This window comes from Pirellulaceae bacterium (genome assembly GCA_019636385.1).
Classification (GTDB): domain Bacteria; phylum Planctomycetota; class Planctomycetia; order Pirellulales; family Pirellulaceae; genus Aureliella.
This window is the reverse complement of the sequence record JAHBXT010000003.1, coordinates 1-230686: the sequence shown is the minus strand read 5'-3', so window position 1 is coordinate 230686 and position 230686 is coordinate 1. Positions and strand designations below refer to the sequence as shown.

The following is a 230686-nucleotide window of genomic DNA, read 5'->3' as shown; positions in this document are numbered from 1 at the left end:
CTACCCGAATACTCCCAGAATTCCATTTCTGTTAGAGGCAAGACAGTCACAACAGCCAATCCGGCTTGAACAGCAATACGATTCCCAGAGCCAAGATGACCAAACCGCTGACCAACTTCAGCCACCGGCCTTCGTTTTCCTGCAACTTGCGTTTGCCAAGTGTTAAGATGACGATACCAACCATGATCGAATCGTCAAGCATGTAGGCCACGATGTACAGTGCCAGGTATGCGTAGTTCTTCCACGCTGGATAATCTTGCATCATCAAGACTTGACTATACAGCGCTGGTAATCCGGCAGTGCACAAGAGTTCGATGAAGTTAACCAGAACTGCCAAAACAAATGCTCCTGCAATGGCGCCGTATAGATGTTCCGCCATTACAATTCTCCGCACCCTTGCGTAAATGCCGGGCTTGGCCGACTCGGGGATCGACAAACTCAAGCCGCGTTTGAAAGCAAAAAAATCTTTGACGTGAACCGAACCGACAAAGATGGCCAACATCGCCAGCAGGATTTGAACCCATCTCAGGTAACCCACAAACAGCAGCACGTTCAGCCAAGCCGCCATAAAGGCAAAATAGGCTAGTCCGCTCACGATGACGAACGTCCCAGCGACGGCCAATATTTTCCAGCGAACACGCAGATTAACCAGGACGGAGAGTAGAAAAAGCAGTACCCACATGGCACAGGGATTAAACCCATCCACCACTCCGATCACAAAGGTAAAGGCTGGCATCCCGACGCGACTAGCGCTAATGCGACCAAACAATGGAACATCGATTTCGTCGGCTCCGAGCGAACCTGCTTCAGCTGCGTTCTCCGGTTCAATAGACAGCTCCGGCGAATCACCGGGAAGTGGTAGTTCAGTTGACGTGTCGCCAATTCCAAGGGGAGGTGGCTCATCTGGCGACTGTACCGGAATGAACGCTGTTAACAAAGCCAAGGGGCTAGTCGCGATACTCCAAGCCGCCGCACAAGGCCACTCGTCAATTAGCCCCCGCTTGTAACCAACCGCTTTAGGCAATTCGCAATCGAACGTCCATTTCTTTAGAATCCCTTCCAAACGACCGCCAGTCGAACTGGCACTGTCAAAACCGACAACCAACTGTCGACAGAACCAGAATCCAGGGAAGCTGACTCCGCCGATGCGTTGGCGGAGCGTCAATTCGTTATAACTCCGGTTAGCGAATGCATCGTTGACGACATCCATGAATTGAATTTCAATGCCCGGGTACCTCGCGCTAAAACTGGGGAGATACTGTTTTGCATTGGCACATTTTGAGCATCCTTGCCGAACGTAGACTTGCATGGTCAACAGCCTGGTAAGTTCCGATTTCCATTTTTCTGCATTCAACGGTCCGCTTACCACTTGGTTCATTCCATAAACGATCGGCAGCTTGCTGTTGGTGATCTCGTAAGCCGCTTCGATCTGCTTTAACCGATCGCGTTCTTTGTCGCCGGCGTCTAGATCGTGTATCTTCAATTTGACCCCGCGACGTTTCGCAACCCAATCACGTATGAACTCGACCTCTGCCTTTGAATTCTCATCGCTCAGCTTGGCGTAACATTCCAGGGCGATGCAGCGAACTTTCGTCGATGGATTCTGTGAGGCCAACTCCGCACCGACAACAGTCCCATTGATTTGGGCGTCCATGCCAATATGGAAGCTGTTTGCCAGACACAGCAGCATCCCCAGCAGTGGAACAAGAAAGTGCTTAACTCGTCCTGGAAAGATTGACTGCCCCAACTGTTTTTTGCGCATTAGAAAACCAGCTTTGTTAACGAGTAATCGACATTATCGCGGATTCGGCGGCGATTGCCTAAGCCTCGCTGCCAATCTCATGGATTGATTTCGACGCCGTCCGGCCAAACATTCGATTTTATTCACGGCCGTGGGACAGGGCTAAATTGGCGAGCTAAGTAAATTGCAACAGAAAATATAGGGACACGCAATGCAATTTTGACGGGCTGGCTGGAAATTGTTGAGATGCCTCGTTCGTAAGGCATATCTTATGAGTTCCATGACCAGTTGATTCGCAGTCCCTGCGATGACGCTTTCGCGATGGAAACTGGTGGATGTGAATGGTGCTCGTTAGACGCTATCGCGATTTGGTTGGTATTGGATCGTACGACCAAAGTCGAGCAGTTGTCGATCGTTTGGTAAGTGTTGGGGTTGTTGATTTGAGTCGAACATTTGTCGCGTTTTCCCTCGTGCCCAGGCAGAGTCTGGGTACCAGGTCATTGGCCGAGTAGGTCCATACCTTCCAGTTGCCAAGTAGGTCTTGGATCCATTGACCGTGAAAGTTGTGGAGCTAGCTTGGCCAAAATAACTGGCTGACAGTCGTGTGCTGATGTGGACAACTCCAGAGAAGATTGGTTTGACTTGCGACCGCCCGCTATTGGCCTGAATAGCTTATGGTGTAAGTACCCACCTCCTGCTCTATTGCAATGATCGGCGGTTCGCTTTCTACTCTAGTGGCCAAGTTGGTCCGTTAACATTAGGGCCGTTTATCGTTAAGAATTGGTTTGAGATGACGCTCGATTCGAACCAGATCGTGTTGAGCTTGCATGACCAGGCGTAGGTCCTTGTAGGCTTGAGGGGCTTCATCGCGCAAGAGGTTTGCCCAATCCTGGCGGTAGGTGATATCGCTCATCAGGCCAGTCAATTGTCGATGCTCGATTCGTTGGGCCGCTTCCGTCCGACTCATGGCGCGCCCGGCACCGTGGGCTGAAGAGCACAGTGAATCTGGCTTTCCCCGTCCGACGACAATTAGAGTACCGGTGGCCATCGAGCCGGCAATTAATCCGCGACAGTCAGCCGGTGCCCAGTTGGCGCTTTTTCGATGCACGATGAGCTGCTGTCCACTGTGGCTCTCGGTTTGAGCGAAGTTGTGTGGGCAATCAAGATACGAATTCTGATCGACCTGGATGTTCAGCTGTAGTTCCAGGACATCTGCCAACCGGTTCAGAATCATCAACCGGTTTTCTGTAGCGTAACGGCAGGTCCATTGCATATCGTAGAAATAGTCTTGGCCCCGAGCAGATTCCAGCTCCAGCGATGGTAACAGACCAGCTTTCTGGCTTTGAATCGGGCTGTGTTTTGCCGTGATCGCTTGTCCCATAGCTCGTGAACCAGTGTGGACACGCCCCAGAGATTGCCAACCGGGTCGCGAGCCAGTTCCAGGAAGTGATTGCCACGCCCCAAAGTTCCAAGTTGATAACGGCCTTCACGTGCCGCTTTCTTGTCCAGAGTCTCACAACTGAGTGGCCCTAGGGACGAAAACTGGTTTGTCGTTAGTTGAACTCGCTCTACAGGCTGCTTGAGTGTGGGTACGGCATGACCAAGTACGTCCAATACTCGCGCTAGATTGGGCTTCGTCAATTCGTCGGCCTGGGCATGGAACCTTATCGCAGCGTAACCGCATCCGATGTCTGCTCCAACGAGATCGGGGTAGATACGGTATCGGGTGGCTACCACTACTCCATTGGGAACTCGCTTGCCTTGATGGACATCCGGCATGACAGCTAGGTAGGCCACATCCGGCTGCCGTGTCAGCTGCACTAATTGGCGTTCCAGGCCTTCGGACAACACTTCGGCCACCCAGCGTTTGGCTCTCACCACGTGCGGTTCTGTCACGACTTGAATCCAGGGGGGACCAAGCGCAGTTGCAACTCTGGAGCCTTACGGCGACTCACTGCTTGAGCCACTTCCGTTCTCAGCGTGCCCTTGTGTTCTCGAAGGATCGCATCGACAGCGTGTGGATCGTATTCTAAATCGAGGTCCAGGCACGCAATATCCACCAGATACTTACCACGACTGGCGGCGGGCATAATGCGGACGAACGTAAACTCTGGTAAGCCAATATTGGTCAGCCAAGTGCTCAGGCAGAGCGCGTCAAAAATTTGGCTGGCCAAGCGCTGGCTGGAGTAATCCGGCTTTCCACGAGAACGATGGTCAAGCAACTTACGCTTTTCTTCGCGAGGATCCAGACCATCGCCTTCGCGAACCTTCGCCACCAGCGAACACGCATCGCGAATCCGTCTAAATTTTGCAGATACTTCTACTGCTGAATCAGGTTCGTCGGTTGTCGGCACTGGAGTCTCCTGACTGAATTGTGGTTTAATGCTGTCCGTATCACGTTGGAGGCGGCGCAATGACAGGCAGCACTTTCGGCAGGTAACTGCTGAGAGATCATACGTGGCGATCTGCTCCATTTCGGCCCGGTGAGCAGCCTCGCGATCGCGAGGATTGCAAAACACCATACCATCATGGTTCAAAGCATGCAGGGCTCTTTTCTGACCAGTATCGCGCGGCATTGTTCGAATCCTGGGAAGTAGAGTTGGTCGCTGAAATCCTTTTGATGTTTTAGCTGTACGGACGGCCCCCCACCGTCTGGCGATGTTGGGTACCTTAGGGCAAAACCTTTCACCGGCCAGAAGGTTCGGAAAGATGATTTGGGAGCGCGTACATCAGCACTCTAATCAATCTTTTTCAGGAATTCGGTAACTGCACAGACACTGGAACCTAGCTCGATGTTCGCACGAAAACAATATGAGATGGTCCCGATGTGACAGGCAGTGAGTGTAGTGCAACTCAACTATCCACTGTATCGGCGGCCCAGAATTAGCTAACTCGCGAGTTTAGTAATTGGTTGGAATTGCCAGTTTCTGCTGCCAATTCTTGCTCCTTTACCGACTGCAAAGTCTGTTGCATGCCTTCTAGCGGCAGCCAGTACTCGCGAATTGGATTGGGGTATATTTGTCGGTGAGAATCTGTTGCTCATCCATCAAACGTCGCGGCGGACCGGGCTGAATAATTTGCTCAAAAAAGATGGCAACGCCTTCTAGAGAAAGCTTGTACTTGCGCGTTATGGTGCTATCGCTGCAATCTGCGTTTGTCGTTGTTGGGGTGTGAAATGGATTCTTTGCCCTACATATCACTCGTCGCGCGGAATGGACTGGAAACCTGAATTCAGCAACCAGCCGTATGGGACAGCTTCCGAATAAGCTTGGTTTTCGACCGAGATATTTCTTTGCTGTCGGTCCACGTGTTAGTCAACGACTGGACCTGTGAAGGCTAAAAACAAGACTTGGCGTCTTATGGGGTTACAGTGGGCGATCGCTAACGATCATCGGCGGTGGCAGTCGATGGCCACCATCCGCAAGAGACTCGAATATCCAACGACCGCAAAAAGAACTCTAGACGGTTGAGCGGAATGCTCGACTGTCGATAGCCAGCCTCAAATCTCAGGGCGTGTCCAGCGACTGGCACTTTTGCATATTGTGCCTGCCATAGAGTTGCCATAAAGTTACAGCAATCACTGCACGGAAATCGCTCGCAGGCCGTCATGCAAAATGATGGTGCGGGCGTAGAAATCCTGCAAGTGGTAGTCGATGCCGTTCAATTGCAGAACCATGCGGGGACTGGTGGTGAGGCCGGTCTCGGAGTCCTGAATCAGTTGGCTGCGATCGAGCACGATCACAAACCGCTGACCTGCGGCATCGACGATGGCAGTGCCGTGATCGCAATCGGTCATGACTAGCCCTTTGAGTCGCAGCGCGGGCAGGCTGGGCATCTCGATGCGTGTTCCGGCTGCCTGTGCAGTTCGCATCCGCTGGAGGATAACGTCGCTAGGCACCGTCGGATCCTGTGCGGATAGGGTGCTGCTGGCGACGACAAGCAGGGCTATCGCGATAGATGATAATTTCATCGGCCACTACCTCCGGCGCTCATTAGAGCTATAAAAAAAGCGATGTAGACGTAACCTACAATTCCTCCGGCGATCAGAATGACGGCTGGCTCGACTAGCCGGCTCAGCCTCTTGACTCTGGATTTCAATTCGGTATCGCATAGAGTAGAAACTTCTTTCAGCGTCCGATCCATGTTTCCGGCGCGTTCGGCGACCTCGACCATGCTGCCCAGGATCGGCGAAAAGGCATGACTGGTGGACAAGTACGGTGCCAGCGGCTGTCCTCGTCGGACGCCTGCTGCAGCAGTCTGCAGCAGATTGGACAGGAACGTATTGGCTTGCATCTGAGTCGCAATGGCTAGTGCATCGACCAGACGTATTCCGCTGCGTACCATCACGGCCAGTGAACCGGACAGTGCAGCGGTGCTCGACAGCCGCAAAACGCTGCCAAATATGGGTAGCCGCAACGCGCAACGATCCAGTGCAAAACGACCGCGGCGAGAGTACACGGTAACGGCAAAAGCAGCCAGCACAAGGGAAAGTATCGCAATTAGACTTGCACCATTGATTTTCAGCCATTGCGAAAGGTCGACCAAAGATTGGGTCATGGCCGGCAGTTTGCGTCCCAATGAATTCAAGAATAGCTGTAGTTGCGGAATCACAACCAAAACGAGATAACCCGCTATCGACAATGCCGCCACAGTTACGACAACTGGATAGGACAACGCGACTCGCACTTCAGTCAGCATCGCGCGGCGATCTGCCAAGTGTTGTTGGCATTGCTGTAGCGCCACATCCAGGCTACCGGTTTGCTCGCCGACTTTGACCATTTGTACTACGATAGGTGGAAACGCCCGGTGGGCTGTCAACGCATTGGACAGCGCTTCGCCTCGACCAACGGCCACATGCAAGGCTCCAAGAACCTTGGACATCGACTTGTGTTCGGTCTGCATTTGCAGCGATTTCAGGGCATCACGCAGCTTCAATCCGCTGCGCAACATCATCGCCAGTTGGTGCAGCGCAAGTTCGATGTCAGCCGATCGAATCGGTAGCCATGCGTTGGGCTTGACGGCGCTCAACAGCTTGTGGATGCTCAGTCCACCGCGCTGTTGGAAGCTGATGAGCTGCACATCCATTGCGCACAGCCGTGAGCGTAGTTCCACCGGATTTCTGGCTTCCAGTTCGCGTCGCATCAAGCGACCGCATCGCTGGCGGGCTATGTAACTGTATACCGGCATCGTATTACCCCAGTGCAACTGCTGCGGCGACTTCAGCCACCGTTGTGGTACCATCTAAAACTTTGGCAATGCCATCGTCCAGCAAAGTTCGATTGCGGCAGCGCATTGCCTCTTGGGTTACCTGAGTTTCGTTGGCCCCTTCGGCAATCAGCTTGGCCGTTTCCGGCGTGCACTGAAACATTTCGAACAAGCCAATCCGTCCCGAGTAGCCCTTGCCTGCGCAGTTCACACAGCCAATGGCATCAAAGGTGGTTTGTCCTTCAAGTCGTGGATTGTGCAGCAGCAGCGCCTCCTGCAGGCTAATTTCACGCTGGCGTCGACAGTGTTGGCACAGTTTGCGCACCAATCGCTGAGCGACGGCGACTCGAACGGTGGCGGCAACCAAAAAAGGCTCGATGCCCATATCGATCAAGCGCGTCACGACGCCGACTGCAGTATTGGTGTGCAGCGTGCTGAAGACCAAGTGCCCGGTCAGAGCGGCTTTGATCGCAATGCTGGCGGTCTCTTCGTCGCGAATTTCTCCCAGCATGACCACGTCTGGGTCATGTCGCAGGATGCTTCTAAGTGCCTTCGAAAAATTGACTTTGTCCGCCGAGTCGACTTCGACCTGGGAGGCGCCCTGTATTTCGTATTCGATGGGATCTTCAATAGTGATGACGTTGCCACCACGAGACTTGAGCAGTTGGTCAATAGCGACGTACAGCGTGGTCGATTTTCCACTCCCCGTGGGTCCGGTCAGCAGAATCAAGCCATGCGGACGCTCGGTAGCCGCTTGAAATACCTGCAGTGATTGTTCACGCATACCAAGGGAACTGAGCGAAAGGCCGGTTGCGTTGTTGGTAAGCAAACGCAGAGTCAGCCGTTCGCCGTAACGTGTGGGCAGCGAGGCGGCACGAACCTCCAACCTGCGTCGGTCGCTGCCGTAGTAGGTGTGGATACGGCCATCTTGAGCCGATCGCTTTTCAGCGATGTCCATGCCTGCCAACACCTTCAACCGACTGAGCACCAACGGCTGAACCTCCTTGTTCAACTCGCAGTACGCTTCCAGTTCTCCGTCGACTCGGAGGTGAACAGCCAAAGCCCGTTCGTTGGGTACCAAGTGAATATCAGATGCATCCCGAAGTATGGCCGCCTGAAAGAGTTGGTCGCAAATGGCCACGGCGTTCAGGCTGTCATCACGCAGCCTGACCGATGATTCCCTAGTCTCAACATCTCCCAGCGAAAACGGCTGGTAGACTCGATCCATAGCCCGCTTCAGTGACTGGCTGTCAGCCAATACATATTGGCATGGATAACTCAGGTGTCGTTCCAATACCTGCTGAGTTTGCGGGTCAATTGAATTGGTGCAGGCTACCAACACCACACCGTCCACCTGGCTCAGAGGCAGTATATGCTTGCGAGTGGCCAGTGACGCTGGCACTTTGAGTGCCCACTTGGGGTCGATGCGCACCTGGTCGAGGTTGAGCAATACCAACGGCGATTCGACGGCTACTGGAGCTATGTGGACCATCGCGCTCATGGCTTCGGGCTCCGCAATGCGACTGTCAAGTTCCAATAGCGAACGGCGATATTTTCACCCATCTGGCTATGTGTGGTAACGTTGTCATGTTCCTTGGAGGCCAATTGATCAAGCGCGCTCATCTCTAAAGACACAATGCGGGCGGACACGGATTGAGCGGCAATTGCCGACAGCGCAGATTGCATATGGAGGAACGTGCCGTTCAGTTCCATGCGTATTTCCAACGTTTCCTCCAACAGGCGATGACGCTGTATCGACTGAGCTGCCACCGCTTCCAGAGCATCCGGCAACTGTGAGGTTGGGTCGGAAACTGGCTGAACGCTAGAGCACTTCAAACCGCTCCGCTCAAGGATACTCAGTATCTCTGACATAGAGGCGGCGGTTTCATGTCCACCTAGAATCGCGTTACGTAGCACATCCCGTTTGGAAACGAAATGTGAGTACTGTTGCTTGTTCTCCTCTATACGTTGAGTCAATTTAAGCTCTTGCTCCATCAAGGCTTCTAACCGCTGTCGTGCAGAAGCACAGTCTCTGGGGTTAGTCGCGGCGGCAAGTTGATTGGATCGCGCAAGCTCTCTGCCCGCAGTCTGTTGCAGAGGTCTGTGCCACAGTACGTAATACATGGCCACCACGGTCAGCGCAGGTCCGAGTGTACATGCCAGCATTTGTTGATCAATGAATCGACGGCTCATGGTGGCGTCTCCCTGGCGGAGAGCACTAAATCAGAACTGCGGAATGTCGTGGGCAGACTCACGATATCACTAGCACCTGCAATAGCGCTCTTTCCGGTATCGTCCTGAATCAGCGAAATGGTAAACTTGCATAACCCACCAGTCAGTTGCGAAGTGGCTGCGGGCGTGAGCAGCCAACCCTTGTCGTTCAGAGCCAGTTCCAAGCGGGCGGCAAAGGCATGCGCCTGGGAACTATCAGGAGCTAGTCCGTGAACGTGGGTTCGCGTTGATTGTGATTCAATCCGCTGAACCCAGCAGTCGTGTGCACAGTGAGCCAGCGCATCGAGCAAGCCGCTCCAGCGAGCGTTCTGTTGTGCACGCACGACGGACGCCACAAGTACTTGACGCTGGATCACTTGTCGACCAGTCTCGGAGTCGGACGCCTCTTGATTCAGCTTCTTAATTCTGCCTTCACTGGCCTTGATCGATGCAATGGTTTCCGAATATTGCGACTGTTGAATGTCGAGTCGTGCATTGGTCTGAAGCAACTTGGCAAGGCGATTAGTGGTGTACTGGTTCCAGCCCAAGCAACCGGCAGCAGCGCATATTGCCACTAGACTTCCGAGCGCTACCTGACGTATCTGTGGCAAACCACTGTGCGGCTCAATCCAACACGCGCCGTTAGCAGGTCGTTGTGCTAACCAAACTCCACAAGTTTCTGTCAAAGAATCGATAGTCGCGCGTTCGACTGGTGTCGCGCCAATCCAAAGGCCGAGTGCAGACTCCAGCTCGGCCACATCCGAAGTTGAGGATACTTTGATCGTAGCAGGGTGCGCAATGCGGTGAAGACGTGTGTGCCGCACCCGACACAATGAGACCAATTCATCCAACTCGGATGATGCGACTTGCGTGACGCAATACGCTCGTTGGCCTTCGATTTCGGTCTGCAGAGGGCAGTAGCCCACCTGGCAGTCCAGCGCGGATATGCCGGACTCCAATTCCGCTTCCAGCGCTAGAGCTTGAAGTATTTCTGGCGGATTAGCCAGAACCGCAATGTCCGTTGCCAAGTTTACTTGGCCAGTCCAGTAGTGTGAGCTGAGGACTGAAACTTTTCCCAGCCGCTCCGGGCCCAGGTTTAATGCGCGCAGGACCGACGAGGTCAGCGAATCAGGCTGCGATGCCGACGCATCCACAGTCTGGACCCACATTTGACGCAGGCGCGGGCGGCGGCGTCCGACGAAGTCGGCGCGAGCCGTCAGTGAGGGCGTTACCAGCAGCAGCGTGTGGCTCGGTTTCGATGCGCTGTAGACCTTCATTCTAACGCAGCTCCATCTCTACGCGGATATCCAGGCGTGGCTGCACTGTAAAGTAGTGGACAATGCTCTTACGAACTATAGTTTCCCCGACATCCAGCTCGTCGTTATTGTTGGCATCGTCCCACAGGATGGCTCGAGCGGCAGCTGTTCCGACCAGCGTAACATCGCGCCGATACTCGAAACTCCCGCTATTGTCGACAACGATCAACTGCTCGGCGATTTCTCCGGAGTCTACTCCGGTGGCGTTCACGCCGTAGAAAAATACTCCAAGCTGCTGGCTGCCAGTTGGACTGGGATTGATGCGCGAGCCGTTTTGGCTGTCGATATCAAACAGGCGGAAGACGACCGCACCGATACAATCCAGGATATTCACTCCAACCGAGATATCCTGTCGATAGCCATCTTCAGGCGCGGTGGAATCACCGTCGGAGCCTAGCGAGGTGATGTTGATGACTCCGGAATTCTCAAACAGAGCTGGAGTTCGCCCCCAGCCATCGACGATCTCAGTCTGCCCAGCGCCAAGACTGAGATAGGGACCATTCCATCCACTAATTAAGTTTACATCGTCTACAGAATCACGATCGGAATCAAACGACTGCAACGTACGGTCGATAATGGCTGGCGGCTTTGCTATCAGTTCGCTGATGTTGGATGGTAGCACTCCCGTATCAGGAATGAAGCCAGTCGCTGAGGCAAGCACCCCTGAACTCGGAGGTGCTGCACTGTGTACGATTGCGCGCTGCAAAGCGTTCAGCAGGTCTTGTGTTTGTTGATAACGCGCTTGATCGGCGATAGGCTCTAAAGACCGCACCGCCACTGTGGATAGCATGGCCAGTATGCCCAGCACTACAACCAATTCAAGCAGCGTGAGTCCACGCACCTTAGCGGAGGCTGATCGCGACATACAGGTCGTCTCCAATGTGGCTGGGGGTCAGTGAAGACGTGGCTACATTGGCCGGAATATCGACTGTTCCGTTGGCTCCTGCGGATACGATACGAACGTCCTTGAGAGTTTCGCCGGGATTAACGTACTGGACGCTCAGCGGTTGATGCCAGCCATCTACCAAATCCGGATCGCCACCTACTGCGGTCACCGACAGCAGGTAAGGACCATTCCAGCCGATACGCAACCTTGGATCGAATTGATTGCTCGCGTCGCCAGTGACTGGATTTCGGAATAGCCAAATACTATTGAAACGTTGTGATTCAGTGGCGACCGTCGCCATACCATCCAATTCAATTAGCTTGGTGTCATGCCAGTAATGCTGTAGCGCTCGTGCAGATTCGACCAATGTCGCTCGCGTCGCAGACTGTGCAGCGTTTGATAACTGATCGCTGCACAGGGGAATGGTTATGGATGCCAGCGCCGCTAGGACGGTCAGGACAACAATCAGCTCGATGAGCGTCAAGGCTAGGCGAGTGTTCATGGTCACCATTCTCACGCTAGCCTTGAGTGGTCAGGCTGGCTATTCGTTCGCAGAGATGTTGAAGTATCCGCCCAGTTGGTCGCTCAGTGGTTGTCCGTCAGGAGCAATCACACCAGTAAAGCGAGCACGCGTCAGTGCGTCGGTACCATCGGTAATCTGGAAGATGGCAATGAATCGGCTGTAGACCGTATCCGGGTTGGTAGCTCGGTCTCTGGGGAAGTGTACCGGTGCATCGGCCATCAACTTACCAGTCATTTCGCTCAGAGTCCCAAGACCGAACGCAGCATACTTGCCAGCCACGCCGGTAGTCTCAATTCCAATGGCTTGCTGATGAGCAGCCGTCAAGCCTTTGATAGTGGATGTAGCCAACAAGGGGGTCAGAGTTGGCAACACAAAGGTCGTATCGTCCACTGCGTGCTGCCCCACGTTGACAATACCGGCATTGTTCAAAGCGGCAAGCGTATCGGCATCCAACACTAAGTCTTCAATAACAGCAGTCAGACCTGGATTCAGAGTATTGAGCGTAACACCCGTCGCTAGGTTGGACATTAAACTGTCGAAATTGTCTGGATATTCGACGTAAATCGCTTCGAATCGTTGAATCGCTCCAGAAATTTCGGAAATGTTTGCTGCCGTCGTACTACGGTTGGTCCGCCCCACCATGTTGGTCACTGTTGGGATTAAAATGCCCGCAAGACCAACTAGTATCGTCAGAACAACGATCAATTCGATCAGCGTGAATGCGCGACGACTTTTGGCGGCTATTGCCGAGTTGGTACTCATTGAAACATCTCTTTTCTCGGGCCTGGAGTCCCAAATACACCATCAGGGAACTATAGGAGGTTTGGCTAGAGCGGAGAGGGTTCTCCGATCGTTCTCAAGAATGTAAGCCACAGTTAAGCAACTTGTTCGATGGACAGGAAAAATCTTCGCAGATTTCCCAAATAGACGCACAGACATCGCTAAAGATATGACTGTTATGCCGATTGCGATGAATGCAATGATTCTCTGCTTAAGTTGCCTCGTTGAACGCGGCCTGGTACTCGTCGCTGACCACCGTTTCTATTCAGATTCCGGGCGAGCTTGCTAGCTATTGTTTTGAATCTGTACCGCAACCTGCAGCTTACTCTGGTCAAACGCATTTTTTAGTTAATCGGCAAAGTCGATCTAGTCGATACAGGTTGACATGAGTCGTTCCGATCCTACTATCCGCGCGCAACGTCCGTACAGGAAGCTGGTATTGATCGCCAGCTGCGCAATTGCTTGCGCCATGATTGGGTCATGGTCTTACGCCGTGAACCAGCCCAACAAGCGTGGTACGGACCCAGAGAGATCGCCGGGAAGCGGGAACAGTCACAGCCAGGGTCGGCCCAGGGGCCCGAGTGAGGATGGCGAGCCAAAGGCATTTCGCATTACTGACAGAGTCTCTTCTGCCGAGGAGATACCTAGCCCGCCCGACCAATTGGCGCTGATTGAGTTCGACGATGTTCCGTTGGCCGAGGCGATGCGGCTGTTCTCCGATCAGTCGGGTTTGAACGTGATTACGTCGACCGAAGCGGGAAAAACGAAAATCACAGTGTTTCTGAAAAACGTATCACCGCTGGATGCGTTGGAAGCCATCGTCAAAGCCAACGGGCTGTTTTACCGGATCGAATCGAATTCCGGAATTGTAAGAATTGCAACGCTAGCCGAGTATGAAAAAGACTTGTCTAGCTTCCGTGAAGAGCAGACTCGCGTCTTCACCCTACTGTACCCGAACCCATCAGCGGTCGCCCAGGTGATTCAACAGGTGTTTGGTAATCGGGTTCAATTGAACCGAGCAGACGCCGAGACCGAGGATTTGGTAGACCTATCAAGCCGTTTCAACCGCTTTGATCTGGTCGATGGTCGGTCGTTGGGTTTAGGTAGTCCTAATAATCGTCTGAACAATCAGGCTGGTCGCTTTGGTAACAATTTCTCGGGTCAGTTTCAACCATTCAACATGTCGGGAATCAATGGGTTGGGTGTGCCGGGAGCGCTGCGCAACCAACCGGTCCCCTTGTCTACCGACCAAGGAATCGTCGATTCGCCTCAGGTGCTGTCAGCGGATCAAATTCAGAAAATTGAAAACGCTGTCGCCAATGGCATCGAGTTGTCCGAGCAGGCTCAGGACGACTTGTTGAAGCGCAAAGAGGCGACCATTTACGTGTCGACAATCCGTCGCAACAACCAAGTCATCGTGCGAACAGGTGACGTCAAGTCGATGGAGCAGATCGCCGCTCTGGTAGCACAACTGGATGTGCCGACTCCAACCGTACTGTTAGAAGTTAAGGTGATGCGCGTTATATTGGCCGAAGGCTGCTACTCAGCCTTCGAGTTCTTGGGAAGACCGTCGAATTCAGCCGTCGCCTTTTCGGATGGACCGCAGTCTCCGTCGTTTCCCGGTGCCAGCACGATTGGGCAGCACCTAGGCGATGGGCTTGGCATCGCAGGTAACATCCCTGGTGCCCTGACATTTCAAGTCGTGGATAACAATTTTCGGCTGCGCATGCAACTACTGGAAAGTCGAAACTGCGTCAACGCTCTCGCCACGCCGCTCATCCTGACGGCAAATAACGAAGTTAGTCGCATCTTTGTCGGCGACACCCTGCCCTTTACCGTCGGGTTTACTCCGTCGCAGGTACTCAGCACGGTAGGAGCTGTTAACGGTGCGGTAGCGGCTACGCCAATCACCGAAATGCGTGACGTTGGTCAATCGTTGTTGATTACACCCAATATCAACGCGGACCGTACTGTCACACTACGCGTTGTGGAAGAAAATTCGGAACGTGTGGTCGGTGGTTCTTCAATACCCGTTCCTGCTACGAGTGGTTCGGGCGTGACAAATATCAGTGTTGACACTGTGCGGCGGCGAACGATCAGCGGCACTGTTGTGGCCCAAGATGGTATGGCGGTAGCGCTGGGGGGCATGATCGAAGAGCACACTAGCAATGCGCGTGACCAAATTCCGGTGTTGGGTGACATACCGGGAATCGGATTTTTGTTTCGACGCCAGGCCGCCAAGCAGGTCCGCAGCGAATTGGTGGTAATTATTCGACCATACGTTTTTAACACGCCAACCGAATCAGCGGCAACCAGTGAGACGTTGCTGGGAGAATTGAGCACTCACGCCGAAGGCAATTGTTCGCTGTCGCATGCCAGGTGTGCGCTGCCGTGTGCAGTCACGCGAAGCGATGCTGAATGCAGCCGCCGCGCTAAACTGTTTCAATTTCACAGTGTTACCTCAGATTCACCCTAGCCGCTCGCCGGAGGTCGACGACATGCGAATCGACATTCGATGGCTGCTGGTCTTAGCGCTGTTGAGTCCCAGCGCTGGATGCGCGTTGATGGTCGGTAATTTGCCATCCGCCCGGACGGCTGTCGATCTGAGTGCCGACACGCAGGCAATAGACAGTCCAGGTGCTGGCGATTCTCTAAAGCCCGAGGCTACCCATTCGGATGCTCGTATAATCGCGAGAGTTGTTCGTAAGGATCCGGACGGCGTTCAGAACTTAGAGGGACAACAGCAGCCCATGCAGGTCGACTCAACCGAAGCGCGACGCCAACGCGACTTGAGGTTTGCCCGCTATCAGCGCGAAGCCGAAGTGAAATTGATCCGGCGAGAACTGGCCGAAGCCCCAGTGGGGACGGTGGCCGAAAACAAACCGATTGACACGCATGCGATCGCTGGCATCTCCTTGACTGATGCAAACAACAGCGACAGCTTGGACCAAGGTTTACGCAATGATTCCCAGGTACACGATGGTTCTTGGGGAATGCCAAACCTGCTTACTCTTCGTCAGCCAACTATACTTGCTTTGGTTATCGTGCTTGGCATGGGCAGCGTGGTCTGGCCGCTGACACGTTATCCACGACGCTCGAAAGCTTCAATTGAGGCGTTGCCATACCTTGCAGAGTCGAATGCCGTCGAGCCTAATGAGCACCATGCAATAAATCGTAGCGACGCCCGCCAGAGCGTGGAAAAAAGCTGCGCTCACCAGAGTCAGGCGTGTAGTAACGCCCGTCAGAACGTGGAACTGAGCATTCGTAGCTCTCGCCCGAGGTTGGTGTTCAAAACGAAACCACAGGGCGGTGATCGTAGGCGCAAGACCGAAGCAGATTCCCACAGCACATCGCATTCTCAAGTCACGGCGGATTCTCAAGTCACGGCGGATTCTCAAATCACGGCGGATGCTGAAATTTTCGCAAACGCCTATCCTACGGTCCAAGTAAGTAATCAGTTCTCGCAGCCAGTTTCTGTTTGTCTTGCCGGGTGGAATGCGGAAGAACTGTACAGATCGACGCCGCAGAAAACAAGTAAGGCGCTCGATTCGCTTGCCTGCCGGTCTTTGATACCTCTCCAAAATGCTCATAGCTATTTGCCCGCTCAGCCGCAGGTGTATTTGCCGATTCAGTCCGCTGGACTGCGCGAGCTGCCGCAACCACTGACTGCTCATTCGCTTTTGGAATTGCAGGGAACTCGCCAGTTTGCTGACCGTCAAATCGTGTTGCGATCCATTCAGGGGCTTACATGCGTCGTGGTTCGGTCGCAAATGTCACACTTGCAACGAAGTGCCGTCGTACAGGAAACTCAATTTGATCTGCTCACCAACGACGCCGATGCAAGCGGTCCTTGCGCAGACCGCCATGAATCAATTGTCGCTTGCGCTCGGCGTGAAGTGTGCAAGCCTGCCGCAAGTTTGACTGAGACATCTGGTGGGGAAGGATTGGTAATTCTCACGGCAGATCACGAAGATGCGGTCCCCACTGCTCGTGTGATGGTCATTCGGTCGTACAGATTTAATGGCCCATCAGAAATTACAGCCACGGTAGTTCCCGTCGTACAAGGCTCGTCTGATTGCTCCGATTCCACCAACCGACTTAAGGTAGGGCGTTCGGAGACACTATTGCATGATTGACTTCAATTGCAAATATCCCTCACTGAACTTGCCAGGTAATTCCGATGCGTAAGCCGACTCAAAGTCTCGTAGTTGTCCTGATGATTTTCCAGACCGTTGGATGTTCAATGCTGCCGGTCGGTGAACTGGCTCCGAGCCGACTGTTGGATGCGAAGTTGGAACATCCATGGAAAGGTAGCGGCAGTGGCGACAAATCCAGCGGTGAAAAAATCGCTAACCCGCCTGCAAAGACCTTGAGGTTTGATGGGCATGAGATTGTCCTGGGGCAGGCAGAAAGTTCGTCTATTGATCCTGTAAAATTGGAAAGCAAGCTTCGATCGCTGATCGAGCGACGAAAATGGACAACTGCTTCCAAGATGATCCATAGACATCGCGAGTCGGCAGAGAGGTTTCTAGCAGATTGTTGGGCTACGCAACCCGAGGATGTGGTCGTCGAGTTGGTGGCTCAGGAATTAAGCCGACACTGTACCAACAAAGATACAAGCTGGACTGGGCTCTTGAGTGTAGCCAAGTCGCGGCCCAGCTTGGCTGACGAGTATCAAGAACCGCGTAACGCCTTTGCGCACGAGATGTGCGAAAGCGATCCCAGTGATAATTCGGCTGAGCACTTGCTGCGAGCATCGGTCCAAGTGTCCCATCCACTGGCCCGAGTCGACGCTTTGCGGTTGGTTGGACTGCGAGATCTAGTGGCAGGCAGGTACGTCTGGGCCGAGACGCACTTCCGCCAGGCCATCGACATTGCCACATCGAGCGGTAATCCCCGATCAGCAGCCGAACTGTGGCTGACTGTAGCCGAGTCGGCTCGACGCAACAATCAAACAACCACCGCTAAGAATGCGTGGGCCAATGGAACACAACTCTATTTATCTGCCTGTCAGGCCGACCTGCCGCTGGATGTAAGCTTCTGGCTCCTGGCTGATAAGACGCGCCCCGAATCGGCAAAATGGCCTACTGAGTTGAGCACGTATTGCGCTGGATATATCCATGAACTTGGTTGCACACCAAGTACCAATATCGAGTTCATGTTCTGGAGCGCAGTGGCCCAGGCGCAATTCGAGCGTGGAGAGTCGCAGACTGCACTGGTCAATTTTAAGCGAGCCGAGACGCATTCGCAGGGAGCGAATGCCATGTGGCTACGAATTGCACAAGCCAGGTGCTTGGCGGCGATCGGGCAAGCCCCCGCAGCCTCTGCGATTTTGAGTATCCCTGCGGCTAGCGCGGACTCTGCCGTCGCTGCTGCGGCTACCGCTACCATGGGGAGTATTAAGCTGCAATCGGGTGCCTATCAACAAGGTGCACAGTTGTTGCACAAAGCACTAACCCAATCTACCCGGTCAGACTGGCCGTTCAGGAACCAGTCTTTGGCGGACTTGGCAATCGCTCAACTAATCATTGGCGACACCGACAGCGGGCTCAAGGCGTTACACAGCTCTCAAACGCTACTAGAGAATTCGGGGAAGACTGAGCTGCTCATACAGTCGCTGGAAAATGAACTGCGGCTACTTGAGTTTGAGAACCGCCACGAGCAGCACCAACAGCTTCAAGCACGTATCGCGCAGCTTGAAGACTCCAGAGTTTCACGCGCCAATTGATAGAAGTTGCTGGTCGTCTAGAGCCAGCGCACGTCATTTTTCTACATGACCCTGCCGGTGCGCTCGAAACCAATTCCAAGCACTTTGGATCATCGACTCAGGTTCCTTGTGTTGGGCTTCCCAGCCCAGCAAGTCTTTGGCTCGTTGTGGATTGGACCACAGCGCGACCGCGTCTCCTGGGCGGCGCGGGCCAAATTCAACTGAAACCTTTCGGCCAGTTACCTGTTCCACAGCCTGGATAATCTGCCTCACACTAAAGCCATGGCCGCTGCCCAGATTGCATTGAATGACCCGATGCTGGTCAAGTTTCTCCATGGCTTTGACATGTGCGTCGGCCAAGTCATCGACATGGATATAGTCGCGAATGTTTGTTCCGTCGGGAGTGGGATAATCGGTTCCGTAAACCATGACTTTGTCTCGCCGGCCCAGTATCGACTGTAAGATCACTGGGATCAAACGTGTTTGGGGATCATGGTCTTCTCCAATAGTCCCATCCAACGCGCATCCAGCTACATTAAAATACCTCAAAGCCGCAAACCTGAAGTCCTGTCGAGCATTGGCGAGATCCTGAAGTATCTGTTCGACTATCCACTTGCTGTGGCCATAGGGGCTGAGGGGGCGTTTGGGCGATTCTTCCGTGATCGGTACCGTTTCCGGGTCGCCGTAGATTGCACAAGAGCTGGAGAAAACGAGCTTATTCACACCTGCATCAAGCATGGTCTGCAAGAGGCAGACCGTAGAGCTGACGTTGTTGTGATAATACATCAACGGATTCTTGACCGATTCGTCCACGTAGGCATAGGCCGCAAAGTGCATCACAATGTCGATCTGGTATTCACGCAGTGTCTTGGCCAGCGTGGCTGTATCAGCCAGATCAGCAATTACTAAAGGCACGCCAAGTCTGGTTGTCACTTCCTGATGGCCACGGCAAAGATTGTCAAACACCACGGGGTTGTGCCCAGTGGCCTTGAGCAACTTCACCGTGTGCGAACCGATATACCCGGCTCCGCCAGCAACTAAGACGTTCACGTGTGCTTCCCTATAAACTAAAGGCTAGGCGGCTGGACTGAGCCTGTTGTTCCGGTGCTGCATCAATGAATCTGCGGAGCCACATTTCAAAACTCATCAAGCCCCACAACTCGGTCGAATGATCCGCGTAGCCCGATACATGTTGTCCAGTGAGCTTGGAAACATAACGCGGGTCAAAATATCCTCGATGGCGGATCGTATCTTCGTTCAGCAGATCTAACATGAACTCTTTTGCGTCGCTGCGCAGCCAGCGCTCGATGGGAATTGGGAATCCTTGCTTCTTGCGGTGGATAATTTCGGTTGGCAGAAGTTGGGCTGCGACTTTCTTCAAAAGAAACTTGCGTGTCGAGCCTCGGAGCTTCATGTGCACGGGCTGTTTGGCAGCAAACTCGACCAATTTGTGATCCAACAAGGGCACGCGGGCCTCCAGCGAATTGGCCATTGTCAACTTGTCACCGCGCAGCAGAAGATAATCGGCCAGCCATAGCTTGCTATCCACATACAACATTCGATTGACAGGATGCGTGGCGTTGCAGCGAGCCAAATGTTCGGAGAACAACCTCTGGACCCCATGTCCTAAGTCCGACAAGCGTTCCACGAACAACTGCTGTTTGGCATCGTCCTTAAACATTGGGAACCAGTTAGCCAGACGACGGGCTTCGTCAGGCATGGACAAAGCTCCAATGGCGATTTTGGCTCTTCGCAGTCCCGGTAGTCGTTCAGACAAATAACGCACTGCCCGACCAATCGAGCGAGGCATGGCGGTGGTGTAACGCGAATACTGTTCGCCGGCGTATCGGGCATAGCCAGCGAACAATTCATCGCCGCCTTCTCCAGTCAAAACCATTTTCACATGTTGGCGAGCCAGCTTGGCTACCATGTAGGTCGCAATCGTGGCCTGATCGGCAATGGGTTGGTCCAGGTGCCAGAGAACCTTATCAGCCAAGTCCAGAAAATCTCTCGAATTAATCTTTAGCGTGTGATGTTGACAGCCAAAAGCGTTTGCAACCTGTTGGGCATAGGGCAATTCATCTTGAAGACCCTCGCCATCGAATCCGACCGAAAACGTTTTGACTGGCGAGGAGAGCTGCTGGGCCATAAGTGCCACGATGGTGCTCGAGTCTAAGCCACCGCTCAGGAAGGCCCCAAACTCTACATCGCTGCGGCAATGGATACTCACAGATTCCTGCAGAAGAGCCAGCAGCCGCTCGGCACACTCTTGGTCACGCCTGTCCGAGCCGACCGGAGAATCCTGGAGCTGCTGATCATCGGAAAAATCCAAATCCCAATACTGGCGTTTGTCCACGATTTGACCAGCGCGAATGCGCAGCCAGTGACCAGGTTCTAGCGACTGTATTCCCTGGAACAGTGTTCGAGGCGCTGGCACGTATTTCAACGACAGATACTGGCTAAGAGCCAGCAAATCGACCTCACGTCTCACGCATGAGTGCCTGAGAATCGACTTAATTTCGGAAGCAAAGATAAAGCGTTCATCAACTTGGGTATAGTACAGTGGTTTAATGCCCAAACGATCGCGAGCTATAAACAGTTCCTGTTGGTGACTATCCCACACGGCCAGTCCAAACATGCCTCGTAAATGTTCCAGGCAGCCCGCGCCATAGTCCTCGTATAGGTGGACAATAGTCTCGGTATCGCTATGCGTTTTGAATCTATGTCCGCGAGCAATCAATTTTGCACGCAGTTCAGGGTAATTGTAAATCTCACCGTTGAAGACTACTCCAAACCTGCCTGATTCGTCGTAAATCGGTTGTTTGCCTTCGGGCAAGTCAATAATACTCAGGCGGCGCATCCCCATAGCCAATGGGCCGTCAACTAGGCGACCATCGTCGTCTGGACCGCGATGATATATACTGTCCAGCATGCGATCGAGGGTCGCTAGCGATTGCGCATCGAGTCGATCTTGTTCAAAAATTCCAGCGATTCCACACATGTGCGTTTTTCTAGGCCAGGCACGACTTCGTCACGATTCCTGCAAAACCCTAGTATAGTTGTGACCGGCAACTGTGAATCGTCGCAGTGGATGAACTGTCTAACAGCATCTGCCAGGCGTTGCGCGGGTGCCTGTCGTAACATTTATGACAGTTGCAGGACGCAAGCGATTCTAATGAGTCGACTTAGACGTTTGCGCACACTGCTGAGCAATCTCCAAAAGTTCTCGCACATTCATTGGGGAAAAATGTGTTTCTGCCAACTTGCGATTGTGGAGTCCTTGTTGGGTCCTGAGTTGGGGGGAACGGTATAGTTCGTCGATGGCCTGAGCCACACCTTGGCAGTCTTTTTCTGGAATGCAATACGATTCCAGAATCTCCGGAATGCCGACGTGTTGAGAAGCAATCACCGGCTTGCCAGTTGCCATGGCCTCAATAATCACGTTGGGAAAACCTTCGCCGACTCCGCTGCTGTCAAAGTGGCAAGGTAGGCAGAAAACGTCACAAGCATGGTACAGCGAGCGCAGCGCGTTGCCCGATTGCTTCCCGAAGAACGAAACTTGGTCGCTGATCCCTAACTGGCTGGCTAACGACTTAACATCAACCGATTCCGACTCGGCACCTTGTCCCCCTACAACCCAGATCTCGATGTTCGGGTTATTCAGGGACTTAACGGCACGGAACAGAACCTCATGACCTTTGCGGGCAACAAAGAAGCCCACAATTAGCACGACGAATTTTTCGGCTGGACGGTACTCATTCAAGTCAATCGAATAGGTAATTACCTTGACGCGATCAGGCGGAAAGTCAAATTGTTTGTGCAGGTATTGTCGGTTGAATTCAGACACGGTAAGCAGCTGGTCACAACACTCAATGGCGCGCCTGAACAGTGCCCGATTGGGGTTGGCATAAAGTTCGTATGCGTGCACATTGCATAATAACGGCTTTCCGGTGAGCAACTTGCCGAAGTATCCAACGAACAGTTTGCGATCGCCAAAGGTAGAGTAGATCGCGTCAACGGCTCGGAATTGCATACTGAATCGTGCCGCCAAGGCAAAGTCGGGTACTGCACCACAACGAATCGCAATGCATAACGACTTGAAATACCGCCACGGCTGGCGGAGAAAGGCTATTGGCTGGGCCATCAGCAATGACCAAACAGACCACGAGACCAGATTCCACGAGGCGTCAGGCGCGTACAGCCCAGTGCCTTGTTTGGTCGGAAACAGACTAATAGCTGCACCACAGCGCGCCATGTGCGAAACTTCGCGGTAGATGAACTGCTCCATCCCCTTCTTAAGTGAAGCGACAACTCCCATTCGCAGGCCCTGGAATTGACTGAGATTGTCCGTCGGTTGAGCATCATTCATGGTGAGCCACCAGAACTGGATGACACTAGCCCCACGAGTAGTTCTTCGGTCAATTGGATCATGCGATCAACCCCATATCGCTGTTGAGCTAGTTTGCGACCTGCCTCTCCAAACTGCTTGGCAAGTTGGGGCGAGTCGATCATTTCGAGTATGGCACTGGCCAGTCGGTTAGAATCACCACTTGGAATTAGGAAGCCATTGACACCATCTGCGACTAAATCGCCAACGCTGCCGACATCCGTAGCAATCACCGGCAGACCTGCCGCCATAGCTTCTAGCAAGGACAATGGAAACGCCTCGCTGTGGGAACATAGGACGCATACATTCAGGGCAGCCAGCAATTCTGACACATCGCCAACGTGTCCGAGAAAGAAAACGCTTTGCGCTATGCCTAAATCGCGAGCTAATTGTTGAAGACGCTCTCTTTCGGGGCCCTGGCCTGCGATCACAAATACAGTATCAGGCTTTTGTGTTAATACCTCGGCAGCAGCTTCCAAGTACAGGTCGTGTGCCTTAACCTTGCGCAGGCCAGCTACAATGCCACATGCGTAGTGATCCACGGGAAGTCCAAACTGGTGCCGGGCAGCCTCCACCGAAATGTGTTTTGCGAAACGGTCGGACTGTACGCCATTTGGAATTACCGCAATTCTGTGCTGCTCAAGTCCCTTGGTGTGCACTAAATAGTCTCGGTGGCTATTGGCCAGCGCAATAACTTTGCTGAATGTGGGAAAAGTTAGTCTGCTACTGACCTGTAGTACTTTGCTGCGAGCGTAGCTTGAACGTTCGGCCTTGTTGTGCTGCAGATCGTAACTATGAATGGCCAGCACAGTATGCTTTGTGCGTGCCAGCCAGGCAGCCAATCGACCTAAGATCACGTTGTGAAAACCATCAGAAACGTACAGAACATCGGTGGCTTCAGCCTGAAGTATGCGACGGAGCCTTATCAGATTTCGGGGATTGAATTTCCCATGGGCCAGGTGCTCATACGTGCGGAATCCTTGACGCTGAAGTTCGCTGCCCAGTTCGCCCAAGTCGTACAAGCAGCACAGGACTGGCTCAAAGCGCGAACGATCGATTCTGGAAATGATCTCAAATAGCACATTTTCTGCTCCACCTGCGCGCGGCAGCGAATGCTCGAAGAATGCCACTTTAATCTTCTTCGACCCATTAACATCCATCGGCAGATGATTCCTAAATCGCATGGGGCGCGACCTCACGTACCTCTGGGCCAACATTTTCAAGGCCCCGGGCAATTCGTTCGATAATGGCTCCTGCAATCCAGTAAATCGCAGTATAGTGATTGAAATAACTCAATTCCAAGCTCATTCCGAGTATGAGTCGAGTACACAAAATTGCGGCCATGGCCACCACCACATTGCGCTCCCAAGCTCTGATGTTGGGATCCCAGATTGCTTTTTTTGCCTTGAGCAACCAGTAGGAGAACAGCGCCAGGAAGGCTGCAAATACAAAAATGCCCTCATCGACCAGCATCGTCATATAGCTATTATGGGAAGTGTCGAACCCATCGACCGGAAATTCGCGTTTGATCATCGCGTTCAGGCCGCCTCGACCAGTTCCCAAGAACGGATGATGGACGACCTGTTGGGCTGACCAGACAATCCGCTCGAATCGCCCCGAGACGTTTTCTTCGTTCAGTACCCTGTCTTGCACAAGCTCGGACTGTTTGATCCCGCCCCATACAGCCACTAGCACCAGCCCGCACAATGCCAGAGCAGCGCCAAACATGAGTCGATGACGACTGAAATAAAACTGCGCCATGATGGTCGTTAAGCCTACCGCCAGCCAGGCGCCACGCGTAAAGCTGACAGCGATTCCATAGCCCAATAAGAGTACGCAAGTCCACAGCAGCATCTTCCGCACAGTGCTTTTTGCGTCCGCTAGTACCGCTAAGCAAATGACCATTCCCACTCCAAGAATCGCCCCATAGACCGCCGGGTTGCCCGCTATACCGGCAGCTCGACCACCCGGAACATCCAATACGCGAGTGTCTCCTTCTTCAGTGTGACCTGGATTAGGAAAGGCGCTCTCGGTCAAATCGAGAACACGTTCGTAAACCCCGGACACAAATACTACTAAGGAAGAAATGACTAAGGCAGTCAGTAGTAGCCCTAGTTCTTTTCGAGTATTGACGTATTGCTTAATTAGCACATAAATAACGAGTGTAACAATGCAGCTATCCAGGTATGCCGCTATGGCGGTTGAGTCTGCTTCTCCGCGGATGACCCCAGCGACCGTGGCTACTAGCTTGGTGATCAACAATGCCGTCACCGGTAGTGGAAGGTAGCGATTCAGTGATGTCATCCAATTAGGCCGGCCCACCGGTCCGAATGTGAATGGCTGAACATATTGCATATTCTGAAACTCAATGGAACGGCCATTGGCTGCGATAGTTGCTGCGAATTGCTGGAGTGGTATCGCCATACACAGAAACAGTACCATGGCCAGCACATAAGCGCGCTCGTACATCAAATCGGGAATCCCAGGCGGGCCGTCTAGCACAACATACAACGTTAGCAGCGGCCAAGTTATGACTAGGCCAGCCAACAATCTGACAAGCATCGATCCAAAGTTTGGAATCAAAATGAGCACATAGAGTGCCAGCAGATTTGAGAGCAGGAGCAGGGTGATCATAACGGATACATGGGTCGTCTAGTGTGTGTAACGTCCAAACAGAGACACGACCACCACGGCTAGTGCTACGTGCAGTGCAACTGTCAGTTTCAAGCCGATGTTGAAACGCCGGCGAATAGGTGGAATGAGCAGCAGGGACTTGGTCCAGAAGGCAGCAAAGGTAGCCAAGGCTGCACCGACGATGCCGTAGGCTGGAACCAGCCACGCATCCAACGCTAGATTGCAACAGGCGGCTGCGATATTGACCGCCTGAACACGTTTCACTTGATCAAAACTGTTCATGATCGGGATCAGCGTATAGCTGCAAAAAATGCACGGTAACGAACACAGCAAGATCGCCAGTGAACTATAAGCATCTACGTATTTTTCCCCAAAAAACAGGTCGAATCCCACTGGGAAAATGGGAAGTGCAGCAAACGTTGCCAAACAGACCACTAAAAATACCCACATGGGTGCAGACCTGGCAAAGCGACGCACTATCTGCTCGTCTTTCTCCTTCCACACGAGAATGCGCGGAAACAAAATCGTGTTGGCGATCAACGCAAACGAAGTTAGTTTGACAAATATTGAGTACAGGAACTGATATGCCCCCAAGTCGTCCATCGAACAGTACTTGCGGATGTAATAGACGTCGATCCAGTTGATTACGTAAATTCCTGCAAAACCAAGAAACTGCGGATACACGTAGCGGATGTACTGCCGTAGCTGATCCCAGCGCACTGAGTGAAGTGGCAGTATGTAGCCCGTGCCGTAGTGGGGTAATCTGAGCCACAGCAGCAATACCAACAGCATATCGGCTCCGACAATTGCAGCCATGAACCCAACTACATTGGGGGCAATCAGGCCGGTGACGAACAGACTCAGGATGGTCAACTTGGCTACCGATTGACCAACGAAAAACGCCGCATTGGTAGCGTGGTCCTCCAGCGCACTGTGCAAACTGCTCAGGTGATCATGCAGTGCGGACACCAGAATGTAAAACGCAAGGCAAAGGATCAGCCCCGGTTGGTCGGTCCCTAAGTACTGCATGAGTGGCTGACGAAACACCAGAACGCTGACCAAGACGAGAATTGTCACCGGAGCGATCAAGCACAAGCGAAGGGTCGATGTTCGGTTCAATGTGTCATAGGTCGAAAGTTCTTCCTTGCCGTAGCGAGGTACACCGATTGCAGACCAAGTAATGCCCATGGTCAACACCAATCCAAGCACCATTTCGTAAAGGCTGATGGTGCCGATTTGCGGTTTTGAAAACACGATCCCGAACATCAACACAGATGCGAAGCCCAGCAGTAAATTCAGGCCCCTTCCTAAAGAAAGACTGAGAGCATCTCGTGCAAACTTGTTGGCGCTGAATAGGCGGACAAACGTCGTGACTCGACTCGTAGTGCGGCTGGGCGTAAACATCGAATTCATCCCGTGCTAATGATCGACTTTGGTTACGCTGGGTACAGCCTGTAGCTCGGCAAGCATCCGCTCGACGTATTGCTGAGGAGAATAGTTCGACTCGCAAAACTGTTGCATGTCCTTTCGAGCCTGCGGCGTGGGTTGCAGCAGTTCGAGAATCCACTCGCCAACCTGTGTCGTGTGGGAGAAGGTTCGGCCCAAGAAGCTATTGCTGGCCACGATGGAACTAGGATCGAACGTGGTTAACACTGGAATACCGCGCGACCAAGCTTGCAGGAAGGTGTTTGGAAAGCCTTCGTGTTGAGATGTGTTTAATAGTAGGCTCGCACGATCAAAGTACTGATCCGTTACTTCAAGCGGCTGAAAACCTAAGAAAGTCAGATTGGGGGGACACTGCTGGCGAATCTCATTGGCAATCTGAAAATTGTCGTCTGGCGTGCCTCCGATCATGACGAACGGAATTTGCGGGAACTTTCTAGCCAGCTCCAGGCACATCAGAGGGCGTTTGAACTTGCGCAACGTTGCGACCCACAGCACGAATCCCTCTGACTTCGACAACGCACGCGGTCCATACACATTGGGCAACAGCAACCCCTTTCGACCATAATTCTGGTGCAGTAGTTGCTGCTGCTGTTGTGACTGGACGATCACCATATCGGCCAGACGAATTCCCATTCGGTATAGCAAGCGCTCGCGCAAATTCAGCGGTGGCCGGCGCCAAAAGTCAGAGTCATGCGCACCTGAAAAAACAAATTTCTTGCCGTGAAGTTTACAGTATGCCGCGACAATTCCAGTCATTTTATCGGCACATCGTTGATAGTAAATGTCCGCACGTGCGCGGCGCAATGCGGACCACAGTGAAGTCAACCGTGGATGAAAGAATCGCGCCACCGGAATTCCATCCTTGACGGCATAGTTCTTCAGGACGTCAATTCCTTGGAGAACTTCGTCGTTTCGCTGGTCATCAAATACGTTCGTCACAATACTTGCGTGATGACCGTTGTCTCTTAAACATTGTGCAATGGCCAATTGTTGTAGCTCTGCACCGCCGATGATTTTCTGCTGAGTTGGCACCAGCACTGCATATAGATTGTTCGCTACAAAGCACATGCGCAGCGGGGGAATGCGACTCGATGTTTTGGCCGGCATCGCGTCTTGAGCCGTCTCAAGCGAGCCAGGTGTTGATGACGGACATGCGGACGCTAGCATGGCATGATCTCATTTGTAAACAGCATGAACGTTCAACGGCGCGCTGTACTGATTTCTAAATCGAATTTCACCAGCCATGCCTGGACAACACATTCCGTACCCATTTTCAACTGTTCCGTTCCGGTCGATCCTGCTCGGCCAGGATGGCCTCAGGGTGTAAAGTCGCCTGGGAATGGCTCAACCGACTTCGACTTTATTCTTAACCTCACGATGCATCTCGAGCGGAGTGGGGCTTACGGAGATTTCGCCAAACACCGGCAGGCCGATATAGGCCTGTGCTTCGCTTGCAGATTTGAGCTTGTTGCCAGTTTGCTCAAAGAAAATGGCTAATGGAAGTCCACCTAGTATCCCCGCCAGTAGTCCACCCACCGCGAATAGCATTCGTTTTGACTTAACGGGTTCAACGACGTAGGTGGCAGGTTGCACCACGCGAACGTTGCTAATCTGCTGACTCGCCAGCGCGGCACCAATCCGCGATTGCTCCAAACTGTCAGCGTATGTGTCGTAACTTCGTGCAAGGAATTCGACTTCTTGAGACAGATTTTGAATTTGTACCGAGACATCATTTAAGTTTTTGATTTCGGATAAAAGAGCTTCAAGCTGCCTATCATTTTGCTCGATTTGGCCATTGATTTCGGCTAAGCGGCTCTGTTGTTTATTCAGGTCAAGAAGAATTGCCTCGCGATTAACATTCCTACCAAACCGCACCTCTTGCCGCGAGTTATCCTCTGTATTGATTCGCTCGCGCATCTCTTGCACTTGATCACGGATCGATTTGAGTCCCGGATGGTCCGGCTTGAAGGTGCGTGCCATGCGGCTTTCTTCGACCTCTAGCTCGTACAATCGGTGACGCATCCCATCAAAAGCCATATTGGGCATGCCTTCGGCTCTTTCTGACAGCAATATCTCTTCTGAACTTTCAACTTGCTTCTCCAGTTCAGCGCACATGTGTGTCAGGCCAACCTGTTCGCGTTTCAAGGAGTTCCTGAGTGCAATCAGTCCGGTTTTGATTTCGTCCAGCCGTCGAAACTCGCCTTCCAACGTCCCAATTCCATGGGCAGTTCTCAGCTTGGCGAGTGTTAGCCGCTTGTCTGTAAGTTGCGTTTCGATCGTCTCCCGCTCGCCCTCAAAAAACTGTTCCGAACCTGCAGTGGTGTGGAATTGCATGTGATTTCTTTGGTAGATGTTCACCAAAGTCTCCGCCAATGTCTGAGCCATCTCCGGAGTTCGTGCTACGGCAGCGATGGATATTACCATGTGTTTCTTGGAGGTCGTTACTGTATAGGAATCTGTGAGTAAGAGGATTGCCTCTTCAATCCTCTCTGGATCAATACTGGCACCACCATGCGATCCTTGGCCGATCGAGTCGTCAGCTACTAGCAGACTTTTAAGGTACCTCTTCGATTCTATGGCCGATTTCATGGCCCAGTCATAAACGCCCAATTTGGGCGGTGGTTGCAGGATAAAATCCAACCCCAGTTCATCAACGACCATCTGCAGCATGGCCCGCGACAGTAAGACTTCTTTGATCGTCTCAACCTCAGTCTCCCTGGTGGTTGTTACGTTCAATGTCTTTCCCATCGAAACTGCGGGATCCAGTACCACGCTTTCTCGCCCTAGCAGCACAAGTATCTTCGACTCTGAGCTGTATCGCGAAGGCAGAATAATCGCCACTGCCAAACCACATACCGCTGTAAGTACCGTGAACAATACAATCTTCATACGATGCCGGCGTAGCAGCACAATCACATCCTGAAGTGTTGGTTCGCGAGTTTGGGGAGTTGGCATTTTTGCTGCAATCGCAAGTTTAGTGAGAAAATGTGCTGTATTTAGACAGTTTCTAAGGTTTTGTACACGTTTCCTAGCTTGGAGGAAATTGACCACTTAATAAGTATGATGACTGGCATCCAGTGTTTTTCAATACGCGGGCTAGCCATGGACAACCAAAGCAGATCACCAAGCTCTGATGCAATCGTCACTACCACACCGTTGGTAGCGCCAATCCCCTTACAATCCGGACGAACCGAACCAACATCGACACCACCTCACAGGAATTCGAATCCGGTAAACTCCCGCGCGTGCCTTCAACCGGCACTTGCGCGAGGGGAAGCGGTAGCCTGAAGCTCAAAAAACTTGTCACACTGCAGTGATTTTCGCCTGGTGCCTGGGCATTGCTGTCCACAGTGGTTGAGTGGGCGGAAATGGATTACCATGGTAGGCACTGCGGGAACCGTCCTGAGTGCCGGAGCCCATAATTCGCAAGTTAATTCAGCCACAGCCAAAGGAAGCGACATGCAGACAAATCAACCATCCAATCGACGTGGGTTTTTGAGGACGGGCACGCTGGCAGCAGCGGGCGCGACGGCGCTGGCAGGCCAGGCTCGATCGGTTCACGCTGCGGGCAGCGACGAGATACGCTTTGTACTGATTGGTTGCGGTGGCCGAGGAACGGGAGCTGCCGACAACATCTTCAATACCAAGGGCAATGTTAAACTGGTGGCGGTACACGATGCCTTTGCGTCAACTGCGCGCAGTGCGGTGCGCGGCCTATCGCGAAAATTTGCTGGTAAGGTTGATGTGCCCGAAGATCGGATTTTCAGCGATTTGGATGGCTACAAAGCAGCGATCGACGTGGATTGTGATCTGGTAGTGATTTGCACTCCACCGGCATTCAAGCCACAACAATTTGAATACGCTATCCACAAGGGAAGGCACGTGTTCATGGAGAAGCCAGTGGCCTCTGACGTAGCCGGTGTTCGTCGCGTGCTGGCAAGCGTCGCAGAGTCAAAGAAGAAGAACCGAATGGTCGGTATCGGTCTTCAGCGCCGGCACGAACCGCAATATATGGAGACCATCCAGCGACTGCATCAAGGCGCTATCGGCGACATCGTGTTAATGCGCGTCTATTGGAATGGTGGCGGTATTTGGAATCATTCTCGCGATGTGGCGCGCGGTCTGATGCCCGATGGAATGGAGCTGACCGAAATGGCTTATCAGTGCAAGAATTGGTACCACTTCAATTGGCTGAGCGGCGATCAGATTTGTGAGCAACACATTCACAATCTGGATGTGGGCTGCTGGGTCAAAGGAGCCTATCCGGTGGAGTGCAACGGCATGGGGGGCCGCGAACAGCGCGAAGGCGGCGATCGCTCGCGTTCGCAGATATTTGATCATACCTTCTGCGAGTACACCTTTGCCGATGGCACGAAAATGTACAGTCAGGGGCGGCACCTGAAAGGTGGCTGGTCCATCGTGGACGAGTATGCACATGGGACCAAGGGGACAGCCAAGATAGATGGTCAAATCCAAGGCGAAAATCCATGGAGATTTACCGGGCAAGCCAAGAACGGCCACCAACAGGAGCAGCACGACCTGATTGAAGCCCTGATGCGCGGCGAGGTCTACAATGAGGGCGAATTTGGGGCCCACTCCACTTTCTGTGCGATCCTTGGGCGTGAGGCTTGCTATTCCGGCAAGGTAATTAAGTGGGACGATTTAATGAATTCTGGTCATGACCTGTGCCCTGGCATCGACCAGTACACGCTGAAATCCCAGCCGCCAACCATCCCCGACGCAGATGGGCTGTACCCCGTCCCCGTCCCGGGTGTCTACGATCCGTTGAGTCGAAAGACCTAGATGTTGCCAATGGCATCAACGCCCATAAACCGAATCCTGCACCGACTTTTTGGGGAGATTAACGGTCTTTCCGCTAAGATCGAGGCGGTTTAGGAAAGTCTTGCCATAGCAGGTTTGCGCGGCCTGAATCGGGGCGCCATTAGGCCTCGACGACCGGTGGGCTGTTTTGTAAAATTCGGGCTCGTGGCAGGCGGCAGATCGGGCTCCGCACAGCAGCCCTGCGCCTGCCTTTTTGTGGCAGTTTTCCATAGAGATAAGTTTCATGTACGCGATCGTCGTTGATGGTGCTCGACAAATCAAGGTTACTCCAGGCCAAAGGCTCGACATTGACCTGCGCTCTGATTTGCAGGAAGGAGATACCTATCAATTCACCAAGGTCCTGGCAATTGGTGGCGACGAAGGCCTGAAACTGGGGACGCCGGAAATTAGCGGTGCCACGGTGACTGCCAAAGTATTGGGCGTCGAACAGGGCGAAAAGATCTACGTACAAAAGTTTCGCCGTCGAAAGAATTACAAGCGACGCACCGGCCACCGCCAGAGCTTCACTCGCGTCGAAATCGCCGAAATCGCTGGCTAGTCTGCGCGTGTCGGTCCACACCCCAAGTTGCCTATACGCAGTCAGTTGGCTGGCGTCGAGGCAAAGTATCGAGTTCCAGCTTTCGTGCGAGCTTGGCGTTTGATTGTGTGCTGCCGGGAGCGTTTATATCGACTTGGCTTGTTCCGCCCGGTGACTTGCGTGGACGGCTAGCCCCGAAGGTATTCTGAGCAACCTACTAGGGTGTAGTCAGGGCTTCCCCGCCGTTGATGGTGCTGAGACCTTGCCAGAGGTTGACGTCGATGGTGCTGGCAACGGCCCGTACCGAACCATCCATTTGCATGGTATTCACGACACCAGAATGATGGCTGCGCGACGTAATGACTGCATAAGTCGGTAGCGACGTGCTGATCCCCTCGCGAGAGGTTGTAACGTTGATGTCGTATTTGACGCCGTCTCTCTCATAGGCCACCACCGTGTTGGGGGTAAATGTGGCTGTAAATCCAACATGAATTGCTCGTCCGCAAACCCATTCAGTATGACTTCGGTCAGGAGCCCATGCGCCGCCTGTATAAGCTGCGGCTACCTGAGCAGCGGAAGTAGGTGCAGTGGTAGGCATGTTGGGGACGTCTTGAAATCGCGGGTTATAAGCCTTAACTTCCGATAGCCCGATTGTATTGCTTAATCCATCGGTAAATGCTGCCGGAGTGGTACGACGATTGGGGGCAAATGCGGCCCCGCCATCGGTGCGGTTGGTGGGGTTATAGATCAAGAACTTGCCGACAGACAGTGCGTAATTGATTGGATAATGCTCTGGCGCGCCATTACCGTCTGTTCGGACCTGATCTTTGGGCTCGCTTGGGCACAGGTACATGGGAATGCGGAGTGCTGCGACGCCGTTAGGTGGGAACATCGACTTGTTGGTGCCATGGTGATACCCCAGCGAATGATCGATCAGAGCAGAGACATTCGCCCCTTCCAAATAGGGCAACAGAAAAGACTGAGCCGACCATGGTTGGCTGGCGGCACCGCCAGTGGTGATGGTCGACGGCGGAAACGCTCGCTCGGCACTTTCGTAGTTATGTAGGGCGATGCCGATTTGCCGCAGGTTGTTCGAGCAGCTCATCCGGCGCGCCGCTTCGCGAGCAGCTTGGACGGCCGGCAGCAATAGTCCAACCAGAATGCCAATGATGGCAATCACAACCAGAAGCTCGACCAGCGTAAAGGCGGTGCGTGGAGGGCAGGCGGCCGGTCGACTAACGATTTGATGGTTGATTAAGCATGCCTGGCCCGCAGGCCGACTGGAATTTGCGGTCGTAGGCCGGCGATTCTGGAAATCAGTAACTGTTGCACGGCTGAACATATCCCAACTCCTTCTTGCCGCTCCGAAAATGGCTTTAGAGCGTTTGAATGATATGCGTGGTTAGTCGAGCGACGGCGAGTCTGCCGCTCCCGTGAGGCACCCTTCAATTAAACAGCAAATCGTGATTAAATTCAGCTGCTTATTGATACTAAGTCTCAGTATTGCTCTCTCGGAGTTTTTGTCAAGGTCACAATTGGAAAAGGCGGGTTCAATTTCGAGATTCTCGTAATCGGGCTGCAGAGTCGCCCGCGACCTGAGAAAGTGTTGGTTCAGGCGGGGGGATCCACAGCCACTGGAGGCCAGGGTCTAGCCCGCTCAGACGCGATCCACTGCTGTACCCAGTCCGGCAGCGGCGGCGATACCAGCCCCGGCTTGTATCGCTCGACGACACGCTCGGGTGCAACGATGCCGCCTGCAGCAAAATCAACCACAGCCGCGCGCACCAAGATGTGGTTTGCGCACAGCTTGCCATTCCACATGCTCTGTTCCATATACAAAAAGCGGTCGTCCCAACCAATCAGTCGCGTTTGCATGGCCACACGCTCGAACATGCGAATCCTCTGACGATACCGCACCGATACTCCAGCCACTGTCAGGCCCCATTTGGCGGATCGCAGCGCGTCGACCAGGCCGATGCGGACTGCCATGGGAATTCGCCCCAAATCGTAAAGCGTCAGCGTTCGGCCATTATTCAGCTCCATCCAGGGGTCTAAATCCCATGGCCAACAGCGGTGATACGAGTGATGGACATCGAAAGGCCCCATCGGTGGAGCTCGACGGTGTGCGATCATCTCTTTTATCATTCGCCCAAACGGGTACATTTTGCCTACCTCGTAAATAAGTCGATCCGCAGCTCGAACACGCGGTTGCGGTTCCCCCAAGAACCCGAGCGTGGTTGCTTGGTATATCCGGCAATGGGAAATGCTTCAATGCCTGCATGGACAGACAAGACCGCCGTTGTATTAGGTGGGTCGAGCGGTTTGGGCCTGTCAATTGCCCGGCGGTTGATCCTTCAAGGCGCCGGTCGATTGGTGATTGTCGCTCGCAGTTCGCATCGGTTGGAAGCTGCCGCAGACGAGCTACGGCAATTGTCCCAAAGCGGTGGATCAGGCAAGACCATCGTGACAACCTTGCTGGCCGACTTAGCTGACGCTCGTTTCGCCGCCACATGCGCGCAGCAGTTAGCAGAACAGACTTGGCACATTGATCTGCTTGTTCAGTCGATCGGATTAAGCGATCGCGGGCAGCTTCGTGAACTCTCGCGACAACGATTGATTGAACTCGTCGATGCGAATGTCGTTACCAGTCTGCATACAGTGCAGTTTTTTGCGGAGTCGTTGAAGCAGCGACAGGGTGTCCTGGTCATGGTTGGTTCGCTCTCCAGCCTGTTTGCACCACGCTTTCTAGGTGGTTATTCAATTGCCAAGCACGGCCTGACCGCTCTGGCACAACAAGCACGCTTGGAGCTCGCTGACGAAAAAGTGCACGTAATGCTGTGCTGCCCGGGCCCCATCGCCAGAGACGACGCTGGTTCACGCTATAACAGCTTGCAGCACTTGGAGGGTTTGCCCGAGCAAGTCAGGAAGCCCGGTGGTGGAGCGCAAATCCGTGGACTTGATCCTGAGCGATTAGCAGAAGACATTCTGCACGATGCTCATCGTCGCAAGCTGTTGACGATTTACCCTCACCCAGCGCGATGGCTGCGCTGGGTAACGATGCTTTCTCAGTCCCTCGGCGAGCGCATTCTTAAGAGTAAGACGAGCTGAAGGAATTGAGAATCAAAATGGAGAATGGATTAGCAATTCAGCTGGGGATGATCAGTTATGGGGGCTAGCCTGCCAGCGACGGTCAGCGGCCAAACGTCCAATGACCACGGATTTTGCTAGCAACAAATATAGGTAGGTCGTGAGTGTCCAGTGGGTGGGGCTGGCGTAAGCTGGGGCAAGAAATCTCGATTGTGCTCAAGAACTGGGGAGAATCGCCCTTTACGCGCTCCCTAACTGCCTGCAAAAATGCTGCCGAGTCGTACAGTCCACACGGACTGCGACTGACGGGCATTGAATGGATCAAACCCGGCGGGGAAGCTCCCCGAATCCCAACCTGGCCTGGCTCGACTGCGTCCCAGACGCTCTGGCAGTGGCCAAGACTCACCAAAGCAAGGAGTGCTCACGTGCGAATTTCGATTTTCGCTGCCGCGATCGTAATCAGCGGTCTCAGTTTCTTGTCTTCCGCCACCGCTCAGAATCAGGCTCAGGCCCAGTCTCAAGCTCCAGCGCAAGCCCAAGCTGCAGCATCGCGAACGGTTGGCGTTCTGGACATTGGCCACATCCTGCAGAACCATCCTACGCTCAAGGGCAAGATGGAATCGGTCAAGTCGCGTATGGAGTCGGCTGACAAAGAAATGCAGGCCAAGCGCGAGTCGATTATTAAGCAGATGGAGCAACTTAAAGAGAAATACAACGAAGGCACACCGGATTACGATCGTGCTGAAAAGGCGATCGCCGAACAAGACACGGAGTTTCGTTTGGAGCTAGTCAAGAAGCGCAAGGAATTCGAAAGTGCACAAGCGGAGATTCTGTTCGAAGTTCATGGACAGATTACTCATCTACTCAAGTATCTGTGTCAACAAACGGGAATACAAGTCGTCATGCAAGTCAGTCGCCAAGCGGTTGACCCTAAGCGTCCAGAGACGCTAGAGGTTGCGATGTCGCAGAATGTCGTTTACTTCGACCAGGGCGTTGACTTGACCGGCTGGGTTTTGGAAGCCTTGCAAAAGCAGCTCGGCACCAACACGGCGGCTAGTCCGGCTCGATCTGCTGCCGCTCCCCAAGGCAATGGCGTCGTTCGCTAAAGAGTGTGCTCAGTCAACGAGTTGCCACGCACATCGCGTCTGTGACAACTCACGTAAGTCACGCCCAGCATCCGGCCTGATGGCCTTTGGTACCCAAGACTGGTCGAGCTGGATGCGGGCTGAATTGGGAGTGTTTAGAGTTGACGCTGGACTCGCAAAGTGGTCTGGCCGGCTAGGCATCGGCAATTTCCAGTTGGGCAACATTCATGCACCGTAATCCTCCTGTTCGCAATCAGACGACGCTTCGGGGTCCCTGCTCGGTCACCGGTCGCGGTTACTGGAGCGGGCAAGTCAACACGTTGACATTTCTGCCGGCTCCGGCTGGCACAGGAATTCGCTTTTTCCGTCAAGATTTGAATGACAGTCGCGGCGTACAAGCCGTATTTGAACACTGCCAGGGCCTGTCGTTACGAACGTGCTTGAGCAGCGGTTGGCTGAAATTCGAAATGATCGAACATGTCATGGCAGCTCTGGCCGGCTTGCGCGTGGACAATATTCAGGTTCACTGCACAGCCTCCGAGATACCCGGCATGGATGGCAGTAGCCTGGCGTTTACCAATGCACTCTCGAATGTAGGAACGATACAACTTCCGGCGGCGCGCCCGACTCTCGTAGTCGATCGTACGATTCGACTGGGCGATCAGCGGGCTTGGTTGACAATTGAGCCGGCCGAACGGTTTACCGTCGAATATCAATTAGATTATGGCTCGGGTAGCGCAATTGGCCAAGCAACCTACATGGCTGAGATAACGCCACAGGTGTTTTACGAGCAGCTTGCAGCGGCTCGCACGTTCATCACGCAACAGCAAGCGGATCAGCTGCAGGCGCGTGGGTTGGCCAAGCATGTGACCAATCGTGATTTGCTACTATTTGATCAATCAGGACCAGTGAACAACCAGCTCAGGTTCCCGGACGAATGTGCACGACATAAAGTCTTGGACGTGGTAGGTGATCTAGCGGTGGTGGGCGTTGATCTGCTAGGTAAAGTCACGGCGCATGGAAGTGGTCACCAGTTGAACGGTCAACTGGCGGGACACCTGCGTGAGCTGTATTTGCATCACCCAAGAACTGCCGATCCTACTAGTTCGATGCGTTGTGCCGCCTGACGCCAATCCATGACAGCGTTCGGAACAGTAACAGCCGACACCAGCCCAAACATTTACATCCAGAAGGTCCATTTAGAAAGCCAGCCTCCATGGCCACTATCATCGCTCATACCGCCGTTGTGGACCCACGCGCCGAACTGGACGACGAGGTCCGCGTGGGTCACCATTGCGTCATCGGTCCACATGTGCGTATTGGGCGTGGAACGCGGCTTGAGAACAACGTAACGCTTACGGGGCACACCACTTTAGGGCGAGATAATCATCTGTTTCCAGGCGTCGTCATTGGTGCTGAACCTCAAGACTTAAGTTATCAGGGGTCGCCGACACAGGTGATCATTGGAGACGCCAATGTATTTCGCGAATCCGTGACCATTAATCGTGCGACTGAAAAAGAGGATGGCATCACAGAGTTGGGTAGCAACTGCTACCTGATGACCTGTTCCCACGTGGCGCATGATTGCAAGGTGGGCGACCGAGTCATCATGGCCAACAATGTGATGCTGGGAGGTCATGTGCACGTTCAGCATGATGCTACCCTCAGTGGTGGCGCAGCCGTTCATCACTTCGCATCTATCGGCTGTTACAGCTTTGTGAGTGGTCTGAGTCGAGTGTTGCATGACGTACCTCCCTACATGTTGGTGGAAGGCTTCCCGGCACGACCCCGAACCGTTAATGTCGTGGCGCTTAAACGCAAGAATTTTTCGACCGAGGCTATCAAGGCGTTGATGGAAGCCTATCGACTGCTGTATCGATCACGCGTCGGCATGGAGCATGCTCGCGAGATCCTGATGGCCAGTGGATCGTTAATGCCAGAACTTCAAGTGTTGTTCGACTTCATTCAGGATTCTCAAGGCGGTCGCCATGGTCGCGGTCGCGATCGGAGAAAGGCGGCATGAGTAAGCTTCGCCTAGCAATTATCGGCGGAGGCCATCTAGGTCGTATTCACGCCAAGCTGGCTGATGGCAACGAGCAGTTTGAGGTGGTCGCCGTAGCCGATCCCAGCCCGGAATCGCAAGCGACGGTCCAGGCTCAACTCAATCTGCCGGTGGTAGCCGATTATCGCGAGCTGATAAGTCGCATCGACGCAGCCATAATTGCGGCGCCGACGGTCAGTCACTATGAAATCACCAGTGAATTGTTGCGGGCCGGCGTTCATTGTCTCGTAGAAAAGCCGCTGACCAGCACCACCGATCAAGCGAATCGGTTGGTGCAAATTGCCAGGCGCCATGTGCGCGTGCTACAGACAGGCCACGTCGAACGGTTCAATCCCAAGTGGACTACCGCCTTGCCACATTTAGGAATGCCCAAGTTCATCGAAGCCCAGCGTTGTGGCGCCTACAGTGGTCGCAGTACCGATATCGGGGTCGTCATGGACTTGATGATCCACGACCTGGATTTGATTCTGTCTTTGGATCGAACACCGATTGAGCGCATTGAGGCCAGTGGCATGGCTCTGCTGGGCAGCCATGAAGACATTGCCGAAACGCGGCTAACATTCGCCAGCGGGTTAGTTGCCAACCTGAAGGCATCGCGACTGGCTAGTGCAGCATCCAGACGTATGAGTCTGTACACAACGGCTGGATATGCTGATATCGACTTTAATGCAGATTCGCTCAAAATCATGCGCCCCTCCGAAGATGTGATGGCACGACTGGTGGCGCTGGATGAGCTGCCTGCACCGCAGCGCATGGCTGAAAAGGATCGGATCTTCGAGCACTACTTTACGGTCGAAACTCTGCCGGCGCTGGGACGCAATGCAATCCTGGATGAGCACAATGATTTTGCTTTGAGCATACAGACTGGCAGCACACCGGCTGTCAGCGGCGAAGATGGAGCTCGGGCCGTTGACGTTGCTACGCGCATTGTCGATGCGATATCCCAGCATGCATGGGATGGTCAGAGCAGTCGGGCCTGGCGCATTGGGGCCTTAGCGATGCTGCAACCACGCGTGTTGCCAATGCATGCGCATCGCGATGCGAATTCCCACAGTTCAGCTCGCCGCGCCAGCTAGCCCGATATGTGTGGCACACCACTCGGCCAATCGCCTTAGCCAAAAGCGACGCCGGACCAACGGCCACTGTCCACTGTCAATTTGCTACTATCAATTATCAATTATTCGCTTTTTTGCTCAAGCTGTCGGCCGATCTCGAAAATCTCTGCTGCATCCAGTACCAGATCATTCCGCTGGAACAATGCGGCGATCGATGCCCGGTGGATCTTCATCTTCAATCCGCCGACGCCAATGGCCCCATAGTCGATTCTGCTGGAACGCTGCTTGGCCTTGTCCATCGGATCGATGCCATGGATACCAGCGGGCGGCACAGCGTTCAGATCTATGACTACGCGCAGCTTGGCAGCTTGCGACAATTGTTGTTCACTCAACAGGGTTACACCCGCGGCACCACACGCAAACACCAATGTGGCAGAATTCATGTTTGGTTGCAGGTCGTGGGCGTCCTGACTGGACATTGGATGAACTTTTCCCTTGCAGTCGGCAGGCAGCAGTGATTCAATCGATCGGCAGGCTTGCGTTGCCTTTGAATGTTGGCGCGAAGCCAGCCAGACCTCGGCATCTTGCCGCGCCAGAAGCTGCGCGACCCGCAGGCCGACTGGCCCGGTTCCGCCAAGAACCACAGCCCGCTGACCAGCTAGAGGGATATGTCTACCCGCACACAGCACAGCCGCTGCCGCCGTTGTGTTGGCCCCGTTGCTATCGAGCATGACGGACACTCGAACAGGTCCAAAGAAGGTAGACTTAATTGTCTTGAGCAACTGCTCGCCAGCGGTCACGTTAGAGCCGCCAATGAAGATGGCGGTGTTTTTCAATTCTTCGGGTCCACGGGTGAACATGGCACCGTGAACAAGGCTAGTCACGTTGGACGTGTCAACGCCATGGTGCTGAAGCAGGTGGTCAACTTGAGAATCGACCGCCACGACTGCGTCAAATACACTGGCCTGCGGGTCGGTGTCCAGTTGAATCAAGATGCGAGGGCGATGCATGATTTTGAGCGGTACATCTTTTCAAAGGCGCTGAGCCAGTGTTGGTAAGCTTGTGCTGAAACCGCTGGCACCAAAATGGCACTAGCCGTGTGCACATTGCGAAACACACGGCTAGCTTGGGTGGCTTCAAACGCAGATAGCGCACACTGGCGCCATCCCACAATTGGAACTAATCAGAGTTAGTTAAATCCCTTGAAAGGGTGCTGAGCCGTGTCCTTCTGAGCAATCATCTCAGCGGCGGTGGGCTTGCCAGTCATCGCGGCTGCGATCGCTTGCTTGGTGGCTTCGTAATTGTAGTTGTAGATCTTGGCGTTGTCTTCAGCAGTTGGAGCGATGAAGACACCGCACACGATGACTAGGTCTTCGGCTTGGTCTTTGGGGATCACGCCAGCGGCCACCTGGTCGGCGACCGCCTTGGCCACGGCGGCCTGGGCCGGACCGAACATTTGGACCGCTTGCTTCATGCCCTTGATGGTGACTTTGGTGATCATGACCGTCGAGGGCTTGACGGCAACGTTGGGGGTCAGCACAGCCAGCAGATTTGTGTGGCCAGCACTTTGAGTAGACAAGGCATTGGCAAAGGCAACGCCGACAGGACCATTTTTGCTACCAATCATCAGGTCAATGTGAGCGATCTCGTCGCCTTCACCCACCAAGGCTTCGCCAACTAAGAGTGACATAAACTGTTCACCTTTCCTCTCAAAACGAGAGCAATCGAGTAAGGACCGTGTTCAAATCTGTGTTGCAAAACGCTGCACCATGAGGCGAAAAAGGTAACAAAGCTGGCGAAGGCTGCCAAGCCGTTGCGCCCCATTAGCTCACTCAGAAATATCTAGAAACAGGTTCTGTCCCGCACAATTGCCGCCCAATACAGCAGAATTGTTGCAATTAGCCATCTTGCTTGGGTGTCGTTACAATCGGAACCCGGCAGGATGGACCGAGATTTGCGTGGTGATTTGCTTGGAAAAATGCCCGTGTCGACTATCATACAGGGTATGCGTCGCAACCTGACTCTCTAAGAGAATTGTTATGAAACTCACTTTCATCTACCCGCTGTTACTCCTGCTGACGACCCTACACGGGTTACGCCTCAACGGTGCCGAACCCAGGGAGTCTATTGAAAAACAGGCGGCGGGCGCCTCGGATGCCGTCGAAGTCGTCGATTTTTTTAAGGCACTGGAAGAAGGCAGGATCGACGTACGGTTCATCCCCAAGGACGCTTCGCAAGCGACTCTGATCATCAAGAACAACGGGAAACAGCCGTTAGACATCCCGCGCCCTGGGGCGTTTGGCGCCGTTCATGTACTCGGCCAGATGGGCGGTATGGGCATGGGAGGCATGGGCGGTATGGGCATGGGCGGCATGGGCGGCATGGGCATGGGCGGTGGTCAAGGTATGGGTGGCGGCATGGGTGGTATGGGTGGCATGGGTATGGGCGGCATGGGCATGGGCGGTATGGGCGGCGGTATGGGCATGGGCGGCATGGGTGGTGGTATGTTCCGCGTGGCTCCCGACAAGCCGACCAAATTGAGCGTTCCTTGCGTCTGTTTGGAACACGGCAAGACCGATCCCAATCCGCGCATGAAGTACAAGATCGTTCCCATCGAGCAGATCAACGGCGACCCTCGGGTTGCGGAATTGTGTGCGCTGTTGGGGCAGGGACATGTGCCGCAGAATACCGCTCAAGCTGCCACGTGGCACATGGCCAATGGATTGAGCTGGGAGCAACTGGCCAATAAGAACAGAATCGAGTCGCAGTACACTGGCAATGTTCGATTTTTTTCGCCAGCAGAACTTCAGGCTGCCTATCTTCTAGCTGGCAACATCGATCGCTTTTTCTCCGAGCAAGACTCGGGACGTTCGACTAGCGTGTCCGCACGATATCGCAGTAAGTAAGTCACCGTTAGCCACGCGCCAGAGCGTGGTGACCGCACAATTCGATCTCGAACATTCTCCCATCCCTAGGACGGTGTCTGCAATCCGTTTGACGGTGGGCTAGCTTGTGCCTGCTATCGGTCTTGGTTCTTATAAACCAATCGGCCGCAACTTGGACACGCAATGGACTGACCCGTTGTCAGACGTTCGATCAGCATGGGTGTTAGGCTTTGGCAGCAACCGCCGCAGCAGTTACCTTCCAGTTCTGCCATAGCGTCATCGCTCTTGGTAGCCACCAGCCGCTGGTAATCGCGTTTGAAATCGCCACTCAGTTGTAGCTCGGCTTCGGTCAATTCCGTTTGTACGCGCGCCAGCTCGTTTTCCAAGACTTGGCGGCGCTGTTCTACTTCGCCGACGATTCGTTCACACTCCGATTGCTTGGCTTTGGCGTCGGCCTCGGCCTGTTGTAGTTCGACGCCAATCGCGTCGATCGACTCAAGTAGCTCAAGTATCTCATCGGACAGTACAACATTGGCTTGCGTGTCAGCTGCGATTTGATCTTTGAGAGCTTGATATTCGCGATTCTCTTTAGCAGCGTTCATCTTTCCGCGCCAATTGTGAATCTTCTGCTCGCGCTCTTTCATTTGCAATTGCTTCATTTCAGCGTCCAATCGAGCCTTGGTCAGCTTCTGTCGAGTGGCCTGAATATGATCCTGAGCCTGTTTTAGCTGTGTTTGGGCTACGGCGATCAATTTGGGGCAACGCTGGAGCTGGCTGATCAGGTCCGATTTCTGACGGTTGATGCGATGCAGAGTTTGAACCAGTGGTGCGGCGGCAGTCATAGCAAGAGCATACGGCTTGGGTGTCGAACAGAGTGACAACCATTGATGGTAATCGACCGAGCCAAAATGGAAACGCCACTTTAACCTGACAGAGCCAACTCTGGCTGGCTCATCGCCGTCTGGGCAACCATTCGCAAGCGCAGCTCCTTTAAAGAGAGCTGCCGGCGCCAGGCGATGGCCAACTCGGTTGCCAGCTTCTGCAAAGGGCAGTTACCAGCCAATTCGTATCGGCTACTGGCCTCAGGGGCGGCAGTCATGAAGGCAGAGGACTGGCGCTGGCTCGCCTTGCAGAGGAAGCGCCGCAAATGACTTGACAATTCGAGCATCCGGCTGGGGTCCCACAACCACCTCGGGCAGCTTGGTCTGTACCACAATTCGGGCCGCAACCCCTGCCAACCCGTAGTACGAATTCGCTGTCGGCGGCTTGCTGCTCGTACATCCGCGTCAACTGCTCAACATATTGATGGACCTGGCTATCAACATCGGCCAGAAAGTAGAACAGCAAGGTCCGGCAGTCTAAAAGTGGCTCGACCTCCAGCAACTGAGCGGATTGTTGATTTTGCTGGAGCCATTGTGTGCAGCGCTCAAGTGCCAGGCGGCTGAGTTGTTGCAGGTGGCCGTTTAGGAACTCGTCTTCCGGTTGCATAGACCGGAGCAGGCTGCCAGCCAATGGACCGCCAGACCGGCAGGGACCAAGGCATTGGCCGATTTCAAGCCCCCGATAGCTGCGCACGACTACCCAGGTGCCGCGCTGCATAAAATCGTCCTGGTTGTTCTCGCCTGAATTGACGCTTGGCGAGTCCCATTCAAATCGGCCAACCTCTTGCTGCCAGCCAAATCGAACCAAGCACTGGCGTGAGACAAGCGAAGCGGCCTGCGTGTCATTCATCTAACTAACTCAGCAGTAGGGGAGATAAGTGCTGAAAGACTTGCGAAAATAATCTGTGGCAACCTGTGCTTAGTCGGTCGAAAGAAGAGTCACAATCGCCTACATTATTGATTCACATCGTCAGTCATTTTAACATCGTCCAGGGATTGTTAAAGCTGGTGGGACAAGCCATTGATCTGAGTTTTGTATCACTGGGGACCACGGCACCGGTGGAAGTGGAGTTTTTATGAATGCCTATGAAAAGGTAGAGACAACGTGAGAGAGCTGTTGAGCGAAGAACAATTGCGCGCGGGTGTGGACGAAATGGCCGCAGAAATCATGGAGCGGTACGGCGAATCTCCGATTACCATAGTGGCGGTGATGACCGGCAGTCTGGTGATGCTGGCTGATTTGATTCGTCGCTTGACGATGCCGGTTCGCGTCAGTTTGATTCAAGCCAGCAGTTATCGTGGTGGTACGAAGCCTGGCGATTTGTGGATCAAGGCTGACATGATGTTGGACGTCACAGATCGTGATGTGTTGATTGTCGATGATATTTTTGATACCGGCAAGACGCTCAAGGCTGTCGTGGAGTGCATCGACTCCATGCGACCCAGGAGCGTCGCCACGGTAGTACTGTTGCACAAGGTCGGGAAAAACATGGTGGATGTACAGCCGGATTTCGCTGCGTTTCGCATTCCCGATGAATTCGTAGTGGGCTACGGTTTGGACTATCGCGATCTGTACCGCAATTTGCCATTTTTGGCTGTGTTGGAGGAAAGCGATATACAATCCGTGTCAGCCGAATAACCATGCTGTCCAGCAAATCGAGACTGCCCCTCCGGTCGCAGCGGCTATTGGTGGTTGCTCAGCGCTACTGGCCGTATACCAATGACCACTCGTTGAGGCTGGCCCTTCAGTCGCGACGGCTGTTGAACGAAGGTTGGCATACAACCGTTCTAACACCCAAGTGGCACACCGATTGGCCGTCAAGAATCCGAGTCGAGGGGACGGACGTGGTTCGTATAGATCAACCACCTACAAATTCGGTGGGGCAGGGGCTTTACCGTCGCAACGTTCAGCGCTGGTTGGCTCAGCACTATCGTCAATTTGATGTCCTGTGGTGCGATGACCCGTGTGATATGGTGGCTCCAACCGCTTTGACGTTCGCCAGCCAGTCTCACTGGCCCTCGGTCGTTCGGCACGACCCAACCCCCGACACCAGTGACTCAGACACGCAGCTTGACGATGCCGCGAGAGCTTCGCTGGTTAATTGCTGTGAGAATGCATCCACCATTTTAGTGACCTCGGTTGCCGCTCAGCAGCAGTGTTTAAAACTGATTGGAGCAACCGATAAAATTGTTCGCTTCTCAGATTGGCCCGGTCCAGCCCTCGATCGGTCTCCTAGCGCGCGACGCGCGGCCCGCAGTTGCTTGAGCGACGCTAACAGTGACTTGGCGTTGCACACACAGGACCAATTGGTCATTGTGCCCGCCGAGTTTAATGGTCGTTGGAACCTAAGGCTGGTGGTCGGTGCCTTGGAAAGTCTGTTAGAGGTGTCGAGTCGGCTGCGATTGTGGATTCTGGGGGACGGCCCAGAGCGAGAATCGTTCTACGACTGTCTGCAGGGCATGGGGTTGCACCGAATTGTGGTTCTACCGGGTATGTTTAGCTGCGTCGATACAGTCATGCAGGCCGCAGACTTGTGTCTACTTCCGACAGCGGGCTGCGGTCAATCGTGGTACTTGCCGACGTGCATGGTCAGTGGCATTCCATTCCTGGTTGCGCACTCTGCTCAGTGGTCGGGAAGATACGGGCAGACCCGCTTGGAGAATTGTTTTGATGGCAGTGCAGGTGAACTGCGAGCTAAAGTACAAGAATGGCTCAGAAATCCGGCACAACTGGCACAGTCAACCAAGATCGCCGGCCAAGCCTACCGTAAGCACTGCGCAGCAGTTTGTGGTGACGGCGGATTGGCCAAGCATCTTGGATTGACGCTTGTGGCAAACGATCGCGTGAACACGAAAACGTAGACCGTGCGTGGACAATGAACCTCAACTTATAACACCATTCGTAGCCGCTGTTACAAATTTGATGAACAGCATTTAGCCTCACTGAACAATGAATTTCCGCGTCTGCTACTTGCTGGACACTCTAACCCACAGCGGAAGCGCCAAACAAATGTCGCTCTTAGCGTGCCATTTGGACAGGCAGCGCTTTGATAGCCATGTCATCGCACTTGCCAGCGCAGGTCCGCTGGAAGAGGAGTTGGTAAGAGCCGGAGTGCAGGTGCATGTAATCGGCAGGCGCTGGGACATCGACCCGAGCGCATGGTGGCGGTTGCGTCAGGCACTGCGCCATCTTGCACCGGACATCGTGCATGCCTGGTCTTCACAGGCCAATACCTACGGACGATTGGCGACAGTTGGGGCGCTGAGGTCGATTTCGTTAACAACGCGGGGTGGCACAGCCCATGATCAACCACCGTGGCGTCACTGGCTGGACCAGCAGTTAATGCGTGGAACTTCGGTGCAAGTGGCAAGTTCATCAGCAGAATTTGCAGGGGAGCAACAAACGGCAGCCCACAAAGCACGGTATCGCGTAATTGCCGATGCGGTTTCAAGACCGGAATCGCCGTTGCAGCGCGACGAGTTCTTTCGTAGGTTGAATTTGCCGCCGCGGAAATATCTGGTAGCAGCAGTGGGAGGCTTGGTGCCCAACACAGGATATCCAGAATTGATTTGGTGCGCGGAATTGCTGCGAGTTGTGCTGCGTGATTTTTGGTTAGTCATTATCGGAGATGGGCCATATCGGCAACACTTGCAACACCTACGGGATCAGTATGGGGCACAAGATGCCGTCCGATTTGTAGGACATCGCAGCGATGCCAACCAGTTGTTGTCCGCCTGCGATCTTTTGTGGAGTGCCGATCCGAGCGGCGGTCAAAACGGTGGCATTCTGCAAGCCATGGCCAGTGGCCTGCCTGTCGTGGCCCGTGATACACAGGCCAACCGCGAGTTGGTGATTCCAGGCGAAACCGGCTATTTATATGACCTTGAGAACCTCGGTCAGATGACACGTTGCTCAAATCTATTGCTCAGCGATCCGCCATTGCGGCAGCGCATGGGGCGGTCAGCCAGTCAGCGAGCACTCAGCCAGTTCTCTGTCGAAAAAATGGTGGCGGCGTATGCCGAGTTATATGAGCAACTCGTGGCGGGTTAAACCAATCCGGCACGCTCTTTGGGGTCACGTAGACCGTGTGCCAGTTTGGCGAGTGCTTCGGTTTCGATTTGTCGCACACGTTCGCGAGTTAGCCCCAGTTCGTGACCGATTTCTTTTAGCGTATGAGCCTGCTGATCCCCTAATCCAAAACGCATCTTCAGCACTGTAGCTTCGCGCGTCTCCAAGTGGTCCAACAGTTCCAGCACAGTACTTAGCACATCGTGATCCAACAGCTCCTCGTCGGGTGCCTTGAGCCGATCATCCATAACCAAATCACCCAGGGACCAACCTGCGTCGGTTTGGTCATTCTGTGGCGCGCTGTTGTAGATCTGGATGGCTTTCTTGATGATGGGCAGTTTCTTTCTCGGCAGTCCAAGCACTCGGCCCACTTCTTCCTGAGTTGGCCCCCGCCCAAGTTCCTCTGTCAATCGCGCCGAAGCTCGACGCCATTTCGACAATAGCTCGACCATGTAGGCCGGGATGCGAATCGTCTTGGCGCAATTAATCAGCGCGCGCTTGATGGACTGTTTGATCCAATAGCTGGCGTAGGTGCTAAAGCGCGTGCCCATTTCGGGGTCGAATCCTTCCACAGCGCGGAGCAGGCCTAAATTGCCTTCTTCGATCAGGTCTTGTAGTCCCAATCCTTTGCCAACGTACCCTCGGGCGATGTTGACTACCAACCGCAAGTTGGCACGCACCATGTGGTCACGCGCTTCGACATCGCCTTTGGCTATGCGACGGGCCAGCTCGCGCTCTTGCTCGCCAGACAACAGGCTCGTCGCGTTGATCTCGCGCAAATAGGTTTCCAGAGGAGACTGGGCACCCGGTCCGTCCTGGGCCGAATCACGTTTCTTGCTGCGTCCTTCGGTCTGTCGAGTCTGATCGTCAAACGTTGAGTCGAAATACTCGTCTTGGTCGGACATGAGGAAACTCGGTTCACTTCTAAGGGAATGGATGGCGATGAACTGCAGAAACGGATCGTCAAGTATGGCGGCGCAGCCCTGGGGCGAATTGCAGCCGGTATAGCTAGCTTTGCGTCTTGGGCACGGAGTGAGTTATCGACGTTCGCATGTGAAGACTGGAGGAATCGCAAAACATTGCCGATTGCAACGATTGTTCCGCTTGCGTAAGGCCTGCTGGAGCCTGCTCATCACTCGTTGGAATCAACCAATTCGTCCGTGGGGGCGTCAGTGCGTCGTCGACGGCGACGAATCTTCTGACTGCTCCATTCCTTAGTTACCGTTTCAAATACATCCGGGGACTCGTAGCGCACGATACTCTTGCCTTCCGGAATAGGTCCGATTAGTCCACGGAAAACAGGCAGCCCGCGCAGGGCCAGGTCAGCGCTACTGTCGTCGACACCAATTTGCGAATGCAAATTGAAGATCGAGTCTGCCGAAGGAAAATCGCGAATTCGGAGCGATCCGTCGCTACCTCGCGTAACCACGCGAAAGGTATCTTTTTTGCTCATTACTTAGCCTTGAAGCTTGGGAGATGGGTGCGATCATGTAGCGCATCAGTAAACGCGCCACTGTGGACAACCGGTGCGAACGGATTTGGAGCGGTCGCTGGCCGGTCGGTTCGGCGAAACATGCCCACGGCACGCGAGCCTACCGAACCCTAAAGCTATCGACTAACCACTCGGTTTTGCTAGCGTTATTTTGAATGAGCCGTTTTCAGTCGAATAACGCGCATAGCCCGACTAACACATAAAGGTGTAACGCTTATGGTTGATAAAGGGTGGCACACACGGGGTCGGTACTTGAAGGCAAAGCACGTTCCATATGAGTCCTGAAAATCGCTGGTCAAAGAGCGCGTTCCAGGGAACCCCGCGGGCTGTCGCCCGACGTCTGTTGGGTAGTTTGCTGGTTCGACAACTGGACGGCCAGCGGCTCAGTGGGATCATCGTTGAGGTAGAAGCCTACTTGTCGAGAGACGATGCAGCCAGCCACAGCGCTCGTGGGCTGACCCGCAGTAATCGTAGTATGTTCGCTGAGGCCGGTAGTCTGTACGTTTATCCGATTCACACGCACCACTGTCTGAATATTGTGACTCAGCCGATCGGCATCGGCAGCGCAATACTGATTCGAGCGATTGAGCCCGTTGAGGGACTGGACATGATGTGCCGTCTAAGGCAGCTTGAAGAACTCAAAGCTGGTCAGCGACAGGTGAGCTGGTTGCGGAGTCTAACCAGCGGTCCAGGGCGGATATGTCAGGCGATGGCCGTGAATCGATTGCTGGACGGCATCGACTTGGCGTGCGATGCACCAATGTGGCTTGAGGAAGCACCCGCTAGCGTGCGCCGCCAATCCTGGCGAGTCAAAAGCGGGCGCCGGATCGGGATTAGTCAATCTCAGGAATTGCCATTGCGCTGGTTTATTCAGGGGCACCAACTGGTCAGTGGCTCAGCTGCCGAACATCCAAGCGGCAGGACATGGCGCTTTGGAATACAACGCACAGAAGCTGTCTCGCAATCGTGAAGTTGGAATCAAGTCGTGGCGGCATGCAGATGAATCTTGGATCAATCCAAGGCTCATTACCTAACCAGCATCCCGTGTACCGGCCTAGCCGGAGAACCCTGTGTCATACCACAGGGGCCACGACTAACGTGTGCAGAATTGAGGCTACGATGGGTGGTCTTGAGCCAAGTATTTGAGCAGGTTATCGAATGCGTCCATCGCTGATTCGGCATCCACGCTAATTGCAACTTCCATATTATCCAGCCACTGGCGAGGATCGCGATTGTCAAATATCGTGGCACCCCGCGTCAATTCGCCAGCGGTCTCCACATCTCCAGCCATCACCGAAGTTTGAAACAGCAATGGGTCCAGCAACATCAGGATCGGTGCGAGCGCTTGAAAGGCAACCGTTTCACGACCAAGTCGCTGGCGGGTTGAGCGAAACAGATGAGGTACAACCTCATGCAGAACCGCGCCGATCCTGGTGTGCTTGGGCGGTAGGCGGTCGACAAGTTCCCAGCCAAAACTGAGTTCACTCGTGACCTCCAATGGCAATAAGGTTTTGCTGGTTGGTGAGCCAAACACGGCTTGCGCGCTGATCGGATCGAAGTGCATGTTGAACTCAGCACAGGCAGATACATTGCCCTCCAAGCGAACTGAACCTCCAGCGATGATGATGCGGTCGACCAGCGTGCAAATCGCCGGGTCGCGACTGAGCGCTTGGGCCACACCCGTTAACGGTCCTGTGCAGACAAGGGTGATTTCACCGGGGTGTGCACGCATTTGATCGCACAGCAATTTGTCGCTAGGAATTGAGTGCTGACGGGTGATTGGTTGCCAAGCCACAGTTCCTAAACCGTGTTCGCCATGCAAATTTGAACCATTGGAAACGGCGGCACCCTGTTGAGGATCAAGGGCCGCGCCGATCCGCGGCATCAGCGGAGGGTCAAGACGTTCGACCAGCGCATGAACATTGCGAGTAGCTTGTTCGGAATCGACAGTTCCCGCACACGCCGTGATCGCTAAGACTTCAAGCCGCGGATCAAATAATGCGCAGCTGAGCGCCAGGGCATCGTCGATCCCTGGATCGCAGTCTATGATAATCTTCCTGGGCATCCTGAGTTCTCGGGCATTCCTTTCGGCAGGTAGAGTGACGTCGAAGTGAGAGCCGCCAGCACTACATCAACCTAACCGATAGTCCCGCAGCGTACCTCAAGGGCAAGCTTCAAAATGTTTGATTTTAGCGGAATTCTTTCGGCGATCCAAGCTTTTCGTGACCTGTCCAGACAGGAAATGTCGGCCGCAATTGAATATATGCTTTCCGGCAGCGCGGACGAGAACCTAGTGCGGCAAATTCTAAGCAGCCTGGCGGCCAAAGGCGAAACGGTTGATGAACTGGTGGGAGCTGCCTTGGCAATGCGGGCCGCGATGCGGCGAATTTCATCGGCCAAGAGGCCAGTTTTGGATACCTGCGGCACCGGTGGCGATGGCTCTAAGACGTTCAATATCAGCACTGCTGCTGCTCTGGCTTTGGCAGCCACAGGCGTGCCTGTAGCCAAGCATGGCAATCGCAAGATCACTAGCAGCACCGGTTCCGCGGATGTATTGGCGGAACTGGGGCTGAACCTGGACGCTCCTCCGGAGGTGGTCCAGGGGTGTTTGGACGATGTGGGGATTTGTTTCTGTTTCGCCCCATTGTTTCACCCGGCCATGAAGCATGTGGCAGCCGTGCGCCGGCAATTGGGTCATCCGACCATCTTTAATCGCTTGGGACCGTTGGCAAATCCAGCTGGTGCTGAGTGCCAAGTCTTGGGCGTCGGCGACGCGGCAATGCAGGACATGCTGGCGCTAGCCCTGCAAGCGCTGGGGACGCAGCGATCGCTGGTCGTGCGCGGCCAAGACGGTGTCGACGAAATTTCCATTTCTGCCGCGACGCGAGTCTTAGAGGTTACGCCCCATGAAATTCGCGAACACCTGTGGACGGCCGAGGATTTTGGAGTCCGCTCGGCCCCGCGCACGGAGCTGTGGGCTGATGATCCAGCTAGCAGTGCAGCCTGCATTCGCCGCATTCTGCAGGGACAACGGGGGGCGTGTCGTGACGTCGTGGTCATGAACGCAGCAGCTGCGCTGTGGCTTGTACAGTCCAACCTATCGTTGGCTGACTGTGCACAGAAAATCGCTGCTGCGATCGACACGGGACAGGCAGCGCAGTTGGTCCAGCGGCTAGCGACCCGAACACACCAGCCAGCCTGACGACGTTAGAAATTGTGGACCCCAGTTACTGGGCTTCGGTTTTTTCCGCTTTCATCTGCTCTAAGAATGCGGCATACTCCTCCCGCATTGTTTCGTCGGCCAGTTCAACGGCTCGTGTCTGTGCCTCGATGGCAGCATCTCGCTGTCCTTGGCGATGCAACAAATGCGCATGTGTATCGTATGCGGTAGCGTCATGAGGCGCTAACTGAATCGACTTACTGGCAGTCCGAGTTGCTGCGGCCAGCAACGATTCCGAGAAATCTTTGGTATCGCTAGCTGCTTCGTACAACGACCAGGCAATTGCATTCAGCTTTTCTGCATCTGATTCTTTAGCTACAATCGCGTCCAGTGTCTTGGCGGCAGCGTCAAAGCGCTGGCCATGCAATAGGACGCTGAACTGAATTTCAGTTATCTCTTGTTGCTGTGAAGGCGATGAAGCCTTCAACTCTTCCAGCATTTTCAGCGACTCGTCGATCTTGCCTTCCATGGCCAACCGAGTGGCAGGAAAGACGCGAACTTGTATTTCGGCAAAGTTCAAGAGCTCGACAAGCTCACGATCATCCGCATAGTCGATTTTGGCTTGTGCAATGATCTTGAGTGCCGCGTCGACGTTGCCTCGGCTCATCGCCTGGCCGATGGCCGTTTGAACATGCATTCGACGTTGTTCAGCTACGATGGCGGCTCGTGCCGCAGCGCGGTCCCAAGTTCCTTGAAGTACCTTCTGAATCGGTTCGTCGATGTCACTAGGCAGCCCGATCCACTCGATCACGCCATCCTTGCCAATCAGAAACGCAGTTGGTATCCCGCTCTGCGCCGCTGCTACCATGTAGTCTTCTTGAACCGAGCCGTCTGGATCGGTCGTGAGGCAATAGGCCGACGTCAATTTCGCGTAAGTCGTCTCGTCTTTGGAGTCAACTACTGTCCGCTGTAAGAATTGATCCACGGTTTCCCGGTCTTCGTTGCTGACGCTGATGATCTGCAATCCTTGGTCCGCATAACGCTGCTGCAAGGCCGCCAACTGTGGAATACTTCGGACACACGGGCCGCACCATGTTGCCCAAAACTCGATAACATACACTTTGCCTGGAGAAAACTTCTGTACGGGTTTGAAACGCCCCTCTCCGTTACTGATCCAGTGCTCGATATCGATCGCCGGTGCTGGTGACCCGATCGTCAGTAACTCGGCGGCGATTATTGATGATGGGCTAGTGCAGCTTGCGGTCAATACAGCACATGCCAACATGCCTAAGGTTCGATTGCGGATATCCATACTGCACAGGCCGGTCTAGCCCAGTCTCCCATTGGGGTTTTTCGAATCCGTAGGCGGACCAGTCTGCCCACGCTGGATCTATCGTAGAGAATGCTGCCAGCGGTACCAAGATCGACTTCACCCGCCCTGGTAACAATTCAGCTCTAACAAAGCACCAGACTGGAAGTGTCTTTGTCTGCCAGCCTAATTGCTAGTATATCCGTTACCAGCAGAACGTGGCGGGCCAGTGGTCGAAAACGAATGTCAGCATTATGACGATTGTCAGTGGTAGTGGTCAGCCACAACCGCGTGGACCAGGTGTTCCAAGCGATACTCGGCCACGCCTCATGTGACGCCATAACCTAAGCTTCAGCACGTCAAATGCCTCATTTAATCGTCGGCATGTCTAGGGCCAGCAGCCAGGCTTCTTCAGTCGCGGAGCGCTGCCTGCGATGTGCTCTGCCAGCGCTCGCTAGTACTCGAATCTAAATGCATGCGGAATCGTTAACTGTCCCTGTAAAACGCACCAGAATTGTCGAATTGGATGCGTTGCGCGCGTTGGCAGCCATCAATTTGATGGTGTTCCACTTCACGCATCTGTACAGCGCCAAGTTTGGCTACTCAACTCCACTGGGGTTCGATTTTCCCTACGGCAAATACGGAGTGCTGTTATTTTTCATGCTCAGCGGAGCAGTCAATGCGCTTACGCTGGCAAAGAAACAGGATGCAGGAAAGTTCTTGTCGGCCAGATGCCTTCGGATTCTGCCATGCTACTACATTGTGCTGGCGCTGAACCTCGTGCTGATGACCTGCCAGCCACTGGCCACCGGTCCCGGTTGGACCTGGCCGCAATTGCTGGCCAATTTGACGGTTATGCCCAATCTGTTTGGTTACGAGTGTCTCGAGCCGGTGATGTGGACGCTACAGATTGAGATCTTGTTCTACGGTTTGCTAATCTTCTTCTACCTGTGTGGATGGTTAGATAAGCCGCTGCGCAGCATCCCGGCGGCGCTGATTGTGTGCTTGGTAGGTTGTTTGGGTATCGACTACCTGGAAACACATTTAGGCAGCGAGTCAGCGTTGGTAGTTTCTGCCACGTTGGTACGCCGAATCTTGTTGCTGGATTACTTCCCACAATTTGCAATCGGGATTCTACTGCAGCAGTGTTGGCAGGCGGATACTCAACGTTCAGCCAGTGGGTCAAGTTCTTTGCCAGGGTGGGCATGGCGACATCGCAAGACTTTATGGTGCGTGATGGCCAGTCTGATCGTACTTCACCTAACCGATCATCGTAGCTTCAACCCGGTCGTGTCTGTTGGATTTACGGCACTTCTCGCGGCCAGTCTCTATGGTAATGTGCCGTTCCTGCGGTTCAAACCCTTAGTGTTCATCAGTGGCATTTCTTACATGGTTTATCTGTTGCACTATCACACTGGCTGTGTCTTCATTCACTGGATTAACGAAGGCATGGGTGTGCCGCCAGTCGTAAGCTTCGCACTGGCGCTGCCATTCACCATCGCCGTGTCAACCCTGGCAGCGTATGGTCTGGAACGACCACTGGCCAAGTTCTTGCGAGAACGGCTATTTCGTCAACCGTCAAGTTCAGCAATGCCTAACCCACTGAACGCAGTGGCACAAGGAGTTCGATAATGGAATCAACCGCTTCCCTGGAAAAGGGACAACCTGAGCCAGCCGCGACTGGCTGGTGTGTTGATCTGGACGTTGAAAGCTGCCGAGAGCCGCAAGGGGAGTTGACAGTCCAGCGTAGCAGGTGCCAGGAGCTTGAAGCGTGGCACGGAACTTGGAGAGAACTGGCAGCGGACTGCTTCATGCAACAGCCGATCTGGCTGCTAAATGCTTGGAATCATTTTCATCGCCATCAATCGGGAGTGACTAGCACTGATCAGGCGGCGCTGGTAGTGACCGATGCAAAACAACGAACCGTGGCTTGTTCGCTTTGGTTTCAGCAGTTCCGACATGGCATGCGTTGGTGGCGAGCCATGGGAAGTGATGCCTTATGTAGCGACTATCAACGTGCCATCAGCCCCAAGGCGCTTTCCACGAAGGTTGGCCTGGCAGTAGCTGAGTGGTTTGATCGTCAGCCACGCAATCGGTTGGATTTACCGACGTTGATTGAAGTGGATGGCCACAGTACTGACTGTCCGCAGTGGCGAGCCTTTTTTGAGGTGCTTGGCAGTCGTGGCTGGTTGATCGACTCGGTGGAGATTGACAGCTCATGGCGACTCACGTTACCTGGCGACTTCGCGACTTATGAAGCGTCCCTAGGTAAGCATATGCGTCGCAAGTTTCGGCAATTTCTCCGTGTCCTGGCTGACTCGCGATTCGAGCTACGTATCTGCCGCACACCAGCGGAAATCGAAGATGCTTGGCCTAACTTTGTCAAGTTACACCAGCAACGCCGGCAGCAGTTGGGACAGCCTGGCTGCTTTGCTGACTCAGCCTACGAGAATTTCCTTAGACTTACTACGCTAGAATTTGCTTGTCAGGGGCAGGCTTGGTTACCGATCATGTTCTACCAACAACAGCCGTTGGCGACATTGCTGATGTTTGATTCGCAACACGCGAGTTGCTCATACCAATCCGGAATAGATACGCGGCACATGAAACTTGAACCCGGCCACCTTATCTACGCCGCTGCCATCCGCGAGACCATTGGGCGCGGCAAGCGCGAATTCGACTTTCTGCGGGGAGACGAGCCATACAAGCAAGCATGGAGGGCGGAGCGGCATTCTCTGTCACGTACCGTGGCCCTACCGCCCGGTTGGGTTGGGCGCGGTATATCCTCCGCCGTCAAGCTACGGCGATGTTGGCGGAGTTGGAAAAAATCTCAGCGGTCGAATTCGGCAATTCAAGTTGAGAACAAATCGTCTTAGTCGTCTGGGCCGTTAGCAACTCTACTGCATCGTCCCTTCATTAAAAAAGATGCGGCAGACCCAACTGACGACGCAGTGTCGATATCTGCCCCAGGTGAACTGCGAAGTGCGTTGTCAGCAAATGCGCCAGCAAGTGCTGGTTGGTTTGCAGTACGGATTGTTTTAGCAGTTCGAGCTGATGAGCTTGATTCAGCATGTCGGGCGAGCACATTTGGACCGCTCCGGATAAATCCTCGTAGATTTCAGTCAGCAGCGACAACGCCTCTTGTTTCGTGGGGCGGAATTGGGGATGGATTTGACCATCCGAACCCGGCCCATAAGCCTTGCGCCAACCCGAAGGGCTATGCTTGTTGCGACCTGCCATCAGCAGCCCCATGTCGCCTGCAATCGCCAAGTGGCACAGAATCCAACGCACTGAATGAAAGCCGGAAATAGGTGCTTGGTCAAGTTGCTCTTCGCTCAGATCGGAGGTGACCAACTTAAGGTACTGCCGTAAGAATCGGTTGAGATTGGCTTCGGACTCAAACACGCTGGCCGCTCCTGTCGTTTAATTCCTGAATTGAGTTAAGGTTGCTGCGGCAACGCAGTCACCCATACATTTGAAAAAGCGGTGCCCAAACGCGGAGGCGCTAAGGCAACACGCCGCCTGGGAATTGGTTGACTCATTTCACCTACAACTTGTATCCAGCCAGAGTAAGCCTGACCATTGCCCGATAACTTAAGCTTCACATTTTTTGCCGCATCGCCCTCAATCGGAGATTCGACAACCTCCGCCGTAATTCCTTCGGGTAAACCAACAGCTCGGATCGTGATCGGTCCCGCAGCTCCGCGGCGCACAATTGCAATTGGCAACTCGGCAGGCTCGGTCGCTGGAATCGTCAATCGATCCGCTGCTACAGTCAATTCAAAGTCGGGCTGCTCGATGTTGGCTGTCAGCAAGTAGTAGGCTCGGTCATTTCCGGCACCGAATCGATCGCTGACTGTTAGCATAAAGTCTCCATCGATAGTGGCGGTGTAGTTTAGGACAGCATCGCGCAGGCCACCACTATCGTCAACTTCGGCAATCTGCTTGCCTGTCGCATCGGATAGCCGCAGGAGCAGATCGGGCAATAGTCCAAAGTTCTGCGATTCGGCCGTAGCTACCAGCGTTTGTCCGGCTTGTAGATGCACATGATAGCGATCTCGTTGAGCCTTGTCATGCAAACATCCGGTTACTGAAGTCGGCAATTCAAGCGGCATCGCTCGGTCATTAGCCAAATCTCTCATGCGCGTCAGCGTCGAATACGGTACCACACGAACTCGAGCCCAACCGCCGGCTTGCGGCAGCGTGACAATTGCCATTCGCGCATCAGGAGAAATACGCATGCTGTCGGTTGGCTCGCGTTCGCTTAACGAACATTGCGAAGCGATCACGTCCGATGATGATGGGGCATCTGTCAATAGTCCACCACCGCAGTCTGCTGGCAGCGCTGTACGAGTTCCAGGCGGGATGTTCCAACCCAACAATTCAACATCCCCCGGTAGGTGGTTGCTGACAGCCAGCGTTGTCGCGTGAGTAATATAAGCACCAACGGTCATCGTCAGGCGATAAATACAATTGGCACCTCCCTGCAAGGCGATACTCTGATTGGGCTCCGATGCGAACCCGAATACTCGCACCAGCACGCGTCCAGACTGTTGAGCTGTGTAGGTGACGCGCGGGTCCAGGCCCAGGCTGTCATGATTGTCGGCTACCACGATTCCGTTAGGCAGCGTAATTTGAAGCACAGAGTCGATTGGCGAGCCTAGCTGGCTATGCGCGTCGATAGCCGCCACTAGCGTTTGACCGGCCTCAAGGGGAACACTAAATGCATCGGTGTCGGCACCCTTGAGTACACCATTGACAATAACTGGCAACTGCTGGACGACCTGTGCGCTCTGTGGTGCATCATTCGGCTCGGCCTCAATTAGCTCCGGCAGATCGCTGACCAACAGCGGCATTAGGTTGGATGCTCCATCGGTGTTGAATAGTCGCAACCAGACGCGTCCCACCGGCAGATCGCTAGGAATGGTAACATCCAACTTGCCCGACTCGCTGCCCAGGGCTACTTGAAATCCAGGCGCATCTACTTGGACTGGCCAGTCAAACTTGCCCGTGGCTGTCACTGAAAACGTCGTGCCGCGCTGACCGCCAGCAGGAAACAGGAACGACACATCAGGCACCGCTGCTTGCAGCGAACCTACCAGGCACCAGAACACGCACAACCACTGAATTCGCACTGTCGGTCGCCTAGCCCATGACTTCGCGAATGGGTCTGGGATCAGAAACCAGGTGAGCGGGACGGCCCACATCGGTCATCAATATCTTGTTGGGATCGATGCCTAACTTGAGATAAACCGATGACGCCAGATTCTCCGGAGCGTAGATGTTTTCTACGGCTGTATAGCCATTCTTGTCGGTTGCGCCCACCACTTGCCCGCCGGGAGTACCACAACCGGCTAACAACACGGAAATGGCACTCGACCAATGATCGCGGCCCGGCGACTTGCGGTCGGCCAGCGTCGAAATCGCAGGTGTGCGACCAAACTCACCCATGACAATTACCAGAGTTGAGTCCAACATGCCGCGCTGATCAAGATCGCTGATCAAGGCGGCTACAACCGAATCGAGTTCACGACCTTGCGTGCGAAAACGCTCGAATATCTCACTGTGATGATCCCAGCCGCCATTGTTGATCGTGACGAAGGGTACGCCGGCTTCAATCAACCGTCGAGCAAGCAAGGCTTGTTGCCCAAACCGATTGCGCCCATATGCTTCGCGGATCGAGTTCGGCTCGCGATGAATATCGAACGCTTCCAACGCCGCCGATGACGTCATTAGCGATAATGCCTGTTGATAACTTTCATCGGCACCCAGGACTGGGTCAGCCATCGCGCGATCACGGAACCGCAACATGCCGTCCAATTGTTGGCGCAGCTCACGTCGGGCAAGCGTTCGGCCATCATCCAGGCCTTCCGGCAGCGTTACGTCGCGAACTCGAAAGGATTTGCTGTTCGGGTCATCGGCTACCACAAATGGCGCGTGCTTGGGGCCTAAAAAATTGGGGCCGCCAGAACGCGTTTGGGACGGCAGTGCAAAGTACGGCGGCACGCCTGGGGGAGCCCCCCGCTCGGCTGACACTACCGAGCCCATGCTCGGATGGAAGCTCACGTATGCACCACAGCTTACCGGAATCCGGGTGGGCGCACCGGTCATCATGTAATGATTGCCGGCACCATGGTTATTTTGATCATGGCGAATCGAGCGAACGATGGTCAGCTTGTCGCTGATCGCTGCAAGCCGCGACATGTTCTCAGAAAACATCATCCCGGGTACCTTGGTCGAGATGGCTGAAAATTCTCCACGAATCTCAACGGCGGCCTCTGGCTTGGGATCGAAAGTTTCAAAATGGCTTGGACCACCATCCAGCCATATCAAGATGCAGGCGGTAGGTCGCGGGGCAACAGTGCTGGCTGTAGCTTGACGTAATCTGAGTGCTTCAGTCAAGCCACCAACCACCATCGCGCCCAACCCGAGCTTGATGCAGTCTCGACGGACCATACCCTGACAATTGCGATGGATAGCCATGCTAACCGTGCTCCAGTACTGAGGTGGGATAGGGAGCGGATGGGAAGGCGAGCGACCTCGATTGAGTCGAGCCCACAATATCCTACACCACTTACGGCAACTTGCAAAACCCCAGCTCACACCTACAGGGCCGGCTAGGCAGAGGCTGCGGATTGTCGCGGCAGACAGCCGAGATTCCCCTCAGCAGGAAAAACGCAACTTCAACAGGCTAAAACGACGGGTCCGCAAACGGATCATCGTCGGAATCGGCCGGTGGCTGTTGCGCATCGGTATCCTTCAAGTCTTCCATCAAATCCGACTCTTGGAACGGATCGTCGTTGGTCGAAGGGGCGGATTCCTTTTCATCCTCAAAGGGGTCGGTGGCTTCATCAGATTGGCTGTTCAGAGGGTCTGAATCATCTGTTAGAGTATCCGCCTGAACGCCCTCTCGCGCGTCTTCCGGTGGAGTGACCGCTACGGGTGGGATGGCATCGATTTCTTTCGAGCGTAGGCCGTCTTCTCCTCGAAAGGGATCTGTTTGTGCTGGAGGTATCATCGGCGACGGTGTCGGCAACATGGGTACCACGGGTCCTGTCGGCAGGGACTGTTGCATCAGTTCGCGCTGTCGCAACGCTTCAATCCGCGCATCACGCCGAGCCTTTTCTATTTCGGTTCGATAATAGCCCTGGATACGAGATAAAGCCAAGCTGACGTTGATTCCCGAACGGCCAAAAGCCTCCATGCGCGCACCTTCCTGAAAGTCCGCTCGTCCATCATTGCCAATGGCCGCGTGTACTAGCCCACGAAAGAAATAGGTACGAGGATCTTGCGAACCACCTTCGATGGCACGGGTTAGCAACTCTTCGGCTCCCAGGTAGTCGCGAGCAAAATACCGATGTACTCCCTCTCCGTAGAGTTCGGTCAAAGCGGTGCCTTGTCCAGATACCTGAGCAGCAGACAGCGAAAGCAATAAAGTCACTGATAGTTGAAGAGATCTCATATTGGTGAACAAGCTCCAGGGCGAGATAACGAGTTTTCTAATGACACAGGATTCTGCGGTAGCCGCTATGTTACCGTGGTCAGGATCCGCTTGAAATCAGTTGTTGGTGATACTGCTGAATTGCTTGATATAAACGACTCAGGTCAGTCTTGAGTTTTTCTAAATCCGATTGAGCCGCTGTCACTGCCAATTCCAGGGCTGTGATCTCTGTTTGGTAGTGGGATATGTCGGAACTCAATAGTTGCTTTTCCTGCTGCCGCTTGGCCAACATTTCCTGAGCTGTTTGAGTCGCTTGCTCCATCAATTGATTCTGATACTGGTAGTACTTGACGCGCTCCTGCAACTCAAAAGCGGTGGCATACTTGCGGTTAAACAGTCCTAGGTAGTCGTTTAGAGGTCGCACGAAGAGCCGCTGCACGCGCTCCGCAATGCCTTTACTAATCCAATCGCGGGCCGCAGATTCGATCACTACGATACGGTTGTCGCGTACATCGGAAGGTGACAGCTCGACCTGTCCGTGCCGCTTCAGCCGTAGGTCGACACTCAGGCCTTGCGGATCAAAGTAACCGCTTATAGTCGCATCCGCGTTTTGTCCGCTATCTACCGTCTCTTGGTGATCTTTCAGGAGACTGACCTGCTCCCAAATCATCTCTGGGCGATCATCCTCAGAAGCGCGTTGGCCGTCACGGAGGTATGCCGACATAACCGATTCCGGGACACCAGCCAACAATTGTTGTATGGCCTCTTCGTCCATCCTGCCGAATATGGCTTCGTCACTGGGCTCCGATCCGGGAGCCGCAAAGGCGACGTGGCTGTCGATGGGCAGTAATTCGTACAACGTCCAACCATCCAGGCCTTGTGCGATGCGCGCCTGATGCAGGGGATGGATTGGCAACGTGGATTCAATCGTGATCCGTCCGCCAGTCGCCGCGCTGTCCACTACACGGTATTCGCCGAGATAATAAACCGGCAGTGGCTGACCTTCACTATCCAGCTCTTCGGCGAAGCCGTAAACGACGAGGTTGGCTGGTAAGCTGGCGCCAGAGGTCGCCGGCGCAGCAGCGGGAGGTTGACCGTCTGTGGCATCAGCTTTGGCAGACGGCGCAGCTAGCGTCAACTGAATGCGGTTATCCTGCTGACCCTCAAAACGCAATTGTCGCCACACGCGGCCGCGGTCGATAGTCAGTCGTTCCAGTCGGGCTTGGACCGGCACAACCGCCTCCAAAGAGTCCACTGGCGCATCGATGCTGCCGAATCGCAAGCGGTTTGTTTCGGCGGTGACTCGCTTGGCTCGCTCGGTCTGCGTGGCAGCTTCTTTGGTCGCTCGGACACGTTCATGTTGCACGCCGGCGGTAAAGATCAAGAAGACCCAAATCTGGATAAACAGGATGCACAGCAAGACAATGTGTAGAGCACCCCACATCCGCGCCGTCTTGACAATCGCCACGATAAACAAGATCAGGCAGATCAGTACGACCAAAATAAAAAGTATGCCGCCCAAGCCCATGGCTAGTCGCAATCCTGCTAACGATAAGTAAGTCGACTTGATTCTCGCTACGACCGAACCCTTGCACCATCAATGCAGTCAATGAAGCGTCCGACCGCCACCCCTATACGCTCCCTTAAGCGGGTCAATTGGCAGCAGGCGGTTGGCAACGGGATGAACGCTACAAATTTGCAAGCTTTCAGTGTACTTCGGCCGCAGCCATTTCGCATCTATTTACGTTCAACTTTTGGGTTTGCCAGGCGATTTTCCCGTCTACGGGAGCGGACGATGTAAGGCGGGGCTACTCATCCATTCTCATACAGCAAGTTGGTAAGCCAGGATAATTGGAACGCCCAAAACATTCGGATTTATCCCTAGTTCCAGCAAAACCCGAACCAAGACAAGGAATACGGCTGCGTAGCCAATGCCAGCAAGAGTTCGTCGAGTTTTCCGCTGTGGACAGCCCATGAATAATTTCGTTTGGAAGTCTGCCCTGATTCTGGTCGGCCTACTGTGCGCAGTTGGAACATGGCCGGGCTGCAGCCGCAAGGGCTATCGCGCCAAGACGGATCGTGAAGTCCAGTACTTGCTGGAAGAAAAGCGGCTCGAAAGCTGCGAGGCGAATGCAACTCCGATCAACATTCAGGTTGATCCGCAGAGCCGGATGTTCGACCCGTTCAATCCGGATCGGCCACCGATGCCCGAAGACGATCCTCAGGCCAACCGCTATATGCGTATGGTCGATAAGAAAAAGGGATATCCACTCTGGGAAGCCAATGGTCGCACCAACCAAGCAGAGAACCCGGATTGGGTGAGTTGCCTGCCGTTGGATCAGCGCGGTGTGCTGGTGCTGAATCTGGAGCAAGCCGTGCGACTTGCATTACTGCATTCTCCCAACTACCAGCGCAACGTGGAAGAGGTGTACCTGTCGGCCTTGGATGTGTCCAGCGAACGATTCAGGTTTGATTCGCAGTTCTTCGGCGGCTGGCGAGCCGGCTACAATACGACCGGTCCATATCGCAACAATGCGGTCATTCCGGGCAGCACCAGCACTTGGTCAACCGGCCCTAACAGCGTCGGTCGTCGCGATTGGGCAATGCAAAAAAGATTTGCAACCGGCGCCGACTTGGTGGTTGGACTAGCCAACGACATCACTTGGCAAATCGCAGGCCCCAATTCGCAATCCTCACGCACGTTGCTGGATTTCTCGCTGGTGCAGCCGCTGCTACGACAAGCTGGACGCGATATTGTCCTTGAACGTTTAACTCTGGCCGAGCGCACGTTGTTGGCCAACATTCGGGCCTTCGAGCGTTATCGGCGAGCTTTCTACGTCCAAGTGGCCGTAGGGCTCAATCCCGATACTCAGCCCCAACGGCGTGGTGGTGTGTTTGGTGGAGCCGGCTTCGGCGGCTTTACCGGCTTGGGTGGTGGTTTTGGCACTCTGGGTACCGGCAATACTGGCACTGGCCTGGGGGGATTGGCCGGCAACAACATCCCCGGTGCTCGGGGCTTCTTCGGACTACTGCAAGACCAACTACAGATTGCGAATCAACAGGAAACGGTAACGCAACTGACGGAAGTCTATTTGCAACTTCTGGATAGCTACAACGAACAATTAACGACGGTTCCGAAAAGCCAAAGCGCGATTCCACAGCAAAAGCTCCAGGTGGTGCAGGCACTGCAAAATATCTACAACCAGCAGACGAACCTCCTGCAGTCGCGTGCCGCTTTCGAAGATTCTTTGGACAACTTCAAAGGCACATTGGGGCTGCCGCCGTATTTGTGCGTCGAGATTAGCGATCCCATGTTGGATCAATTCAAACTGGTATCGCAACAGTTGCGTGAACGGCGCAGCCAGTTGGCTGCCGTGCGAGTCGTAGTCGGCGAAAACAGTTCGCAGATTTTGGAACTTAGCCGCACCGAAATCGACGCACAGAGTGGCGCTTCCTTCCGAGCCTTGGCGGCGACGCCATCGCTGACAAATCAACTGACGGAACTCGCAAACAGGCTCAAGCCGCTCAGACAGATTCGCGAAACCATCGTCGGAACTGACTTGCCGCAGATCCGCGCGGACATCGCCACACTTCGCGCCGCCATTCCCCAGCGGCGTCGGCAACTCGATCGCCTGCTTGAAATCACTCGCTCTGAACAAGGCGTGGTGTGCACGATCCTGCCGACCGGCGCGCTAAATTTTTCATTCCTGGACGGTGAAGGCTTGGAGGAATTGCCAGATCAACTTGCGAGCGACCTTGATAGATTTGAGCAGCGGTTTGAAGAACATGCTCGGGCGGGTGCGCAGCTGGAGCAACGCATCCAAGAAATTTCTGATGGCCTCTACAAATTTGCTGACGACAGCCAGCGATTTGAGGCTATCAGCACAGACGTGGTTTTAGGCATTCAAGATTCTGTTGCGGCGATGAGCGATGATGTGCTGGCGATACAACTGCTACAGGCTCGGGCCCGGACCGAATCCGTGCTACTGCCCGAAGTCGATATCGACACTCGCGACGCGGTAGAAATCGCTCGCGTCAATCGCCATGATTGGCTCAATAATCGTGCAGCCTTGGTAAACCGATGGCGAGTCATCGAAGTAGTGGCTGATGAATTGGAAAGCTTTCTCGATCTCACAATTAGTGGCGATCTGCAAAACTATGGCCCCAATCCGCTTGCACTGCGCGGTTCGACAGGTCGCATGACTATGGGATTACAGTGGGATGCGCCGATCACGCGTTTGCAAGAGCGCAACAATTATCGACAAGCACTCATCGAGTACCAGCAGGCTAAGCGTGCTTACTATCGCTTCGAGGATAGTGTGTGGCAGGGAATGCGGACCACGTTGCGCACCATTCGCCAACGGCAATTGGCGTTTGAACTCCAACGTTTTGCCGTTCAAACGGCGGCACAACAGATTAGCGTCAATGAAGATGTCCGGCAGATCAATGAAACGCTGGGGGTCGTGTCGCCCACGGCTGCCCGCGACACGATTACCGCACTGAACGATCTGTTGTTGACGCAAAGCGAGTTGATCGGAATTTTCGTCAACTACGAGGCGCTGAGACGAGTACTGGATTTGAACTTAGGTACCATGGAACTGGATGCCGAAGGACTGTGGATTGACCCAGGACCGATACGCGCTGACACCCTCGGGGGCCGATTGAGCGATGCCGTTCTTAACTACGGATTGACCACCAACCAGCAACAATTTCGCCAGCAAGTACTGAACGCGCATTTAGCTGAAGGCCGCAATCCGCTGCCGCTGGAACTGGCCACATCAGACACCTTGCCCCCTTCGCCGATTGCCGCCTATGTCAGCGAGGACAGCGCGGTTGCCCAGGCATACGATCCGCAATTTGACGCGGACCTCCAGCCCACGGATAACACAGAGTAAGGATCGGCATAGGCCTGGCACCAGGACCTGAGTAGTGGGTATGGGGCATTTCCACTTGACACGCGTCAAAAGTTAGCTTAGGCTAACATTTGTGCCGCTTGGCGGGCGGCTGTGCCTGATGAACGACAATTGCGCCGTCGTGACCATCGCTGTGCCGGCCAACATGCTTTGCCGAACCTAGGCGCTACGTGAGATGCTGTGATGGAGTGGCTAAATGAATTCTTAAACGATCGTGGTCCGGTCGTGGCCGCATTGTTGGCGACCCTGTTTACGTGGCTGATGACGGCCCTGGGCGCGGCTTTGGTGTTTCCGTTCAAGACCGTGCACAGGTCACTGTTTGATGGACTACTCGGGTTTACTGGGGGCGTGATGATTGCAGCCAGTTACTGGTCGCTGCTGTCGCCGTCGATTGAATTAGCTCAGCAGCAAGGAGTTCCCGGTTGGTTGCCTGCCGCGATCGGCTTTGCACTGGGTGCCATGTTCATGTATGGACTGGATAAGCTGCTGCCGCACCTGCACATCAATTTCCCAGCGAAGGACGCCGAGGGAATAAGCACCAATTGGCATCGCACAACCCTGTTGATCTTGGCCATCACACTGCACAACATTCCGGAAGGTTTGGCGGTAGGGGTGCTGTTTGGAGGTGCCGCGTTGGGATTACCCGAAGCTTCACTCGGAGCTGCAGTGGCTTTGGCCATAGGTATCGGAATCCAGAATTTTCCAGAGGGTGTTGCTGTGGCCATGCCTCTGAGACGCGAGGGCGTTTCGCGCCTGCGATCGTTTTGGTATGGCCAATTGAGCGCAATCGTGGAACCGATCGCTGGAGTGGCCGGAGCCGTGGCCGTAATGTTCTTCCAGCCTGTGCTGCCCTACGCGCTGTCTTTTGCGGCTGGAGCCATGATCTACGTGGTTGTCGAAGAGGTGATCCCGGAAACGCAGCGCGATAAATACACCGACGTGGCTACGTTGGGCTTCATGGGCGGCTTTATCGTGATGATGTGCCTGGACGTCGGATTAAGCTAAGCCACAACCGCAGTTTACTTGAGATTGCCGCTTCGTTATGACGATCTAGACAAGTGGCTTGGTTGGTCAGATCTTCATTGTCAATTGCGAGAGCGCCGGAAATGATTTTGCGCATTAGTTTAGTAGTAATTGCTAGCATGGCGTCGCTGAACTCCTGCTGGGCCCAGCGCTACACAACGCAGGGTGCCGTTGTCGGAGGTGCTACGGGCGCGGTCATCGGTGGCTTGATTGGCAAGCAGAGTCAAAAAACTACTGGCGGCGCGCTGATCGGTGGGGCCGTTGGTGCTGTGGCGGGCGGCATGATGGGCCGTTCGTACGACAACCAGCAAACTCGACAACATCAGGCTCATCAACAAGCCCTGCACAATCAACAGCAGCAATTCTACGCCCAACAACAAGCGGTTGTACAATCGGGCGTCACTACCACCGATGTCCTGTCGATGACCCGTAGCGGCCTGGCAGAATCGGTCATCATCGCTCAGATCAATGCGCGTGGTATGCAGCGACGATTGGAGGTGAATGACATCATTTCATTGCACCAGCAAGGTGTCAGTGATACGGTTTTAACAGCCATGCAGACTGCGCCACTGGCGGGACAGTCTACGACCGCTCCCGGTTACGCTCATCCAACCCCTACTCACCGCGGCACCGTCATTCACGAGCAACCAGTGATCTACAGCAATTCGCCGCGGCCCCACCCAGTCTATCAACGCCATTATCGCTGGTGATTGCATCGAAGTGCCCTGGCCCGGCATGGTCCAACAAACGCTACAAGCGTTACCGTTAGTAGACTGACCTGCGTTTGTGGAAGCCGCCGCTACCTGCAGCTGGACATTGCCTGCATTTGACCCGATAACCTAGCTGCACAGACGTCCGGTTTGACTCAGGATGTCTTCGAATCCGTTTTTCTCAGCAGCTATTCTGGCCTGTCCGTGAAGATTCTAAATCGCATGGGCTCTGCCATGACGAAGTGGCTGTGTTCGAGGGGTAACAAGGATGTAGGCCATGAATAGCTCCAATGCGCATCAACCATCACGTCACTACCTGCAGGTCAACGTCCAACCGACTTCGAGGGTGATAGCCACTGGGCAGATCACCACCGGCACCGTTCAGGGCAGGCAACCAGCCAGCTGTGAACCTACAATTCAAGTTGCCGGAGCTACCGAGTCCAATAGCCCAGGCCGCCGGTCGCTGGATAATCCGCTGCAGGGCCGGCTTCACGCACCTCATTCAGCCCTAGCTCCACATCTCCCACACGCGGCCCGACGATCGGTAGAGGGGCGTCCCCAAGCGCATGCGGAACACCCACAGCCGGAGCCTTTCTTGGCTACAGCTAGCTCGCATCCGGACCTATCCACGTGTGCTAATCCGCAGCCAAGAGAAATCGACTTTGCAGATCAAATCACGAGTCCCCTTGTAGCTGCCCAGCACATTCTGGATGCCCTAAAAACTCGAGTGGCATATAGTGGCCATCTGTCGCGAGAAGATTCGCAATACCTGTCCGCTGCCAATACACAGATTCAGTTGGTGACCCAATGGGCCAAGCAAATCGCTCACTTCCAGCCCGGTTCGAACAGTTCATCCAGTCCGCTTATACGTCGTCGTTTTCATCCTCAAAATTGGCGGTCTGTACTGGCAAGGACGTTTGACACGATCGCTGATGCCAAGTCAGTGCAGTTGACTTGGCAAGGCTGGAATGACGACTTGCCGCTGTTGTACACAGATTACCAGCGGCTCAGCCGAGCACTATTCCACTTGCTTGTGGGCACGGTCACTTCCTGCCGCGCAAATGATACGATTTCCATCACGGCAGCTTGGCACCACCTTCAATCGCAACGTTTGGTTATTTCCATAGAGGATCAAGGACCGGAAATGCCGTCGCGCCTGTTGAAGATTGCCAATGACACCAGCGAAGACGTCTTGGAACTAGCCGATTCCGGATTGCACATTGCCAAGTCACTTGTGCGGTCGCTGGGAGGCAGTCTGTCGGCACACATTTGCGCCGGAGGGGGCAATGTCATTAGCCTCGCACTGCCTATCGACGAGGTGGCCAGTTTGGTACGCAGTTGGATTTTCCAAAATGCCAACCGTCAAACAGTAGTTGGTCCTTGTCGCGTCTCAATCTACGCGGTCCGCGCCACCGAGCAGAGTACCGAACTGTTGAATGCACAATTGCAAAGCGCAGCGGACTTGCGCCAAATTGTCTACCGCGTCTCCAGCGATCGCTGGATCGTGATAGAATTGAAATCCTCTTCGATCCCACCCTACTCGACGGTCGTCAACCAAGTTTGGCAACAGTCCGCTCAGCCAATGCGCGACGGCGTTGCACCCACAAACACTCCCTGCGCTTGCCAATGTGTGCTGACCAGCGGCAGTTTTGCATTGGTTAAGTCGGCCACCATGGATCCGATGCTGAGTGGCCTGCCGCAAATCATCGAGCAAGTATCCGCAGCCATGCGGAAATTGATCTCGGGTCACAAACTGCTGGTCGAAAACGTCGAACTCGATCAACCGGCGACGCAGGCCATAACGCGGTCGACATCAGTGGCAGCCGCGCAGCCGAGCCGAGGTAAAATCGTGCGTCCTGACGATGCCCAGCCGGGGGCTCAGGTAGTGAGTGAAATCGTCAAGCAATGGAAAGTCGTGCAAGCCAAATTGGCGCGGCTCAACGACAAGCTACCACAGTAGAACATCGCCTAACTGACTGCATTCTTGAAGCGTTCTTTTAGGCTGCTGAGAGCGCGTTGCCCGAAGCGACTGTCGACCACGACGTTCACCCGCAACTCGCTGGTGTTGATCATGTTAACGTTGACCCCGGCTGACGCCAATGCTTCAAACATGCCAATGGCTACGCTGGTGTGGCTACGCAAGCCAATCCCGCTTACCGATAACTTACTAATTTCGCGACAGCCCGCGATATTTCCAATTTTGAATTGCTGTTTGAGCTGGTCGACAACCTGCATGCAGGCATCGTATTGATTGCGGGGAATGGTGAAGCTGATGCTGGTAATTCCTTGATAACCGTCACAGCTCTGCACGATCATGTCTACCAGGACACCCGCTGAGGCGACAGCGCCAAACACGTCCGCAGCTAGTCCAGGCGAGTCGGGGACACCAGACAGCGTGATCCGCGCCTGATCGTCGGTCAAACTAATATCGCTCAGTCGTAGCTGCTCCATGTCAGCGGCTTGCAGATCATGGACTAACTTGTCCAGGTCGGCCTGGCTGGCCTTACGTGACGGCAGGGTCTGCCATTGAACGGCGTCGGCGGGTCGTTGGCCAAGTTCAAACGATTGATGCACGGCGCGGAGCGCGGCAGAAGCTTGCTGGCGCGATACCAGCACCGAAATCTTGATTTCGCTGGTTGTAATCATTTGAATGTTGATGTTCCCATCGGCCAGGGCTTGGAACATTTTTCGGGCCACGCCCGTTTGGGCTGCCATGCCCAGTCCCACCACGCTGACCTTGGAAACTTGATCGTCATACGTCGCCCCCGTCGCACCGACCAACTGAACGGCGTGATCAATGACGTTCTGGGCTTTTTTCAGTTCTTGCTTGAGTACCGTGAACGACACATCAGCGCGACTTTCATCTCCCACGTTTTGGACGATCATGTCGACGTCGATTTTATGGTCGGCCAACAATTGGAAAATGCGAAGGGACATCCCAGGTACGTCGGGTACACCTTGCACTGTGATCCGCGCTTCATCGCGCGTCATAGCCGCACCACACACAGCTGTCGTCGGTGATTCACTCTCGCTGACTATCAGAGTCCCTAACGTATCGCTGAAACTACTTCGCACATGGATCGGTACTCCGTATTTCTTAGCGAATTCAATCGATCGGTTGTGCATGACGCCTGCGCCCAAGCTAGCTAGCTCCAGCATTTCATCGTAACTGATCTGGCTCATGTGCCGAGCTTCCGGCAATTGCCGCGGATCTGTGGTGTAGACACCATCGACATCGGTATGAATTTCGCAAGCGTCAGCCAGCAGTACCGCAGCCAGAGCCACGGCGGTCGTATCGCTACCGCCACGGCCTAAGGTGGTGATGTTGAAGTCTTCGTCGATACCTTGAAAGCCGGCCGCAATGACGATGTTGCCTTCGCTGAGTAGTTTGCGGATACGTTCAGCTTCGATGCGCCGAATGCGCGCCTTGGTGAACGAACTGTCGGTGTGAATTCCCATTTGCGCACCGGTCAAACTGACGGCTTTCGAACCCAACGAATGCACCGCCATGGCCATCAGTGCGACGCTAACTTGCTCGCCTGTGGACAACAGCATGTCCATTTCGCGTGCGGGCGGTGAATCGCTGACTTGCGCTGCCAGGTCGATTAACAAGTCCGTGTTGTGGCCCATCGCGCTGACGACGACTACGACTTGATTACCATCTTGTTGAGCGCGGATCGCCTTGCGGGCGGCGGCCAAAATCTTTTCTGGATCAGCCACACTGGTGCCGCCAAACTTCTGAACTATGAGCGCCATGATACTTCGTCAAACCTTACAAACGAAACTCGAAATTCTCGCAATACGTTGAACGAAAGACTACAAACTTCCCGGGATCATTGACTAACAGCTAACGCACAGTCAAATCGACTCACCGATGGTTCCGCCTGCGTCAGGTCCATTGACCCTTTACAAACTGCTGCATCATTTCCCATCCGTTGGGAAACTTGATGTGGCTGGCGGCAGCCGCAACTTCGTTATAGCTTTCGCCATATCCGCTGATTCCCGTGCCGCACAGCGCCAACGGCACCATGCCATGGCTGTGTTTTTTAGTTGCACAGGGAGTCGGATGATCGGGCAGCACCATCAGTCGATAGTCTCCTAGACTTTCCAGTTTGGCGCGGACCGGAGCCACAATATGCTGGTCGATGGCCTCGAGTGCTCGAATTTTTTCTTCGTACCGCCCTTCGTGTGAGGCTTCGTCAGGGGCTTCGACGTGCACGCACACAATATCGAAGTGATCCAGGGCCTTGACGGCTGCTTGGCCCTTGCCAGCGTAATTCGTATCCAGATAACCGGTGGCACCCGGCACTTCGATGCGGTCCCAGCCAACGAGCGCCGCTAGGCCACGCAACAAATCGACGGCCGTGATCATCGCCCCTCGTACACCGAATCGCTGGCTGAAATCCGGTAGCTGTGGGCTGCCGCCCAATCCCCACAGCCACACATTGGTAGCCGGTCGCTTGGCTGCCGCCAGCCGCTGTCGATTCACCGGATGATCCGCAAATAGAGTCTCCGAGCGATTCATCAAGTCTGTCAACAAATCGCTGCCGCGACCTCGCGGATAGTCATCGACCACCGGTAAGTCAGTCAAATCATGAGGCGCGCGTGTTCGCGTGTCCGTCGCAAACGGAGCGGGCTCGCCAGCCCGACCACGATAGATCATCAAATTGCGATAGCTGACTCCCGGCACAAACTGCAGGCGATCATCAGCCACCGCATCTGCCAAGGTCTTCAAGAGTTGGCTGGCCTCGGCGGTCGAGATATGGTCCGCGGTGAAGTCCAGCATGATCTGATTCTGGACCGTTACCAGATTGCAGCGAACCGCCCAATCATCGGGGCCCAGTGCGATGCCCTGCGCGGCAGCCTCGATAGGCGCGCGACCGGTGAAGTATTCATTGGGATCGTACCCAAACAGGGACATATTGGCGACTTCACTGCCAGCGGGAAAGTGCAAGGGCACGTTGTCCGTCTCGGCGATCAAGCCATCACGGACCACCGCGTTCATGTGCGGAATGTTGGCGACTTGAAGTGGAGTCTTTCCATCCAGCTGTGGCAGCGGCTGGTCAGCGCAGCCGTCAGGAATAATGATTGCATACTTCATAGTTTGGAAGCGGTAAATGGTTGATTGCGCCGCGGCGTGCGCTGGTTATGGGTACATTAGGACTTCTGGCGAGTTTCCAACACCCGCATCCGAACGGCATTGCCGGTTACCACAGGCAGCTTCACAAAATGACCAACGGCGCGATCCACGGCGCCTGCGGTGGTTTCGTGAGTCATGATAACCAGCGACACGCTGCGTGCGCTGCGGTCTGTCAAACTACTCGCGGCGACGGATGAATCTGGATCGGATTCGTGCTGGATAATCGAGGCTATTGAAAGTTTTTGGTCGCTCATGATCTTGGTGATCTGTGCCATGACGCCAGGCTGATCCAGGACTTCCAAGCGCAGGTAAAATCGGCCTGGCAAATCGGATTGGGCCGCCAGGTTGACGGTCGACTGTCGGTCGCTCCACAATTCAAGGGCCTGGAAGGTGATGCGTGCCCTTCCGACGGCGACGTCGATCAAGTCCGCCGCCACGGCTGAAGCGGTTGGCATTTGACCGGCCCCTTGACCATGAAAGAACAGATCGCCGACAGCGTCCCCGTCCAGGCTGATCGCATTGTAGTTGGCGTGAACTTCTGCCAGCGGATGTCCCTTGCGAACTAACGTTGGTGAGACACTCAACTCCACTTGGCCATTGGTCAACCTTGCGTGAGCGATCAATTTGATACGATATCCAAGCTCCGACGCAAAGCCGAGATCGATGGTGTTCAGACTGTCGATTCCGGAACGAGCAATGTCCTGCCAGTGCACCCGTGCTCCGAATGCCAAGTGAGCCAAGATGGCCAGCTTTTGCGCGGCGTCGGATCCGTCGACGTCCATCGACGGGTCCGCTTCGGCAAAACCTAGCTTTTGAGCTTCACGCAGGGCAGCATCGTAGCTCCATCCATGCTGGTCCATTTTGTCGATGATAAAATTGCTGGTTCCATTCAAAATGCCTTCCAGCCCCAATATTTGATTAGCGGCCAGGCACTGACTGATGTTGGCGATAATTGGAATGCCGCCAGCCACGGCAGCCTCAAAGGCGATACAGCGCCCTAACGCTCGAGCCCGATCAAACAACTCAGAACCATGTTCAGCTAACAATGCCTTGTTGGCGGTCACGACATCCTTGCCTGCTTCCAGCAGTCGCAGCGTAAATGTGCGCGCCGGCTCCAGCCCGCCAACCAACATGGCAACCAAGCGTATCTCAGGGTTCTTGAGCACCTGCTCCAAGTCATCCGTCAGCATGCCTGCGGGAAGCTCCAGGTCGCGCGGTTTGCTGAGATCATGAACCACCGCCTTGTCCAGCACCAGCTCACGCCCTGTGTGTCTGGCAGCGCGGTCGCTGTGGTCTAACAACAGGCGTGCGACACCGCTGCCCACTGTGCCCATGCCGATGATCGCTACCTTGATCTTTTCCATTGAATTCACCAAACCTGTTGACGGCCTTCCCGGACCGTCACACACCGGCTGGGAATTGGAGTTGATATCGTAGCCCAAAGCTTGCAAATTGGCAGGGGAGTGATTTGTTTCAAGCGGCTGCAAGCTAGCATCGCGGGTCACCTTGACCGGGTAGTCCCCAAGCCACTAATCTGCCCCTGCACCACCCTATTTATCTGGTGGTCGTACGTCGAATTATCTGGCTCTTCTAACCACCTGTATCTCGGACATGGTGCCCTACAACCAGTGCAAATACGGCTCCTTGCGTGATGTAAACAAAGCATCGCGGCTGCGGCTTGTGCCCTTGGTTTTGCTTGGCTGGAGCCTATTGGCCTGCGAGAGTGGGTGCGCGCGATGGCATGCCCAACCATCGGTTGATTCGGCCATTGGACTACCCGTCCCCAAGCCGTCGCCTGACAGCCTGGATATCGAAACGGTGCTGATGCGCTTCGAGGACCATCAAGTTGCTCAAATGCAAGAGATTTGGCTGTCGGTCGACGAAACGATTATTGATTTGGAGCAGCGTCTCCGATTGGATGCTAATGGGGTGCGCGTTGGCGTATTGCGCAGCGAGTTGCCGGCAGAGATTAACCGCCGTTTAAGCCAAGCTAGCAGCCAACGTCATCTCGACGCCTTGGAACGAGCCGGACTTGCCTCAGAGACTCCCCACGGAATGCGACTGTTGCGCTGTCGCGCTGGCCGCCGCAAAGAGGTGGTGCTGCGGCAAGTCGCCGGAGAGCCAATGTCGGTGTTAACCAGTATTGACGGCCAGTTGGCTGGCGTGACCTTTGGCGACCGTCCCACAGCTCTGTTTGCGCTGACGACCTTTCCGCTGAACAATGGGCAAGCCGATATTGAACTCATACCTGAAGTGCACCACGGTGAGCCTCGCAGTACCTTTGTAACTACAGACTCCGGCGTTCGCCAAGAATCTCGACGTGAGATCAAGGCCTGGAAACCGCTCAAGATTCGTACTCGTATGGCCCCCGGCAATGTACTGATTATCGCCGCCACTCAGCCGCCAAAGTCGTTGGGGCAGGCGTTCTTCGTGTCTCGTACCGCTAAGCAAACAGACGAGCATGTGCTACTACTCGTGCGATTGGCGGCAACACAAATGGACGACCTGTTTGGCAGTCAGGAAGTTAACTTGGCGCGGCAGTTTATGGAACATTAGCCATGTCGCACATTCTATTGATTCGTCATGCTCAATCCGCCAACAACGCTCTGCCGATGGAGCAACGTGTGTGCGATCCTGGCTTGACACCGCTGGGTTATCAACAGGCGCAGGCCATCGCGCGTTCTCTGGCCGGCTACCCGCTGCGCAAATTGTACTGCAGCCCATTCCTCAGATCGCTGGAGACTACCAGACTGATTGCCGAAGCGACCGGCTTGGTGGCCGAAATTCGCAGCGACCTGTTTGAAGAGGGCGGGTGCTACAGCGGTTACCTGGACCACGAGAAACGCGGAGAACAGGGTATGGGCCGAGATGAACTCTTGCAGCGGTACCCTGAATGGAATGTGGATCCGCGCATCGGCCAGCAGGGTTGGTGGGGTAGACCGTTTGAATCGAAATCCGACGCACAGCGGCGCGCCCTGTCGGTGCGGCACTGGTTGGAGTCCAGCATTGTCGAACCGGGATCGCACGTGGATGCGCTGGTGATCCATGCCGATTTCAAACGGCTGCTATTGATTGAATTATTAGGTCAGGCATGGTCCGAAGCCCAGCATCAACAGTTCGGTTCGCTGATCAATACCGGCCTATCGAGCCTAGAGTTCTGCTGTGGAACGTGGATTATGCACTCCTTCAACTCCGGCAGCCACCTTAAGCATCACCATTTGAGTTCGTAGGCGGGCGTCCAGGCTGGTACTCAAGCTGCTGCCCGATTGTGACGATAAATCCCCAATGACACGATACTTGACTATTTTGGTATAAATGGTAAAGTATCGGTAGTGGATTTGGCGGTCGAGGGTGCGATTTCCGATTGTTTGCGAGCGATTTGGCTAAGGGATTATATTTGATGGCACTACCCCACAGACAAAACGACCCGGCATCTTCAGCCACAACTCAGCAAGCTGGGGCACCTGTTCAACTGCGGGTACTGACCCCGGCTGATTTTGCCGACCAGAGTGATTCGACTGGCAGCTATCCTGTGTTGCCAGAGCCGGCGGTTGCTACGCCCGAGGTGCTGGAAGAGTTGGCTGTGCACAGTCAACAGCTGGAACAGGCTGAGCCCCAAGAGATTTTGCGCTGGGCCGTACAGCGCTATGCGCCCAAGTTCACCATGGCTACGGCCTTTGGTCCCGAAGGTATGGTGTTGATTCATCTGTTAGCCAAAATCGACCCGGCCACCCCGATTTTCAATTTGGATACGGGCTATCAATTTGCAGAGACCTTGGAGTTGCGTGAAGAGGTCAAGCGTCGCTACGGTATCGAAGTAGAGCTAAAACGCCCCAGACTAAGCGTTCAGGAATTTGAAAGCCTGAACGGTGGTCCGGTTTACACCCATGATCCAAATCGATGCTGCGCCGAGCGAAAGATCAGTGTCCTGCGCGAAGCAGCGATTGGATTTGATGCTTGGGCCAGTGCTATTCGGCGGGATCAAAGTCCTGATCGTGCGCGAGCACCCATCGTAGGATGGGATAAAAAATTCGGGTTGGTCAAAGTTAGCCCCTTGGCCAATTGGACGAAGAAGCAAGTATGGAGTCTGATTGCCAAGGAAAATATTCCGTATAACCCACTGCATGATCAGGGGTTTACCAGTATTGGTTGCCAACCGTGTACGCGAAGCGTGTTGCCCGGCGAAGACGAGAGAGCTGGTCGCTGGAGTGGATTCGCTAAGACCGAATGTGGACTACACACTGCGGACTAAATGGAGCAACTTTCCACATGCAGCTCCCGATCAAATCTCATTATGCAACGCTAGCCATGCTGTCGCTGGCGGTTCGCTATCAATCGGGTCAATTGCTCACCGCACGCACCATTTCCGATCAACAGCGAATTCCCAGTCAATTCCTAGGCCAAATTCTGCAACAACTCCGCACCGCCGGACTAATTGTCAGCGTCCGAGGTTCTGCTGGTGGCTTTCGACTCGCCAAGCCTCCAGATCAGATTTCACTGGCTGCAATTGTTGATGCTGTGTGCTTTAGTCCCTCGTTCGTTGCGGATTTTGGTCAGACGGACGGTGGCCAGTGGAATGCCGTCGCCCAAGTAGTCGCCGAAGTTTGGCAAGAGTTGGACGAACTGCAAACTCGTTTCTTGCACAGTCAAACTTTAGCTCAACTGGCTCAAAGGCTGACCCCTGATGCGGTGGCCATGTTCTACATCTAACAGGAAGTGTGGTACTGATTATATGACTCGTCAAGGTTCTCCCAACGCCAGCTTCAGTGTCACACTTCGCGTCAAAATCCGAAATAAACCGGGCAAGCTAGGTGAATTAACGACGGCGATTGGCAAGGCAGGTGGCGACATCGAAGGCATTGATATCGTCAGTGTCGGTCGCGATCATTTGGTTCGCGACTTAACGGTTAATGCCTCCAGCGAGTCCCACGATCAAGAGATTGTAGCGGCTGCCAGCAGCGTCGAGGGTGTTGAAGTTCTACATGTCAGCGATCGCACATTTTTGATGCACTTGGGCGGCAAGATACAAGTGGTCTCCAAAGTTCCGCTGAAAACCCGCTCGGACCTGTCAATGGCTTACACGCCTGGTGTGGCTCGCGTATGCAGCGCAATTCATCAAGATCCCGAGAAGGTCTTTAGCCTGACCATCAAGAAGAATACCGTGGCTGTGGTTACTGACGGCACCGCCGTGTTGGGACTCGGCGACATTGGTCCTGCCGCCGCCATGCCGGTGATGGAAGGAAAAGCTCAGTTGTTCAAGGAGTTCGGCGGAGTCGACGCCTTTCCGATCTGTCTGAATACTAAAGATCCAGACCAGATTGTGCAAACGGTCAAGAATATCGCAGTCGGTTTTGGAGGAATCAATCTGGAAGACATCTCAGCGCCTCGTTGCTTTGAAATTGAAGAACGCTTGCAGGCCGAGCTGGATATACCGGTGTTTCACGACGACCAGCACGGCACGGCTGTCGTAGTCTTGGCAGCGCTGATCAACGCTCTACGCGTGGTCGGCAAGAAGATTGAAGATGTCAAAGTCGTGGTCAATGGCATTGGAGCTGCCGGAGTTGCGTGCTCGAAAATCGTCATGCAGGCCGGCGTTCACAATTTGGTTGGTTGTGACCAGACCGGCGCGCTCTATTCAGGGCGAACTGAGCATATGAACTCGGTTAAAAAGTGGTTTTCTGAGAATACCAACCCCCAACGGGAAACTGGGAGCGTTCACGATGTACTGGCCGGTGCCGACGTATTTTTGGGCTTGTCCGGTCCCGATGTACTCAAGGTTGAGGACTTGCAGCGGATGGCCAACCACCCGATCGTGTTCGCGATGGCTAATCCGGTACCTGAAATCATGCCCGAACTTGCAGCCGGCCATGTTGCCGTGATGGCCACCGGTCGGTCCGACTATCCCAATCAGATCAACAACGTGCTGTGTTTTCCGGGAATCTTTCGTGGTGCCATCAACTGTCGCGCTTCAAGGATCAATCAGGAAATGAAATTGGCGGCCGCCAAAGCCATTGCAGAGATTATTGGCGAAAATGAGCTGCACGCTGACTACATTGTGCCATCGGTGTTTGATCGTCGCGTGGGCGAAGCGGTTGCCGCTGCGGTTGAGTCCGCCGCCTATGCCAGCGGAGTCGCTCGCCGGCAACGTTTGGCTGACTAAGCCATGCAATCGATGCCAGCTAGTGGACCCCAAAGCATGTGGGCAATTGTAGCTGCCGTCACTTGCCCTAGGCGGCCAAACTATTGTTCCGCAGACTGTCAATTGACTGATGGGTTGTTGACAGCCCGTGCGGTCCTATGATAGCGTCATGCGATCATAACAGGAGCGCCAGCAGTTCTTGACGCTCAGGTGGCGACAGATTCCCCATGTCTCAACGCCCGCAGTAAGGCGGTGCTAGGCAGGCGCAGTCACGATGGATGCTCAGCAACTTCCCAGCGACAGCGACCTTTCCGCTTCTACTGCCGACAACCCGCGCAACCGCGCTGATGACAATTTTGATGTGTCGCCTGGACTTCTGGCTGGCGTGAGCCAACTGATTCGGTTTCGCTGGCTGCTGTTGATCGGCAGCCTGCTTTTGGGCGGGCTAGCGCTGCCTTATTCGCTGTCCTTGCAATTTGACCGCAGTCTGGAACGCCTGTTCCATCAGTCCGATCCCCGCTTAACCAATTACCTGGAATCGAAGGAAATCTTCGGGGCTCAAGAGACCTGTGTGGTCGCCTATTCAGACCCGGACCTGATCAGCGTCGACGGCTTGGATAGACTAGAGCAGTTCTCCAAACAACTCGCGGATGTTCCGGGTGTAGATAGCATCATGAGTCTGGCGGGCATGAGACGCCCATCGGCGCCACTTAGCGATGTATCGCTGAAGGAGGTGCTGGCTAGCGGTGCCGCCACCGCCGATGACTTGCGCAAAGAATTGATTGGCAGCGATCTGTACCTGAATCGACTGATCTCGCCCGACGGTCAGACGACGGCTGTTGTTGTAACGCTCAAGCTATTGGAGGATACCGATCAACCGCGTGCCCAGACGATCAAGCGACTGCGTGAGATTGCCGACCAATATCCTGGTGAAGCTCTGGTGGCTGGTGGTCCGGTGCTGGTAGATGATGTCTTCAGCCACCTGGAAAACGACGGTCAGAAGCTAGGCATCTACTCGACGTTGGTGATGACGCTGGTGATTGCCATCATGTTTCGCAATCTGCGCTGGATGTTCATGCCGCTGATCGTAGTGCACCTCGCACTCATTTGGACCAAAGCCTCGATGGTCATCGCTGGTATGAAGCTGAGTATGGTTAGTTCGCCACTGGTGGCTTTGGTAACGGTGATTGGCGTAGGGACCGTTGTTCACTTTGCCATTCGCTATCGCGAGTATCGGTCGTGGCTTGATCCACAGGCCGCCATGCGCGGAACATTGGCTCATGTGGGCCCCGCTACTGCATGGACCATTCTGACCACCATGGGCGGATTCTTTTCGTTGATGGTCAGTCGCATCGTGCCGGTACAAAGTTTTGGGTTGATGATGGGGATCGGCACGCTGTTCGTGTTAGTGGCCATTCTAGGAGTAATCTCTGGCGCCGTATTGATTGGCGGCGGGTCCAGCGATCCGCAACGGGCACCTGGAGAGAAAAAAGCCGCCGTGCTGCTGCAATGGTTGAATCGGGCCGTCGAACGTTACCCTTGGCTGTTTGCCACAGTCGGTCTGGTGATGCTTGGGTTCTTGACGATTGGCACGACACGTCTGGAATCGGCTACAGACTTTACCGACAATTTTCACGAAGATAGCCCTATCGTACAGTCCTATAAGTTTATTTCTGAACGACTGGGGGCTACCGGAGGATTCGACTTGATCATTGACGGTCCGAGCGCCAGCGATCCCAAGTTTGATGATTTTATTGAACAGGTCCGTCAGATTCAGCGCGAGCTGTTGCAGGTCGAGGGCGTGTTGGGCTCAATGTCACTCACCGATCTGTTCGCATTTATGCAGAACAAGAATGGTCCTCAGCCGACCAACCTGTCGGAGCGCTTTGCGCAAGCGGCCATCGCGAATCTAGCTCCTCGATACCTGCTCGGCCAAATCGACAAACGAGAGCCTGGTCTGGTATCCGGCTTTTGGAATAAAGATCGCAACGTGCTGCGAATCTCGGTTCTAACCGGTGACCTGGAAGGCAATCAGGCCAAGATCGACCGACTGAATGCTGTGGAGGCGATCGGCCTCAAATATTTCCCTGGCGCTCGATCGGCCGGGTCCGAAATTTTGATCATGTTCTTGGTCAGCAGCATGTTGTCCGATCAATGGATTACGTTTGGGGTCGCCGTGTTGTTGATTTTTGTCATGCTTAGCCTGTCTTTCCGCAGTCCTGTACTGGGTGTTTTGGCCCTGATTCCGAATGCCTCGCCAATCTTAATTGTCATTGGTAGCATGGGCTGGTTGGGACTGAAGATGAATATGGCCACCGCCATGTTGGCCAGCGTCTCCATGGGACTAGCGGTGGATTTCAGCATTCACTACCTGTATCGCTTCCGTCATGAACTTAAGTCAGGCGCGGACTTCAACACTGCCATTGGCCAGGCGCACGGTTCCGTGGGGCTGGCAATCATGCTGGCCAATTTGGCGCTGATCGCCGGGTTCATGGTGCTAACCCTGTCAAACTTTGTGCCAACAGTGCAATTCGGATATCTGGTGACCATCGTCATGTTGGGCGGACTGGCAGCCAATCTAGTCGTCCTGCCCATTCTGCTACGCGCCTTGTACCGCATCTGGCCCAGCGCGGTCGGGCCATAATCATTCTGGGAATCTGGCCAGCCGAAAACAACGGCTCATGCCCAGATCAATTGCGCGCCAGCCCATTGGCTAGCGCGGCTTCGGCTGCATTAGCTCCCGCCAGTGGAAGATGAATTTCCGTTAACCCCCGTTCATTCCATTCCAAATCGGCTGTGTCTGGCAATGCGACCAACAGCAAACATCTGACTTTCGGGATTGCGAATTACGGCATCCGGCAGATAATGAGGCATAGTTTCGATGTTCCAGGGTTCCCCAAGCGCTGAGGCTCGCCACGGCGGGTACGAGGCAGGAGATGACTGTTATGCCGCTAGTGCCGCTGCGCGTTGTATTGGATCATGCTGCTGAAAACAACTACGGTGTAGCTGCGTTTAATGTGAATAACATGGAGCAGATTCAGGCGATCATGGAGGCGGCTGTCGAGACGGATTCGCCGGTGATCATTCAAGCTTCGCGAGGCGCACGGGCCTACTCACAGGATCTGTATTTGCGCAATTTGATGCGGGCTGCAGCAGAACTGCACCCGCACCTGCCGATCGTGATGCATTTGGATCACGGCAATAGCGTGGCCACTTGTGTTAGCGCCATCGACAATGAATTTACCTCGGTGATGATGGACGGTTCCCTCGAAGAGGACGGCAAGACCCCTGCCAGCTACGACTACAACGTCAAGGTCACCAGCGAAGTCGTTCGCATCGCCCATGCTCGTGGCGTATCGGTGGAAGGCGAATTGGGCTGCCTCGGTTCGCTAGAATCTGGTGAAGGTGAACAGGAAGACGGTCACGGTGCAACCGGTCAATTGTCGCATGACCAACTACTGACTGATCCAGATCAAGCGGCTGAATTCGTGGAAGCCACGGGAGTCGACGCCTTGGCCGTTGCCATCGGAACCAGCCATGGTGCTTACAAATTCACTCGCAAGCCGGACGGTGAAGTGTTGGCCATGAGCCGCATTGAAGAGATTCATGCGCGTCTGCCCAATACGCACCTGGTCATGCACGGTAGTTCCTCGGTTCCGCAAGAGCTGCAGGATATGATCAACAAGTACGGCGGAAAAATGAAGCAAACCTATGGCGTACCAGTCGAGGAAATACAGCGCGGCATCAAGAGCGGCGTACGCAAGATCAACGTTGACACAGACAATCGCATGGCCATGACCGCAGCCATTCGCCAGGTACTGATGGAAAGCCCCGACAAGTTTGATCCACGTGACTACCTGAAGCCAGCTCGAGCTGCAATGAAAAAAGTGTGCGTCGCCCGCATGGTCGCCTTTGGCCAAGCCGGCCACGGTGCCAGCCTCCGCCGCCAACTTGAACAGCCGGTTTAGGGAAGGTCAGGCCTGGCGATCAGGTTCGTAGAATCTGTAACCTACCCCGCGCACGGTTTCGATGCACTCGGCGAGCGCTCCCAGCTTCTTGCGAATTGAGCGAACGTGGACGTCGACAGTCCGTTCGAGTACCAGCGAGTCGCTACCCAGCGCCAATTCGATCAACTCTTGCCGATCAAACACGCGGCCCGGTTGGCTGATCAAGCTGTCCAGCAAGCGGAATTCAGAGGCGGTTAGCTCAACAGCCTCGCCATTGACCTGCACCCGATGCTTCAGCCGATCGATCTTTATTGGTCCGCAGATGATAACTCCCTCATCACCAATTGGCTCGTCCTGGCCAACCCGTCGCAGCAAAGCCTTGATGCGTTCCATCAGAATTCTAACGCTGAACGGTTTAACCACGTAATCGTCTGCACCAACATTAAATCCGACCAGCTGATCGCCCTCTTCTCCCTTCGCGGTGAGCATCAGAATTTTGGTCAATTGAATCTCTGGAGCAGACTTCAGGCGTCTACAAACCTCCAGCCCATCGATGCCTGGCAGCATCACATCCAGGATGACCACATCGGGTAGATTTCGCTGGGCCAGCTCCAAACCCTCTGGGCCGTTGGACGCATGTGAGACTTCATATTCGAGGGCTTGCAGATTATAAATCAAGACATCTGCAATAGCCCGATCATCTTCGACGATCAAGATTTTAGGGCGCGGCATGACAATCGTCCCGAAGTGAAAACTGCCCATGTTTGTGGCGAATAATCTCGCCGCTGATCATGTAGATCACATCCTCAGCGATATTCTCGGCATGGTCCGCAATGCGTTCAAAATGCTTCGAGGCCGAGAAGCAATTGAGAGCGGCTTCGACATAATCACCGTCTGTACGCATCAGCGATTTGAGCTCGCCGATGATCTCGCGATTCAGCCGATCCACCGAGGCATCGTCAAGGATGACTTGTTTGGCGAGCTGAACATTCTGGGCCACAAAAGCGTTGAGAGCCTTACGAACCATCTCCGTGGACTCGCGCGCCAGTACCGGCAATTGATCCGGTACAGGAAAGTACGGAAATTCCATTAAGCCCACAGCCCGCTCCGCGATATTTCCAGCCAGATCAGCAATGCGTTCCAGGTCGGCGTTGATCTTGAGGATCGACGCGATCTGTCGCAGGTCGCTGCCTGCCGGCTGATAGAGGGAAAGAATTTTCAAACATTCCTCCTCGATCAGAACTTCTTCTGCATTGACGCGTTTGTCCAAGTCCTTGACTTGTGGCACTCGATTCAATTCACGACTGCACAGCGATCGGGTTGCATCATTGATCATCTGCTCGACCAGGCAAAACATGGACATCAGTCGATCTTGGAGCGTTGCTAATTCGCGGGTGAAATGGATGTTCATAGTCGGTGTAGATTGTCTCTAAAAAATGGTTTGTCAGTCGCGGTGCTAGGCGATCAAGCGCCCAGCACCGCCACAGTTAATTGTGGCACCGTCAAGTGACTCACCACCAATACTTTACTCAGCCGGTATCGTAATCTGTGTCAGTTGGGCGCTGATATTGTTACGCATGGCCGTGATGTCCGCAAAGGCAACGGTTCCGTTCTTGTCAATATCGGTCAGGCCACCCGCGTTAACAATCTGAGCGACGGTATTCTTGATCTCGGTAATGTCAGCAAATGAAACCGTAAAAGTTGGCGTCAAGTCTGGTCCTGTGGTTTCACCCAGCAAGTGCCCGACGTACAGCTCGATCGTCGCCGAACCAATGGTGACTTTGATGCTCAGATAGCGATTTTGAATAGCGTTGTCGGCCCACAAAATCAGGATCCGGTCATTGTTATCGGCTTCCGCCAACTCCGGATAGAGGACTACCGATGTTGGAGTCGGCGCATTCTCCCATGCCGAAACCGGATTGCCAGCCTCGCTAAACGCTCCCTGAGGACTCATCTTGTAAACCAAGCTAACATCATCCAGGGAAGTCAAGTTGTCGAAGTCCAACACAACCCCGTTCAATCCGCGACTGTCGTTGGTCAGATTGACGAGGCCGAATGTCGTCGGTTGCTCGCCTCGCCGAATCGGCTGCTTGTGCGGGTCGACCGCATTCCAGGGGGAGGCTCCACCACCGCTAAAGCCGTTGTGATAGACCTGGGCCGTGACGAAACTGGTAGCCATGCCCGACATGACTTCACCGCTGACAGTCACCATGTCAAATCGCCATGTGCCTCCAGCATAATTCGATTGGGCGCCGAATCCTGTCGGACGATTTCGCGCTGCTTCATAAGCGGTGTCGGCAGCATAGTTGGTGCCACTTAGGAACTCAGTAAAGGCGACTGGCGAAAACACAGATACGACCTGAAACGCAAAGTTGGGATTGTTGTTAACTCCGGGTACGTTAGTCAAATCAATAATCTGTTGATTGGACCAAACATCGCCCACGCCAATTTCAATATTGTCAACATTGTATCGCTCCAAGCGAATGGGGCTCCCATGGTCGACGAAGTTGACGCCGTCTGTTGTATATCGGACTTGATACCAACGACTGGAGGTATTGCTGGTTCGCAGGTCGAATTTGCAAACTAAATTCTGAAAACCCGTTGTATCCACGGAGAATTGAACGCCTCGAGTGCCGCTGCTCGTAGACTGAGGATGATAGGAATCCGTCTGGTGTGCTTGACCGGGTTGAACCGGATCAGAGGAACCATTTCCTGAGTTGAAACCAGGGTGACTGACTCCGTTAAGATGGGTGATGGCGCCGCTACCAACGTTTGCGACATTCGTGCCTATTGCCAGCTCACCCTGTAGAAATTGGAAATCCCATTGTGTAATTGTCTCGGCACGCAGAGCTGAACAGCTCGCGAGTACAAGATACATAGCAATCGTCGTTCGCCGCATTGGTCGACTCTCTTTCTTGAGTGAGTAAAGTGCTGCACTGCGCTAGATCCAGCACCTTGATGAACTAAGTATCGCGAGCAACCCGCTTCGCCGAATGCTACTTAGCTGCAGGTACTCAGCACTAAAAGCGGCGATATCGTAGAACTAACGTGTTAAAAAAAGACGTGCCATTTGTGAAATTTGCGTGAAGTCGTTAAGCGGACAGCAGCTCCCCAGAGCGTCATACGTTGCGCCATGTTGGGATCGTTTGGCTGTGGGTAACTGTTCGTACAATTTGCTACGCGTGTATGTGGCGCGCCGGCCTGGGGCGCAGCTTAAACTTGCGGACGATCGTCGTCACGATATCCGTCCCGGTCACGTCCTATCGAATGGCTTCCACTGGTTCGGCTCGCCCGGCTCGAACAATGGCGTGTACGTTTCGGGGCATCAAACAGTATCAAGAGGCTGGGCAGGCGCAAGCGCATGAAAACAGCCGACCTGCTTGATGCAGGTCGGCTGCAAACTAGTCCGGTTGGCGAACTGAATGGTTGGTAGGCCAACGGGTGCAGTGCAGACTCCAGTTGAAACGTTCTAACACCCGCTGGTCTACCAGTAGCTAAATTTTGACTCTCCATTTACCTAATGAGTTGGGCCAAACACACCGACAAATGGGGTCAGTCAATGGGGTTGCTCGCAATGAGTCGTGTTTCAGTCGTATCGATGCAGAGGACTGCTATCGAGAGGACCGTTTTTGCATTTAGCACGCCAGCAGTACCAACCGAATTGAGCGCGACCGTCATCGGTTACTGCGTCCGAACGACTTAGAACGCTCGACGAAAGCGGATCACAGTTCCACTGCACGTCACCAGCGTCAGTAGCGCTATGGAGCTTGGTTCGGGAACAGCGGTTCCACTAATCGTCACGTTGTCAAATCGCCAAGTACCGCCAGAACCACCTCCACCGTAATTACCGGTTCCAACTCCTCCGCCTGGCGTATACGAAGCCTGAGCATTAGCGCGCATGTAGGCCGTATTGGGCCCAAAGTCTGCCAGCGAGGCGTTTTGATCGAAAGCAAGTGGCGAAAAGATTGACACCACTCGAAACCCAAAGTTCGGATTATTCTCGACCGCAGACAGAGCACCCAAGTCGATATTGAAACTGTAGAAGGTATCGTGAGGCGACAATGAGCCAGCATTGTTAGAATGGGGCGTCCAGCTTGTGCCACCATCTGTCGTGTATTCAAATCGTGCCCAACGCGAAGCGGTGCCGCTGGCGCGATGATCTAGGCTGACGGTAATGTTTTCAAACCCCAATGTGCTGGTCAGGAACGAGACCCCGCGCATCCCACTGTCTTCGCTTTGTGCTGCATAAGTAGCTGTATTCCAGCCTCTGCCTCCACCATTTCCAGTGGCAAAAGTACCGGTAGTTCCACCGGTAAGTATCGCGGTCCCGGTGCCACTATTGGGAGTTAGCGTATCGCCTTCAAAATCCCATTGGGTAATGATCGCTGCCTGGGCGGAACCCGCAGCAGCCAGCGCCACCAAGCTCGCCATAAAAAAAGGCTTCATCTAATATTCTCCTCAGCAAAGTATCCAACAAACGATGCGACTCAGAACGCCTGATCGCTAACATTTGACGGAGCATGGTACCGAGCATCTATGAAACGCCTGAGAACGCGACGTTAAGCCAGCGTTAAGTTTTGATGATGCGTCTATCGCAACGAAAATGGAATCGCATTGGAGTGAGGAGCCGTATGCGTTTGGATGATGAGCCCCGCCCAGCGCTATAGGGTTTACAGGAAATCGCAGCACGCGATTTGATACAGGGGCGTCAATTGCCCAGCCCCAATCATGACCGAGCTGACATTTAATTCGGCTCAAGTCGAATGTAACCCAGCCAGTTTTAAGCACATAACAAGAGCCGGCTAAGTTTTTGCAAGGGGTGAGTCAAATTGTTCATAGAACCGAGGTAAGACGACGGTGAAGGTGCTACCCAATCCCGGCTTGCTTTGCAATTCGATACGACCATCGAATGAGCGGACTAGATGTTTGACGATAGACAAGCCCAGACCCGTTCCGCCCATTTCGCGAGACCTGGCCGGATCAACGCGAAAGAATCGCTCAAAAATTCTGCCGTGATGCTCAGGCGCAATTCCGATTCCGTTGTCGATCACCTGAACCATTGCCTGAGAATCGCTGAAAGTCACCTGCAAATGTACGGTCGCTTGCCGGCGTCCTGTGCCATGATGATGGCTGTAGCGTAAGGCATTGCTTACCAAATTGTCCAGGATGGTGCGCAGTGCTTCTTGGTCTATCCAGACCATACATCGCTGGTCAGCGGGCGACTGACCGTTAACCGACAGCTGAACCGCCTTGCGTCGAGCCTCCTCTGAATGTCGCATGACGCTCTGGGTGGCGGCTTGCAGCAAATCGACCGACTGAGCCTTAAAGGCTTGCCGGCCTGATTCGATACGTGCCAATTGCAGTAGATCATGGATCTGGTGGCTTAATGTCTCGGCTTGCTGCTCAATCTGACGCACAAAATTGCGGTTATCGGGCGACTTGTCGATAGCTCCCATCAAGAGCGTTTCGGCGTAGGCTTTGATCGACGAGAGTGGTGTCTTAAGTTCATGCGAAACGTTCGCCACAAAGTCTCGACGAATGGTTTCCAGTCGATGAAGTTGGGTGACATCGTGAAACACCAGTGTCATGCCCGGCGATGGCTGACCGGCCATGGGAGCAACCCGTAGCTGAACGTCGCGACGATTACGCTCGTGAGTTTGAAAGGTTGCCTGTATAGTACGGTTTGTGGCCAAGGCTTCGCGAGTCGCTTTCAGAACCGCCTCATAGCGCACTAGGCCGATGAGTGGCTTGCCAATGACGTCGGGTAGGTCGATGGTCAGAATCGTTCGCGCTGCTTGATTTAGAAACAGAACCTTGCACTGTTCGTCAACAGCGATGACGCCTTCGACCATGCCGCTGAGCACCGCTTCGAACCGCTGTTGGTTCTCAGCCAATTGGCGCGAAAGCTGTTGGATCCGCCGTTCACTGTCGATCAATTCCTCGGCACTCTGAGGCGCTGCAATTGCCAACACGGCCTGCGTTGTGGACGTCGGTCCATTAGCGGATTTTGACTCTTCTGCTTTAGCCATCGTATGCAGCGATCAGCGCGAATGTTGCGCAGCATTTAACCAAAGACGGTCTCGACATTGCCCCGTAGCACTTGTCGCCCCAGTTCAAGTGCACGTGTTTCGCTCCATCTTAGCCCAATCACAAAATGGTTGGCAAGGACTTCTGCCAAGCAGCGTTTGAACATCGCAAACTTCGGCAAGGCGAACTCCAGCTTGTACATGTCGCTGTAGTAGCCGATGATCTTGTTGCGCGGCACAGCCTCCAATCGGGCTGTCAGATCGCGGGCGATGAAACTGGGTGTGTTGCTGTACCACCAATGACCGTGACAGACGACATTGGGAAATATCCAAGCGTAGCTGACCAGCTCCTGATTGGTCACGCTAGCCAACACGGAAATGGGAAAGGTCACTTCGGGGAAGGCGTTCAGCAGTTCCGCGTACTGAATCAAGGACACTCGGCTATCGTACAAGTCTTGACCCTGATATACGCCGCCCGGGTAGACCTGACGATTGACACCAATCATCAAATCAAACGGCAATCGAAAGCGACGACAGTTTTCAGCCAGTTCCCAGAAGACCCAGTAGGCCATCCGGGTCTTGTCGTCGGCCGGCGCGTCAGGGCCGAGAGTCAGCAGAGCGCTGAGCGAGATTTCGGCGTCACCATCCGAGATAACTTGTGGCACAAACCAAGGCGGCAGGCTGATAGCGCAGGCCTTGACGTTGTGCTCCGAAAAATGCTCAAAGCGCTGGGCGATGGAACGCCGGAGGCCGTCCAACGCCTGCACACTGATGTTTGAACTGTGCTCTAGCCGCTCCACCACCGCCGGCTTACATAAGTGAAATACTAGCTCGTCGGTACGCAAGCAAGGTATATACCGGCTGGTATTAAAGCCAACCAACGGATCGTCAAAATCGTTAGTCAGGAAAACGCTCTCCAATTTGGAGAGTCGCAAGACTTCGTCCTCCCAGTCTGGATGCGCCATCTTGGCTGCGGCTGCATCGTAGAGCGTCTCCCAATTTCGTTCGTCAATTCGTTCCAGGCGAATTCCAAACAACGCTTCGGCTGCTTCCAGGAGCCAACTCAATTGAACCGTATTGTCCAGTGGTCCCAGGCCACTAACCAGCCGCTGCACCCTGTCGCGCGGGCCTAGTTTAGGGTCTTCGATAGCTAGGCGAGGCATGCCTGCCGAGTGCGCCAATTCGGTGTAATAATGGTAGCCCAGAATCTCGGCGAGACTCTGGCTAGCCGGACTGTGTGGATTGATGTGCGTGTGGGGATCGATCAATACGAGGCGATCCAGTTCGTCAAACAATCGTTGCTTCAAATCCAGTGACATACATTCATTTCCTGATGGCGTTGCAAAAAATCATACATTGTCGGGCTTGGGGGCCTAGCTGATCCGTCCCTCCCCAGGTTAGCTGGGAACGCCAACGCTTGTATAAGCTGTAACTATTAAGTCGGGAAGATGCCCTGCCGCAATGGATTCTGGCTCTGCGGGCTGGCAATGAGGCGGCCCACGGTCGGTGCCCGCACGGATTGGACAGGCGTTATAACCGCTTGCGCCCCGGGCACTTGGCGTGGCACCAGCCTGCCCCGAAAGAAAACTTTTTGCCTGCACCGCAATCCTTCGGCTACAATGATTTAAAAGATAAATGCCAGTCGCCATCGATAGCCGCCCAAGTGGAGCCACTTGACCATGGATCATTCTCAATACAGCGAGAATCCCGCTTCGACGGTGGAGACCGCAGAACCAAGTGCGGCAGCTCAGACGGCGTCTCAGTCTGACTTTGCAGGCAAGCGATCCAGTTGCAAGTCGCATTCCAGTATCTGGCACATGGCTGGATCAACCCTGGTTAGCATGTTGATGGTGTTGGGATTGCTGGTCGCTGCTCGTTTGGTTGTACCGACGCTGGTCGAGGATATTCGCTATCGCTGGTATCGCGGACAGTTGCGAGCCGAGCACGAGCTGTCTAGCGAACGGTTGCAAAACGTGTCGCTGGACTCTTTGACCGATGTGTCGCAAATGGTCAGTCGGCGATTGGGACCGAGCGTTGTTCGCATCAATACCCTTCGCGACCAGCAAGCGCTGGGGCAATACGAGCGATTCTTGGGCAGCAGCAATCCGGCACTGCGTTACGAAGGGCAGGGCAGCGGCTTTGTGATTGATGCGGAAGGGTTGATTTTGACAAACTACCACGTGATTGCTGGGGCTGAGCAGCGGAATTTGGCACAAGTTAATAAGATCGAAGCAACCTTGGCTGACGGTCGTCAGCTTGCAGCCGAAATCGTCGGCGTCGACCCGAAGACCGATTTAGCGGTATTGAAGGTGGCCGCCACAGATCTGATTGCGGTTGAGTGGGGGGACAGCGATACGGTAGTCATCGGCACACCGGTATGGGCTGTCGGCAGCCCATACGGATTGCAACAGACAATCACCTTCGGCATCATCAGCGGCAAACATCGTATCGACCTCAGCGGTACGCGATATCAAGATGTCCTCAGCCCAGAACCTGCCTATGGCGATTTGATGCAAAGCGATGTGGCGGTGAATCCTGGCAACAGCGGTGGGCCGCTGGTCAATGCAGTTGGCCAAGTTGTTGGAGTCAACGCCGCAATTCTGGGAGAAAGTTATCGCGGCATCAGCTTTTCAATTCCCAGCCGTGTTGCACGCCGCGTGGTGAACCACTTGATCGAGTCGGGCGAAGTCCAACGAGGTTGGTTGGGTGTGCGAATGCAAGATTTGGCCTATGATCAGCGGTATGGAGCAGATGGGCAGATGCGTCCAGGCGTAAGAATCGTCGAATTCCCCAAAAGCGAACCCTCACCCGCACAGCAAGCGGGCTTGAAAGAAGATGACGTGATTGTGGAATTTCAGGGCAAGCCTGTGCTCAGTCAAGTCTCATTGATCAACATGATCGGTGAGGCGGAAGTTGGCACGACGGCGGAGGTCGTGGTTCAACGGCAAAATCAGTTTGTGCGCGTGCAGGTAACGCTCGGTAAACGCAGTTTGAAACTCTAGCGTCGCCGCGATGGACACCCCCGAGCTACCATGGCTCACATTGTTGACAAGCCAGTTACGCCAGTTGTAGCCAATGTGGTGGACATGTGCGGCACAAACACTTGGGGCCGGCTGTGATGAGAAACGGCAACTGTCATCTGCAGCGACCAGCGGCCTTCGCGATCGCCTTGGATCAGCCAATGCGGCATGACACACACCGATTGATGAACCAGTTCGAAGCCGCCTTCACTTTGGCTGACCGTCTGAATGGGGTAGGTCCAGATGCTGGTTTGGCGGTCGAATTGCAACGAGACGTCGATTCCCTGCCAGCCATCGATCATGCCCAAGCCAAAAGTCGCAGGCATTTCCAATGCAGTGCCTAAGTGGCCAAGTCGATCTCCCGTAGCATCGTAGAAATAGCGATCATCGGCGTCGGCAGGCAGTCCAGCAAAATTCCACTCAAGTGCCAAATGCAATTGCCGGTCTGGCGGCAGTCCCTCGATCAGGTAGGCCACTTCCAGCGTCGAGCTGCCAGCTTGCATGGTCAATGCCTTGGTAAGGCGGAACGGCATGCCCCAGGCGTTGCCTTCGCGTGTGAGCTGCAATTGCACCTTACTTGCGGCTCGTCGCAGCTTGGCTTCGTAGGCCGAGCCCACGAAATCGCCGCGTTCTATGGCCTGACCGGACATCAGCGCGGCTAACGAGAGGTCGTTGTCGTAAAAATGGTCAATAAAGCTCTTGCGGGGATAGTTGTCGTATTGCAGGTGGCGTTGAAGCCCCTCTTGTTTGCAGACGACGCGGTCATGGATACTTTCCACTTGGCTGGACTGATGGTGATCATCCATCGGGTTGGCTAAATTCATGATCTTCGCGTGATAAGCTTCAGGCCGGCGTTGCATGGTGGCCAGCAGATTGTGGCTCGCAAATCGGGAGTCCAATTCGTATAGCATGCCACCGTCAGACGGCGCAACATAGGCGATCCAATGGTCGTTAGCCAATCTCACTTCGTTACGCAAATCTAAATTGTAGTCGTCGGTCGTGGCCTCGACCCAAGCAGCCTTGCCATGTTCCAAGTAGTCCAATAGGTTATCGGCGGCGATCAGCTCGTGATAGACAGCGTTGCGCAAGTGCGGCAAGTAGATGCCGCCAAACGCTCCGTGCCAGTACGGACAATTGCACTGGCCGCGATACAAATGATCTTCGATGCGATCGAGCAATTCGCTATCGCCGCAGCGTTGGCTGGCCTCGTACGCCTTGCGACTGACCTGTAACATGCGGCAATACATTTCGTTGGCTTCTGTGTAGCGGACTCTGAAATTTCGCCAGTTGCCAGCGCGCACGAAAGGTTGAATCTGACTCCAATTCGGGTGAGCGCTAAAGATTTCCATCCAATGATCATAGTGCTGCTGAACATCGGCCGGCAGCGCCCACTGAGTCATCTCTCGGTAACTGCATTCGGGTAGATAGATTTTGCTGTGCGCAGGTTGAGCTTGAGCCGCCTCGTTCAGTGTGCTGGTCTTCAGCCAACTCTGATTGTCCACTAGCGCATCAAAAAAGCGTCGTAGCCAGCCCCGCTGGTAAACATGTTGGTGTGTATCGGGCCAAGTACCAAATTTTTCGCCGTCGTCTCCAAAGACCAGCACGGCACCGGGGTGATTACCTGCCACCTGACGGGCGTAGTCGATCGTGGCGTCTACGTCCGCGAACGGAATTAAGTATCGCAACCGCTCGCTGCCTGGAAATATCCGCAGTAGACAACCGTTATCTTCGGTAATGAAACTGCCTATCAAACTGCTGGCCGGCCAGCCTGCCGAAGTGAAATGGAAGTCGTCTAGAACAGTGTAACTGATACCGGCTGCCGCAATGTCAGCCGTTAGGTTGCTCTCCCAAACCCTCTCTGGCATCCACATGCCGCGAATCTCGGTCTGAAACAGATCTGTCAAGTAATTGGTATATGCTTGAATTTGCCCAACACGATCGCGGCTAGGTAGCATCGTCAGAATCGGCTCGTACATCGGCCCACCAATGATTTCGATGCAGCCGGCTGCCACCAATCGCGCCAGACGCTGGATATATTCAGGATGCTTATCGGCTAGCCACAGCATCAATGGCCCCGACGTATGTAGCGACAAGTGAATGCCAGGGTACTCCTCCAGCACGTCCAGAAATGGCCGATAGCTATCGTTATAGGCCTGCTCGAATACGCCCTCAAAATTGCCGATCGGCTGATGATTGTGCAATACTAAACACAGGTGAACTGCGGTGTTGCCGGTGACAGTGTTGTAAGCCGAGTGGTTCATAATTAGGTTGTCTTGCAAGAAATTGGAGTCAGGCCACTTAAAATCACCCGCGCACTTTGAGCGCACCACATCGGCTCTATCGTCAACGGCCAGAACCATGGCAAAGTTTTTTTGACTGGAATGACTGCTCTAAACAGGCCTCACACAAACGCAGCGAAGAGAGGTAGCTTAGGTTAAATAGCGGCGCGCCATATGTCACCTTCACTAGTTGTTAGTGGCCCGGTATTCGGGTACAGTCGGTGCTACCAGCTCTGGCCATGAGCGATGTTTGCTAGCCATTAGATGCAATTCGGCTTACTGTACCTGTCCCCTGCAAGTCACAGAAGATGAGCAACAATCCCTATCAAGCTCCCAGCAATCTTCCCCCTGTACTGGGCCAATCGCCTGAGAACATTCCGGTGCCATCGGACTTACAGCAGCGTGTGAGCGGGCCAGCGATTGGGTTGATCGTACTGGGATGTAGCAATACTCTGTTTTCCGTGTGGGGTATTGTGATGGCTGCATTGAACATCTTTGAACTCAATCCGATTACCACGATGCAAAAGCGCGATATGGAAAGGAGCCGTAATCAGATGGGAGAAGCTGGCGCCGCGTTCATGGACCAGATGATGTATTTCACCGACCTCATGAACGGTGAGGGCACATTGGTATTCAATCTGCTGGCTCTGGTAATTGGAATTGGACTGGTAGTCGCGGGCTTGCGGATGAAAGCCTTTCGATCCTATTGGCTTGTCATGACATTTGCGGTGCTGGGCATGATGCCCTGCCTGAGCAATTGTTGCATCGTAGGTTTGCCGTTAGGTATTTGGGCAATCGTTGTGTTGTCCGATGTCCATGTCAAAGCAGCGTTCATGAGCCGAGCGTAGGCGGTCTTCGCAGACAATAAAAGGCAATAGCGGTTGCCTTGCAGCCTCTAAGGTCTGACAAACAAACACCGGTAAGTATCTCGCGAGATAGTCTAGTGCCGCCGAATCGAAGCTTAGCCCTGTGCATTGATCAACTGTAGTTGACACTGTCTCCGCCAGTGGACATTATAGCTTGATTGTGGAAACGAGAAGCAAGCTATGACGTTCGCGAATTACTGCACCGAGCAGATCCATGATGAGTTGTTTCACGCAGATGGAACGCCTCGATCGGGAGCACAGCTCTTAATTGCCCAACTCAACGCACTTGGTATCGACGAAGTGCGACATCGTCAGCAGGCGATGGATCGAGCCTTGTTTCATATGGGCATCACGTTCACCGTCTATGGTGACGATAGCGGCACGGAGAAGATATTTCCATTTGATTTAGTTCCGCGAATAATCGAAGCCTTTGAGTGGGCGCACATCGAGGCGGGGTTGAAGCAGCGGATCAAGGCGTTGAACTGTTTCATCGACGATGTATACCACCACCAGCACATTATCCGAGAGGGGATTCTACCTGCAGAACTGCTACACAAGGCCAAGTCTTTTCGGTCGCAGTGCAGTGGCATCAATCCGCCAGGTGGCATTTGGTGTCATGTCACCGGTACCGATTTGATTCGACATAGCGATGGGGCCATCTATGTCCTGGAGGACAACTTGCGTTGTCCGTCGGGAGTTTCGTATGTGCTGCAGAATCGGATGATCATGAAAAAGACCTTTCCCCAGGTCTTTTCGGCCTCCAAAGTGCGACCGGTGATCGACTATCCGAGCCATCTTTACTCGGCGCTTGCCCAATTGGCTCCATCCCAAGTAATCGATCCGGTGGTCGTGGTACTGACTCCCGGCATCTACAATTCGGCTTACTACGAGCATTCCTTTCTGGCGCAGCAAATGGGCGTCGAACTGGTGGAGGGCCGAGATTTGGTTGTTCAAGACGGCGCGGTGTACATGCGCACCACGCGCGGCCTTCGGCGGGTAGATGTTATCTACCGTCGCATGGACGATGATTTCTTAGACCCACAGGCTTTTCGGCCGGATTCGATGCTGGGTGTACCCGGTCTGTTCGAAGTTTACAAAAATGGTCGAGTGGCCCTGGCTAATGCTCCTGGCACTGGGGTGGCCGATGACAAAGTCATCTATGCCTTTGTGCCTGACATGATTCGCTATTACTTAAATCAGGAGCCAATCTTGCCCAACGTGCCAACGTATCTGTGTGCGCGCGATGAAGATCGTCGGTATGTTCTTGATCATTTGGAGGAACTGGTGGTCAAGGCCGCCAATGAGGCTGGTGGCTACGGCATGTTGATCGGTCCTCATTCGACGGCGGATCAGCAAGCCGAATTTGCTGAGAAGATTCGGCAAGACCCTAGAAATTATATTGCGCAACCGACTCTGACGTTGTCCCGAGTGCCCACATTGATCGATGATCATTTCGAGGGCCGACACGTCGACTTGCGCCCCTACATCTTGTACAGTCCGCAAGGCATTTGGGTACTACCCGGTGGCTTAACCCGTGTAGCACTACGTAAAGGTTCGTTGGTAGTCAATTCGTCTCAGGGAGGTGGCAGTAAAGATACCTGGGTTGTCGCGGCTTCAGAAAGTCATGCCAACGAGGGCGACATGACGCTGTAGCGGGCAGTGCCCAGACAGGACCAAACGTAAATCACCCTCATATCAGGAACCTTGTGATCATGCTCAGCCGAGTGGCGAACTCAATGTATTGGATGGCGCGGTATATCGAACGGGCTGAGAATCTATCGCGCTACATTGAGGTAACGCTGAATGTGATTCTGGATCAGCCTGATGCCGCTGACAGGCAGTGGAAACCCTTGATTTTGGCCACAGGTGATGCGCTTGATTTCTACCAACGCTATAACCGTCCTGATGCGCAGCAGGTGATACATTTTTTGACGTTTGATCCCGATTACTCAAACTCGATCAAGTCTTGTCTGACTCAGGCCCGCGAGAACGCCCGAACAATTCGCGAAACCATCTCGTCGGAAGCCTGGGAGCAAATCAACGAATTCTACCATTGGCTGAACGGTTCTCAGCAACAGACGATGTCGTTGGATCAATTGTCTGATTTCTACCAACGTGCTCGTCTGCACAGTCATTTATTCAACGGTATCTTAGATGCCACTATGTCACATGGCGAAGGCTGGCATTTTTTTAATTTGGGCCGGTTGATCGAGCGGGCCGACCAAACCAGTCGTATTCTTGACGTCAAGTACTTCAGTCTGCTGCCAAAGTTGGATGACGTCGGCACGACGATCGATGATTTGCAGTGGTCGGCCGTGCTACGTTCGGTCAGTGGCTTTGAAGTCTACCGCAAGCGCTATCGGGCGATCACTGTTCCGCGCGTCGTTGAATTCTTGATTTTAGAACGCGAATTTCCACGGGCAATTCTGTTTAGCCTGGATGGTGCCAACCGTTCACTACACGCGATCACCGGCTCGCCCCTCGGGATTTTCCGCAATGTGCCTGAGCAGCGATTAGGGCAATTGCTGGCCAACCTAGCCTACGCTGATGTTCGTCAGATCATTTCTCGCGGATTGCACGAGTTTGCCGATGAGTTGCAGGTCAAGCTGAACGAAGTGGACGAGGCAATTTTTGATGAGTTTTTTGCTTTGCGATCTTCCGCGCCCCTGCCCGTTCAGTATCAACTCAGCCATCAATAGATCTGCATAATGTCTATCCGTGTAGCCCTGAATCATGTCAGCCGTTATCGTTACGACCGTCTGACCTCGATCGGTCCGCAAATCGTGCGATTGCGTCCAGCACCCCATTGTCGCACAAGCATCGTCAGCTATTCGCTGTCGGTTCAGCCCAGTGAGCATTTTCGCAACTGGCAACAAGACCCTCACGGTAACTTCTTGGCCCGATACGTCTTTCCAAAGCCAGCTCGAGAATTGTGTTTCACAGTGGATCTGGTGTGCGACCTATCGGCCAGCAATCCCTTTGATTTCTTTGTAGATCAAGAAGTTCTCAATTTTCCATTCAGCTACGAACCTAGCCTGGCTACCGACCTAAAGCCATTTCTTGAGACGCAGCCCAATAGTTCGTTATTGACAGAATTTATCAGCTCTTTGCATGTTCAGCCGCAGCATACGATCACTTTATTGGTAGACATCAATCAGCGGATTCAGCAAGCAATCCGCTACCTGATTCGTCCAGAGCCTGGAGTGCAAACACCGCAGCAAACGCTAGAACTGCGTTCGGGATCGTGCCGCGATTCTGCCTGGCTGCTGGTGCAGATCTTGAGGCATTTGGGCCTGGCGGCGCGATTCGTTTCGGGCTATCTGATTCAGTTAGTTCCAGATATCAAGCCGTTGGACGGACCCGCAGGCGCGTCGGTTGACTTCACCGACCTACACGCTTGGGTGGAAGCTTATATTCCGGGCGCGGGTTGGATTGGATTGGATCCCACCTCGGGGCTTCTGGCCGGCGAGGGGCATATTCCGTTGGCTGCCACGCCCCATCCCAGCTCGGCGGCCCCGATCAGTGGATCGCTGTCAGAATGCGAAGTCGATTTCAGTTTTGCGATGTCGATCAGCCGAATCTGCGAGGCCCCGCGCGTTACCAAACCGTATCGCCCACAGCAATGGCAATCCATCGTACAAGTTGGGCACGAAGTTGATCGTCGATTGCAGCACGATGATGTGCGGTTGACGATGGGCGGTGAACCAACCTTCGTCTCGATCGACGATATGGATGGCGTGGAATGGAATTCGGCAGCGGTAGGTCCACACAAGCGACGGTTATCAGAGATATTGATTCGCCGCCTGCGCGAACGATTGGCACCCGGAGCTTTGCTGCATTATGGACAGGGCAAATGGTATCCCGGCGAGCCCTTGCCCAGATGGGCGCTGGCATGTCTGTGGCGGAAAGATCATGTGCCAATCTGGAACAATTCCCAATTGCTGGCTGACTCGGATCAGACATACAGCTACGGTATCGAAGATGCCAAACAATTTACGGATTGTCTGGCAGAGCGCTTGGCGTTGTCGCCTGAATGCATCCTGCCGGCTTTTGAAGATGCGGCGTATTATTCTTGGCAGGAGCAGCGGTTACCGGTGAATGTCGACCCGCAGCGAGCACAGCTTCAGGATCCGGAAGAGCGCTCTCGTTTGGCGCGAGTCTTCGAGCAAGGTCTAGACTCTGCCGTGGGCTACGTGCTGCCCATGCGCAGTCAATGGTGGCAATCCAAGGGTGCGGCTTGGCAGTCCATGCGGTGGCCGGTTCGTGCTGGGCGAGTATTTCTGATGCCCGGCGATTCGCCCATCGGCTTGCGTTTGCCACTGGAGTTTTTATCCGCCGCCTGGCCGTCGATTGACGAATTATGGACTGCCGATCCATCAGCACCGCTGCAAGCACTAGTGGATGGTCGCCAACCGCAGCACAGCCACCAGCTACAGTTCGGCCCAGGTCAGGGCGCCAGCCGTCACCCGTCACGAGCGGAGACGGTCGAGCAGCGACAGTCACAGATTCCGACTACGTCAGCTTCGGTTAGCTCACACGCGGCGGGTGCTCCCGTCGTCCGCACGGCCTTGTGTATCGAGCCGCGCGATGGCAGATTGCACCTATTCATTCCACCAGTCGAGCGTTTAGAAGATTATCTAGACTTGATAGCGGCGATCGAGGACACGGCGGAGAGACTTTCGCTACCGGTGGTCATCGAAGGCTATCTGCCGCCCACAGATCATCGTTTGAAATTGCTGAAAGTCACGCCTGACCCAGGCGTGATCGAAGTCAATATTCACCCATCTGGCAGTTGGGATGAACTTGTTAGCAACACGACCGACCTGTACGAAGAGGCGCGCCTGTCGCGACTGGGCACTGAAAAATTCGATCTTGACGGCAAGCATTCTGGTACCGGTGGCGGCAACCACATAGTCCTGGGATCATACTCGACCACCGACAGCCCATTTTTGCGGCGCCCCGATTTGTTGCACAGCTTGATTGTCTACTGGAATAACCATCCTTCGCTCAGCTATCTATTTAGTGGACGGTTCATAGGCCCCACCAGTCAGGCTCCGCGTCTGGATGAAGGCCGGCGCGACGCGGTCTATGAATTACAGCTGGCTCTGGCGTTAGTTCCAACGGTCGAGCAACAACAAGCTGGTGCGCCGATACCGCCTTGGTTGGTCGATAGGATTTTCCGCAACCTGCTGACTGATATCACCGGTAACACGCACCGCGCGGAGATCTGCATCGACAAATTGTATTCGCCAGATCACAGCTCAGGCCGTTTGGGATTGGTCGAATTGCGGGGCTTCGAGATGCCGCCCCACGCTGAAATGAGCCTGGCTCAGCAGTTGCTCATTCGAGCGCTGGTCAGCCATTTCTGGCGCAGCCCTTATCGGCAACCACCGATTGTCTGGGGCACAAGTCTGCATGACCGATTCATGCTGCCGCATTACCTGTGGACGGATTTTGATGAGGTGATAGACCAATTGAATCAAGCGGGAATTGCGATCGAGCGCGACTGGTTCTTGACACACTTCGAATTCCGTTTTCCACTGATTGGTTCAGTCGTTTACGATGACATCCAGTTGGAATTGCGCCAGGCTCTGGAACCCTGGCATGTCTTGGGCGAGCAGCCGAGCGGGCAGGCAACAGTCCGCTATGTGGACTCGTCGGTGGAACGGCTGCAGGTACGCCTCACGGGTTTAGTCAGCGAGCGCTACTGTGTCACCTGCAATGGCCGTCGCGTACCGCTGCGGGCAACAGGCTCACCTGGCGAGTATGTGGCCGGTGTGCGGTTTCGCGCTTGGCAGCCACCGCAATGCTTGCATCCCACGATTCCAGTTCACGCACCATTGGTATTCGATATTGTCGATATTTGGTCAGGTCGAGCGGTCGGTGGCTGCACCTATCATGTTGCTCATCCTGCGGGGAGGAATTACGATAGTTTTCCAGTGAATTCACTGGAAGCCGCAGCCAGGCGGGCTGCTCGATTTCACCCCATGGGACACAGTCCCGGTGGGCGTGACATACCCCGAACAGAATCCAGTACCGAATTTCCGCTTACCCTCGATCTGCGCCGCTCCCAGCACTCAACAGCATGACCGATTCGATCAAGGATGCGCACGGAGCGGCTTGGCAATTGTTGGACTACCAACCGGTTAGCCATGCCTATGATGAAGCCATCGACGCTGCCGGGAACCTGCGCGGTCACTGGAAGACCTTGATCGTCGAGCTGGAATCGCTGGGCCGTGGCGAGTTGGACCGGCGTTGGCGACAGGGATTGGATCAGATTCAGCGGGATGGAGTGACCTTCAATCCGTATGATGCTGAAAGCGGTTCGTCGCGTCCTTGGGCGCTGGACCCCATCCCAATGGTTTTCGACGAATTGGAATGGAGTTCCTTAGCGGCAGGCATCGAGCAACGCGCCCGATTGATGGACGGCCTGTTGGCGGATTTGTTTGGACCGCAACGCCTATTGCGGGAAAAGATCATTCCGCCTGAACTGTATTACGATCACCCGGCAGTCTATCCAGCTTACCACCAACTGCAGGTGGCCGGGCGCAATTACCTGAGTTTATACGCGATGGATTTAGGCCGCGCTCCGGACGGGCGGTGGATTTCCACAGGCGATCGTACGCGAGCCCCATTCGGATTGGGCTATGTACTAGAAAATCGATTTGCGGCCTCGCGAATTTTTCCAGCCATGTTTCGACGGGGAAAAATTCGGCGCATCGCTTCCTTCTTTGCCAGCCTACGGCAAGGCTTGGTCGATCAAGCCTGGTTCTCCAAAGACAATCCACGTATCGTCTTGCTGACCAAAGGCCCGGGTTCGCGGGCTTATTTTGAAGATGCGTATCTGGCCCGATATTTGGGTTTCCTGCTGGCCGAGGGTGGCGATTTGGCTGTTCGCGATCAGCGAGTCATGTTGAAGACCCTAGGGGGCTTGTTGCCGGTGGAAGTCATTCTGAGGCGAACTGACGATGATGCCTGCGATCCTATTGAACTGTCAGGCTGTGACATGAATGGTGTGGCAGGTCTAGTGGAAAGTTGTCGCAATAGGCAAGTGGCTATCGCCAATGCCTTGGGAAGCCAGGTGGTGGAATCACCTGTATTCCTACCGTGGCTGCCCGCGATTTGTGAGTTTTTATTGTCCGAAGAATTGCGATTGCCCACGATTCCAACCTGGTGGTGTGGCCAGCAGCCGGATTTCGCATTTGTGCAGGACAATCTTGATCAACTGATCATTCGCCGTGCCTATCGCACCGACGCCGACGAAGCGGTCATCCGGCCTGCCCAGTTGACTGGCCAACAGCGCGAACAACTGGTCGATCAACTCATGCGAGAGCCACATCGTTTTGTAGCCCAGCAGGGTTTTGTACGTTCGACAGTGCCTGTGTGGACCGAAGACGGTGCACAGCCGTGGCATTTGGCGATTCGAGCATTTGCCTGCGCCGGACAATCAGGCTATTCCGTATTACCTGGTGGATTGGCCAGAATCTCTCCCGATTCGAATTGTCTTGACTCAACGATGACCTCTGGGGAACGCAGTCAAGACGTGTGGGTGATTGCTGGCACGCCGGTCAAGGATGTCAAGCTGACACCGCTGTACAGTGATCACGTAGAACTGCGCCGTAGTGGACCTGACTTGCCTAGCCGCGCCGCCGACAATTTGTTTTGGTTGGGCCGATACATGGGTCGGATCGAAGGTTCCGTACGCCTCTTGCGGGAGGTGTTTCAGCTGATGTCCAGCGAGCAGGATCGGAGCGATACTTTGGAACCACTGCTGCGCACTCTGGTTGACCTGGGACAAATCGAACCAGATTATGTCATCAGTGAGTTTGGCGGTCAGTTGCCGGGAATCGAAAATGCCCTGCCACTGGCAATATTCGATGTCTCGCGTGAACGTTCGTTGCGGTCAAGCGTTCAGCAGGCCGCGCGCGTTATTGCGACTCTCCCAGACCGCATTACTGCGGATATGTCTCGATCGGTTCGCAGGCTCGATGCGGCCTGCCAATTGCCGGATCAGCGCCAAGCCAGCTCAGCTCAGGTGTTGGCCATGCTCGACGAGCTGTTGATACATGCCTTGGCCTTCGATGGATTGGTCAACGAAAGCATGACGCGCGGTTTTAGTTGGTTGTTCCTGGATTTGGGACTGCGGATCGAGCGCTGCTGGCAAGCGATTTTGTTGCTGGAGTCAACAGCAGTCCGAGTTACTGCCGAAGAGTCCGGTATTCTGGAGTCACTGTTGCAGGTCGGTGGTAACGTGATGACCTATCGCTCCAGATATTTGTCGAATCTCCAAATGGCACCACTGTTAGACTTACTTCTGTGTGACGAGACCAATCCGCGCTCGATCGCCTTCCAGTTGGTCAGGATTGAACGGCATGTCAATGGATTGCCGCGTACCGAGCGGTATGGAGTCAAGTCTCCCGAGCAATTGTTGGCTTTAAGTATGTTGTCTGAAATTCGGCTGACAGACGTGTTCCTAATTACTCGTTCGCGCGGCCAACGTCGCGAGGAGCTGGCTCGTTTGCTGGAGAGGTTGCGAGTCAAGCTGCCCAAACTAAGTGAGATCGTCTCTGGGCGCTATTTGATTCATGCGGGCTTACCACGTTCGTTTACTGAAGCTTGAGTCGATAACATGCCACAATGCTATCGGATTTCGCATGTTACCAAATACGCTTACTCCAGTCCGGTCAGCGTTTGCCAGAACGTGCTGGCGCTCAGCCCTCGCAATGACGCGCACGTCCAGTGCTTGTCGCATCGCTTGAAGATCGATCCACAGCCCAGCAAGGTTCACAGTCGAAGCGACTTCTTTGGCAACCAATTGACGGAATTCTGCATAGACGAGAGTCATGACGAATTGGTGATTGCTGCGTACAGTCGAGTGACGGTACACGAGGTCGAACTGTTCAATCATGTGCAGTGGCCAGAATGGCAGCAGATTCGGGCTGCGCTCACAGATCGAAGCGACTCTGGTTGGTTGGCGGCCTGCGTCTACTCCTTTGATTCACCGCGCATACGGCGGGCTGTCGAGTATTCTCGATATGCGCAAGCCTGTTTCGGTAGTGGCGTCGATCTGCTGACCGGCACACAACGCCTGTGCCAACAAATACATGCGGACTTCAGGTACGATACACAAGCTACCAATTCGGCCACACCAACTGATGATGTGTTCCGACTTCAGCGCGGTGTGTGTCAGGATTTTGCGCATGTGGCTATTGCCTGCCTGCGAAGCTTGGGTTTGCCTGCGCGGTATGTTAGTGGATATCTGCGAACCATCCCGCCAACTGGAGGAGCGCGATTGATTGGCGCAGATCAATCCCACGCCTGGGTAAGTGTCTATGCGGGTCAGTCGGTAGGGTGGATTGACTTTGATCCGACCAACAACTGCCTTTGCCAACTGCATCACATTCCCATCGCCTGGGGACGAGATTACACCGATGTGGTGCCGGTGCGCGGGGCCTATCTAGGTGGCGGAGATAGCCGGATTTCCGTGGCCGTTGATGTCAAACCTGAAGGCCTAGGCTAAAGCTGGACCTAGCAGCCTCCTAGCGACTTCTGAGTCTTCATCAGAGTTGATCGGGTGACGTGAAGTGGTCTGTGGCGTGCTGCATAGGCTCTGCGGCGCACACGGCGTAGTCACAGAGCAATGCAAACGTATTTGACCTCGAGGTATTCTTCAATCCCCTGGCGCGAACCTTCGCGGCCGATGCCTGATTGCTTCATACCGCCGAACGGAACGGTCTCGCTGGTGATCAGGCCCGTGTTGACACCCACCATTCCATATTCTAGCCCTTCAGCGACTCGCCACACACGACCTATGTCGCGACTAAAAAAGTAGGCGGCTAGACCGTATTGTGTATCATTAGCCAACTCAACAACTTGAGCATCGTCGGTAAATCGAATGAGCGGACTGACTGGACCAAACGTCTCTTCACGGGCCACCAACATTTGCGGCTGAATTCCGGACAGAACGGTGGGCTCGAAAAATCCGCCTCCCAACGCATGGCGTTTGCCTCCAACAACAATCTGGGCCCCCTGCCCCACCGCGTCTTGTATGTGCCGCTCAACCTTGGCTACGGCGGCTTGATTGATCAGCGGACCCAAGTCCACTCCCGGATTGCAGCCAGGCCCCACCTTCAATGCGCGTACCAACGGAAGCAGTTTTTCCAGAAAGCGATCATAGACCGCGTCGTGCACAAAGAAACGGTTGGTGCAAATACACGTTTGACCATTGTTGCGATACTTCGATGCGATTGCCCCCTGCACGGCGGCGTCCAAATCAGCGTCATCGAAGACGATGAACGGTGCGTGTCCACCTAGTTCCAAGGATAGCCGCTTGATGGTCGAGGCACACTGTTGAGCCAATAGGCGGCCAACGGCGGTCGAGCCGGTAAAGCTAAATTTCCGCACGTCCGGATGCGTTGTCAACTGTTTTCCGATCGGCTGTGGCTGGCCAGTGACAACTTGCAACACGCCATCGGGTACACCGGCCTGGGCTGCCAGGTGGGCGATGGCCAGGGCCGTCAGTGGAGTTAACTCGGATGGTTTGACAATCATTGGACAGCCTGCGGCCAGCGCCGGAGCAACTTTGCGCGTAATCATCGCGGCCGGAAAATTCCAGGGCGTGATCGCCGCGCACACACCCACGGGTTGCTTGAGGACCAGTGTGCGCTTGCCCGGTAGCGGGCTGACTAGACTTTCCGCCCCCACGCGTTTGCCTTCCTCCGCATACCATTCGGCAAACGACGCGGCGTAGACAATCTCGCCACGAGCTTCCCGCAGCGGCTTACCCTGTTCGGTAGTCAGAATCAACGCCAGGTCGTCGGCGTGTTCCAGCATCAAATCGCGCCAGCGGCGGAGTATCTCGGCACGCTCGTGGGCTGTCTTTTGTCGCCAGGCCGGCCATGCGTCACGCGCAGCTTGGATGGCTCGGCAGGTTTCCGTCTCGCCCATGTCGGGTACCAGCCCCACACACTGGCCAGTAGCCGGATTGAGGACGCGCAGCGTTTGCCCGCTGTCCGCATCGCACCACTGTCCGGCGATCAGCGCCTGACTGCGAAACAAAGTTGAATCGCGCAATTGTTCCCAGTTCATTGTGATGTCTCACCTACAACAAGTCGATCGTTCGCCAGAAATACCCAAAGCTCTTACGTGAATTTCATTCCGGTGATGGCACTTGGCTGCCAGCGCGTTCGACTACAAAGTCAACTAAACCTTGGCAACGAAAGAACCCAGGCCAGTAATTGTGACCTTGGTCTTGAATAACCTCCAACTGGATTGCCTGAGCCTGCCCGGCCTGTTGATACAGTTCTTGCACCGCCAATGAGTTCGGCTCCAGCGGCACGACATGATCGATGGCACCATGAACTAAGTAGACCGGAACTGCAGCTGCGGCCATTTTGTGAACATGGGAGATTGGATTGTATTCTACCAGTTTGTCTTGTAGCTCTGGCGGCGTCAGCCCATAGGCTGCGGCCGCTTGATGCAAGCCTGGATAGCTACGGAGATCGAAGACCGGGTAGATGCCAGCCACTCCAGACACCCGCTGTGGATGCTCAGCGGCCCAGCGGCTGACCCACAATCCACCCCGACTCCGGCCCAGTAGTACCGGTCGGTGCGAAAAGTCGGCATGCTGGACGAGATGTTCGTACAAAGCGTCCAAGGCTGCCATGCAGGTCGGACTTCCAAACGCTTCACCAACGTCGATACCGGCTACGGCGATACCGGCCTCCAGGAACTGTTGGTGCATCCAACGCTCGTGTTCATCAGGGTAGTTGGGCATGATTGTCGGCGCGTACATAACCCAAGGCTGCGGTACGCTGCGCCGCTGTGGCGACGGTAAGTAAGTAAACGCACGATATTGGCCAATCTGAAATAGGCTGCCATCCAACATCGTCTCGCTAATGCGGGTCATCACAGCGACTACATTTCCGAGGTTGGCCGGCGGCTGAATGTCGGTGCCTGTTTGTTGCTTGGTAGCTACAGGTTGACCAGACTCGATATCGATCCACAGAATCTGCCATTGCGAGGGCTCAGGCTGATCGATTGGATCGGGCCAGCTAACAGATCGAGGTGACGCGGATATCGGAAAATACAAAACGACTGTCGAATCGTTTTCAGTAGCAGCTGCGTAACACTCGTTTGGATCGCACTGAGCCAATCGCTCTGTGGCGGGTCGCAGATTCCACATCGGTACACTAGCCTGCACCCGGCCGGCGGCTCGTAGGCATGCTATCGCACGGTCGTTGATTCCTAGACCAGAATCGGGCCGATGAAAGCGAATGGCGGCTGCTCCGCCCAAAAGATTGCGCCAGAATCGCTCGATGGCATCTTGATCTGAGTCGTTGAATTTATTGCCATCGGCACCATACACCTTAATGGAATTCATGGGACGCGGAAATTTTTCCAGATACTGCCGAACATACGCCAACCCGTCCCAGTGCTGTTGCCCACGCTGATGATTGTTTTGGCTGATGTCCACGAAATCATATTGCTCGGGGTGGTCGAATGTCTGTTGGTGACGCTCGGCCGCCAAGTTCCAATCGTCCCACATTTCGGTGATGCAAACCAGCTTTTCCGCCTGGTCAGCTCGCTGCCTGATTAAGCGCGCCCAGTGCAGCGCCCACTGAGGTTCGGCTTGCGTTTCGTTGTCGATGCAGTACAGCACGTGATCGAACTTCAGCGAACTATCCAGCATTCGGTGGACAAACGCCTCTTGGAATGCTAGCAGCGGCTGGATGCTACGTTGGGCCGGGGTCGAATAGAAGAACGGCTGCTTGTTGGCACCGGGGTGCTCGGGATAACTTTCGTGTAGCCCAGTCTGCTGCCGGCTATAGTTGATGTTATTGACAGGGTTATAAGGATGTTGTTGCCAGTGCTGCGAACCCCCGGCATCTGTGAAGTCAAAGCGATCCCAGACTTCGATTTGCACGAAAATGTTTCGAGCCTGAGTCTGTTCCAAGAAAAAATCAAACCGCTGCCAGTACTCGTCATTCCACTGGGTTAAATCGTATTTGCCATCGTTGCGACGGGCAAAAGGATAGACCTCCCAGCCGCCGTCGCGTCGATCACTCATGGTATTGCGCACCAGATTGCCACCGGCTGAGACGATGCGATCGAGTTGTCGAGTCAGTTTTTCGCCGGGCCATTGGAATAGATTATCATCATCGCTCCCCCCGAGGAGCAAAACCGGTTGTCCTCGGTGGGACCAATACCAGGCATTGTGCTCCCACGGTTCGATTGCCTGAGCGATAACGCCTATGGCGAGTTGGAAAAGAAAGAGACAACCTAACCTCACTGTCCGCCATCTGGCGACGGTTGTTAGGAGGCGCTGGCGGCTCACCAATTCTCCAAAATGCAGCAGAATCATGGGGTTCATTGGGTTGCTACCGTTGGCTGAAACGCATCAGATATTCCTGTCGCACATCGCCTTCGTGTTTGGCAACGCGCAGGAATATCTGGCCTCCGCAGATAGCTGGGCTGGCAAATGCTTCATCGCCGATCTTATTCTTGGCCAATTGAATGAACTTGTCGGGTGTCGCTTTGAACACATACAGGCTGCCGTCTTCACTGGCCCAGTAGATGCGATCACCGACCAGGACTCCTGAAGCACTGATACGATCCGTCAGTCGTTGTTTCCACATTTCAGTCCCGGTCTTGGCATCCCAGCAGTACAACACTCCGCCGTCAGCATAGTTGTAAACATAGCCATCGGCGGCGATCAGCGATTGCTCGTAGGCCTTGACCCGATTGCGCCAGAGCGGCGTGCCTGTGGCCATGTCCAGAGCGATTGTCTCAGAGCCAGGAAAGCCACCGCTAGCGATGGCTATGCCTTGGTCCCAGACCATCGTGCCACACGTCGCCAACGCAGTGCCCTGAGTGGACCACAGCTTTTCACCGGTGGCGGGGTCGTAGGCGGTCACGTTATTGGCACCGCTTATGAGCAGATAATCCTGGCCGCCATGCGACGTAACGACGGGTGACGAAAAGGTAATCATGCTGCCGCGCGTCGTCCGCCAGACTTCCTGGCCATTGTCTCGCCGCAAGGCCACCAAGGCGGAAGGTCCATCGTACTCGTAAGACACTATCACATACTCGCCGTACAGCACCGGTGACGCAGCGTAACCATATTGATACATGCGTGGACTATATCGCCCCAATTCCTTTTTCCAGACCTGTTCACCATTGAGCGTAAGCGCCGTAAGCCACACGGCATCGTGATGATACAACGTGGCAAATAAGCTATTACCGTCTGAGGCAAGTGTTGGCGTGGCTTCGGTGTTCTTGGCATGGTTCTTGTCTGGAAATCCGCTGCGGTTGAGTTCTATCTGCCATAGTTGTTTGCCAGTCTGTCGATCCACAGCAATGGCATACTGAATCTGCAGTTGTTCATCGGCGGTCAACATGAAGATGCGATCATCTACCACAATCGGCGATCCATGTCCGCGACCAGGAATCGGTTGCGACCAATCTAGATTCTTGGTTTCATCCAATTCAGCGGGCACCACTTGTTGACTGGCATGTCCGTCTCGCGTTACTCCACGCCACCAGGGCCAATCGCGTTGGGCGTTTAGCTTCGGAAACGACGTGATCGCAGTTTGCCCTAGCCCGTGTTGGCTAAGTGCGCAGGGCAACGACAATGTGGCGACAACCAACAGTACGCTCCAGGATCGTAGCATCTCAATATACCTTGTTTATGTGAGTTTTCAGTCTATGGCGAGGCTGCGATTATTTCTTGTCGTGCCATCGCTAGCAATGGCGAAACTACGAATTAGCTACTAGAAAAGTGCCGAAAAATGTGAACTTGCAGGGGCAATCATTGTTTGGGCCTTGACGTTGTTAGTCCCCATCAGGTACTTCCGGTTCAATTATAGGTGCGCCACACCATCGCTGGCTGAAGGTGCACTTGAAGTGGACTTTGGCCAGCGGCCCAAAGGAATAAACCAACAGCCACCGTTACCTGAGGGCGGAACCCCAGTTCGCTCACCGCGCTGGCGACGGTAGTTAAATATATGTCGCTCGCCTGACAGTCCGACATTCCAGAACGGGAGACGCAGCCCTGTCGGCTCACTCGCCAAATTTGACCTGCTACACTGGCCACATCCTGCTGGGACTATTGGTCTGCGCTTCCGCTGTTGGCTGCCAGCGACGAGGTTACACCGATCTTTATGTCGATTCGATGGCCGGCGAGATTCGCGACCTGGAAGACCAGCTCTACGAGTACGATCACGAATATCGCCTGCTGGAGCAAGAGTTGGAGTCTCTACGGCGGCACAACGCCGCCTTGCAAAGCTCCTCCAGTCCACCAGGCAGTTCGAGCCAGGGAAACACGCGAAATGTCCCAGCTCCGCCGAAGTCGCTGGATTTCTTGCCGCGCGAATCGTTGCCTGCGCCGCAATCCAAATCTGCAGCTCCCGAGATCAAGCAAGCTCCATCACCTCCAGGCAAAGAGGAACAGCTAAGGTCCTCTCCACCTCTCTCCGAGAGTCCATCGTCGATCATCGTCGATCCACCGGCTGGCTCTCAGCTGCGCAATCCACGGCCACCACCCGAGTCGTTGCAGCCGGGACCCCAAAATCAAACGGTACCACCCAATCAACTGCCCAACTTTGACGATTCGGAAGATTTCAGCAGTACCGACTTGAACGTACCAACGATTACCACGGGGGCTGCTATGCCGCCGCGCCGATCTGTTGTGGATTCGAATGTTCCGCCAGAAAATGACTTGGAGATGAGTCTATCGCAAATTGAATTGCCGACCCAATTGGCGTCTACTGGGCCATCCAGTAACGTCGCCAGCATTCGGCCAGCTACACAGTTGATTACCGACAAACGGATTGTCGAGGTTGCCTTTCATCCCAGTATGTCGCGCTCAATTAATTTGGATGACGATGATAACGATGACGGACTATACCTCGTGCTGCAGCCCAAAAATCAACAGGGACAGGTTGTGCCTGAGGCCGCCGCACTGGTCGTAGAAGTCTTCGATCCGGCGCGAAGCGACGACAGTGCCAAGATCAGTAGCTGGCGCTACACCCAGTCCGAAATTGCTAGTAAGATTCAGCCACTTGGAAGCCAGCAAGGTGTGCACTTGACCTTGCCATGGAACGGGCCGAACCCCAAATCGGATAGAGTCCTGGTGCACATAACCTACACATTTGAAAACGGTCGCCAAATTGTGGCTCGCAAAGAAATCTTCGTAGCCACGCGCGGCGGATTGAAAACCGTCTGGGCTCCACGAGCCTCTGGATCTTCAATGGTAACCGCTGCCGCGGAAAATCAGTCGCGGGTTATGCCAGCTAGTACAGCCCAGTCGCAGGCCAGCCAAGCGACCGTCGGACCAGCCAGCCAACAGCAACCGGTTGAACTTCCGCCAATGCCGGGATTGCGCTGAGCGAGCGCCTGGCTTCGACGATAACCATTAGTCTGCTGCCGCTGGCGTGGGGCCGCTTTGCAGATAGCCCAACAGATCGATGACCTCTTGATCTGACAGGCTATTCAAGATGCCTTCGGGCATCATCGAAACTGCAGCGATTTCGCGTGACTGAATGCTGGACTTTGGAATGACCACTGGCAGCTCCCTGTCGGCAACGCGCAACCGCAAAACTCGATCATCCTCATCGCTGGGGATGCCAGAATGGATGCGTCCATCATCGGTCAACACAATGTGCATGCGATAGTCATCTTGGATGATGGCGCTGGGCGTCAGGATGTTGCTGAGCAGGTATTCTAAATTGCCACGATTGGCACCGGTGATTTCCGGTCCGACCTGACCACCGTCACCATGCAGTTGATGGCAGGTAGCGCAGGCACGGCGAAAGAGCTGGCGACCGGCATCCAGATTGGCTGATTGCAGACTTGCTGGAGTAAGCAATTCGCGATACTTTGCAAACACAGCCTCTTGATTGGCATCCAGTTGATCGACTGCACCCCAAACATCAACAAAGCGGTTGCCCACGATGCGCCGCAGCAGTCTGGCCACATGAGCGGGTACGTCGCGTTTGGGGACAGTGCCATGAGCAATGGCATCGGTCAACATTCCGCCATATCGTGAGCGAGTTGACAAAGCATAAATCGCTTCAATCTTGTCTGCGTCAGGCAACTCCGCATAGCGCCGAAGCAGTTGTCGTGCCAGTTCCGGATCGTCAAACGCGCCGATGGCTCGGATAGCTTCACGGTGCAGCTCAGGGATATCAAGTAGTTGGACTAACTTGGCTCTCAGTTCTGGATGTTGCCGGCCGGCCAGTTGCTGCAAGGCCTGTTGGCGATCAGCAACTGGGGCACTGGCGTCTTGAAGTGTTTGCAGCATTTCAGTGGCCGCCTGTGAGTCCCCGAAGCGCTGTGCAAGCTGATCGGCCAGCAAGGCTGCCTGCCCTCCCCGGGACTTTAATTTGCTGGCGACAGTCGCCCAAGCCGCCGGGGCCTGAATATCGAATCGCCCATCGGTTGAATCGCGGACACCCAGCAACATGTGCACTTGAGCCTCGCCATCTGAGTCCGATATTTGCGCCAGCAGCGGATCGAGCCGCTGGGCATCGCCCAGTCGCCGTGCGACGAAGCGGGAAATTAAACTCAACTGTGACTGCTGTGCAAGCGTCAGCGCACGACTCTCGTTCTGCTGGATGAGCGGTTCCAATGCGAACCACAGCATCTTTGGGATATTGTGATCGGCTCGGTCTTCGCCGCGCAGTGCTAAACGTTCAATCAACTGCCAACGCAATTCGGTGTCAACCCGCTGGGCAGCTGCAGCCAGAAACAACCGCACCACAGCCGACTCATCCTGTTGAGCCAGAGCCAACATCGCCTGCTGCGCGCCTGCGGGCGGTGCAAAGTCTTCGCACAGTAGTTGAATTGCCCAGCCGCGCACGTAAGGCTGGTCATTGTTTAGTAACGCAGTCAAAGAATCAGCATGCATGGCTCCGCACACATGCAGAGTCCACAGGGCGCGCAAGCGCATCGCTGCCGTCGGCGAAGTGCGCAATTGTTCGCGCAGCATGTCTAAAGACTCTGGCGACAGTACGCGAGTGTGCGCGCGGTGTTGTAGGATGGTGCGCGCGTGATTAGCGTGCCAGGCGCTGGGCACACTTTGCAACTGAGCCAGCGCAGCGTCGTCCAACAGATTCAAGTTGGCCGAGCGGTTGGGGAAAGCAGCCGCCTGACTGTTGATTGCTGAATATCGATAAATGCGACCGGTGTCTTTGGTCAGAACTTGCTTGCCGCAAATATCAGCATCGTGCCAATCCAGGACAAACACTGACCCATCGGGCCCAACTTCGACGCTGAATCCGATCCACTGTTCGTTATTGGCCAGTCCAAAATCGTCGCCGTGTTCAGCCACGAAACCGCTGCCTGAAGGGTGGACAATATCTGTTAGTATCGCATGTTCATGAATGTTAGCCATGAACACGCGGCCACGATACTTTTCAGCAAATGCATCGGATTGATAGACTCGCGCGCCGCCATGCGCCGAACGATGTCGATGCTGCGCGATGGTCTTAATGTCGTCGTAAACGTATGGATTGAAATGCCTGCCCCCTTGACGGTGATAGATACCACCGGGAATGACATGCCACAAATGCGGTATCACGCAGGCAGTGATGAACAGTTGTCCATGTTCATCGTAGTCAATTCCCCATGGGTTACTAAACCCATGAGCGACCACTTCAAACCGCTGCTTGAAAGGATGGTATCGCCACACGCCGCCGTTGATGTCGACTGCGGGTCCGTCCAACTGCACCTCTTCCGGAAACGGGTCGTTATGCTGGTACAATCTTCCATTCCCGTGAGGCTTGCCCACTCGCGAGGGCGTAGCAAAGCCCTGAAGACCGTAAAGCCAACCGTCGGGGCCCCAATGCAAGCTATTGAGAGTTTCATGGCGATCCAGAATGCCCCAGCCCGTCAACCGCACTTCGATGGCCTGGCGGTCGGCAACATCATCGCCGTCACTGTCGGGTACAAACAGCAGATTGGGTGGCGCACCCAACCACAAGCCGCCCATCCCCACAGCGATTGCTGCTGGAAACGGAATGCCCTCTAAGAAAACTTTGCTCTTGTCGGCTTGCCCATCGCCATCAGTGTCTTCCAGAATCAATATGCGACTGGAGCCGTCGGCTGAAAATCCGCTCTGCCGCGTTTCATAGTCGCGATTCTCGGCGACCCATAGTCGCCCCTGAGCATCCCAACAGAAGGCCATGGGTTGCGAAATCATCGGTTCAGAGGCAAACACATTGGCCCGATAACCTTCTTGAACAGTCATGCCGGCCACAGTCTGCTCGGCGGTCAAGAATTCTGACTTGAGTCCTGCCTCTTGAGCCAGCTGCCATTCGACCCAGTCGCCGCCAATGCCCGAATAAGCCGACCAGAGTTGCATCAGTTCAGCGTTGCTCATGTGGCCGGTATACGCCACCAAGCGGTGACGAATCGTCTCTTGCTGCCCGCCAGCAATGGACCAATCGCCTTGACGTGTGGGCACCGGTCCCACACCGAATTGGCTATCGACGCGCCAGGCCTGCGGATAGCTAAAGTTTTGCGGATGATCGAAGATAGCGAAGTGAGCCATGTCGGTACGGCCGGCAAGTTGCAGGCCCACATCCAACCACACCGATCGCTGCCCCTCGGCACGCAGGCCGCTGTGCCGTGCATTGTTCATGACTTGCCCAGCGGTCTGTGGAGTCCACGGCATGCGAACAAATAGTCCCCCATACTCGTATTTGCCGATCGTTACGTCGGTTAGCGCAGTGCCTGTCCATTGCAAATCCAGGATGTAACGCGCGTCCTCGTCACGCATCGTCCAAATCTGCGACTGCCGCATCACGGGCTGGCCTTCTGCATCCAGCAGATCGTAGACCGTCTGCCACTGCACGCTGTCGCCTGGACCAAGCGCCTGGGCCTTAAGCACGCTGCTGGAGACTCGTCTCCAATAGCCCTCGCCTGGATGATGAAAGTAATCGCGGCCATTGACGCGCGTTGGCCCCCAGAAAATACCCGTTTGATGTGGGTGATGCGTCGGGCTGGACTCAGTCATCAGTCCCTGCCCATCGGGTGCGACAATCGGATGCAAAAAGGGACGAAAAGATTCCCTGGCTACTTGGGTTACAACCGGCTCGGAGTCTCCCTGTCTATAAACCTGAATGGCATCCCCAGTTTCCGTCAGCATCGCAGTTAGCAGTTTAGGTTGAGCAATTGCCGAAGAATTTTGGCAATTCCAAATTGCCAAAAGCAATAGCGATCCCAAGGTGCGCAGCATGAATTGTATCTCCGTTGCAAACCGCCGGCGATCTGAGAAAAATGCGAGTCTTGCCCGAACGCTCTAGGTGACATCGACTAACCGCGATATTCTAACCCCCTGACTACGCTCTGGCACTCGCTATTTTTGGTTTTTGCATGCCCCGTTCATCCCAACTGCGGCTCGCAGGAGTGTGGGGCGTGATTTCGCTCAGGTTCTCTCAGTAGCCGTTGGTTTACAATCACACATCCACATCCCCGGTCTACCGGGCTTGGAGTCATCCAGCCCGGCACTGGAAAACGATGCTTTATACGAACTCCATGCCTGCAACTATTAGCGTCAATCCCCAAGACTGGCAGCGTCGCGCAGAAATTGACAGTCATAAACAACTCTATCTCGATTCCAGAATTGGATAAGCTTCTCCATGCTAATTGACAACGCGAATATTGTTTTGTGTTATCCGGTGCTTGCTGAGCATGTGCGACAGTTTCGCGATGCATTTCCGAAAGCCAACATCATCAACGCGGGACAAGAAGGAATTGCCCAACAGATATTCGAGGCCGATATTTTCGTGGGGCACGCGAAGGTGCCTGTTCCCTGGGATCAAGCTGTGTCTGCTGGGCGATTGCGTCTCATTCAAAGCTCGGCGGCAGGCTTGGACCACTGCCTAGTGCCGAGTGTGATTGCCTGCGACCAGCTTCAGGTGTGCAGTGCGTCAGGCTTGTTCGCCAATCAAGTCGGCGAGCAAACGCTGGCGCTGCTCTTGGGACTCCTGCGCTCCTTACCAGTGTTTTTTCGCCAAGCACAGCATAAAGATTTTACACGGCGTGCCACCGATGATTTGCATGGCAAGCGCGTGGGCATCGTGGGGCTGGGAGGCAATGGTCGGCGACTGGCAGAGCTGCTGTCACCCTTCAACGTAGAAATCTATGCGACAGACTACTACCCGGTGCGCAAGCCACCGCAGGTCGCTCAGCTGTGGCCTGCCGATCGCTTGCCCGAACTGGCACAGCGTTCGGACATCTTGATTTTATGTGTGCCGTTTAACCAGCAAACGCACCGATTGATTTCCGAGTCGATTATCCGACGGATGCCGCGCGGTTCGTATGTTATTAATGTGGCGCGCGGGCAAGTGGTCGATCAACCGGCCCTGCTTCAGGCGCTGCGGGATGGCCAGCTGGCGGGAGCTGGACTGGATGTGACCTACGAAGAGCCGTTGCCTGCAGACGATCCGCTATGGGAACTGCCCAATGTACTAATTACTCCGCATGTTGGCGCACAAGCCGCCAGTCGCGTGGACGATTCAACTCGACTGGCCATCGAAAACCTGAAGCGGTACTTCGGAGGCCAGCCGCTGTTGAATTTAGTGGACAAAAGGCTGGGATTCCCGCACCCCGACGTCATGGCCGTGAACCATCGCGTCTAACAGCGGGTCGGATTTGGCAGATATGTACGAATTCTGTAGAATGGACCTCCCGATCAACAGGAGGACCGGACCGTGTATTCAACCATGATGGACGACGGAAAGACGCGCGCGTTTGTCGAGCAGGAGCCGAACTCCGGCACGCTGGATCTGCAGCGGCGTTACAATGCATTGCTGGCCGGCGGCCGAGTGAATTGGACAACGTATCATGCTCTGGAACGCCAATTGGGTAGTGGCGGTCAAGGTGTGGTGTACTTAAGCGCCCGTAAGGGCGCCGACGGATTCCATCTGCCTGTGGCCATGAAGGTCTTTTCGCCAGAGCGGTTTGCAACGCCACAGACCTACCAAGTCGCCATGGAACGTATGGCCCGAGTTGCCTCTCAGGTGGCCACCATTCAACATGATAATCTGTTGGACGTCCACGATTTTGTGGATCGCAATGGGATTCGCATCATGGTCATGGAGTGGATCGATGGCTTGGATTTGCGTCAGTTAATGAACAGTCACCGCCTGCGGAGAGTGCAGACGTTGGCGCACGACAAGTGGGACTACATTGCCAGCGTTATCGCCACGCATGGGCCTCAACAAACGCGTTTTAAGGCTGGTGTGGCCGTGGCAATCGTCCGCGACTGCTTGGCGGCACTTGCGGCCCTGCATCGAGCCAAGATCGTCCATGGCGATGTCAAACCGGCCAACATCATGCTCAAGCAGACCGGCCACGCCAAATTAATCGACGTTGGTTCGGCATTCGAGGTCGATGCGCCACCGCCTGTGCGAACTTGCACACCGGTCTATGCTGCACCTGAGGTCTTAGAGGGCGGTAATTGCACTCCTCACAGCGATTTGGCAAGCCTGGGGTATGTGCTGATTGAGTTATTGGCGGGACGGCCATGCTTTGCGGGCGATTTAAGCCTGTCTGAACTACTAGAAGCCAAACGCAAGTTGCCGCAGATACTGCATGAACTCCTGCCGCCCGAAGTAACCTGCAACTCGCTGTTGGTCAGTCTGTGCCGCAAGTTCATTGTGACCGATCCCCTGCGTCGCTTTCCCAGTGCCGAAGCGGCTGAACTGCAGAAAGATGGGTTGGCAGCCTTCCACCGCCAACTAATTTTCGGCGATTTGGCGAGCGAGTATGAACATGATCTGCAGCTGTGGATGCGCGAAATGTCGCGTCATGAATTCATCGAAGTGGACTCGCTGAGTGACTCGGAAACCGGCTCTCAATCGTTCAGTCCCAGTCCCAGGTAAGCGCCGTCTGTAATGGTCAGTCACAATAAACCGGCTGGAGTGGGCTATTTTCGAGTTCGCTGCGGGCGGGTCGCTGGTAAGATTTTTGCCCGGCGATTAGTCTAGCGGCACGACATCGTTCTTTTATCAACGGGAATTTTATGGTGAGCATTCGAGCCAATTTTCAAAGTAGCTACCTATGGCGATATCTGATTATGGCCATCGCGGGCCTGTTTATGGCGCTGTGGTTCGCATTTGACGGACTGGTCACCTACCCCAAGGGGCTCGAGTATGCCGAGGCATACGAGCAGGTTGCACAGAATCACACCACAGAGGGCGAACGCGCCAAAGCTTGGCGAGAACTGGCTGCCAGCAAAGGCTGGCCACTCGAAGTGCCCGAGAAATCAGCACGAACCATACGCAATGATATCGAGGGACAATACTTCTTTGGCGTATTGAGCCTGCTGCTCGGCTTGCCGGCTGCTTATCTGTACTGGCGATCGCGCGGCCGGTGGATCGAATCAACCGAAGATGGCTTGGTGACCAGTTGGGGTCAGCGAGTCCGTTTTGCCGACGTCCAGTCACTCAATAAGAAACGCTGGGATGCGAAAGGGATTGCCCGCGCAACTTACATCGAAGGCACTTCCAAGCGGACGTTCGTGTTTGACGATTTCAAATACGATCGCGAGGCGCTCGGGCAGATCTTGCGAAAATTGGAAGCGGTGTTGCCGGAAGAAAAAATCGTCGCTGGTATCAGCGAAGCCCAACGTGATGCTCAGAAGGCGCTGGCCCAGCCGAATCAGAATCTGTCGGCAGCAAGCGGTGAAGCGAACTCGTCGAGCAACGACGAAAATAGCCGGTAGCGACTGGGCCAACCACGACAGCACTAGCAGTACAGTTGTTCCCAGTACTGCAATTGCGCCTGCAGGGCGGCGTGATCAGGTATGCTGCCCGCGCGTTGCTGCGCAGCAAACTCGGATTGCAACGCCTCAAGTTCATCGGCAAAGTCTACATGGGCACCTTCGGTCAGGCGGTCGATGAATAGCTTGCCATTCAGGTGGTCGGCTTCGTGTTGGATGATGCGGGCTTCAAAGCCGCTAAAATCACGGTCCACTTCGGTACCATCCAACATGTAAGCATTCACGCGTATCGTTTTCGCGCGGTTGACTCGTGCGTTCACATTGGGCAAACTCAGACATCCTTCGTCGGCTTCCACAACCCCTCGAGGGCGCGAAAGCACGGGATTGATCATGACCACTTCTTGACCTTCTCCCGGATTGCCACTAGCGTTCATGACGAACAATCGCAACGGCAGGTCCACTTGTGTCGCCGCCAGTCCAACACCGCGCTGTTCATACATCAGTTCGAACATGCGCGCGATGATCTCGCGCAGTTGCTCGTCAACGCGCCGAATCGACTTTGCCTGGTAACGTAGCGTCGGATGGGGGAACTTGATAATGGAAAGTTCGGAGACAATATTCATACCAACGCGTTGTTCCAATACGGGAAAGGGTCAAGTCGCGAGTTCTTGGACAGCGATCGTCACGCGACGCGAGGCCAAGACGATTGTGCAGTAGGCGACATCTGGCCTGCCGCGATTGACACAATTGTAATCCCTAACCGCTCGGCTGTCGCCAGCGTCTGCGTGCGCTGGACAATGATTGTACTTCCAGCCTGAATGGCAACACACTTGCCGCCAGCGGTTGCAATTGTTTGAATGGTTCGCGGTCCAATCGTCGGCAGATCGAAGCGATGATCTTGTTGTGGTTTGGCGACTTTTACCAAAGTGAATCCGCCGCGCGGGCAGAGTTTGCCGCTGCGAACGATCATGGCATCGGTGCCTTCAATGGCCTCTACAGCCAGCACCAGCTGATCTTTGATAGTCACGCTTTGGCCAATGTCCAATCCGCCCATTTTGCCAGCAAGCTGCCAGCCGAATTGAATGTCGGACCATTGACTGTGATTGGGTTTAGGTCCTGCCAGCAACCCTTCCATAGCCAGTAGAGCGGGAGCCACATCCTCTAGCGGCAAGACACGAATTCCCGCCCGATCATAAGCTGCCACCACGCTGCCGAGGATCGAATCGTCGCCGGCGTTGTGTTGGCGAGTGATGAATATCGAAGACAGCGTCCGCACGCTGGTCCAGTCAGGCACCAGCCCCAGCCATCCCATTCCGTGGTACAGCAACCGATTCTTGAACAGTTTTCCAGCCAGCGCAACGCGATCCACGCCGTGCTTGTGAAAGAAACGAATGTGTCCCCCCAACTTTGCCACGCCCATCCAACGAAAATGTTTGGCCAATTTGATAAGCTGAGGATCTGCATGTCCACGAATGCCAATAACATACAGATCGATGCCCTGCTGAGCGCAACGCTCGGCGATCTCGATCGGAAAGCTACCCCAGCCCGCCACTAGCCCTAGTGATTGGCCTGTAGCCAGGGACGTGGCTTCTGACAAGTTGTTAACGCAATTCCGGGTGTCGCTCATGGGTAGAGGTCCGCTTTGAAGAACAGAAGACATGAATTCGTTTGCAGCTTACGCGGCCTTGTGCTCGGTATCTCCAGCTACCGAAGCAATAGCCTGGCCAGATGCAGAGCACGTATTCGCACCGTCAGTACAATGGGCCACTTTTTCGAGCGATTCAATTCGCGTCATGAGGTCACGCAGTTCGCGGCGCATTTCGGGTAAGCGCGAAACGAGTAACCATTCCTGTAATTTCTGCTTGCGCGGACCAGCTGGAGCGCCCAGCATCACCTCTCCTGGCTCGACGTCTCGCATCAGGCCCGTTCCCCCTCCCAGCATCGCACGATCGCCAACGTGGACATGATCGGCCAGACCAACCTTACCGCCCATCACAACATAGTCACCGGTGGAGCACGAGCCGGCGATGCCAACTTGAGAGCAAATCAGATTATGCTTCCCTATGTGGCAATTGTGACCGATCTGGACCTGATTGTCTATTTTCGTGCCGGTGCCGATTCGAGTTGGTCCATAGGTTCCGCGATCAACGCTGGTTCCTGCACCCAGCTCAACATCGTCTTCAATTTCGACCCAGCCCAATTGCGCTGCTCGAATATGGCGACCATTGACTTGCCGGTAACCGAAGCCAAAAGCTCCCACAGCACAATTCGCATGCACGATCACTCGGTTTCCCAACGTCGTGTGGCGGTATAGGACGCTGCCTGAGAAAATCTCGCAATCGTCTCCAATACGGCAGCCACGCTGCAGGATGACGCCCGGGTGAATCTTCGAACGCTGACCAATCCTGCAATTTGCGCCCACCACGGCACCGCTGGCAACAGTTGATCCCGCACCGATAACCGCTGAGGGGTCGATCAGCGCTTCCTGGGATGAGAATAAACCGGAGCTGGCAACCTCAGCCGTCTCTGCTAACTCAGGATGCATGTGCAGCACAATGCTCGTGAATGCTGAGTGGATATCGGCGACAATCAACATGGGTTTGGTGCATTGACTTTCCATGTGCATGGCCACGACAGCCGCGGCCTGAGACTGGCTCGCACGCCGCGCCTGCTCGGCGCTGTCGGCCAACGTAATGCAGCCTGCAATGGCGTCTTGTAAAGGCAACGCCGAGTGAACGACGATGCTCGGGTCGCCATGAATTGTTCCGCTTACCAATTGAGCGAGCTGATCAAGCCGCACGCTGGGCATGACTGCATCCTTGCTGAGTGAATTTGATTGGACATGCTCACATCCGTTGTGAGCGATTAGACCAAGTAACCGCAAGATGGATAGCATTTTTGGCCATTCTTGACAACTGCGGTCTAAGCCGAAGATACTAAAGTAATTGGGAGTGAGTTCCAAGCTTATCAAACTACCAACTGGTCCCCAAATAGTAGCCGCTGTTGCCAGAATGTGGGTAAGCTGGGATTCGGTCGTCTGACGACCGTCTCCAAAGAGATTCGCCAAGTGACGTGCGCTAGAACGAGGCGCGGTACTTCTCAGGCCAAACTTGCAGCCAAATCGCAGTGTGCCATCTCCCCGGCACGCATGCCCCCCAAAGGGATGGTCTGGCTTTTGACAGTTGTTCGCGCATCAGCTATACTCGTCGTCGCTGCGCAGTGAGTCGGAGTGATCCGAATTCAGGCATAGCACACACCTTTGACCGATCATCGAACCGGTCATTTCGCCGAACGACAAAATGCGAGGAAGGGCGTCAGGGGAACGAATCAAACGTGGCCCTCGCGCTCTGCTGATTAGTGTTGCGGTCGGTCCCGCCTTAAAAATTGAATCCTACCTACGCTCGCGGCAAATGCCGGTCGCAGTGTTTACGCTGGAACGGTCACAATAAATATCGCGCCCGGTTTGTACTGAGGCGTGAACCACTCGGAATTCCTGTCGATGAACTTTACTGGAGTGATCTCGTAATGAAATGCCGTGGTAATGGACTTTCTCGCCGCAATTTTCTGACCGTGGGAGCCATCGGCGGGCTAACGCTGGCCGATTTCTTTCGCTTGCAAAGCGTTAGGGCTGATCAGAAGAATTATGATTTTATACCGGCCAAGGCTGAGAGCGTGATTCATGTATTCCTTCCCGGAGGCATGGCGCATCAAGAATCGTGGGATCCCAAGCCATACAGTCCAATCGAGTATCGAGGCGAGATGGGATCGATTAAGACCAACACTGGCGAGGTCATAAGCGAAACGCTACCGCGACTCGCTGCGATTGCTGACAAGTACGCGATCATCCGTTCGATGACGCACGGTGAAGCAGCCCACGAGCGCGGCACGCACAACATGTTCACCGGTTACAAGCCCAGTCCTGCGCTGGTGTTTCCTAGTTTTGGTAGCGTGGTCAGTCATGAATATGGTCCGCGAAAGGACCTGCCACCTTACATTTGCATTCCTGGTCGCCCCAACGAATTTGCTGGGTGCGGATATTTGAGTTCCTCGTATGAGCCATTCAGTTTGGGAGCTGATCCGGCTGCTAGCGGCTTTCAAGTTCGCGATTTGAGTTTACCTGAGGGCGTTGATGAACCACGATTTGCGCGTCGCCGCGCCGCGCTCTCAACCGTCAACGATTACTTTGCGGCTAGACACAATTCCGATGCTGTGGGTGCGATGGACAGCTTTTATGAGCGTGCCTACGGACTGATCAATTCCCCTGCAGCCCGCCAAGCCTTTGACATTTCTCAAGAGCCGCAAGAGCTGCGCGATGCCTATGGCCAAAATCAAGCTGGCCAGCGATTGTTGTTGGCGCGGCGGTTGGTTGAGGCCGGTGCACGTTTCGTGTCGTTGACCTATGGCGGCTGGGATTTGCATGACAATATTACCCCCAACACTCGCAATCTGATGCCACCGTTGGATCAGGGTCTGGCAACGTTGATTACCGATTTGGAATCGCGCGGACTTCTGAATTCGACGCTGATTATGGTTAGCAGCGAATTCGGAAGAACTCCCAAGATCAATGGTACTGCCGGCCGCGACCACTGGCCTAAGGTGTTTAGCGTCATGTTGGCCGGTGGGGGGATTCGCGGCGGAATGGTGTATGGATCGTCCGACCCAACCGCCTCAGAACCCGACAGCGATGCCGTCGAGCCAGCCGACTTGGCCTATACGGTCTATCAACTGCTTGGCATTGTGGCGGACAAAGAGCTGATGGCTCCAGGCGATCGCCCCATCGAAATCGTCGATGGCGGTCGGTTGTTGAGTGATCTCATTGTGTAGGCTGAAGCGATGTCAAACTTTTTCACGGATCGTGCTTGGTCCTTTGCAGGTCAATCTTGGGCTGCGGCTTGCCGTGAGCACTGCCGTACACTCGTAGGTGCATTTGTTGGTGCATGGCAAACTTCAACCTTGATCGCCATCACATGCGGCCTGGGTGTCGCCTGGCTGCCGAATTGGGCGCAAGCTGATCAACCCGTCATCCGCCGTATGACGCCGACCGGCTTTCAGCGTGGGCAAGATGTCGAGGTTGTTCTGACCGGGCAGCGGCTGTCGGACGCTACGAAAATTCTGTTCTACCAGCCGGGTATCGAACAAATTGATTTGCAGGTCGACAGTGAAAACAAGGTCACTGTCAAGCTGCGGATTGCGGACGATTGTCCACCTGGAATTTATAGTTTTCGATTGGCCTCGCGCACTGGTACCAGCAATATTCGCTACTTTGGGATTGGTGCTCTACCAATTGTCGATGAGGTGGAACCCAACAGCGACTTTGCTGCTCCTCAGTCGATCGCAGTCAATTCAACGGTGCATGGCCTGTGTACATCGGAGGATGTCGACTACTATGCCGTGCAGTTAGAGGCTGGTCAGAAGCTGACTGTGGAACTTGAGGGGCTGCGGCTTGGAACCGATTTCTTTGATCCCTTCGTAGCCATACTGGACGAAGATCGCTTCGAGTTGGCTCGTAGTGACGATGCGCCCTTGGTCCAGCAGGATTGCATCTGCTCGTTCGTCGCCACCGAAGCTGGCAAATATATCGTTCAGGTTCGAGAGAGTAGTTTCGGCGGCAACGATCGAGCGTTCTATCGTCTGCATGTTGGCGATTTTCCGCGACCACTCTCAATCACGCCCGCCGGTGGGCGTCCCGGTGAGCTGATCCAAGCAACAGTTGTCGATGCCAGTGGCCAAAGTTGGAATGAGCCGATTCAATTGCCAACTGCGCTCGGCGACTTTGCCTACACCGCCAGTCGCGATGGCAAGCTAGCGCCTTCGCCCAATGGTCTGCGAGTCGTGGACATTCCGTGTTTCATGGAAACTCTGAATGATGAAGTCGATCGTAGCGGATTGGCAGCAGTCGATCTGCCAGCGGCATTCCATGGAGTACTGGAGCAGCCCGGTGATACTGATTGGTTCAAGGTGCGTGGTAAGAAGGATCAGACTGTCGAACTGAACGTTTATGGCCGGCGAGTGCTGCGTTCGCCAGTCGACAGTTGGTTGGAGGTTTACAACGCGGCGGGTGGCTTATTGGCAGCCAACGATGATAATGGTGGCAAACCTGATAGCTTTTTGAGTTTCAAATTTCCGGAGGACGGCGAGTATCTGATTGCCATTCGTGATCAATTGCGTGCCGGTGGACCGTCTTACAGTTATCGAATTGAAGCCCTGCCGCCCAGCCCGTCGTTGCACTTCACGGTGGACGAGCTTGTGCGTTATACAGCACCGACCATGGACGTGCCGCAGGGCGGTCGCATGGCATTGCTCTTGCGTGCCAATCGGGCCAATTTCCGAGGGGCGCTGGACTTGCGTCTGGAAGGCGCTCCAGCAGGCATCCAATTGGAAACTGCACACGTAACCGCCGACCAGGGCTTTATACCGATGATGGTTCGAGCCTCCGCCGATGCCACCCCCGATGCCGCCCTGGTAAACCTAGTCGGTCAAACGACAGCTGATGCACCAAGCCTGACTGGACAATTCGTGCAACGCACAACGCTGGTCTTCGGGCAGAACCGCGTTGACGTGTGGGGGCATGACGCTCAACGCCTAACCGTGAATTTGACGGAACCATTGCCTTTTACGATTAGCCTCGATCAGCCACACGTACCGCTGACACGCATGGGCGAGTCAGAGTATGTAGTGCGTGTGCAGCGACAGGAGGGGTATGCGGAACCGATCGACTTGCGGTTGCTCTACAACCCCAGCGGCGTTTCCGCCAGCGGTTCGGTGCGCATCGAAGGCGACCAATCGGAAACACGCATACCAGTTACAGCCAATCCGCAAGCGGCATTGGGCACGTTTCCGATCACCGTGTTGGCCCAGGCCAAGGTCCGTAACGCTCAGGTGTGGTGCGCTACCGAATTCATACAGCTGGAAATCCAAGATTCCTATTTCGACTTCAAGTTTCCCAAAGCTGTGGTCGCGCAAGGCGAGTCTGGTTTTGTAACGATCAATGTTGAATCGAAGCAGCCGCCCGAGGGTGAGGTCGAGTTAGAATTGGTTGGGTTGCCGGCTGGAGTTGTTACAGGCCAACCCAAAATGGCTTGGGCAGCTGGTGCCGAGCAAGTCAATTTTCCGGTTACGGTTGATGCCGATGCACGGGTAGGAAAACATCAAACGCTGGCGATCAAATGCCGTATCACCCGGCCTACTGGACTGATTCAGCAGACCCAGGGAACAGGCGAATTGCAAATCGTTAGTCCCCCCCCCAAGCCCGTAGAAATGGCCGCTACGCCTGCCCCGGCACCCGAAGCCCCATCAGCCCCAGCGGCTCCACCAACCAAAGTGCTCAGTCGCCTAGAGCAACTTCGGCAAGCCGCCGCTGCCGCAGCCGCCGCCGGCGGTTCGTAAGTCCAACCCTTCGCAATAAATCTGACAAGTTTAGGTATCAAGGATATGGTCGGTCGAATCTATCTGTGGTTAGTGCTGGGATTTGGGTTGTGGCCGATTCAAAGACTGCCAGCTGCCGAATGGGTATCGCTGACGGTCTATCCGCCAAGTGTCAATCTGCACACGGCGGCTGATTTCCAGCATGTAATCGCTGTGGCCCAGCGGTCCGATGGCATCACTCAAGATGTGACCGACCAAGCTCAGTGGACGGTGGGTGATGCGGCGCTCGTGGAACTGAAAGGATTTCGACTGAAGCCGCTGGCCGATGGCGCGACACGCTTGGTGGCCCAATGGCAAAACCTGCAAGCCGGTGTCGACGTTAACGTTACGGCGGCAGCCCAGCCACGCGCCATCAGCTTTCACTTGGATGTCATGCCAACGTTGACGCGTTCCGGCTGCAATACCGGCTCGTGTCATGGAGCGGCACGAGGCAAAGACGGTTTTCGATTGTCATTATTTGGCTTTGATCCGATCGGTGACCACTTTCGAATTACTCGCGAGATTCCTACGCGGCGCATTAATCTGGCCCGCCCTGATCAGAGTCTCATGTATCAAAAGGCGACGGGGGCTATTCCACACGGCGGTGGGAAACGCATGGAGCCTGGCAGCGTGTATGCCGAAACGCTGCTTACGTGGCTGCAGCGCGAGGCACCACTGGACGAAACAGCGCCGCCGGTCTGTACCAAGTTGGAGCTATTCCCTAGCCAGGCGGTATTGCAAGGTGACGCAGTGCAACAGCGGTTGGTCGCCGTCGCCCATTTCAGCGATGGCACGACGCGCGATGTCAGTTCACTTGCAGCTTTCTCTACCAATAACGATCTGTGTGCGGCAGTGACGGATGTCGGTTCGATCACGGCCGGAGTACGCGGCGAAGCGTTTGTCATGGCGCGCTACGACACGCATACTGTGGGGACTCAAGTAATCACTCTGCCAGCCGACTTGGATTACCAAGCTCCGCCTGCAACCGGCAATTATATCGATCAATTGGTCGCCGATAAATTGCAAAAGCTACGGGTGCCGCCCAGCGGTAGCTGTACGGATCAAGAGTTCCTACGGCGTGTAACAATCGACATTTCTGGGCTGCTGCCGACCGAGGATGAGTTCGCACAATTCATGCAGGAGGCTGCAGCTGACAAACGAGCCGCACTGATTGATCGTCTACTGGAACGCAAGGAGTTCAGTGAAATATGGGCCATGAAATGGGCGCAGTTGTTAATGGTCAAGAGCGACAATAATGTTAGCTACAAAGCGGCCTTTCTGTATTCGAGTTGGCTGACGAACCAAATTGCCAGCGGGCAGCCAATCGATAAGATCGTGCGCGAGCTGCTGTCAGCTAGTGGCGGAGTGTTTAACCAACCGGAAACCAATTACTACCAGGTCGAACGTGACACTCTCAAAGTTTCAGAGAATGTAGCTCAAGTCTTCATGGGCATCCGGACTCAGTGTGCACAGTGCCACAATCATCCTTTTGACCGCTGGACAATGAATGATTACTACGGCTTCACGTCGTTTTTCTCACAGATTGGTCGCAAGACCGGTGAAGACTATCGCGAAACAATCGTCTTTAATAACGCCGGGGGCGAAGTCAATCATCCTGTGACGGGCACACCCGTGCCACCGACTTTCCTGGGCGGAGGCGTTGCTGATATTGCCGGCCGCGATCGGCGCGCCGTGTTGGGCGAGTGGCTTGCTAGCCCCGACAATCCTTATTTCGCAACCAGCATTGCTAATCGCGTGTGGGCGCATTTTATGGGTGTAGGCTTAGTTGAGCCCGTGGACGACATTCGCGTCAGCAACCCCCCCAGTAACCCAGAACTGTTTGCTGAACTTGGTAAGCGGTTGGTCGAGTACAAGTTTGACCTCAAGCAATTAGTGCGAGATATCTGCAATAGTCAGGCATACCAGCGAACCACTCAAACCAGTCCTGCCAATCAGCATGACACTCGCAACTACGCCTACGCCACTGTACGTCGGATTCCGGCAGAGAATTTGTTGGATTGCGTTTCACAAGCTACCGCTACCAAAGATAAATTCCCCGGTCTGCCGCTGGGTGCGCGGGCCGTACAGATTGCCGACGGTTCCACTAGCGACTATTTCCTGTCCACCTTTGGACGTTCGCCGCGAACAACGGTTTGTCAATGTGAAGCTAGTACCGATCCATCACTTTCTCAAGCCTTACATCTGCTCAACGGCAGCGCCAGTCAAAATAAGATTCAGCAAGGCCAACTGATCAAGACTTGGATAGATCAAGGTCTGACGGTTCCTGATGTGATCGGCAAGATTTATTTACGTTGTCTGTCGCGACTGCCTGACGAACCGGAACTGAATACTCTGACCAAGATGGTTGCTGACAGCGGTTCAGTAGAAATAGGGTTGGAAGATGCATTTTGGGCCGTGCTAAACAGTCGCGAATTCATGTTTAATCATTAGAGCCAGTTGTATGTTAGCAAATTTTCATCGCCTCTTGCTTCTGTGCCTGCTGCTAGCGTCGTGCGGACGTGTCTCTGCTGAGGAACAGGAGCAGAAGATCACTTTTGACGAGCACATCAAGCCGATCTTTCGTGAGCACTGCACAGTCTGCCACAGTCAATCGGATAAGTCGAGCGGGCTGGCATTAGACAGCTACGGTGACACACTTGCCGGAGGCTCAGGAGGCAACATTGTCAACTCTGGCAACGTTGATGGCTCCCGTTTGTACGCGCTTATCACGCATCAACAGCAACCCTTTATGCCGCCCGATGAGCCCTCGATAGCACCGGAAAAACTGCAACTCATCAAGACCTGGATCGAACAAGGCATGCCGGAAAACGCTGGCAGCAAGATCAAACGGGCCAGTTCGTCGGTCACGACTATGCTTGGCGCCACTTCGACGGGCAAACCCGATGGTCCACCGCCGATGCCGGAACGACTGCTCACGCAGGTCGTGCTGGAGACCAGACGCAGTGCTGCCATAGCCTGCCTAGGAGCCAGCCCTTGGGCACCATTGTTTGCGGTAGGTGGGCAGGAGCAAGTCATATTGTATCATGCCGAAACTGCTGAACTGTTAGGAGTCATTCCGTTTCCGGAAGGCGAGCCGCAATCTCTTGTGTTTACGCGTGACGGTCGTCAGTTGCTGATTGGTGGCGGCAGGCATGGTCACAGCGGTTGTGCCGTTTTAGTTGACGTAGCAACCGGACAACGCATTGCCAAGGTTGGCGATGAACTGGATATCGTGCTGGCCGCTGATATATCGCCCAACAAGCGACGTATCGCATTGGCCGGACCGCAGAAGATCATTCGTGTGTTTGATTCCGCAACTGGGGATAAGCTGTTGGAATTGAAGAAGCATACCGATTGGATTTATGCGCTGCGATTCAGTCCAGATGGCGTGCTGTTGGCTTCAGGTGACCGTAGCAACGGAGTGGTGGTTTGGGAGGCGGATTCAGGAAACCTGTACGCGGATCTTATAGGACACAAGGCTGCGATTACTGGGATGGACTTTCGTAGCGATTCCAATGTCCTGGCATCGAGCAGCCTAGATGGTGCGGTCAAATTGTGGGACATGCTGGAGAGCAAAGAGGTCAAATCGTGGGGAGCGCATGATGGTGGCGTTAACAATCTGCATTTCTCGCAAGATGGCATGTTAGCCACCGCCGGCAAGGATGCTAAGATCAAGTTGTGGAATGGCAATGGCGAGTTACAAAAAGAATTTCTAGGTCTGCAAGAGTCCGCCTTACGAGTTGCGTTATTAGGTAGTGGTACCCATGTGGCGGGCGGCGACATGCATGGTCATGTCCAAGTGTGGCGCTGTGATGACCCGGCTGCCGTGCAGTTTGTCGCTGCCAATCCGCCATCGATCCAGTCGCGTTTGGCTCAGGCCCGGCAGATGCTCGAACAGCTACAGCAAGAGTTGCTGGCGGCTAGTGAAACCTCGGAGTCGGCCGCAAAGTTGGCCGCAGAGTCTGCCAAATTGTTGGCGGAACGCCAAACTGCTGCTCAGTCACAGCAAGTCGAGTTAGCATCGGCCACCGCTCAGGAGCAAACTCTCAAAGACTCATTAGCAGGGTACGACCAAAAAATTGCGGCGCTTGAGCAGGAGCTGGCTGTCGCCAAACAGCAACGCGAAAGTACTGCAGCCAAGCTGGCAACCGCTGGTCAGTCGGTTCAGTCACTGACCGTGCAATTGCAATTGTCTCAACAGGCAGCGTCAGAAGCGGATGGTCAATGGCAACAGTTCAATCAGGCTGCTGCTGAAGCTGCTCAGAAGCTATCAGAAATTCATGCACGCCGCGCTGCCGCCCAAACGGCGCTCGACAAAGCACAGGCCGATCAGGCGGCCGTCGAGCAGCGCGCGGCAGAGTTGGTTGCGCTGTCCGAGCAAATGGCGACCCAGGCCAAATCGCTGTCTGAACAGTTAATTGCGGCTCAGCAGCAGCAAATCGCGGAAGCGACGACCGTCGATAAAATGACCAATGACCTGAATGCTCTGCGAGATCAATTAGCGGTCGTTCAAAAGCGCTTGGACGAGGCTGCGGCCGCACATTCGGGAGCCACGGAAAAACTTAATGCTGCCCAAGCCAGCAGTCTGCAATTGGAGCAGCAAGCCCGCGATGCTGAGCAAGCTGCGCTTGAGGCTTTAGAAAGCTTGCGACTGTTCCAACAGTCTTTTGGTTCAATCAAGTAGACATGCTTTGCTGTCGGGAAGCCCCTCTGGGTTTACACCAGTTCCGGTCAATCTGCGGACTCAAGCGGCCAAATCGTACAATCCATGGCCTCCAATGCAGCGCACAGTTCGTGCTGCGCCCAGTGTACATCAGAAGTCGCTAGCAAATAGCGCGCGCCCTGAAAGCGCCAGTGCCCTAACCCTTCGGACTCTGGGCACAACCGCAACTGAATTGCCAACTTGCGGTGCAGTTGTTCCCAAGCGGTGCTCTGTGGCGGCGACGATTCGCTCAAGAAAGGTTGCCAGAAAACAATCAGCTTTGTGGGCAATACCAACTCAAGCGGGGATGCTTCAACGAGCAACTGGAATTGATCCATCGGCAGCCAACAGGCGATTCGCCCTCGATCGCTGGCGGGAAGATGCTGAGCAGTAGCTGACTGAAAGGCATCCCGAATATGGTCGACGTCTAGTAACGGTTCACGATCCAGCCAGCGAGTACCACTTGCTCGGCTCACACCGTCCTGTAACTGACGCAGCGCATCGCGACCGGCCTGCGAGTGTGCTTGATCTGCAGGCGCGACCAACAGTAAAGCGCCATCACCATCCGCCAGGTTGGCGGCCAGAGTTCCAATAGTTAGCCCGGAAACTGGATCCAGCCATTGCTCGGCGACATCAGCTGCTGGTCGCAGTATAAACCTGCGCATACACATGCGCGGGTGAGGGACTTTAAGCTGCTCAGTCCAAATGCGTAGATCGTCGTATAGCAGGATATCCAAGTCGATGCGCCGAGCCTCCCACCGCTGGATGCGTTGTCGCCCGAGTCTTAGTTCGATCCGGCGAATGAGCTGCCACATTTTCTCCACGTCATGCTGCGTCTGTATCGCCGCGACCGCATTTACAAACGAAGCCTGACCGTCTGGTCCGCCTACCGGCGGAGTGTGATAAAGCGGGCTGAGAGTCAGTTGATCACCTTGGGCCAGCCCCTGTCGTAGCAGGTCAACCGCCGACAACACGCTGCTGCGCGCGTCGCCAATGTTGGCCCCAAGACTTATCAAACACTTAGCCATCTTCGCAGGCCATCGCAGTGGTACGAGTATGTTTTTTGGAAATGATTGCTAGTTCGGTTCGTTCTGACGCGTAGCCGGCATCAAATCTACCCACACCATATGATGATCGGACGCTTCCAAAAGAGATTTCCATTTCCCTGCCACATCCGCGTCTAAGCCTGACAGCACTGGCCAGACGACGCCGCTGTCAACGATTCGCAGGCCGGTGCTGGGTAGTACATAGTCGATGCGTAAATTCCCTACCGATCGATCATTGAAGTCCCCCGTGTCGTAGGCCGGGTTGGATTGCTGTTCCAGATTCTTCTTTCCCTGTTCCTTGGCCGCGGCAACAGCCCCAGCGCTCTGCGGAATTGGTTGGGCGGCGATTCTGGGGCAATCCAATAGTTCACCTATGGCAGAGTGGCGACTATCACCATCGATCGGATCACTGTTCAAGTCGCCAACAACGACGAACAGCGCATCGGGTGGCAGTGCACCGGGGCGCCCTTGGTCATCAATCCAAAACGGCTTGCCAGCGCTCACAGCCGACGACTTGGGCTGGTCGGTGATGTACAGCGACAACAGCCGAATTTCGTCGTGATTGCGACAGCCGTTGTGATCTTCAGGACCATCAAATACGGGCGGCGTGGGATGGCTGGCCAGCAGGTGCACTTCACCCGCCGGAGTCCGAATCACTACGTCCCACAGACTCTTGCTGGACAACCGCAGTCTTCGCCACGTCTCTTCGGTGTAATACTTGTCGCCAGTCTCTGGCCAAACAGGTTGCAACGCGCCAGGCAACTCCGACCAAAGCAGTTTCTGAAATGTCCGTGTGCAGTTCTCGTCGATTTCATATCGGCTCAAGACTGCCATTCCGAACTGTCCTGGAAAGTTCCCAAATCCCCAGGCATCCTCGGGATCTCCCACGCGACCATTGTTGTTCAAATCCAGTCCACTAGGCAGGCCCGTGTTCACTGGTGCGGAGAACCGGTAGGGTAATTCAACCGGACCACTACCCAGTAAGTCGGCGTCGGGCCGAGCTAAATACAAATCGTGGAACAGTTGGGCATTGTTTGTTTCAGTCGAGAAATCCAGTTCGTTAAGCAGCAAAATATCCGGATTTATCGCGCGAATTATGGTCGCGATTTTCCACGCTTGTTGATCGTTGGCTTGTAAGTCTTCAGCCAACTTACCCGCTTTAGATCGATTGAGCGAAACGTTGAACGTAGCCACGCGAATCGCACCAGCTTGTTTTGTTGTGGCTAGTTCAATAGCCTGAACTAGCTGAGCGCTACTGCACAGGATTATGGTCGAAATAACGCTACGAATCATCTTTGGCAGCCTAAACAGAGCGCGGAGGAGGTTCTTGAAGCGATTAATGTCAGACATGGCGGGCAACATTCCGGGCGCAGAACAAATCAAGTCAGCAGGATGCCAGAATGTAAGTAGGATAGGCTGTGCAGCAACCCCGGAAAACCCTACCTGCAAGGTTTCAAGCCAAGTACCCTACATCGAGCTGCTAAAGTATAATTTGCGTGCAGCAACCCACACCACAGCCAGCAACTTGGACTACGGGCAATTCTTCTCCCGCATACGCGGGATTACGGCACTGAATCTGTCGAATGTTGTAGTGGATACTCGATGACCATCCAGCGTTGGCTGATCCATGGCAATCCAACCGAGGTAGAGTCGTGGTTGGTTGAACTTCAATGGCATAGGCATGACAGCGACACCTATTGCAGATAATCTGTGACCCAATGATTGAAGTGCAACGTAAGACTCGAGTGGCCAATGATTGAACCAACTATGACTGCTGAGCTGCTGCCTCCGAGCTTGATGGCCAAGCTGGAACGCATGGAATTGGTTAGCCGCAAGGTGTTTCGCGGACGATTGAAAGGCGAGCGCCGCAGTCGCCGAAAGGGACAGAGCGTCGAGTTTGCCGACTTTCGCAATTACACGCCGGGGGACGACCTGCGATTCGTCGATTGGAACCTGTACGCGCGCATGGACAGGCTGTTTCTGAAACTGTTTCAGGAAGAGGAGGATTTGCATGTCTATTTTTTGGTGGATGCCAGTCCGTCCATGGATTTCGGCACTCCGACAAAATTTTTTGCCGCCAAACAGATTGCGGCGGCCCTGGCGTTTGTTGGATTGTGTCGAGGCGATCGCGTCAAGATCGAATTTTTAGGCCCGACAAGCACTGCTAGTCCGGTGCTGAGAGGCCGTAGCCAACTATATCGCATGCTCGACTTTGTACAGTCGGTGGCACCTCGGTATACGGTTTCATTAACGCAAGCAGTCAAACAGTTTTGCTTAAGGAACACAGGACGTGGAATCGTCATTCTGCTGACTGATCTGATGGACAAGGGCGGCTACGAATCGGCGTTGCGATTGTTGGTGAGCCAACAAATGGACGTGTATCTGCTGCATCTCTTGTCGCCAGAAGAAATCCAGCCTGAATTGACGGGGGATCTCAAGCTGGTGGATTGCGAGGATGCGGACGAAACGGAGATCTCTGTTTCTACGGCGCTGCTCAAGCGTTACCAGCAGACCTTGGCTGCATTTACTGGCCAGGCGCGACAATTCTGCGCGCGACGTGGTATTACCTATCTGTTGGCTCGCAGTGATCAGGGGGCCACTGTGCTGGTCGGCCAGTATTTGCGTGAGCGTGGTTTGGTTCGCTAACTGGCGTTGTTTTCGGCAGCGACTGTACAGCAGGCGATTAACATTTGGCAACGTCGAGCGAGGTCGCTATGAGCTGGATGAACATGTTGAGCGGCTGGCAATGGTTGGTCATGGCCGTCATTCCACCGCTGGTCGTCATGCTGTACTTGCTCAAACTGCGACGAACGCCGGTGCAAGTGCCAAGTACCTATCTCTGGCGACGCACGATTGAGGATCTACACGTCAACAGCATTTGGCAACGATTGCGCCAAAATCTGCTACTATGGCTGCAGCTATTGGTATTGGGGATCGTCGCCTTGGCCTGCCTGCGGCCAGGTATCCGCGACGAGCAGACGATTGCGCAACGGTCAATCTTCTTGATCGACAATTCTGCCAGCATGCAGGCTACCGATGTGGCTGGCATGACCCGGCTGGAAGCTGCCAAAGAGCGCGCTATGCAGATGGTGGATGGTATGGATCGCAGCGATGTGGCCATGGTGATTGCGTTTAGCGATCGGGCTGACGTCCGGCAAGGCTATTCATCGGACAAGCGACGCTTGAAAGCTGCCATCCAGTCGATTGGGCCCACATCGCGGACGACCGATTTGATAGAGGCGCTGCGAACAGCCTCCGGCTTGGCTAATCCGGGTCGCACCAGTCAGATTCAAGACGTCAATGATATTCAGGTCGCCGAGGCGGTACCGGCCCACGTTTATCTGCTGAGCGATGGTGGATTTGCAACACCCCCGATCGACTTGGGGAATCTGACCGCCGAGTACATTCCGATTGGTAGTGTGCAGCCCCAGAACATCGCCATTCTCGCCTTCACCTGCCAGCGCAACGAAGAAAAGCCGGGGCAGGTTGAAGCGTACGCGCGCCTCCAGAATTTTGGAAGCCAGCCCATGCGGGCCGATGCTGAACTTCTACTGGACGGACAACTGATCGACGCAGAACAGGTGCAGCTTGACGGCGGGCAGGCGCAGGGCCTCAGTTTTGAAATAGCCGACTTGCAGGCAGGACAACTTGAATTGCGATTGCAGGCCGACGACCACTTGGCAGTGGACAACGTGGCGTACGCAGCTCTAACACCGGCCCGGCAATTGGAGGTGGTTCTTGTTTCCAACGGCAACACAGCGCTACGGGCTGCCTTGGCTACGCCGTTGGCCATGGCGGCCGCCCATGTTCGCGAGATTCGCCCGGATGAATTGGACAACGAGGAGATGCAGCGTTTATCGGCGTCGGGTAACGTTGACTTGTTTATCTACGACAACTGTGCACCGACGACAATGCCCGAAGCCAATACGTTGTTCCTGGGAACGTGTCCACCGGGCTCTGACTGGAAAGCATCGGAACCCCAAGGTCCGATATTCGTGATCGACGTCAATCGTGGGCATCCATTGTTACAGTACGTAGACTTAAGTGCACTGCTCATTGCCGAGGGCATCAGCTTCCAATTGCCGGTCGGTGCAGCCGAGCTGGCTCGGAGCGATGACGGCGTCTTGATGGCGGTAGCTCCCCGCGACGCATTTCAAGATGCGGTGGTGGGACTGAAGTTGCAACAGAACAATACCAATTGGGTCAATCGCCGTAGTTTTCCAATTTTTGTCTTGAACTGTTTGGATTACTTGGGTGGAGCAGCTTCGTCGGCCGGAGCCAAATCATTTCGTCCTGGACAGCAGGCCGTGATGCATTTGTCCAGTCGCTTTGATCAGTTAACAATCGAAGATCCAAGCGGCAAGCAGACGCCGATCGGCCGCAATAGCTCTGCACAGATTGCGTACTCCAACACCGACACTCTGGGCATCTACCGCGTTCAGTCGACCGCTCCCGAGCGAACTTTGCAGATGTTCAGCGTCAACCTGTTTAGTGATACGGAAAGCAATATTCAGCCGGCGGCCGACATTCGCATCGGCTTGCAAGAAGTAGAAACGCGCACGGCCGCCGCCACCGTCGTCCGCGCCGAATACTGGCGCTGGCTATTGGCCGCTGGGCTGATCATATTGCTGCTGGAGTGGTATCTTTATACTCGACGAATTGCCGTCTAGCCTGAGGGAACTATGGGCGACGACCACGTTAGACATCGATCGCCGAGACCTGCATCGGAACAGGCACGAAATCATCGTGCCTGTTGGTTAGGCTCTCGGGTGCGCATCGCCAAATAGTTGCTATCAGATATAGGAATAGATATCCTTCAAAATAACGAAGGCCATCAAAGCCAGCAGGCTGAGGACGCCAGCCATGGTCAAGCGGACTTGCAGTTCCTCGTTGACAGGCTTGCCTCGAATGGCTTCGCAGGTCAAGAACATCATGTGTCCGCCGTCCAATGCGGGAATTGGCAGAAAATTGAGAATAGCCAGGTTTGCACTCAGTAGCGTTAAGAAAATCAACAACCGCGAAGTGCCGTGACTGGCTTCCTGAGCCGCAAAATCAACCAAGCGCACCGGCCCGGCCAGTCCTCCGACTCCGATCTGACCGGTGACCAATAACCGCAGGAACCCAAGTACCTCCGTCAGCCGCCGTTTGGTCTCCCACAACCCGAGACTCAACGCGGTCGAAATCTGATCGGTGCGATGAACCTGCTTGAGCGCTACGAACATCAAATCGCGCTCGTCCGTTCGATAGAGTTCCGTCGATGGATGACTGATCAGGGTCGCTTCAACGGTCGATCCGCTGCGGTCGAATTGGCATACGAATTTGCTATTTACTGGTAGCCTCTGAATCAGCTCCATCAACGAGGCCACATTGTTATACGCGTTAATCTCGCGATCTTCGACGAGCAAATCTAAATTGAATGCCTTCTTGGCCTCCACGCTCTGCTCGTCTGACGCCTGCCAGCGAAAAGCCGTTAGTTTGTCGCCAACTTGTACCTGGCCATCGGTGGCCGCCCCGCCGGTGACAGCAGAAACCGTTGATTTCACGTCGAAGGCTACGCCGATCCCACCCAGCGACAATTCGCCAGAGCCATTCAAGCTGACATTGTCAAAGGTAGCTTTGGCCGGAGCCTGGACTGTGAGATCTAACTGTTGCGCTTGCTCGGCTGAACCCCGTTGAACAGTAAGGGTGACTTGGTTCCCGGCCTTGGACGCGAATAATTCTGGAACTGCCAGCGCATCGACTACTGGCGTGCCGTCGATGGATACGATTAAGTCGCCTACTTCAAAGCCGGCTTGCTTGCCTAGGGAGTCGGCCTGAATGGTGGTGACTGGCCCGATGGCGAATCCTATTCCAAGTGAGTTTTTGGCCAACGCGGGCAGTTCAACCTCAATCGTCTGCTCGGCGGAACTCGTTGTCGCGTCGGCTGGGCGCAGGAGCGTTAGTTTCACCGGCTGATTCCAACGAGCTTGCAGATGTCGGCGGAATTCAGCGGCGCGTATCGTTCCTAGGCGACTATCGACGGGCAACGGTTGTCCGTCAACGGCGACGACACGATCCTTGGCCTGCAGATCCAGATTCTGCGATTTGAGCGGCGAAAGCGGGTCGATGGCACCAGGCGCAAGTTCCGTGGATTGTTCGCTGGTAAAACCCAAAAGATGGGCTCGCCCCTTCGGATCGTAGCGCGGGCTGGGTATGGGATTCAGCGTGAGGCTCTTGCCCTGCCGGTCGACGTGCAATGGCAACGGCTGGCCCTTAGCTCTGAAGCCGTGAATCACAACGCCCGTAGTTAAATCGGCAAATCGGAGGTTGTAATCATCTTCGCCCTCAGCCCCAACTCGCAGAACTTGATCGCCAGGTTCTAATCCCGCCAGCCAGGCTGGTCCTCCGGCATTTACGCTGCCCACGATCGATGGCGGATAGGGCACTCCGTAAAAGTAAGCGGCAGCAGCCAAGAAGACTGCAGAAATCAAATTCATGACAACTCCAGCCGATATGATGATCATGCGTTGCCAGACTGGCTTGGCGGGGTAGCTGCGTGGGTCCAAGGGGGCGTCTTCGCCCGAGCCAGCTCGCGCTCGATCGGCTTCCGTCTGCGCGTTCCGTGGGTCGTCATCCTGGCCCAGCATTTTGACGTAGCCACCCAAAGGGATGATGCCGATGCCATACTCGGTCTCGCCCCATTGGAATTTACCGAGCGTCCTGGGCAAGCGAATGGGACCGATCTTGATGGGAACGTCAAAGCCCACATAGAACTTATCGCAACGCACGCCGAATGTCTTGGCGGCCAAAAAGTGCCCCAATTCGTGAATGAATATCACAAAACCCAAGCCAAGCGCGACCTTCGCCCACTGACTCAACTTACCTAGCCAGGCAAAGTCTGGCGAATCAGCCAGCAGCATCAAGTTGCTGTGCGAATTGAGCGCTATATCGAGGAACTCAAGGTTACCCACCGGCGAATCTCCTGTCGCGCCCAGTCATCCAGGCGCACGAGTTGTTCAAGTGTTGGATCAGATTCAAATTGATGATGTTGCAGGACTTGTCGGCTGGCGGTAACGATATCGGTGAAACGGATTTGACCCGCCAAAAACATTTCTACGGCAGCTTCGTTAGCCGCGTTCAGCACAGCACCACACGTTCCGCCGCGCTCGGCTACTTCCCAGCCCAGTTGGACCGCCGGAAAACGTTCCAAGTCTACCGGTTCCCACTGCAATTCCTGTGACTTAGACCAATCCATCTTGCAGCTTGGGCCTGGGCAACGCTGTGGATAAGTCAAGGCATATTGTATTGGCAAACGCATGTCCGGCGGGCTCAGTTGGGCCACTACCGATCCGTCGACAAATTCTACCATCGAATGCACGATCGACTGAGGATGGATAACCACGGCGATTTTGGGTGCACTCAGGCCGAACAGCCAGCGGGCTTCAATGATCTCCAACGCTTTGTTCATCATTGTAGCCGAGTCGATTGTAATTTTACGACCCATGCGCCACGTCGGATGCTCCAGCGCGTCGTCAACCGTTGCGTTTTGAATTTGCGACTTGGTCCAACAGCGAAACGGGCCACCACTGGCGGTCAGTATGATACGAGCCACCTCTTGGTTGGTTCCGCTGCGTAGGGCCTGGAAAATGGCACTGTGTTCGCTGTCGACCGGGATCAGCTGTCCGCCACTGTCGGCAATGGCTCGCGTCAGCAGACCTCCGGCCACCACCAAGGCTTCTTTGTTAGCCAACGCCAGCCGTTTGCCGGCGTGAGCGGCCGCCAGGGCGCTCTCCATTCCGGCCACCCCGACCACAGCCGCCAACACAGTGTCGATGTCACTGCTAGTGGCCGCCTCGATCAACCCCTGCCGACCCACGACGACCCGTGTTTGAGGTGAAAATTGCAAGTTGGACAGTCGATGCGCCTGCCGCGCATCGGACGCCACCACCAGCGAACAGCCAAACTCGCTGGCCAAACTCGGGAGTTGCTCGACCTGCCGGTGTACCGACAGCGCCGCCAACCGCCATGGCTGGCCCAACTGTCTAATCACGTCCAGAGCCGCCGCGCCAATGCTGCCCGAAGCCCCTAACACGGCGACATTGGTTCGACTCGAATTCACAGGGATTTGCGTCTCTTTTTTAAATCTAATGACCAATCAAGCGAGTTAAATTGGACAGATCGGCAATCCGTCTTACTCGATGCGATTGGTATAGTGATTGCAATTAGAGCGGGCAATACAAACCGCGTTGCCGTAAGTCCATTTTCGGCGCATCGCCACGACCCAAGTGCCAATTCAGACCAATCTCGTATACTCTAGTGAGAAAGCCTCAAATGGGACACGCCCGTTTGAACCCCAATTGACTATACAAAGGTTCAGTATCTGATGAGCGACTCGCAGGACCGCAAGGACGATTCCAAAGCCAACAACTGGGTTTGGTACATCATTTTGACGGCTGTTGTCCTGTTCGTGGTCGGTGCCTACGTTGTCAATAGCAGCATTTATCGCCTGCGCTACCCAGACTTGGTTCGGTTGCTGGAGGAGACCAGCTACGCCGAGCGTGGTAACACTACGACGCTACGCGAAGGCAAGAGCGGCCGGATTATCATCCAGCAAGCCGATGGTGGGCAGATAGAACTGTCCGGAATAAACGATGTACAGCTTCATGAGGCCTCGATTGAGGGCAAGTTGTTGCGGCGCAATCTGGACGCCAAAGAGCCAGAATCGCAGCCCATGGCAGTCCGCTTTCGAGTCAATCGAGACAAATCTGAACAAGCCGCCGAGCAGATGACCAATTTGCTGGTAGCCAGCAACGTCAATTGGGATCACTCGCAACGCGACTCTTGGTTTGACAAATACGGTTCGCTGCTGATTTTCTTAGGCGCTTCGTTTTTGCTGTTGACCTTCGTCATGCGCCGCTTGAGCGGTGTGGGGTCGCCAATGTCCTTTGGTCGATCACGCGGTAAGCTGTACGCTCAAGATGATATCGGCATTACGTTTGACGATGTAGCTGGCGTTGACGAGGCGGTAGAAGAGGTTCGCGAGATCGTCGACTTCTTGAAATATCCTGAAAAGTATCAACGACTCGGTGGACGCATCCCCAAAGGCGTGCTGTTGGTTGGACCTCCGGGCACTGGCAAGACTTTGTTGGCCAAGGCGATTGCCGGAGAAGCTGGCGTACCATACTTCAGTCTATCCGGCAGCGATTTTGTAGAGATGTTTGTGGGCGTTGGAGCTGCCCGAGTGCGTGACATGTTCCAGCAGGCTAGCGCCAAGAGTCCCTGCATCATCTTTATCGACGAACTGGATGCTCTTGGCAAGAGCCGTAGCAATTCGGTTGTCGGAGTGCATGACGAACGCGAACAGACGCTCAACGCACTGCTGGTGGAGATGGACGGGTTTGATTCTAACAGTGGCATCATCGTGGTTGCGGCTACCAACCGTCCCGAAACGCTGGATTCAGCGCTGTTGCGTCCTGGCCGCTTCGACAGAACTGTGCTCGTCGATCGCCCTGACAAGTCTGGTCGAGAGGAGATTTTGAAGGTCCACGTCAAGACGGTCAAACTTGGCTCAAACGTCAATTTGCTGGGTATCGCATCGATGACCAGTGGTTTCTGTGGTGCCGACTTGGCTAACTTGGTCAACGAAGCCGCGCTGCTTGCGGCCCGCAAAGGCAAAAACACCGTCGGTCAAGAAGAGTTTGAAGAAGGCATCGAGCGCGTCACGGCTGGACTCGAAAAGAAGCGTCGCGTCATGGACGATGATGAGAAACTGCGCGTCGCCTATCACGAGGCCGCTCATGCGCTAGTTGCCTGCTCGCTGCCCAATACCGATCCGGTGCATAAGGTCTCGATTATTCCACGGGGACTAGCTGCTCTGGGCTACACGCTACAGCGTCCCGAAGGCGATCGCTATTTGATGACCCAGGCCGAACTGGAAACGCAGATGCAGGTGCTGTTGGCCGGTACGTTGGCCGAAGAGATTGTGCTCAAGGACATAAGTACTGGAGCGCAAAACGATTTAGAGCGTGCCACCGCCATTGCACGCAGCATGGTCATGGAGTTCGGCATGAGCCGGTTGGGGCGCGTTAACTATCGCGAAAGTGGCCGTAGTCCATTCCTGGGGGCTCGTGGCGTAGAGAGCTATGGTCGCGATCACAGCGAGCAAACCGCGCGCGAGATCGACGAAGAGGTGGACCGTATCATCGACGACATGACGCAGCGCGCCCGACAAATTCTATTGGAGCGTCGCATTGCGCTTGAAAGTATTACGCAGCGACTGTTGGAGATCGAAGTGATGGATTCGATGGAACTGCTAAAGATCATCGACGAATCGCTGACCGGCCCGCGTGTCAAACCCGGCACTATCCTGCCCACCAAAGACAAGAACGCCAGCGACACCCCGCTCGAAGCCCGTTCAATTACCTTAGCCAACCCTGATAGCGACCAGAGCCAACCTTCGACGGGAACATAGCCAGAGCGGGCGGACGGGCTTGGGGCAAACGCCGGATTTTACTGGTGGGGCGGTCGGCCCATCGCGCTGGAATCTACTGCGAGGGGCAATGGCTGCTTGCCGGGGGTGGCGAGTCGATCTATTCTAAGGGCGATTTGCAATGGCTGCTGGCGTAGGTTCGTGAGCAGCCGGTGGAACCTGAATCGCTGTAATACCTGTGCGAGTACCAATCATGATCGCGTTGAATTCTCAGTGTCGGCTGGCTATTGTGGCTCTGGCTATCGTTGTCGTAAACAGCCAGGGGGCGTCTGCACAGTTTACTGCGGGTGCAGCCAAGAAGTCGATTCAGCCCAAGCTGCCGGTTGGTGTATCGGGCGGCATGGGGGCACCTCGAATGGCCAAGGAAGCGCGCGGCGAGCTGACCGCGCGCGCGGTGGCGTTTGCTAATGGCGAAACAAAAGTAGCCATGTGCTGCCTGGACCTGCTGGGATTTCCGTCGGTATTATGCGAGCGAGTCCGCGCCAAAGTACAGGGAGTGCCCAAGGAAAACATTATCGTGGCCTCGACGCACACCCACAGCGCCCCTGACGCTTATGCCTTCCCGGATGGCAAAGGTGGACATACGGGAGACCTGAAGTACATCGACTTGGTGGTCGATCAAGCAGCTGCGGCCATTCAAGATGCTGTGGACTCGTTACAACCCGCTGTGTTACGCTCGGCCAGCGGCGTGGCCAAAGGAAAAATTGCCTACAACTATTATGCTCCAGACCTCTATGACCGCCGAATGAACATCCTGCAAGCGCAAACTCCGGATGGCACAACGATTTTTACACTGGTCAACTATGCCATTCACCCTGAAGTCCTGGGCAACGAAGTCGGTATCGTCAGCCCCGATGCTATCGGCCCCTTGTGCGACAAGCTCGAGTCAGACTTGGGAGGCCTGGGCGTGTTTTTCAACGGTGCGCAGGGGGGGATGGTGACTGCTGATAATCGTGCATTAGACCGGCCCAGCGATCCGCAAAGAGCCTACTGGCACGACGACCGTACCTGGGAAGAATGCTTGCGGATCGGGAACTTAATGGCCAGTGAAGCTCAGCGGCTGTTGGGCGATACACCGGCCCAGAAGAATCCCGCAGTCGTCTGCCAGACGCGCTCGGTACGATTCCCTGTGGATTCCGATTTGTTGTGGCAAGTATTCGTGCACTCGCCGCTGAATCACGATCCTAATCGTCAGGACCGCTCGGTCAACGTACCTGTCAGCTTAATCAATCTGGGCGACACACAAATTGCGACGATCCCCGGTGAAGCGCTACCGAATATCGGATTCTATTTGAAGCGCAAGATGAACGGCCAGCATCAGATGTTGTTGGGCTTGGCCAACGATGCCTTTGGTTACATTCTTACGAAAGTCGACTTTGGAAGCTTTCCGCGCTACGACTATGTCTCACGCACCAGTTTAGGTGAAATGACGGGCGAAATTTTGATTGAGAACATTTTGGAGATGGTAGCTCAGTCTCCACAGCCGCAGAAATAGCCGTTTGGCCGACGTGATCGTGGCCAGAAGGCCGGGCCGGCTTGCATCATGCCAATCATCGAAACCTGTCACCTGGGACGCTACTACGGCCGTCGTCGTGGCATAGAGGATGTCAGCCTAAAAATTGACGAAGGGCAAATTTTCGGTTTTCTGGGGCCCAACGGAGCTGGCAAGAGCACCACGTTGCGCATCCTGCTGGGTTTTCTGCGACCCGATACCGGAACTGCGAGAATTCAGGGGCATGATTGTTGGCGGTCGAGCCCGCAGATCAAACACGATGTAGGCTATGTTCCGGGCGACGTGCGTCTTTATCCATGGTTTACTGCGCGGCGAGGGTTGAAAATCGTCGGTCGCATTCGTCAACGCGAGGTGATGCAGCGCGGGTTAGAGCTGTGCGATGTGTTTGCGTTGGAGCCGGATTTGCCGGTACGCAAAATGTCGCGAGGCAATCGCCAAAAGTTATCGCTAATTCTGGCGCTGGCTCATCGACCACGAGTCGTTGTATTAGACGAGCCAACTTCTGGCCTGGATCCACTAATGCAGGCCAATTTGATGCAGCAGCTTCGCAGTTGCGTGAACGACGGTGCAACGGTGTTGTTTTCCAGCCACACGCTGAGCGAGGTGGAAGAGATGTGTCATCGTGTGGCCATGATCCGCCAGGGCAGAATTGTGGTCGACGAGCCGCTAGCATCACTCAAGCAGCGAGCGCCACGGAGCGTACAGATTGTGCTGGCCGCTGGATCATCGGCCAACATTTCATGGCCCCAAGGGCTAGACGTGCGCAGTATTGCCGAGGGAACAGTCCAAGCGCAATGGCTGGGGCCATCCCCCGAGTTTTTCAAGTGGGCCGCGTCACAACCATTCGTGGACCTGTCGATCAGTCCGCCTTCGTTGGAAGCGTTGTTCCATAGCTATTATGAGACGCCTCGGGAGTAACGTTTACCATGCGCGGCTTGCTCTGGAAGATATTCTTTGAGGTTCGCTGGCAACTGCTGATTTTCAGCGTCGGACTAGCGATTATCATGGGATTGTTAACCGCGCTGCTGCCCAAGGTGCTTGGGGACATCCATCACCTGTTCGATCGATTGCCCCTGATTCGCCCATTGCTAACAGCACTCTTGGGAGTTGATCCTGGCAAGAATCTGACTGGCACTATGACTCAGGCTTTTCTGTGGGTGCATCCGACATTGCTAACGGCCATTTGGGCACATGAGGTCATTTATTGCACGCGCACGCCGGCTGGGGAAGTGGATCGCGGTACCATCGACTTCTTGTTGGGATTGCCTGTCTCGCGTGGTCTGCTGTTTATAAGTGAAATCATCGGTTGGCTGGCGACAGGGGTTGTAATTCTGGCCAGCGGCTACATCGGACATCTCATCGCCTCCATCTATCTGGCACCCGACATGCGACCACCACTGAACATCAGCGGCTATGTGATGCTGAATCTATTGACACTGTATTTAGCGGTTGGCGGATTTTCCTTCATGGTTGCGGCTGTTAGCGATCGTCGCGGTCGGGCGATGGGCGTCATATTCGCGGTGCTGCTGGTGTCGTTCTTGATCAATTTCGTGGCACAGTTTTGGGATCCTTTTCAACCCGAACAAGCTCAATCTGTTGCTCCGTTTGGGCCACTGTCCATCGCACCGAATTCCCCACTACCCGGCCCAACCCTGGCCATGTTCAGCGTGCTGCACTACTATCGGCCAGCTCTGATCATCCAACAAGCCGCCTTCCCATGGAGCGATATCGGTTTGCTATTGGCTGTTGCTACGATCTGTTTAACCATCGCTGCTGTCTGTTTGCACCGCCGCAGCATCTGTACGGTTTAGCCAGAGAATAACCAAAAGCGATGCTTTGATCGCAGTCCCTGAGAGAGGCTGCAATCAAATGCAGGGTCCCAACCGAGCCAGCGATCTTTCGGCATGGGGGTCCGCACGTTGCTGCTGGGGAGGCAGGCAATCGGTACATTAGCTCCACGCCGACCGCAGAAAATTGACAGCGTTACGCCAGAGAACACCTTCAATATCGTCTTCGCTATAACCGCGCTGCCTCAAAAGCTCGGGCAGCTTCTGCAAATCGGCGATCGAATCCAAGTCCATAGGGGTTTGTTCGGATCCGTAGCCGCCGTCGAGGTCGGAGCCGATGCATACGTGTTCGGCGTTGCCGGCGATGTCACAGATGTGATCGATGTGGCTACAGATGCGTTCGAGCTTCAAATCAAAATCTAGCGGCCGACTCTTCAGGTGCCGCCAGCCGGGGACCATCATGATTGCGTCGAAGGCCATTCCCAACACACCGCCGCGCTGGATGACAGCCCGGATTTGATCGTCAGCAAACTGACGATTCCAAGGTGCCAGGCGGCGGCAATTCTGATGACTGGCCCACACCGGCCCCTCGTACGATTCAATCACTTGCCAAAAGGTTTCGTCGCACAGATGCGTCACATCCAGAATCAACCGCAGTTGCTGCATTTCGCGAATCAGTTCCCGGCCTGTGTGCGATAGCGGACCGGTGCAATCGGTTCCCAGCGCGTAGCGGCCGGGGCCATAGTGTGCTGGACCCAGCGCCCGCAGACCTGCGGCATAGCTGCGATGCAAATAGTCCAAGTCAATAATTGAATCGGCCCCCTCCAGACTCAACACATATCCGATTGGCCGCTGGGTGGGCGGCCGGCGCGAGTCGCCGACGTACCAATTTGGATCGTCCTCAGGAGCGTCCAACCACAGTTGAACGTGTTGGTCTAACTGAGCACAATCGCGAATCTGAAGCAATTGCCCGTCCTCTTCCATGGCTCGGTACCAGGCCAGTTGTCCCTGCGTGTGCGCCCAAGCTTGATGCGCCGAACGCCAGCCAGGCAACGTGTGATACTCGCTGGCTACACGCGCAATCTGCGTCGCTACGCACAGACCGACACGCCCACGTCGCATTTCTGGAAAGCACACGGTGTTCTGGGTGCGATCCGGGCGATCTTGCCTACCGGAAGCCATGACGGCAATGTGTTCGGAGCGTCGAAGCCGTTCTTGCGACCAGCGCAAGTCCCGATTCCATTCCAGCGCATTCATGGCCAAGTCCAAATGAATATCGAAAATTAGACGACCAGTGGTCTGCAGTTTTGGCTTATCTTCGTTCATCACACATGCTCGCAATTTCTTTGCCGTCACAGGCAGCAACGAATACCTGGGGCGCATCGCTGCCGACTAACGGCCGACAAGCCAACCCATCCATTCGTGCTGGCAGGCGGCCATTTTTTCTAAGTTAGAAGCCGAAGGGACGAAGGACAGGACTGACAATCCACGGCTATCGCCACGATGGCTGGCAGCTACGGGAATAAGGTCTGAAAGACCAGCTCGTGCTGCCAGTCGAAGCGCTCGCGGCAAATGTGCCGCACTCGTTAAAACACCGACACGCTGGCCATTCCATAACTCTGGGGTTGCTCGCAGACTTTGAATCTCCTCATACGTATTCCGCCCTGGCAGCGCGGAGATTGCGTTGTCGGGTATTCCTAACGCCTGCCAGATCTCCAGGGTCTGTTGAGTGGGGCTGAGGTCACCGGGGACAGCGCTGGCGGTTGCCGATCCCGTGGTGATCAACCGGCGTGTATGGCCTTGGAGATACAACTGAGCGGCATAGACCACACGGTCACCTGAATCTGAAATTTCCGAGCGGCTTGGACCGGTGCGCGTTCCACCTCCTAAGACGATCAGTACATCAAGCGGAGCGTCGCGTCCGGGTCGATAAGCGACTACCTGGTTTTCCAGGTGCCCTAGGCACCAATTAGGCAGTGGACTGGTACCGCAAACAGTCAGCAACAGCCATGCGATGAGCGCAGGCCAGCGTCCAGAGATACCTTGCATTGTCCAGCCCAACACGACCCACGCCGTCAGCCCCAGCCAACTCAATCCAACCGGCATCATCAATTGCGTCAGTGCCTTTTCAGCTCCCTGGCGTCCCAGCGTCACACCTGCGGCAATCGCAATGGCAGATGCGACGGCCAGCATGCAAATCGGCCATACCACCCATCGTCGAACTGGAGTTCGAGCGCTACTTTCAGCAGCCAGCGTCATGACTGCCCGCCATGGCGATTGGACGCTTTTCCGAATCTACTGAGTACAAATCCGCAGCCGACGATCGACAGAGTGCCGACCACAATTACGAGGTACTCGTGAAATGGGCTCCGCAGCCGATCCAGCGATGGTGGCCAGCTTTGCGTGGGTGACACGATCATCCAAGCGATAACCAGGGATCCGAACACGATGGATAGGACCGCATGGCGGCTGTTGGCGGCTGGGCACAACACGCCCAGCAAGAACAATCCAAGCAAGCCGCTGCCCAGCACGCTGGAGACTTTCCACCATACATCAAGCACGGTTTGAGTCAGCGGAATCAGCGCCAGAGACGTGCCAGTACCCAAAATTCCCCATACCAGTGTGGCTGCATACAGAACACGGACCATTTGACGTTCGCCAGCCTTGGGTACCAACGGCCGATAAAAATCGTACATCACTAAAGTCGCTGAAGAATTCAAAGAGGTCGAAACGGTGCTCATGCCGGCGGCGAAGATGGCTGCGACCAGTAACCCGGTGACACCGACTGGCAAATGCGCAGCGATAAAGTGTGGAAAGACGCGATCGGCAATGTCACTGTCGTTCAATTCTGAGGCCAAGCTCTCAACCTGCTGCTCGTAATCGTCGGACCATTTCCAGCTACCGGCACTTTGCTCGGACCAGCCTGCGTCAATCCCTTGCTGCATCAGGCGTTGGTGCGCTACAATGCGGCGGACTTCTTGTTTCTCAGCGGGCTGCGTTTGGTAGAAGGCAAACAGCGAGCTGCCGATGAAGAAGAACAACGCGCTGACCGGCACATACATCCAGGCGCTGAGCCATAACGCACGCTGGGCCTCGGATTGGCTCTTAGCCGCGATGTAGCGCTGGATATAGCTTTGATCGATGCCAAAGTTCTTAAGATTTTCGAAGACTCCATAGGCCACTAGCAACCACACGGTCGTTTGCGACAGGCTGAGCAAGGACAAGCTGCCTGGAGAAAACTTGTGGTGCTCGATCCCCAAGTCAAAAACTTGTCGCGGACCTTCGGGCATTCCCAGCATGATAACCAGCACTGCAATCAATGCTCCTAGCAGGAGAACAATCGCCTGAATAGCATCGGCCCAGATCACTGCCACAATGCCGCCAACCAGTGAGTACAGCGTCACGACGGTGCCAGTAATAAGCAGATTGACCATGATGTCCCAGCCAAAAATTACGGACATGGGTAGGGCCATCAGATACATCACAAATCCGATGCGAGCAATTTGGAATATCAAATAGAACGTGCTGGCGTAGATTCTAGCCCAGCGTCCAAATCGACGTTCCAGCAGTGCGTAGGCCGACACCTCCCCTTGGGCGCGATACATCGGCAGGAAATACCATGAGGCAAACAAAGCAGCAATGGGCAGGCCCAGGCTGAAGAAAAAGTAGTTCCAATTCGTGGCAAACGATTTGCCTGGCAAGGCCAAGTAACTGATACTGCTTAAATACGTTGCAAAGATCGACAGTCCCACCAACCAACCTGGCAACGTCCTGCCGCCTGCCGTGAACTGGTCAGCCGACGCCCGGCTGCGCCAATAAAACGAGAAGCCCAGCAGCATGACTCCCACAAAGTAGACGGCCAGAACAATCCAGTCGATGCTTGTAAAATGAACTACCATCGAGCGGCTTCAATCTGATGGAAAGGGCAGGCAAGTGGAAGAGGCGGCTGGTGAGGGCTTACAGCTTTGGCAATGGGCGGGTAGGAGGCGAAGGTGCGAGACTACGACGCTGATCATCCATGGGCGGTAGGATGATGTTGGGAATCATGGCTTCCGCTGGGACCGGATTCAGATCAGTGTAATCTTCTGTCCAACGCCATCCTATGGGGTGTGCCAATTCCTGTTCTGCCAACCAGCCCCAGGGCGTCCCGCGATGTTGAGCCGCCACCTCGCGCAATAATTCACGTGCCCGCTGAGCGTCCTTGTCTAGCCGAATGCTGGTGGAAACTTGGTTGGCGGGTTCTAGCACCCAAGTATTGTTGCGCGGGTTTTCAAAGTTGAGTCCACGGCGCGCTGCCGCTAACATCTCATTGTACGACTCGGCACGCACGTGATGAGCCAAAACGGTTCCCAGTGCAAGATCAAAACCGGCGACCCAACGCACAGAGATCTCTCGATCACGACCCGCTTGACCCGACTTCAGAATTTCGACTAAGCGTTCGAGCTCTGGTGCCACACGTGCGGCCGATTGTTGAGCCGCAGCCAGGCCGGCAACCAAGGTGGCTTCATCGCGGCGCACGAACCTGGTAGTGACCTCCCCTAACACCCGCGCCTGTGCCAACTGTGCCGCCTGAATTAACGACCAACGCAACGGACTGGACTGAGTGGTCCGTAGGTACTCAGAGTGGGAAACATAGTCTGGCCGATACTTGAGCATGACTTCTGGATCAAAGAAGTATTCGATATGGGCTGCGAAAGCCGACGTTTCATTCCGGCCCACTCGCCGGCCGATGCGACGATTGGGATGAATGTTAAAGTACAGTCCGCCGGATTCGTAGGCTAAGCGGCTGAGCGCATAGGGGCCGAACCCGGCATCGATTACCGGTTCGTTCAATACGTCGTCAGCATATCCCAATCGAACGCGTTCGGGCATCACGGACTCGGGGCCTTGATCCACCTGTCCCCATTGGGGGGTCTGATCGTAGCGAGTGTCGGGATCGATGTACTTGACGTAGGTCGTTTGCCGGCCAAATGGAGCGGGAACGCCGAGCACATGTACGACGACAGCGAACTTGCGGCACTGTTGAATGGCCGCTTCCAACTGATCGTCATCATCGCCACGTTCATCAGTGACGATAATCGCCATGATGTTGCGGGCGGGCCCCCGATTGCCGCTGGAACGCGTAAAAGACTTGAAGTGATCCACGCTACTCAGCACTGCGGAAAAGACTCGCTCGATGCCAGACGGATCATTTTCGATCGAGTCGATGGCATTGCGCAGTTCGGCGAGGTCAGCCGTCGGCTTGGGGGTCAGCAGCGACACCGATTGTCCAAAGGCGATGATAGCCGACAATAATCGCTGCTCAGAGAGCTGCGCATTAGCGGCGTTCCGCGACTGAGTAACCATCCCTAGCTCCTGATAGATACGCTCGAAACGCTCGCTAATCTCGGCACGCTGTCGGGTCAAACTACCGCTTTGGTCGAATAGCCATAGGACCAACGTTGGCGATACTTCCATCGAGCGCAAGATTTCGTAAGTGATTCGATCTACGGCGCCGCTCGTTCCTGTTAGGCTGACACCGTCCTGACCTTTGACGACTGAAGGAACGCGAACCAGCCCAACGGCGATTTCTAAAGCGGTTTGGCTGGCATGCGTTGCATTGGAGACCAAAGGTTGATCGAGGTTCGATGTCAGCACCGGTAATTCTGCCAAGACGGGTGCAGTGCTCATGGCAGTCTGACTTTCTGATCCCGCGCTACCGGCACCAATTTCGACTGAGGTTATGTCGGCTGGGGCCACTTGGTCGATCAATCGAAACTCTTCGATCGGTTCAAGTGGCACGGCGACTAAGAAGTTGGGGAGCGAATTGGAATGTATAACTGCCGGCGCGGCAGCCAGCATTAGCAACAGGCCTCCATGCACAACTAGGCTGACAAACAGAGCTAGCCGACGACCTCCCAGAACTGAATAAACCATCCCTGCACCGGTCGGGTCAAACGGTCGAAGTTCCTGCATCCGTTCAGATTCAGCCGACGAATCGCTGTTTGTGACGAGCGTAGGGGTACTGACGATCACAGGTTCTGGCACTGCATTTTTTCAGGTTGATTGGGACGGCACGCTCTTAGCAAAAGTTATTCTCTACACCCATTGTACCAAGCCTGTATTTGACGGGGCAATTTTTGTCCTGGCTTTAGGTACGGTAGCTGCCTAGGGATGCTAACGATTTTGAGGCTCAGGCCAGGATTTCCCGTCCTGGAAATGTGTCGCTCTGGGGGAATTCTTCTCAATTATTCGGTCAAGTTGGTCGCACAATTTGACTCAGCCGTTTTCTGACCTAGGTTTCCTATGCAGTTCCAGTGGGAATTGCGGTTTGAGTTCGCAGAGGGATCAGAAGTGGCGATTTCGCGATCCGTCAAAGAACTCTGTTTCACAGGTTGCCCGCATCCCGGGCGCATCCCTAACGGAGAGTTGTCATGAAGAATTTCGCCATGAAGTTGCAGCGTTTCCTGAAATCGGAAGACGGCCCTACCGCAGTTGAATACGCGGTGATGCTGGCTCTGATCGTCGTCGTTTGCATCGGAGCCGTCACTCAGATCGGCACTCGAGCAAACACGCAGTTCCAGACCGTTGCCAACTCGCTTGGAAACTAAGTTCTCCCAGCCTGTTAGGCACATGAACGGCAGGTTACTCTGCTCGGTTACCATTACAAACAAGGCTACGGTAATTGCGATTTCAGCCATCGCAATTACCCGGCCATGTTTGTCAGCCTTGAATTAGCTCGACAACCTAATGCTGGGACTTGACCAACCACTCAAGAATTTTCACTGACGGAATCTATTGAATCATGTCACCCTATCTGTTGCCAGTTGAGTCGATATCGGGCATGTGGGAATTGGCGTGTTTTGCCGGGACAATTTTGGCAAGCGCCTTGGTCTGGCTCATCAACCTACGATAACCGGTCGCCAGCTCTAATACACTTGAATGAATACGGGAAAGAATCATGGATAGTTTCGCCAGACAGGTTGTAGAAAACTGGGTCATGTGGACCGTCTCGGTCACACTCGTTGTGGCGGCGGTAATTGATGGGTTGTACTTAAAAGTACCAAACAAGATCACCTATCCACTCATTGTATGCGGCTGGATGTACAGCGCGTGGATTGGCGGTTGGGCAGGCTTGGGGTGGAGTCTGCTGGCTACATTTTTTGGTCTGTTTCTGCTGTTCGGTCTGCATCTGATCGGCGGGATGGGAGCCGGCGACGTCAAACTGTTGGCAGGCATTGCAGCGTTTGTGCATATTGAGCACACCTGGTACATCTTTGTAGCGACTACGATCGTCGGTGCAGTGATGGCAATCATTCAGATCGCGGTCAGTGGCCAGTGGTTGAAGCATTATACTCAAGCTCAAAGTATTCTCCGCGAGATCGTCACCGTACGCGATGCTGACAAACTGTACGAGATATCCCAGGAGCGCAAGCCGCGAATGAGATTATTGCCGTATGGCATCCCGATGACCATTGCAGCCATAGGTTACTTTGCATTCGCCGGTCTGCTGTAAACCATCGCGGAACGCATCCATTCTGAATTGCCAATGGCTCGTCCGCCAGTGACGAGCACGCTGGCTGGCTACCAACATCGAATGTCCTTCCGTTCGATTTTTCTCAAAACACTCTTTGCGATGCGTCAATTTGTCGATGACTGAGATTGTGCGCTGCACAGTAGCAGACCGCACAGTGACGACTGGCAGGATTGGGGCCACCGGGAGGTGTACGTAGTTCTTGCCGATTGGGTTGTATGGCGGGGGCATCCCAAAAACCCTCAAAAATTCAAGCCCAACATGCCAATGAATGCATTACATGGCCGTCACGGACTGACGCAGATTACTATCGCCCAAAAAATGACTTTGCGGGCATTACTGTTGCTGTCATGCGAGTCGATTGGATGCGACTGACTGCAAACCTAAATCAAAAAGGCGCATTTGGCAATGCGAGCTAAACCTGTACTTTTGTTGGCTGTTGCTCTTGGCTGCGGGATGGTCGCCGCTGTGGCGGTTAGTAAGACCATGATGGAAAAGGATGGCCCGCCTCAAAGCGAATCGACGGCCGATATCTTTATCGCGACTCGAGAGATTAAGACGGCCAGTCAAATTACTGCCGATAAGATCAAGCTGGAGAAATGGCCGAAATCAAGGATTCCAGAGGGCGCCATTTCCAAATTGGAAGGCATCGAAGGAAAGTTCGCACGACAAGGGATTTTCCCCGGTGAGCCAATTCTGCAGCCCAAGCTAGCAGATTCAAATAGCAGTTTATCGACACAGATTCCTGCCGGGCATACGCTTTTCGATATCGTTTTTGACAACAACTATATTAAGCCTGGCGACATCGTTGACATCACCGGCACCTTCACTGTGGGCAACATGAAGAAGCCTGAGATACGCACGGTACTCAAAGGCGTGCAAGTGTTCGCAATCAACGGCGACAGTAACCGCGATTTTGAGAATAAGGACAAAGGTGGACGGAACACGACCTTCCAATTGCTGATCAAGCAGACGCAGCATCAAGCTTTGTTGCTAGCCAACAACATTGGAAAGCTAGAATTAAATCTGCGCCCGTTGGGCGGTGACGGAAATGTCAAAGACCTGGGTGACGATGGTGAATCTTTCATATCCTGGGCTGAAGAGAACAAAGCTGCATCGGAGGCCGACTCGCTGGTCATGGCCACCTCTCCGCCCATCTTGGTCTCAACGCCAAACCTACCGGTAGCACCGCCCAAGGCCAAAAGCGAAATGGTCATCATTACTCCGCTAGGATACTCGCGCTGGGAATACAGCGACAACGAACTGCCACGCGAGATCAAGGAATCTTCTGAAGCCCAAGCCCAGAAAATTCCTAGCAATCCCTGGGGATCAAGTTCAGGTTATGGCGGTTATACGCCGAATTATCCTTCTGCGACTCCGTCGACTCCGGCCAATCCCGGTCCCACAGCTCCTGACGCCGGTTCTGATCCGCAACCAGAAAGCACGAGCCCCGCGACGGGAATCAAGCCAGCGCCGAGCGCAACTAGTAAGTAAATATACGATGGACGGTCAGTCCTCGGCCGAATTAGGCATGGATGCCTGCTAGCCGAAGGATTTAGCGAACAAGGATGTCGGCCAATGACTGTCGGTGCAAAACCCAATCCGCTATGCGGAAGTATTCGCTTGTATGTGCTGGCCATCCTGGCCTGCGCCTACAGTATGCTCGGCACGCAGGCTACAGCTCATGCGCAACCGTCATTGACCAGTCAATGGGGACTTGCCAATTCAGCGCTGAATGTCACTACCAACGGCAATCGCCAGCTGTTGGAGATGATAGTCAATACTAGCCGCGAGATCGTAGCTGAGCATCCTTTTCGTCGCGTGCGCATTCAGAATCCGGAAGTGATTAAAGCGATTCCCTTGGAAGGCGGCAATCGTCTTCAGGTTTCCGCAGTGCGCACGGGAGTGACCCAAGTTGACTTATTGGGTGCTGATGAATCGGTAGCGACCGTGGAAGTCATGGTCATGGGCGATGTACGCGAATTAGAAACTATTCTTCGTCGCACCTTTCCCCAAGCCACTTTAGAGTTGACGCCTATCGCGCAGGGTATCATCGTCAACGGCTTTGTCAGCAATTCTGCGGATGTTGATACTCTGACGCTGATCGCTCAGCAATACTTCCCCAACGTGATCAACCGCGTAACGGTAACTGGCATCCATACGATCCAGTTGCAAACGCAGGTCATGGAAATATCACGGACAAAACTGCGAACGCTCGGCGTTGACTGGGCATTGAGCGAAAGCGGCACCAACTTAGTGGAATCATCCATTGGTGCCACGACGCTTGGCAAGACGTTTGGCTGGACGGTTGTGGACGGTGCTACCTTGGCCACGATGAATCTGGAAGCGCTAAAACGCAATAACCTCATCAAAGTTCTCGCTAGTCCAACGCTGACCGCCGTTGATGGACGTCCGGCCAGTTTCAACGTGGGTGGTGAAATCCCGATAGTGGTCCCCAGCGGATTGGGGCAGGTCACGGTGCAATTCCGCGAATTCGGCACACGCTTGGATTACGTAGCCAAGGTTCTAGGTAACGGCAAAATCTATTTGGAAGTTCGCCCGTATGTCAGCGAGCTTGATCCTAGCCGTAGCGTGACCGTCTCGGGGATTTCGGTACCTGGTCTACGCAGCCGATTCCTCGAAACAGGTGTTGAGTTAAACGCTGGCCAAACGTTGGCCCTGGGTGGACTACTGCAGGTGCGCACAGAGGTCATCAACACCGGGATACCTGGCTTGGGCGATGTGCCCTACTTAGGAGCATTGTTCAGAAAAGTTCGGGAAGAACAAAATGAAATTGAATTGCTGATAACCGTGACTCCGGACTTTGCCGGCCCGATGGATCCACATCAAGTTCCTAGAACGATCCCCGGAATGCACTCAGATAGCCCGAATGATAAGGAACTGTATCTAAAGGGGTACATCGAAGTTCCGGTTTCGAACCACTGCGAGTTGGGGTTTGGCCCGCAAGAAATTCAGCCAGTGGACATGCATGGTCAGCCAGCGTCTTCAACCTCAAATCCGACGATCAGCCACACCCAGTCTCAGATGCTACCGCCACGACCAGCGGCGATAAGCGTTGGTCCAAACGCTCCAATGTTGGCAGACAGCGGCCAAATGATAGCGCCTGCACCCGGGCAACAAACCGCTGCTGCTCCACAGCCTGGTAGCTTCAGATAGGCCCCTTAAGGCAAGATTGCATGAGCACGGTACTACGTTTAGCATTATTAGACCCCATCGACTCGTCACGCGAAGCCATCAAGAAGATGCTTCTCGGTCTAGACATGGTCTGGTTGGACGCCGAGTGTTCGCGCTATGAATTCTTTTCAGACGTCATCGCTCAATCGACACCAGATGTGTGCGTTGTCAATCTGGATGCTGATTCGGATAAGGCCATCTCGGTACTGAATCGAGTGCGCAGCGATGCGCCAACCTGCTGTTCTCTGGCGGTCAGCCGCAGTACCGATGGTCAGTTAATTTTGCAGGCGATGCGGGCTGGTGCTCGTGAGTTTTTAACCAGCCCTGTTGGCCTGGAAGACATGGTTGGGGCATTAGAGCGGATTGCAGCAGCGAAGTTTGGCGGTACATCAGGCAGGGCTCGATCGTCGCAGATTATCGCGATCTGCGGTGCCTCGGGTGGAGTCGGTTGCACGAGCCTAGCTGTCAATCTGGGATGCATGTTAGCCACCAATCCTGAAAACACGGTAGCACTGGTGGATTTGGACCTGGCGATTGGCGATGCCGATGTATTCCTGGATTCAATTCCTGAATATAGCTTGATCGACGTGACGCAGAATATTTCTAGACTGGATTTTCAACTGCTAAAGCGATCGTTGACCAAGCATAGTTCGGGGCTGTATCTACTGCCGCGGCCCGTCCAACTACAAGAAGTTGAAATGATCACGCCGGATTCACTCAGGCGCGTGTTTGGCCTGTTGAAGGCGACGTTTACTCATATCTTGATCGACACATCCAAAGGCTTTACGCCTGTTGACCAGGCCGCTTTCGAGTTTGCCACGGATGTGCTGGTCGTTGTCCAGTTGGATTTGCCGTGCCTGAGAAACTTGGTTCGTTTGCAAATGTCGTTCGATCAGGTCGAAGGCCTGCGCGAGAAATTGAAAATCGTTGTGAATCGGGTGGGACTGGAAAGTGGCCAGATCAAACTCAAAAAGGCTAAGGAAACGATTGGTCGCGATATCTTCTTCCAAATCCCGAATGATTACCGGACGATGGTTGAAGTACGCAACAACGGCATTCCGCTCCTAGATCAAGCCCCGAAGGCTCCAATTACTCAAGCCATCCAGAGTCTGGCATCGCTTCTGACCAGCGGACCAGCGGAGGAATCTGCTGAGGCCGCATCGGCAGCACATTCCGGCTCATCGAGTTCGTGGCTGAACTTTTGGCAGAAAAGTAAGAGCTAGTAACAGCAAACGTCAAGCAGCGTTCGATCCACCAAGACGTGATAGCTTGTCGGGCCCCAGCAGCCGGCGCAATAGCTTGTCTGCATGATACGTGACCTCTTCGACCTCTATCGCCCGCATGGCCGTATTGGGACCGCGACGTACCATCCGCTTGGCCAGATTCGGCAGCGGACTTTGTATGGCCCAGTGGATGTTACCATAGGGTCCAACTTCATCGGCCCAAGTTGGACCATGCAAGCTTATGCAAGGTATGTTGACGGCACTAGAAATATCCAAAGCCACACTGTCACCGGTCAGCAGCATTCGCGAAAGTCGAATCATTTCGATCAATTCAACCATCGAAGTAGCTGGCGCGACGCGGGCCGCACCTTTGGAATCTTCCGCTACCACTTGGGCTACCAAGCGCTCGTGTTCGTTTGTCCACAGGACGATAGCCGGAATGGCGAACTGACGGTACAAATGGCGTACGACTGCGCTGAACCGTTCCACCGGCCACACTGCAGTATGCCACACGGCACTAGGCTGAATTGCGATCCAAGGATCACGCGGATCAATGCCTATGTCTGTCAGCTTGCATAGAGCGCTCTCCGCCGCAGACTCGAAGCAGGGCATCAGAAACTGACCTTGCTGCGGAAGAGTCTCACGCCAAGGGTCTAGCAATTGGCGCAATACGTCAATACGATGCCGATGCATGGCCGAAATTCGGCGCGTGGCCAGCCAGGGGCCGATCTCGCGAGCATACGACCAGTCAAATCCGATCCGCGTCTTGACGCCCAGCAGAAATCCAATCGCCGCGCTTTTGGTCAGGCCTTGCGCATCGAAGGCGATCTCAAAATGATGCTGCTTCAACTGAGCCCGCAATTGACTCCAGGTTCGCGGTCGCCGCAGCCAACCGCGCTGGATGTCAATAATCTCGTCCACACCAGGATGCTCTGCCAACCAATCGCGAACCTCGCATTGCACCAGCCAACTGACGTGCGACTCCGGCCACAAGCTCTTGATATCCACAGCTAACGGTATTGTCGTCAAAATATCGCGCACCGAGCCGGTCTGAACCAGCAGAATGTGCTGCGGCGTGACATTTGCTAAGGATCGACCCATGTGGATTTTCCGTATCCTGGTTGCTGGAATTCTGGCAACCATCGGCTGGCTGCATTTGGATTGCAAGTTAAGATTGAGATGCAGGGCCAAAAGGCGTTTGGCGGAGGATACGGAATGCCGCTGGCTGATTCAAGGCAGACTTATACTCAATATTGCTAGCAGAATCAGAAAGTTGAGCGATGAATCCTGTCCGAATTTGGCTATTGATAAGTCTCGTTTATTTGAGCGGCGGAGTGCAGCATGTTGGTTCGACGACAGCACTTGCGGAAGATTCGCCGTGGTTAGACGTTGCACATGGGCAGCACCAATTGCAAGTGCTCCCCAACTCCCCGACGTTGTCTCAGGCATTGGCCATTAGCGTGTCGGGGGCTGTTATTGGTAGCCGTGAGGTCACCGATATTGATGCTGCGATCTTTAGAATGCAATATTTTTTTTGTGACGATCGTCGGTGCACGGACATGCCGATTCCTGCGGGATTTACAAATGTCGAGGCCTGCGCGCTGAGCGATAACGGCGTGGTAGTGGGCTACGCCACTCGACCGGTCGGCGATAGCCGTGGTAGCCTGCGCGCCCTGATTTGGGAGATTGCGCAAGATCATGTAACCCTCCTACCTTGCGCCGAAGGTGATAGCGCCTGCCATGCTCAGGATATTTGTTCCGATGGTAGTCGTATAACCGGCTACACCACTGGGCCTGAGCGTCTGCGACCTGCAATCTGGACACGGAACTCGCAAGCGGACCAGTGGCAAATCGAAGTTTTGCCAACTAGAGCCGAATTCAATCCCTATTTGATGTCTAGCTCGCTACGAATATCGCCCGACGGCCGTTGGCTGGCTGGCTGCTGCACCCATGAGGTTTTTGATTCCAGCATCGATAGCGATTTGTACGTCTGGAGGCAATCTGATGGCAAATGGCAACAACGCTTATTGCACCAGCAACAAATGTATGTCACCGACATCAACAATCGGGGTGAAGTCGTTGGCTCACTTTTGGACGGCCAGTATCGCCAGCCCTGCCTAGTGCTGCCTTCAGGAGACTTGCAAATGCTAGAACTTCTGCCGGGTGACGCTGGTGGCGAGGCTCGCGGGATCAACGAGAATGCTCAGATCGTCGGTTGGAGCGATGATCCGGTAGGACCCGATGGGGGCCCGCAACCGTGCCTGTGGGATGCGGCTGGAAAAGTCACCGCACTTGAGTTTTCAGAGATCCCTTTTGGCATGGCTTACGGCATCAACGATCATGGACAAATCTGCGGATTGATCGCCAGCGGTGCAAGCCTGTCTGCCGAGTCGGATCCATCTGCAGCCCAAGCGTCCGAGCGCTCGGTGGCGTTTCGCACCAAGCTGCGCAAGATGCTTCCCCTCAAAGCCGAGCATTGATTTGCGCGTCGTGCCGGCGGGCTATGTATTCGTTGCTGGCCACACTGCCAATTAAGCGTTCGATTGTTGAAGGCCTGCGTTGCAAAGTATTTGTTCCAGCCATTCCCTGAGTTCTTGCATCTGATCTGCACTCCACTGTTGGCCCAAGTGTGCCACCATATAGATGGTGGTGATTGCGAGCGTGGCCATCAGCCCTGTCCAATGCCACCAAGTTGCTTCGCCGATCGCCCATTGCGAATAGGCCATGATAAAGCTAAAAAAGGCTGTGAAAGCCATCGCCAAATACAACACCCAGACTAATGTCCATATTTCCAGCCGCGGTGCAAAGCGGCCGCAGATTCTCGTGGCCTCTCCCTTGCTGGTAACGTAAAACGACAGATGCGGCGACCACAGCCGATGCTCGGCTGGTGGCAAATGCAGTTCACCATATTCGCCATGAACAAAGAAACGTTTGGGCTCGGCGACACTGCGACAGTGTTGCTCAAGGCGTTCCATCGCCAATTCACGAGTTACGGCAATGGGGATCTCGAAAGTAGGTCGCAGGATAAGCCATTTTGTCATGTGCGTCTCCCCCGTGCCTGGGTGATCCCTGGGGTGATCCCTGGTTATAATACTAGCCGACCGTGTGAGGCATTACACCTAACTACAGAAGAAAATTCGCGTGCGTTTGTACTTTTTACTTGGCTGGGTACTGCTCGCGCAAGTCGCGCCCGCCCCGGCAATCGCGGCAGATCGGCTTGCCGGTAGCCGGCCCAATGTCATTGTGCTTCTCACCGACGATCAGGGGTATGGCGATATTTCCGCGCATGGCAATCCGATCGTCAAGACCAAGCACTTGGACCGCTTGCGTGACCAGAGCCTGCGATTTACCGATTTTCACGTCAGTCCAACCTGTGCTCCTACGCGCAGCGCGCTACTGACAGGACGTCACGAGTTCAAGAACGGCGTCACGCACACCATTGCTGAGCGTGAACGGTTGACTCTGTCGGCGATTACATTGGCTCAAGTACTGCAATCTGCTGGTTACGCCACGGGGATTTTTGGCAAATGGCACTTGGGCGATGAAGATAACTATCTGCCTAGTGCACGTGGATTCTCAGAAACATTTATCCATGGTGCTGGAGGCATCGGCCAGTCCTATCCGGGTTCGTGCGGCGATGCACCCGGAAATACCTATGTTGATCCATTCATCTGGCACAATGATCGCTTCGTTCAAACGAGCGGTTTCTGCACCGATGTTTTTTTTCGTCAGGCGACTACCTGGATCGACCAGCAGCGACAAAACGCTCAACCCTTTTTTGCTTATATCTCGACCAACGCGCCGCACGCGCCCTATACAGCGCGACCAGAGGATGCCGAGTTGTATCGTTCAGCAGCTCCCAGCGAGCCACTGGCGCACTTCTATGGCATGATTCACAATATTGATCAAAACATCGGCAGGCTCTTGGATCAACTCGATCAATGGAACCTTGCCCAGCAGACGCTGGTCATTTTCATCAATGACAATGGCACCGCTTTAGGACACACAGTATTCAACGCTGGCATGCGCGGCGCCAAAGGCAGCGCCTGGCTGGGCGGCACGCGGTCGAGTTGCTTTTGGCGTTGGCCCGGTACGATTCAGCCTGCTGACTGCACGGCCCTCGCCGCACACATCGATTTCTTACCAACCCTCGCCACCCTTGGTGGTGCCGAAATAACAGAACAGGTTCAGCGTCAAGTTGAAGGTCGCAGCCTAGTCTCGCTGTTACGAGATCCACAGGCCGCCTGGCCTGACCGTACATTATTCACGCATGTTGGTCGCTGGCCCAAATTGGCCGATCCCAGTCAGGGGAAATACAGAATGGCTGCGGTTAGAACGACGCGATGGTCACTGGTTAGCCCCGACGGCGCTACCCACCCAGCTTGGCAATTGTTTGATTTGCAGGCGGATTATGCGCAGCAACACAACGTCATCGAACAACACCCAGACGTTGCGCTGCGGTTGAGCGGTCAGTTTGAAGAGTGGTGGCAGGCATGTCTTCCCCAGCTGGTCAATGAAAATTCCATTGGTCCACGACTGAATTCTTTTGCCGAACGGTATTGGCAACAATTTGGGGGCCAGCCAACTGCTCAAGACTTAAAACGCATGGATCCTACGCAGCCCATTCGCTGATGTTTCTCTTAACTACATGGAATCGAACAACGTCGATGCCCCAAAATTCATACGCTACCCGCAAGCAGACGTTCTCTTATTTCAATGAAAGCCTGCGCCACGCCAAGCCACGAAAATTGAAATGGCGGCTGTGCTTCCGGAGCTTTAGTTTTTTAATCCTGATTGCGATCCACTCCGGTGGTCGGGCTGCGGATCTCTGGCCACCACCGGCTCAGCCGGGAGCTCTTTCCAGCCAAGTCGATCCCTTCATCGGCACCGGTGGCATTTCGTTCTTGTGCGGGAATAACTTTCCCGGCGCGATGGCCCCGCTGGGTATGGTTCGCTTGAGCCCCGACACGATCAGCCCGCGTGGCGCCAAGGCGTCAAACATGTCGGGCTATTACTATGGCGATCAGCAGCTACTGGGGTTTAGCCATACGCGTTTGGTAGGTACTGGTGCCATCGATGGTGGCAATTGCTCTGTGTTACCCAGCGTCGCAAACTTGACAGATGCAGAGCTGCGCGAAGGCGTCAGCTATCGGTTTTCTCATGATCAAGAGCAGGCCTTTCCAGGCTACTATGCAGTAATGTTGCCAGAACCCAAGATTTTGGCCGAGTTGACCGCTTCAACTCGGGTTGGCGTTCATCGCTACACTTTTCCCGCCGGACAGACTCCATATTTACGAATCAACGTCAGCAGCGCGCTGGGCAAAGGTAGATGCTCAGAGGCATCCGTGCGCTGGCTACCCGACCGGATGGAAGTAGAAGGCTCAGCACGCACCTTCGGCGCCTTCTCGTCGCGGTACGGTGGGTCAAAAATCCATTTTGTGGCCCGCTGCAATCGAGCGGTCACCAAGCAACTGCTGTGGGACGGCCAGCAACTGCTGCCTGAGCCATTGCAGACCGACGGCGAGAGCGTAGGTATCCAACTGCAATTTGCGTCGAGCGAACAGCCTGTAAGTATTGAACTGAAAATGGGAATTTCTTTTGTCAGTATCCAGAATGCTCGCCAAAACCTTGAAGCTGAAGCCGGACAGGCTGACTTTGACCAAGTCTTGCGCTTGACTGGCCAGTCCTGGGAAACACACCTAGCCAAAGGACGTGTGGCAGGTGGCAACGATCAACAGCAGACGATCTACTACACGGCCCTCTATCGCGCGCTCAATATGCCCACAACCTTCAGTGATGTGGATGGAAGCTATCTTGGATTTGACAAACAAGTTCATCAGGCCGACGGCTTCAACTACTACACCGACATGTCGCTGTGGGATACATTTCGAACCACGCATCCCCTGTATACACTCCTGTACCAGCAACAACAACGCGACATGGTGGTTTCACTGGTTCAGATGTCTCGACACGGCGGCTACTTGCCGCGTTGGCCATCAGGCAGTGGATACACCAATTCGATGTTTGGGACACCCGCCGACTTGGTGATCGCTGAAACGTACCTCAAGAATATCCGCGATTTCGACGTGCACGCTGCCTACGCTGCCATATTAAGAACTGCTGACCAGCCAACGCCTCCGGGCGCGCGTTTCTCCGGCCGCGAGGGTATTCAGGCCTATCTGCAATACGGTTACTGCCCTTCCGACCTCATGGGAGAATCGGTCGCTCGGACCTTGGAGTATTGTTATGCCGATTACGCTATCGCCCGCTTGGCTGAGGCGCTCGGCAAATCTGCTGACGCACGACGTTTCGACCAACGCGCGCTGGCCTATCGCCAACTCTGGAATCCGCAAACGCAGTTTTTTCAGGCTCGCGACTCTCAGGGGGAATTTCAAGCTGACTTCCGACCGCTGATGTTGACCTATACCGACCTGGCCGGCAAATTCACCAAAGCCTACGTGGAAGGCAGCGCGTGGCAATGGCGCTGGGCGGTTCCTCACGATGCCTCAGGACTCATCGAATTGTTTTCAAGTCGTGACCAGTTCGTCTCGCAATTGGAAGAGTTTTTCACGCGCTCTCCCACCCAAGTCGGTGCCGTACCGAACGCTTATTATTGGCAAGGCAATCAACCTGATCTGTTTGCTGCCTACCTATTCAATGCCGCTGGTCGCCCCGATCTGACTCAGAAATGGGTACGCTGGGTGCTCGAGCACAAATATGGCGTGGGTCCAAATGGACTAGACGGCAATGACGACGGCGGCACATTGTCGGCGTGGTATGTGCTGAGTTCACTAGGGCTGTATCCCATTGCCGGTACAGATCGCTACGAATTGTCCAGTCCGCTATGGTCGCGTGCCGACTTGTCGGTCGGCTCCCGTCCGCTGGAAATCATCGTCGATCGCGATTCTCCAGATGCGATGTATATTCGGAAAGTCACGCTCAACGGGCAGACCATCTCCGGCACGCAGCTTCGACACAGCCAGATCGCTGGCGGTGGCCAATTACGATTTGAACTGTCTGCGACGCCTCAAGTGGTGCAATCCAACAAGTGATCCGCTAAGGCCATTATGTCGACAGCACATTGGTAGCTCGCGACGCTAGACGGTTGACAACTAGTTTGCCCACCATTTTGGCGACATTAACCACCATTGGTTCGTCGCCCTATCCATGGATTCGATGGGCCTCGGCAAGATATGATGACTGTTGCCAGGATGCCGATTGCACAGGCCGTGCTGAGGTCGGTTAACCCCGGTGCCACCCCCCCGGCGTTTGCCTCAACGAGATAATCGGAAATCACTTTGACCAGGATTCTGCCCTGCCCCAGAAAGCATTACAGTGGATGGTTGAAAAGAAGCTATTGGAACGCTACCTTTTACCATGCGCCGTGCGGAGTCTTTTCATGCACGGCAACAACGCAGTTCGCAACACGCAGCCTGCGCTGAAACAATTATCCCACTCTCTCGGCCCAGGACCATAGGAAGGTATTGTATGACGTTGGGCAAGCCCAAGCAGCGCGGACTGTTCATTGCGATCGACGCCAACATCGGAGCGGGCAAGACGAACGCCTGCCACGCCATCGCTTCGGCGGCCATGGCTGCGGGGCGACCAACGCGGGTTATGGAAGAGCCCACGCATCACCCCAAGTTCAATCATTTTTTGCAGCGCTACTACCAAGACCTAACCACCGGCAATAATACGGGTGGTGGCTTTGCCATGCAGATGTTCATGCTCTGCCAGCGTTACGAACAGCATCGCTTGGCCGTCGAGCAGGCGTGGGGTGATCAGGGGATTATCGTTATCCAGGATCGTCCGATCTATGGCGATACCGTGTTCGCCACCACCGCCATGGAACGCGGCTTTATGACGCCCGAAGAGTACCAACTGTACGTGGACGTATACCGCAACATGAGCCGCGATGTGATGCCTCCAGATATATTTGTCTATTTAGACGTCTCGCCCGAAGAGTGCTACGATCGCATGCACACGCGCGGTCGCTCGCAGGAGTCTGGTGTACCTCTGGACTATCTCCAGCAGCTGTACGACAACTATCAAAAGCTGCTTGGCGAAATGCGCCGTCGTGGTGTCCGCGTGCTAACGATCGACTGGCGCGAGTTCGGACCGCCGGTCGAAATCTGGAAGAAAATCTGCAAGTTGGTCGAATCCGAAGATACGTGGTACGAGCAATTGACCTTTGGGCTAACCAAGGAACCACGAGTTCCCATCACCCCCAACGTGTAATAGTTCACTCAATACGCAGTTTCGTAGAGGTTAGCGGGGTGGGACAAAGTCGCGACGGAACATCTAACAAGCTCACATTATACCGCTAATCTTCACACCACCAAAAACCCGCGACCGCCGGCCCAGCAACCAGTGTCGGGTGTGGTTGGCCGGTGGATGTTTGATCACGCAGCGTGGGTTCCGATGGTTGGTCACCTATGGTGGTGGGCAATTGGCGTCGCACACCCCAATTTGTTTGTGGAGGTTGAACGAGATTTTCTCAATTGGGGATAGCGTTAGCGCCTGGAAGGATTGGGAATGGTGAACATGTAGGTGCGTGTTTTCCAAACAATCGACCTATCTGTCTGATTATTCGGATTTCGTTAGACAAATCGGCTGGCGGCGCGCATCCTAATAGGCAGTCCGCTTACCTTCAGGATTTCTTGTCGATTATGTCCAATATCCCTGAACCACTTGATCGCTTTTCGGACCGCGTGCGCCAGTGTGCACAGCGGATCGAGGAGAGTGGTGGGGCGGCTTTGGGTGGCCTATTCGATTTGACGGCCCAGCGACTTGTGCGCTTGGCTGTGGCGATTACTCGCAACCAACACGATGCCGAGGATGCTCTGCAAGCGACCTTGGTCCGGGTAGCGCAGAGACCACAATTGATTTGCCAGGCCCAGCAACCGTGGCATTATCTATTGCGGATGATGCGCAATAGCGCTTTGCTGATTCTGAGAAACAAACAGGCTTCGGCTCCGTTGGATGCCAGCCAACCTTTAGTCACCTATTGCCGAGTTGATGAGGTGGAGCTGGCCGAAACGTATCGTGCTATTTGGACTGCTCTACGACAGTTGCCCACTCAGCAAAGTGAGATCGTGGTATTGAAGATTTGGGAAGAGCTGACTTTTCAGCAAATTGCTGATGTCTTGGAGGTTCCACCTGCGACCGTCGCTAGTCGCTATCGATACGCGCTCGAAAAACTGGCGGTCTACCTGCGTTCGCACAGCCAGGAGGTAGCGCATGAATAATTTACCTCCTAGCCTGTGGATCGCCGAGGATTTCGCTGACCTGGAGCGGTTGGTCTCCAGTGCAAAAGACTTTGTGGTTCCCTCTGATGATCTGCGACCACGCGTCGTTGAAGCGGCCCGCGATATCGATGTGCGACGTGCTGAGCTAACGAAGCTGCGAAATTTTGGAATCTGTATGGCGGGATTATGGGTGAGTATCTTAGGCTTGTTCTGGGTTTTAGCTGGCTACCGAGACGAGCTATCGGCTCCCACTAGTGAGCAGGTTCAGCGCCAGGCTCTCGAGTACTCAGCGTATGCCGGAACGAATGTCGATTGGGCACTGGTAGAGACATTTCGCCAACTGCGAGGCGGAGATGATCGCTCCCATTGAACGCTTTCATCAGCAGCTTGAAGCTTTACAGTTGGCAGGCTTTCCTATCGAAGAACTGCTGCTTAATCCCGTAATGCACAATTCGGTTTCGCTGACCCCTGAATCCGACATCTCCGACCCGCAGGCGGGCACCACGATATTAGCAAATGAATCCGTGCATAGTTTCAGGCAGCGATTGCAGGTGATTGTCAAGCGTGTGCTAGCGGATGCTCAGCGCGGCCTGACGCCCGACGCCTCTTTGGCCTCTTTGCCTGCCCTACGCCCGCTGTACTTTGATATTTGGCGACGGTGGATCAGCGGCGGCCAGTCGATCGAGTCGCTAGAGCTGTTGATCGCATACACAAAACTAAAACGCACTTCGACTGCCAGTTTGGAATTATCCTATTTCTACACAACCATCTATTGTCTGTTGGGTTGCGTCTGCTGGGGCGTGGTGGCTTCCGTATCCATTCCGCGCATGCAGCGGCTGGCACAACAGGCCGATGTGCAACCTGACGGCATCATGCGACTGCTGTTTGTTGTAGGGTCTCACCCGTGGTGGTTGATTGCAGTCCTGTTGGTGCTGGCAGGCCTCTTCGCCTGGCGCATGCAGCGTTCGCAGTCGGTGGCGACTCGCACAAAGCTAACCGCCTGTACGTCACAAGCCCTCGATCGTGCCCGGCTGGCAAGACTACTGGCCTGGGATGCAGAGTTGGAGCAGGTCCAGCAACGCCAACAAATTGACTCTTCAACTTCGGCGCCCAGCGCTAACACGGTTGACGCGACTGATGCGCCGTTGCTGGACTGGAGCCAGCAATATTCGGCAATGACAGCCGACAGTAGTGTCTTCCGTTGGACCGAGCAGTTGTATGGATGGATTGGTGCGCGAGCAAACCTAAAATCGGCCAATCGCCTACCATTTGCAGTGCATTTGGTCGTAGGAGGTGGCATGGCATTGATTGCGGGATTAATGCTGTTTCAACCGCTGGCGGCGACATTGCAGATGCTGATCGACGGATATGGAAGCGGCCGATGAATCCAGTCCAGCACACGACCAGAGCTTTACAACACCTACCTGAATGGTCCGGTCTGTTCGCGGCGCTTGCCGACGAAGTAGGCGACCGACGCATTGCAAACCGTTTGCGAATTGTCTCTAAGAAGCTCAGCACGGTGACCGACGTCGCGTTATTGGCTAGCGATCCCAGTACAGCAGCGGTGATGCACCTCGTGGTTCATCCGATCCAGTTCACTGCTAATAGCCATGAGGATTTGGTAAGAGTCGTTGATCAATTGGATGCTCAGCAATCTCCGTGGTCAATGTGGCTATATCCCGCTGTCGTCTCGTTATTGCTGCTGGCGGTTCTGTTGCTGGCATCGGTGCTGATAGTGCCTATCTACGAAAGTATGTTCAATGATTTTGGCTCACGGTTGCCATACTCGACAAAGGTGCTCTTGGGGCTGAATAAATGGATATTTAGTGAATTCGGTAGCACTCTCATGGCTGCAGGGCTGTGCGCCATACCTACCGTCTTCGTAGTCAAGTTGTGGCGAAATTATGGACTTACGCATCGACTGACTCCGTGGTTGACTGCTGGACGGTATCAAAACGTCAAAGCCATGGCCATCTTGACGCAAAACTTTGCTGAACTGCTTGCGTTGGGATTCGCGGCAGCAGAGTCGCTCAGGCTGGTCGCTCGCGGTTGCTCGCATCCTGTAATTCGACAGGCTGTGCTCAGCGCTGCGGAAGAAGTTGAATCGGGCAAGCCTATCGGCAACAGCGGTTCTTCCAGGGTACTCCCCCAACTGCTGATACGCGGTCTCGCCTTGCCGACAGCCAGTCAAGTTGAATTGTTCCGCTGCCTTGGGCAACTGTATCGCGACCGCTGGCTACCGCGTCCTGGAAAAATGGTTGCCGTTATTGGGCCACTGTTGATTATTCTACTGGGCGTTCTTGTTCTGCTTGTAGTTTTGGCCGTTTTTTTGCCGCTTCTCAACCTTATTACGGAACTGGGATAGTATGCTCGGCACGCCACTGATTAATCGGATCTCAACTTGGGCAGATCGCTCGTGGTGGCGAGTCAACCGGCTGTGGCGTGCGAATTCTATCCCAGCCGCGCAAGGTAGCTTACTGAGGCTGCTTGAATACGCTCATCAGCCTTCGTCTACATCGCCACAGCCATTTTTACTGGGTGAAATCGTCGAGCTGTATTCCCAGGAGGAAACAGGAGTCCATGGGCGGCGCGTGCATTTGTTGTCCAAGCGACTCAAATCAGGATTGTCGTTGCCCGACGCATTGGAGCAGACCCCGGATGTGCTCAGCGACGATACTATGTTGGCCATTCGTTTGGCGTCACAGTCAGGCACTTTGCCCCAGACGCTCCAACATTTGCGCCAACAAGCAACTCGTCGACTGACTTGCCAAAGGGACGCCGCGAATACCCCGAGCTGGCGACATTTTTTCGTACTGCTTTTAATCCTCATCGGGCTGGGAACGTTCATCTGCGCGTTAATTGCTCCTAATTTTTTGAAGATATACTCCGAGTTTGGGATGGAGCCACCGCGAGTATTCCTCTCATTATCTCACACTTGGCCCCACAATCTAATAATGTTTTTGCCTGTGGGTTTGTTGTCGGCAATTCTCATGTGGGGCTTGTCCAGTCGATTCGGTCTAGCCCGCTGGTTTCGTCGAAGACTAGGGTCTTTTTTCTCAGAAAGACTGCGCAGACTTCGATCGGCTCAGGTTTTGGAACTACTGGGCTGTTCGATGCAGGCCGGTCGGCCAGCAGATGGAGCATTAGCGACGCTGGCACGCTATCACTTTGATCCAATGCTCCGTCACAGACTGCTGGTAGCACGCAATGAAATTGAGTTACGCGAAGGCTTGCCCCGCAGCCTGCGTAGCGCCGGCTTAATTACTCGCGATCAGGAGAATTCTCTGAAGTTGCTTGACTCAAGCGTTCAACAAGGCTGGTTGCTTCAGCAGTTGGCCGAACGGATTCCGGGTGACGTCCAGCGGCGCGATCGTTTGCTGTGTGTCGCCGCCCAAGTCTTGGTAACCTGCCTGTTCGGCCTGGTTGTATTGTGGTTCTGCATCGCCATGTTCTCGGTTTTGAACGGGCTCGTCCATTCGCTCGCTTAATGAGGCATCCATGACTGAACATACCGCTCAATTAGGCCATCGTCGCAGAGTGCTTCCGCTTGGTCGGCATGGCTCGCTGCTAGTCGAGGCGCTGGTTGCCGCGACTATCCTGGCCGTAATCATCTCTGTAATCACTCAAGCTCACGGCCGGCTTATGCGACTGTGGGGCGACACGCGTAATTGCCAACTCGCCACAGACGAACTGTGCAATCAGATGGATCGACTGCTGGACCTGGATCCCACTCAAAGAGCCGTTGAAATAGGTTCGATCGCCGTTAGTGGCGAGATCGCTGAGGTTCTACCTGCGGCAACGATGACAGCGGAATTGATTGGCGATGAATTGGGCCAACGGTTACGACTGACCATTAACTGGCAGCGAATGGGATCTAGCAAACCACTGGAAATGATTGGCTGGATTACTTCTACGGCAATTCCGCCAGGCGGCGATGCCATAGCACATGCGCTCGCAGAGGATGCCATAAATACTGCTTCGCCAGCAGGCGACACCACAACTTCAGTCAATCCGGAGCCGCAGCCGTGAAAGCCCATTCAGGAGTATGCATGCGATTTGGTTTTACGCTCATCGAAACGTTGGTGTTCATTTCGGTCAGCAGCGCACTGTTCCTGGTGGTCGCGCAAATGATGCGGTCGGGGTTTCAGTTATCGGAATCGGCAACCGCGCGGCAGCAGCACACTGCTGATTTAGCCAGACTGTCATTGGATCTGCGTAACGATCTGCGACAGGTCCAAGTCGTCAGGTTCCATTCGGAACAACACTTGGAAGTAGTAAATAGCTCCCAGCAAATAATTCAGTGGCAGATACTGGATAACCACCGTCTGTGTCGCAGTGTGCAAAGTAGAGCCAACCAGGAGCCAACGGCGAAAGAAGAGTATCGGCTGACAGCAGACTCGCAGGCCAGACTGTCGCTGGTCATACCACAGGGCGGTCCAGTAGCGGATGACACAGAGTCACTGGTACGCAGATTGCGGTTAGCAATTGTTCGCAAGTCGAGAATAGTTAATACACCGCCTCAGCTCGAGCGGTTGATTGAAGCTCCTGTTCAAACTGAAATAGTCGCGATTGTCACCGATGCTGGTCACTCTACCTTGCAAGACATTGACCCGTCACCTCTGGAGCAGCAGCCGTAATGTCCATCAAAATATTCGCAGATCGCCAAATGGAATACCAAGCTGCCAGCACGCGAATTGGTTGGTATGAAACCGCGCAACGGAGGTGGCAACATCGGCGCGGCACATTGCTGGTGATGGTGTTGGTTTGCACGATGGTAGCTATGTCGCTGGTGGCGATTGCATTGCGAGCCACAATCGTCGGTCGTCAGAGCTGCCGGATTGAACTTCAGCGCCAGCAGGCAGCTTATTTGCTAGAAGCTGGAGTCCAACGGGCAAAAAGCGGTCTATCCCATGATCACGAGCAGTATCCAGGGGAACATTGGAACGTTCACAACGCGTTTCGGGATTATGAACTGGCGCTGATTGAAGTCACTCGTAGTCCCGCCGCAGGAGCGATTTCTCAGCAATGGTCGGTAACCGCTAGCCTCGGGAATTCTCGTCAGCCACACCAAGTAATTCGCTTAACGCGAAATGTTGAAGTTCCTGTTCCACCGCCATCTGCCAATCCATAACTTGAGAATTTTATTCGAGGGAGAAGAAATCATGAGTGCAAATCGCTGCCAAATCCGGAAACACGAGCGAGCTACTAGCAGTTTACAGGCAACTACACGTCGGCGTGTGACCGCGTTCACGCTAGTGGAATTGCTGGTGGTTATCGCAATCATCGGCATCCTGGTGGGACTTCTGCTGCCGGCCGTGCAGGCGGCGCGTGAGGCAGCGCGACGGTCGAGCTGCGGAAACAACATGATGCAACTGGGGATCGCTTTGCAGCACCATCAGTTCAATTCAGAGCGTCTGCCGGCGGGTGTGTTGGATGACCAGCCCGGTCCAATTCGCTCAGAGCCCAACGGCCAGCACGTGAGTTGGACAGTTCAGTTGCTGCCTTTCATCGAAGAATCGGTGGCTTATCGCCAGTTTGATCAACAGGCCGGTGCTTATGCTGAAATGAATCTGCCGGTGCGCGACCATCGTGTGCCAGTCTTTATCTGCCCCAGTAGCCCCTCCCCTGGCTACAGCCGCTATCGGGACTCAGTCGCAAAAGAAGAAATTACCACCAGTTGCTATGCGGGATGTACAGGTGGCCAGGAAACGCCCATCAATGTTGACAACGGTGGCCTATTCTTCTTGAACCGCCACATTCGCCAACACGAAATTGAAGATGGCACAACGTACACGATTGCACTGGGCGAAGTTCGAGCCAACCCTCGCCTGCTGAATTGGACCTCTGGCACTCGAGCCACTCTGCGTAATACAGGCATCGCAATCAATTCCACGGACATGCAGCAAAGTCATGCGTTTTCAGCAGAAGCTCCCCAACCCATCGACTCATTGTTTGTTGGCGGCTTTGCCAGCTATCACTCTGGCGGTGCCATGTTCGTCTTGGCCGACGGCAGTGTGCGTTTTCTATCTCAGAATACAGATGCCAACACGCTCCAGTGCCTGGGCGAGCGCGCCGATGGACAACTGATCGACCTACCTTAGTAACCGCAACCCTTCTCAAGCCAGTAGTTTTTCGGTATCCTGACCACGTGGCGGTTGCCAGCCGCATTTGCAGCCCCTCAAGGCATGGAAAGTTGTCAACGTGGTCGCGATCAAACGTATTCTGGTTACGGGTGGAGCCGGTTTCCTAGGCTCGCATATCTGCGAACGTCTGGTCGCCGAAGGTCATGACGTTATCTGCTTGGACAATTTCTTTACCAGTCAAAAGTCCAATGTGGCGCATCTATTGGATCGACCGAATTTTGAACTCATTCGTCACGATGTAACGCTACCCATCTTCTTGGAAGTGGACGAAATCTACCACATGGCGTGCCCCGCAGCGCCAGGGCACTATCAGTTCAATCCAATCAAGACCAGCAAGACCAGCATTCTTGGTTCGCTGAACATGCTGGGTATGGCCAAGCGTTGCGGGGCCAAAGTGCTGTTGGCTAGCACCTCGGAAGTGTACGGAGATCCGGAGGTGCATCCGCAGCCTGAAAGCTATCGCGGCAGTGTGAATCCGATTGGACCGCGTGCCTGTTACGATGAAGGCAAGCGTGTCGCCGAGACATTGTTCATGGATTACCATCGCATGAACAAATTGAACATTCGCATCGTGCGGATTTTCAATACCTACGGTCCTCGCATACATCCCTACGATGGTCGGGTCGTTTCCAACTTCATTCGCCAAGCCTTGACTGGCAACGACATCACCATCTTTGGCGATGGCAGTCAGACACGCAGTTTTTGTTACCGCGACGACCTGGTCGAGGGCATTGTGCGATTGATGAATGGACCAGATCGCTTCGTGGGTCCATGTAATTTGGGCAATCCCGGTGAATTCACGATCCGCGAATTGGCCGAGTTGGTCATCGAGTTGACCGGTGCGCGTGTGAAATTGGTTCAGCGCCCGCTGCCAGCCGACGATCCCACGCGGCGCCGCCCCGATATCACTTTGGCCAAGAAAGAACTAAACTGGCAACCCTCAATTACCTTGCGCGAAGGACTGGTGCAAACAATTGACTGGTTTCGCTCGATCGACCTGGGGCACTATCGACCACCGACGCCCAACTTTGTTTAACAGAAGTCATTGAGTCGCCGATGAGTAATACCGAATTTGGTTCGTGGGTTGATGTCAAATTTGACTGCCTGCCGCTGCGCAGCGTACGGAGCTTCGCTGCCCCGGACGATGCCTCGCCAAAATTGGCGGCCAAGCTGGAGCGAATGCGCGTGGCGCGTGAGTCCCATGGCAGCATGGGCAGCTATTACCTGCATAACGCGACCTGCACCTTTCACTTCACGAATGATCCTGCTCTGGGCATGTGTCAGTATAGCTTTGAAGGTGTGGTGCTGACCGATAGCCAAGACATGCAGGCTCGCAGTTGTGAGCTGACTATCGAACTTGCTCGCGACACTTGCAGTTGGATCAACCAAGCCATTGTCGACTGGCTCGCCGAATCGGTACAGCGCGCCGTATTGGTTGAATTCAATCGCTTTATCCAAGCAGGAGATTTGACAAAGACCATCCAGAGACTTGAGTCCATGAACAAGGCCAGCGACGACGCCGGTGGATTTGTCGGTATGTACCTGTAGGAGATTGGCCAGCGCCGCATTGGTAGTCGTTCCAGCGTAGCCACTGTCTGGCGACGGTGGCTACAGGCTGAAGCTTGGCTCAGCTCGCCCACTGGGTTGACCGCTGCAGCGCTCGGCTCCAAGTGGCCCGCATAGCTTTAACAGCGGCGGCCTTCATCTGTGGCTCAAATGTTCGATCAGCTTGCCATTGCTGTTGAATCTGAGTCGGGCTATCCCAGAATCCCACTGCCAAGCCGGCCAAATAGCCCGCGCCCAGTGCAGTCGCCTCGAAGGTCTTGGGACGCACCACGGGCACTCCCAAGATGTCGGCCTGAAACTGCATCAACAAATCGTTCATTGCCGCACCGCCATCGACCCGGAGCGCGCGAATTTTCAATTTCGAATCGGCATGCATGGCATCCAGCACGTCGGCTGTTTGAAACGCTATGGACTCAAGCGCCGCCCTCGCGATGTGAGCAGCGGTTGTGCCACGTGTCAATCCAACGATGGTTCCGCGCGCGTAAGCGTCCCAGTGCGGTGCCCCCAAGCCCGCAAAGGCTGGCACCAAGTAGACGCCACCGTTATCTGGAACCTGACTGGCCAAGCGCTGCACATCGGCGGCGGTCTTGATAATCTTTAAGCCGTCGCGCAGCCACTGTACGACGGCGCCGGCAATGAAGATGCTGCCTTCCAACGCATACATCGGTTGTTGATCTGTCTGCCAAGCCACGGTTGACAGCAATCGGTTTTGCGAAGCACGCGGTTGGTTGCCAACATTCATCAGCATGAAGCATCCGGTGCCGTAGGTATTCTTGACCATGCCCGGTTGCAAGCACATTTGACCAAACAGTGCCGCATGTTGGTCGCCCGCCAAGGCGGCGATGGGCAAGGAATGTCCCAGCAGAGACTTCACAGAATGTCCCACTACGCCACTGGATGGGCAAATCTCTGGCAATACATTGGCCGGAATCTTGAGTGCTTTCAGAAGCTCTTGATCCCACTGACAGGTATGAATGTTGCACAGCATGGTCCGGCTGGCGTTGGTCACGTCGGTTCGATGAACGGCTCCGGCAGCCTGTGTCCCACCGCTCAGTTTCCATAACAACCAAGAGTCCACTGTGCCAAACGCCAACTCGCCGCGTTTGGCCGCAGCACGAGCGTGTGGCACATTATCGAGTATCCACGCCAGCTTGGTTCCTGAAAAATAGGCATCGACAACCAATCCAGTCTTGTCGGTGAACAGCTCGGCCAGACCTCGTTTGCGAATGCGATCACAGTGATCTGCCGTTCGTCGATCTTGCCATACGATAGCGCGATGCAGTGGCTGGCCGGTCAGTCGATTCCAAACGACGGTCGTCTCGCGCTGATTCGTAATGCCAATGGCTGCAATCTCAGACGCCTTGACCTTTGCCTTTCGCAACACACTGCGAGCCACTGCCAATTGGCTACTCCAAATCTCCTCCGCATCGTGCTCAACCCAGCCTGGCTGCGGAAAAAACTGAGTGAATTCCTGCTGTGCCACGCCGGCCAGACTACCGTCGTGCCGCACCAACAGCGCTCGAGAGCTGGTTGTGCCTTGATCAAGCGCCAAAATATATTGGGTCATGAAATTCCCCCGATCTGATAAAGTCGGTTGACGGTAGGGTGAGTAGAATGAATGGCTGGGCTGGGTGGACCACACCGTGTGGCAGACGGGTCGGACCATGCGGCGGCTGGCTTGTGTTCGGCGCAGTAGGCCACATATAGCAGCCACGCCAGCCACACAGCATAAACGCCCGCCATCAACAGCAGCCACCACCAGCGTCTGACTGGCGCACCAGAGGTTGCTACTGGCTTGCCAGCCGAGCCAACTGAGTCTGTCTGCATTCGCTTGTCATCTCCTGATAGGGTTGCTCGCAGCCAGCCGATCTTGGACTGGCAGGTTGGAACGTGTAGGGTAGGACCAGCCAGCCGAATGAAGCTGGTTTCTCACGCCCTGCAGAGCATGAAAACGACAAATGGCCTGTGGAGGGATTTTAGTCTGGCTTGCGCCAGCCCACTACTTACATAGCCTGACGCCAGGGCAATTCGTTGCCCACATCCGCTGCCGTCCAACTGAGGTTCGTGACGCAACACTGACCCGCTGCGCACTCTAGTCATCATTCTCAGCCAGTTCAAACACCGGATCAAATGCGGTCGCAAAATCGTAGGCGTTATCAAAGTCTTCGCGACGGTCGTGGCTGGACTTCTTCATGTGCTTGATGCGAATCAGATTATAAACGATTTCACCGAAGTCGCCGGTCGTGTAGATGCCCCAACTGTTTAAAACTGTCTTAGCCATGTAACCGAATTGGCTGAGCGCGTATTGGCGAATGGCTTCGCATAGTTGTTGGCCGTTGATATGGTGCTCGCCCTCACCATCCTCCTTGGCGGCCCCGCTGGGAGGCATCTGTAAAACCTCCTGTGCGTAGGCCAGTGCTTCGCGCACAAATTGATAGGCTTCGATGTGATAGCGATGATCCTGTTGCAGCAGCTCGAATAGCGGATGAATCTTATCGTTCACGTTGGTGCTCATGCATATACGTCTTTGTAGCCTGGTATCGCCGAGATGATAACCAAAAAACGCAACGGTTTGCGTCTCATGTTTTCCACACCGCTGGTGGCCCGGCAGAGGGCCGAACCAAATCCGGTTGGAGGTCTAAAATTGTTGCCAAATATTCTGAAGGAAGTCTATCAAATCACCACAGCCCTGCTGGACGCACCCTACCGTGCCCGTAAACGGTTACGAAAAAATTCATCCGCCGTCCAGCCTAGAATCTTCGTCAGAATCGTCTGAACTGCCTGTGTCTTCGGGCTCGGTGCCTGGGCTGGGTGTGGATCGGCCTAGCACGGTCAGCACATCTTCTGCTCGAATCATAATTCTGCGCTGGTCTTCCATCGTCACCAACAGTTGGCGACTCAATAACTCATGGCCAACTACCCGCCCACGACCGCTGTTGGTGATGATGTCCGCACCGATGCGCGGCATACTCTGGCGATGTTCTTCATAGGTATCGAATTCATATCGCAAGCAGCACTTCAATCGACCACAGCGGCCCGAGATCTTATTGGGGTCCAACGTCGCCTTTTGTAGCTTGGCCATTCGCATAGAGACCGGCGGCATTTTAGTGAGGTGTGTATTGCAACACACAGGCTTGCCACAGTCGCCATAGTCAGCCAATATCTTGGCCTCATCGCGAATGCCGATTTGTCGCATTTCGATCCGCGTCCGAAACTCGCTGGCCAGTCGCTTGACCAAATCGCGAAAGTCCACGCGATCTTCCGAAAGGTAATAGACCACCAATCGTTCGCCGCCAAACACCCGCTCGACCTCCACCAGGTCCATGGGCAGTTCCAGCTCGCGAATGATTTGATGGCATAACTCGGCTTCCCGCTCCTGCTGAGCCCGTAAATGCGCTGACTCGTTTTCGTCAGCCGCAGTTGCGAGCCGCTGAACCGAGCCGCCGGGCGGCGAATCCATCTGGGCAACCGCGTGTTCACTAGCTTCGCACAACACCTCGCCAAGTTCCAGCCCGCGATTGGTGCGAGCAACGACTCGCGAACCACGTGGGTGAGCTTCGTGACTGTTCATTACGTGCAGAGTCCTCAGGACTCCGCAACGAACCACCAGGCTTGGCATGGAAAGTTGGATTTAGGTTGAATTAGAAATCGACTAGATAACGAAAGCGATTAGCTGGCAATTGCCCGGATGCGCCATGGCCGCAGATTTTACTTGATTCTTGGCGAATTCCAAGCAGCACAACTGATCTTTCCTCTATGCCCAGATTTTTCTAGTGTTCGGTGGCTGGAGTGCCCTTAGGGCCAGCTGGTCCATAAATTGGATATCAATTGCGTTAAAACTTGGCCGCAGTCTGTCTCATGGAACTTGAAGCGCGGGAGTCCGATCATGTTCAGTGCTTTGGATGTCAGTACCAGCGCGTTGGTTGCGCAACGAATCCGGCTCAACGCCGTGTCTGCCAACATTGCCAATGTTAGCACCTTGAAGGACGAAAGTGGTCAGGCCAAGCCCTATCAACCGCGTTTCACCGTGTTTCAAACCGACGAAACGCTGGCGGCAGCAGGCGGTGCTCCTGGCGTTAAAGTTGCCTCCGTCGAGACCAGCGATGCTGAACCGCTGTATCGTTATCAGCCTGACCATCCGCTAGCGATCAGCGAAGGACAATGGAAAGGCTATGTGGCCTATCCCAATATCAATTTAAACGAACAGATGGTCGACGCGCTCGAAGCGACTCGATCCTACGAAGCCAATATCGGGGTTATGGAAATTAGCAAGAGCCTGGGGCGGCAGTCACTCTCCATCATCGCGTAGGCCAGCCCAATCTGGCGACACCCATCACGAACCGGTCACCTTGGCCACACGAATTCAATCGACAACTGAATCAGTTTAACACGACGAGTCAATTACGGTGATTCCCGTTACTAGCCAGTCAAGCACCATGCAGTTGCACATGCCGATCACGCAACAACTGCGGGCCTACCAGGCCAAGACGCACGGGCAGCCGGAAATGCCAACTTCGGGTTCATTCATGAGTCTGCTGTCGTCCGGCGTTCAGGCCGTCAATCAGGCCCAGCAGCATTCCGACCAGCAGGTCCATGCACTGCTCACGGGCGGCGACGTTCAACAAGCCGAAGTGTTAACCGCCGTTCAAAAGGCTGACATGGCGTTTCGACTACTGATTCAAATCCGCAATAAACTGCTAACTGCGTATGAAGAGCTGAACGCGATTCGCGTCTGATTGAGACATTGTAAGGCATTTACATTCAACCGAGCGACATCGGAACCGAGTGACTAAAGCGTATGAACTGGTTAACAACAATCGGCAAACAGATCGGTGAATTGATCACCTCGATGACTCCAGCCGCACGGATCATGGCGGGCCTGATGACTGCGGTCGTGGCCGTTAGCCTGGGCTGGATTGCAGTGGGCGGAGGCTCGTCTCAAAAGTACGAATATATGTTCGGCGGTCGCGATTTTTCCGAGGCGGAATTGTCTAGTTGGGAGGCTGCGTTTGGCGACGCTCAATTGCGCGAGTACGAACGAGTCGGCCAGCGTATCAAGATTCCTGCGGCCCAAAAAGACTTGTATCTCAAGGCGCTCAGCGCCGCGAATTCGCTACCCAAAGAATTCGACAGTTATATGAACGAAGCGCTGACGGGCGGAAGTCCCTTTGAACCCACTTCGCTGATCGACAAACGCACTGTGTTTGCCAAAGAACAACGGCTGGCGCACATGATTCGCGGGTTGTCTGGCATTGAACAGGCGTTTGTGAACTACGACGAACAACGTGCTGGCTTTGGTCGCAAGACGGATCGCGTCTGCAGCATCGCTGTCCGAGGCAGGACAGGCAGTCCCGTGCCACCTTCACAATTGCGAAATATCGCCAAAATGGCCATCGCCTCGTTTGCTGGACTGACCGAACAAGATGTGACGGTCAGCGATCTGGCTAGCCCAGGCAATTTCTATCGCGGTAGCAGCGACCCCAATTCTCCTGAGGAAAACCCCTACTTCACGGCACAGGCTCAATGGGAAGAGCGGTACGAAAGCAAGGTCGCTGCGCTGCTCAATCGCTACGAGGCACAAGTGGCCGTTAATGTTGTACTGGACCCCAAGTTGACATCCCAGTCCGAGCAGATCCAGTATCAACAGCCTATGGCCGTGCAGACCTCTTCCGTCTCCAAGAATTCCGAAAACTCCAAAGCCGCTCCCGGCGGTCAACCCGGTGCAAGTCCCAACGGGATTTCCAACCAACCCTCTTCAATCGCAGCCAATGCAGCGGGACAGTCATCGAAGACCAAGGAAATACAAGAAAACGAGCGCCGGGTCGCCGGGCACGAGGCCACGGTCACTCGGACTGCCGGACTTGTTCCCAAGGAGGTGTACGTCAGCATTGGCATCCCTGAATCGCATTATCGAAAGGTTGCTGCACATCGCTTCCTGCTGGAGAATCCTGGAAAAACCGAAGCCGATGCTCCAATTCCGACGGCAGATGTACTGGCGGCAATTCGTACCAATGAAGAAAAAGCCGTCCGTGCCGCCGTAGCCACCATTCCGGTTGGCTCGCAGGCCGGTGATGATCGAAAGACGTTCATCGAAGTCTACAGTTTCATCGACTTGCCGACACCTCCCGTGCCCGGCCCAACGATGGCTGAAAATGCTTTGGCATGGCTGGCCGATTCATGGAGCACCGTAGCGCTGATCGTTCTGGTTGCTCTGAGTCTGGGAATGATATTCACCTGGGCCAAAGCGCCGACCGGAATCCCGGACAATGATAAGCGATTTGCGGAGGGATTTGGATTACAAATACCTGCCACGGCGGTGGACAGCCTGGACCTAAGCGAAGGCGGCGAATCGGGACAAGTCGCTGGTCGCCCCCGTCCACCTGCGATGGAATCGACCGGCGGGGAGCTGAAAGAAGACCTCTCCACCATCATCCGCGAAAACCCAGACGCCGCCGTCAATCTCATCCGCGCCTGGATTGGCGAAGCCGCCTAGACAGCACACACAGGTCGAACGGTATCGACCCGCCCGATCGCTGCACAGCCTTGAGCTAAGAGCAGCTGGCTTGGCAGAGTGCGACATGCATTTGCATAAGCTTCTTGACGCTGGCGTGGCGCGGTTGTTGCAGCTCGGTAAAGGCAACTTGAATCTGCTGGCCATCAGTACCCCGTGGCGTTGCATGGACGGCGACCGGAAGCGAATTCTCTAGTTGGCTCAAGTCCAGTCCTTTCGGACCATTGAACACGGCAATCAAACCTTCGGGTCGTTTGGTGTGTAAAACAATCCACGGCTCGGCTTGGCCAGGCAAGTGATAACGAGCACTTGTCGGTTCATCCCAGCGCCAGCGTCCGCCACTGGCAACTTGATGCACGGCTTGAATAAAAACGCTGAGCGTCTCGGTGGGCCAGACAATCGTTTTGCCTGGCGGAAAGCCTTTGCGCAGTGCGTGCCAGCGCTGCTTCAGGATCTGCCACGGCATCTTCAGCGGCTTGCCCGCACCAATTTCGCTTTCCACCGCCGGGCTGGTCTTACCCAAAAACGCGTGGCTGGCCTGTTCCAACCACTGCCAAAATCGTGGTTGGTCAAGTTCGTCCAGCGTATGGGGTCGAATCTGCAGTTCCATCCAAGAGCCGGCGGCCTGCGCGCGGACGCGCGGCTGATTCCCGTACGCTTCCACGCCCTCCAGTTGATTGAGCGTGGGCAAACTGACTACCGCCTCCAGTTCGGCTTTGGTAAACATGCGACGAGGTACGCGGAACTTTAGCGTCAACAGCCAGGTATCGGCAGTGATGGCGTGCATAAACCAACCGCGATTCTTGATTGGGCCACTGACCTCCACGATACTGCGATTGTCCCATTTGACTGGGGCAAAACCATCGATGGACTCCAGTCGCTCAATCACGCGAATCAAAATGTCGCGCTGCCAACGGATGGGTTGTCCACTGCGGTCCAAGCTGTCGCTACAGTGCCAGCGCCGACCGTCGGCCTGCCAGGGCAGCAGTGTGTCACGTCCAATTTGTTCCAAGTCAATATCGCCCGACTGCCGCTGATTCAATGCGCTGGAATCGTACTGCTGACGTGCTACATACCGACCGCCTTTAAGCAGTTCCGCTAACGCTTCACCGGTGTGACTGCGCGGCAACACGAGCGTCTTACTGCGCTGCTTGCCAGACGAACGTCGAGCGTATTGAACCAAATCTTCGGGCGTGCCCGCAAACAACAATTGCCCGCCTTCGTTGCCCGCCTCTGGGCCCATGTCCAGAACCCAGTCCGCTGACTTGATAACATCCAAGTTGTGTTCGATGACAATAACTGTATTGCCCAGGTCGACCAGACGATGCATGACCTCCAGCAGCTTGCAAATGTCGTTGAAATGCAGGCCCGTAGTCGGTTCGTCCAACAAGTAAAAGGTTTTGCCAGTATCCGGTCGCGAAAGTTCTGCTGCCAGCTTCACACGCTGTGCCTCACCGCCTGATAGCGTGGGAGCGCTTTGACCCAAGGCCACATAATCCAAGCCGACATCCACCAGCGTCTGCAGTATTTTGCGGATTTTTGGAATGTTGCCAAAAACCTCTAACGCCTGTCCAATTTGCATTTCCAGGATGTCATGAATACTGAAGCCATGATACTTGATAGCCAGTGTATCTTCGGTAAACCGCCGACCTTGGCATGAATCGCACTGTACCCAGACATCTGGCAGAAAGTGCATTTCGATGCGCAACTGGCCCAGGCCTTCGCATTTCTCACAGCGTCCGCCGGGCACGTTGAAGGAAAACTGGCGCGCCGTGTAGCCTTGAGCACGTGCTAGGGGTAATTGACTGTACAACTGACGAATCAGATCGTAGACACCAGTGTAGGTTGCTGGCGTCGAGCTGGGGTTGGCGCCCAGCGGGCTCTGATCGACGCGAATCACTTTATCGATCAGTTCTACGCCGTCGATATTTTCATATAAACTCTTAACGTTCATCTGACGCGCCAGTCGCTTGGTCAGCGCGACGTGCAACACATCGTGAATTAAGGTGCTCTTACCGCTGCCACTGGGGCCGGTCACAGCGATCATGCGTCCAATGGGAAACGCTACATCAACATCGCGCAAATTGTGCGCGCGGGCTTTCGACAGGCAAATCGCGCCACGGTCATCGCTGCGGCGCTGCTTGGGTATCGGGATCTTCTGCTGTTGGCTAATGTAGGGCCCGGTGACGCTGGTTGAAGATTGCGACACCTCGTCAGGCGAACCGCTGGCAATCAATTGTCCGCCAAATCGTCCAGCGGCAGGTCCAAAATCGTACACGCGATCGGCGCTGGAGATCACATCGCGATCATGTTCCACCACAACCAAGGTATTGCCTAAATCGCGAAGCTTATGCAGGGCGCCAATCAATCGCCGGTTATCACGCGGGTGTAGTCCAATTGTCGGTTCGTCCAGTACATACACGACGCCGCACAGGCCGCTGCCAAGCTGACTCGATAATCGAATCCGCTGCGACTCACCACCGCTGAGTGTGTTGGCGGGCCGCGAGAGACTGAGATATTCCAAGCCGACATCCAACAAGAATTGGACTCGATTGCGTATTTCACGCAGCAGTTCACCAGCGATCTCTTGCTCGCGCGTAGTTAGTTTCCAGGCATCGATCTGTTGATCCAACCATTTGAAGCTATTCCGCGTCAAATCGGCCATATTCAAGTTGCGAAACCTGGCGGCCGATGCCTCTATATTCAACCTTGAACCGTCACAGGCCGAGCATGGGACTTCATCGATAAACGGGGTCAGGCGGGCTCGCAACTGGGGGCTGAGCCGAGCGGCTTGCTCAAGCGCAGGAAACAGTCCGCGCCATTGAAACTCCAGCTGCACGCCTTTCGCAGTGCGAACCGAGAACCAGCGCTGGCCGCCACCATACAGAATCAAGCGTCGTTGACCGCTGGAAAGCTTTTCAAATGGCACATCGCCAGGAATTCCAGCAGCGACACACAGCGACCGTAAAATGCTTGACCCTAGCCCGGCTGATGACTGCAAGTCCTCTTCAGTCACGGCCTGCGGTCCCATCGGCCAAACGCGGATGGCTCCCTGGTCAAGTGACTTGTGAGCGTCAACCAACACCGACAGACTGGTCCCGGTTTGCGTGCCCAAGCCCTCGCAATCTGAGCACCAGCCCAGCGGCGAATTAAAGGAAAACGAATGTGGCGTCAGTGGTGACATGCTGTAACCGCATTGGCGGCAGGCCAGGTGCAGGCTGTGTCGAGTCGATTGCCAGTGTATTTCGTCAACATCGTCTCTGGGCACCAGCGCACCCAGCACGCCAGATCCCATGGACAGCGCCAGTTCAACACTTTCGGCGATACGGCTGCGATTGGCCGCAGAAATCATCAGTCGATCAACCACCGCCTCCACGGTGTATTGCGCGGTCGTCGTCAGTTCTGGTGGTGAGTCCAATGAATGTATACGGCCGTTGATGCGAACGCGTGACAACCCACCGCTGCGCAGATTCTGCCACATCGACTGGGGATCCATGCTGGGCTGCCAGCGTAGCGGTGCTGTTAAGATCAGCCGCGTTCCCTCGGGTAGCTCTAGCAAATGTTGCGTGATATCATCCGGCGTTTGACTACTGACCGGCACGTCGCAAGCGGGGCACATGGGTTGACCTAGTCGAGCCATCAACACTCGCAGGTAGTCGTAGATTTCGGTGACCGTGCCCACAGTGCTGCGCGGGTTATGGGCCACACTCTTTTGTTCGATGGCGATCGAAGGGCCCAGCCCGTCAATCCGCTGTGCATGTGGCTTGGGCATCTGCCCGACGAATTGACGCGCGTACGAGCTGAGGCTTTCCACGTAACGCCGCTGGCCTTCAGCATAAATCGTATCCATAGCCAATGAACTCTTGCCGCTACCGCTGGGGCCGCAGAATACGTTCATCTGATGATGCGGTAATTGCAGCGAGACGTCCTTGAGATTGTGCTCCGTTGCTCCCTCGATTGTCAGCACCGGCGTGCGCCCCACCGCAGCGGGTCTTTGAACGCGACGTTTAGGACTGGCTTTCTGGGGCGGCACCGCAATCGCAGGTCGGCTCAAATGCTTGTTCAATGCAGCTGCGGTATGCGAGCGCGGGCACTGCAGCAGTTCAACGGGCGTGCCGGCGAAAATGAGTTCACCACCGGCCTCACCGCCATCTGGACCAATATCGATGATCCAGTCAGCGGCCCGAATCACGTCCATGTTGTGCTCGATGACCAGGACGGTATTGCCCAGGTCCACCAAGTCTTGCAGCACTTTCAGCAACAAGCGTATATCGTAAAAGTGCAAGCCAGTGGTCGGCTCGTCCAGCAGGTACAGCGTTCGTCCGGTAGCCCGCCGCGACAATTCCTTGGCCAACTTGATGCGCTGCGCCTCGCCGCCGGACAGCGTCGGCGAAGGTTGACCAAGTTTAAGGTAGTCCAGGCCTACGTCGTGCAGCGCCTGGAGCTTTTCCAGAATGCGCGGTTGGTTCTCGAACAACTTGACGGCTGCGGCGACATCCATCTCCAGCACGTCGGCGATCGAGTGGCCTTTGAATTTCACCTGTAGCGTTTCGTGATTGTATCTCTGGCCATTGCAGACGGTGCACGGAACCCACAGATCGGCCAGAAAATCCATCTCCAGTTTGTTTGATCCGTTGCCCTGGCAGGCTTCGCAACGACCGCCTTGCACGTTGAAGCTAAAGCGTCCAGGCTGGTAGCCTCGTCGTCGTGCATCGGGAAGATCGACGAACAGGCTGCGGATTTCGTCAAAGGCTTTGACGTAGGTGCCAGGATTGCTGCGCGGCGTGCGGCCAATGGGGCTTTGATCGATGACGATCACCTTGTCCAAATGTTCGATACCTTCGACAGCCCGGTGCTGGCCTGGCAAGTCTTCGGCGGCGTGCAAGCGCCGGCGTAACACCGGTGCCAAGACTTCATTGATCAGAGAGCTTTTCCCCGATCCACTGACTCCGGTCACACACACCAGCTTGCCCAGCGGAATATCGACGTCGATGTTTTTGAGGTTGTTGTGCGTGGCACCCAACACGCGCACTGATTGGCCAGTGCCTGCCCGCTGAGTGGCTGGCACGGGAATCGTTTCGCTTCCGGACAAGAATTTTCCGGTCCAACTATGCGGGTTGGCTGTCAGTTCCGGCAGGCTGCCACAAGTCATCACTTGACCGCCGCGCACGCCGGGACCTGGCCCGAAATCCACGATCAAGTCCGCTGCGCGCATCGTGTCTTCGTCGTGCTCGACGACGATCAGCGTGTTGCCCAAGTCGCGCAAGTTCTGTAGCGACTGGATCAGTCGATCATTGTCGCGAGGATGTAGGCCGATCGAGGGTTCGTCCAAGACATACAGCACGCCCACCAGCCCAGCCCCGATCTGGCTGGCCAGTCGAATACGCTGCGACTCACCGCCACTGAGCGTGGGAGCCGATCGACTCAGACACAGGTAATCTAAACCGACGTTCAACAAGAATTGCAAACGCGTAGTGATCTCGCGCACCGCCTCGCCCGCAATCTGTCGCTCCAACGCTCCCAGTTTAAGGCCCTGTAGAAACTGCAAGCAGCCTTGGACCGACAGCTCGCATAATTCTGGCAGATTCAGCCATGGCTGGCAGCCGGGCGGAGGCGTGTCGCTTTGTAGCCTGAGCTGCCTGGCAGCCTGATTCAGCCTAGAACCGTGACAGGCGTTGCAGTTCATGCGATCCATGAACTTTTCGTACTTCTTGCGTGTCAAAGGATTCTTGGCATTGCGATACTGATCCATCAACTGCGCGACCAGTCCGGCAAACTGTCCGCCGTATTTCACTGGTCGATTGCCACCGCGCCAGGTAAAAGTGATGTGCCGATTACCCGTTCCGAACAGCCATTCGTCGCGAACTTGAACTGGTAAGTCTTGCCAAGCAGCAGTCAAACTTTCACCGGCCTGCAAGCCATGTCGCTTTTCAATCGACTCACCGACGCTCAGCCATAAATGCCGCTGCCAACGTCCCAGGTCATTCCATGATCCCAGCAACTCGATGGCACCTCGACGTAGCGATCGGGTAGGGTCAGGAATGATCAGCTGAGGCGCAAACGTGAATTCCTCGCCTAGTCCCTCGCAGGTTTCACACATACCTGCCGGGCTATTGAATGACAGCAGTTGCGGCGTGGGAGGTAGTGCCGAGTAACCGCACTGGGGACAAGCGTATTGGCTGCTGAATACCAGTTCGTGGCTGCGGGCCTTTGCAGCTCGTCGCCGCGTCGGCTTCGGTGCCTCGGTATCCGTCGGTGGACTGGCCGCCTGACTGTCTGGCTCGTGCCACGGCGTGACGATCAGCGTACCGGAACCCAGCTTTAGCGCCTGTAGAACTGCGTCGGCAACAGCGGTGCGCGGCGTACCGCTGGGCGAATAACGCGTGACCACAACTTCGATATCGTGCTTTTGTTGCCGCTGTAGCGCGGGCACCTCTGCCAAGCGGTAGATTTGACCATCGACGCGCGCTCGTGCGAAGCCTTGACGCTGCAACGACTCAAACAGATCGCGATATTCCCCTTTCTGTCCGCGAATCAATGGCGCTAGTATCAAGTATTCGGGCGCTTCGGTAAGCCCTTGCAGCCGCGCGATAATCTGATCACGCGTCTGTGAGGTAATCGGCACTTGGCATTCAGGGCAGAACCCGGTGGCCACGCGCGCGTAGAGCACTCGCAGGAAATCGTAAATCTCGGTGATGGTGCCAACAGTGCTGCGCGGATTGCCGCTGGTTGACTTTTGGCTGATGGAGATGGCGGGGCTCAGTCCGCCTATGTAATCTACGTTGGGTTTGGGGAGCTGTCCGATGAATTGTCGCGCGTAACTGGACAGGCTCTCCAGATACCTGCGTTGGCCTTCGGCGTACAATGTGTCGAAAGCCAGCGAACTCTTGCCGCTGCCGCTGACCCCGGTAAACACGATGAGCTGATTGCGAGGTAGCACGACGTTGACGCCGCACAAATTGTGTTCGCGGGCGCCGCGCACCTCGATCGTTGCATTGTCCATAACTGCTACAGTTTTATCCTCACCAGCGCTGGGCTCAGCCCCGCGCGTCGCCATTATCCGAGTTGTTGCCTACAATATTGTCCTGCACCATCGCTGGTACACTGGGAAAACCCAGTATTGTAGAGGAAATCGCCGACAGTGGACCTGCCCTTAAAGATTTACCAGGGTCGTTTTGCACTTTTGCGCCATCGCCCGCCTGCTCGACTAACCGACGTAGGGCAACTTGCCACACTGTCACCCGAGCCCAAGTTCAAATCACACTGGGATTTACTGCTGGAATCTGACATCCAACAACTGTTGACTTGGCGTCTGCTGCCAATTCTAACTAGCCGCATGTGGAGCCCTCAGGTGCTTTTTCCACAGCCTTCTGGGGACTCTCGCCCGCAATTGCTCAAGGCCACGCGGCTAGAAAATCATCGTCCGGCCTACCTGGCATACGAAGGCCCGGTCAGTGGCAATCGTGGCTGGGTGTGGCGTGTGGCCGAAGGTAGCTACCGCGTGGCGTGGGATCAGCGCTCAGGACAAGGCACGGACCGGTCTGCCGAAATTTGGAATCAGTTACGGCATGCTTCCGGGCAAGCTCCAACCTTGTGCGTCTCCGACATCGACAGTCTTAAACTCCAACAATTGCCACCGGCCTCCGACAGCCGCGACTGTTTTTTCATTGAGCTGGACGATCAGGGACAGAAACGACGTATGATCGTGCCGCTGTCGGGCATCGGAGAGGTCGTATTGGCCAGAGTCGCTTGAATCGAGGCGCTCCATGGTGGCCGAGAGTCTCGTAAGGTGGGACAAGGTCGCCGTGGCACTACGACATCATTGTGCTCAAATCCACAAACGTTGCACCACGACTGTCCCACGACCGCTGGCCTACCATTCAGCCCGGCAAGCAGTGTCGGTTATCGTTGGCCAGAGCATGATTAGTCACGCCGCGTGGGTTTTGATGGTTGGATGCGCATGGTTGCTCACGTTGGTTGGTGGGCCGGTGCGGGGCGCGAGCAGAATGGACTTGAGGTCCAGCGTGTTGTAAGCGACCGACGATAAAGAAAGTTTTGAAGCAGCGCACCACCACTGGCCCCACCCTACAAATCACTCACACTGCGGGTTGTGATGACTGAGGGGGCAATCTACACTTTCGCATCAGGCTGCTGGTAAATTACAGGACTTAGGCGCAAGGCGAGGCTCTCATGCAACTGGCACACTTCGATAACTTAAAAGTCGATCAGTTGTTAACACCGTGTTTAGTCGTCTCACCACAGATCATCCAGCAAAACTTACGGGCTATGATCCACATCGCCGACGATGTGCAGCGACTGCGACCCCATGTCAAAACACACAAGTGTCCGGAGATCGTCAAGACAGCGGTGGCCATGGGTATAACACGCCACAAGTGCGCGACGCTGGCCGAGGCGGAAATGTTGGCTCAGTTGGCCGACGATATCTTATTGGCTTATCAGCCCGTCGGTCCGGTTGTGGGCAAGTTCGTTGAGTTAGTACACCATTTTCCCCAGCGAAGATTCTCGACGGTGCTGGATGCGATCGAGCCGGCGAGTCAGTTGAGCGACGCATTGACGAAACGTCGCCTGAACATCGACGTATTGATTGAAGTCGATCCGGGCATGCATCGCACAGGTGTTGGTCTGGGGCCCGCAGTGTTGGACTTGGCCGCAGAGGTTCAGAAGTTGCCTGGACTACGCCTGAGTGGACTACATATCTACGACGGACACCACCATCAGGTCGATTTAGAACAGCGGAGCGTAGCGGTTGAAGAGATGATGCGCAGCGTTTTGCAGTTGGTGGCTGAGGCTCGTGGGCGACAATTACCGATCGACAGATTAGTGTGCGGTGGTACGCCGACATTTCCCATCTTGGCGCAATGGGCACAGTCGCCACTAGCTAGCCAAGCATCCTGCGCGATCGAATTGTCACCAGGCACGAGTGTCTTGTCGGATTACAACTATGATCGCGACTATCCCGATGTTCGCGGAGTATCACCGGCGGCCATACTGTTGACACGGGTGATCTCCAAACCGGATTCCGACCTGGTCACCGTAGATTTGGGGTACAAATCCATTTCAGCCGACCCGCCGGCAGGTCGCCGCTGCTATTTCGCAGACTTGCCGGATGCACAAGAAGTGCGGCACAGCGAAGAGCACTTGGTGATCCGCACCACGCAAGCCGATGCCTTGCAAGTCGGGCAGGTGCTGCGAGTCATTCCGGCCCATATTTGCCCCACCGTCGCCTTGCATGACTGGATGTTCGTATGCCAGCAAGGGGATATAACCGGGAAATGGCCGATTGTCAGGCATAGAATCTATCAATAGACCGCTGAATTGTTGGCTTACGCGGCTGATTACGACATGTCGATTAGCCTCAGACCATATTGCAGGATGGGTCCGGCAACTACAATAATCGGATCACAACCACCGGACTTTGTCGATTGATCGTGGAATTATGGCGGTCCCCAGATTGCGTTGACCTCAAAAGTAGCTGCCGTCGCCAAGACGGCGGTCTGCTGGGAGACCGCCGTCCACGCTCTGGCGAGCGTAGCTACAAAGCCTCCACGCTCTGGCGAGCGTAGCTACGATTTGATCGCGACAACCCAATAAGGTACAGGAAAGCAAACAGGCATGAGGTCCATTATTCAGTGGGCGGTCAGGAATTCGCCCGCAGTGAACATGATCGTGTTCGCGACGCTAGCAGGCGGATTGATCTGCTTTAGTTGGTTGCGCAGGGAGATGTTTCCAGAGTTCGAGTTAGAGATTGTTTTGGTGACGGTGCCGTATCCGGGTGCCTCGCCGGCTGACGTGGAAAAGGGCATTTGTCAGCCTTTGGAAGAAGCCGTGCGGTCATTGGACGGCGTGAAGCAGGTCATCAGCGTCGCCAAGGAAAGTTCGGGTTTTGTACTGCTGGAACTGTACACTAGCGTGCGCGACGTGCAGAAGGTGGTGGCCGATATACGTTCGGCGGTGGATCGGATTCGCAATTTTCCCGAACTCGCCGAAGATCCCACAGTTCAGCAAATGACCTTCCGCGATACGGCGATTCGCGTGGCCCTGCTTGGGCCGGAAACTAATACGCTGGACGCCGAGTTGCGGCTGCGCGAGGTAGCCGAACAGGTCCGCGAAGACTTACTTCGCCTGCCCTCAATCAGTCAAGCTGACTTGCGCGGAGGCAAGAATTATCAGATCGACGTGGAGATATCCGAAGCCACACTGCGCAAACACGGGTTAACTCTGGGGCAAGTCGCTCAAATCTTACGTCGCGAGAATGCCGAGATGCCGGCAGGACAATTGCGCTCGGACAGTCAAGAGATTTTGCTGCGCAGTAAGAATCGTCGCGAGGTGGGCGAAGAGCTTAAAAGTTTGCCGATCATCGCCCAGTCCGGTGGTGCAGTATTGACCGTCGGCGATTTAGGCCGCGTGGTCGATGAATTCGAAGATTCACCAAAAATCAACGAAATTAATGGCAAGCCGTCGTTGATGATCAATGTTCAGCGCACGACCGAGGAAGATTTAATCAGCATTTGCCAGGAGGTGCACGACTACGTTAACAACCAAGTAAGATTGCCGGAAGGCTACAGCCTGGTGGTCTGGGGCGACACCAGTATCGACGTAGCCGATCGACTGAAAATGCTTCGCCAAAATGGAGTGCAGGGCCTGATCCTGGTCTTTATTATTCTGGCCTTGTTCCTCGAGTTTCGCCTGGCCTTCTGGGTCGCCATGGGGATTCCAATTAGCGTTCTGGGCGCGTCAATCATCTTGTACTTGACCGATCAGACGCTGAACATGCTGAGTATGTTTTCGTTCCTCATGGCCCTGGGGATTGTGGTTGATGATGCCATCGTAGTGGGCGAGAACATTCATTCGCACCGCATGATGGGTAAAGATTTTCTGCGTGCGTCAATTGACGGTGCCATCGAAGTGATCCCGTCGGTCTTTGCCGCTGTCAGCACGACGATGATCGCGTTTTTGCCATTCTTCTTTGTCTCTGGAGTGATGGGCAAGTTCATCGCTGTCATGCCGGTTGCGATTCTGGCCATGCTGGCAATTTCCCTGGTCGAAGCATCGATTGCCCTGCCCTGCCACTTGGCACACCAAGCTCCGCACAAATCCAAGAATCCTATACAGCTAATGGCTCATTACCTGGGAGTTGCCATGACGCCGTTGATGGTCGTGGCCAACGCGGCCAGCCGTGTCTGCGGCGGCATGATGGAATGGGTAGGTGACCGAGTGTACTTGCCGACGCTCCGATTCTTGCTGCGATATCCGTTGCTGGGTTTGGGCATTTCTTTGTTTTTGATTTTGGGCACAGCCGGCATGGTCAAAATAGGGTTTGTCCCCTTTGTGCCATTTCCCAGCAGCGATTCAAAGCAGATTTTCGCGCAAGTTCTTTTCAGCGACGGTACGCCTGCAGCTATTACCGATCGGGCCACCAAGCAACTGGAGGACGCACTCTGGCGAGTCAGCGAAGAACTATACGAACAGGAGCGAGCTGAGTATGGTGACGACGCTGTCAGTGGCCAAAAGTCTACTGGTTCAGGCCCCAATGGACCGGTTAAGCTCACCTTTCGTCAGGTGGGTACCGTACGTGAGCAAGGTCCGTTTGGCAATGGACAAGATGCGGGCAGCAATGCCGGCCAGATCATCGCTGAATTGATCGATCCGACTCTGCGATCGATTCAAAGTAGCGAATTGATTAATCTTTGGCGTCAGGCTGCAGGGGAGGTGCAGGGAGCGGAGCGCGTCAGTTTCCAAGCCGAAGGAGTCGGTCCAGGCGGCAATCCAATTGAATTTCGCTTGTTAGCAGTGTCGGAAAAGAGTGAGCAGTTATTCGCCGCCATCGAAGAGGCCAAACAGCATCTGGCGACCTATAAAGGAGTCTACGATATTCGCGACGATGCTGCCGATGGCAAGATCGAATACCAGATCAAAGTTAAACAACGCGCACAGGCGATGGGGATCACCACCATGGATTTGGCCGAAACCATTCGTAATTCCTATTATGGTGCCGAAGCCATGCGCATGCAGCGCGGCCGACAAGAGGTCAAGTTGATGGTTCGCTATCCGGAAAATGAACGTACCGCCTTAACCCGATTCAATGAAATCTTTATCCGCCGGCCCGATGGAGCGGAGATTCCCATTACTGAACTGGCCGATATCACGGTGACTCGCGGCTATTCAGAAATCAATCGACTGGATCAACTGCGTTCAATCACAGTGTCAGCAGACTTGAACACCGGCGAGGGTAACGCTCAAGACATTATCGCCAAATTGCGCAGTGATTTTTTTCCCAATCAGATGAAGGCAAAGTTTCCAGATGTCTATGTGAGTTGGGAAGGTCAGCAGAAAAATACTACTGAGTCGCTCAGTAGTTTGATGATTGGATGTTCAGCCGCTATGGTTCTGATGTTCTTGTTACTGGTAGTTGAATTTCGCAGTTATATCCAGCCGCTGCTGATTCTGATGATCGTTCCGTTTGGCGTCATAGGTGCTGTGTGGGGCCATGCGATCATGGGCATTGAGGTCACGTTGTTCAGCTTCTTTGGGCTGGTCGCGCTGACCGGAGTAGTGGTCAACGACTCGATCGTGTTGGTGGATTTCATTAACTCCCGCGTGCGCTCAGGCATGCCTTATGATCAGGCGTTAGCGGAGGCTGGCCGCAGGCGAATGCGACCTGTGTTCCTAACCAGCATGACCACCATTGCCGGTCTGGTTCCGTTGCTCATGGAAGGTTCGTTCCAAGCGCAATTTCTCAAGCCCATGGCCACCAGCATCGCCTTCGGTTTGATGCTCTCAACGGCTCTGGTGTTATTTCAAGTTCCGGTGTTCCTGAAGCTATATTTAATGTTCTTGTCCACATGCGGTATTGACCCGTCCGAAACGTTCGAACACGACGAACCCGGCGAGTCACCCGCCGACAGCGTGGCAGCTCACCCCGCTGCAAGCATCTGATCGAGTTGCCGAAAAATCGGAAGCCCATAGACATCGATAGTGTCAGTGTTGCTCGCACAGATGATTATACCGCGTGGACGTCTGGAGCGTGGAAATCAGTGTCGGTCCTGTTGTAAACCGAAAAGTGTTCCGCGATGCTCAGGCGCCTTCGCTGACTTGCGATCCTGTTCATCGCAAATCCGCTCACTACGGTTACGGTGTAGGCGCAACCTTCGCGAGAGATTGGATCGCAGCGCGAACTGTTTGTCGATTGCGGGCTGATCGAGCGAACAGTTGTTTGGGAAGGTCAAGTCTCATTGCAAGAATTGAGCGGTTAAACGGTTCGGCTGCGTTGCGTCATGCGAGACGCTGATTTGTTTGCAATTTAGTTTACAGAGTAGGCAAATCTGCACGCTCTCGTACAGGTGTAGAACAAACGTTCTCGGTCAACGTCAGCCATAACTCACATCACTGCCAGAGTGAGAGAATTGGCCGCCTACTGGCGAATTTCGACTGTCGCGCCCTTGGCTAGTATGCGATAGACGTCAGCGGCATCCAGTGGAGCCAGGCTAATGCAGCCTGCGTCTTCCAAATCGCTGGTGACCTGTTCTGCCGACCCGTGAATGGCTAAATTATTGCCCAGGCTCAACCAGTATCCGCCATAGGGATTGGTGGGAGCGGTTGCCGGAATCACGACGCTGGTACCGTAATACGTCCGGTCGCGACGCCGATCAACAATTTCAAAATTGCCTTGCGGTGGTCGGTTCTTCTTGGAAATCGAAACGGGGAAACGGCCGGCATACATTTTTCTCAAGAACAGCGTCAGTTCGCCCCGCGACAAACTGACTTGAGCGCGAAATGGCCCTTCCAACACTTTAATTTGCGAATTCGGTACGAGGCTTGCAGAATCTCCCAGTCGGTTGATCGCGGCCAGTAATTCGGTTGACACTCGATGTTTGTCAGCAATGCTCTGCAAAGTATCACGGGCTGCCACGGTGTAGGCTGGTTCCAACAGCAGGCGTTCTGAGTAGATGACTTCCCGCGATAATGCATCCAACAAATCGACCAAATCCGTGTGTTCTGTGTAACCCAATTCAGGGCTCTCGTAATACTGGCTCATCATCTCCAACGCGTCGCTGAGCTTGCCTTGCTGCGCCAAAGCGAGAGCCTGACTGCGGGCTTGGGTAAAAGTCAATGTCGCGGCATTGGCAGAAGATGCAGCACTGCCCAGAGACGCTGACTGGTCGACCACAGGTGTGCTGATCGGGGTAGAACCAGATGGACTTGCGCTGGCCATTTGTACTGGAATAGATGTGGCGGATGCAGTCCGCGCTACAGACGCCTCTAACAGACCTGGCTGTTCAGATTCGGCGAGGTCACTGGTGCCCGCCGAAGCAGCCAGTTCATTGGACGGATTGGATCCGTCAAGCGCTGGCAAGTCGTCCAGCGCAGAAATTAAGTCGTCGACAGCGAGTCCTGTAGCGCTCAAGTTACTGGCAGCGGTTCGGCCAGCGGTAGAATCAGCATTGAATTCGATACTAGGACCGGCAGGGAAGGAATCGAATCCGATACTCACTCCTGGAGTCGTACTAGCCAACTTCGCTCCGCTGGTGGCAGTCGTGTCCTGTCCCGAAAGCGCATCGTTTGACGCTGGACCTACCGAAGCGTTCTCCGGGGTATATTCGGCCAGGGGCGTATCAGCCACCAATCCCCACTGTGAATCGTCCGGGAACTTTGGCTGACTGTCTGTCGGTGTCGCCGTAAGCTTGGGGAGGTTTACTTCAGGAAATCGAGGCAATGCAGTATCGTTGGTAATTGCTTCGCCTGAGGATGACAGACCGCTGCTTTCGGCAGCGGCAAAGCCATGGTTAGTTGGTGAATGCGATAAAGCAAGGGCACTTTGTTGCGCGAAACTGTCTGGCAATTCGATCGTTGGAATCTGAAAGTCTTCGATTGTGTCTGGACCGGTTGCATTGGCCCACTGTTGCAATTCCTCTGGGATGCTGACTTCTGGTGCGTGTAAGGCAACAAATGCGCCGTAACAGACTGCGATCAACAGGGCGACTACAATAAACGACTTGATGGTTTGCATTTCGGGCTTCCTTGCCAATAACGCAACGTAAGCGGAGGTCATGCGACCAGTGCTCGACGAACGCATCCCAGAATCAGTCTGTGGACTTGTTCGCGTGCCGCGCGACACTAACTAATTATGAGCGATTGGGGCTAGACCAGTTTTTGCCCGTACGATTCTAATTAGGCTGCCGACAGTACCTAACTTCGACACAATTGCTATCAATTACAGGCGGTGCATGGACGACAATTCATCATTGAAGCATCAGTTACGCCAATTTCAGGGCAAACGGCGCTCAGTGAATGGGAGCAGTCTATCGGTGGTATTGCATGACTCGTTGTTTGTGATCGCCATCTGCGTGGCCTCGGTTGCACAGGCTCAGGCGTCCAGGCGTCCGGCCAGGGCCAATCCGCCTATATTTCAGCCAGGTCAATTCACCCATCTATTTCCAGATGACGCTGAAAATGGATTGACTGGCCCTCGACCGCGTTCATCTCCGGCAACCGACGCACATAACTTGGCGATGGCGGACAGTAGTTCTCCGGGGGCTCCGCAATCGCCAACTGTGGAAAATGGACAATCGCCCAACCCCTTGTTGGCACCTTCGTGGCAGCGGCTGATCTCAACTGAGTCGATAGAAGACCTGGTTAAGGAATCGAAGTTGCGCTTAGATCAACTGCTTAAGTCACCAACCGCGTTTGTAGGTGGTGGCTATCAAGCGGCTAGGAACGAGTTATCGCTGCTGTCGCTGATGTTTAATATCGTTTCTGAGTATCCAGGTGAAACTCGCTGGAAGAAATCTGCAGCCGCAGCACGACTCAGCATGCGGCGCGCAGCGGAAATGTGTCGATCTGGTTCGCGGGCTGCTTTTGAGGCTGCTCGACAAAGTCAGCAGGATCTGGGCGATGTGCTCAGTGGCACCGGGCTTGCTGATTCAATGACAACAGAACTTCCAGAGCACAAAGGACCATTAGAAATCGCCCCGCTCATGCAGCTCGTGGACTGGGCATTCAAACAGCAAGTACAAATACATACGGCAAACGCTCAACAATTCCAGCGATATCGAATGGAACTACTGCGACATGCCGAGCTGATAGCTGTGTTGGCAAGCGTCACTATGCAGCCCGACATGCCCAACGCCGATGATCCTCAGTTTGTCGAGCTGGCCAGTGAGTTGGTTCAAACAGCCCAGAAATTGGGACGAGCAATACGGTCGGATGAGGCACAGGCAGCTAGCAGTTTGGCAATCAGCATGGGACAAAGTTGTATTCAGTGTCACGAAGCCTACCGCTGACTGAGTACCGAAACAGTTGTGCGGTCTGCGTCGGGTGTCAACCGTGAGCAGCTTGAACAGTCTGTCTGAGAAATAAGGACCGCTGAATTGGGAATTCGATTTCAATGCCACCGTTGCGGCCATGGACTGCACGTCAAGGACTTTCAAGCCGGCAAGCGTGGTCGATGCCCGCAGTGTGGTGGTTCGCTGCAAATTCCTTCGGCTCAAGATTCAGCTGAAATCGAATCGACGCAACCCGCTCCGGCACCCTGCCCCAAACCTACGCTGCCCGCAGAACCCGCCGGTGAATCATTGCCTCGGCCACTGCCTGAACAATTAGCGACAGCCGCCTCAATCCAGCCACCTGCCTCTATCGTACCCGCTGCCGTTGACAATTCGCGTGCTTCGACTGGAACTTGGTCCACCGGCAGGCCCATCCGAACGCGCTCTTCCACTGGTCGGCGTCAGCGCAATCAAGGACTATGGATTATCGGTTTATCCGTGCTGTTCCTGCTACTGCTTTCCGCGTTGATCTACGTTCTGATGACGCAAGCCAACTAGCCACCTGAAAACTGCCTACGCAATCAGGTCGTGCATTTCACTGGCTGCACGTGACCCTAGCACGATTTATAGATTGGCTCAATCGTCAAGCAGTGTATGCCTGGGAGGTTTCAGTGGTATGTGCACTGATCGGTGGCGGTAGCACGGACATGATGGTTTGACGATGGATGGTGGGCTTCATCGACGTGCTGCGGTTGAAGACTTCGTCAGTAAGTTGAAATCGATTGGCTCACGCTGCTTGGGAGAAACATGTACTTGGAGCGTAGTGCGGGAGTTGTACTCGGCCGGGATACGCTCCTTGCGCTGGGCTGACGGCTCTTCGTCACCTGTATTATCACCCCGCGTGCTGATCGATACAGAATGGGTTCCGGGCACAGCGCCCAGTTTTTCGGCAGAATAACGGAGTTGAAATTTGCCAGCGGCATCGGTCTTGCCGAGCGAGGGACGGCCATCGCTGGGACGGAATACCACTTCCGCATCGGGAAGTGGCTGGCCGTCAAGCGTCACCCTGCCTTCCACGTTGACCAGCCCGAGCCCATCACTACAGCCGGCCAGCGTTATGCTAGCGGTAATCACAATCGAAAACAGAATCGTTGGCATCCAGGGAAGATTCACGAATTGTCCTTGTAGTTACGAGGAAATGAGTTAACTGCGAAAAATCCAGATCACTAAAAGGCGCCCAGCACCTGACCGTCTGAAATTTGCCCCAGTAACTGCCAGGTCGAGCCATCCATGTTTTCGCCTAAGAACCGAACCGAGCCATCAGCCAACAGGCTTTGCGTCCCCATGCCTCCGCGACGTACCTGTCCACCGTCTCCACCGCCAGCGGTCGATCGTCCTAAACCTCCGTGCATACTGGCGGTCGAGTTATTGTTCAGACCGTTGACCACCCAGTTCGGATGATTTTCCACTCGCACCAGGGTGGCGTATTTGTTGCCAGCCCCGTTTGGACCACCCGGTGCCTTACCAACCCACACGGCACCACGACGTTGCTCTGAATCGCCACCGTCCCAGAATCGCTCAACAATCATCAACGTGTTGCTGGAACCGTCCGTCACTGCGGCCAGGCGTGTGCGGGTGTTATAGCCAAAGATGCCTCGATGCTCGGGAAGTTGATCTTGGTTGTAGTTGGCACCATTTCCAGCTCCACATACGGCGGCGTATGAAGATCGGGCATGGCCATCGCTGCTGCCATTCCCACCCATGGCGGTAGCCGTATGTAAATCTCCGAATGCCTCAGTCGGACACCGGAACGCGCTCAGCACCGAACGTGTCAGCGAGGTGGGCGAAGCAGGAAAGTTTGGGCCGTTGGGACCAAGTTGATCGTAAAGTGGAGCCTGTTCCATATACGGGAGAATATATGTGCCCCAGCCCCATCCACCGGTAACGGCAGTGCGTCCCGGCTCGGCACCTCCCTTGGCAACGGGAGTTCCATTGTTCAGAAACGCTAGCGCGCCAGCGGGAAACGCTTTGTGAGTGTCATGATGATTGTGAAGCGCCACGCCAAACTGCTTCAAATTATTCATGCACTGAATCCGACGCGCCGCCTCACGCGCCGCTTGAACGGCGGGCAACAACATGCCAACTAGTATTCCGATAATCGCAATAACCACCAGCAATTCGACGAGAGTAAACCCCTGGCTTGATTCACATCGACGCATCATCGAAATCCTTTAATGAAAGACGCTACAAGTATGCTGCTGGCGAACTACTAATGCACAAAACGTATCAAGGCGATGCGTGGATGGCGTGAAGAAATTATGAAAATTCTGTGAATCTGATTGGCGTGAATTGCCTCTGTGCGTAGCAGTCTCGATTCAAATCGCCTGAATTAACATGCGCCAGGGATGCACCTCAGGCAAGAATCAATTAGAACAGTGTTGGCGACTCATGTTAGACTCAACGATTGCTCACCTTTGATTGCGAATCTCTCAAATGCACTTGGTGTGCCTTGCTAAAATCCGTCTGCCAATATGCCTTCTGCGCCCAGCGCCGTCGTTAGCGTTACGTCTGTTCGACACTGCCCCATGAAATCTAAACCTGAATCTGGTTGGCAGAATGATTGGCGGGGGTTACTGCTGGCAGCAGCGGCTGCGTTTTTCACCTACTTCTGCATGTACGCTTTTCGCAAGCCCTTCACGGCGGCGACTCTGGACCAAACTACCTGGGGAGGTCTAGGGCTCAAGTCCGTATTGGTTGTTTCTCAATTGCTGGGATACATGCTCTCGAAATTCATCGGCATCAGAGTAGTATCCGAGCTGCCTGCACACCGACGAGCACTAGGGATTCTGTTACTGATCGGCATCGCCGAGCTGGCGCTGATAGGCTTCGCCGTTTTGCCAACTTCCGGCAAGATCGTCATGATGTTCATAAACGGCTTGCCACTGGGCATGGTGTTTGGGTTGGTGCTAGGTTATCTGGAAGGGCGTCGTCAGACGGAAGCTCTGTCGGCCGCCCTGTGCGCCAGCTTCATTGTCTCCTCTGGTGTCGTCAAGTCGATTGGGGCGTGGATCATTCAGGACTATGGCATTAGTGAGTTCGTGATGCCAGCCCTGGTGGGCCTGCTGTTTACGCCACCGCTGCTGCTGTCGGTGTGGCTGCTCCAAAAAACGCCACCCCCCGATCAGGATGATCAGCGCCTGAGGGGTCGACGACACGTGATGACAAGACGCGAGCGCGGAGAATTCGTGAGAGCCTATTTGCCGGGTTTAGGGCTACTGGCCTACGTGTACGCAGTGTTAACAATGGTGCGCACACTACGCGATGATTTTGCAGTTGAGATTTGGCGTGATATGGGCGTCAATCATACGCCGTCGATCTTCGCGACCACGGAGATTTTGGTGGCGGTAGTGGTCATCGTCGCCAATTCGTTGATGATTTGGCTGCGTTCTAACCTAGCGGCGTTACGCGTAGCAGTGGGACTAATGACGATGGCATTTTCGCTGACCATCGGTGCGGTTTGGCTTCTTCGCCACTCGATGGTTACTCCACTTGCATTTATGATTACTTGTGGAGTTGGCCTATACGTCCCCTACGTTGCATTCCATACCTGTGTATTCGAGCGATTGATAGCCGCTCTGAAAAAACCGGCTAATCTGGGGTTCTTGATGTATTTGATCGACTCGATTGGATACCTGGGCTATGCAGCGCTCATCGTCTGGAAAACTTCAGCCGAGCCGACGCGCGAGATCTTGCCGTTTTTTGAATGGACAATGCTGTGGGCAGCTACCAGTTCGGCGTTCGCGTTGTTGGCCGCGCTCATGTACTTTCAAATCAAAATCAACCAACCAGACACTCCCGAATACCAATTCGATAGTAATGTGTGATGACCGCTGATAGTCAGTTCCAGCAGGAATGCAGCTTCGAAATTCCACCGACTTGTGGAGCCTTCGTGTTCCACGGTCCCCAGCAGGGGTTCAAATTCGAAGAGTTGTCCATTCCCGCATTGGCGGATGGTGAAGTGCTGGTACGCATTCTGTGTAGCACACTTTGCGGCAGTGACTTGCATACTATTCGCGGGGCGCGATCTCAGCCAACGCCATCCATCCTTGGACATGAGGCCGTTGGATGTGTGGCGCGGGTTGCCGGCCAGGCGACCACCATACAGGGCCAGCAATTGCGTGTCGGTCAGCGCGTCACTTGGTCGATCTGCGTCAGTTGTGGTCATTGCCAGCGCTGCCTGCACGGATTGCCTCAAAAGTGTCAGCGGCTAGCCAAGTATGGCCACCAGGCTGCCGAAGGGCGATTGGCTCTGAGCGGCGGCCTGGCCCAGTACATGGTATTGAGGCCCGAAACCAGTATCGCCATAGTTCCCACAGGCATTCCTCTGGCGGTGGCTAGCCTAGCCAACTGCGCTGTGTCCACTATCGCAGCGGCGTATCGAGCGACCGGCTCGCCTCAGGGACTACGAGTGGCCATTATGGGCGCAGGGATGCTAGGATTGACTGCGGCAGCTTATGCCAATTTCAACCAAGCAGAACAGGTCACCGTCATGGACGTCGATCCAGCCCGACTGAGCTGGGCATGTGAGTTTGGTGCGACACAGGCGGTACTCGTCACCAAGCTAAGTTCCGACCACAACTCGATGGCTCAATCAACCTTCGAGAGCTTGGATGCGAGTCGTCGTTTTGATCTAGTGCTGGAGTTATCCGGTGCGCCGGGTGCAGTGGAAACAGCGATCGAAGTGGCTGATGTTGGAGGCAAGGTCGCGCTGGTGGGCAGTGTGATGCCGTCGCCGGGGATCATGCTGGACCCGGAATCCGTCGTTCGTCGTTGCCTATCCGTGTTCGGGATTCACAACTACGCTCCCCAGGATTTGAATGCAGCGTTACACTTTTTACATTCGGCGCACGAGCGCTATCCGTTTCTGCGAGCCGCAGCGCCCCATTTTTCGCTGGACCAACTTCCGCAAGCCATTCGATTCGCTGAGGACCATCGCCCATTGCGAGTGGCCATATTTCCATCGGAGATGAACCGCCATGTCTCAACTGCTCAGCCCTAACCAGCTACTGGAATTGTTGGCCAGTCAAGGAGGAGCCATGTACGGTGGCGAAGCGGTAACGCAGCTTGAGCACGCATTGCAAGCGGCCATGTTGGCTGAACAGGAACGGGCTACGCCCGAGCTGATCACGGCAGCGTTGTTGCACGACATAGGGCACTTGAGCAGCGGGTTATCGGAAAAAATTTCTGAACACCAAGTCGATGATCGCCATGAACATCGCGCTCTGGCTCTGCTGGAGTCGATTTTTCCGATTACCGTTACCGAACCGATTCGCATGCATGTTGATGCCAAACGTTACTTATGCACCGTCGATCCCAATTATGAGGCAAAACTGAGCCCGGCATCGGTGGTCAGCCTGCGATTGCAGGGAGGTCGCATGTCTTCGCGGGAGGTTGAGGCATTCCAAGCGCATTCACTACTGGCAGACGCTTTGCGGTTACGAGGCTGGGACGATCAGGCGAAAGTTGCAGGATTGCCGACCCCGCCACTGTCGCACTTTGCATCCTACGTTTCACTGGTGTCAAGAACAGAATCGGATGCCGATGAATAGCTCGTACGATGTGACGGTTGTGGGCGCAGGCATCGTCGGTCTGGCGCACGCTTGGATGGCGGCACGCTGCGGCCTGCGAGTAATGTTGGTCGAGCGAACTTCTGTCGCCCAGGGGGCGACGGTCCGTAACTTCGGCATGGTGTGGCCGATCGGACAACTGGCCGGTCGAGATTACAGCATTGCTTTACGATCTCGACAGTTATGGCTGGAGCTGGCAGATTTGGCTGGTCTGGCAGTCGAGGCTTGCGGTTCCATCCATGCGGCACATCAGCCCGACGAGCTGGCGGTACTGGATGAATTCCATTCCCTGGCGACTCATCAGACACAGATGTTGACCGCAGCCCAGGTGTTGCGGCAAGCGCCCGTGGTACAGCCAGAGGGACTGCTGGGTGGAATGTACAGTCCAACAGAATTGCGCGTCGATCCGCGTGAAGCGGCACATCGCATTGGTCGTTACCTGAGTGAGCTATCGAACGTCACCTGTCTGTATGGGACTCTGGTGAGCGATTTAGATGGTGCGGTGGTCGTTTGTAGTGACGGACGTCGTTGGAGGTCTGCTGAGGTCATAATATGCAGTGGAAGCGATCTGCAAACATTGTATCCCGCCGAATTTGCAAGTAGTGGTCTGATGCTGTGTAAGCTACAAATGCTACGAGCCCGCTGGTCCGCGAGCGGGCACTGCAACTTGCCGCACATCGCCAGCGGATTGACCTTGCGTCATTATCGGTCTTTTGAAAGCTGTCCGACATTGCCTCGCCTACGCCAAAGAGTTGCCGATCAAATGCCGGAACTGGATCGGTTCGGAATTCACGTGATGGCCTCTGCATTTCCCAATGGGCGCATCATCTTGGGTGATTCCCATGAATATGGTGCAGATATTTCTCCCTTCGATAGCAGTGAAATTGACCAGTTAATGATTCGTGAGCTGCGGAAGGTCATCCGTTTGGACTGCTGGGACATCGAACAACGATGGCATGGCATCTATGCTAAGCTGCCCGATCGTCTAGTGTTCGAGAAGACGTTGCCACATCAGCATAGAATTTTTGTGGGGACCGGTGGCGCAGGAATGACATTGTCTTTAGGGTTAGCAGAAGAAGCTTGGCAGCGGTGGAGGGGATAGTCACACATGCAATGTCAACATTTAAAGGCAGTTGTGTTCGATTGGGCGGGCACGATGATCGACTACGGCAGTTGTGCACCAGCCGTGGTTTTCCAGCAGATTTTTCAAACCAATGGAATCAGGATTACTCCCCAGCAAGCACGAGAACCGATGGGCATGGCAAAGCGCGAGCACATCGCAACCATCGGCGCCATGCCGGAAGTAGCCGCAGCCTGGCAGAACATACATGGTCGGCCATTGAACGTTCAAGATGTGGACAGGATGTACCAGCAATTCTTGCCGTTGCAGAAGGAGGTGCTGGGCCGATTCAGCGAACTCATCCCGGGGGCTGCTGAAGCTGAGGCGTCGTGCCGTGAGTTGGGTTTAAAGGTTGGTTCAACCACAGGCTACACTCGGGAATTGATGGAGTCCGTCACGGCTGCTGCAGCTCGTCAGGGCTATCGACCGGACTTTGTCCTGTGCAGCGAAGATGCTCCGCGTGGTCGACCTGCCCCGTATCTATTATTTGAAGCCGCAAAACGCCTAGACGTATTTCCGATGTGGAGAGTGGTAAATGTCGATGATACCACGGCTGGCGTCGAAGCAGGCCGAAACGCCGGCTGCTGGAATATCGGCATCTCCAAGTCCGGCAATCTTGTGGGCTTATCACAAGCCGAACTAGATTGCATGGACCAATCCATCGTGGGCGAACTTTGTAAACAGGCTGAACGCAAACTTGTGGCGGCCGGAGCCCACTACGTGGTGCCAACCGTCGCGCAGGTACCTGAAGTATTGCGGCTCATCGAGCAGCGTTGCCATTCTGGCCAACGGACGGCAGCCGTCTAAGACGTTCGTGATTCATCGCTCAGCCATGACACTAGCTCGGCCACTTACCGTTGGTGTCCGTCAGGCAGAAGCGCTGAGCCCGGCTGCTTCACACAGCAACTACCCCATGAACAGCCGAACCGGACCCAATTCCGAATCGGCCAGGGTAATCGTGACGCAGCGGACGCTAAGAGCACGCTTACAAACGAATTAACGTTTGCTGAATTGAGTACCACGGCGGGCACCGCGGAGACCGTACTTCTTGCGTTCTTTCATGCGCGAATCGCGAGTCAAGAACTTGTCGTCTCGCAAGGTTTGGAAATTATCCTGGTTCATGCCGACCAGGGCACGAGCTAACGCCAAGCGAACTGCACCAGCTTGACCGGTCAGTCCTCCACCACTTACGCGGACGTTCACATCGACAGATTTGTCGGCGTTAACGGCCGTCAAGGCTTGAGTCACTTGCAGTTGGTGCTGCACAGTGGGGAAGAACTCTTCCATCGGCTTGCCATTGACAGTGATCTTGCCAGAACCGGGCCGCACGCGAACACGAGCCACGGCGGTCTTGCGGCGGCCGGTTCCCAAAGAATCCCCGTTCAACTTGTCTTTTTTGGCGATTAGCATAGGAGTTCAGTTTATTGGTGGACTGTGATTTGGTGATATCAAAGGATGGGGGTTAGATCGATCAGCGATTTTTTTTGGTATCAGCGATTTTGTTTGCGTTAAGACGCGGATTTGCCAATTGTCATCGCCTCGGGCTGCTGGGCTTGATGCGGATGTTCAGGACCGGCGTAAATCTTCAGCTTGTCCAGCATGCTGGAAGCCAATTTATTCTTGGGCAACATGCGTCGCACAGCGTGATAAATCAAATCTTCCGGCTTGCGCTCCAACCGTTCCTGATAGCTTTCCATTTTCTGGCCCGTATGGCCGGTATACCAAGCGTAGTGCCGAACCTGCAATTTGCGGCCGGTCATGACTACCTTTTCGGCGTTGGTAACCACCACGAAGTCGCCCGTGTCGACGTGCGGTGTATAGGTGGGCCGATGCTTGCCCATCAATACCATGGCCACGTCGCTGGCCAAGCGACCCAAAATCTGATCGGTTGCATCCACATGGAACCACTTCTTGGGTAATTGACCGGGTTTGGCAATGGTTGTTTTTTGAGTCAAGGTCATAGTCGTAACTTCGCAACTACAAATCAAAAGTACGCACGATGGGGCACAAAGCTCCAGTGGTACGGGGTTAGGCGACTGATGACGGAACTTGAAATGTGCCGCCAGTAAGCCCAGCAGTTTATCGCCCAGGTCGATGCTCTGCAAGTCGTTTTGGTGCTGTCAAGTAGCATGCGAAAGCCTGTTTTCCGTAGCCACAGTCGCCGAGGCTGAAGTTTTGTGCGCCCCGCTTCCCGCTAGCCTCTAGCTAGGGTAGCTAACGGGTGCCTGGAAGTGCCGCAGTTTGCAAGCTGCACTTGGGCCGACCGTGGGCTTGAAGTACGGGCTACCGGGGAGCCATCGCCACCAGCTTTAGGGATTGGGCAAGTGATTCGGTGGCGGACTCCGCCAACGGCTACGGAGCTCCAAACACCCCCCTTTGCGGCAACGGGAGTGCAAGTTAAAAACTATCGAACCACGCAACCGGACGATCCGTAGGTTGGTGCATTAAATGGTTTGCGGAAGGGAAAAGCGGCATCAGCCGGGCTCTCCGCGTGACGCCCATGAGCATTCGATGGAGCCACTTGGCAAATGAGCGACTCTGGTAAAAGCAAGCCGATGATTGAAGCCATCGGACTATCCAAGTTCTATGGGCCTTTTGCAGCGGCCCGCGATATCAGCTTTCAAGTTCACGAGCGAGAGTTGGTGGCCTTTCTAGGGCCCAATGGCGCTGGAAAAAGCACCACCATGAAGATGTTGACCGGTTATTTGGCGCCCAGCGAAGGCGTTGCCCGCATTGCCGGCCATGACATGTTTCACGACCGCTTGGCCGGCTCTCGCCGCTTAGGCTATTTGCCGGAAAATGGGCCGCTGTATCCAGAAATGACACCTCACGACATGTTGGCGTTTTTTGCGGAGGCTCGTGGCATGAGCCCCAAGTACACCAAGCAGCGAACTGAGGCTGTCGTTGATTTGTGCGACCTCAGTTCGGTACTGCACAAGCCGATTGGCAAATTGTCTAAGGGATTCAAGCAACGCGTGGGGATGGCTCAAGCGCTGTTGCACGAGCCCGATGTGCTGATCTTGGACGAGCCTACCGCTGGTCTGGATCCGAATCAAATTCGCGAAGTCCGCAAGACATTGCGCAAGTTGCGTGAGACGAAGACGATCCTGCTGTCGACACACATTCTGCAAGAGGTCGAAGCCATGGCCGATCGGGTGATCTTAATCAACGACGGTCGCAAAGTATTTGACGGCCAAGTAGCACAATTGCGATCCAAAGGTGACACGCTGGAATCAGCGTTCCATCAACTGACCGGTGCCGCCGGCTGAGGCTTGCGCGACACTCGAAATTCCAACGACTGATCTTTCGCTTCTGCCATGGGATCAATCGTCAAACATACAAACACCGCAGACAAACTCGTAGAATCGAATCAACACTATGCTCAATGAAGTCTTGACTATACTGTTGCCATTGGCGCTGGTTATCGGTATCGACCTGGTCTTCTTGCTGTTTGCCTGGTTGGCCATTGGCTTTTTGGCCAAGCGCAAGCGCGCGGCATTTGCCGTGTTACGCCGCAATTTCTTAGCCTACTTTTCCAATCCAACGGGCTACGTGTTTTTGTGTTTGTTCGTGCTGTTGACTTCTATGGCCGCCTTCTGGCCCAACGAGTTTTTCAATGCCAATTTGGCCAATTTGGATCAACTGAATTTCTGGTTCCCGGTCATCATGTTGTTCTTCATTCCGGCGATCACCATGAGCATTTGGTCGGATGAGCGGCGCCAGGGAACTGACGAGCTATTGTTAACGTTGCCTGCCGATGACTTTGATATAGTCGTGGGTAAGTTTCTGTCAGCGGTATCCATCTATACGGTGTCTTTGATTTTCTCGCAGCTCTCGACCTTCCTGGTCTTGCTCTATCTGTCGGCTGGAGGCGTGGACGCAGGGCTGTTTTGCGCCAACTACTTGGGGTACTGGTTCGTTGGTGTCGCCATGATTGCCATCGGCATGGTGGCGTCGTTCTTGACCGCGAACTTGACCGTGGCATTCATTCTGGGAGCACTGTTCAATGCTCCGTTGGCCTTTGCCGCCAACGCCGAAGTGATTATCGCGCGTGGTGCCTGGTCGCGGCTGGTGGCCGCATTTAGTTTCAGTCGCCAATTTGACAATTTTGGTCGCGGGGTAGTCAGCATCGCCCCAGTGGCGTTCTTTACGTTACTCACACTTACCGGATTGTACCTGTGTATTGTGCTGATTGGCCGCCGGCACTGGAGCGGTGGTACCAATGGTAACCGAATGTTTGCACACTACCTGGTGCGCTGCATCGCGCTGGCGGTGGTCGTGTTAGCCGGTAGCTACTTCTTCATGCAAAACGATCGCCCCCGATTCGACGTGACTCAGGGAAAGGTCAGTTCGCTGAGCCCGACCACTCGGCAATTGATTCGCAATTTAGATCCTGAGCGGCCCATCGTGATTGAGGCCTTCGTGTCCAATAATATTCCCGAGCAGTATTCCAAAACGCGCTATGATCTGGTGACGCTGCTGAAAGAGTTCCAATCCTTGGCTGGTGGTCGCAATACTAAGCTACAAGTTCAATTGTACGACAATCTGGAGACTTCCAGCCCCGAGGCTCAGCGTGCCCGAAAACAATACGGCATTGAACCGCAAATGATTCGCGTCCGCCAGCGAGGCGCCTTCCGCGATCAAGAGGTATTGCTGGGAGCGGCCGTTCGAAGTGGTTTATCGAAGGTGGTGGTGCCATTTTTCGATAGTGGAATTCCGGTTGAATACGAGCTAGCACGATCGATCAATACGGCCGCCCAGCCGCGCCGCGCCAAGCTGGGCGTGGTTAACACCGATGCCAATTTTATGGGTGGATTTTCAATGGCCGGTGGCTCGTTCCGCCAGGTGCCCAAGCAGCCGATTATCGAAGAGCTGGAAAAGCAGTATTCTGTTGAAGGTGTCGATGCCAGCGACCCGATTCCGCCTGGCAAATATGACGCCTTATTGGTGGTGCAGCCGTCGTCATTAGGACCGCCTCAATTGAAGAACCTAGTGGATGCGGTTCAGGCCGGAGTGCCTACAGCCATCTTTGAAGACCCATTGCCAGTGGCTATTCAGGGGGTTCCTGGAACAAGCGAACCCAAAGAGGGGCAGGGCGGCATGTTTGGCGGAAGTCCGCCACAGCCCAAGGGCGACATGCAGGCGTTGTGGAAAACTTTGGGATTGAAAATCTCGCAAACGCCGGGCATGCAAAGTATCAATCCAGATGTCGTGTGGCAGCGTTACAACCCCCACCCACGGCTGAGATACCTGCTGAACGCCACCGATCAGTGGTTGTTTATTCGCGAAGAGGCTGGCGATGAGGCTGACTATCTGAGCGAGAAAAGCCTGGCCACCGCCGGCTTGCGTGAATTGATGTTCTTATATGCTGGGGCTATCAGCGCCGATAAGGAAAATCAAGACGTGCAAGTCACGCCGATTATTCGTCTACGCCCCGACAGCGGGATCATCAAGTTCGATGATGTGATGAGTCAGCTTAGGTCCGGCGAACCCAATCCGACGCAACTGCAAGTGCTACAAGGCCCAGCCTTGGGCGAACAAGTTGTTGCAGTTTACGTTGAAGGTGTCTCTGCTATTGCCAACCCTGGTGGTGATGGCTTACAGGGAGACGCAAGCAACTCCGCCGAAAATCAGGACCAGGCACAAGCAAACGCAGCGCAGCAAGCCCAGTCTAACGGTGATGCAGAGCGCAAGCTCCGAGCGTTCTACGTGGCCGATATTGACTGTATGGCTCCCTTCTTTAGCGCCAACCGTCGCCGACCCGAGGACTATGAAGATATCAGTCTCCGTGTACAGAATATCACCTTCGTGCTGAATGTGATCGATGTTTTGGCTGGCGAGACCAATTATCCCAAGATTCGTAGCCACGAACCGCAGCACGTCACGCTGCGATTGTTTGAAGACTTGGCACAAGAATTCCAATCTGCTGAAGTCGAGAATCAAAAAGTCTACCAGGAAGAATTCAACCGCGCTATTCGCGAGGCCGAAGAGCAGAATCAACGATCGGTTGCCAAGTTCCAGGATCGGATTAATGAAATCAAGCGCGAGGGAGCGGTCGACCCGGCGAAGCAACAGACGTTGATCGCCGAATTGCAGCGCTTGCAGATTCAGAATATGTCGCTGGAACGCAAGTTAGGCATTCAGCGGCAGAAGTTGGAAGCTGATCGCGATGAGAAGATTCGAGCCAGCCGCATGGAGGCAGACTTGAGAGTCTTGGGCGAACAAGCTCGCTACAAATACATGGCGATTCTGCTTCCTCCCATACCGCCATTGTTGGTCGGTATCGCCGTCTTTGTATCGCGTCGCGTTCGAGAGCGCGAAGGCATCTCCAAGACGCGGCTGCGTTAGGCTGACCAGAATAAACATATACACATACAAACCTGGATATTGTTGAGGAGTTGTTGTTGTGAGCGAAGTGAAGACCACGGCACTATTTGCGGCTGCCGCTGCAATTTCGCTGGGCTTGGCCTGGACGTTTCGTCCTACGGCGGTACTCAGCGAAGGGCAGTTGGCTGAAGAAAAACGCGGTTCCGCAATCTTTCCGGAATTGGATCCTACCACGGCTCAATCATTTCGCATCGTGAAATTCGACGAGCAATTAGCCACGCTCAGTCGTATCGAACTGGCCAAGGACCCCAAGACCGAACTGTGGACATTGCCTTCTGCCGACGGCTATCCAGCCGACTCCGAGCAGCAGGTCAGCCAAGCGACAACACCCTTGGTAGCGCTGAATGTCATTCAGACCGTCAGCACAGATCGCGGCGATCATGTACTGTATGGTGTGGTCGAGCCCAATGAACAGGAGCTGACGGCCTCAGCCTCCGGTGTGGGAATTCTGGTGCAAGTCGGCGGAGCCGATAGTCAGATTTTGGCCAGTTTAATCATCGGCAAAGAGGTTCAAGGATCTAAGGGCCAGCACTATGTGCGCGTGCCGTCAGAAGATGCGGTGTATATCGTCGAAATCAGCACCGATGCCTTCTCCACGGAATTTAGCAAGTGGATTAAGGGTGACATTCTGAATGTTGTCAGTAGCAACATCGAATTTGTGGGTTTGCGAGACCACGCTATTGTGCGCACCGATCGCGCCTTCGGCTTGGCTCGAAACTTCGACTGTGATCTGGAAAACAAAGATAGCCGCTGGTCGCTTAAGAGCTTTATTGACTATACCGTCGAGGGGCAACCGACGATGACGGAGCCTCCGCCGGGTACCAAGTTGAACGAAGAAACCCTCAATGCGCTGCGGACCTCGATTCAGAATCTGAAGATCGTCAATGTGCGCCGTAAGCCCTTGGGGCTAGCCGCTGACCTGAAGGCTGATAAGTCCCTCATGGAGAATGTCGAGTCGGCCCGAAGTCTGCAAGATCAAGGATTCTTCCCATTGGAATCCGGCGACGTGTTTTCCTCGGGTGGCGAAGTGATCTTGGGAACTAAGGAAGGCATTCGATATTTCCTGCGGTTTGGCAATACCCAGGTCAGCGGATCGTCGCTATCTGCCGAGGAAGAAGCCGAGGGAGCAGAGGACAAAGCGGATAGCGATGAAGGAGTTCGACGTTATTTGCTGGTGATGGCGCAGCTGGATGAATCCAAGTTTCCTGCCCCCGATTTGAAGCTTGTGCCCGAGACCGTCCAGCAGATGTTGGAGATGGAAGCCGCGGAAAAGGCCGAAACAGCAGTTCCGCCGGCCGCCGCGCCGTCAACCGCCGATGTGCAAGTAAGCGAATCATCCGCTGATGATGCACCTGCTACCGACGACGCGACCTCAGTAGATACTCCAGCGCAAGAGTTGCCGGCCTCTGAAGGTTCACCCGCGGACGCCCCAGCCACCGAGTCCCAAGATGGTGAGGCGGCTCCACAAGCCGACCAGCCACCATCGGCCAAGAATGTTCGCCCCATTCACAGCAGGCTGGTTAGCTTCACCAACGATGAAGCTGGTTCATCGCCAGATGACGCCGCATCCAATCCATCCGACGCTCAGCCCAGCGACAATGCGGTTCCCGAACAGGAACTGTCTACAACTCCGGCGTCCTCTAAGGCCGGTCAGACTGAACTGGCGCCATCTGCTGAACCAACGGCCGAAGAATTGCAGGAACAACTGCAATTCATGCAGGAAACCATCCGCAAGGAGAATCAGCGTTTGATCGACTCACGCAATGAATCGCTAAATGAAACTCGTAAGAAGGTAGCCGAGCTGAACGCTAGATTCGCAGATTGGTACTACATCGTCAGCGATAGTGTTTACCAGAAATTAAAGGTTTCACGCGAACAGTTGTTCCAAACTCCTGAACAAGCTGCCAAAGCTGCTCAAGGCGCGGGCTCACAATTTCCAGGACTACCATCGGACATCAGTCTGCCACCTGAATAAACACCAAACTTTGAATTCGGATATCGGGTCCGATCGGCATTGGTTGGTCGCGGCCCGTAACCAAGAGCAGGCCATTATTCTCGACCGCCAGGTGGCTCACTGGGCCGGCTCCCACGATTGGCGAGGGTTAGCGTCGAGATTATTTGGTTGAGCTGGGCCGCTGAGTATCCCTTGGTGCAGCGATCTGCACTACATCTGGCGACAGGCCTGAAAGCGGTTTTGGAACATCTGTAACCGATGGATCAAGGGGCTGATGCGTATGCCAACGCGCTGCAGCGGGGCTCGCGTTTGGCGAATGTTATTGTCTGAGATGGTGATGTCTTCGGCCTAGCCTTGAATGTCGATGGCGATTCCACCCCGGCCACTTGGTCGATTAGGCAATATCAAGTTTCATTCAGAGCGGTTTCGTGTCCCATTCCGTTGGCGAGTGATTGTGCGAGCGAACATTGCAAAAGGCGCTTTTGGCGAAATTGGCAACTGCCAATTGCCAATGTTTTTGGTTATCATTTACCGAAACTGCGGTCCGTCTATTGGGTAATCAGGGTCACCAAATGAAATCATCACCAGTCGACCGAAGTCATCTCGAATCTCGGCGTCAGTGGCTCAGCAACACGATGGCGGTCTTGGGATTGGCTGCATGTCCGTCCATACTGCGTGCGCGGTCTGCAGCATTACCCACCATGAAGTTTGGACTGGTAACCTACCTGTGGGGCCAGCACATGACGTTACCGGAGTTGTTGAAAGCATGTGAAACCTCTGGACTGCTTGGGGTCGAATTGCGGACTGAACACAAACACGCTGTGGAACCGAGTCTGAGCCCTGCCCAGCGAGCCGAAGTAAAGCGCCGTTTCGCGGACAGCCCGGTAGAGCTAGTCGGATATGGCTCGAATTGTGAATTCCATGCCGATGATCCCGCCAAAGTTGCCAGCAACATTCAGCAAGCCAAGCAATACATCCAATTGATGCACGATTGCGGAGGCTCGGGCGTTAAAGTAAAGCCCAACGGATTTGCTCGCCAGCTATCGCGCGAGCAGACGATTGAACAAATTGGCCGGGCATTGAACGAGATTGCCGAATATGGTCAGCAGTATGGCCAGCAGATTCGAGTCGAAGTGCATGGTCGGGGAACTAGCGAACTACCGGTAATGGCTGACATATTTGCCGTCGCTGACCATCCGAATGTGGCCGTGTGTTGGAATTCAAATGGCGAAGACCTGCACGGGGCCGGACTGGAAGCTAACTTTAATCTGATCAAGGGCCGGCTCGGAGCGACGACGCACGTCCGCGAACTGGACGATCCGAGCTACCCATATGAACAATTGCTCAAGCTTTTCAAGCAAGCCAATTATCAGGGTTGGATATTGCTGGAGGCACGCACCGATCCTGCTGATAAGACCGCAGCTATGACGCAGCAACGCGAGATATTTGAAAAGCTGTGTGCCAGCTAGGTACGTTAGTCCTGGTACGGATTGGCTAGTTGCTTGTTGAATCGCCGAATGAACAACTTGGTATAGGCGACCGGGAAGATACGCGTCATCCAGTCAATCATCTTACCATCACGTCCGATGACCAATCGCATCTGATTTCTTTCGACTGCTTGCAGTATTTGCCGCGCCGCCTCCGATGCAGTCGTGATAGCGACCTTGTCAAAGTCCTGAACCAACTGCTTGTAATGGTCGTCAGTTATGACCTGGCCAGACACGGTCGAGTTACGCACGATGTTGGTCTTGATTCCCCCAGGATGCACACAGGTCACATTCACGTTGGACTGATGCAGTTCCATTCTCAGCGATTCGGTAAAGCCGCGGACTGCGAACTTGGAAGTGCAGTAGGCCGCATTGCCATCCACGCCGGCCATGCCAAACACGCTCGACACATTGACGACATGCCCCTGATTGTGCTCCATCAAGTAGCCATAAAAGGCCTTCGTCAGCCGGACCAATGCTGTCAGATTTACATCCAGCACCCGCATAAAGTCTTCAAGTGGCGTATCCTGGAATCGACCCGCACAAATGGCCATACCGGCGTTATTAAACAGTATCAGACGATCGCCAGCGAGCGACGGCAGCACAGCGTCGACGAAGCGTCCAAGCGATTCTGTACAGGCAACGTCAAATTCGTGCGGTTCCAGTCGGCCACCCGACTGCTGAATGAGTATTTCGGTCTCCCGCAATCCAGGACCGTTAATGTCCGTGACGATAACTCGCTTGGCTTGCCGTTGAATCGCCTGTACGGCCAGTTCGCGGCCAATTCCTGAGCCGGCTCCTGTAATCACACAGACCGAATCCTTGATACTGGTCATACATCGCTTTCTGTACTGTCGAGTGCTGCTTTGGCTCTTGCGATCCGGTGCTTCGACTTATTCTGCCAAGAGGTCCACAACACTAACAGTCCCATGCACACCAGCACGCCATAGGTCGACGTGGTTGTCGTGCCATCGGCAGTACCGCACGTCATGCACCGTTGCCCGCTACCCAACGCAGGGCAGATCGGAGACACTTGGGCTGCAACACAGTCTGCAGCCGAAGAGCGAACAGTGTTCGTGGTACCTGATATTGTTGGAATTACAGTGAGATCTGGCACTGCGAGATCTGGCACTGCCAGCGGCAGACGGCTAACCGGCATGCCTGTCGAAGCCCCCGCCGACATAATTTGATCGGCACTACTGAGGCGACCGCTGAGCGCTACGTAAATGCTGAAAACAATCAGAGCTGCCCGATTCATGGGAGTCTCATCCACTACTGGCCCACCGCTAGTCACTCACACAGTAGCAGAACTAGCTGCTACTCATCCGTTAAGACTACACGATTTAGCTGAAGGAAACAACGGTTCGCCTGAGGATTACCTCAGCCTGTCGGCTAGTTGACAAGCCACTGGTAGACCTATACGGTAGCAGCAGTGGTTTGCGTCGAGTTTGACTCAAACCGGCCAAACGGTGAAATTCATTCATCCTGGCGTCAACTCGGGCTCAGGATTGGGTCGGAGCGCTCGGTCCAATTGAGGGAGCATTCCAAGCGATGCAACAGTTCAACGAACGTTTTGAAATCGAGTCACCTCGTCGGCCAGTTGTGGCTCCAAGTACCAAGAATCGCGGCTGTTTGTGGCTGATGATTCCTGCAGGTTGCCTGGGCGTTTTGCTGGTTTGCGGTGGTGGACTGACGGCGCTAATCGTTGGTGGAATGTCGCTCTATAAAAACTCTGAACCTTACCAGCAGGCCGTGCAGTTGGCAAAGAATAGTCCACAAGTGCAACAGGCATTAGGCGAAAACATCATGCCCGGCTGGAGTATTCAAGGCTCAATCCACATTGAGAATAATAATGGTCAGGTTGATATGACCATTCCAATGTCTGGCTCCAGAGGCAACGGCCAGATACGCATCCGGGGAACGAAGTCAGGTAGCGATTGGGATTATGATCTGATCGAGTTCGAGGATGAACAAGGGAATATTATTGATCTGAATCAGAATTCTGATCACGAGCCAAGTGATGCTGCAAGGGGAGATTGGCGCGACGAAGACAGCTAGGGCTGTGCGCCCCACGGGGTTCGAATTGCGGCCGCACAGCCTCAAATCGTGTACCTTGGCCATGATCACTGAGACCCTTACGGCAACCGCTTGAGAGAAGGCGACATGGAACTACTACTGGTTCCCTTCACTGGCCCTGTCATTCCGGCCACCATCTTGGTTAGCCTGGTCGTGGGATGGAGTTTGCTGTCGATCTTCGGAGCGATGAGCGCTGACGGTTGGTTGGACACTGACTTGCTAGACTTGGACGGTGGCGTGGAAGGCCAGGTCACTGCCGGTCTTATTCCATCTGTGATTAGAGCGGGAGTGGGAGGCTGGGGGCTAAGTGTTGCTCGCTGGTTGAATATGTCTGCGGTTCCCATTGTGGTCTGGGGTGCTGTGTTTGCCGTGGCCTGGTGGGCAATATCTGGGTTTCTGTGGATCGCCGTCGACCAGTTTTTGTTTGCCCCCAATTGGTGGTGGAGTACTATTCTGGCCATAAAAAACTTGATTCTAGCGCTGCTACTAACCAAGCTATTAGTCATGCCGCTCAGAACCAACTTCAAGCAGCCTCCGGCCACACCGCGCTCGCTGATTGGACGCGAGTGTACCATCAGCTCCAGCGAGGCCACACCGGAGTTCGGATTGGTGCGTTTCCAAACGGGCGGTGCGCCGCTGCAGCTGAACGTTCGCACTGATGGAGCCTGTTTGCCCAGGGGTACAGCGGTATGGATTACGCATTACGATGCGCAGCGGCGAGTATACATCGTTTCACCCACCTCAACGCGTACCATCGATTCGGCTAACCCGTAATTGGGCTGCCAGCCGAGACAATGGTACTCTACAGAGTCCTTACACAGAGATCACGACAATGATGGACATCATGCTGCTGGGACAGTCCTTCGCTTGGGCACTTCAATTGTTGGGTTGGGTTGCGGCCGTCCTGGTCGTACTGGTGGTTTGTGGAATCGGACTCGGTGCCTTCTTCAGTCAGTTCTATCGTAAGGTTGGTCCCGATGAGGCGATCGTGCGAACCGGCATGGGCGGCATGAGGATCGTCACGGCCAGTGGGATCAACGTCATCCCCGTGCTGCACAGTCACGACAAGATGGACTTGACCCTCAAGAGCTTCGAGATCGCTCGAGAAGGCTCTGAAGGCCTAATCTGCAAAGACAATATTCGCGCCGACATTCGAGTCGCCTTTTTTATTCGCATCAACAACCAAGAAAGTGAAATGCGCGAGGTGGCCGAGTCGATTGGTTGCCGCCGCGCCAGCCAGTTAGAAACCTTGCGTGAGCTTTTCGATTCCAAATTTTCTGAAGCTCTCAAGACGGTTGGTAAGCAATTCGAGTTTGTCGAACTATACGACAAGCGCGAGCAGTTCAAAGAGCAGATTTTGCGAGTCATCGGCACCGATTTGAATGGTTATAAACTGGACGATGCGGCCATCGACTATCTGGAGCAAACGCGACTGGAACTGCTGAATCCACACAACATTTTGGATGCCGAAGGTATCAAGAAAATTACTGAGTTGACTTCGCAGGAAAAAATCCGCGAGAATTTCTTCACGCGCGAACGCGAAAAGACCCTCAAAAAACAGGACGTCGAAGCAGCGGAGGCCATTTTGGAGCTGGAGCGTCAGCGAGTTGAAGCTACTGAGCGACAGAAGCGGGAGATTGCAGAAATTGAGGCCCGAGAAAACGCGGCGGCGCAACAAGTCCGCGAAGCTAAACGCTTAGACGCCGAGCGGGCTCGCATCGCTACTGACGAGGATCTGGGGGTCGCCGAAGAGAATATGAAGCGACAAATCCTGGTGGCTCAGCGCAACAAGGAACGTGCCGATGCCGTTGAACTCGAACGTGTCGAGCGCGATCGGATGTTGGAACTGACAGAACGCGAGCGATTGGTGGGCATTGCCGAAGTTGAAAAGGAAAAGGCCATCGAGACCCAACGCCGAGACATCCAAGAGGTGATTCGCGAACGAGTTACCGTGGAGCGCTCCGTCGTCGAGGAAGAACAACGCAAGCTGGACACGTTGGAACTGGCAGCGGCCGAGCGCAAGAAGAAGGTGGAAGTCCTATCCGCCGAGACATTGGCCGAACAAGCTTTGGTCAAAGAGGTCAAAGCCGCCGAGGCGGCCCGCAAAGCTGCCGAATTACATGCTGAGCAAATCCGCGTCGAAGCTGAAGCGGAACGCGATCGCGCGGAAAAACTGGCTGCCGGCAAGAAGCTGATGGCCGAGGCGGTTACGGCCGAGAGCGGTGCAGTGGGTCTGGCTGAAGCCAAGGTGCAAGAGGCCAAGGCAGCGGCTATCGAAAAGCAAGGGCTGGCAGAAGCTCGCGTGCTAAAAGAAAAATTTGCCAGCGAAGCCGGCGGCATTCATCAAAAGGCCGCAGCTATGAAGGAGTTGGATGGAATCGGCCGCGAGCATGAAGAATTTAAGCTGCGACTGGATAAAGATAAGGCGATTGAGATTGCTGCCATCGAGGCGCAGCGAACCGTAGCAGAACAACAGGCCACCGTGATTGGACATGCACTCAAGTCTGCCAAAGTCGATATTGTCGGTGGCGATGGCCAGTTTTTCGAGCAGATTTCTGCTGCAGTTCGCGGCGGCAAAGCCATCGATCGCTTCGTGCATAATTCTCAAGTGGCCAGCGACGTTAAGAATACGTTCTTCACCGGCAATCCGGAAAGCTTTAAGCAGGGCCTTCGCAGCTTGGTAGAGCAACTGCCGCTGAATATGGGCGATATTAAGGACTTGAGCTTTGCGGCTGTGGCAGCGCACGTGTTGGCCAGCGGAGGCGCTACCGAGCTGCGATCACGACTGGTGCAGCTGTTGGGCTTGGCCGACAGTTTGAATTTGGCGGACAAGCCCCTGGGACAATTGCTCGAGGAGAAGTCACCTGCCAAACGTGGGTCCGGCAAGCAGCCGTCGTAACCGGATCACCGCTTACTTGGATTGCCTTTTACATGAGCGGTGACGTTTTATTTTGGGCTGCGTCCAGCGCTGGCTGAATTTGACATGACCGATTCTCTGGCTACCGGAACCTACGAAGTACTGCGCGGACGGCTGCGCGAGGCCGCCCGCGAGTTGCGCCGGCGCTTCGAACTACTCAACGCGTCGCGGGCCAAGGTTTTCGGCAACATCGCGACTCGACTGCTGGGCACCGCGCATATCAGCACCGATCACAATTGCACACCCCGCGATTTGCTGGCGGTTGGCGATCATTGGCTGCTGGGCTTCAACGTCCAGTTTGGGCTGCAAACCGAAATCCGCCCCGAAGACGTATTCGGCTGCTATCGGCTGGAGGGCGAGATTGCTCATCCCTTGCCGCTAGGGGATATTTTTGACGCCGACAGTCGCCGGGACTTCATCGAACTATATCGCTACTACAAGCAACCCGCCTTTTCGCGATTCTATACTCACGGAAACAACGTCTATTTCGTGTTTCAAATTGGCAAGACGCCTGCGGATATCAAAGCCCTGAAATGGACGATTGACGGCCAGCGGTTGCGTTATGTCGACAATCGCAGCGAGCAGGAGGTGCGGTTTCCTCCGCAACATGCGTTTCAGTGGAGGCGAACCAATCGCGATCAACACCGTAGTGGAGCCCATCCGCACATCTCGATTGAAGACATCGTGTTTGTCGAATGTGTGGGCGGTGATTTGACAGTCAAAATCGAGGACAATACCCAGGACGGTACCGGCGTCTACTCGGAGCCCGTCGAGCATGCTGACCAAACGCTGGATGACGCTGAGATCTATTACTCGATCGTTGGGCAATTAGTTCTGCTGAAGGTGCGTCCCTACCAAGAGCGAACTTTTCGCTACTTGGTTTTCTTCCGCAAGCAGGCCACGGTAATTCGGCTCGACGCGCTCGAAAAGTCGTGCGTGTTGCTACCTCAGGATCACGGTCTGGTTTTTCCTGGCGGATTTGTGTTGCAAACCGGACAATACAAGATCTTTGAACACGGCTTGGACAATCTGTTGTTCGAGCGGATGATCGCAGCGCCCAATGGGGAGGATTATCTGTACATCTTCCTGGAACCTATCACCGGAACGCATCTGCATTTGCGCTACAACGTCATTCAGCAGACCGTGGATACTCCCCTGGTGTGTCATGGTCAGGCGCTGTTTGAAGACGGTCGCATGACTACCTTTCGCTCCGATGATACTCCGCAAAAGCATCATGCCATGCAGCTTTGGCAGACGCCGTTCGTCGGAGCTAATTTTCGCGTCCCCGTGACGACCGATTCAATGCTTTACAAAATCGGTAATCGCGAATTGGTGCGCTGTTTGGCTGAGTGCCAAGAGTTGTTGGCGGTCATTGATAAAGATGAGGATTATCAAGATTTGTATGTAGACTTGGTGCGACGCGCTACCAATGTTCTGGATGCCTATCACTGGATTGGACATGCTGAAGCTTGCGGGCTGCACGAGCCGTTGGCTGGGGTACGTGATGCCGCCAGCGCGGCCATTGAGGAGTACGACAAAGTCATTCGCGTTCGCCGCGACACTCAATCCGCGACGCTGGCTGTCCAGCAAGCTGCAGACGAACTACTGAAATCCATTCAACGCGGTGGTCATACGACTGTCGAGCTGTTTGTTGCACAATTGTCTGCGGTACGTCAATTGCGCGGTCGCGCCATCGGCCTACGCGAGTTGCATTATGTCGATTTGCCCGCAGTTGAGGCCTTAGAAGCCGATATGGTCCAGGCTGCTGAGCGACTGGGCCAACGTTGTGTCCAGTTTCTGCTCAACCCACAAGCGTTGGAACCCTATCGGCAGCGCATTGGCGATAGCCAGCAACGTATTGCTGCGGTTAGTACCGGTGCTCAAGGAAAATCGCTACAGCAAGAATTGGCTCAAATTGCTACGGATTTGGAGTTGCTGATCGAAACCGTTTCGCAATTAAAGATCGACGACGTGACGCAGCGCACCGCCATCGTGGATCGCACCGCTGGACTGCTGTCCGAATTGAATCGCGTACGCTCGGCGCTGGCAGGGCATGTCCGCGAATTGCTGTCCGACGAAATGTCGGCGGATTTTGCGGCGCAGATGCGGGTCATCGATCAGGCCGCGGCCGGTGCACTGGATTCGGCCGATACACCCGAACGCGTCGATGAATCGTTGACGCGAATCATGCTGCAGTTCGAAGAGCTGGAAGGGCGTTTTGCCGAGTTCGATGAATTGCTGCAGAGGCTAACCGACAAGCGTCAATCCCTGTACGATGCGTTTGAATCACGACGAGTGCAATTGGTCGAGGCACGCACGCGTCGAGCTGAGTCGTTGGCTAGCGCGGCCAGTCGCATTCTGCAGGGGATCGCCACCAGAGCTGCCCGGCTGGACGACCCCGACGCGCTGCGCAGTTATCTGGCTGCCGATGCAATGGTCGATAAAGTGCGGCGATTAGCCGAGCAATTGCAGGAACTGGGCGATTCGGTACGCATGGATGATGTGCTCACGCGTCTGAAGGCCATCGGCGATGATTCGCTCCGCCAGCTTCGTGATCGCCAAGAGCTGTATTCTGGTGATCAAGGGCTTATTCGCTTTGGCAAACATCAGTTCAGTGTACATAGCCAGCCGATCGAATTGACCACCGTCGCGCGACATGGACGATTGTGGTTGCATTTGACCGGTACTCAGTTTTTTGAACCGCTCAACGACCCCGATTTGGATCGCGCCCAGGATTTATGGGAGCAAACGCTGCCGAGTGAATCGACTGTGGTGTATCGTGCTGAATACTTGGCTTCTCTGTACTGCGAACAACTGCGCGGTGGTGCGCTGGCACCCTTGACGGTTAAGCAGTTCTTGGGGCTGGATCGTTCAGTAATCGTCGAATCGTTGCGGCATTTCATGCAAGCCCGCCACGACGAAGGCTATGTGCGCGGCGTACACGATGCCGATGCTGCCGCCATCGCGCATGCGCTGCTGTCTATGGAATCCGGGTTGGGACTGTTGCGCTACTCGGCTCAAGTGCGCGGACCGGCGATGTTTGCGTGGCGCAAGCTGATTCCCACGGCTGCGACGGGCCCGGTGCAAACCTGGATTCGCTCGCTGTCGTGGGTCAGACGCATTCTGCCCGCGACGCGGCCCGGTGCAGCTTACGTGACAAAAATTGGCGAGCTACTACACGAGCACGCCGCAGCGTTCTTTGCGGCACATGCTGCCGGCAGTCAGGAAGGTCAAACGACTCAGTCGCAGAGCATCGAACATGCTGCCGAGTTTTTATTTGAACATCTGTGTTGGTTAGCTGACCACGACTGGCTGGATGGTGAAACTGCTGCCAATGTTTTGGTGGCTACGCCCTGCGCTACCGCGCTCCAACATCTGCGGGAACATCTGTCGCAGGCCGACCGTGACAAGTTAAATTCCGCGATTTCGCAAGTCGCCCAGCGTCCGCTGGCTGCTTGGACACTCGCTGTGGATGCCGTGGACGGCTATCTGCATAGCTTGCCCCCGCAACCCCAGCCTGCACTAGACCCACTGCCCGGCTATCGCGCCGAAATGGCATTGATGTTGCTAGACCAATCACTACGGCCGGTCGTCGGACCCAGCCTGTCGGCCGCGACGCAGCTGGATGGTTTAGTGGGGGATCACCCGCGCATCGAGCAGGGCAAGCTGACAGTGCACTATCACCAATTCATACAACGTCAGCGAGATTATCGACTACACGTAGTGCCCCGCTTTCGTGCGCTCAAGCTGGCAAAACAGGCTGCACTGGAACAGGCGGACCGACGACTACGAACCGCCGAGTTCAAAGCGCGTGTGCTGACCAGCTTTGTCCGCAATCAATTGATCGATCAGGTATACCTGCCGTTGATTGGCGATAACCTGGCCAAGCAGCTCGGGGCAGCCGGGACCGACAAGCGTAGCGATCGCATGGGATTGCTGCTACTGATTAGCCCGCCGGGTTATGGCAAGACGACATTAATGGAATACATTGCCAATCGCTTGGGGTTGGTGTTCGTGAAAGTCAACGGTCCTGCCGTGGGGCATCAGATCACGTCGCTGGACCCAGCCGAAGCCACCAGCGCCGCGGCGCGGATGGAGGTCCAGCGAATCAACATGGCTCTGGAGATGGGTGACAACGTGATGCTGTATGTGGACGACATTCAGCATTGCAATCCTGAACTTCTGCAAAAATTCATCCCGCTGTGCGATGCCACGCGGCGCATCGAAGGCGTCTGGAACGGTCAGTCAAAGACATACGATCTGCGCGGCCGAAAAGTGGCCGTGGTGATGGCTGGTAATCCGTATACCGAGAGCGGCCAGCAGTTCCAGATACCCGACATGCTGGCTAACCGCGCCGATGTGTATAACTTGGGCGAAATTATCGGCGACGCGCGCGAAGCGTTCGAGCTGAGTTATTTGGAAAATTGCTTGACAAGCAACGTCGCCTTGGCACCGCTGGCGCGCTACAGCAGCCAGGATCAACGCGCGGTCATTCGCTGTGCCGAGCGCGGCTCTACCCAGGACCTGGAATTGTCCAGCAATTTACCGGCGGATCAATTGCAAGACATGATTCGAGTGCTCAGCAAGCTGCTGCGTGTGCGAGACATTGTGCTGCGCATTAATCGGGCCTACATTCGCAGCGCTGCCCAGGTAGACGAGTATCGCACGGAACCGCCGTTCAAGTTGCAGGGTAGCTATCGCAATATGAATCGCATTGCCGAACGCGTAGTGCCGGTGATGAACGAACAGGAACTACAGACGCTGATTGTCGCTAACTATGAACAAGATGCCCAAACTTTGACGCGCGACGGTGAATCCAATTTACTGAAGTTCAAAGAGCTGATGGATATTTTGACCAAGGAGGAATCAGAGCGCTGGGAGGCGATCAAGTATGCCTATGTGGACAGCATCCGCATGAGAGGCATCCAAGGTGAAGACAGTGCGGCGCAGATCCTGCGATCGTTGACCGGCCTGCGTGATGGACTCGAGTCGATTCGGCAGGCACTCAACAAGGCCATCGTGACGCTGGGCAATCAAGCCAGCCAGCAGGTGGTTGAGCAAGGGTTGCAGCGACTGACCAGCGGATTAGGCGGATTGAGCCAGCAGATTGCTACAGCAATTGCCTCGGCCAGCCAGCGATTGGAACAATCCAGCCAGAATGTCCCCGATCAAAAGGTCCTGGTCCAGCACTCGGTCCCGCGCGTCATGACCGATTTGGTACAATCACAATTTCAATTGTTGTACGATGGCTTGCGGCCAGTGCTGGAGGCATCGGCTGGCAGTCGCCGGCAGTTGGAGAGCTTGCAACAGTCCATCGATGACTGCCTACGCAAGTATCGGGCACTGCAGGAAGACATCGAAAAGTCTGTCTCTGCCGACAAGCCGCCGCACAATTAGTGGTTCAGAAATCGAGTTACTACTCAGCGGGAAAGCGCAGCAACGTGGTGATGCAGCTTGGCAGTGTCGTTCCCTTTGGTCGATCGCTGGACGAATACCAATGTATGTTTGAACTGTCCGCGACAGACTTGGACAAGTCGATCGTGTCTTTGGCCGATGGTCCTGCCAGCTTTAACGCCGAAATGTTTGCTCTTGGCCGTCGTGTCGTTTCGGTTGACCCCTTGTACAGCTTCGATCGCGCTGACATCGAGAGGCAATTCTATTGCGTAGTGGACGATATCATCCTGCAGATCAAGCGTACGTTGGCAGATTGGGTTTGGACCTACCATGCTTCCCCCGATCATTTGCGCGAAAGCCGAATACAAACGCTGGGACGTTTTTTAGATGATTTCGACTTGGGGAGAAGCCAGGGGCGTTATGTGGTGGGTCAGTTACCCAATACGCAGCTGCCCGACAACAGCTTTCAATTAGCGCTGTGCTCGCATTTTCTGTTTCTCTACGCAGATCACTTCCCCTACGAATTTCATCGCGCCGCCGTCCTGGAGATGCTGCGACTTGCCCCGGAAGTTCGCATCTTTCCGCTGTTGACGCTGATGTTGGAACCATCATCCTATGTTCCCCGGTTAATTGATGAAATGCAGGCCAGTGGCTACGAGTGCTGCGTGCGCACTGTAACTTATCAATTGCAGCGCGGAGGCAATCAGATGTTGTGCGTAAAGAAGCGTTAGCGTTCTGCCCGGTTGAATCGACTGCGCAAAACCACTAGACTGATTTGGCCAACTGTTTGAAAGTTATGCGGCAGGCGGCAATCTCCGTTCGAGGTCGATCCCTGTCGCTGGACCATTAACAACCGAGCCCAACCATGAGTCGCGAGCCAGCCCGCAACTTTGACCAGCAGCTGCTGAACCTCTACGAAGACTACGCCCACGGCTTGGTCGATCGTCGCGAGTTTATGCGGCGGGCCTCGACCTTCGCCGTCGGCGGCGTGACGGTGGAAGCACTGCTCAGCCGACTCAGTCCCAACTACGCCTTGGCGCAGCAGGTGGCTGCGGACGATCCACGCATTCGGGTCGAACGGATCGAGTATGCCAGTCCCAAGGGCGGTGGCACGATTGCCGGATTGTTGGTTACGCCGCGATCGCTGTCTGAGAAGATACCGAGCGTATTGGTGGTTCACGAAAATCGGGGTCTCAATCCCCACATCGAAGACGTCGCCCGGCGCTTTGCCGCTGCTGGCTTTCTGACGCTGGCACCCGATGCGCTGTCGCCCTTGGGCGGTTATCCCGGTAACGACGACGAAGGCCGAGCGTTGCAGTCCAAGCGCAGCGCCGAGGAGATGATTCAAGATTTCATGGCGGGCGCTCAGTTTCTAGCAGCCCATCCCCAGAGCAACGGCAAGGTTGGCGCAGTCGGCTTTTGTTTCGGCGGTGGCGTGACCAACGACCTGGCCTGTCGCCTGCCTGAGATCGTCAAAGCGGCCGCCCCGTTTTACGGACGTCAGCCGGACTTGGCCCTGGTATCCCAAATCAAGGGTGCACTGTTGATTCACTACGCCGAGTTGGACACACGCATCAATGCCGGTTGGCCGGCCTACGAACAAGCGCTCCAAGATGCCAGGGTACAGTACGAAGCGCACATCTACCCGGGCGTCAACCACGCCTTCTTCAACGACACGACACCGCGTTACGACTCTGAGGCCGCCAAGCTGGCCTGGCAGCGCACCGTCCAGTTCTTCCAAACCAAGCTCAAGTGATTCCGCTCCTCTTCGCCACTGCCCGTCACCCGCTTTGGGCTGAAACGGATCCTTGGAGAGCGTTGCGAGACAACGTACCGTTCCCCGGGGCCGCGACAAGTTAACGCAACCACACCGCTGGACCGAAACGCGGCTGTGATCGAACATTTTGTCCGGCGATTCAGTGCAGTGCCGTAGTCTTCCTGTGGGTGTCCGCTACACCTTGCCTCTTTGTTTTAGGGGACGATATCCGAACAGGAGAACTAGTGCTCCATCGGTCGCAATTGCTATGGTTCGCAGATCGAAGCCCGAAATGCCCCCATAACGAGCTGGGTGGCAAGGAAACCACCGACCAGCGCGACACCAATACCGAGAAGGATCGCGATGATGATTCCTCCTGGGGCGTTGCCGGGCATGATGATTTTTGCCAAGAATCCGGCAATCAGACCGAGCACAATCCACGCGTTGATTCCCATTTGCTCCCCTTCAAATATTGAAATGTACCATTACGACGCCGAGCGCTGCCAAGATGCCGCCAGCAAAGGCCAAGGGCTTTTGCGAGTCGGGCGACCAAAGGGCGCGAACATGATTGATTGGTTAGGCTGCTTCAGAAGTCCGAAGAATACCTGCAGTTACCAAACTCTGCAGAAAGGCAACAGTCAACGCGTTGCTTACACCGACACAATCTCGGTGAAAGGTATCCCAGGCACCAACTGCCAACGAACCGTTTGCTTCGACTTGGACATGAATAAGACCGCCGTCGTATGAGAATACAACGGGGCCGCCAAGGGATTTCCTGAGCAGCGCAATTAGCGGCCTTGAGATAGGCAACACTACGAAATCAAGCCGAGGAGAATTTGTCTGCCGCTTTAGAACCTTTGTCTCGTCTGTTACTGCTGCGGGATGATCACGCACGCCAAGCGCTTGCAGATCCCCTCCAGTGACAGCAAGGCTCCTGCGGATTGGAATTGATCTAGCACGGCCCATAGGAACGCAGGCTTGTTTCTTGGATTGAGCCGCCGCTGCATCTTCGTTCTTTGGCCTATAGTTTCAAATAATCGGGCTTGTGCCCGCAATTCGCCATTGTCAAAAACCGCTGCTCACGGGTGCCGGTTGAACCGATGGTTATGCAACATGCGACTGTTTAGAAATCGACTACTACTTGTGCTGGTTTAGCCAGTTTCTTGCTTCTTGGCGGTACTTACTATCGCGGTGCATCCACAAATCCGTGTGCGGGTTAATCACCTTTCCCTCTGGAATCTCAAATATCTCACCAACAATCGGCTTTAGGAATGTGAACTTCGCCAATTCTAAATGATCTCGTAGAAAATCATTTGCCTCACCACACACCAGAACAGGCCGGCCTTTCAGGCGGGCCAAACGCAGCAGTGCCGACTGGCGATCGCTCTCGGGGTAGTTCCAAGTTCTGTTGCCATCAAAATGGTCGTGCGTGATCATGCCCTTCCAGAATGACGAGATCTCATCATCAGCCAAGCCAATGTAACTGGCACCGATCGCGCCACGCGAAAAGCCGCAAATAAACACGCTCTCCAGATCACCTCCAAACTGTTTGCAAATTCTAGGTAAGTTCGTCTTGCAGTAGTCGACAGTCGCTTGTTTGTCGCCCCACCATAAGACAGCATTCCGTTGGCCGCCTTTCTCGATGTAGGGCATCGAGACCCAGATAAAGCCTTTGCCACCCGTCAGGCCGTAGCCGAGATTGGCATCTTTGACTTCGCCGGTCGAACCGGATTCGGCGTACCTGTTGCCCGTGTATTCAATGATCAGAGGATATTTGTCGCCAAGCTTCCAATCCACGGGTAGGTACAAGGCGTGGTAAACTTCGGTACCCTCGTACTCGGGGGCAACTTGGCGAACTCGCCGACCAGCGGCGGGCTCGTCATTGGTCATTTCAGGCGTAACCAGATCTCTCGTTATCGATTTGTCATTTGCACAGACAGGCGAGGCGATGCACAACGAAACTACGATTGCAAAGAAGGAGCACAATGATTTCATTTCTTGAGCCTAACCTGTTTTTCTGCAGAATTCCCGTTTCGCTGGGACTCGGTTGAAAAGTCTACCAGGAAGTGTGGAGCCGTGCGAAGGAATTCAATGCGAAAAACCAGCCCGCAGGGGGTGCTGATTGACGTCTGTTGGATACGCCCCGTATTCCGATATTATCCAGATCTGGATAAAACGGAAACGGAATATGGCTGGCCACGATGCTCATTTACTCGAGGGGCTCGATGGCTATGCCAAGTTCCTTCAAGACAAGTACTTGGCGTTGGACAAGCACCAGCCGTACCTCGTACGTTGGGTGCGGGACTTCCTATTGTTCGCCCGGGCACATGGCGTCGGGTACACCTTCGAGCAAACGCTGGATTTGTTTCTGGCCGAGGTGGGCAGGCGTATTGGCCCGAAGCCGTGGCAGTGTCGGAGACAGGGCTGACCAAAAGAGTAACCTGCCATACTTTCAGGCATTCCTTTGCCCCCCATTGGCTTGCTAGCGGCTACGACATCCGAACCGATCAGGAATTTTTAAGGCACAGCGAATTTGGTACGACAATGACGTACACGCATGTACTGCATCGAGGAGGTAAGGGCGTTCGCAGCCCAGCGGACGGCTTAACGCAAGGTTTCCCAGAAGATTGGACCTAAGCACTCTATCACCCCAATCAATAAGTGATCGGCTCTCAAGTGTCCGATATGATTGGAATTTGGGGGCGAGGCTGTCTTGAGCAATAGACTGCATTGTTGCAGCCAACAGGGTTTGTGCTGAACCGCTTAAAGGCATGTTATCCGCTTTAGGTTTCCACGTTCAGCCATTTTTGGCAGCGTCGATTCCGGTTGCCTTCGATCTCGACATTCGCGATAGTTTAGCTATGAGCACAACACCTGAATCGGATATCAAATCCAAAGTCCGTGAAACCATCGACTCGTTACCGGCTGACGCGACATGGGACGATGTCATGTATCGACTCTACGTCCGCCAAAAGATCGAGGCTGGACTCAAGGACGTTGAATTGGGGCGTACGCTTTCAGTTTCCGAAGTACGGACGCGTTTTGGACTCCCAGAGTAATGCGAATCGAATGGACTCAGAATGCGATTTCCGATCTCGCTGCAATCTACGAATTTATTGCGACCGATTCTCCTCGATATGCATTGTCGGTCGTTGATCGTTTGACGAAACGAACGACGCAACTTTCCTATTTTCCATTGTCGAGTTAAATGGTCCCGGAATACCAACAGGAGGACGTTCGAGAGATTATCGAATACTCTTACCGGATACTCTGTCAGGTAAGACCTTCGGCCATTTTTGTCATTGCCTTGATTCACGGAGCCCGCCCTTTGCCAGATTCACCACCGCTGCTCTGAAGACTTGCACTTTGATCCAGCCCATGACCAGTGCGATACTTTACAGCGTCCATCAACTGCTTTGCTTCATTGGTAATGTCTCTGTCGCTTAAATATCCGACAGTTTTTCCCTGCAGGTCCCATAGCCAGTATTGAATTCTAAGGGACACACCATTTCTGGAGGCGAAAGTCGGCAAGACGTTGTAAGGGGGAGCAGGTCACAGGCGTTATGGGCCCGAAGCCGTGGCAGCTTCAGCAGGCGTCTGACGCGATCCGCATCTACCGCTACGAGAGCTGAATCCCGGCGACACACCATTTCCGGAGGCGGGCGTCGGCAAGACGCTGTCCGGGGCGCAGTACAAAGCAACGCAATTTCTGCAGCACCTAAAGCGCCAGCGGCCCGGCTGTCGCGGCTCAAGACGATAGAAAAGCCCTGCGCAGGTCTGTGTCCCCATGAGCAGTATTTCCATGCGACGTCGTAAGGCAGCTTAGAATGTCAGTTACCTCGCGCAAGTCCTTGGAATTTCACAAGCTTAGTGTGCGTTCGCCCTGGCCTTAAGCCCGAATTGTGTTGCCAATTATTCGTCACTCGTGATCGATATGCTAATTGGCCTCAACGCCACCACAGTGGCGGTGCCAAGACGGTAGAATAACGCCATGTTTACTGCTCCCTCTGCCGCTCGCTTTAGAAGCCCAAGGGAAAGTCGGGCTAAAAGTTCCTTGTACATCTGGGGAGCGCTTGAAAGAGTCCCCTCGAAAAGACTGTCGGCCAACTTGTCGATTTGTTCTTCCAGTTTTGCGGAAACAAAAGTGGAAAAGAAGATTCGCCATGTCAGCAAGACTGATTGCCACCGTCCAGTTCTAACGCCATATAAATGGCATAGGTCTTCCACCATCAGAACGGCATTTGTGGCAACAATCAAAGAATCTACAAAGCCGGTTGGGCTAATCGCCGTTTTTAACGCAACCTTCGTAGCGTAGCTCATGACATGCTGTTTGGCTGACTTATCGATCACGGAAACAAACAACCGGTTACAGTCCTCGATCCACCTGGATTGTCCTAAGTTGTCAGTCCGCAAAAGGTTTTCTAAGTTTGACTGAAGGGTCTTAACTTCTTCAGGCTGCATGCCGCATCGAACAAGCAAGGCTCGGTGCTTCTTGTCCGCGATTGGATACGTTTCAACTATTGTTCGTAAAGATTTATATCCTGCTTCCACCTGCCGGTGGATTTGTTCCCTTGTGGCGGCTCTTTGTTTGGCCTGCCGAATCGCATTGAGATTTACCTGCGGAGTGACAGACAATCGGCGATAAACCAAGGCGAGGCGGATCAATGCCGTACAAAATGCAATCGCGAGTAGCGCAATGCAAAGATCAGCAATGACTTGGATAAAGAAAGGAGCGGCCTGTACAGCTTGGACGAACTGAAATACTTCGCTCAGGATGACGATAAGAATTCCAGCCGCAGCCAATACGAGTGCAGCCGAAATCAATGGACTTGTAAGCAGCTTGCCAACACTTAG

At 54.6% G+C, this 230686-nt stretch carries 173 protein-coding genes and 1 pseudogene; 97 read left to right on the top strand and 77 right to left on the bottom strand.

The genetic code is table 11. The annotated features are described in order from the left end of the window. Positions 1-46: 46 nt before the first annotated feature. From KF752_11630 to KF752_11575, 12 genes are all read right to left on the bottom strand, one after another. Complete coding sequence (locus tag KF752_11630) at positions 47-1762, bottom strand: hypothetical protein (protein MBX3422195.1); 1716 nt, start codon at positions 1760-1762, stop codon at positions 47-49. A 736-nt stretch (positions 1763-2498) separates the two neighbouring features. Further along, positions 2499-2975 (bottom strand): RtcB family protein, encoded by a 477-nt coding sequence (locus tag KF752_11625; protein ID MBX3422194.1) that lies wholly within the window; start codon positions 2973-2975, stop codon positions 2499-2501. Beyond that, a complete protein-coding gene (locus tag KF752_11620) occupies positions 2975-3637 on the bottom strand; it encodes an RtcB family protein (protein ID MBX3422193.1) in 663 nt (220 codons plus the stop codon). Before KF752_11620 ends, KF752_11625 begins: the two co-directional genes overlap by 1 nt. Further along, positions 3634-4317 (bottom strand): hypothetical protein, encoded by a 684-nt coding sequence (locus KF752_11615; protein MBX3422192.1) that lies wholly within the window; start codon positions 4315-4317, stop codon positions 3634-3636. The genes KF752_11620 and KF752_11615 overlap by 4 nt, the downstream gene beginning before the upstream one ends. Before the next feature lie 1001 nt (positions 4318-5318). After that, on the bottom strand, positions 5319-5711 hold the full coding sequence (locus tag KF752_11610) for a hypothetical protein (protein ID MBX3422191.1): 393 nt from the start codon (positions 5709-5711) through the stop codon (positions 5319-5321). Further along, positions 5708-6928: a type II secretion system F family protein gene (locus KF752_11605; GenBank protein MBX3422190.1), complete on the bottom strand. Its 1221-nt coding sequence runs from the start codon at positions 6926-6928 to the stop codon at positions 5708-5710. Before KF752_11605 ends, KF752_11610 begins: the two co-directional genes overlap by 4 nt. Before the next feature lie 4 nt (positions 6929-6932). After that, positions 6933-8447, bottom strand: a complete 1515-nt coding sequence (locus tag KF752_11600; GenBank protein ID MBX3422189.1) for a type II/IV secretion system protein — start codon at positions 8445-8447, stop codon at positions 6933-6935. Further along, on the bottom strand, positions 8444-9139 hold the full coding sequence (locus tag KF752_11595; GenBank protein ID MBX3422188.1) for a hypothetical protein: 696 nt from the start codon (positions 9137-9139) through the stop codon (positions 8444-8446). Before KF752_11595 ends, KF752_11600 begins: the two co-directional genes overlap by 4 nt. Next, on the bottom strand, positions 9136-10434 hold the full coding sequence (locus KF752_11590; protein MBX3422187.1) for a hypothetical protein: 1299 nt from the start codon (positions 10432-10434) through the stop codon (positions 9136-9138). The genes KF752_11595 and KF752_11590 overlap by 4 nt, the downstream gene beginning before the upstream one ends. Position 10435: 1 nt before the next feature. Next, complete coding sequence (locus KF752_11585; protein MBX3422186.1) at positions 10436-11338, bottom strand: prepilin-type N-terminal cleavage/methylation domain-containing protein; 903 nt, start codon at positions 11336-11338, stop codon at positions 10436-10438. Next, positions 11316-11861, bottom strand: coding sequence for a prepilin-type N-terminal cleavage/methylation domain-containing protein (locus tag KF752_11580; protein MBX3422185.1), 546 nt, complete (start codon positions 11859-11861; stop codon positions 11316-11318). The genes KF752_11585 and KF752_11580 overlap by 23 nt, the downstream gene beginning before the upstream one ends. 39 nt (positions 11862-11900) lie before the next feature. Continuing rightward, entirely contained in the window at positions 11901-12644 is a 744-nt protein-coding gene (locus tag KF752_11575; protein ID MBX3422184.1) for a prepilin-type N-terminal cleavage/methylation domain-containing protein, read from the bottom strand. Positions 12645-13155: 511 nt separating this feature from the next. On the opposite strand from KF752_11575, the gene KF752_11570 reads away from it, so the two are divergent. Genes KF752_11570 through KF752_11560 form a run of 3 tightly spaced genes read left to right on the top strand, consistent with a single transcriptional unit; the run spans position 13156 to position 18390 of the window. Next, positions 13156-15138: a type II secretion system protein GspD gene (locus KF752_11570; protein ID MBX3422183.1), complete on the top strand. Its 1983-nt coding sequence runs from the start codon at positions 13156-13158 to the stop codon at positions 15136-15138. A gap of 22 nt (positions 15139-15160) precedes the next feature. Continuing rightward, on the top strand, positions 15161-16798 hold the full coding sequence (locus tag KF752_11565) for a hypothetical protein (GenBank protein ID MBX3422182.1): 1638 nt from the start codon (positions 15161-15163) through the stop codon (positions 16796-16798). Positions 16799-16842: 44 nt separating this feature from the next. Beyond that, the gene (locus KF752_11560; protein ID MBX3422181.1) at positions 16843-18390 is read left to right on the top strand and encodes a hypothetical protein; all 1548 of its coding nucleotides are present in this window, start codon (positions 16843-16845) and stop codon (positions 18388-18390) included. Between the two features lie 33 nt (positions 18391-18423). Here KF752_11560 and galE read toward each other — a convergent pair whose 3' ends face one another. The 8 genes from galE to KF752_11520 all read right to left on the bottom strand — a co-directional run bounded on the left by galE (position 18424) and on the right by KF752_11520 (position 29791). Continuing rightward, entirely contained in the window at positions 18424-19419 is a 996-nt protein-coding gene (gene galE, locus KF752_11555; GenBank protein MBX3422180.1) for a UDP-glucose 4-epimerase GalE, read from the bottom strand. 10 nt (positions 19420-19429) lie between these two features. After that, entirely contained in the window at positions 19430-21370 is a 1941-nt protein-coding gene (asnB, locus tag KF752_11550) for an asparagine synthase (glutamine-hydrolyzing) (GenBank protein MBX3422179.1), read from the bottom strand. Positions 21371-21541: 171 nt separating this feature from the next. Then, the gene (locus KF752_11545; GenBank protein MBX3422178.1) at positions 21542-22738 is read right to left on the bottom strand and encodes a glycosyltransferase family 4 protein; all 1197 of its coding nucleotides are present in this window, start codon (positions 22736-22738) and stop codon (positions 21542-21544) included. After that, positions 22735-23940: a glycosyltransferase gene (locus KF752_11540; GenBank protein ID MBX3422177.1), complete on the bottom strand. Its 1206-nt coding sequence runs from the start codon at positions 23938-23940 to the stop codon at positions 22735-22737. Before KF752_11540 ends, KF752_11545 begins: the two co-directional genes overlap by 4 nt. Then, the gene (locus tag KF752_11535) at positions 23930-25390 is read right to left on the bottom strand and encodes an O-antigen ligase family protein (GenBank protein MBX3422176.1); all 1461 of its coding nucleotides are present in this window, start codon (positions 25388-25390) and stop codon (positions 23930-23932) included. The genes KF752_11540 and KF752_11535 overlap by 11 nt, the downstream gene beginning before the upstream one ends. An 18-nt stretch (positions 25391-25408) precedes the next feature. Next, positions 25409-26794, bottom strand: a complete 1386-nt coding sequence (locus KF752_11530; protein MBX3422175.1) for a polysaccharide biosynthesis C-terminal domain-containing protein — start codon at positions 26792-26794, stop codon at positions 25409-25411. Between the two features lie 15 nt (positions 26795-26809). Next, complete coding sequence (locus tag KF752_11525; GenBank protein ID MBX3422174.1) at positions 26810-28003, bottom strand: glycosyltransferase family 4 protein; 1194 nt, start codon at positions 28001-28003, stop codon at positions 26810-26812. 177 nt (positions 28004-28180) lie between these two features. Then, positions 28181-29791 carry a hypothetical protein gene (locus KF752_11520; GenBank protein MBX3422173.1) on the bottom strand — a complete coding sequence of 537 codons (1611 nt, stop codon included), beginning with the start codon at positions 29789-29791 and terminating at the stop codon, positions 28181-28183. 423 nt (positions 29792-30214) lie between these two features. Here KF752_11520 and KF752_11515 point away from each other — a divergent pair, with 423 nt between their 5' ends. After that, positions 30215-31639, top strand: coding sequence for a Gfo/Idh/MocA family oxidoreductase (locus KF752_11515; GenBank protein MBX3422172.1), 1425 nt, complete (start codon positions 30215-30217; stop codon positions 31637-31639). Between the two features lie 262 nt (positions 31640-31901). Beyond that, on the top strand, positions 31902-32216 hold the full coding sequence (gene rplU, locus KF752_11510; GenBank protein ID MBX3422171.1) for a 50S ribosomal protein L21: 315 nt from the start codon (positions 31902-31904) through the stop codon (positions 32214-32216). A 196-nt stretch (positions 32217-32412) separates the two neighbouring features. On the opposite strand, the gene KF752_11505 is transcribed toward rplU, so the two are convergent. Further along, entirely contained in the window at positions 32413-33537 is a 1125-nt protein-coding gene (locus KF752_11505; protein MBX3422170.1) for a DUF1559 domain-containing protein, read from the bottom strand. A 269-nt stretch (positions 33538-33806) separates the two neighbouring features. After that, positions 33807-34301: a thioesterase family protein gene (locus KF752_11500; protein MBX3422169.1), complete on the bottom strand. Its 495-nt coding sequence runs from the start codon at positions 34299-34301 to the stop codon at positions 33807-33809. Positions 34302-34466: 165 nt separating this feature from the next. Here KF752_11500 and KF752_11495 point away from each other — a divergent pair, with 165 nt between their 5' ends. The 5 genes from KF752_11495 (at position 34467) to KF752_11475 (ending at position 39505) form a co-directional block, all read left to right on the top strand. Next, positions 34467-35303: an SDR family oxidoreductase gene (locus KF752_11495; protein ID MBX3422168.1), complete on the top strand. Its 837-nt coding sequence runs from the start codon at positions 34467-34469 to the stop codon at positions 35301-35303. A gap of 404 nt (positions 35304-35707) precedes the next feature. Beyond that, positions 35708-36388 carry an OmpH family outer membrane protein gene (locus KF752_11490; protein MBX3422167.1) on the top strand — a complete coding sequence of 227 codons (681 nt, stop codon included), beginning with the start codon at positions 35708-35710 and terminating at the stop codon, positions 36386-36388. A 206-nt stretch (positions 36389-36594) separates the two neighbouring features. Further along, the gene (gene lpxC / locus KF752_11485) at positions 36595-37494 is read left to right on the top strand and encodes a UDP-3-O-[3-hydroxymyristoyl] N-acetylglucosamine deacetylase (protein ID MBX3422166.1); all 900 of its coding nucleotides are present in this window, start codon (positions 36595-36597) and stop codon (positions 37492-37494) included. Positions 37495-37583: 89 nt separating this feature from the next. Next, entirely contained in the window at positions 37584-38390 is an 807-nt protein-coding gene (gene lpxA, locus KF752_11480) for an acyl-ACP--UDP-N-acetylglucosamine O-acyltransferase (GenBank protein MBX3422165.1), read from the top strand. Continuing rightward, positions 38387-39505: a Gfo/Idh/MocA family oxidoreductase gene (locus KF752_11475; GenBank protein MBX3422164.1), complete on the top strand. Its 1119-nt coding sequence runs from the start codon at positions 38387-38389 to the stop codon at positions 39503-39505. The genes lpxA and KF752_11475 overlap by 4 nt, the downstream gene beginning before the upstream one ends. Before the next feature lie 101 nt (positions 39506-39606). Here KF752_11475 and KF752_11470 read toward each other — a convergent pair whose 3' ends face one another. Both KF752_11470 and fae read right to left on the bottom strand, forming a co-directional pair. Beyond that, entirely contained in the window at positions 39607-40494 is an 888-nt protein-coding gene (locus KF752_11470; protein MBX3422163.1) for a bifunctional NADP-dependent methylenetetrahydromethanopterin dehydrogenase/methylenetetrahydrofolate dehydrogenase, read from the bottom strand. A 179-nt stretch (positions 40495-40673) separates the two neighbouring features. Next, positions 40674-41174, bottom strand: coding sequence for a formaldehyde-activating enzyme (fae, locus tag KF752_11465; GenBank protein ID MBX3422162.1), 501 nt, complete (start codon positions 41172-41174; stop codon positions 40674-40676). 349 nt (positions 41175-41523) lie between these two features. On the opposite strand from fae, the gene KF752_11460 reads away from it, so the two are divergent. After that, the gene (locus KF752_11460; GenBank protein MBX3422161.1) at positions 41524-42390 is read left to right on the top strand and encodes a hypothetical protein; all 867 of its coding nucleotides are present in this window, start codon (positions 41524-41526) and stop codon (positions 42388-42390) included. A 113-nt stretch (positions 42391-42503) separates the two neighbouring features. Here KF752_11460 and KF752_11455 read toward each other — a convergent pair whose 3' ends face one another. Both KF752_11455 and KF752_11450 read right to left on the bottom strand, forming a co-directional pair. Further along, positions 42504-43211, bottom strand: coding sequence for a phospholipase (locus KF752_11455; GenBank protein ID MBX3422160.1), 708 nt, complete (start codon positions 43209-43211; stop codon positions 42504-42506). Positions 43212-43464: 253 nt separating this feature from the next. Beyond that, positions 43465-44100 carry a hypothetical protein gene (locus KF752_11450; protein ID MBX3422159.1) on the bottom strand — a complete coding sequence of 212 codons (636 nt, stop codon included), beginning with the start codon at positions 44098-44100 and terminating at the stop codon, positions 43465-43467. A gap of 65 nt (positions 44101-44165) precedes the next feature. Here KF752_11450 and KF752_11445 point away from each other — a divergent pair, with 65 nt between their 5' ends. From KF752_11445 to KF752_11430, 4 genes are all read left to right on the top strand, one after another. Further along, positions 44166-44330: a hypothetical protein gene (locus tag KF752_11445; protein ID MBX3422158.1), complete on the top strand. Its 165-nt coding sequence runs from the start codon at positions 44166-44168 to the stop codon at positions 44328-44330. Between the two features lie 25 nt (positions 44331-44355). Then, positions 44356-44889 (top strand): hypoxanthine phosphoribosyltransferase, encoded by a 534-nt coding sequence (gene hpt, locus KF752_11440; protein ID MBX3422157.1) that lies wholly within the window; start codon positions 44356-44358, stop codon positions 44887-44889. Between the two features lie 206 nt (positions 44890-45095). Next, on the top strand, positions 45096-46112 hold the full coding sequence (locus KF752_11435) for a hypothetical protein (GenBank protein MBX3422156.1): 1017 nt from the start codon (positions 45096-45098) through the stop codon (positions 46110-46112). 148 nt (positions 46113-46260) lie between these two features. Then, the gene (locus KF752_11430; protein ID MBX3422155.1) at positions 46261-47301 is read left to right on the top strand and encodes a glycosyltransferase; all 1041 of its coding nucleotides are present in this window, start codon (positions 46261-46263) and stop codon (positions 47299-47301) included. Here KF752_11430 and KF752_11425 read toward each other — a convergent pair. Together KF752_11425 and KF752_11420 are read right to left on the bottom strand one after the other, a co-directional pair. Further along, on the bottom strand, positions 47298-48224 hold the full coding sequence (locus KF752_11425) for a sigma-70 family RNA polymerase sigma factor (protein MBX3422154.1): 927 nt from the start codon (positions 48222-48224) through the stop codon (positions 47298-47300). The genes KF752_11430 and KF752_11425 overlap by 4 nt on opposite strands. A gap of 227 nt (positions 48225-48451) precedes the next feature. Then, the gene (locus tag KF752_11420; protein ID MBX3422153.1) at positions 48452-48772 is read right to left on the bottom strand and encodes a hypothetical protein; all 321 of its coding nucleotides are present in this window, start codon (positions 48770-48772) and stop codon (positions 48452-48454) included. Between the two features lie 313 nt (positions 48773-49085). On the opposite strand from KF752_11420, the gene KF752_11415 reads away from it, so the two are divergent. Next, a complete protein-coding gene (locus KF752_11415; protein MBX3422152.1) occupies positions 49086-49781 on the top strand; it encodes a DNA-3-methyladenine glycosylase in 696 nt (231 codons plus the stop codon). A 144-nt stretch (positions 49782-49925) separates the two neighbouring features. Here KF752_11415 and KF752_11410 read toward each other — a convergent pair whose 3' ends face one another. Beyond that, positions 49926-50876 (bottom strand): nucleoside hydrolase, encoded by a 951-nt coding sequence (locus KF752_11410; protein MBX3422151.1) that lies wholly within the window; start codon positions 50874-50876, stop codon positions 49926-49928. 114 nt (positions 50877-50990) lie between these two features. Here KF752_11410 and trpD point away from each other — a divergent pair, with 114 nt between their 5' ends. After that, on the top strand, positions 50991-52013 hold the full coding sequence (gene trpD / locus KF752_11405; GenBank protein MBX3422150.1) for an anthranilate phosphoribosyltransferase: 1023 nt from the start codon (positions 50991-50993) through the stop codon (positions 52011-52013). Positions 52014-52038: 25 nt separating this feature from the next. Here trpD and KF752_11400 read toward each other — a convergent pair whose 3' ends face one another. After that, positions 52039-53190 carry a redoxin family protein gene (locus tag KF752_11400; GenBank protein ID MBX3422149.1) on the bottom strand — a complete coding sequence of 384 codons (1152 nt, stop codon included), beginning with the start codon at positions 53188-53190 and terminating at the stop codon, positions 52039-52041. 561 nt (positions 53191-53751) lie between these two features. Between KF752_11400 and KF752_11395 the strand changes: the two genes are divergently transcribed. Both KF752_11395 and KF752_11390 read left to right on the top strand, forming a co-directional pair. After that, positions 53752-54912 (top strand): acyltransferase, encoded by a 1161-nt coding sequence (locus KF752_11395; protein ID MBX3422148.1) that lies wholly within the window; start codon positions 53752-53754, stop codon positions 54910-54912. Next, the gene (locus KF752_11390) at positions 54912-56156 is read left to right on the top strand and encodes a GNAT family N-acetyltransferase (protein MBX3422147.1); all 1245 of its coding nucleotides are present in this window, start codon (positions 54912-54914) and stop codon (positions 56154-56156) included. The genes KF752_11395 and KF752_11390 overlap by 1 nt, the downstream gene beginning before the upstream one ends. Before the next feature lie 40 nt (positions 56157-56196). On the opposite strand, the gene KF752_11385 is transcribed toward KF752_11390, so the two are convergent. The 5 genes from KF752_11385 to KF752_11365 all read right to left on the bottom strand — a co-directional run bounded on the left by KF752_11385 (position 56197) and on the right by KF752_11365 (position 62261). After that, the gene (locus tag KF752_11385) at positions 56197-56685 is read right to left on the bottom strand and encodes a DinB family protein (protein MBX3422146.1); all 489 of its coding nucleotides are present in this window, start codon (positions 56683-56685) and stop codon (positions 56197-56199) included. Positions 56686-56720: 35 nt separating this feature from the next. Continuing rightward, on the bottom strand, positions 56721-58415 hold the full coding sequence (locus KF752_11380) for a PPC domain-containing protein (protein MBX3422145.1): 1695 nt from the start codon (positions 58413-58415) through the stop codon (positions 56721-56723). Positions 58416-58425: 10 nt separating this feature from the next. Continuing rightward, complete coding sequence (locus KF752_11375) at positions 58426-59763, bottom strand: DUF1501 domain-containing protein (protein ID MBX3422144.1); 1338 nt, start codon at positions 59761-59763, stop codon at positions 58426-58428. Between the two features lie 208 nt (positions 59764-59971). Further along, entirely contained in the window at positions 59972-60742 is a 771-nt protein-coding gene (locus KF752_11370) for a hypothetical protein (protein MBX3422143.1), read from the bottom strand. Between the two features lie 79 nt (positions 60743-60821). After that, entirely contained in the window at positions 60822-62261 is a 1440-nt protein-coding gene (locus KF752_11365) for a hypothetical protein (GenBank protein MBX3422142.1), read from the bottom strand. A gap of 433 nt (positions 62262-62694) precedes the next feature. Between KF752_11365 and KF752_11360 the strand changes: the two genes are divergently transcribed. From KF752_11360 to KF752_11345, 4 genes are all read left to right on the top strand, one after another. Further along, positions 62695-65616 carry a hypothetical protein gene (locus KF752_11360; GenBank protein MBX3422141.1) on the top strand — a complete coding sequence of 974 codons (2922 nt, stop codon included), beginning with the start codon at positions 62695-62697 and terminating at the stop codon, positions 65614-65616. Positions 65617-65817: 201 nt separating this feature from the next. Beyond that, on the top strand, positions 65818-66639 hold the full coding sequence (locus tag KF752_11355) for a ZIP family metal transporter (protein MBX3422140.1): 822 nt from the start codon (positions 65818-65820) through the stop codon (positions 66637-66639). A gap of 101 nt (positions 66640-66740) precedes the next feature. Beyond that, positions 66741-67367 (top strand): glycine zipper 2TM domain-containing protein, encoded by a 627-nt coding sequence (locus tag KF752_11350; protein MBX3422139.1) that lies wholly within the window; start codon positions 66741-66743, stop codon positions 67365-67367. Positions 67368-67644: 277 nt separating this feature from the next. After that, the gene (locus tag KF752_11345) at positions 67645-69327 is read left to right on the top strand and encodes a HAMP domain-containing histidine kinase (GenBank protein MBX3422138.1); all 1683 of its coding nucleotides are present in this window, start codon (positions 67645-67647) and stop codon (positions 69325-69327) included. A gap of 8 nt (positions 69328-69335) precedes the next feature. Here the strand turns inward: KF752_11345 and KF752_11340 are convergent, their stop codons facing one another. The 3 genes from KF752_11340 to KF752_11330 form a co-directional block, all read right to left on the bottom strand. Next, positions 69336-71123: an aspartate kinase gene (locus KF752_11340; GenBank protein MBX3422137.1), complete on the bottom strand. Its 1788-nt coding sequence runs from the start codon at positions 71121-71123 to the stop codon at positions 69336-69338. A 133-nt stretch (positions 71124-71256) separates the two neighbouring features. Beyond that, positions 71257-72468, bottom strand: coding sequence for a cofactor-independent phosphoglycerate mutase (locus tag KF752_11335; GenBank protein MBX3422136.1), 1212 nt, complete (start codon positions 72466-72468; stop codon positions 71257-71259). A 56-nt stretch (positions 72469-72524) separates the two neighbouring features. Continuing rightward, a complete protein-coding gene (locus KF752_11330) occupies positions 72525-73871 on the bottom strand; it encodes a homoserine dehydrogenase (protein MBX3422135.1) in 1347 nt (448 codons plus the stop codon). A gap of 280 nt (positions 73872-74151) precedes the next feature. Here KF752_11330 and KF752_11325 point away from each other — a divergent pair, with 280 nt between their 5' ends. The 7 genes from KF752_11325 to fba all read left to right on the top strand — a co-directional run bounded on the left by KF752_11325 (position 74152) and on the right by fba (position 82614). Further along, on the top strand, positions 74152-75063 hold the full coding sequence (locus KF752_11325; protein ID MBX3422134.1) for a hypothetical protein: 912 nt from the start codon (positions 74152-74154) through the stop codon (positions 75061-75063). Between the two features lie 2 nt (positions 75064-75065). Further along, entirely contained in the window at positions 75066-75737 is a 672-nt protein-coding gene (locus KF752_11320) for a histidine phosphatase family protein (GenBank protein MBX3422133.1), read from the top strand. A 170-nt stretch (positions 75738-75907) separates the two neighbouring features. Continuing rightward, a complete protein-coding gene (locus KF752_11315; protein ID MBX3422132.1) occupies positions 75908-76759 on the top strand; it encodes a phosphoadenylyl-sulfate reductase in 852 nt (283 codons plus the stop codon). 17 nt (positions 76760-76776) lie between these two features. Next, on the top strand, positions 76777-77217 hold the full coding sequence (locus tag KF752_11310; GenBank protein ID MBX3422131.1) for an Rrf2 family transcriptional regulator: 441 nt from the start codon (positions 76777-76779) through the stop codon (positions 77215-77217). Positions 77218-77239: 22 nt separating this feature from the next. Then, positions 77240-78667, top strand: a complete 1428-nt coding sequence (locus KF752_11305; GenBank protein ID MBX3422130.1) for an NAD-dependent malic enzyme — start codon at positions 77240-77242, stop codon at positions 78665-78667. A gap of 253 nt (positions 78668-78920) precedes the next feature. Further along, complete coding sequence (locus KF752_11300) at positions 78921-81290, top strand: MMPL family transporter (protein ID MBX3422129.1); 2370 nt, start codon at positions 78921-78923, stop codon at positions 81288-81290. A 301-nt stretch (positions 81291-81591) separates the two neighbouring features. After that, positions 81592-82614: a fructose-bisphosphate aldolase class II gene (fba, locus tag KF752_11295; protein ID MBX3422128.1), complete on the top strand. Its 1023-nt coding sequence runs from the start codon at positions 81592-81594 to the stop codon at positions 82612-82614. 6 nt (positions 82615-82620) lie between these two features. Here fba and KF752_11290 read toward each other — a convergent pair whose 3' ends face one another. The 6 genes from KF752_11290 to KF752_11265 form a co-directional block, all read right to left on the bottom strand. Next, positions 82621-83325: a response regulator transcription factor gene (locus KF752_11290; protein MBX3422127.1), complete on the bottom strand. Its 705-nt coding sequence runs from the start codon at positions 83323-83325 to the stop codon at positions 82621-82623. Next, positions 83312-84004 (bottom strand): phosphate signaling complex protein PhoU, encoded by a 693-nt coding sequence (phoU, locus tag KF752_11285; GenBank protein ID MBX3422126.1) that lies wholly within the window; start codon positions 84002-84004, stop codon positions 83312-83314. The genes KF752_11290 and phoU overlap by 14 nt, the downstream gene beginning before the upstream one ends. Before the next feature lie 114 nt (positions 84005-84118). Next, the gene (locus KF752_11280; GenBank protein MBX3422125.1) at positions 84119-85492 is read right to left on the bottom strand and encodes a hypothetical protein; all 1374 of its coding nucleotides are present in this window, start codon (positions 85490-85492) and stop codon (positions 84119-84121) included. Between the two features lie 800 nt (positions 85493-86292). Then, entirely contained in the window at positions 86293-87039 is a 747-nt protein-coding gene (locus tag KF752_11275) for a PEP-CTERM sorting domain-containing protein (protein MBX3422124.1), read from the bottom strand. A 356-nt stretch (positions 87040-87395) separates the two neighbouring features. Beyond that, complete coding sequence (locus tag KF752_11270) at positions 87396-88622, bottom strand: PAS domain-containing protein (protein ID MBX3422123.1); 1227 nt, start codon at positions 88620-88622, stop codon at positions 87396-87398. Between the two features lie 35 nt (positions 88623-88657). Continuing rightward, positions 88658-89938: an amidohydrolase gene (locus KF752_11265; protein ID MBX3422122.1), complete on the bottom strand. Its 1281-nt coding sequence runs from the start codon at positions 89936-89938 to the stop codon at positions 88658-88660. A 360-nt stretch (positions 89939-90298) separates the two neighbouring features. Between KF752_11265 and KF752_11260 the strand changes: the two genes are divergently transcribed. After that, positions 90299-91621: a trypsin-like peptidase domain-containing protein gene (locus KF752_11260; GenBank protein ID MBX3422121.1), complete on the top strand. Its 1323-nt coding sequence runs from the start codon at positions 90299-90301 to the stop codon at positions 91619-91621. Positions 91622-91656: 35 nt separating this feature from the next. On the opposite strand, the gene KF752_11255 is transcribed toward KF752_11260, so the two are convergent. Further along, positions 91657-93900 carry a DUF1926 domain-containing protein gene (locus tag KF752_11255; GenBank protein ID MBX3422120.1) on the bottom strand — a complete coding sequence of 748 codons (2244 nt, stop codon included), beginning with the start codon at positions 93898-93900 and terminating at the stop codon, positions 91657-91659. 326 nt (positions 93901-94226) lie between these two features. Here KF752_11255 and KF752_11250 point away from each other — a divergent pair, with 326 nt between their 5' ends. The 6 genes from KF752_11250 to KF752_11225 all read left to right on the top strand — a co-directional run bounded on the left by KF752_11250 (position 94227) and on the right by KF752_11225 (position 104304). Further along, positions 94227-94766: a hypothetical protein gene (locus tag KF752_11250; GenBank protein ID MBX3422119.1), complete on the top strand. Its 540-nt coding sequence runs from the start codon at positions 94227-94229 to the stop codon at positions 94764-94766. Between the two features lie 198 nt (positions 94767-94964). Further along, positions 94965-96437, top strand: coding sequence for a circularly permuted type 2 ATP-grasp protein (locus tag KF752_11245; protein MBX3422118.1), 1473 nt, complete (start codon positions 94965-94967; stop codon positions 96435-96437). A gap of 59 nt (positions 96438-96496) precedes the next feature. Then, a complete protein-coding gene (locus tag KF752_11240; protein ID MBX3422117.1) occupies positions 96497-97483 on the top strand; it encodes an alpha-E domain-containing protein in 987 nt (328 codons plus the stop codon). A gap of 9 nt (positions 97484-97492) precedes the next feature. Beyond that, complete coding sequence (locus KF752_11235) at positions 97493-100873, top strand: transglutaminase family protein (GenBank protein ID MBX3422116.1); 3381 nt, start codon at positions 97493-97495, stop codon at positions 100871-100873. After that, the gene (locus tag KF752_11230; protein MBX3422115.1) at positions 100870-103404 is read left to right on the top strand and encodes a circularly permuted type 2 ATP-grasp protein; all 2535 of its coding nucleotides are present in this window, start codon (positions 100870-100872) and stop codon (positions 103402-103404) included. Before KF752_11235 ends, KF752_11230 begins: the two co-directional genes overlap by 4 nt. Positions 103405-103413: 9 nt before the next feature. Further along, positions 103414-104304, top strand: a complete 891-nt coding sequence (locus KF752_11225) for a transglutaminase family protein (GenBank protein MBX3422114.1) — start codon at positions 103414-103416, stop codon at positions 104302-104304. 110 nt (positions 104305-104414) lie between these two features. Here the strand turns inward: KF752_11225 and KF752_11220 are convergent, their stop codons facing one another. The 3 genes from KF752_11220 to KF752_11210 form a co-directional block, all read right to left on the bottom strand. Next, positions 104415-105872 carry an NAD-dependent succinate-semialdehyde dehydrogenase gene (locus tag KF752_11220; GenBank protein MBX3422113.1) on the bottom strand — a complete coding sequence of 486 codons (1458 nt, stop codon included), beginning with the start codon at positions 105870-105872 and terminating at the stop codon, positions 104415-104417. A gap of 64 nt (positions 105873-105936) precedes the next feature. Further along, positions 105937-107964 carry a prolyl oligopeptidase family serine peptidase gene (locus tag KF752_11215; protein MBX3422112.1) on the bottom strand — a complete coding sequence of 676 codons (2028 nt, stop codon included), beginning with the start codon at positions 107962-107964 and terminating at the stop codon, positions 105937-105939. Between the two features lie 199 nt (positions 107965-108163). Then, entirely contained in the window at positions 108164-109456 is a 1293-nt protein-coding gene (locus KF752_11210) for a PQQ-binding-like beta-propeller repeat protein (protein MBX3422111.1), read from the bottom strand. 401 nt (positions 109457-109857) lie between these two features. Between KF752_11210 and KF752_11205 the strand changes: the two genes are divergently transcribed. Beyond that, complete coding sequence (locus KF752_11205) at positions 109858-111171, top strand: hypothetical protein (GenBank protein MBX3422110.1); 1314 nt, start codon at positions 109858-109860, stop codon at positions 111169-111171. 27 nt (positions 111172-111198) lie between these two features. Here KF752_11205 and KF752_11200 read toward each other — a convergent pair whose 3' ends face one another. Further along, the gene (locus tag KF752_11200) at positions 111199-115023 is read right to left on the bottom strand and encodes a PmoA family protein (protein ID MBX3422109.1); all 3825 of its coding nucleotides are present in this window, start codon (positions 115021-115023) and stop codon (positions 111199-111201) included. A gap of 403 nt (positions 115024-115426) precedes the next feature. Between KF752_11200 and KF752_11195 the strand changes: the two genes are divergently transcribed. The 3 genes from KF752_11195 (at position 115427) to KF752_11185 (ending at position 118515) form a co-directional block, all read left to right on the top strand. Further along, positions 115427-116428, top strand: coding sequence for a D-2-hydroxyacid dehydrogenase (locus tag KF752_11195; GenBank protein ID MBX3422108.1), 1002 nt, complete (start codon positions 115427-115429; stop codon positions 116426-116428). Between the two features lie 84 nt (positions 116429-116512). Next, positions 116513-117673 carry a serine/threonine protein kinase gene (locus KF752_11190; protein MBX3422107.1) on the top strand — a complete coding sequence of 387 codons (1161 nt, stop codon included), beginning with the start codon at positions 116513-116515 and terminating at the stop codon, positions 117671-117673. A 140-nt stretch (positions 117674-117813) separates the two neighbouring features. After that, positions 117814-118515, top strand: coding sequence for a hypothetical protein (locus KF752_11185; GenBank protein MBX3422106.1), 702 nt, complete (start codon positions 117814-117816; stop codon positions 118513-118515). Between the two features lie 23 nt (positions 118516-118538). Here KF752_11185 and def read toward each other — a convergent pair whose 3' ends face one another. From def to lpxD, 3 genes are read right to left on the bottom strand one after another with little or no spacing between them, the layout of a single operon-like run. Beyond that, positions 118539-119135, bottom strand: a complete 597-nt coding sequence (def, locus tag KF752_11180) for a peptide deformylase (GenBank protein ID MBX3422105.1) — start codon at positions 119133-119135, stop codon at positions 118539-118541. A gap of 59 nt (positions 119136-119194) precedes the next feature. Next, positions 119195-120139 (bottom strand): UDP-2,3-diacylglucosamine diphosphatase LpxI, encoded by a 945-nt coding sequence (gene lpxI, locus KF752_11175; GenBank protein ID MBX3422104.1) that lies wholly within the window; start codon positions 120137-120139, stop codon positions 119195-119197. Positions 120140-120187: 48 nt separating this feature from the next. After that, the gene (gene lpxD / locus KF752_11170) at positions 120188-121408 is read right to left on the bottom strand and encodes a UDP-3-O-(3-hydroxymyristoyl)glucosamine N-acyltransferase (GenBank protein MBX3422103.1); all 1221 of its coding nucleotides are present in this window, start codon (positions 121406-121408) and stop codon (positions 120188-120190) included. A gap of 629 nt (positions 121409-122037) precedes the next feature. Here lpxD and KF752_11165 point away from each other — a divergent pair. The 4 genes from KF752_11165 to KF752_11150 are packed head-to-tail and all read left to right on the top strand — an operon-like array spanning position 122038 to position 130600. Further along, positions 122038-123336: a DUF1501 domain-containing protein gene (locus KF752_11165; GenBank protein MBX3422102.1), complete on the top strand. Its 1299-nt coding sequence runs from the start codon at positions 122038-122040 to the stop codon at positions 123334-123336. Positions 123337-123345: 9 nt separating this feature from the next. Next, the gene (locus tag KF752_11160; GenBank protein MBX3422101.1) at positions 123346-125898 is read left to right on the top strand and encodes a PPC domain-containing protein; all 2553 of its coding nucleotides are present in this window, start codon (positions 123346-123348) and stop codon (positions 125896-125898) included. Between the two features lie 45 nt (positions 125899-125943). After that, positions 125944-128367 carry a DUF1549 domain-containing protein gene (locus KF752_11155; protein ID MBX3422100.1) on the top strand — a complete coding sequence of 808 codons (2424 nt, stop codon included), beginning with the start codon at positions 125944-125946 and terminating at the stop codon, positions 128365-128367. A 10-nt stretch (positions 128368-128377) separates the two neighbouring features. Then, entirely contained in the window at positions 128378-130600 is a 2223-nt protein-coding gene (locus KF752_11150) for a hypothetical protein (GenBank protein ID MBX3422099.1), read from the top strand. Between the two features lie 47 nt (positions 130601-130647). On the opposite strand, the gene folK is transcribed toward KF752_11150, so the two are convergent. Continuing rightward, on the bottom strand, positions 130648-131646 hold the full coding sequence (folK, locus tag KF752_11145; GenBank protein ID MBX3422098.1) for a 2-amino-4-hydroxy-6-hydroxymethyldihydropteridine diphosphokinase: 999 nt from the start codon (positions 131644-131646) through the stop codon (positions 130648-130650). Between the two features lie 48 nt (positions 131647-131694). Further along, positions 131695-132957, bottom strand: a complete 1263-nt coding sequence (locus tag KF752_11140) for an endonuclease/exonuclease/phosphatase family protein (GenBank protein ID MBX3422097.1) — start codon at positions 132955-132957, stop codon at positions 131695-131697. Between the two features lie 522 nt (positions 132958-133479). On the opposite strand from KF752_11140, the gene KF752_11135 reads away from it, so the two are divergent. Then, the gene (locus KF752_11135) at positions 133480-134310 is read left to right on the top strand and encodes a DUF58 domain-containing protein (GenBank protein MBX3422096.1); all 831 of its coding nucleotides are present in this window, start codon (positions 133480-133482) and stop codon (positions 134308-134310) included. Between the two features lie 68 nt (positions 134311-134378). Then, entirely contained in the window at positions 134379-136334 is a 1956-nt protein-coding gene (locus KF752_11130; protein ID MBX3422095.1) for a BatA and WFA domain-containing protein, read from the top strand. A gap of 123 nt (positions 136335-136457) precedes the next feature. Here KF752_11130 and KF752_11125 read toward each other — a convergent pair whose 3' ends face one another. Continuing rightward, on the bottom strand, positions 136458-138614 hold the full coding sequence (locus KF752_11125) for a site-2 protease family protein (protein MBX3422094.1): 2157 nt from the start codon (positions 138612-138614) through the stop codon (positions 136458-136460). Beyond that, on the bottom strand, positions 138587-139762 hold the full coding sequence (dxr, locus tag KF752_11120) for a 1-deoxy-D-xylulose-5-phosphate reductoisomerase (protein MBX3422093.1): 1176 nt from the start codon (positions 139760-139762) through the stop codon (positions 138587-138589). Before dxr ends, KF752_11125 begins: the two co-directional genes overlap by 28 nt. 264 nt (positions 139763-140026) lie before the next feature. Here dxr and ftsH point away from each other — a divergent pair, with 264 nt between their 5' ends. The 4 genes from ftsH (at position 140027) to KF752_11100 (ending at position 145456) form a co-directional block, all read left to right on the top strand. Further along, a complete protein-coding gene (gene ftsH, locus KF752_11115) occupies positions 140027-142114 on the top strand; it encodes an ATP-dependent zinc metalloprotease FtsH (GenBank protein ID MBX3422092.1) in 2088 nt (695 codons plus the stop codon). A gap of 211 nt (positions 142115-142325) precedes the next feature. Beyond that, positions 142326-143627 (top strand): hypothetical protein, encoded by a 1302-nt coding sequence (locus KF752_11110; protein ID MBX3422091.1) that lies wholly within the window; start codon positions 142326-142328, stop codon positions 143625-143627. A 48-nt stretch (positions 143628-143675) separates the two neighbouring features. Next, positions 143676-144563, top strand: a complete 888-nt coding sequence (locus KF752_11105) for an ABC transporter ATP-binding protein (GenBank protein ID MBX3422090.1) — start codon at positions 143676-143678, stop codon at positions 144561-144563. A gap of 8 nt (positions 144564-144571) precedes the next feature. Continuing rightward, entirely contained in the window at positions 144572-145456 is an 885-nt protein-coding gene (locus tag KF752_11100; GenBank protein ID MBX3422089.1) for an ABC transporter permease subunit, read from the top strand. 138 nt (positions 145457-145594) lie between these two features. Here KF752_11100 and KF752_11095 read toward each other — a convergent pair whose 3' ends face one another. The 4 genes from KF752_11095 to KF752_11080 form a co-directional block, all read right to left on the bottom strand. After that, positions 145595-146758: a dipeptidase gene (locus KF752_11095; GenBank protein ID MBX3422088.1), complete on the bottom strand. Its 1164-nt coding sequence runs from the start codon at positions 146756-146758 to the stop codon at positions 145595-145597. Between the two features lie 66 nt (positions 146759-146824). Next, positions 146825-147691 (bottom strand): YdcF family protein, encoded by an 867-nt coding sequence (locus tag KF752_11090; GenBank protein ID MBX3422087.1) that lies wholly within the window; start codon positions 147689-147691, stop codon positions 146825-146827. Continuing rightward, positions 147688-149331 carry a sodium:solute symporter gene (locus KF752_11085; GenBank protein MBX3422086.1) on the bottom strand — a complete coding sequence of 548 codons (1644 nt, stop codon included), beginning with the start codon at positions 149329-149331 and terminating at the stop codon, positions 147688-147690. Before KF752_11085 ends, KF752_11090 begins: the two co-directional genes overlap by 4 nt. Positions 149332-149389: 58 nt before the next feature. After that, positions 149390-151387, bottom strand: a complete 1998-nt coding sequence (locus KF752_11080) for a VWA domain-containing protein (protein ID MBX3422085.1) — start codon at positions 151385-151387, stop codon at positions 149390-149392. A gap of 458 nt (positions 151388-151845) precedes the next feature. On the opposite strand from KF752_11080, the gene KF752_11075 reads away from it, so the two are divergent. The 5 genes from KF752_11075 to KF752_11055 all read left to right on the top strand — a co-directional run bounded on the left by KF752_11075 (position 151846) and on the right by KF752_11055 (position 157363). Next, complete coding sequence (locus tag KF752_11075; GenBank protein ID MBX3422084.1) at positions 151846-152022, top strand: Flp family type IVb pilin; 177 nt, start codon at positions 151846-151848, stop codon at positions 152020-152022. A gap of 350 nt (positions 152023-152372) precedes the next feature. Further along, entirely contained in the window at positions 152373-152927 is a 555-nt protein-coding gene (locus KF752_11070; GenBank protein MBX3422083.1) for a prepilin peptidase, read from the top strand. Between the two features lie 426 nt (positions 152928-153353). Continuing rightward, the gene (gene cpaB / locus KF752_11065) at positions 153354-154439 is read left to right on the top strand and encodes a Flp pilus assembly protein CpaB (protein ID MBX3422082.1); all 1086 of its coding nucleotides are present in this window, start codon (positions 153354-153356) and stop codon (positions 154437-154439) included. A gap of 84 nt (positions 154440-154523) precedes the next feature. Continuing rightward, complete coding sequence (locus KF752_11060) at positions 154524-156122, top strand: pilus assembly protein N-terminal domain-containing protein (protein MBX3422081.1); 1599 nt, start codon at positions 154524-154526, stop codon at positions 156120-156122. A 20-nt stretch (positions 156123-156142) separates the two neighbouring features. Beyond that, entirely contained in the window at positions 156143-157363 is a 1221-nt protein-coding gene (locus tag KF752_11055; GenBank protein ID MBX3422080.1) for a MinD/ParA family protein, read from the top strand. Positions 157364-157375: 12 nt separating this feature from the next. Here the strand turns inward: KF752_11055 and KF752_11050 are convergent, their stop codons facing one another. Further along, positions 157376-158464 (bottom strand): glycosyltransferase family 9 protein, encoded by a 1089-nt coding sequence (locus KF752_11050; protein ID MBX3422079.1) that lies wholly within the window; start codon positions 158462-158464, stop codon positions 157376-157378. Between the two features lie 179 nt (positions 158465-158643). On the opposite strand from KF752_11050, the gene KF752_11045 reads away from it, so the two are divergent. Further along, a complete protein-coding gene (locus tag KF752_11045; GenBank protein ID MBX3422078.1) occupies positions 158644-159843 on the top strand; it encodes a hypothetical protein in 1200 nt (399 codons plus the stop codon). A gap of 51 nt (positions 159844-159894) precedes the next feature. Here the strand turns inward: KF752_11045 and KF752_11040 are convergent, their stop codons facing one another. After that, positions 159895-160404, bottom strand: coding sequence for a hypothetical protein (locus tag KF752_11040; GenBank protein ID MBX3422077.1), 510 nt, complete (start codon positions 160402-160404; stop codon positions 159895-159897). Between the two features lie 100 nt (positions 160405-160504). Between KF752_11040 and KF752_11035 the strand changes: the two genes are divergently transcribed. The 14 genes from KF752_11035 (at position 160505) to KF752_10970 (ending at position 174302) form a co-directional block, all read left to right on the top strand. Further along, positions 160505-161995: an arylsulfatase gene (locus KF752_11035; GenBank protein MBX3422076.1), complete on the top strand. Its 1491-nt coding sequence runs from the start codon at positions 160505-160507 to the stop codon at positions 161993-161995. A gap of 35 nt (positions 161996-162030) precedes the next feature. Then, positions 162031-164415 carry a GH92 family glycosyl hydrolase gene (locus tag KF752_11030; GenBank protein MBX3422075.1) on the top strand — a complete coding sequence of 795 codons (2385 nt, stop codon included), beginning with the start codon at positions 162031-162033 and terminating at the stop codon, positions 164413-164415. Between the two features lie 436 nt (positions 164416-164851). Continuing rightward, a complete protein-coding gene (locus KF752_11025; GenBank protein ID MBX3422074.1) occupies positions 164852-165601 on the top strand; it encodes a deoxynucleoside kinase in 750 nt (249 codons plus the stop codon). A 431-nt stretch (positions 165602-166032) separates the two neighbouring features. Then, a complete protein-coding gene (locus KF752_11020) occupies positions 166033-166611 on the top strand; it encodes a sigma-70 family RNA polymerase sigma factor (GenBank protein ID MBX3422073.1) in 579 nt (192 codons plus the stop codon). Continuing rightward, a complete protein-coding gene (locus KF752_11015; protein MBX3422072.1) occupies positions 166604-166981 on the top strand; it encodes a hypothetical protein in 378 nt (125 codons plus the stop codon). Before KF752_11020 ends, KF752_11015 begins: the two co-directional genes overlap by 8 nt. Further along, positions 166965-167996 (top strand): hypothetical protein, encoded by a 1032-nt coding sequence (locus tag KF752_11010; protein MBX3422071.1) that lies wholly within the window; start codon positions 166965-166967, stop codon positions 167994-167996. The genes KF752_11015 and KF752_11010 overlap by 17 nt, the downstream gene beginning before the upstream one ends. Beyond that, entirely contained in the window at positions 167993-168976 is a 984-nt protein-coding gene (locus tag KF752_11005; GenBank protein MBX3422070.1) for a type II secretion system F family protein, read from the top strand. The genes KF752_11010 and KF752_11005 overlap by 4 nt, the downstream gene beginning before the upstream one ends. Position 168977: 1 nt before the next feature. Further along, positions 168978-170099 (top strand): type II secretion system F family protein, encoded by a 1122-nt coding sequence (locus tag KF752_11000; protein ID MBX3422069.1) that lies wholly within the window; start codon positions 168978-168980, stop codon positions 170097-170099. Between the two features lie 10 nt (positions 170100-170109). Beyond that, positions 170110-170640: a hypothetical protein gene (locus KF752_10995; GenBank protein MBX3422068.1), complete on the top strand. Its 531-nt coding sequence runs from the start codon at positions 170110-170112 to the stop codon at positions 170638-170640. Between the two features lie 20 nt (positions 170641-170660). Next, entirely contained in the window at positions 170661-171248 is a 588-nt protein-coding gene (locus KF752_10990; GenBank protein ID MBX3422067.1) for a hypothetical protein, read from the top strand. Continuing rightward, positions 171248-171742, top strand: coding sequence for a hypothetical protein (locus KF752_10985; protein ID MBX3422066.1), 495 nt, complete (start codon positions 171248-171250; stop codon positions 171740-171742). Before KF752_10990 ends, KF752_10985 begins: the two co-directional genes overlap by 1 nt. 31 nt (positions 171743-171773) lie before the next feature. Beyond that, positions 171774-172712: a DUF1559 domain-containing protein gene (locus KF752_10980; GenBank protein MBX3422065.1), complete on the top strand. Its 939-nt coding sequence runs from the start codon at positions 171774-171776 to the stop codon at positions 172710-172712. A gap of 100 nt (positions 172713-172812) precedes the next feature. Then, a complete protein-coding gene (locus tag KF752_10975) occupies positions 172813-173790 on the top strand; it encodes an SDR family oxidoreductase (GenBank protein ID MBX3422064.1) in 978 nt (325 codons plus the stop codon). 20 nt (positions 173791-173810) lie between these two features. Continuing rightward, on the top strand, positions 173811-174302 hold the full coding sequence (locus KF752_10970; GenBank protein MBX3422063.1) for a hypothetical protein: 492 nt from the start codon (positions 173811-173813) through the stop codon (positions 174300-174302). 79 nt (positions 174303-174381) lie between these two features. Here KF752_10970 and glpK read toward each other — a convergent pair whose 3' ends face one another. The 4 genes from glpK to KF752_10950 form a co-directional block, all read right to left on the bottom strand. After that, the gene (gene glpK / locus KF752_10965; GenBank protein ID MBX3422062.1) at positions 174382-175887 is read right to left on the bottom strand and encodes a glycerol kinase GlpK; all 1506 of its coding nucleotides are present in this window, start codon (positions 175885-175887) and stop codon (positions 174382-174384) included. Further along, positions 175884-176147, bottom strand: coding sequence for a hypothetical protein (locus tag KF752_10960; protein ID MBX3422061.1), 264 nt, complete (start codon positions 176145-176147; stop codon positions 175884-175886). The genes glpK and KF752_10960 overlap by 4 nt, the downstream gene beginning before the upstream one ends. A 265-nt stretch (positions 176148-176412) precedes the next feature. Beyond that, positions 176413-176835 carry a hypothetical protein gene (locus tag KF752_10955; protein ID MBX3422060.1) on the bottom strand — a complete coding sequence of 141 codons (423 nt, stop codon included), beginning with the start codon at positions 176833-176835 and terminating at the stop codon, positions 176413-176415. Positions 176836-177054: 219 nt separating this feature from the next. Beyond that, entirely contained in the window at positions 177055-177891 is an 837-nt protein-coding gene (locus KF752_10950) for a signal peptidase (GenBank protein ID MBX3422059.1), read from the bottom strand. A 315-nt stretch (positions 177892-178206) separates the two neighbouring features. Here KF752_10950 and flgC point away from each other — a divergent pair, with 315 nt between their 5' ends. The 3 genes from flgC to KF752_10935 all read left to right on the top strand — a co-directional run bounded on the left by flgC (position 178207) and on the right by KF752_10935 (position 180813). After that, the gene (gene flgC, locus KF752_10945; GenBank protein MBX3422058.1) at positions 178207-178629 is read left to right on the top strand and encodes a flagellar basal body rod protein FlgC; all 423 of its coding nucleotides are present in this window, start codon (positions 178207-178209) and stop codon (positions 178627-178629) included. 127 nt (positions 178630-178756) lie between these two features. Next, positions 178757-179056, top strand: coding sequence for a flagellar hook-basal body complex protein FliE (gene fliE, locus KF752_10940; GenBank protein MBX3422057.1), 300 nt, complete (start codon positions 178757-178759; stop codon positions 179054-179056). 62 nt (positions 179057-179118) lie between these two features. Then, the gene (locus KF752_10935) at positions 179119-180813 is read left to right on the top strand and encodes a hypothetical protein (protein ID MBX3422056.1); all 1695 of its coding nucleotides are present in this window, start codon (positions 179119-179121) and stop codon (positions 180811-180813) included. 55 nt (positions 180814-180868) lie between these two features. On the opposite strand, the gene uvrA is transcribed toward KF752_10935, so the two are convergent. Then, positions 180869-187834, bottom strand: coding sequence for an excinuclease ABC subunit UvrA (uvrA, locus tag KF752_10930; protein ID MBX3422055.1), 6966 nt, complete (start codon positions 187832-187834; stop codon positions 180869-180871). Between the two features lie 138 nt (positions 187835-187972). Between uvrA and KF752_10925 the strand changes: the two genes are divergently transcribed. The 3 genes from KF752_10925 (at position 187973) to KF752_10915 (ending at position 193788) form a co-directional block, all read left to right on the top strand. Beyond that, positions 187973-188584, top strand: coding sequence for a hypothetical protein (locus KF752_10925; GenBank protein MBX3422054.1), 612 nt, complete (start codon positions 187973-187975; stop codon positions 188582-188584). Positions 188585-189021: 437 nt separating this feature from the next. Then, the gene (locus tag KF752_10920) at positions 189022-190158 is read left to right on the top strand and encodes a D-TA family PLP-dependent enzyme (protein MBX3422053.1); all 1137 of its coding nucleotides are present in this window, start codon (positions 189022-189024) and stop codon (positions 190156-190158) included. Positions 190159-190464: 306 nt separating this feature from the next. After that, positions 190465-193788 carry an efflux RND transporter permease subunit gene (locus tag KF752_10915; protein MBX3422052.1) on the top strand — a complete coding sequence of 1108 codons (3324 nt, stop codon included), beginning with the start codon at positions 190465-190467 and terminating at the stop codon, positions 193786-193788. A gap of 475 nt (positions 193789-194263) precedes the next feature. Here KF752_10915 and KF752_10910 read toward each other — a convergent pair whose 3' ends face one another. Further along, positions 194264-195859, bottom strand: a complete 1596-nt coding sequence (locus tag KF752_10910; protein MBX3422051.1) for a LysM peptidoglycan-binding domain-containing protein — start codon at positions 195857-195859, stop codon at positions 194264-194266. Positions 195860-196157: 298 nt separating this feature from the next. Between KF752_10910 and KF752_10905 the strand changes: the two genes are divergently transcribed. Both KF752_10905 and KF752_10900 read left to right on the top strand, forming a co-directional pair. After that, on the top strand, positions 196158-197132 hold the full coding sequence (locus tag KF752_10905) for a hypothetical protein (GenBank protein MBX3422050.1): 975 nt from the start codon (positions 196158-196160) through the stop codon (positions 197130-197132). Positions 197133-197219: 87 nt separating this feature from the next. Then, complete coding sequence (locus KF752_10900; protein ID MBX3422049.1) at positions 197220-197672, top strand: hypothetical protein; 453 nt, start codon at positions 197220-197222, stop codon at positions 197670-197672. A gap of 177 nt (positions 197673-197849) precedes the next feature. On the opposite strand, the gene KF752_10895 is transcribed toward KF752_10900, so the two are convergent. Next, complete coding sequence (locus KF752_10895; GenBank protein ID MBX3422048.1) at positions 197850-198287, bottom strand: hypothetical protein; 438 nt, start codon at positions 198285-198287, stop codon at positions 197850-197852. Between the two features lie 53 nt (positions 198288-198340). Continuing rightward, complete coding sequence (locus KF752_10890; protein ID MBX3422047.1) at positions 198341-199336, bottom strand: DUF1559 domain-containing protein; 996 nt, start codon at positions 199334-199336, stop codon at positions 198341-198343. A 363-nt stretch (positions 199337-199699) separates the two neighbouring features. Here KF752_10890 and KF752_10885 point away from each other — a divergent pair, with 363 nt between their 5' ends. The 5 genes from KF752_10885 to KF752_10865 are packed head-to-tail and all read left to right on the top strand — an operon-like array spanning position 199700 to position 204668. Further along, a complete protein-coding gene (locus KF752_10885; GenBank protein MBX3422046.1) occupies positions 199700-200998 on the top strand; it encodes a hypothetical protein in 1299 nt (432 codons plus the stop codon). Next, entirely contained in the window at positions 200998-202173 is a 1176-nt protein-coding gene (locus tag KF752_10880; protein MBX3422045.1) for a zinc-binding dehydrogenase, read from the top strand. The genes KF752_10885 and KF752_10880 overlap by 1 nt, the downstream gene beginning before the upstream one ends. Continuing rightward, on the top strand, positions 202151-202723 hold the full coding sequence (locus tag KF752_10875; protein MBX3422044.1) for an HD domain-containing protein: 573 nt from the start codon (positions 202151-202153) through the stop codon (positions 202721-202723). The genes KF752_10880 and KF752_10875 overlap by 23 nt, the downstream gene beginning before the upstream one ends. Continuing rightward, on the top strand, positions 202716-203843 hold the full coding sequence (locus tag KF752_10870; GenBank protein ID MBX3422043.1) for a TIGR03364 family FAD-dependent oxidoreductase: 1128 nt from the start codon (positions 202716-202718) through the stop codon (positions 203841-203843). Before KF752_10875 ends, KF752_10870 begins: the two co-directional genes overlap by 8 nt. 6 nt (positions 203844-203849) lie before the next feature. Continuing rightward, positions 203850-204668, top strand: coding sequence for a phosphonoacetaldehyde hydrolase (locus tag KF752_10865; protein ID MBX3422042.1), 819 nt, complete (start codon positions 203850-203852; stop codon positions 204666-204668). Positions 204669-204857: 189 nt separating this feature from the next. Here KF752_10865 and rpsI read toward each other — a convergent pair whose 3' ends face one another. Both rpsI and rplM read right to left on the bottom strand, forming a co-directional pair. Then, a complete protein-coding gene (gene rpsI / locus KF752_10860; GenBank protein MBX3422041.1) occupies positions 204858-205271 on the bottom strand; it encodes a 30S ribosomal protein S9 in 414 nt (137 codons plus the stop codon). A gap of 98 nt (positions 205272-205369) precedes the next feature. Then, positions 205370-205822 (bottom strand): 50S ribosomal protein L13, encoded by a 453-nt coding sequence (gene rplM / locus KF752_10855; GenBank protein MBX3422040.1) that lies wholly within the window; start codon positions 205820-205822, stop codon positions 205370-205372. 594 nt (positions 205823-206416) lie between these two features. Between rplM and KF752_10850 the strand changes: the two genes are divergently transcribed. From KF752_10850 to KF752_10835, 4 genes are all read left to right on the top strand, one after another. Next, on the top strand, positions 206417-207130 hold the full coding sequence (locus KF752_10850; GenBank protein ID MBX3422039.1) for an ABC transporter ATP-binding protein: 714 nt from the start codon (positions 206417-206419) through the stop codon (positions 207128-207130). 109 nt (positions 207131-207239) lie between these two features. Further along, the gene (locus tag KF752_10845; GenBank protein ID MBX3422038.1) at positions 207240-210209 is read left to right on the top strand and encodes a Gldg family protein; all 2970 of its coding nucleotides are present in this window, start codon (positions 207240-207242) and stop codon (positions 210207-210209) included. Positions 210210-210267: 58 nt separating this feature from the next. Beyond that, a complete protein-coding gene (locus tag KF752_10840; protein MBX3422037.1) occupies positions 210268-212223 on the top strand; it encodes a DUF4340 domain-containing protein in 1956 nt (651 codons plus the stop codon). A 551-nt stretch (positions 212224-212774) separates the two neighbouring features. Then, positions 212775-213671 carry a sugar phosphate isomerase/epimerase gene (locus KF752_10835; protein ID MBX3422036.1) on the top strand — a complete coding sequence of 299 codons (897 nt, stop codon included), beginning with the start codon at positions 212775-212777 and terminating at the stop codon, positions 213669-213671. Positions 213672-213676: 5 nt separating this feature from the next. On the opposite strand, the gene KF752_10830 is transcribed toward KF752_10835, so the two are convergent. After that, positions 213677-214525, bottom strand: coding sequence for an SDR family NAD(P)-dependent oxidoreductase (locus tag KF752_10830; GenBank protein ID MBX3422035.1), 849 nt, complete (start codon positions 214523-214525; stop codon positions 213677-213679). Continuing rightward, a complete protein-coding gene (locus KF752_10825) occupies positions 214522-214947 on the bottom strand; it encodes a hypothetical protein (protein ID MBX3422034.1) in 426 nt (141 codons plus the stop codon). Before KF752_10825 ends, KF752_10830 begins: the two co-directional genes overlap by 4 nt. 374 nt (positions 214948-215321) lie before the next feature. On the opposite strand from KF752_10825, the gene KF752_10820 reads away from it, so the two are divergent. From KF752_10820 to KF752_10795, 6 genes are all read left to right on the top strand, one after another. Beyond that, positions 215322-215747 (top strand): hypothetical protein, encoded by a 426-nt coding sequence (locus KF752_10820; GenBank protein ID MBX3422033.1) that lies wholly within the window; start codon positions 215322-215324, stop codon positions 215745-215747. A gap of 105 nt (positions 215748-215852) precedes the next feature. After that, positions 215853-216539 (top strand): hypothetical protein, encoded by a 687-nt coding sequence (locus tag KF752_10815; protein MBX3422032.1) that lies wholly within the window; start codon positions 215853-215855, stop codon positions 216537-216539. Between the two features lie 70 nt (positions 216540-216609). Next, complete coding sequence (locus tag KF752_10810; protein MBX3422031.1) at positions 216610-218664, top strand: flotillin family protein; 2055 nt, start codon at positions 216610-216612, stop codon at positions 218662-218664. A gap of 84 nt (positions 218665-218748) precedes the next feature. Continuing rightward, complete coding sequence (locus KF752_10805; protein MBX3422030.1) at positions 218749-224079, top strand: DNA repair ATPase; 5331 nt, start codon at positions 218749-218751, stop codon at positions 224077-224079. 44 nt (positions 224080-224123) lie between these two features. Continuing rightward, positions 224124-224807 (top strand): hypothetical protein, encoded by a 684-nt coding sequence (locus tag KF752_10800; GenBank protein ID MBX3422029.1) that lies wholly within the window; start codon positions 224124-224126, stop codon positions 224805-224807. Between the two features lie 134 nt (positions 224808-224941). Then, positions 224942-225832: a dienelactone hydrolase family protein gene (locus tag KF752_10795; protein ID MBX3422028.1), complete on the top strand. Its 891-nt coding sequence runs from the start codon at positions 224942-224944 to the stop codon at positions 225830-225832. 195 nt (positions 225833-226027) lie between these two features. On the opposite strand, the pseudogene KF752_10790 reads toward KF752_10795, so the two are convergent. Together KF752_10790 and KF752_10785 are read right to left on the bottom strand one after the other, a co-directional pair. Next, positions 226028-226287, bottom strand: a pseudogene (locus KF752_10790) (GlsB/YeaQ/YmgE family stress response membrane protein). Between the two features lie 682 nt (positions 226288-226969). Further along, a complete protein-coding gene (locus KF752_10785; GenBank protein ID MBX3422027.1) occupies positions 226970-227722 on the bottom strand; it encodes a hypothetical protein in 753 nt (250 codons plus the stop codon). 201 nt (positions 227723-227923) lie between these two features. Between KF752_10785 and KF752_10780 the strand changes: the two genes are divergently transcribed. The 3 genes from KF752_10780 to KF752_10770 all read left to right on the top strand — a co-directional run bounded on the left by KF752_10780 (position 227924) and on the right by KF752_10770 (position 229040). Further along, the gene (locus KF752_10780) at positions 227924-228469 is read left to right on the top strand and encodes a tyrosine-type recombinase/integrase (GenBank protein MBX3422026.1); all 546 of its coding nucleotides are present in this window, start codon (positions 227924-227926) and stop codon (positions 228467-228469) included. 134 nt (positions 228470-228603) lie between these two features. Beyond that, entirely contained in the window at positions 228604-228891 is a 288-nt protein-coding gene (locus tag KF752_10775; GenBank protein MBX3422025.1) for a hypothetical protein, read from the top strand. Beyond that, positions 228891-229040 (top strand): type II toxin-antitoxin system RelE/ParE family toxin, encoded by a 150-nt coding sequence (locus KF752_10770; GenBank protein ID MBX3422024.1) that lies wholly within the window; start codon positions 228891-228893, stop codon positions 229038-229040. Before KF752_10775 ends, KF752_10770 begins: the two co-directional genes overlap by 1 nt. Before the next feature lie 704 nt (positions 229041-229744). On the opposite strand, the gene KF752_10765 is transcribed toward KF752_10770, so the two are convergent. Then, positions 229745-230686 (bottom strand): DUF697 domain-containing protein (locus KF752_10765; protein MBX3422023.1); only part of this gene is annotated, 942 nt, incomplete at its 5' end.

Bases quoted from the DNA above. Each gene is read 5' to 3' on its own strand.
- KF752_11455 (MBX3422160.1), bottom strand. From the start codon at position 43,211: ATGACTGCCGCCGCACCACTGGTTCAAACTCTGCATCGCATCAACCGT.
- KF752_10880 (MBX3422045.1), top strand. From the start codon at position 200,998: ATGACCGCTGATAGTCAGTTCCAGCAGGAATGCAGCTTCGAAATTCCA.
- KF752_11025 (MBX3422074.1), top strand. From the start codon at position 164,852: ATGACGTTGGGCAAGCCCAAGCAGCGCGGACTGTTCATTGCGATCGAC.
- KF752_11560 (MBX3422181.1), top strand. From the start codon at position 16,843: ATGCGTAAGCCGACTCAAAGTCTCGTAGTTGTCCTGATGATTTTCCAG.
- KF752_10845 (MBX3422038.1), top strand. From the start codon at position 207,240: ATGCTCAATGAAGTCTTGACTATACTGTTGCCATTGGCGCTGGTTATC.
- KF752_10910 (MBX3422051.1), bottom strand. From the start codon at position 195,859: ATGCAAACCATCAAGTCGTTTATTGTAGTCGCCCTGTTGATCGCAGTC.
- KF752_11305 (MBX3422130.1), top strand. From the start codon at position 77,240: ATGACTCGTCAAGGTTCTCCCAACGCCAGCTTCAGTGTCACACTTCGC.
- KF752_11370 (MBX3422143.1), bottom strand. From the start codon at position 60,742: ATGAGATCTCTTCAACTATCAGTGACTTTATTGCTTTCGCTGTCTGCT.
- KF752_11290 (MBX3422127.1), bottom strand. From the start codon at position 83,325: ATGCCGCGCCCTAAAATCTTGATCGTCGAAGATGATCGGGCTATTGCA.
- KF752_11265 (MBX3422122.1), bottom strand. From the start codon at position 89,938: ATGTCACTGGATTTGAAGCAACGATTGTTTGACGAACTGGATCGCCTC.
- KF752_11395 (MBX3422148.1), top strand. From the start codon at position 53,752: ATGCATGCGGAATCGTTAACTGTCCCTGTAAAACGCACCAGAATTGTC.
- KF752_11130 (MBX3422095.1), top strand. From the start codon at position 134,379: ATGAGCTGGATGAACATGTTGAGCGGCTGGCAATGGTTGGTCATGGCC.
- KF752_11575 (MBX3422184.1), bottom strand. From the start codon at position 12,644: ATGAGTACCAACTCGGCAATAGCCGCCAAAAGTCGTCGCGCATTCACG.
- KF752_11100 (MBX3422089.1), top strand. From the start codon at position 144,572: ATGCGCGGCTTGCTCTGGAAGATATTCTTTGAGGTTCGCTGGCAACTG.
- KF752_10955 (MBX3422060.1), bottom strand. From the start codon at position 176,835: ATGAGCACCAACGTGAACGATAAGATTCATCCGCTATTCGAGCTGCTG.
- KF752_11595 (MBX3422188.1), bottom strand. From the start codon at position 9,139: ATGAGCCGTCGATTCATTGATCAACAAATGCTGGCATGTACACTCGGA.
- KF752_11500 (MBX3422169.1), bottom strand. From the start codon at position 34,301: ATGGGGCCTTTCGATGTCCATCACTCGTATCACCGCTGTTGGCCATGG.
- KF752_11195 (MBX3422108.1), top strand. From the start codon at position 115,427: ATGCTAATTGACAACGCGAATATTGTTTTGTGTTATCCGGTGCTTGCT.
- KF752_11525 (MBX3422174.1), bottom strand. From the start codon at position 28,003: ATGCTAGCGTCCGCATGTCCGTCATCAACACCTGGCTCGCTTGAGACG.
- KF752_11475 (MBX3422164.1), top strand. From the start codon at position 38,387: ATGAGTAAGCTTCGCCTAGCAATTATCGGCGGAGGCCATCTAGGTCGT.
- KF752_11315 (MBX3422132.1), top strand. From the start codon at position 75,908: ATGGCACTACCCCACAGACAAAACGACCCGGCATCTTCAGCCACAACT.
- KF752_11250 (MBX3422119.1), top strand. From the start codon at position 94,227: ATGAGCAACAATCCCTATCAAGCTCCCAGCAATCTTCCCCCTGTACTG.
- KF752_10870 (MBX3422043.1), top strand. From the start codon at position 202,716: ATGAATAGCTCGTACGATGTGACGGTTGTGGGCGCAGGCATCGTCGGT.
- KF752_11230 (MBX3422115.1), top strand. From the start codon at position 100,870: ATGACCGATTCGATCAAGGATGCGCACGGAGCGGCTTGGCAATTGTTG.
- KF752_10850 (MBX3422039.1), top strand. From the start codon at position 206,417: ATGATTGAAGCCATCGGACTATCCAAGTTCTATGGGCCTTTTGCAGCG.
- KF752_11075 (MBX3422084.1), top strand. From the start codon at position 151,846: ATGAAGAATTTCGCCATGAAGTTGCAGCGTTTCCTGAAATCGGAAGAC.
- KF752_11210 (MBX3422111.1), bottom strand. From the start codon at position 109,456: ATGCTACGATCCTGGAGCGTACTGTTGGTTGTCGCCACATTGTCGTTG.
- KF752_11165 (MBX3422102.1), top strand. From the start codon at position 122,038: ATGAAATGCCGTGGTAATGGACTTTCTCGCCGCAATTTTCTGACCGTG.
- KF752_11515 (MBX3422172.1), top strand. From the start codon at position 30,215: ATGGTAGGCACTGCGGGAACCGTCCTGAGTGCCGGAGCCCATAATTCG.
- KF752_11450 (MBX3422159.1), bottom strand. From the start codon at position 44,100: ATGAATGACACGCAGGCCGCTTCGCTTGTCTCACGCCAGTGCTTGGTT.
- KF752_11585 (MBX3422186.1), bottom strand. From the start codon at position 11,338: ATGTCGCGATCAGCCTCCGCTAAGGTGCGTGGACTCACGCTGCTTGAA.
- KF752_10795 (MBX3422028.1), top strand. From the start codon at position 224,942: ATGAGTCGCGAGCCAGCCCGCAACTTTGACCAGCAGCTGCTGAACCTC.
- KF752_11505 (MBX3422170.1), bottom strand. From the start codon at position 33,537: ATGTTCAGCCGTGCAACAGTTACTGATTTCCAGAATCGCCGGCCTACG.
- fae (MBX3422162.1), bottom strand. From the start codon at position 41,174: ATGTCACTCTTAGTTGGCGAAGCCTTGGTGGGTGAAGGCGACGAGATC.
- KF752_11225 (MBX3422114.1), top strand. From the start codon at position 103,414: ATGCCACAATGCTATCGGATTTCGCATGTTACCAAATACGCTTACTCC.
- lpxC (MBX3422166.1), top strand. From the start codon at position 36,595: ATGCACCGTAATCCTCCTGTTCGCAATCAGACGACGCTTCGGGGTCCC.
- KF752_10875 (MBX3422044.1), top strand. From the start codon at position 202,151: ATGTCTCAACTGCTCAGCCCTAACCAGCTACTGGAATTGTTGGCCAGT.
- KF752_11615 (MBX3422192.1), bottom strand. From the start codon at position 4,317: ATGCCGCGCGATACTGGTCAGAAAAGAGCCCTGCATGCTTTGAACCAT.
- KF752_10885 (MBX3422046.1), top strand. From the start codon at position 199,700: ATGAAATCTAAACCTGAATCTGGTTGGCAGAATGATTGGCGGGGGTTA.
- KF752_10950 (MBX3422059.1), bottom strand. From the start codon at position 177,891: ATGAACAGTCACGAAGCTCACCCACGTGGTTCGCGAGTCGTTGCTCGC.
- KF752_11080 (MBX3422085.1), bottom strand. From the start codon at position 151,387: ATGCAGGAACTTCGACCGTTTGACCCGACCGGTGCAGGGATGGTTTAT.
- KF752_11160 (MBX3422101.1), top strand. From the start codon at position 123,346: ATGTCAAACTTTTTCACGGATCGTGCTTGGTCCTTTGCAGGTCAATCT.
- KF752_11605 (MBX3422190.1), bottom strand. From the start codon at position 6,928: ATGCCGGTATACAGTTACATAGCCCGCCAGCGATGCGGTCGCTTGATG.
- KF752_11495 (MBX3422168.1), top strand. From the start codon at position 34,467: ATGCCTGCATGGACAGACAAGACCGCCGTTGTATTAGGTGGGTCGAGC.
- cpaB (MBX3422082.1), top strand. From the start codon at position 153,354: ATGCGAGCTAAACCTGTACTTTTGTTGGCTGTTGCTCTTGGCTGCGGG.
- KF752_11005 (MBX3422070.1), top strand. From the start codon at position 167,993: ATGAATCCAGTCCAGCACACGACCAGAGCTTTACAACACCTACCTGAA.
- KF752_11335 (MBX3422136.1), bottom strand. From the start codon at position 72,468: ATGAAGTATGCAATCATTATTCCTGACGGCTGCGCTGACCAGCCGCTG.
- KF752_11590 (MBX3422187.1), bottom strand. From the start codon at position 10,434: ATGAAGGTCTACAGCGCATCGAAACCGAGCCACACGCTGCTGCTGGTA.
- KF752_11340 (MBX3422137.1), bottom strand. From the start codon at position 71,123: ATGGCGCTCATAGTTCAGAAGTTTGGCGGCACCAGTGTGGCTGATCCA.
- lpxD (MBX3422103.1), bottom strand. From the start codon at position 121,408: ATGCTATCCATCTTGCGGTTACTTGGTCTAATCGCTCACAACGGATGT.
- KF752_11350 (MBX3422139.1), top strand. From the start codon at position 66,741: ATGATTTTGCGCATTAGTTTAGTAGTAATTGCTAGCATGGCGTCGCTG.
- KF752_11090 (MBX3422087.1), bottom strand. From the start codon at position 147,691: ATGACGCTGGCTGCTGAAAGTAGCGCTCGAACTCCAGTTCGACGATGG.
- KF752_11300 (MBX3422129.1), top strand. From the start codon at position 78,921: ATGGATGCTCAGCAACTTCCCAGCGACAGCGACCTTTCCGCTTCTACT.
- KF752_11235 (MBX3422116.1), top strand. From the start codon at position 97,493: ATGTCTATCCGTGTAGCCCTGAATCATGTCAGCCGTTATCGTTACGAC.
- KF752_11030 (MBX3422075.1), top strand. From the start codon at position 162,031: ATGCCCCAAAATTCATACGCTACCCGCAAGCAGACGTTCTCTTATTTC.
- KF752_11245 (MBX3422118.1), top strand. From the start codon at position 94,965: ATGACGTTCGCGAATTACTGCACCGAGCAGATCCATGATGAGTTGTTT.
- KF752_10915 (MBX3422052.1), top strand. From the start codon at position 190,465: ATGAGGTCCATTATTCAGTGGGCGGTCAGGAATTCGCCCGCAGTGAAC.
- KF752_11260 (MBX3422121.1), top strand. From the start codon at position 90,299: ATGGATCATTCTCAATACAGCGAGAATCCCGCTTCGACGGTGGAGACC.
- KF752_10805 (MBX3422030.1), top strand. From the start codon at position 218,749: ATGACCGATTCTCTGGCTACCGGAACCTACGAAGTACTGCGCGGACGG.
- KF752_11060 (MBX3422081.1), top strand. From the start codon at position 154,524: ATGACTGTCGGTGCAAAACCCAATCCGCTATGCGGAAGTATTCGCTTG.
- KF752_11070 (MBX3422083.1), top strand. From the start codon at position 152,373: ATGGATAGTTTCGCCAGACAGGTTGTAGAAAACTGGGTCATGTGGACC.
- KF752_11415 (MBX3422152.1), top strand. From the start codon at position 49,086: ATGAGTCCTGAAAATCGCTGGTCAAAGAGCGCGTTCCAGGGAACCCCG.
- KF752_11610 (MBX3422191.1), bottom strand. From the start codon at position 5,711: ATGAAATTATCATCTATCGCGATAGCCCTGCTTGTCGTCGCCAGCAGC.
- KF752_11240 (MBX3422117.1), top strand. From the start codon at position 96,497: ATGCTCAGCCGAGTGGCGAACTCAATGTATTGGATGGCGCGGTATATC.
- KF752_11520 (MBX3422173.1), bottom strand. From the start codon at position 29,791: ATGCCAACTCCCCAAACTCGCGAACCAACACTTCAGGATGTGATTGTG.
- KF752_11280 (MBX3422125.1), bottom strand. From the start codon at position 85,492: ATGCGGCGAACGACGATTGCTATGTATCTTGTACTCGCGAGCTGTTCA.
- KF752_11000 (MBX3422069.1), top strand. From the start codon at position 168,978: ATGCTCGGCACGCCACTGATTAATCGGATCTCAACTTGGGCAGATCGC.
- KF752_11255 (MBX3422120.1), bottom strand. From the start codon at position 93,900: ATGAACCACTCGGCTTACAACACTGTCACCGGCAACACCGCAGTTCAC.
- KF752_11420 (MBX3422153.1), bottom strand. From the start codon at position 48,772: ATGAGCAAAAAAGATACCTTTCGCGTGGTTACGCGAGGTAGCGACGGA.
- KF752_10935 (MBX3422056.1), top strand. From the start codon at position 179,119: ATGAACTGGTTAACAACAATCGGCAAACAGATCGGTGAATTGATCACC.
- KF752_11185 (MBX3422106.1), top strand. From the start codon at position 117,814: ATGGTGAGCATTCGAGCCAATTTTCAAAGTAGCTACCTATGGCGATAT.
- KF752_11410 (MBX3422151.1), bottom strand. From the start codon at position 50,876: ATGCCCAGGAAGATTATCATAGACTGCGATCCAGGGATCGACGATGCC.
- KF752_11360 (MBX3422141.1), top strand. From the start codon at position 62,695: ATGAATAATTTCGTTTGGAAGTCTGCCCTGATTCTGGTCGGCCTACTG.
- def (MBX3422105.1), bottom strand. From the start codon at position 119,135: ATGAATATTGTCTCCGAACTTTCCATTATCAAGTTCCCCCATCCGACG.
- KF752_11140 (MBX3422097.1), bottom strand. From the start codon at position 132,957: ATGATTCGTAGCGTTATTTCGACCATAATCCTGTGCAGTAGCGCTCAG.
- KF752_11310 (MBX3422131.1), top strand. From the start codon at position 76,777: ATGCAGCTCCCGATCAAATCTCATTATGCAACGCTAGCCATGCTGTCG.
- glpK (MBX3422062.1), bottom strand. From the start codon at position 175,887: ATGACCCAATATATTTTGGCGCTTGATCAAGGCACAACCAGCTCTCGA.
- KF752_11010 (MBX3422071.1), top strand. From the start codon at position 166,965: ATGATCGCTCCCATTGAACGCTTTCATCAGCAGCTTGAAGCTTTACAG.
- KF752_11320 (MBX3422133.1), top strand. From the start codon at position 75,066: ATGTCGCACATTCTATTGATTCGTCATGCTCAATCCGCCAACAACGCT.
- KF752_11270 (MBX3422123.1), bottom strand. From the start codon at position 88,622: ATGGCTAAAGCAGAAGAGTCAAAATCCGCTAATGGACCGACGTCCACA.
- asnB (MBX3422179.1), bottom strand. From the start codon at position 21,370: ATGTGTGGAATCGCTGGAATTTTTGAACAAGATCGACTCGATGCGCAA.
- KF752_11200 (MBX3422109.1), bottom strand. From the start codon at position 115,023: ATGCTGCGCACCTTGGGATCGCTATTGCTTTTGGCAATTTGGAATTGC.
- KF752_11530 (MBX3422175.1), bottom strand. From the start codon at position 26,794: ATGTTTACGCCCAGCCGCACTACGAGTCGAGTCACGACGTTTGTCCGC.
- KF752_10985 (MBX3422066.1), top strand. From the start codon at position 171,248: ATGTCCATCAAAATATTCGCAGATCGCCAAATGGAATACCAAGCTGCC.
- KF752_11055 (MBX3422080.1), top strand. From the start codon at position 156,143: ATGAGCACGGTACTACGTTTAGCATTATTAGACCCCATCGACTCGTCA.
- KF752_10970 (MBX3422063.1), top strand. From the start codon at position 173,811: ATGAGTAATACCGAATTTGGTTCGTGGGTTGATGTCAAATTTGACTGC.
- KF752_11050 (MBX3422079.1), bottom strand. From the start codon at position 158,464: ATGGGTCGATCCTTAGCAAATGTCACGCCGCAGCACATTCTGCTGGTT.
- KF752_11390 (MBX3422147.1), top strand. From the start codon at position 54,912: ATGGAATCAACCGCTTCCCTGGAAAAGGGACAACCTGAGCCAGCCGCG.
- KF752_11430 (MBX3422155.1), top strand. From the start codon at position 46,261: ATGTCGCTCTTAGCGTGCCATTTGGACAGGCAGCGCTTTGATAGCCAT.
- KF752_11020 (MBX3422073.1), top strand. From the start codon at position 166,033: ATGTCCAATATCCCTGAACCACTTGATCGCTTTTCGGACCGCGTGCGC.
- KF752_11565 (MBX3422182.1), top strand. From the start codon at position 15,161: ATGCGAATCGACATTCGATGGCTGCTGGTCTTAGCGCTGTTGAGTCCC.
- rplU (MBX3422171.1), top strand. From the start codon at position 31,902: ATGTACGCGATCGTCGTTGATGGTGCTCGACAAATCAAGGTTACTCCA.
- rplM (MBX3422040.1), bottom strand. From the start codon at position 205,822: ATGACCTTGACTCAAAAAACAACCATTGCCAAACCCGGTCAATTACCC.
- KF752_11095 (MBX3422088.1), bottom strand. From the start codon at position 146,758: ATGAACGAAGATAAGCCAAAACTGCAGACCACTGGTCGTCTAATTTTC.
- KF752_11540 (MBX3422177.1), bottom strand. From the start codon at position 23,940: ATGCGATTTAGGAATCATCTGCCGATGGATGTTAATGGGTCGAAGAAG.
- lpxA (MBX3422165.1), top strand. From the start codon at position 37,584: ATGGCCACTATCATCGCTCATACCGCCGTTGTGGACCCACGCGCCGAA.
- KF752_11630 (MBX3422195.1), bottom strand. From the start codon at position 1,762: ATGCGCAAAAAACAGTTGGGGCAGTCAATCTTTCCAGGACGAGTTAAG.
- KF752_10865 (MBX3422042.1), top strand. From the start codon at position 203,850: ATGCAATGTCAACATTTAAAGGCAGTTGTGTTCGATTGGGCGGGCACG.
- KF752_11545 (MBX3422178.1), bottom strand. From the start codon at position 22,738: ATGAATGATGCTCAACCGACGGACAATCTCAGTCAATTCCAGGGCCTG.
- KF752_10830 (MBX3422035.1), bottom strand. From the start codon at position 214,525: ATGACCAGTATCAAGGATTCGGTCTGTGTGATTACAGGAGCCGGCTCA.
- KF752_11220 (MBX3422113.1), bottom strand. From the start codon at position 105,872: ATGAACTGGGAACAATTGCGCGATTCAACTTTGTTTCGCAGTCAGGCG.
- KF752_11345 (MBX3422138.1), top strand. From the start codon at position 67,645: ATGAATAGCTCCAATGCGCATCAACCATCACGTCACTACCTGCAGGTC.
- KF752_11190 (MBX3422107.1), top strand. From the start codon at position 116,513: ATGATGGACGACGGAAAGACGCGCGCGTTTGTCGAGCAGGAGCCGAAC.
- KF752_10780 (MBX3422026.1), top strand. From the start codon at position 227,924: ATGCGAAAAACCAGCCCGCAGGGGGTGCTGATTGACGTCTGTTGGATA.
- KF752_11155 (MBX3422100.1), top strand. From the start codon at position 125,944: ATGGTCGGTCGAATCTATCTGTGGTTAGTGCTGGGATTTGGGTTGTGG.
- KF752_11275 (MBX3422124.1), bottom strand. From the start codon at position 87,039: ATGAAGCCTTTTTTTATGGCGAGCTTGGTGGCGCTGGCTGCTGCGGGT.
- KF752_10825 (MBX3422034.1), bottom strand. From the start codon at position 214,947: ATGAATCGGGCAGCTCTGATTGTTTTCAGCATTTACGTAGCGCTCAGC.
- phoU (MBX3422126.1), bottom strand. From the start codon at position 84,004: ATGAACATCCATTTCACCCGCGAATTAGCAACGCTCCAAGATCGACTG.
- KF752_10775 (MBX3422025.1), top strand. From the start codon at position 228,604: ATGTTATCCGCTTTAGGTTTCCACGTTCAGCCATTTTTGGCAGCGTCG.
- KF752_10960 (MBX3422061.1), bottom strand. From the start codon at position 176,147: ATGCAGACAGACTCAGTTGGCTCGGCTGGCAAGCCAGTAGCAACCTCT.
- KF752_11105 (MBX3422090.1), top strand. From the start codon at position 143,676: ATGCCAATCATCGAAACCTGTCACCTGGGACGCTACTACGGCCGTCGT.
- KF752_11330 (MBX3422135.1), bottom strand. From the start codon at position 73,871: ATGGAAAAGATCAAGGTAGCGATCATCGGCATGGGCACAGTGGGCAGC.
- fliE (MBX3422057.1), top strand. From the start codon at position 178,757: ATGCAGTTGCACATGCCGATCACGCAACAACTGCGGGCCTACCAGGCC.
- folK (MBX3422098.1), bottom strand. From the start codon at position 131,646: ATGGCTAAGTGTTTGATAAGTCTTGGGGCCAACATTGGCGACGCGCGC.
- KF752_10990 (MBX3422067.1), top strand. From the start codon at position 170,661: ATGCGATTTGGTTTTACGCTCATCGAAACGTTGGTGTTCATTTCGGTC.
- KF752_10920 (MBX3422053.1), top strand. From the start codon at position 189,022: ATGCAACTGGCACACTTCGATAACTTAAAAGTCGATCAGTTGTTAACA.
- KF752_10785 (MBX3422027.1), bottom strand. From the start codon at position 227,722: ATGACCAATGACGAGCCCGCCGCTGGTCGGCGAGTTCGCCAAGTTGCC.
- KF752_10890 (MBX3422047.1), bottom strand. From the start codon at position 199,336: ATGATGCGTCGATGTGAATCAAGCCAGGGGTTTACTCTCGTCGAATTG.
- KF752_10770 (MBX3422024.1), top strand. From the start codon at position 228,891: ATGCGAATCGAATGGACTCAGAATGCGATTTCCGATCTCGCTGCAATC.
- KF752_10810 (MBX3422031.1), top strand. From the start codon at position 216,610: ATGCTGCTGGGACAGTCCTTCGCTTGGGCACTTCAATTGTTGGGTTGG.
- KF752_10835 (MBX3422036.1), top strand. From the start codon at position 212,775: ATGAAATCATCACCAGTCGACCGAAGTCATCTCGAATCTCGGCGTCAG.
- KF752_10980 (MBX3422065.1), top strand. From the start codon at position 171,774: ATGAGTGCAAATCGCTGCCAAATCCGGAAACACGAGCGAGCTACTAGC.
- KF752_11625 (MBX3422194.1), bottom strand. From the start codon at position 2,975: ATGATTCTGAACCGGTTGGCAGATGTCCTGGAACTACAGCTGAACATC.
- rpsI (MBX3422041.1), bottom strand. From the start codon at position 205,271: ATGCTAATCGCCAAAAAAGACAAGTTGAACGGGGATTCTTTGGGAACC.
- KF752_11045 (MBX3422078.1), top strand. From the start codon at position 158,644: ATGAATCCTGTCCGAATTTGGCTATTGATAAGTCTCGTTTATTTGAGC.
- KF752_11355 (MBX3422140.1), top strand. From the start codon at position 65,818: ATGGAGTGGCTAAATGAATTCTTAAACGATCGTGGTCCGGTCGTGGCC.
- KF752_11460 (MBX3422161.1), top strand. From the start codon at position 41,524: ATGAAACTCACTTTCATCTACCCGCTGTTACTCCTGCTGACGACCCTA.
- KF752_10815 (MBX3422032.1), top strand. From the start codon at position 215,853: ATGGAACTACTACTGGTTCCCTTCACTGGCCCTGTCATTCCGGCCACC.
- KF752_11135 (MBX3422096.1), top strand. From the start codon at position 133,480: ATGGAATTGGTTAGCCGCAAGGTGTTTCGCGGACGATTGAAAGGCGAG.
- fba (MBX3422128.1), top strand. From the start codon at position 81,592: ATGCCGCTAGTGCCGCTGCGCGTTGTATTGGATCATGCTGCTGAAAAC.
- KF752_11085 (MBX3422086.1), bottom strand. From the start codon at position 149,331: ATGGTAGTTCATTTTACAAGCATCGACTGGATTGTTCTGGCCGTCTAC.
- KF752_10995 (MBX3422068.1), top strand. From the start codon at position 170,110: ATGACTGAACATACCGCTCAATTAGGCCATCGTCGCAGAGTGCTTCCG.
- uvrA (MBX3422055.1), bottom strand. From the start codon at position 187,834: ATGGACAATGCAACGATCGAGGTGCGCGGCGCCCGCGAACACAATTTG.
- trpD (MBX3422150.1), top strand. From the start codon at position 50,991: ATGTTTGATTTTAGCGGAATTCTTTCGGCGATCCAAGCTTTTCGTGAC.
- KF752_11375 (MBX3422144.1), bottom strand. From the start codon at position 59,763: ATGGCTATCCATCGCAATTGTCAGGGTATGGTCCGTCGAGACTGCATC.
- KF752_11470 (MBX3422163.1), bottom strand. From the start codon at position 40,494: ATGCATCGCCCTCGCATCTTGATTCAACTGGACACCGACCCGCAGGCC.
- KF752_11600 (MBX3422189.1), bottom strand. From the start codon at position 8,447: ATGAGCGCGATGGTCCACATAGCTCCAGTAGCCGTCGAATCGCCGTTG.
- KF752_11580 (MBX3422185.1), bottom strand. From the start codon at position 11,861: ATGAACACTCGCCTAGCCTTGACGCTCATCGAGCTGATTGTTGTCCTG.
- KF752_11015 (MBX3422072.1), top strand. From the start codon at position 166,604: ATGAATAATTTACCTCCTAGCCTGTGGATCGCCGAGGATTTCGCTGAC.
- flgC (MBX3422058.1), top strand. From the start codon at position 178,207: ATGTTCAGTGCTTTGGATGTCAGTACCAGCGCGTTGGTTGCGCAACGA.
- lpxI (MBX3422104.1), bottom strand. From the start codon at position 120,139: ATGAGCGACACCCGGAATTGCGTTAACAACTTGTCAGAAGCCACGTCC.
- KF752_11040 (MBX3422077.1), bottom strand. From the start codon at position 160,404: ATGACAAAATGGCTTATCCTGCGACCTACTTTCGAGATCCCCATTGCC.
- ftsH (MBX3422092.1), top strand. From the start codon at position 140,027: ATGAGCGACTCGCAGGACCGCAAGGACGATTCCAAAGCCAACAACTGG.
- KF752_11110 (MBX3422091.1), top strand. From the start codon at position 142,326: ATGATCGCGTTGAATTCTCAGTGTCGGCTGGCTATTGTGGCTCTGGCT.
- KF752_11150 (MBX3422099.1), top strand. From the start codon at position 128,378: ATGTTAGCAAATTTTCATCGCCTCTTGCTTCTGTGCCTGCTGCTAGCG.
- KF752_11535 (MBX3422176.1), bottom strand. From the start codon at position 25,390: ATGATCACCCTGCTCCTGCTCTCAAATCTGCTGGCACTCTATGTGCTC.
- KF752_11425 (MBX3422154.1), bottom strand. From the start codon at position 48,224: ATGTCCGACCAAGACGAGTATTTCGACTCAACGTTTGACGATCAGACT.